This is a genomic window from Sideroxydans lithotrophicus ES-1, assembly GCF_000025705.1.
GTDB lineage: Bacteria > Pseudomonadota > Gammaproteobacteria > Burkholderiales > Gallionellaceae > Sideroxyarcus > Sideroxyarcus lithotrophicus.
In genome coordinates, this window is the sequence record NC_013959.1 from 529,182 (window position 1) to 756,469 (window position 227,288).

General features: G+C 57.9%; 231 protein-coding genes, 4 tRNA genes and 2 pseudogenes (2 of these 237 cut by a window edge). 153 read left to right on the top strand and 84 right to left on the bottom strand.

Features of this window, described 5'->3' with window-relative positions; translation table 11 throughout:
• Nucleotides 1–967 carry the 5' portion of an NAD(P)-binding domain-containing protein gene (locus SLIT_RS02610; protein WP_013028664.1) on the bottom strand. It extends 329 nt beyond the left edge of the window, so 967 of the gene's 1,296 nt are visible here — the first part of the coding sequence; the start codon lies at nt 965–967; its stop codon lies beyond the left edge, outside the window.
• A gap of 296 nt (nt 968–1,263) precedes the next feature.
• Here SLIT_RS02610 and sucC point away from each other — a divergent pair, with 296 nt between their 5' ends.
• The 37 genes and pseudogenes from sucC (at nt 1,264) to motD (ending at nt 43,902) form a co-directional block, all read left to right on the top strand.
• Nucleotides 1,264–2,433, top strand: coding sequence for an ADP-forming succinate--CoA ligase subunit beta (gene sucC / locus SLIT_RS02620; RefSeq protein ID WP_013028665.1), 1,170 nt, complete (start codon nt 1,264–1,266; stop codon nt 2,431–2,433).
• The gene (gene sucD, locus SLIT_RS02625) at nt 2,430–3,311 is read left to right on the top strand and encodes a succinate--CoA ligase subunit alpha (RefSeq protein ID WP_013028666.1); all 882 of its coding nucleotides are present in this window, start codon (nt 2,430–2,432) and stop codon (nt 3,309–3,311) included. Before sucC ends, sucD begins: the two co-directional genes overlap by 4 nt.
• Before the next feature lie 2 nt (nt 3,312–3,313).
• Nucleotides 3,314–4,051, top strand: a complete 738-nt coding sequence (locus SLIT_RS02630) for a TerC family protein (RefSeq protein WP_013028667.1) — start codon at nt 3,314–3,316, stop codon at nt 4,049–4,051.
• Nucleotides 4,052–4,064: 13 nt separating this feature from the next.
• Nucleotides 4,065–4,490: a universal stress protein gene (locus tag SLIT_RS02635; protein ID WP_013028668.1), complete on the top strand. Its 426-nt coding sequence runs from the start codon at nt 4,065–4,067 to the stop codon at nt 4,488–4,490.
• Nucleotides 4,491–4,589: 99 nt separating this feature from the next.
• The gene (locus tag SLIT_RS02640) at nt 4,590–7,106 is read left to right on the top strand and encodes a CHASE2 domain-containing serine/threonine-protein kinase (RefSeq protein ID WP_041420739.1); all 2,517 of its coding nucleotides are present in this window, start codon (nt 4,590–4,592) and stop codon (nt 7,104–7,106) included.
• Between the two features lie 47 nt (nt 7,107–7,153).
• Complete coding sequence (locus tag SLIT_RS02645; RefSeq protein WP_013028670.1) at nt 7,154–7,978, top strand: Stp1/IreP family PP2C-type Ser/Thr phosphatase; 825 nt, start codon at nt 7,154–7,156, stop codon at nt 7,976–7,978.
• 37 nt (nt 7,979–8,015) lie between these two features.
• Nucleotides 8,016–8,756 carry an FHA domain-containing protein gene (locus tag SLIT_RS02650; RefSeq protein WP_013028671.1) on the top strand — a complete coding sequence of 247 codons (741 nt, stop codon included), beginning with the start codon at nt 8,016–8,018 and terminating at the stop codon, nt 8,754–8,756.
• Between the two features lie 56 nt (nt 8,757–8,812).
• Nucleotides 8,813–11,044 (top strand): CHASE2 domain-containing protein, encoded by a 2,232-nt coding sequence (locus SLIT_RS02655; RefSeq protein ID WP_041420740.1) that lies wholly within the window; start codon nt 8,813–8,815, stop codon nt 11,042–11,044.
• 26 nt (nt 11,045–11,070) lie between these two features.
• Complete coding sequence (locus SLIT_RS02660) at nt 11,071–11,835, top strand: MBL fold metallo-hydrolase (protein ID WP_013028673.1); 765 nt, start codon at nt 11,071–11,073, stop codon at nt 11,833–11,835.
• Between the two features lie 18 nt (nt 11,836–11,853).
• The gene (locus SLIT_RS02665) at nt 11,854–12,930 is read left to right on the top strand and encodes a cyclic nucleotide-binding domain-containing protein (protein ID WP_013028674.1); all 1,077 of its coding nucleotides are present in this window, start codon (nt 11,854–11,856) and stop codon (nt 12,928–12,930) included.
• A gap of 27 nt (nt 12,931–12,957) precedes the next feature.
• Nucleotides 12,958–15,351, top strand: a complete 2,394-nt coding sequence (locus SLIT_RS02670; protein ID WP_013028675.1) for a GspE/PulE family protein — start codon at nt 12,958–12,960, stop codon at nt 15,349–15,351.
• A gap of 64 nt (nt 15,352–15,415) precedes the next feature.
• Nucleotides 15,416–16,996 (top strand): HD family phosphohydrolase, encoded by a 1,581-nt coding sequence (locus tag SLIT_RS02675; RefSeq protein ID WP_041420996.1) that lies wholly within the window; start codon nt 15,416–15,418, stop codon nt 16,994–16,996.
• Between the two features lie 242 nt (nt 16,997–17,238).
• Nucleotides 17,239–17,356, top strand: a pseudogene (locus SLIT_RS16420) (pilin); the annotation flags it as partial.
• A gap of 8 nt (nt 17,357–17,364) precedes the next feature.
• On the top strand, nt 17,365–17,778 hold the full coding sequence (locus tag SLIT_RS15040; RefSeq protein ID WP_441295976.1) for a pilin: 414 nt from the start codon (nt 17,365–17,367) through the stop codon (nt 17,776–17,778).
• A gap of 70 nt (nt 17,779–17,848) precedes the next feature.
• Nucleotides 17,849–19,483, top strand: coding sequence for a tetratricopeptide repeat protein (locus SLIT_RS02685; RefSeq protein ID WP_013028678.1), 1,635 nt, complete (start codon nt 17,849–17,851; stop codon nt 19,481–19,483).
• Between the two features lie 300 nt (nt 19,484–19,783).
• Nucleotides 19,784–20,104 carry a flagellar transcriptional regulator FlhD gene (flhD, locus tag SLIT_RS02690; RefSeq protein WP_013028679.1) on the top strand — a complete coding sequence of 107 codons (321 nt, stop codon included), beginning with the start codon at nt 19,784–19,786 and terminating at the stop codon, nt 20,102–20,104.
• 17 nt (nt 20,105–20,121) lie between these two features.
• Nucleotides 20,122–20,664 (top strand): flagellar transcriptional regulator FlhC, encoded by a 543-nt coding sequence (flhC, locus tag SLIT_RS02695; protein WP_013028680.1) that lies wholly within the window; start codon nt 20,122–20,124, stop codon nt 20,662–20,664.
• Between the two features lie 188 nt (nt 20,665–20,852).
• Nucleotides 20,853–21,707, top strand: a complete 855-nt coding sequence (motA, locus tag SLIT_RS02700; RefSeq protein ID WP_013028681.1) for a flagellar motor stator protein MotA — start codon at nt 20,853–20,855, stop codon at nt 21,705–21,707.
• A 34-nt stretch (nt 21,708–21,741) separates the two neighbouring features.
• The gene (gene motB / locus SLIT_RS02705) at nt 21,742–22,767 is read left to right on the top strand and encodes a flagellar motor protein MotB (RefSeq protein ID WP_013028682.1); all 1,026 of its coding nucleotides are present in this window, start codon (nt 21,742–21,744) and stop codon (nt 22,765–22,767) included.
• A gap of 67 nt (nt 22,768–22,834) precedes the next feature.
• Complete coding sequence (locus SLIT_RS02710; RefSeq protein WP_041420741.1) at nt 22,835–24,466, top strand: methyl-accepting chemotaxis protein; 1,632 nt, start codon at nt 22,835–22,837, stop codon at nt 24,464–24,466.
• A 23-nt stretch (nt 24,467–24,489) separates the two neighbouring features.
• The gene (locus SLIT_RS02715; RefSeq protein ID WP_013028684.1) at nt 24,490–26,145 is read left to right on the top strand and encodes a methyl-accepting chemotaxis protein; all 1,656 of its coding nucleotides are present in this window, start codon (nt 24,490–24,492) and stop codon (nt 26,143–26,145) included.
• An 18-nt stretch (nt 26,146–26,163) separates the two neighbouring features.
• Nucleotides 26,164–28,242 carry a methyl-accepting chemotaxis protein gene (locus SLIT_RS02720; protein WP_013028685.1) on the top strand — a complete coding sequence of 693 codons (2,079 nt, stop codon included), beginning with the start codon at nt 26,164–26,166 and terminating at the stop codon, nt 28,240–28,242.
• Between the two features lie 49 nt (nt 28,243–28,291).
• Nucleotides 28,292–29,233, top strand: a complete 942-nt coding sequence (locus tag SLIT_RS02725) for a chemotaxis protein (RefSeq protein WP_013028686.1) — start codon at nt 28,292–28,294, stop codon at nt 29,231–29,233.
• Nucleotides 29,234–29,246: 13 nt separating this feature from the next.
• Nucleotides 29,247–30,194: a chemotaxis protein gene (locus tag SLIT_RS02730; RefSeq protein ID WP_013028687.1), complete on the top strand. Its 948-nt coding sequence runs from the start codon at nt 29,247–29,249 to the stop codon at nt 30,192–30,194.
• 93 nt (nt 30,195–30,287) lie between these two features.
• The gene (cheY, locus tag SLIT_RS02735; RefSeq protein ID WP_013028688.1) at nt 30,288–30,686 is read left to right on the top strand and encodes a chemotaxis response regulator CheY; all 399 of its coding nucleotides are present in this window, start codon (nt 30,288–30,290) and stop codon (nt 30,684–30,686) included.
• Nucleotides 30,687–30,694: 8 nt separating this feature from the next.
• Entirely contained in the window at nt 30,695–31,435 is a 741-nt protein-coding gene (gene cheZ / locus SLIT_RS02740) for a protein phosphatase CheZ (RefSeq protein ID WP_013028689.1), read from the top strand.
• Between the two features lie 79 nt (nt 31,436–31,514).
• Nucleotides 31,515–33,374 carry a chemotaxis protein CheA gene (locus SLIT_RS02745; protein WP_013028690.1) on the top strand — a complete coding sequence of 620 codons (1,860 nt, stop codon included), beginning with the start codon at nt 31,515–31,517 and terminating at the stop codon, nt 33,372–33,374.
• A gap of 75 nt (nt 33,375–33,449) precedes the next feature.
• Nucleotides 33,450–34,577 (top strand): methyl-accepting chemotaxis protein, encoded by a 1,128-nt coding sequence (locus SLIT_RS16325; protein WP_013028691.1) that lies wholly within the window; start codon nt 33,450–33,452, stop codon nt 34,575–34,577.
• Nucleotides 34,578–34,586: 9 nt separating this feature from the next.
• Nucleotides 34,587–35,429 carry a CheR family methyltransferase gene (locus tag SLIT_RS16175; protein ID WP_013028692.1) on the top strand — a complete coding sequence of 281 codons (843 nt, stop codon included), beginning with the start codon at nt 34,587–34,589 and terminating at the stop codon, nt 35,427–35,429.
• On the top strand, nt 35,426–35,998 hold the full coding sequence (locus SLIT_RS02760) for a CheB methylesterase domain-containing protein (RefSeq protein ID WP_317623668.1): 573 nt from the start codon (nt 35,426–35,428) through the stop codon (nt 35,996–35,998). The genes SLIT_RS16175 and SLIT_RS02760 overlap by 4 nt, the downstream gene beginning before the upstream one ends.
• Nucleotides 35,999–36,074: 76 nt before the next feature.
• Nucleotides 36,075–37,220, top strand: coding sequence for a flagellar biosynthesis protein FlhB (gene flhB / locus SLIT_RS02765; RefSeq protein ID WP_013028694.1), 1,146 nt, complete (start codon nt 36,075–36,077; stop codon nt 37,218–37,220).
• A gap of 133 nt (nt 37,221–37,353) precedes the next feature.
• Entirely contained in the window at nt 37,354–39,438 is a 2,085-nt protein-coding gene (flhA, locus tag SLIT_RS02770) for a flagellar biosynthesis protein FlhA (RefSeq protein WP_013028695.1), read from the top strand.
• Complete coding sequence (gene flhF / locus SLIT_RS02775; protein ID WP_013028696.1) at nt 39,435–40,751, top strand: flagellar biosynthesis GTPase FlhF; 1,317 nt, start codon at nt 39,435–39,437, stop codon at nt 40,749–40,751. Before flhA ends, flhF begins: the two co-directional genes overlap by 4 nt.
• Nucleotides 40,741–41,634 (top strand): MinD/ParA family ATP-binding protein, encoded by an 894-nt coding sequence (locus SLIT_RS02780; RefSeq protein ID WP_013028697.1) that lies wholly within the window; start codon nt 40,741–40,743, stop codon nt 41,632–41,634. The genes flhF and SLIT_RS02780 overlap by 11 nt, the downstream gene beginning before the upstream one ends.
• A gap of 29 nt (nt 41,635–41,663) precedes the next feature.
• Nucleotides 41,664–42,374: an RNA polymerase sigma factor FliA gene (locus SLIT_RS02785; protein WP_041420742.1), complete on the top strand. Its 711-nt coding sequence runs from the start codon at nt 41,664–41,666 to the stop codon at nt 42,372–42,374.
• Nucleotides 42,374–43,123: a flagellar motor protein gene (locus SLIT_RS02790; RefSeq protein ID WP_013028699.1), complete on the top strand. Its 750-nt coding sequence runs from the start codon at nt 42,374–42,376 to the stop codon at nt 43,121–43,123. The genes SLIT_RS02785 and SLIT_RS02790 overlap by 1 nt, the downstream gene beginning before the upstream one ends.
• Complete coding sequence (gene motD / locus SLIT_RS02795; protein WP_013028700.1) at nt 43,123–43,902, top strand: flagellar motor protein MotD; 780 nt, start codon at nt 43,123–43,125, stop codon at nt 43,900–43,902. The genes SLIT_RS02790 and motD overlap by 1 nt, the downstream gene beginning before the upstream one ends.
• Nucleotides 43,903–43,925: 23 nt before the next feature.
• Here the strand turns inward: motD and SLIT_RS02800 are convergent, their stop codons facing one another.
• The 3 genes from SLIT_RS02800 to flgA form a co-directional block, all read right to left on the bottom strand.
• Nucleotides 43,926–44,399: a flagella synthesis protein FlgN gene (locus tag SLIT_RS02800; RefSeq protein WP_013028701.1), complete on the bottom strand. Its 474-nt coding sequence runs from the start codon at nt 44,397–44,399 to the stop codon at nt 43,926–43,928.
• Nucleotides 44,396–44,713, bottom strand: a complete 318-nt coding sequence (gene flgM / locus SLIT_RS02805; RefSeq protein WP_013028702.1) for a flagellar biosynthesis anti-sigma factor FlgM — start codon at nt 44,711–44,713, stop codon at nt 44,396–44,398. Before flgM ends, SLIT_RS02800 begins: the two co-directional genes overlap by 4 nt.
• Before the next feature lie 87 nt (nt 44,714–44,800).
• Entirely contained in the window at nt 44,801–45,517 is a 717-nt protein-coding gene (flgA, locus tag SLIT_RS02810; protein WP_013028703.1) for a flagellar basal body P-ring formation chaperone FlgA, read from the bottom strand.
• 240 nt (nt 45,518–45,757) lie between these two features.
• Between flgA and flgB the strand changes: the two genes are divergently transcribed.
• From flgB to SLIT_RS02870, 12 genes are all read left to right on the top strand, one after another.
• Entirely contained in the window at nt 45,758–46,162 is a 405-nt protein-coding gene (gene flgB / locus SLIT_RS02815) for a flagellar basal body rod protein FlgB (protein ID WP_013028704.1), read from the top strand.
• Between the two features lie 89 nt (nt 46,163–46,251).
• On the top strand, nt 46,252–46,656 hold the full coding sequence (gene flgC, locus SLIT_RS02820) for a flagellar basal body rod protein FlgC (RefSeq protein WP_013028705.1): 405 nt from the start codon (nt 46,252–46,254) through the stop codon (nt 46,654–46,656).
• 12 nt (nt 46,657–46,668) lie between these two features.
• Nucleotides 46,669–47,331 (top strand): flagellar hook assembly protein FlgD, encoded by a 663-nt coding sequence (locus tag SLIT_RS02825; protein ID WP_013028706.1) that lies wholly within the window; start codon nt 46,669–46,671, stop codon nt 47,329–47,331.
• Nucleotides 47,332–47,378: 47 nt separating this feature from the next.
• Nucleotides 47,379–48,596: a flagellar hook protein FlgE gene (gene flgE / locus SLIT_RS02830; protein ID WP_013028707.1), complete on the top strand. Its 1,218-nt coding sequence runs from the start codon at nt 47,379–47,381 to the stop codon at nt 48,594–48,596.
• Nucleotides 48,597–48,620: 24 nt separating this feature from the next.
• Nucleotides 48,621–49,364 (top strand): flagellar basal-body rod protein FlgF, encoded by a 744-nt coding sequence (gene flgF / locus SLIT_RS02835; protein WP_013028708.1) that lies wholly within the window; start codon nt 48,621–48,623, stop codon nt 49,362–49,364.
• Between the two features lie 21 nt (nt 49,365–49,385).
• Entirely contained in the window at nt 49,386–50,168 is a 783-nt protein-coding gene (gene flgG / locus SLIT_RS02840) for a flagellar basal-body rod protein FlgG (protein ID WP_013028709.1), read from the top strand.
• Between the two features lie 12 nt (nt 50,169–50,180).
• Nucleotides 50,181–50,852, top strand: coding sequence for a flagellar basal body L-ring protein FlgH (locus SLIT_RS02845; protein WP_013028710.1), 672 nt, complete (start codon nt 50,181–50,183; stop codon nt 50,850–50,852).
• Between the two features lie 127 nt (nt 50,853–50,979).
• Nucleotides 50,980–52,122: a flagellar basal body P-ring protein FlgI gene (locus SLIT_RS02850; protein WP_013028711.1), complete on the top strand. Its 1,143-nt coding sequence runs from the start codon at nt 50,980–50,982 to the stop codon at nt 52,120–52,122.
• Between the two features lie 11 nt (nt 52,123–52,133).
• Nucleotides 52,134–53,003, top strand: coding sequence for a flagellar assembly peptidoglycan hydrolase FlgJ (gene flgJ, locus SLIT_RS02855; protein WP_013028712.1), 870 nt, complete (start codon nt 52,134–52,136; stop codon nt 53,001–53,003).
• Nucleotides 53,004–53,067: 64 nt separating this feature from the next.
• Nucleotides 53,068–54,990 (top strand): flagellar hook-associated protein FlgK, encoded by a 1,923-nt coding sequence (gene flgK, locus SLIT_RS02860; RefSeq protein ID WP_013028713.1) that lies wholly within the window; start codon nt 53,068–53,070, stop codon nt 54,988–54,990.
• 9 nt (nt 54,991–54,999) lie between these two features.
• Nucleotides 55,000–56,226, top strand: a complete 1,227-nt coding sequence (gene flgL, locus SLIT_RS02865) for a flagellar hook-associated protein FlgL (protein WP_013028714.1) — start codon at nt 55,000–55,002, stop codon at nt 56,224–56,226.
• Nucleotides 56,227–56,387: 161 nt separating this feature from the next.
• A complete protein-coding gene (locus tag SLIT_RS02870) occupies nt 56,388–57,794 on the top strand; it encodes a tetratricopeptide repeat-containing glycosyltransferase family protein (protein WP_013028715.1) in 1,407 nt (468 codons plus the stop codon).
• Here SLIT_RS02870 and SLIT_RS02875 read toward each other — a convergent pair.
• The gene (locus SLIT_RS02875; RefSeq protein WP_013028716.1) at nt 57,771–58,541 is read right to left on the bottom strand and encodes an ABC transporter permease; all 771 of its coding nucleotides are present in this window, start codon (nt 58,539–58,541) and stop codon (nt 57,771–57,773) included. The genes SLIT_RS02870 and SLIT_RS02875 overlap by 24 nt on opposite strands.
• Before the next feature lie 10 nt (nt 58,542–58,551).
• Nucleotides 58,552–59,367 (bottom strand): ABC transporter ATP-binding protein, encoded by an 816-nt coding sequence (locus tag SLIT_RS02880; protein WP_013028717.1) that lies wholly within the window; start codon nt 59,365–59,367, stop codon nt 58,552–58,554.
• A gap of 45 nt (nt 59,368–59,412) precedes the next feature.
• Here SLIT_RS02880 and SLIT_RS02885 point away from each other — a divergent pair, with 45 nt between their 5' ends.
• Both SLIT_RS02885 and SLIT_RS02890 read left to right on the top strand, forming a co-directional pair.
• On the top strand, nt 59,413–60,657 hold the full coding sequence (locus SLIT_RS02885) for a DUF2252 domain-containing protein (RefSeq protein WP_013028718.1): 1,245 nt from the start codon (nt 59,413–59,415) through the stop codon (nt 60,655–60,657).
• 29 nt (nt 60,658–60,686) lie between these two features.
• A complete protein-coding gene (locus tag SLIT_RS02890) occupies nt 60,687–61,997 on the top strand; it encodes a tetratricopeptide repeat protein (protein WP_013028719.1) in 1,311 nt (436 codons plus the stop codon).
• Here the strand turns inward: SLIT_RS02890 and ubiT are convergent.
• The 18 genes from ubiT to fliF all read right to left on the bottom strand — a co-directional run bounded on the left by ubiT (nt 61,978) and on the right by fliF (nt 80,275).
• Entirely contained in the window at nt 61,978–62,427 is a 450-nt protein-coding gene (ubiT, locus tag SLIT_RS02895) for a ubiquinone anaerobic biosynthesis accessory factor UbiT (protein ID WP_013028720.1), read from the bottom strand. The genes SLIT_RS02890 and ubiT overlap by 20 nt on opposite strands.
• A gap of 187 nt (nt 62,428–62,614) precedes the next feature.
• Entirely contained in the window at nt 62,615–63,508 is an 894-nt protein-coding gene (locus SLIT_RS02900) for a U32 family peptidase (RefSeq protein ID WP_013028721.1), read from the bottom strand.
• Between the two features lie 4 nt (nt 63,509–63,512).
• Nucleotides 63,513–64,526: a ubiquinone anaerobic biosynthesis protein UbiU gene (gene ubiU, locus SLIT_RS02905; protein ID WP_013028722.1), complete on the bottom strand. Its 1,014-nt coding sequence runs from the start codon at nt 64,524–64,526 to the stop codon at nt 63,513–63,515.
• A gap of 287 nt (nt 64,527–64,813) precedes the next feature.
• Complete coding sequence (locus SLIT_RS15510; protein ID WP_150102925.1) at nt 64,814–66,769, bottom strand: EAL domain-containing protein; 1,956 nt, start codon at nt 66,767–66,769, stop codon at nt 64,814–64,816.
• A complete protein-coding gene (locus SLIT_RS02915; RefSeq protein ID WP_013028724.1) occupies nt 66,753–68,930 on the bottom strand; it encodes an ATP-binding protein in 2,178 nt (725 codons plus the stop codon). The genes SLIT_RS15510 and SLIT_RS02915 overlap by 17 nt, the downstream gene beginning before the upstream one ends.
• Before the next feature lie 573 nt (nt 68,931–69,503).
• Complete coding sequence (gene fliR, locus SLIT_RS02920) at nt 69,504–70,292, bottom strand: flagellar biosynthetic protein FliR (RefSeq protein WP_013028725.1); 789 nt, start codon at nt 70,290–70,292, stop codon at nt 69,504–69,506.
• Between the two features lie 4 nt (nt 70,293–70,296).
• Nucleotides 70,297–70,566, bottom strand: a complete 270-nt coding sequence (fliQ, locus tag SLIT_RS02925) for a flagellar biosynthesis protein FliQ (RefSeq protein WP_013028726.1) — start codon at nt 70,564–70,566, stop codon at nt 70,297–70,299.
• A 10-nt stretch (nt 70,567–70,576) separates the two neighbouring features.
• The gene (gene fliP, locus SLIT_RS02930) at nt 70,577–71,323 is read right to left on the bottom strand and encodes a flagellar type III secretion system pore protein FliP (protein ID WP_013028727.1); all 747 of its coding nucleotides are present in this window, start codon (nt 71,321–71,323) and stop codon (nt 70,577–70,579) included.
• Nucleotides 71,313–71,765, bottom strand: a complete 453-nt coding sequence (gene fliO / locus SLIT_RS02935) for a flagellar biosynthetic protein FliO (RefSeq protein WP_013028728.1) — start codon at nt 71,763–71,765, stop codon at nt 71,313–71,315. The genes fliP and fliO overlap by 11 nt, the downstream gene beginning before the upstream one ends.
• Nucleotides 71,766–71,778: 13 nt before the next feature.
• Nucleotides 71,779–72,186, bottom strand: coding sequence for a flagellar motor switch protein FliN (fliN, locus tag SLIT_RS02940; RefSeq protein WP_013028729.1), 408 nt, complete (start codon nt 72,184–72,186; stop codon nt 71,779–71,781).
• Nucleotides 72,179–73,180, bottom strand: a complete 1,002-nt coding sequence (gene fliM, locus SLIT_RS02945) for a flagellar motor switch protein FliM (RefSeq protein ID WP_013028730.1) — start codon at nt 73,178–73,180, stop codon at nt 72,179–72,181. Before fliM ends, fliN begins: the two co-directional genes overlap by 8 nt.
• Nucleotides 73,181–73,195: 15 nt before the next feature.
• Nucleotides 73,196–73,825 carry a flagellar basal body-associated protein FliL gene (locus tag SLIT_RS02950; protein WP_013028731.1) on the bottom strand — a complete coding sequence of 210 codons (630 nt, stop codon included), beginning with the start codon at nt 73,823–73,825 and terminating at the stop codon, nt 73,196–73,198.
• A 92-nt stretch (nt 73,826–73,917) separates the two neighbouring features.
• On the bottom strand, nt 73,918–75,066 hold the full coding sequence (locus SLIT_RS15045; protein WP_013028732.1) for a flagellar hook-length control protein FliK: 1,149 nt from the start codon (nt 75,064–75,066) through the stop codon (nt 73,918–73,920).
• Nucleotides 75,067–75,083: 17 nt separating this feature from the next.
• Nucleotides 75,084–75,545: a flagellar export protein FliJ gene (gene fliJ / locus SLIT_RS02960; RefSeq protein ID WP_013028733.1), complete on the bottom strand. Its 462-nt coding sequence runs from the start codon at nt 75,543–75,545 to the stop codon at nt 75,084–75,086.
• Nucleotides 75,546–75,554: 9 nt separating this feature from the next.
• Nucleotides 75,555–77,051: a flagellar protein export ATPase FliI gene (gene fliI, locus SLIT_RS02965; protein ID WP_013028734.1), complete on the bottom strand. Its 1,497-nt coding sequence runs from the start codon at nt 77,049–77,051 to the stop codon at nt 75,555–75,557.
• On the bottom strand, nt 77,048–77,656 hold the full coding sequence (locus SLIT_RS02970) for a flagellar assembly protein FliH (RefSeq protein WP_013028735.1): 609 nt from the start codon (nt 77,654–77,656) through the stop codon (nt 77,048–77,050). The genes fliI and SLIT_RS02970 overlap by 4 nt, the downstream gene beginning before the upstream one ends.
• Nucleotides 77,649–78,638, bottom strand: coding sequence for a flagellar motor switch protein FliG (gene fliG / locus SLIT_RS02975; RefSeq protein ID WP_013028736.1), 990 nt, complete (start codon nt 78,636–78,638; stop codon nt 77,649–77,651). Before fliG ends, SLIT_RS02970 begins: the two co-directional genes overlap by 8 nt.
• Nucleotides 78,635–80,275 (bottom strand): flagellar basal-body MS-ring/collar protein FliF, encoded by a 1,641-nt coding sequence (gene fliF, locus SLIT_RS02980; protein WP_013028737.1) that lies wholly within the window; start codon nt 80,273–80,275, stop codon nt 78,635–78,637. The genes fliG and fliF overlap by 4 nt, the downstream gene beginning before the upstream one ends.
• A 163-nt stretch (nt 80,276–80,438) precedes the next feature.
• Between fliF and fliE the strand changes: the two genes are divergently transcribed.
• The 11 genes from fliE (at nt 80,439) to SLIT_RS15050 (ending at nt 94,238) form a co-directional block, all read left to right on the top strand.
• The gene (fliE, locus tag SLIT_RS02985; protein ID WP_013028738.1) at nt 80,439–80,765 is read left to right on the top strand and encodes a flagellar hook-basal body complex protein FliE; all 327 of its coding nucleotides are present in this window, start codon (nt 80,439–80,441) and stop codon (nt 80,763–80,765) included.
• Nucleotides 80,766–80,845: 80 nt separating this feature from the next.
• Entirely contained in the window at nt 80,846–83,188 is a 2,343-nt protein-coding gene (locus SLIT_RS02990; RefSeq protein WP_150102926.1) for a tetratricopeptide repeat protein, read from the top strand.
• Between the two features lie 56 nt (nt 83,189–83,244).
• Nucleotides 83,245–86,040, top strand: a complete 2,796-nt coding sequence (locus SLIT_RS02995; protein WP_013028741.1) for a tetratricopeptide repeat protein — start codon at nt 83,245–83,247, stop codon at nt 86,038–86,040.
• Nucleotides 86,037–87,149: a dTDP-4-amino-4,6-dideoxy-D-glucose aminotransferase VioA gene (vioA, locus tag SLIT_RS03000; RefSeq protein ID WP_013028742.1), complete on the top strand. Its 1,113-nt coding sequence runs from the start codon at nt 86,037–86,039 to the stop codon at nt 87,147–87,149. Before SLIT_RS02995 ends, vioA begins: the two co-directional genes overlap by 4 nt.
• A gap of 8 nt (nt 87,150–87,157) precedes the next feature.
• On the top strand, nt 87,158–87,859 hold the full coding sequence (locus tag SLIT_RS03005) for a WbqC family protein (protein ID WP_013028743.1): 702 nt from the start codon (nt 87,158–87,160) through the stop codon (nt 87,857–87,859).
• Nucleotides 87,856–88,497: a class I SAM-dependent methyltransferase gene (locus SLIT_RS03010; RefSeq protein WP_013028744.1), complete on the top strand. Its 642-nt coding sequence runs from the start codon at nt 87,856–87,858 to the stop codon at nt 88,495–88,497. Before SLIT_RS03005 ends, SLIT_RS03010 begins: the two co-directional genes overlap by 4 nt.
• Nucleotides 88,490–89,149 (top strand): acetyltransferase, encoded by a 660-nt coding sequence (locus tag SLIT_RS03015; RefSeq protein WP_013028745.1) that lies wholly within the window; start codon nt 88,490–88,492, stop codon nt 89,147–89,149. Before SLIT_RS03010 ends, SLIT_RS03015 begins: the two co-directional genes overlap by 8 nt.
• Before the next feature lie 9 nt (nt 89,150–89,158).
• Entirely contained in the window at nt 89,159–89,962 is an 804-nt protein-coding gene (locus SLIT_RS03020; RefSeq protein ID WP_013028746.1) for an FkbM family methyltransferase, read from the top strand.
• Between the two features lie 6 nt (nt 89,963–89,968).
• The gene (locus tag SLIT_RS03025; RefSeq protein ID WP_013028747.1) at nt 89,969–90,916 is read left to right on the top strand and encodes a glycoside hydrolase family protein; all 948 of its coding nucleotides are present in this window, start codon (nt 89,969–89,971) and stop codon (nt 90,914–90,916) included.
• A 3-nt stretch (nt 90,917–90,919) separates the two neighbouring features.
• Nucleotides 90,920–91,891 (top strand): phytanoyl-CoA dioxygenase family protein, encoded by a 972-nt coding sequence (locus SLIT_RS03030; protein ID WP_013028748.1) that lies wholly within the window; start codon nt 90,920–90,922, stop codon nt 91,889–91,891.
• Nucleotides 91,827–94,238, top strand: a complete 2,412-nt coding sequence (locus tag SLIT_RS15050) for a glycosyltransferase (protein WP_013028749.1) — start codon at nt 91,827–91,829, stop codon at nt 94,236–94,238. Before SLIT_RS03030 ends, SLIT_RS15050 begins: the two co-directional genes overlap by 65 nt.
• Before the next feature lie 14 nt (nt 94,239–94,252).
• On the opposite strand, the gene SLIT_RS03040 is transcribed toward SLIT_RS15050, so the two are convergent.
• The 13 genes from SLIT_RS03040 to SLIT_RS03100 all read right to left on the bottom strand — a co-directional run bounded on the left by SLIT_RS03040 (nt 94,253) and on the right by SLIT_RS03100 (nt 106,835).
• Entirely contained in the window at nt 94,253–94,954 is a 702-nt protein-coding gene (locus tag SLIT_RS03040) for a glycosyltransferase (protein ID WP_013028750.1), read from the bottom strand.
• Nucleotides 94,955–95,070: 116 nt separating this feature from the next.
• On the bottom strand, nt 95,071–97,575 hold the full coding sequence (locus SLIT_RS03045) for a tetratricopeptide repeat protein (RefSeq protein ID WP_013028751.1): 2,505 nt from the start codon (nt 97,573–97,575) through the stop codon (nt 95,071–95,073).
• Nucleotides 97,576–97,624: 49 nt separating this feature from the next.
• Nucleotides 97,625–98,392 (bottom strand): flagellar brake protein, encoded by a 768-nt coding sequence (locus SLIT_RS03050; protein ID WP_013028752.1) that lies wholly within the window; start codon nt 98,390–98,392, stop codon nt 97,625–97,627.
• 10 nt (nt 98,393–98,402) lie between these two features.
• Nucleotides 98,403–98,744, bottom strand: a complete 342-nt coding sequence (locus SLIT_RS03055; RefSeq protein ID WP_013028753.1) for an EscU/YscU/HrcU family type III secretion system export apparatus switch protein — start codon at nt 98,742–98,744, stop codon at nt 98,403–98,405.
• Nucleotides 98,728–99,801, bottom strand: a complete 1,074-nt coding sequence (fliK, locus tag SLIT_RS03060; RefSeq protein ID WP_013028754.1) for a flagellar hook-length control protein FliK — start codon at nt 99,799–99,801, stop codon at nt 98,728–98,730. Before fliK ends, SLIT_RS03055 begins: the two co-directional genes overlap by 17 nt.
• A gap of 15 nt (nt 99,802–99,816) precedes the next feature.
• Nucleotides 99,817–100,137 (bottom strand): flagellar protein FliT, encoded by a 321-nt coding sequence (locus tag SLIT_RS03065; protein WP_013028755.1) that lies wholly within the window; start codon nt 100,135–100,137, stop codon nt 99,817–99,819.
• Nucleotides 100,138–100,140: 3 nt separating this feature from the next.
• A complete protein-coding gene (gene fliS / locus SLIT_RS03070; protein ID WP_013028756.1) occupies nt 100,141–100,605 on the bottom strand; it encodes a flagellar export chaperone FliS in 465 nt (154 codons plus the stop codon).
• Between the two features lie 2 nt (nt 100,606–100,607).
• Complete coding sequence (gene fliD / locus SLIT_RS03075) at nt 100,608–102,014, bottom strand: flagellar filament capping protein FliD (protein ID WP_013028757.1); 1,407 nt, start codon at nt 102,012–102,014, stop codon at nt 100,608–100,610.
• A 16-nt stretch (nt 102,015–102,030) separates the two neighbouring features.
• Entirely contained in the window at nt 102,031–102,402 is a 372-nt protein-coding gene (locus SLIT_RS03080; protein ID WP_013028758.1) for a flagellar protein FlaG, read from the bottom strand.
• A gap of 69 nt (nt 102,403–102,471) precedes the next feature.
• Entirely contained in the window at nt 102,472–103,188 is a 717-nt protein-coding gene (locus SLIT_RS03085) for a flagellin N-terminal helical domain-containing protein (RefSeq protein ID WP_013028759.1), read from the bottom strand.
• A 155-nt stretch (nt 103,189–103,343) separates the two neighbouring features.
• Nucleotides 103,344–105,005 carry a GGDEF domain-containing protein gene (locus SLIT_RS03090; protein ID WP_013028760.1) on the bottom strand — a complete coding sequence of 554 codons (1,662 nt, stop codon included), beginning with the start codon at nt 105,003–105,005 and terminating at the stop codon, nt 103,344–103,346.
• 99 nt (nt 105,006–105,104) lie between these two features.
• The gene (locus tag SLIT_RS03095; RefSeq protein WP_013028761.1) at nt 105,105–105,737 is read right to left on the bottom strand and encodes a response regulator; all 633 of its coding nucleotides are present in this window, start codon (nt 105,735–105,737) and stop codon (nt 105,105–105,107) included.
• Between the two features lie 30 nt (nt 105,738–105,767).
• Entirely contained in the window at nt 105,768–106,835 is a 1,068-nt protein-coding gene (locus SLIT_RS03100) for a sensor histidine kinase (protein WP_041420747.1), read from the bottom strand.
• Nucleotides 106,836–107,142: 307 nt separating this feature from the next.
• Between SLIT_RS03100 and hisC the strand changes: the two genes are divergently transcribed.
• From hisC to tatC, 11 genes are all read left to right on the top strand, one after another.
• Nucleotides 107,143–108,237, top strand: a complete 1,095-nt coding sequence (hisC, locus tag SLIT_RS03105; protein WP_013028763.1) for a histidinol-phosphate transaminase — start codon at nt 107,143–107,145, stop codon at nt 108,235–108,237.
• 8 nt (nt 108,238–108,245) lie between these two features.
• Nucleotides 108,246–108,833, top strand: coding sequence for an imidazoleglycerol-phosphate dehydratase HisB (gene hisB, locus SLIT_RS03110; RefSeq protein WP_013028764.1), 588 nt, complete (start codon nt 108,246–108,248; stop codon nt 108,831–108,833).
• Between the two features lie 9 nt (nt 108,834–108,842).
• Complete coding sequence (gene hisH, locus SLIT_RS03115) at nt 108,843–109,562, top strand: imidazole glycerol phosphate synthase subunit HisH (protein ID WP_013028765.1); 720 nt, start codon at nt 108,843–108,845, stop codon at nt 109,560–109,562.
• Nucleotides 109,563–109,571: 9 nt separating this feature from the next.
• Nucleotides 109,572–110,333 carry a 1-(5-phosphoribosyl)-5-[(5-phosphoribosylamino)methylideneamino]imidazole-4-carboxamide isomerase gene (hisA, locus tag SLIT_RS03120; protein WP_013028766.1) on the top strand — a complete coding sequence of 254 codons (762 nt, stop codon included), beginning with the start codon at nt 109,572–109,574 and terminating at the stop codon, nt 110,331–110,333.
• On the top strand, nt 110,330–111,091 hold the full coding sequence (hisF, locus tag SLIT_RS03125) for an imidazole glycerol phosphate synthase subunit HisF (protein ID WP_223293814.1): 762 nt from the start codon (nt 110,330–110,332) through the stop codon (nt 111,089–111,091). Before hisA ends, hisF begins: the two co-directional genes overlap by 4 nt.
• A gap of 151 nt (nt 111,092–111,242) precedes the next feature.
• On the top strand, nt 111,243–111,632 hold the full coding sequence (gene hisI / locus SLIT_RS03130) for a phosphoribosyl-AMP cyclohydrolase (protein ID WP_013028768.1): 390 nt from the start codon (nt 111,243–111,245) through the stop codon (nt 111,630–111,632).
• Nucleotides 111,629–111,946: a phosphoribosyl-ATP diphosphatase gene (locus SLIT_RS03135; RefSeq protein ID WP_013028769.1), complete on the top strand. Its 318-nt coding sequence runs from the start codon at nt 111,629–111,631 to the stop codon at nt 111,944–111,946. Before hisI ends, SLIT_RS03135 begins: the two co-directional genes overlap by 4 nt.
• Nucleotides 111,943–112,293, top strand: coding sequence for a histidine triad nucleotide-binding protein (locus SLIT_RS03140; RefSeq protein WP_013028770.1), 351 nt, complete (start codon nt 111,943–111,945; stop codon nt 112,291–112,293). The genes SLIT_RS03135 and SLIT_RS03140 overlap by 4 nt, the downstream gene beginning before the upstream one ends.
• Before the next feature lie 17 nt (nt 112,294–112,310).
• Nucleotides 112,311–112,529: a Sec-independent protein translocase subunit TatA gene (gene tatA / locus SLIT_RS03145; RefSeq protein WP_013028771.1), complete on the top strand. Its 219-nt coding sequence runs from the start codon at nt 112,311–112,313 to the stop codon at nt 112,527–112,529.
• A 15-nt stretch (nt 112,530–112,544) separates the two neighbouring features.
• Nucleotides 112,545–112,931, top strand: coding sequence for a Sec-independent protein translocase protein TatB (tatB, locus tag SLIT_RS03150; protein ID WP_013028772.1), 387 nt, complete (start codon nt 112,545–112,547; stop codon nt 112,929–112,931).
• A 15-nt stretch (nt 112,932–112,946) separates the two neighbouring features.
• The gene (tatC, locus tag SLIT_RS03155; protein WP_013028773.1) at nt 112,947–113,666 is read left to right on the top strand and encodes a twin-arginine translocase subunit TatC; all 720 of its coding nucleotides are present in this window, start codon (nt 112,947–112,949) and stop codon (nt 113,664–113,666) included.
• A gap of 83 nt (nt 113,667–113,749) precedes the next feature.
• Here the strand turns inward: tatC and SLIT_RS03160 are convergent, their stop codons facing one another.
• A complete protein-coding gene (locus tag SLIT_RS03160) occupies nt 113,750–114,907 on the bottom strand; it encodes a Do family serine endopeptidase (RefSeq protein ID WP_013028774.1) in 1,158 nt (385 codons plus the stop codon).
• 38 nt (nt 114,908–114,945) lie between these two features.
• Between SLIT_RS03160 and SLIT_RS03165 the strand changes: the two genes are divergently transcribed.
• Nucleotides 114,946–115,692 carry a Nif3-like dinuclear metal center hexameric protein gene (locus SLIT_RS03165; protein WP_013028775.1) on the top strand — a complete coding sequence of 249 codons (747 nt, stop codon included), beginning with the start codon at nt 114,946–114,948 and terminating at the stop codon, nt 115,690–115,692.
• 6 nt (nt 115,693–115,698) lie between these two features.
• On the opposite strand, the gene SLIT_RS03170 is transcribed toward SLIT_RS03165, so the two are convergent.
• The 3 genes from SLIT_RS03170 to SLIT_RS03180 all read right to left on the bottom strand — a co-directional run bounded on the left by SLIT_RS03170 (nt 115,699) and on the right by SLIT_RS03180 (nt 117,793).
• Nucleotides 115,699–116,448: an MgtC/SapB family protein gene (locus SLIT_RS03170; protein WP_013028776.1), complete on the bottom strand. Its 750-nt coding sequence runs from the start codon at nt 116,446–116,448 to the stop codon at nt 115,699–115,701.
• 94 nt (nt 116,449–116,542) lie between these two features.
• On the bottom strand, nt 116,543–117,178 hold the full coding sequence (locus SLIT_RS03175) for a hypothetical protein (RefSeq protein ID WP_013028777.1): 636 nt from the start codon (nt 117,176–117,178) through the stop codon (nt 116,543–116,545).
• Nucleotides 117,179–117,268: 90 nt separating this feature from the next.
• Nucleotides 117,269–117,793 carry a GbsR/MarR family transcriptional regulator gene (locus SLIT_RS03180; protein WP_223293815.1) on the bottom strand — a complete coding sequence of 175 codons (525 nt, stop codon included), beginning with the start codon at nt 117,791–117,793 and terminating at the stop codon, nt 117,269–117,271.
• A gap of 317 nt (nt 117,794–118,110) precedes the next feature.
• On the opposite strand from SLIT_RS03180, the gene SLIT_RS03185 reads away from it, so the two are divergent.
• Genes SLIT_RS03185 through SLIT_RS03225 form a run of 9 tightly spaced genes read left to right on the top strand, consistent with a single transcriptional unit; the run spans nt 118,111 to nt 126,387 of the window.
• A complete protein-coding gene (locus SLIT_RS03185; RefSeq protein WP_013028779.1) occupies nt 118,111–118,716 on the top strand; it encodes a cytochrome c3 family protein in 606 nt (201 codons plus the stop codon).
• A gap of 44 nt (nt 118,717–118,760) precedes the next feature.
• The gene (locus tag SLIT_RS03190; RefSeq protein ID WP_041420748.1) at nt 118,761–120,992 is read left to right on the top strand and encodes a molybdopterin-containing oxidoreductase family protein; all 2,232 of its coding nucleotides are present in this window, start codon (nt 118,761–118,763) and stop codon (nt 120,990–120,992) included.
• A 3-nt stretch (nt 120,993–120,995) separates the two neighbouring features.
• Complete coding sequence (locus SLIT_RS03195; RefSeq protein ID WP_013028781.1) at nt 120,996–121,871, top strand: 4Fe-4S dicluster domain-containing protein; 876 nt, start codon at nt 120,996–120,998, stop codon at nt 121,869–121,871.
• A 24-nt stretch (nt 121,872–121,895) separates the two neighbouring features.
• Entirely contained in the window at nt 121,896–123,263 is a 1,368-nt protein-coding gene (gene nrfD / locus SLIT_RS03200; protein ID WP_013028782.1) for an NrfD/PsrC family molybdoenzyme membrane anchor subunit, read from the top strand.
• Nucleotides 123,264–123,794 carry a DUF3341 domain-containing protein gene (locus tag SLIT_RS03205; protein WP_013028783.1) on the top strand — a complete coding sequence of 177 codons (531 nt, stop codon included), beginning with the start codon at nt 123,264–123,266 and terminating at the stop codon, nt 123,792–123,794.
• Entirely contained in the window at nt 123,791–124,327 is a 537-nt protein-coding gene (locus SLIT_RS03210; RefSeq protein WP_013028784.1) for a c-type cytochrome, read from the top strand. Before SLIT_RS03205 ends, SLIT_RS03210 begins: the two co-directional genes overlap by 4 nt.
• A 17-nt stretch (nt 124,328–124,344) precedes the next feature.
• Complete coding sequence (locus SLIT_RS03215; RefSeq protein ID WP_013028785.1) at nt 124,345–125,361, top strand: hypothetical protein; 1,017 nt, start codon at nt 124,345–124,347, stop codon at nt 125,359–125,361.
• A gap of 8 nt (nt 125,362–125,369) precedes the next feature.
• Nucleotides 125,370–125,969: a glutathione S-transferase N-terminal domain-containing protein gene (locus tag SLIT_RS03220; RefSeq protein WP_013028786.1), complete on the top strand. Its 600-nt coding sequence runs from the start codon at nt 125,370–125,372 to the stop codon at nt 125,967–125,969.
• 13 nt (nt 125,970–125,982) lie between these two features.
• Nucleotides 125,983–126,387 carry a ClpXP protease specificity-enhancing factor gene (locus SLIT_RS03225; RefSeq protein ID WP_013028787.1) on the top strand — a complete coding sequence of 135 codons (405 nt, stop codon included), beginning with the start codon at nt 125,983–125,985 and terminating at the stop codon, nt 126,385–126,387.
• A 60-nt stretch (nt 126,388–126,447) separates the two neighbouring features.
• Here SLIT_RS03225 and rpoH read toward each other — a convergent pair whose 3' ends face one another.
• Entirely contained in the window at nt 126,448–127,317 is an 870-nt protein-coding gene (gene rpoH, locus SLIT_RS03230; protein WP_013028788.1) for an RNA polymerase sigma factor RpoH, read from the bottom strand.
• Nucleotides 127,318–127,488: 171 nt separating this feature from the next.
• Here rpoH and glyA point away from each other — a divergent pair, with 171 nt between their 5' ends.
• The 10 genes from glyA (at nt 127,489) to SLIT_RS03280 (ending at nt 135,222) form a co-directional block, all read left to right on the top strand.
• A complete protein-coding gene (gene glyA, locus SLIT_RS03235) occupies nt 127,489–128,736 on the top strand; it encodes a serine hydroxymethyltransferase (RefSeq protein ID WP_013028789.1) in 1,248 nt (415 codons plus the stop codon).
• Between the two features lie 9 nt (nt 128,737–128,745).
• Complete coding sequence (nrdR, locus tag SLIT_RS03240) at nt 128,746–129,222, top strand: transcriptional regulator NrdR (protein ID WP_013028790.1); 477 nt, start codon at nt 128,746–128,748, stop codon at nt 129,220–129,222.
• Nucleotides 129,219–130,310, top strand: coding sequence for a bifunctional diaminohydroxyphosphoribosylaminopyrimidine deaminase/5-amino-6-(5-phosphoribosylamino)uracil reductase RibD (gene ribD, locus SLIT_RS03245; RefSeq protein ID WP_013028791.1), 1,092 nt, complete (start codon nt 129,219–129,221; stop codon nt 130,308–130,310). The genes nrdR and ribD overlap by 4 nt, the downstream gene beginning before the upstream one ends.
• A gap of 2 nt (nt 130,311–130,312) precedes the next feature.
• Entirely contained in the window at nt 130,313–130,909 is a 597-nt protein-coding gene (locus SLIT_RS03250; protein ID WP_013028792.1) for a riboflavin synthase, read from the top strand.
• Nucleotides 130,910–131,099: 190 nt separating this feature from the next.
• A complete protein-coding gene (gene ribBA, locus SLIT_RS03255; RefSeq protein ID WP_013028793.1) occupies nt 131,100–132,200 on the top strand; it encodes a bifunctional 3,4-dihydroxy-2-butanone-4-phosphate synthase/GTP cyclohydrolase II in 1,101 nt (366 codons plus the stop codon).
• The gene (gene ribH / locus SLIT_RS03260; RefSeq protein ID WP_013028794.1) at nt 132,197–132,649 is read left to right on the top strand and encodes a 6,7-dimethyl-8-ribityllumazine synthase; all 453 of its coding nucleotides are present in this window, start codon (nt 132,197–132,199) and stop codon (nt 132,647–132,649) included. The genes ribBA and ribH overlap by 4 nt, the downstream gene beginning before the upstream one ends.
• A complete protein-coding gene (gene nusB, locus SLIT_RS03265; RefSeq protein ID WP_013028795.1) occupies nt 132,646–133,098 on the top strand; it encodes a transcription antitermination factor NusB in 453 nt (150 codons plus the stop codon). The genes ribH and nusB overlap by 4 nt, the downstream gene beginning before the upstream one ends.
• 15 nt (nt 133,099–133,113) lie before the next feature.
• Nucleotides 133,114–134,061: a thiamine-phosphate kinase gene (gene thiL / locus SLIT_RS03270; protein WP_013028796.1), complete on the top strand. Its 948-nt coding sequence runs from the start codon at nt 133,114–133,116 to the stop codon at nt 134,059–134,061.
• On the top strand, nt 134,045–134,548 hold the full coding sequence (locus SLIT_RS03275; RefSeq protein ID WP_013028797.1) for a phosphatidylglycerophosphatase A family protein: 504 nt from the start codon (nt 134,045–134,047) through the stop codon (nt 134,546–134,548). Before thiL ends, SLIT_RS03275 begins: the two co-directional genes overlap by 17 nt.
• On the top strand, nt 134,545–135,222 hold the full coding sequence (locus SLIT_RS03280) for a thermonuclease family protein (RefSeq protein WP_013028798.1): 678 nt from the start codon (nt 134,545–134,547) through the stop codon (nt 135,220–135,222). Before SLIT_RS03275 ends, SLIT_RS03280 begins: the two co-directional genes overlap by 4 nt.
• A 98-nt stretch (nt 135,223–135,320) precedes the next feature.
• Here the strand turns inward: SLIT_RS03280 and SLIT_RS03285 are convergent, their stop codons facing one another.
• A complete protein-coding gene (locus SLIT_RS03285; protein WP_013028799.1) occupies nt 135,321–135,800 on the bottom strand; it encodes a MarR family winged helix-turn-helix transcriptional regulator in 480 nt (159 codons plus the stop codon).
• 194 nt (nt 135,801–135,994) lie between these two features.
• Between SLIT_RS03285 and SLIT_RS03290 the strand changes: the two genes are divergently transcribed.
• Together SLIT_RS03290 and SLIT_RS03295 are read left to right on the top strand one after the other, a co-directional pair.
• Nucleotides 135,995–136,489 carry a hypothetical protein gene (locus tag SLIT_RS03290; protein WP_013028800.1) on the top strand — a complete coding sequence of 165 codons (495 nt, stop codon included), beginning with the start codon at nt 135,995–135,997 and terminating at the stop codon, nt 136,487–136,489.
• 92 nt (nt 136,490–136,581) lie between these two features.
• Nucleotides 136,582–137,664 (top strand): NADH:flavin oxidoreductase/NADH oxidase, encoded by a 1,083-nt coding sequence (locus SLIT_RS03295; RefSeq protein ID WP_013028801.1) that lies wholly within the window; start codon nt 136,582–136,584, stop codon nt 137,662–137,664.
• Here the strand turns inward: SLIT_RS03295 and SLIT_RS15055 are convergent.
• Entirely contained in the window at nt 137,661–140,795 is a 3,135-nt protein-coding gene (locus SLIT_RS15055; RefSeq protein WP_013028802.1) for an EAL domain-containing protein, read from the bottom strand. The genes SLIT_RS03295 and SLIT_RS15055 overlap by 4 nt on opposite strands.
• Before the next feature lie 173 nt (nt 140,796–140,968).
• On the opposite strand from SLIT_RS15055, the gene SLIT_RS03305 reads away from it, so the two are divergent.
• From SLIT_RS03305 to SLIT_RS03315, 3 genes are all read left to right on the top strand, one after another.
• Nucleotides 140,969–141,211, top strand: coding sequence for a DUF3820 family protein (locus SLIT_RS03305; RefSeq protein ID WP_041420749.1), 243 nt, complete (start codon nt 140,969–140,971; stop codon nt 141,209–141,211).
• Between the two features lie 38 nt (nt 141,212–141,249).
• The gene (locus tag SLIT_RS03310) at nt 141,250–141,783 is read left to right on the top strand and encodes a YgjP-like metallopeptidase domain-containing protein (RefSeq protein WP_013028804.1); all 534 of its coding nucleotides are present in this window, start codon (nt 141,250–141,252) and stop codon (nt 141,781–141,783) included.
• A gap of 170 nt (nt 141,784–141,953) precedes the next feature.
• Nucleotides 141,954–142,283, top strand: a complete 330-nt coding sequence (locus tag SLIT_RS03315) for a DUF4156 domain-containing protein (protein WP_013028805.1) — start codon at nt 141,954–141,956, stop codon at nt 142,281–142,283.
• Between the two features lie 144 nt (nt 142,284–142,427).
• On the opposite strand, the gene dbpA is transcribed toward SLIT_RS03315, so the two are convergent.
• Complete coding sequence (gene dbpA, locus SLIT_RS03320; RefSeq protein ID WP_013028806.1) at nt 142,428–143,855, bottom strand: ATP-dependent RNA helicase DbpA; 1,428 nt, start codon at nt 143,853–143,855, stop codon at nt 142,428–142,430.
• Between the two features lie 333 nt (nt 143,856–144,188).
• Between dbpA and SLIT_RS03325 the strand changes: the two genes are divergently transcribed.
• Entirely contained in the window at nt 144,189–144,482 is a 294-nt protein-coding gene (locus SLIT_RS03325; protein WP_013028807.1) for a hypothetical protein, read from the top strand.
• Nucleotides 144,483–144,589: 107 nt separating this feature from the next.
• Here the strand turns inward: SLIT_RS03325 and SLIT_RS03330 are convergent, their stop codons facing one another.
• The 4 genes from SLIT_RS03330 to SLIT_RS03345 form a co-directional block, all read right to left on the bottom strand.
• Nucleotides 144,590–145,315 (bottom strand): UDP-2,3-diacylglucosamine diphosphatase, encoded by a 726-nt coding sequence (locus SLIT_RS03330; RefSeq protein WP_013028808.1) that lies wholly within the window; start codon nt 145,313–145,315, stop codon nt 144,590–144,592.
• A gap of 32 nt (nt 145,316–145,347) precedes the next feature.
• Nucleotides 145,348–145,836, bottom strand: a complete 489-nt coding sequence (locus SLIT_RS03335; RefSeq protein ID WP_041421015.1) for a peptidylprolyl isomerase — start codon at nt 145,834–145,836, stop codon at nt 145,348–145,350.
• A gap of 112 nt (nt 145,837–145,948) precedes the next feature.
• Nucleotides 145,949–147,115: a L,D-transpeptidase family protein gene (locus SLIT_RS03340; protein WP_013028810.1), complete on the bottom strand. Its 1,167-nt coding sequence runs from the start codon at nt 147,113–147,115 to the stop codon at nt 145,949–145,951.
• Between the two features lie 2 nt (nt 147,116–147,117).
• A complete protein-coding gene (locus SLIT_RS03345; RefSeq protein ID WP_223293817.1) occupies nt 147,118–148,149 on the bottom strand; it encodes a tetratricopeptide repeat protein in 1,032 nt (343 codons plus the stop codon).
• Nucleotides 148,150–148,305: 156 nt separating this feature from the next.
• On the opposite strand from SLIT_RS03345, the gene SLIT_RS03350 reads away from it, so the two are divergent.
• The 3 genes from SLIT_RS03350 to cysS are packed head-to-tail and all read left to right on the top strand — an operon-like array spanning nt 148,306 to nt 151,815.
• Nucleotides 148,306–149,985, top strand: a complete 1,680-nt coding sequence (locus tag SLIT_RS03350; RefSeq protein ID WP_013028812.1) for a glutamine--tRNA ligase/YqeY domain fusion protein — start codon at nt 148,306–148,308, stop codon at nt 149,983–149,985.
• Complete coding sequence (locus SLIT_RS03355) at nt 149,982–150,332, top strand: DUF4870 family protein (RefSeq protein ID WP_013028813.1); 351 nt, start codon at nt 149,982–149,984, stop codon at nt 150,330–150,332. The genes SLIT_RS03350 and SLIT_RS03355 overlap by 4 nt, the downstream gene beginning before the upstream one ends.
• 7 nt (nt 150,333–150,339) lie before the next feature.
• Nucleotides 150,340–151,815: a cysteine--tRNA ligase gene (gene cysS, locus SLIT_RS03360; protein ID WP_013028814.1), complete on the top strand. Its 1,476-nt coding sequence runs from the start codon at nt 150,340–150,342 to the stop codon at nt 151,813–151,815.
• 78 nt (nt 151,816–151,893) lie between these two features.
• Here the strand turns inward: cysS and SLIT_RS03365 are convergent, their stop codons facing one another.
• Both SLIT_RS03365 and SLIT_RS03370 read right to left on the bottom strand, forming a co-directional pair.
• Entirely contained in the window at nt 151,894–152,223 is a 330-nt protein-coding gene (locus SLIT_RS03365) for a DUF5615 family PIN-like protein (protein WP_013028815.1), read from the bottom strand.
• Nucleotides 152,224–152,225: 2 nt separating this feature from the next.
• Entirely contained in the window at nt 152,226–152,450 is a 225-nt protein-coding gene (locus tag SLIT_RS03370; RefSeq protein WP_013028816.1) for a DUF433 domain-containing protein, read from the bottom strand.
• Between the two features lie 86 nt (nt 152,451–152,536).
• On the opposite strand from SLIT_RS03370, the pseudogene SLIT_RS16425 reads away from it, so the two are divergent.
• A pseudogene (locus SLIT_RS16425) lies at nt 152,537–152,652 on the top strand (CysS/YqeB C-terminal domain-containing protein); the annotation flags it as partial.
• Here the strand turns inward: SLIT_RS16425 and SLIT_RS03375 are convergent.
• From SLIT_RS03375 to SLIT_RS03425, 11 genes are all read right to left on the bottom strand, one after another.
• Complete coding sequence (locus tag SLIT_RS03375) at nt 152,649–153,326, bottom strand: prepilin-type N-terminal cleavage/methylation domain-containing protein (RefSeq protein ID WP_013028817.1); 678 nt, start codon at nt 153,324–153,326, stop codon at nt 152,649–152,651. The pseudogene SLIT_RS16425 and the gene SLIT_RS03375 overlap by 4 nt on opposite strands.
• The gene (locus SLIT_RS03380; protein WP_013028818.1) at nt 153,323–155,110 is read right to left on the bottom strand and encodes a hypothetical protein; all 1,788 of its coding nucleotides are present in this window, start codon (nt 155,108–155,110) and stop codon (nt 153,323–153,325) included. Before SLIT_RS03380 ends, SLIT_RS03375 begins: the two co-directional genes overlap by 4 nt.
• A 14-nt stretch (nt 155,111–155,124) precedes the next feature.
• On the bottom strand, nt 155,125–155,493 hold the full coding sequence (locus tag SLIT_RS03385) for a hypothetical protein (protein ID WP_013028819.1): 369 nt from the start codon (nt 155,491–155,493) through the stop codon (nt 155,125–155,127).
• Nucleotides 155,490–156,086: a hypothetical protein gene (locus SLIT_RS03390; RefSeq protein WP_013028820.1), complete on the bottom strand. Its 597-nt coding sequence runs from the start codon at nt 156,084–156,086 to the stop codon at nt 155,490–155,492. The genes SLIT_RS03385 and SLIT_RS03390 overlap by 4 nt, the downstream gene beginning before the upstream one ends.
• Complete coding sequence (locus tag SLIT_RS03395; protein ID WP_013028821.1) at nt 156,083–157,564, bottom strand: hypothetical protein; 1,482 nt, start codon at nt 157,562–157,564, stop codon at nt 156,083–156,085. Before SLIT_RS03395 ends, SLIT_RS03390 begins: the two co-directional genes overlap by 4 nt.
• Nucleotides 157,565–158,767: a type II secretion system F family protein gene (locus SLIT_RS03400; RefSeq protein WP_013028822.1), complete on the bottom strand. Its 1,203-nt coding sequence runs from the start codon at nt 158,765–158,767 to the stop codon at nt 157,565–157,567.
• An 8-nt stretch (nt 158,768–158,775) separates the two neighbouring features.
• A complete protein-coding gene (locus SLIT_RS03405; RefSeq protein ID WP_013028823.1) occupies nt 158,776–160,482 on the bottom strand; it encodes a GspE/PulE family protein in 1,707 nt (568 codons plus the stop codon).
• Nucleotides 160,483–160,491: 9 nt separating this feature from the next.
• Complete coding sequence (locus SLIT_RS15060) at nt 160,492–161,616, bottom strand: tetratricopeptide repeat protein (protein WP_013028824.1); 1,125 nt, start codon at nt 161,614–161,616, stop codon at nt 160,492–160,494.
• On the bottom strand, nt 161,613–163,457 hold the full coding sequence (locus tag SLIT_RS03415; RefSeq protein WP_013028825.1) for a type II secretion system protein GspD: 1,845 nt from the start codon (nt 163,455–163,457) through the stop codon (nt 161,613–161,615). The genes SLIT_RS15060 and SLIT_RS03415 overlap by 4 nt, the downstream gene beginning before the upstream one ends.
• 84 nt (nt 163,458–163,541) lie before the next feature.
• On the bottom strand, nt 163,542–165,095 hold the full coding sequence (locus tag SLIT_RS03420; RefSeq protein WP_013028826.1) for an AAA family ATPase: 1,554 nt from the start codon (nt 165,093–165,095) through the stop codon (nt 163,542–163,544).
• A gap of 13 nt (nt 165,096–165,108) precedes the next feature.
• Nucleotides 165,109–166,524: a sigma-54-dependent transcriptional regulator gene (locus SLIT_RS03425; RefSeq protein WP_013028827.1), complete on the bottom strand. Its 1,416-nt coding sequence runs from the start codon at nt 166,522–166,524 to the stop codon at nt 165,109–165,111.
• 146 nt (nt 166,525–166,670) lie between these two features.
• On the opposite strand from SLIT_RS03425, the gene SLIT_RS03430 reads away from it, so the two are divergent.
• The 10 genes from SLIT_RS03430 (at nt 166,671) to rpmG (ending at nt 173,557) form a co-directional block, all read left to right on the top strand.
• On the top strand, nt 166,671–167,471 hold the full coding sequence (locus SLIT_RS03430) for an ABC transporter ATP-binding protein (protein WP_013028828.1): 801 nt from the start codon (nt 166,671–166,673) through the stop codon (nt 167,469–167,471).
• Nucleotides 167,471–168,259: a lipid asymmetry maintenance ABC transporter permease subunit MlaE gene (mlaE, locus tag SLIT_RS03435; RefSeq protein WP_013028829.1), complete on the top strand. Its 789-nt coding sequence runs from the start codon at nt 167,471–167,473 to the stop codon at nt 168,257–168,259. The genes SLIT_RS03430 and mlaE overlap by 1 nt, the downstream gene beginning before the upstream one ends.
• A 4-nt stretch (nt 168,260–168,263) precedes the next feature.
• Complete coding sequence (gene mlaD, locus SLIT_RS03440; RefSeq protein WP_013028830.1) at nt 168,264–168,725, top strand: outer membrane lipid asymmetry maintenance protein MlaD; 462 nt, start codon at nt 168,264–168,266, stop codon at nt 168,723–168,725.
• A 24-nt stretch (nt 168,726–168,749) separates the two neighbouring features.
• Nucleotides 168,750–169,397, top strand: a complete 648-nt coding sequence (locus tag SLIT_RS03445; RefSeq protein WP_013028831.1) for an MlaC/ttg2D family ABC transporter substrate-binding protein — start codon at nt 168,750–168,752, stop codon at nt 169,395–169,397.
• On the top strand, nt 169,394–169,684 hold the full coding sequence (locus tag SLIT_RS03450; protein WP_041420752.1) for an STAS domain-containing protein: 291 nt from the start codon (nt 169,394–169,396) through the stop codon (nt 169,682–169,684). Before SLIT_RS03445 ends, SLIT_RS03450 begins: the two co-directional genes overlap by 4 nt.
• 33 nt (nt 169,685–169,717) lie before the next feature.
• Nucleotides 169,718–170,968 carry a UDP-N-acetylglucosamine 1-carboxyvinyltransferase gene (gene murA, locus SLIT_RS03455; protein WP_013028833.1) on the top strand — a complete coding sequence of 417 codons (1,251 nt, stop codon included), beginning with the start codon at nt 169,718–169,720 and terminating at the stop codon, nt 170,966–170,968.
• A 116-nt stretch (nt 170,969–171,084) separates the two neighbouring features.
• Nucleotides 171,085–171,723 (top strand): ATP phosphoribosyltransferase, encoded by a 639-nt coding sequence (hisG, locus tag SLIT_RS03460; RefSeq protein ID WP_013028834.1) that lies wholly within the window; start codon nt 171,085–171,087, stop codon nt 171,721–171,723.
• Nucleotides 171,724–171,769: 46 nt separating this feature from the next.
• Nucleotides 171,770–173,068 (top strand): histidinol dehydrogenase, encoded by a 1,299-nt coding sequence (gene hisD, locus SLIT_RS03465; RefSeq protein WP_013028835.1) that lies wholly within the window; start codon nt 171,770–171,772, stop codon nt 173,066–173,068.
• A 72-nt stretch (nt 173,069–173,140) separates the two neighbouring features.
• Complete coding sequence (gene rpmB / locus SLIT_RS03470; RefSeq protein WP_013028836.1) at nt 173,141–173,377, top strand: 50S ribosomal protein L28; 237 nt, start codon at nt 173,141–173,143, stop codon at nt 173,375–173,377.
• A 12-nt stretch (nt 173,378–173,389) separates the two neighbouring features.
• Entirely contained in the window at nt 173,390–173,557 is a 168-nt protein-coding gene (gene rpmG / locus SLIT_RS03475) for a 50S ribosomal protein L33 (protein WP_013028837.1), read from the top strand.
• Between the two features lie 60 nt (nt 173,558–173,617).
• On the opposite strand, the gene SLIT_RS03480 is transcribed toward rpmG, so the two are convergent.
• The 4 genes from SLIT_RS03480 to SLIT_RS03495 are packed head-to-tail and all read right to left on the bottom strand — an operon-like array spanning nt 173,618 to nt 176,305.
• A complete protein-coding gene (locus tag SLIT_RS03480; protein ID WP_013028838.1) occupies nt 173,618–173,977 on the bottom strand; it encodes a hypothetical protein in 360 nt (119 codons plus the stop codon).
• Between the two features lie 16 nt (nt 173,978–173,993).
• Entirely contained in the window at nt 173,994–174,341 is a 348-nt protein-coding gene (locus SLIT_RS03485; protein WP_013028839.1) for a SpoIIAA family protein, read from the bottom strand.
• Nucleotides 174,338–175,177: a DMT family transporter gene (locus SLIT_RS03490; RefSeq protein ID WP_013028840.1), complete on the bottom strand. Its 840-nt coding sequence runs from the start codon at nt 175,175–175,177 to the stop codon at nt 174,338–174,340. Before SLIT_RS03490 ends, SLIT_RS03485 begins: the two co-directional genes overlap by 4 nt.
• Before the next feature lie 21 nt (nt 175,178–175,198).
• On the bottom strand, nt 175,199–176,305 hold the full coding sequence (locus SLIT_RS03495; protein ID WP_013028841.1) for an aromatic ring-hydroxylating oxygenase subunit alpha: 1,107 nt from the start codon (nt 176,303–176,305) through the stop codon (nt 175,199–175,201).
• 101 nt (nt 176,306–176,406) lie between these two features.
• Here SLIT_RS03495 and SLIT_RS03500 point away from each other — a divergent pair, with 101 nt between their 5' ends.
• From SLIT_RS03500 to SLIT_RS03540, 9 genes are all read left to right on the top strand, one after another.
• Entirely contained in the window at nt 176,407–176,691 is a 285-nt protein-coding gene (locus SLIT_RS03500; RefSeq protein WP_013028842.1) for an exodeoxyribonuclease VII small subunit, read from the top strand.
• Nucleotides 176,691–177,578 (top strand): polyprenyl synthetase family protein, encoded by an 888-nt coding sequence (locus tag SLIT_RS03505; protein ID WP_013028843.1) that lies wholly within the window; start codon nt 176,691–176,693, stop codon nt 177,576–177,578. The genes SLIT_RS03500 and SLIT_RS03505 overlap by 1 nt, the downstream gene beginning before the upstream one ends.
• Nucleotides 177,578–179,422: a 1-deoxy-D-xylulose-5-phosphate synthase gene (gene dxs / locus SLIT_RS03510; protein WP_013028844.1), complete on the top strand. Its 1,845-nt coding sequence runs from the start codon at nt 177,578–177,580 to the stop codon at nt 179,420–179,422. The genes SLIT_RS03505 and dxs overlap by 1 nt, the downstream gene beginning before the upstream one ends.
• Nucleotides 179,423–179,487: 65 nt before the next feature.
• Complete coding sequence (folE2, locus tag SLIT_RS03515; protein WP_013028845.1) at nt 179,488–180,285, top strand: GTP cyclohydrolase FolE2; 798 nt, start codon at nt 179,488–179,490, stop codon at nt 180,283–180,285.
• 152 nt (nt 180,286–180,437) lie between these two features.
• Nucleotides 180,438–182,339: a molecular chaperone HtpG gene (gene htpG / locus SLIT_RS03520; RefSeq protein ID WP_013028846.1), complete on the top strand. Its 1,902-nt coding sequence runs from the start codon at nt 180,438–180,440 to the stop codon at nt 182,337–182,339.
• 67 nt (nt 182,340–182,406) lie between these two features.
• Nucleotides 182,407–183,114, top strand: coding sequence for a type 1 glutamine amidotransferase (locus SLIT_RS03525; protein ID WP_013028847.1), 708 nt, complete (start codon nt 182,407–182,409; stop codon nt 183,112–183,114).
• A gap of 17 nt (nt 183,115–183,131) precedes the next feature.
• Nucleotides 183,132–183,455, top strand: coding sequence for a ferredoxin FdxA (gene fdxA / locus SLIT_RS03530; protein WP_013028848.1), 324 nt, complete (start codon nt 183,132–183,134; stop codon nt 183,453–183,455).
• Complete coding sequence (locus SLIT_RS03535) at nt 183,452–186,061, top strand: PD-(D/E)XK nuclease family protein (protein ID WP_013028849.1); 2,610 nt, start codon at nt 183,452–183,454, stop codon at nt 186,059–186,061. The genes fdxA and SLIT_RS03535 overlap by 4 nt, the downstream gene beginning before the upstream one ends.
• A 156-nt stretch (nt 186,062–186,217) precedes the next feature.
• Nucleotides 186,218–189,622: a UvrD-helicase domain-containing protein gene (locus SLIT_RS03540; RefSeq protein WP_013028850.1), complete on the top strand. Its 3,405-nt coding sequence runs from the start codon at nt 186,218–186,220 to the stop codon at nt 189,620–189,622.
• A gap of 129 nt (nt 189,623–189,751) precedes the next feature.
• On the opposite strand, the gene SLIT_RS03545 is transcribed toward SLIT_RS03540, so the two are convergent.
• The gene (locus SLIT_RS03545; RefSeq protein ID WP_223293818.1) at nt 189,752–190,669 is read right to left on the bottom strand and encodes a catalase family peroxidase; all 918 of its coding nucleotides are present in this window, start codon (nt 190,667–190,669) and stop codon (nt 189,752–189,754) included.
• A gap of 259 nt (nt 190,670–190,928) precedes the next feature.
• On the opposite strand from SLIT_RS03545, the gene SLIT_RS03550 reads away from it, so the two are divergent.
• From SLIT_RS03550 to SLIT_RS03565, 3 genes are all read left to right on the top strand, one after another.
• A complete protein-coding gene (locus SLIT_RS03550) occupies nt 190,929–191,162 on the top strand; it encodes a hypothetical protein (RefSeq protein ID WP_013028852.1) in 234 nt (77 codons plus the stop codon).
• A gap of 366 nt (nt 191,163–191,528) precedes the next feature.
• Complete coding sequence (locus SLIT_RS03560; RefSeq protein ID WP_013028853.1) at nt 191,529–191,915, top strand: hypothetical protein; 387 nt, start codon at nt 191,529–191,531, stop codon at nt 191,913–191,915.
• A 218-nt stretch (nt 191,916–192,133) separates the two neighbouring features.
• A complete protein-coding gene (locus SLIT_RS03565) occupies nt 192,134–192,505 on the top strand; it encodes a hypothetical protein (protein WP_150102928.1) in 372 nt (123 codons plus the stop codon).
• A gap of 90 nt (nt 192,506–192,595) precedes the next feature.
• Here the strand turns inward: SLIT_RS03565 and SLIT_RS03570 are convergent, their stop codons facing one another.
• On the bottom strand, nt 192,596–193,159 hold the full coding sequence (locus tag SLIT_RS03570) for a GNAT family N-acetyltransferase (protein WP_150102929.1): 564 nt from the start codon (nt 193,157–193,159) through the stop codon (nt 192,596–192,598).
• Nucleotides 193,134–193,661: a PaaI family thioesterase gene (locus tag SLIT_RS03575; RefSeq protein ID WP_013028855.1), complete on the bottom strand. Its 528-nt coding sequence runs from the start codon at nt 193,659–193,661 to the stop codon at nt 193,134–193,136. Before SLIT_RS03575 ends, SLIT_RS03570 begins: the two co-directional genes overlap by 26 nt.
• Nucleotides 193,662–193,937: 276 nt before the next feature.
• On the opposite strand from SLIT_RS03575, the gene SLIT_RS03580 reads away from it, so the two are divergent.
• Entirely contained in the window at nt 193,938–195,002 is a 1,065-nt protein-coding gene (locus SLIT_RS03580) for a PA0069 family radical SAM protein (protein ID WP_041420758.1), read from the top strand.
• A 187-nt stretch (nt 195,003–195,189) separates the two neighbouring features.
• Here SLIT_RS03580 and SLIT_RS03585 read toward each other — a convergent pair whose 3' ends face one another.
• From SLIT_RS03585 to SLIT_RS03615, 7 genes are all read right to left on the bottom strand, one after another.
• The gene (locus tag SLIT_RS03585; RefSeq protein ID WP_013028858.1) at nt 195,190–195,477 is read right to left on the bottom strand and encodes an integration host factor subunit beta; all 288 of its coding nucleotides are present in this window, start codon (nt 195,475–195,477) and stop codon (nt 195,190–195,192) included.
• A gap of 268 nt (nt 195,478–195,745) precedes the next feature.
• A complete protein-coding gene (locus SLIT_RS03590; RefSeq protein ID WP_013028859.1) occupies nt 195,746–196,753 on the bottom strand; it encodes an ABC transporter permease in 1,008 nt (335 codons plus the stop codon).
• Nucleotides 196,750–197,634, bottom strand: a complete 885-nt coding sequence (locus SLIT_RS03595; RefSeq protein WP_013028860.1) for an ABC transporter ATP-binding protein — start codon at nt 197,632–197,634, stop codon at nt 196,750–196,752. The genes SLIT_RS03590 and SLIT_RS03595 overlap by 4 nt, the downstream gene beginning before the upstream one ends.
• Nucleotides 197,635–197,659: 25 nt before the next feature.
• Nucleotides 197,660–198,307, bottom strand: coding sequence for a lipoyl(octanoyl) transferase LipB (gene lipB, locus SLIT_RS03600; protein ID WP_013028861.1), 648 nt, complete (start codon nt 198,305–198,307; stop codon nt 197,660–197,662).
• Nucleotides 198,308–198,386: 79 nt separating this feature from the next.
• A complete protein-coding gene (locus tag SLIT_RS03605) occupies nt 198,387–198,656 on the bottom strand; it encodes an HP0495 family protein (RefSeq protein WP_013028862.1) in 270 nt (89 codons plus the stop codon).
• Entirely contained in the window at nt 198,653–199,507 is an 855-nt protein-coding gene (locus SLIT_RS03610) for a D-amino acid aminotransferase (protein WP_013028863.1), read from the bottom strand. The genes SLIT_RS03605 and SLIT_RS03610 overlap by 4 nt, the downstream gene beginning before the upstream one ends.
• 10 nt (nt 199,508–199,517) lie before the next feature.
• A complete protein-coding gene (locus SLIT_RS03615) occupies nt 199,518–200,657 on the bottom strand; it encodes a D-alanyl-D-alanine carboxypeptidase family protein (protein ID WP_049870952.1) in 1,140 nt (379 codons plus the stop codon).
• Between the two features lie 184 nt (nt 200,658–200,841).
• Between SLIT_RS03615 and SLIT_RS03620 the strand changes: the two genes are divergently transcribed.
• A complete protein-coding gene (locus SLIT_RS03620) occupies nt 200,842–201,297 on the top strand; it encodes a CZB domain-containing protein (protein ID WP_013028865.1) in 456 nt (151 codons plus the stop codon).
• Here the strand turns inward: SLIT_RS03620 and SLIT_RS03625 are convergent.
• From SLIT_RS03625 to SLIT_RS03635, 3 genes are all read right to left on the bottom strand, one after another.
• Entirely contained in the window at nt 201,290–202,153 is an 864-nt protein-coding gene (locus tag SLIT_RS03625) for an HDOD domain-containing protein (RefSeq protein ID WP_013028866.1), read from the bottom strand. The two genes, SLIT_RS03620 and SLIT_RS03625, sit on opposite strands and share 8 nt — an antisense overlap.
• Nucleotides 202,154–202,247: 94 nt before the next feature.
• Entirely contained in the window at nt 202,248–202,787 is a 540-nt protein-coding gene (locus SLIT_RS03630) for a response regulator transcription factor (protein ID WP_013028867.1), read from the bottom strand.
• A complete protein-coding gene (locus tag SLIT_RS03635) occupies nt 202,784–204,091 on the bottom strand; it encodes an ATP-binding protein (protein WP_013028868.1) in 1,308 nt (435 codons plus the stop codon). Before SLIT_RS03635 ends, SLIT_RS03630 begins: the two co-directional genes overlap by 4 nt.
• 126 nt (nt 204,092–204,217) lie before the next feature.
• On the opposite strand from SLIT_RS03635, the gene SLIT_RS03640 reads away from it, so the two are divergent.
• The 10 genes from SLIT_RS03640 (at nt 204,218) to SLIT_RS03685 (ending at nt 213,268) form a co-directional block, all read left to right on the top strand.
• A complete protein-coding gene (locus SLIT_RS03640) occupies nt 204,218–206,257 on the top strand; it encodes a TonB-dependent copper receptor (RefSeq protein ID WP_013028869.1) in 2,040 nt (679 codons plus the stop codon).
• A 69-nt stretch (nt 206,258–206,326) separates the two neighbouring features.
• Complete coding sequence (locus SLIT_RS03645; RefSeq protein ID WP_013028870.1) at nt 206,327–206,800, top strand: copper chaperone PCu(A)C; 474 nt, start codon at nt 206,327–206,329, stop codon at nt 206,798–206,800.
• 54 nt (nt 206,801–206,854) lie between these two features.
• The gene (locus SLIT_RS03650) at nt 206,855–207,328 is read left to right on the top strand and encodes a copper chaperone PCu(A)C (protein ID WP_013028871.1); all 474 of its coding nucleotides are present in this window, start codon (nt 206,855–206,857) and stop codon (nt 207,326–207,328) included.
• Nucleotides 207,329–207,462: 134 nt separating this feature from the next.
• On the top strand, nt 207,463–207,885 hold the full coding sequence (locus tag SLIT_RS03655; RefSeq protein ID WP_013028872.1) for an Hsp20/alpha crystallin family protein: 423 nt from the start codon (nt 207,463–207,465) through the stop codon (nt 207,883–207,885).
• A 90-nt stretch (nt 207,886–207,975) separates the two neighbouring features.
• Complete coding sequence (gene argB / locus SLIT_RS03660) at nt 207,976–208,860, top strand: acetylglutamate kinase (RefSeq protein WP_013028873.1); 885 nt, start codon at nt 207,976–207,978, stop codon at nt 208,858–208,860.
• Between the two features lie 122 nt (nt 208,861–208,982).
• The gene (locus tag SLIT_RS03665; RefSeq protein ID WP_013028874.1) at nt 208,983–209,621 is read left to right on the top strand and encodes a pyrimidine 5'-nucleotidase; all 639 of its coding nucleotides are present in this window, start codon (nt 208,983–208,985) and stop codon (nt 209,619–209,621) included.
• A 12-nt stretch (nt 209,622–209,633) separates the two neighbouring features.
• The gene (slmA, locus tag SLIT_RS03670; RefSeq protein WP_013028875.1) at nt 209,634–210,215 is read left to right on the top strand and encodes a nucleoid occlusion factor SlmA; all 582 of its coding nucleotides are present in this window, start codon (nt 209,634–209,636) and stop codon (nt 210,213–210,215) included.
• Nucleotides 210,216–210,238: 23 nt separating this feature from the next.
• Nucleotides 210,239–211,357, top strand: coding sequence for a 3-deoxy-7-phosphoheptulonate synthase (locus SLIT_RS03675; RefSeq protein WP_013028876.1), 1,119 nt, complete (start codon nt 210,239–210,241; stop codon nt 211,355–211,357).
• A 61-nt stretch (nt 211,358–211,418) separates the two neighbouring features.
• Nucleotides 211,419–212,954 carry a 2-isopropylmalate synthase gene (locus SLIT_RS03680; RefSeq protein WP_013028877.1) on the top strand — a complete coding sequence of 512 codons (1,536 nt, stop codon included), beginning with the start codon at nt 211,419–211,421 and terminating at the stop codon, nt 212,952–212,954.
• A gap of 23 nt (nt 212,955–212,977) precedes the next feature.
• Nucleotides 212,978–213,268, top strand: coding sequence for a hypothetical protein (locus SLIT_RS03685; protein ID WP_013028878.1), 291 nt, complete (start codon nt 212,978–212,980; stop codon nt 213,266–213,268).
• Between the two features lie 48 nt (nt 213,269–213,316).
• Here SLIT_RS03685 and SLIT_RS03690 read toward each other — a convergent pair whose 3' ends face one another.
• Complete coding sequence (locus SLIT_RS03690) at nt 213,317–213,976, bottom strand: HugZ family pyridoxamine 5'-phosphate oxidase (protein ID WP_013028879.1); 660 nt, start codon at nt 213,974–213,976, stop codon at nt 213,317–213,319.
• 29 nt (nt 213,977–214,005) lie between these two features.
• Here SLIT_RS03690 and SLIT_RS03695 point away from each other — a divergent pair, with 29 nt between their 5' ends.
• From SLIT_RS03695 to SLIT_RS03705, 3 genes are all read left to right on the top strand, one after another.
• On the top strand, nt 214,006–215,253 hold the full coding sequence (locus SLIT_RS03695; RefSeq protein ID WP_013028880.1) for a YihY family inner membrane protein: 1,248 nt from the start codon (nt 214,006–214,008) through the stop codon (nt 215,251–215,253).
• Between the two features lie 79 nt (nt 215,254–215,332).
• Nucleotides 215,333–215,914 (top strand): YqhA family protein, encoded by a 582-nt coding sequence (locus tag SLIT_RS03700; protein ID WP_013028881.1) that lies wholly within the window; start codon nt 215,333–215,335, stop codon nt 215,912–215,914.
• Nucleotides 215,914–216,384, top strand: coding sequence for a TlpA family protein disulfide reductase (locus SLIT_RS03705; protein ID WP_013028882.1), 471 nt, complete (start codon nt 215,914–215,916; stop codon nt 216,382–216,384). The genes SLIT_RS03700 and SLIT_RS03705 overlap by 1 nt, the downstream gene beginning before the upstream one ends.
• Nucleotides 216,385–216,390: 6 nt before the next feature.
• On the opposite strand, the gene SLIT_RS03710 is transcribed toward SLIT_RS03705, so the two are convergent.
• Complete coding sequence (locus SLIT_RS03710; RefSeq protein ID WP_013028883.1) at nt 216,391–217,032, bottom strand: lytic transglycosylase domain-containing protein; 642 nt, start codon at nt 217,030–217,032, stop codon at nt 216,391–216,393.
• Nucleotides 217,029–218,729 carry a proline--tRNA ligase gene (locus SLIT_RS03715; protein WP_013028884.1) on the bottom strand — a complete coding sequence of 567 codons (1,701 nt, stop codon included), beginning with the start codon at nt 218,727–218,729 and terminating at the stop codon, nt 217,029–217,031. The genes SLIT_RS03710 and SLIT_RS03715 overlap by 4 nt, the downstream gene beginning before the upstream one ends.
• 121 nt (nt 218,730–218,850) lie before the next feature.
• On the opposite strand from SLIT_RS03715, the gene SLIT_RS03720 reads away from it, so the two are divergent.
• From SLIT_RS03720 to SLIT_RS03730, 3 genes are read left to right on the top strand one after another with little or no spacing between them, the layout of a single operon-like run.
• Nucleotides 218,851–219,408: an RNA pyrophosphohydrolase gene (locus SLIT_RS03720; RefSeq protein ID WP_013028885.1), complete on the top strand. Its 558-nt coding sequence runs from the start codon at nt 218,851–218,853 to the stop codon at nt 219,406–219,408.
• Between the two features lie 2 nt (nt 219,409–219,410).
• Entirely contained in the window at nt 219,411–220,007 is a 597-nt protein-coding gene (locus SLIT_RS03725; protein WP_013028886.1) for a CBS domain-containing protein, read from the top strand.
• A 55-nt stretch (nt 220,008–220,062) separates the two neighbouring features.
• Nucleotides 220,063–221,013 (top strand): PEGA domain-containing protein, encoded by a 951-nt coding sequence (locus SLIT_RS03730; RefSeq protein WP_013028887.1) that lies wholly within the window; start codon nt 220,063–220,065, stop codon nt 221,011–221,013.
• A 54-nt stretch (nt 221,014–221,067) separates the two neighbouring features.
• Here SLIT_RS03730 and dut read toward each other — a convergent pair whose 3' ends face one another.
• Together dut and coaBC are read right to left on the bottom strand one after the other, a co-directional pair.
• Nucleotides 221,068–221,517: a dUTP diphosphatase gene (gene dut, locus SLIT_RS03735; RefSeq protein WP_013028888.1), complete on the bottom strand. Its 450-nt coding sequence runs from the start codon at nt 221,515–221,517 to the stop codon at nt 221,068–221,070.
• Complete coding sequence (gene coaBC, locus SLIT_RS03740; protein ID WP_013028889.1) at nt 221,514–222,707, bottom strand: bifunctional phosphopantothenoylcysteine decarboxylase/phosphopantothenate--cysteine ligase CoaBC; 1,194 nt, start codon at nt 222,705–222,707, stop codon at nt 221,514–221,516. Before coaBC ends, dut begins: the two co-directional genes overlap by 4 nt.
• A 33-nt stretch (nt 222,708–222,740) precedes the next feature.
• Here coaBC and radC point away from each other — a divergent pair, with 33 nt between their 5' ends.
• The 10 genes from radC to rplA form a co-directional block, all read left to right on the top strand.
• The gene (gene radC, locus SLIT_RS03745) at nt 222,741–223,415 is read left to right on the top strand and encodes a RadC family protein (protein WP_013028890.1); all 675 of its coding nucleotides are present in this window, start codon (nt 222,741–222,743) and stop codon (nt 223,413–223,415) included.
• 161 nt (nt 223,416–223,576) lie between these two features.
• Nucleotides 223,577–223,661: transfer RNA gene (locus SLIT_RS03750), tRNA-Tyr, on the top strand.
• A 43-nt stretch (nt 223,662–223,704) separates the two neighbouring features.
• Nucleotides 223,705–223,778, top strand: a tRNA-Gly gene (locus tag SLIT_RS03755).
• 12 nt (nt 223,779–223,790) lie between these two features.
• Nucleotides 223,791–223,865, top strand: a tRNA-Thr gene (locus tag SLIT_RS03760).
• Nucleotides 223,866–223,907: 42 nt separating this feature from the next.
• On the top strand, nt 223,908–225,098 hold the full coding sequence (gene tuf, locus SLIT_RS03765) for an elongation factor Tu (RefSeq protein WP_013028891.1): 1,191 nt from the start codon (nt 223,908–223,910) through the stop codon (nt 225,096–225,098).
• A 60-nt stretch (nt 225,099–225,158) separates the two neighbouring features.
• Nucleotides 225,159–225,234 (top strand) — tRNA-Trp (locus SLIT_RS03770).
• A complete protein-coding gene (gene secE, locus SLIT_RS03775; RefSeq protein ID WP_263053162.1) occupies nt 225,229–225,612 on the top strand; it encodes a preprotein translocase subunit SecE in 384 nt (127 codons plus the stop codon). Before SLIT_RS03770 ends, secE begins: the two co-directional genes overlap by 6 nt.
• Complete coding sequence (gene nusG / locus SLIT_RS03780) at nt 225,612–226,145, top strand: transcription termination/antitermination protein NusG (protein ID WP_013028893.1); 534 nt, start codon at nt 225,612–225,614, stop codon at nt 226,143–226,145. The genes secE and nusG overlap by 1 nt, the downstream gene beginning before the upstream one ends.
• A gap of 90 nt (nt 226,146–226,235) precedes the next feature.
• Nucleotides 226,236–226,670 (top strand): 50S ribosomal protein L11, encoded by a 435-nt coding sequence (gene rplK, locus SLIT_RS03785; RefSeq protein WP_013028894.1) that lies wholly within the window; start codon nt 226,236–226,238, stop codon nt 226,668–226,670.
• A 1-nt stretch (nt 226,671) separates the two neighbouring features.
• On the top strand, nt 226,672–227,288 hold the 5' portion of the coding sequence (gene rplA, locus SLIT_RS03790) for a 50S ribosomal protein L1 (RefSeq protein WP_013028895.1). Its footprint extends 79 nt past the window's final position; 617 of the gene's 696 nt are visible here — the first part of the coding sequence; the start codon lies at nt 226,672–226,674; its stop codon lies off the right edge, out of view.

Genomic DNA, 227,288 nt, shown 5'->3' on the forward strand with positions numbered 1-227,288 from the left:
CTACGACGAGCACATGCATGTTCTTGTATTGTTCCGGTTCGATCAGGCGGTACACGACCTTGGGCAGATCTTCGCCGGGAACGCCCAGCTTGCGCGGCGTGCCGCGGCGGCCGATGGCGAGCAGCACTGCACGTGTCTCATATGAGCCTTTGGTGGTCTGGACGACGAAGCCTTTGTCGGTCTTGCTGATGTTCTCCATGCGCTCGTTGAAATTCAGTTTCATGCCGGTCTTATTGATGATGCCTTGCCAGAACTCAAGCAGTTTTTCCTTGCTGACTTCCTGGAAGTGCACTTTGCCGACGATCGGCAGCTTGACGGGGGCAGTCATGACTATCTTGTTGCGCGGGTATTGGAAGATGGCCCCACCGAGTGCCTCCTCCTGTTCGATGGTGACATACCGCAATTTGTTTTCGATGGCGGTGAGGGTGGCTCCGAGGCCGGCAGGCCCGGTACCTATGATGACAACGTCGTATGGGTTGCTGCTGCCCTTGAGCTTGACGATGGATTCCATGGCCTGGATACCTTGGGTGGCAGCTTTCCGGATGAGGCCCATGCCGCCAAGTTCACCCGCAATGAAGAGGCCGGGGACATTGGTCTCGAAGTTGGGACTTACTTGCGGGATATCCATGCCGCGTTTCGCTGTACCGAACACCAGCTTGATCGCGTTGTGCGGACATGCAGGGGCGCAGACGCCATGTCCGATGCAATGGGTGGGATTGATCAATACCGCCTTGCCTTTGATCATGCCAATCGCTCCTTCTGGGCATGCTGTGATGCAACTGCCCGCACCCATGCAAAGATTGGGGTTGATCTCGGGATGCAAGGATGAGGGTTCGGTCAATCCTGCCTCGATGTTTTCGGTCAACAACTCGACTGCGGCAGATTCATCCTTGTATCTCCTGCGGAGATAGGCAAACAGGATCAACAGGATAGGAACCAGGTAAATTGTAAAGGATTCAATGTTCATCTTTGGCAATTACAAATATTGATGGCGGAAGGTGGCATGAACCATATTAGTGCGAAACTGCAGGCTGGAGAATACCCCGGAAAGAGGTGGGCATTCTATTTTGAGACAGTAAATATGGGAGTACGCAAGGGAACGCAAAACGTCCTTTTATTTTGGCGGATGTGGGCAGCGGTTAAATCAGCCTATATGGCAACCAGATGGAGCGCCGAGTTGAGTCCTGGCGACCATTTATTCTGAAATGTCTGCGAATTCCATCACTGTCTGGTAAATTCCAGTCGTCCTGATCGGGAGACATCATGAAGATCCATGAATACCAAGGTAAAGAGATATTGCGCGAATTCAGCGTGCCGACCCCGCGCGGGATGGCGTGCTTCAACGTCGAGGAAGCGGTTGCTGCAGCGAAGCAATTGGGCGGCAACGTCTGGGTGGTGAAGGCGCAGATCCACGCGGGGGGGCGCGGCAAGGGTGGCGGAGTAAAAGTGGCCAAGTCATTGGATGAGGTGCGCCAGTTCGCAAGCCAGATTCTCGGCATGCATCTGGTCACTCATCAAACCGGCCCGGAGGGGCAGGTGGTGCACCGGTTGCTCATCGAGGAAGGCGCCCGGATCGCCAGGGAGTTCTATGTGGGCATGGTGGTGGACCGCGGCTCGCAGCGCGTCGCCCTGCTGGCTTCCAGCGAGGGCGGCATGGAGATCGAAGAGGTTGCCAAACATTCGCCGGAAAAGATACATACCGTGCGTATCGACCCGGCGACCGGACTGAACGAAGCCGAGGCAGTACGAACGGCGCGCGCGATCGGCATCCCCGATGCGGCGATTGCCGAGGCGGTCAAGGTGCTCTGGGGGTTGTATCAGGCCTTTGTCGAAAAGGATGCGATGCTGGCAGAGATCAATCCGCTGGTGCTGACTGCGGATAACCGCGTGCTGGCACTGGATGCGAAATTCAACTTCGATTCCAACGCGCTGTACCGCCATCCCGAGATCGTCGCTCTGCGCGACCTGGACGAGGAAGACCCGGCAGAGATCGAGGCATCGAAGTTCGATCTGAGCTACATCCAGCTGGACGGGGACATCGGCTGCCTGGTGAACGGCGCCGGACTGGCGATGGCGACCATGGATATCATCAAGTTGTATGGCGGCAGCCCGGCGAATTTCCTTGATGTCGGCGGCGGCGCCAGCAAGGAGAAAGTCACCGAGGCGTTCAAGCTGATGCTGAAGAATCCGCACCTCAAGGCGATCCTGGTCAACATCTTCGGCGGCATCATGAAGTGCGATGTGATCGCGGAGGGCGTGGTGGCGGCAGCGCGCGAGGTGCATCTTGCCGTGCCGCTGGTGGTGCGGCTGGAGGGGACCAACGTGGAACTGGGCAAGAAGATCCTGGCGGAATCCGGCTTGCCCATCATTTCCGGCAACGATATGGCGGATGCGGCACAGAAGGTAGTGGCTGCCGCAAAGGGGGCGAAATGAGCATCCTCATCAACAAGGACACCAAAGTCATCACCCAGGGCATGACCGGCAAGGTCGGCCAGTTCCATACCTTCCACTGCAAGCAGTACGCCAACGGCGCGAACTGTTTCGTGGCGGGCGTGAATCCGAAGAAGGTGGGCGAGCAGTTCGAGGGCATCCCGGTGTATGCCACGGTGCGCGACGCGAAAGAGGCGACCGGGGCGACGGTGTCGGTGATCTATGTGCCGCCCTCGGGCGCGGCCGCGGCGATCGACGAGGCGGTCGAAGCAGAGCTGGACCTGGTGATCTGCATCACCGAAGGCATCCCGGTGCATGACATGCTGAAGACGCGCTACAAGATGCAAGGCAAGCGCACGCTGCTGATCGGACCGAACTGTCCCGGACTCATCACGCCGGACGAGATCAAGATCGGCATCATGCCCGGGCATATCCACAAGAAGGGGCGCATCGGCGTGGTGTCGCGTTCCGGCACGCTGACTTACGAAGCGGTCGGGCAGCTGACCGCACTGGGCTACGGGCAATCGTCCTGCGTCGGCATCGGCGGCGACCCGATCAACGGCCTCAAGCACATCGATGTGATGAAGCTGTTCAACGACGATCCGGAGACCGATGCGGTGATCATGGTGGGCGAGATCGGCGGCAGCGATGAAGAGGAATGCGCGCGCTGGATCAAGGGCAACATGAAGAAGCCGGTGGTCGGCTTCATTGCCGGCGTCACTGCGCCGGAAGGCAAGCGCATGGGCCATGCCGGGGCGATCATCTCCGGCGGTCAGGGTGGTGCCAACGACAAGCTGGCGGTGATGGAAGAGTGCGGTATCCAAATCACGCGCAATCCGGCCGAGATGGGACGCACGATGCAAAAAGTCTTGAAAGGTTAAAGATGCTGGAAATGATGTCGACCACCCAGTTCTGGGTGGATGTGTTCAAGATCATTGTGATCGACCTGCTGTTGTCGGGCGACAACGCGGTGGTGATCGCGTTGGCTTGCCGGAACCTGCCACCAGACCAGCGCAAGAAGGGCATCGCTTACGGCGTGGCCGGGGCGATCCTGCTGCGCGTAGTGTTGACGTTCTTCGCGGTCAGCCTGTTGTCGTTGCCGTACCTCAAGCTGGTCGGTGCGCTTTTGTTGATCTGGATCGGCATCAAGCTGATCCTGCCGGAAGAAGAGCACGGCGAGGGCAACGTCAAGGCGGACACCCACCTGTGGGGGGCGGTGAAGACCATCATCATCGCCGACTTCGTGATGAGCCTGGACAACGTGCTGGGCGTGGCGGCTGCCGCGCATGGCAATGCGATGCTGCTGGTGTTCGGCCTGCTGGTGAGCATCCCGCTGATCGCCTGGAGCAGCCAGCTGGTGCTCAAACTGATCGACCGTTTCCCGTTCATCATCTACGCGGGAGGAGCCTTGCTCGGCTATGTGGCGGGCGAGATGCTGGTCGGCGAGGCGTTGTTCCAGCCCTTGCTGGAAGCGCAGCATGCCTTGCACTGGCTGGTTCCCGGTGTATGCGCAGTGCTGGTGCTGGCAGTCGGCAAGTGGCTGGCTCTGCGCATGGCGGCTGCGGTGAGGGCGGTGGATCTGGTGGATGAGCAGGTGCCCGCTGCGCGCGACAAACCCTGAACGGAGACAGACGATGAAAGTATTGATTCCCATAGACGGTTCCATGGCCGCCAATCGCGCGGTAGATCACGTGATCGCCAGTGTGACATGGCTCAAGGAAATTCCGCAGGTGTGTCTGCTGAACGTGCAATGGAAACTGGCTTCCGGCAACGTGAAGCTGTTCATCAACCAGGACACCATCAACGATTACTACCGCGAGCAAGGCATGGCTGCCCTGGTCGAGGCGCGTGCCAGGCTGGATGCGGCAGGTCTGGCCTACAACTACCACATCAGCGTGGGAACGCCGGCCGAGGCTATCATGCAATATGCGCAAGAGCAGCAGGTCGACCAGATCGTGATCAGTGCACACGGGCAAGAGACGCTGTCCGATCTGCTGTTGGGCTCGGTGGCGAGCAAAGTTGCCCAACTGGCGAAGATGCCGGTACTGCTGGTCAAGTGAAACGGCTGATAAATCAAACAGGTATGGTTTGATTTTGAAAATTGTTTTAGTATTCGCCCCTGTGTGCTCAGGTGTCGAGTGAAAATGGGCAGGGCGAACATGAAAAAATCATTTTGGAAGACGGATTGGTTCACCGCTTTGCTGATCGCATTGGTGTTCCTGTTTGGTGCCAGAAGTGATTTGATTCAAAGCCTGGAACGCAAGGCTTATGACTGGGGCGTGCTGGCTTCGTCGCGCGCTCCCAGCGACAAGATCGCGGTCATCGCCATCGACGACCAGAGTATCGCCAACCTCGGACGCTGGCCCTGGCCGCGCGCGATCCAGGGAAAAATGCTGGACATCCTGGCTGAGGGACATGCCAAAGTGGTCGGCAACACCGCATTCTTCTTCGAGCCGCAAGTCGATGCAGGGCTGGATTACATCAACAAGATCGGCGCCATCCTCGAAAACTCTTCTTTGAAGCACAGCAGTCCAGCAGAATGGGCCCAACTGGACGCGTTGATGCAGGATGCAATCCGGCATCTGGATAACGATCAGCAATTGGCCGCAAGTATGCTCAAGGCCAACAATGTGCTGCTGGGTATGTTCTTCGAATTGGGCGAGCCGCAAGGCAAACCGGATAACCCGCTTCCCGACTACATCCTGAAAGAGAATCTGACCAACGTTCAGGGTGGCGAGGATTCCGCGCTGCCGATTCCTTCGCTGGGGGTGCAGGTTCCGATTCCGGTGCTTGGAACGAAGGCTTTGGCTGTCGGCCATCTCAATGTCACGCCGGATGTGGATGGCGCTGTGCGAACCGAACCGTTGGTGATCGGCTATTTCGACCAATATTATCCCTCTCTCTCGTTGTTGCTGGCGGCGAAGAGTCTCAATCTCGAACCCAAAGACATCAAAGTCACATTAGGCCAGGGCGTCAAGGTCGGGAACTTGAGCATTGCAACCGATTCGGCATTGCGCATGCACACATTTTTTTACGGTGACCGTGACGGAAAACCGGCCTTCCCGGTCGATTCGTTTTATGACGTGCTGAGCGGCAAGATCCCGGCGGAGAAATACCGCGACAAGATCGTGCTGATAGGGGCGACAGCTGCCGGAGTGGGAGCTTCGCAAGTGACGCCGATCTCAGCCGGGATGGCGCCGGTGCTGACGCTGGCGCATTCGGTCTCCAGCATCCTCAAGCAGGACTTCTTCGTCACGCCGAGCTGGGCCTTCGCCGCCGAAAGTGCGGTATTCCTGATGGTTTCCCTCTACCTGATTTTGCTGGTGCCGCGTCTGAGCGCGGGGCTGGCAGCGGCTATCACCGGCGGTCTGTTCGTGTTGTTGCTGGCGGCTCATTTCATCTTGATGACGACGCAGGGGATGTGGCTGCAATTGATGTTGCCTGCTGCGTTATTGCTGGTCGGCCATCTGCTGCTGACGACCAAACGCTTCCTGATGACGGAAAAGGGCAAGATCAAATCCGATGCTGATTCTGCGGAGAGCAACCGCATGCTGGGTTTGGCGTTTCAGGGGCAAGGCCAGTTGGATATGGCATTCGACAAGTTCCGCAAGGTGCCGCTGGACGACAGCCTGATGGACGTGTTGTATAACCTGGGACTGGATTTCGAGCGCAAGCGCCAGTTCAACAAGGCCGAGTCGGTATTCAGGTACATGGCCGACCACAACCCGAAATTCCGCGATCTGGAAGCACGTACAGCCCAGTCCAGGGCTATGGCCGAAACCATCATACTTGGTGGTTCTTCTGGGCGGAGCAACGACAGCACGATGAAACTGGACCAGGTCGGACTGGCCAAGCCGATGCTGGGACGCTACGAGATAGAAAAAGAGTTGGGTAAGGGGGCCATGGGGGTGGTGTATCTGGGCAAGGACCCGAAGATCAGCCGGGTTGTCGCGATCAAGACGATGGCGCTGGCGCAGGAATTCGAGGCGGACGAGCTGGAAGATGTCAAAGCCCGCTTCTTCCGCGAGGCCGAGACGGCAGGACGCCTGAACCATCCCAACATCGTCACCATGTACGATGCTGGCGAAGAACACGACCTTGCCTACATCGCAATGGAATTCCTCAAGGGTAAGGATCTGGTGGCGTATACCAAGCAACCCAATCTGCTGCCGCTGCCGAAAGTATTGAGCATCGTTGCGCGGGTTGCGGATGCACTGGGTTATGCCCATGGCCTGAACGTGGTGCACCGTGATATCAAGCCGGCCAACATCATGTACGACCCGGAATCCGACACCGTGAAGGTCACCGACTTCGGTATCGCGCGCATCACCGATTCATCCAAGACCAAAACCGGCATGGTGCTGGGTACGCCATCTTATATGTCGCCGGAGCAGTTGTCCGGCGCCAAGATAGAAGGGCATTCGGACTTGTTCTCGCTGGGTGTGAGCCTGTACCAACTGGCGTGTGGTAAGCTCCCGTTCGCAGGAGATTCCATGGCGCAGTTGATGTTCCGCATTGCCAACGAGCCGCATGCGGACATCCTGAGTGTCAATCCTGATTTGCCGCCATGCGTGGTTGCCATCATCAACAAGGCATTGGCGAAGAAGATCGAAGATCGCTACGAGAGCGGCGGCGCAATGGCTGAAGCGATACGGCAGTGTGCGGCCAGCCTGTGATAGAGGCATAAGAATAGATAACGAGAGCACATTTTCAGGGGTGGTACGTGGATATACAAGATGCGCTTGAAATAGTCAGCCAGACCAACCCTGGGATGGTGCGCTCGCATAACGAGGACAGCGTCACCTACGATGCGGAACTCGGATTGGTGGTGCTGGCAGACGGTATGGGCGGCTATAATGCTGGCGAAGTGGCAAGCGGAATCGCTGTCTCGGTGCTATCCAGCGAAGTGCGCCACCATCTTGAGAACGCGCGTCCGGAAGATATGGATGGCACCGGCGAAGAGTTGGGTGTGACTCTGTTGCGCGACAATGTGAAGAAGGCCAACTTGTCCATCTTCCGTGCTGCGCAGAGTCAGCCGCAATATGCCGGGATGGGAACGACCATCGTTACGGCCTTATTCTATGACGACCGTGTCGCGGTGGCTCACGTTGGCGATTCGCGCATGTACCGTTTGCGCGGAGAAGAGTTCGAATGCGTCACTCGTGACCATTCGCTGCTGCAAGAACAAATTGACAGCGGTTTGATCAGCAAAGAAGATGCGCGGCTGTCCAAGAACAAGAATCTGGTGACGCGTGCGGTTGGGATCGACGCCGAGGTGGATCCGGAGACTCACGTCCATGAGGTCCAGGTCGGAGATATATATCTGTTCTGTTCTGATGGACTGAACGATATGGTCGAGGATGAAGATATCGGCATGACAGTGCAAATGCTGCAGAGCAATTTGCAGTTGGCCGCGACGCAACTGATTCAACTGGCTAATGACAATGGCGGGCGAGATAACGTTTCGGTCATTCTGGTCAAGGTGAAGGGGCGTTATGCAGCCCCTCGCGGGTGGTGGGAGAAGTTGCGTTCCTGGTTCGGAAACTGAGATAGCAAGACAAGAATTAACTACGAGGATTGATGATATGCCGGCTAAATTGATACTCAGCATGGATGGTACGGTGCTGAAAGAATATCCGCTGAACAAGGAACGGACCACGATAGGCCGCAAACCGCACAACGATATCGTGATCGATAACCTTGCGGTGAGCAGCGAGCATGCTGCCATCGTCACTATTCTGAACGATTCTTTCCTGGAGGACCTGGATAGCACCAACGGTCTGTCCGTCAACGGCACTCCGACCAAGAAGCACTTCTTGCAGAACAATGACCTGATCGAGATCGGCAAGTACAAGCTGAAATACCTGAATGATCAGCCGACCCAGACTTCAGCCGCTGATTTTGAGAAAACCATGGTGTTGCGGGCTCCGGTGAAGGTCAGCCACGGCGAAGCTGCTGCGAAATCGCCGTTGGACGTGACGGTGACCCGCAAGGCCGAAGCTACCGGGCAGTTCAACGCTACCAGTAGCGGTATGACGACCGAAGCGGCGAGCGCGCAGACTCCGGCAGCGGTGGTGCAGATATTGAACGGGCCCAATGCTGGCAAAGAGCTGGAGCTGGTCAAGAGCCTGACTACATTGGGCAAGCCGGGCGTGCAAGTGGCTGTGCTGGCACGTCGTCCTCACGGCTACTTCATTACCCACGTGGAGGGCGGCAGTTTTCCTACAGTGAACGGATCGTCCATCGGTGAACAGCCGCATCAATTGAGGGACCATGACCTTATCGAGTTGGCTGGAGTAAAAATGGAGTTCTACTTCAAGACCTGATTACCCAAAGTGACCGGTCAGGGCGCAGTTCGATGCTGTGAAAGATGGGGTGGTAAGTGAAGAAGCACGCACTTCTTATTGCGCTCGGTATGTCGCTCGTCCTTTTGTTTATGGGCGATGCGGCCAGGTTCTACCGCCTCGGCTTTGTTCAGTTCATCGACGCCAAGCTATATGACTACCGTTTGTTGCTCACCTTGCCAAAGAAGGCGGACGATCGCATCGTCATCCTGGACATCGATGAAAAGAGTCTGAAAGAAGAGGGGCGCTGGCCCTGGGGGCGCAACAAGATGGCGGTGATGATGGACGAATTATTCGACCATTATGGCGTCGCGGTCGTTGGCTTTGACGTGGTGTTCGCGGAGAAGGACAACAGTTCGGGTCTTAATGTGCTGCAAGATTTGGGGCGCAGTCAGTTCAAGGGTGTGGCACAGTTCCAGTCTGTGCTGGCCCAGATCAAGCCCCATCTGGAATATGACAAGCTCTTTGCGGAAAAGATAAAGAATCGGAACGTGGTGCTGGGATATTATTTCAGCAACAGCGAACGGGGCCACGACAAGAGCAGGTCAGGAGTGTTGCCGGAGCCGGTTTTTCCGGCAGGAACATTCAAGGGGAGGCCGATCTCCTTCATGCAATGGGACAGTTACGGCGCAAATCTGCCTGAGTTGCAGAGCAGTGCGGCACTGGCTGGTCACTTCAATCCGGTTGTGGATTTCGATGGCGTAGTGCGCCGTATACCCATGATCGTCGAGTACGACGGCGCGTATTATGAATCCCTGTCGTTGGCCGTTGTGCGTGCTGCGCTGGGAATGCCCAAGTTGCTGCCTGGTTATGCTGCCGGAAAAGACAAAAACTATGGCGGGCTGGAGTGGCTGACGCTGCAGTCGGCGCAGGGTGATCTGCGCATTCCGGTGGATGCCGAAGTCAGTGCATTGGTGCCATACCGCGGAGCGCGCGGCACTTTCCGCTACATTTCTGCCACGGACGTCCTGCATGAAAGGATTCCGAAGGCGGATTTGCAAAACAGGATCGTATTGGTGGGGACTTCGGCGCCGGGCTTGATGGATATGCGCTCCACGCCTGTCGGCGAAGTCTATCCCGGGGTGGAGGTTCACGCCAACATGATCAGCGGCATGCTCGATCAGGACCTCAAACAGAATCCACCTTATGTGCTTGGGGCGAACGTGCTGATGTTGCTGCTGGTGGGAGTGATATTGGCGCTCCTGCTGCCTTTGCTGAGTCCAGTCTATGGGACGTTGTTATCGGCGGGTCTGCTGGCGTTTGAGGTGCTCGTCAATGGATACTTGTGGGAGTATGGCAACATTGCATTGCCGCTGGCTGGCGGCTTGATCATGGTCTTTGCGCTGTTCGCGTTGAATATGACCTATGGTTATTTCACGACCGAACGTACCAAACGCCAGATCACCAGTTTGTTCGGTCAGTATGTGCCAAGCGAAGTCGTGGACGAGATGAGCAAGAATCCTGAGCAGGTCTCGATGGAGGGTGAGAGCCGTGAAATGACCATCCTGTTCACCGATGTGCGAGGTTTCACCACGATCTCCGAGGGGCTGGAACCCCGAGAGTTGTCGCAGTTGATGAATGAGTTCCTGACACCGCTTTCGCGGGTGGTCTACAGCCACCGCGGCACGATAGATAAATACATGGGCGACTGCATCATGGCATTCTGGGGGGCGCCGTTGCCCGACGTACGCCATGCTTACCATGCTGTGCTTGCCGGCCTGGAGATGCAGCGGAAGTTGCTGGATCTGCAGCCTTCCTTCAGGGAACGAGGATGGCCGGAGATTCGCATCGGTGTCGGCATCAATACCGGCCGTGTCAGTGTGGGTAACATGGGGTCTGAAGTGCGTGTGGCATATACCGTAATGGGAGATGCGGTGAATCTGGCATCGCGGCTGGAAGGAATCACCAAGCAATATGGTGCTGGAGTGGTGGTGGGAGAGGTGACCAAAGAAGCAACGCCAGAATTTGTCTTTCGCGAACTTGATCTGGTACGCGTCAAAGGCAAGGACAAGCCGGTTGCGATCTTCGAGCCGCTGGGTTTGTCGGGAGAGGTCGAGCCGGCAGTGCTGGAAGAGATCAGGCTTTTCCAGCAGATGCTTCGGCTGTACCGCAAACAGGAGTGGGACAAGGCTGAACTACAGCTGTTTAACTTGTCGAGGCTGTCACCTCAGACAAAGTTGTATGAGGTGTACTCCGAGCGCGTTGCCTATTACCGCAACAATCCGCCCGGAGAGAATTGGGATGGCGTGTTCGTCTTCAAGACGAAATAGGGATATTTGCGGCAGGAATACTAAAGATGAGACTCAGAATATTGGGATGTAGCGGGGGGATAGGGGGAAATCTGCGGACCACCTCGATGCTGCTCGATCACGATGTGCTGATCGATGCGGGCACGGGTATCGGCGACCTGAGTTTGGCCGAGATGTGCGTGATCGATCATGTCTTTGTGACGCACTCGCATCTCGATCATATCGCTTGCCTGCCTTTGCTGGTGGACAGCGTGGGTTTCATGCGCGACCAGCCCCTGGTCATCCATGCCACCGACGAGACGCTGGACATACTCAGGCAACATGTCTTCAATTGGGAGATATGGCCGGACTTTACGGAGATCCCGAGTTTGCACCAGCCTATCCTGCGATATGAACGCATCGTGCTGGGCGAAACAGTGGACATGGGGGGGCGCAAGATCACACCATTGCCGGCAAACCACGTGGTTCCGGCGGTCGGCTATCAGATCGATAGTGGCAAGACGAGTCTGGTGTTCACCGGTGATACCACCACATGCGATGCATTATGGGAGGAGGTCAATCGTATCCGCAACCTGGAATACCTGATCGTCGAGACGGCATTTTCCAATGCCGAAAAAGAACTGGCCGTCGTATCCAAGCATCTTTGCCCCTCATTGCTGGCGGAAGAGCTGTGCAAACTGAAGCTCAATCCCAAAATATATATCACTCACCTGAAACCCGGCGAGATCGAACTGACCATGCAGGAAATCAGCGATTGTGTCGGGAACTTCGTTCCGAAGATGCTGCAAAACGGGCAGATATTCGAATTCTAGAGAGCAGACCAAGTCATCATGCAAGATATTTTGGACATCAGGGTGCTCGCGTCATTGGAACCGATTTCATCGTTCAGTCCGGCCCGTTTGCGCGAATTGCTCGACTATTGCCATGTGGAAACTGTGGCGCAGGGCAACGACCCATTCAAGGATCACCCGCCGACCGGGCAATCTGTCTATTTGTTGCGGGGCGAACTTGAAGTGGTGTACGAGGATGATAATCGCGTGCTGATCCGGTCCGGTTCCGAATGGGCACGCCATCCTATCGGCAAGCGGCAGCCGAGCATCCGCATGTCGCAGGCGCTCAGCAATGTGCAGTTGTTGCGCGTGGACGACGACCTTCTGGATCGCATGGTGACCTGGGACCAGTTTGCCTATCACGAAGATGCAAGACCGGCGTCGATGAAAGAGGGGCCGGATCATGCCTTGAAAAAGTTGCTTCATTCCGGCATGTTCAGCGCGGAGAACTTGAGCAACAGTCCTTTCGCCCATTTGCCTTCGGCCAACATCGGAGAGTTGCTCAATCGCATCGAGGCCATTGCGGTGTGGGACAGGGATGTCATCATCCGCGAAGGCGACGAGGGCGACTATTACTACCTGATCGAAAGTGGCAGGGCACAGGTGACGCGTCTGGTCGGTGGGGCGAATCTGGTGCTGGCCGAACTCAAGGCTGGCGATGTGTTCGGAGAAGAGGCACTGATCTCCGATTCCAAACGCAATGCTACCGTGACGATGAAAAGCAACGGGGTGTTGCTGCGTTTGAAAAAACAGGACTTCATGGAGCTGATGCAGGAACCATTGCTGCACCACATCAGCTACCAGGACGCAAAGCAAAAGGTGGCTCAAGGTGCGATATGGCTGGACGTTCGCCATCCGCCGGAATACCGTTACGATAAATTGCCGGGTGCCATCAATGTCCCGCTCAATGACATTCGCAATGCCATCGGTGTGTTGAGCAAGGCGACGACTTACGTCGCGTATTGCCAAAGCGGCCGCCGTAGTGCTGCCGCCGCTTTCATCCTGGCGCAGGCAGGATACGATGTATATGTTTTGGAAAATGGTTTGTGGGCTGTGCCCAAGGCACAGCAACAATAGCAGTTGAAAGGCTGAGGAGAAAAGAGCATGGCCAGTCCGGTGCAAGGCAATATGAACGAGATGGGGTTGCGGTTGGAGTTCACCAAGAATCTCAACCATGTGACCAACAAGATTCACGCGACCAGCAATATCGACGAGATCATGCTGGATGTCAGCAAAGATATCTGCACGCTGTTCAATGCGGACAGGCTGACGATCTATGTGGTAGGCGAGGATAAAGCGTCGCTGATCTCCAAGGTCAAGACCGGATTGAATTCGTTCAAGGATCTCAAGCTGCCGATCGCCGAACAGAGCATCGCCGGTTATGCCGCCTTCCACAAGAAGATGCTCAATCTCAAGGATGTCTACGACGAGCATGAGCTTGCATCTTACAGTTCCACTTTGCGTTTCTTGCAGGATGTGGACCGGCGCACAGGCTATCGCACCAAGCAGATGCTGGTGGCCCCCATCGTTGATGTGGAAAATGGCGACCTGATCGGGGTGATGCAGGTCATCAACAACAAGGCGGGCATCCCTTTTCCGTCAATGGTGGAAGAAGGCGCGCGCGAACTGGCGCAGACCCTGGCTGTTGCACTCAAGCAGCGGCAGCAACAGGCCAGCACGGTCAAGACAAAATACGATTACCTTGTTTCCGATGCGGTGATGTCGGCAGCAGAATTCGAGCTGGCAACGCGCACCGCAAGGCGCAAAGGCATAGATGTAGAGGATGTGTTGCTGGACGAATTCCAGGTGAAGCCCGAGGCTTTGGGCAAAGCACTGTCCAGTTTCTTCGGTGTGCCTTATGAGCCATACAAGTCGGATCGGATCAAGCCAGCCGAGTTGCTGCGCAACCTGAAACGCGAATATGTGGAAAGCAGCCACTGGGTGCCGGTGGACGACACGCCGGAAGGGGTGGTCATCCTGACCACAGATCCTGAGCGGATCCAGGCTTCGCGCGTGGTCAACAACATCTTTCCCAAGAATCGTCTGGTTTACAAGGTCTGCACCCAACGCGAGTTCAAGGCCACGCTGGACTTGTTCTATGGCGGCGGAGGCGGCGGGGTAGGCGAAGTCACCGGCAGCTTTGAAGATCTGGGCTCCATGGACGATTTGCTGACTTCCTTGGGCGGTGGCGATGAAGAAGATGCAGGGGCGAACCAGGATGATGTCAGCGCGGCAGCGGACAACGAACTGGTCAAGCTGGTCAACAAGATCATCATTGACGCCTACAAGATGGGGGCGTCGGATATCCATATCGAACCGCAGCCGGGCAAGGCCAAGACATTGGTGAGACTGCGCAAGGACGGTTCGCTGATGAACTACATCGAAGTGCCGGCAACCTATCGCAACGCCATGATCACGCGCCTCAAGATCATGTGCGATCTGGACATCTCCGAAAAGCGCAAGCCACAGGACGGCAAGATCAAGTTCAAGAAATATGGCCCTTTGGATATCGAGCTGCGTGTGGCGACCATTCCTTCGCAGGGTGGTGTGGAAGACGTGGTGATGCGTATCCTGGCGTCCGGCGAACCCATACCGCTGGATAACATGGGGTTCTCGGTACGCAATCTCGAGCTGGTGAAAAAGACCGTCAGCAAGCCGTACGGTCTGTTCTTCGTGTGCGGCCCGACCGGTTCCGGTAAGACCACCACGTTGCACTCCATCCTGAAACATATCAACACACCCGATACCAAGATATGGACTGCTGAAGACCCGGTGGAAATCACCCAGAAAGGTCTGCGCCAGGTGCAGGTCAACAAGAAGGCCGGGCTGGATTTCGCTGCGGTGATGCGCTCCTTCCTGCGTGCCGACCCGGATGTGATCATGGTCGGCGAAATGCGCGACAAGGAAACAGTCTCTACCGGCATCGAGGCTTCATTGACCGGCCACTTGGTGTTCGCCACCCTGCACACCAACAGCGCACCTGAATCCATCATCCGTCTGCTCGACATGGGTATGGACCCGTTCAACTTCGCCGATGCCTTGCTCGGCATCCTGGCGCAACGTCTGGCCAAGCGTTTGTGCAAGGATTGCAAGAAAGCCCACATCGCCTCGCAGGAGGAGATCAAGTCCTTGTTGACCGAGTATGCGGCGGAGCTCATGAATACCGATACCTGGAAAAAAGACCCGAACTCTGCCTACAAGACGCTATATGCCGAGTGGGTCAAGCTGTTCGGCGATGACAAAGGCCAGATCACGCTATATGAGAAAGTGGGCTGCGAGAAATGTTCCGGCACCGGATACCGCGGTCGCGTCGGTCTGCACGAGTTGCTGATCGGCACCGACAGAGTGAAGAAAGCCATTCAGGAGCACGCACGGGTCGCGGAACTCTTTGCCATTGCGCTGGAAGAAGGTATGCGTACCCTGAAACAGGACGGCATCGAAAAGGTGCTCAGCGGCATCACCGACATCCATCAAGTGCGCGCCGTCTGCATCAAGTAACGGGGATATAGTGGATACTGCCAAGCTTAAAGCCTACATGGCGCAAGAACACGAACAGCGCGCCATGCTGGAAAGCCTGCTCAATCGTCTCAGCGACCTCAATGAGATCGGTGCGGCATTGTCCAGTGAGAGAGATATCAACCACCTGCTGGAAAGTATCCTGGTCGCTGCCAAGAGGATCACCAATGCCGATGCGGGCACGCTCTATCTGGTCGATGCCGAGAAACAGGTGTTGACCTTCGAGATATTGCACAACGATTCGCTCAACATACGTATGGGCGGTACCTCGGGCAACCCGATTCCGTTCTATCCCATCGCGCTATATCACGATGGCAAGCCGAATCTGGCGATGGTGGTGAGTTATTCCGTGTTGCGCGGAGAGACGGTCAACATCCCCGATGCCTATATCGCCGAAGGCTTCGATTTTTCCGGCACGAAGAATTTCGACTCAAAGACCGGTTATCAGTCGCGTTCCTTCCTGGCCGTGCCGTTGCGCAACCACGAGCAGGAGATCATCGGGGTGCTGCAGCTCATCAACGCGATCGATGCGACGACCGGAGGGGTCAAGCAGTTCTCCAAGGATGATCAGCAACTGCTCGAATCGCTGGCATCGCAGGCTGCCATCGCGCTGAGTAACCGCCGCCTCATCCAGCAGCTGGAAGTGCTGTTCGAGTCCCTGATCAGTCTCATCAACACTGCCATCGATGATAAATCTCCCTATACCGGCGGACACTGCGAGCGCGTGCCGGCACTGACCATGATGCTGGCCGAAGCGGCTAATCGTGCAAAAACAGGGACATTGAAAGATTTCAACCTGACCGACAAAGACCGGTACGAGTTGAAGATCGCCGGACTGCTGCATGATTGCGGCAAGATCACCACGCCGGTGCATGTGGTGGACAAGTCCACCAAGCTGCAGACCATCTATGATCGTATTCATTTGATCGACACACGTTTCGAAGTGCTCAAGCGCGATGCCGAGATCGAAATGTTCAAGGGGGGCAAGACGAATGCCGAATATGAGGAAGCTGTCCACAGGCTTGACGAAGATCGTGAATTCCTGCGCCACTGCAATATTGGATCGGAAAAGATGCAGGATGGTGATATCGATCGGGTAAAACTGATCGCCAAATACCAGTGGCACAACGAGCGTGGCGAGCAGGCGGATTTTCTGAACGCAGAAGAGATCGAGAACCTTACCATCCGTGCCGGCACGCTCACTGCGGCGGAGCGCGAGATCATCAATCACCATATCAATGTCACCATCAAGATGCTGGAGGCGCTGCCTTGGCCGAACCATCTCAAGCGTGTGCCTGAATACGCTGGGGGGCATCACGAGCGCATGGACGGCAAAGGTTATCCCAAAGGGCTGACGCGGGATCAGATGTCGATACAGGCGCGGGTCATGGGTATCGCCGACATCTTCGAAGCACTGACGGCCAAAGACCGGCCCTACAAGGAAGGTAAGACCCTTACCGAATCATTGAGCATCCTTGGTAAGTTCAAGGAGAACGGGCATATCGACCCCGATCTGTTCGATGTCTTCATCCGTGAAAAGGTCTACCTGACCTATGCACAGCAATTCCTCAAACCGGAGCAGATCGATATGGTGGACGAACGCAGGATTCCAGGCTACATGCCTTAAGACGGATTGAATTACGAACATATAAGCAGCGAAGTGACAAAAATCGTCAGGTTGATGACTAAATTTGTTTTTTTTAGTCGATTTATCACAGTAAAGTCAATGTCAAAACAAACAGTCCGGCCAATAGCGGCCGCAATATTTGGCAGGGTTACTATCTGGCACGGGTTCTGCTACTATGCTGAGGCACACCTTGTGTGTAACCCGCAAAGGCAACAATAAAATTTCTTCTTAAGGAGCTCAATATGAAACGAATTCAAAAAGGTTTCACCCTGATCGAGCTGATGATCGTGGTTGCGATCATCGGCATCCTGGCGGCGGTGGCGATCCCTGCATATCAGGACTATGTGGTCAAGGCCAAGCTGTCCAAAGTGACTTCCACCATCGACCCTCTGAAGTTGGCTTTGGTGCAGTACTATCAGGAAAACGGCAGTTTCCCCAGCACACCTACTGCTAACGCGCTGCCTGCAGCAACAGCAGCTCCTGGCGATGTCTGGTACTCTTTGGGCCTTGCATTTACTCCCACCGTTCCGGGCGAGCTGCAGCAGATTTCTCTGGATAACGGCGGTGTCATCACGCTGCATTTCGCTGCGGCTGGCATCAAGACCGGTATCGATGGTACCTATATCGGCATCACCCCGATCGCGGGCGGTACGGGCGTTCAGTTCTTCTATAGCACCAGCGCAACTGACACAAACAGCATCAACCTGCTCAAGAAATCGTTCATTAACGCTGGAATCGCTGCACCAGCCACGTTGCCTTCTTTAGCCGGCACTGCGCTGTAAACAGTAAACAGATAGTCTTTGAACTAGATCGCCCCCTCTTCGCAGGGGGCGTTTTTATTGGTTAAGTTTGATGAACAAACTGTTAGGCTATTTTAGTCGGCATGATCGAGGCTGGGTGCTGTCGCTGATTGCAGCGGTATCCCTTATCTATTTTCCCTATCTGGGCAATCCCTTCTTCTTCGATGATGGGTATCTATTTACCGGCAATGTGATGTCGCACTATGCGCATTCGATGTTTCATTTCGATCTGCGCTGGTTTTCATATGTCACGCTGGGGTGGACTGCAGCCCTGTTCAGCGATGTGGTGCCGCACTTCTATCATCTGGGCAATTTGCTGGTCCATTCGGCGAATGCCATCCTGTTGTTCTACTTGTTGCGCCAGATCGTCGGCGCCGTGTCGCCTGATACCCATGATTCGCCGCAGCTTAAACGAGGCGCATGGGTTGCAGCCTTGCTTTTCGCACTGCATCCGGTGGCAGTTTATGCCGTGGGCTATGTAGTACAGCGCAGCATCCTGATGGCCACGCTGTTTGTGTTGCTGATGCAGCTGGCATATCTAAGAGGATTGATGAATGGCCAGGTGCGTTGGCTGGGGCTGTCAGTATTGTGCTACTTCCTGGCCGTATTTTCCAAAGAACACAGCGTGCTGGCCCCCGCCACACTGGCTGCGCTCACGCTTTTGCTTTGGCATGAGAATGCTGCTTCGAAACGTGCGCTCTGGTTGACGTGGGGGGCGTTCATGGCGGTAGCCATATTGGTCACTTTGCGGGCGCGAGGGGTGCTTGGGGCTGCTTATGAGCCGATGGCCGCAGAGTTGTTCGAGCAGCAAGGCGTGGTGGCCAGTACCCCGATGTTGCACCTGCTGAGCGCGTTGACGCAGATGGGGTTGTTCTTCAAATACCTATTGTTGTGGTTATTGCCAAATGTATCGTGGATGTCGGTGGATATGCGCGAACCCTTCGTTGCTGCACTGTCGGATTGGCGTGGCTGGCTGGGGCTGCTTGCGTTTACAGCCTATGGCGCGGTTGCATTCAAGCTGTTGCTGCGCGGGGGAATGAAAGGCTTGATCGGCTTTGCACTGCTGTACCCATGGATGCAATTCGGAGTGGAGCTCGCCGGCATTCGTGTGCAGGAGCCTTTCGTCCTGTATCGCAGCTATCTTTGGATGCCTGGAATGCTGCTGCTGATTCCATTGCTGCTGCTGAAGTTTCCTCAACGTATCACACTGGTAACTCTTATCTGTGCGGCAATTCTCATGATTCCGCTGGCATGGAATCGCTTGTGGGTGTTCGGTGATGACTACCGTTTATGGAACGATGCTGTGTTGAAATTGAAAAATGAGCGGGTTGCGGGTGCCGATCGCATCTACTTCAACCGGGGACAGGCACTTATGAAGGCCAAGAAATGGGAGGCGGCTGCGAGCGATTTTGAGCGTTCGGCCGCGATCAGCCCACAACTGGCCCCGATACATCGGTATTTGGCAGATGCTTACAGCAACTCAGGGCAATACCAGAAAGCGTTGATTCAGTACGATCAAGCAATTGACTTGAATCACCGCGATGCTGGCACTTATTTTGGCAAAGGAATGGTTTTGAAACGGTTGCACCGCAACGATGAGGCGCGGCAGCAGATGGTGCGCAGTTGCAATTTGGGCTATGCAGTCGCCTGCTTTCTGGTATCCACGCCGCAAATAGACAAGCATTAGGGTTGTGTAAATTAAATTAATCAATCAGTTGCGTGTTTGCAAAATATTTTCAAAATATTCCTAAAGTTTTCAAAATCCCTGCCGATACATCGTCTGTACGCGTCAGTGCGTCCCCTCGCAGTAGCTCGTACGACCAGAACCACCCCTGTTGCCATTAAGGTCGCCAGGGGTGGTTCTGTTTGTTTGTAGGTCATCTTCCTACAGGATAATCGGAAGTCATCGGATATTTTCCTTGGATTGTCTCCCCGAGAATGCAACCGTCGTAACAAGACATCACAATGTTTAAGCGAGGGGACCGCCATGAACACGAATCAAATGCATGAAGAAATCAAGGAAACCAATCTTTCCTACATGTTGCTTGCGCAGCAAATGCTGCGCGACGACAAGGCCAGCGCGATCTTCCGTCTTGGCGTAAGCGAAGAGTTGGCTGACCTGATCGTCGGTCTTTCTCCGGCGCAGATGCTCAAGATGGCAGCGTCGAACATGCTGCTGTGCCGTTTCCGCTTCGACGAGCGGCTGCTGCTCAACATGATCACGGATTACAACAAGGACAGGATGATGTCGCAGGCGCATGCCGCTATCCTGATGTCGGGACAAGCCGCTGAGACAGTGGCGATCTGAGCAGACAGGAGATCGCCATGCGAAACAAGAGCGTAGTGAACGAAGCGCGCGAGATACAGATCGCGGTCGAACTCATAGAGCTGGGGGCTCGCTTGCAGTTGTTGCAAGAGGAGACGGGGTTGAGCCGGGAGCGTTTGCTGCGCCTGTACAAGGAGGTCAAAGGAGAGTCACCATCCAAGGGCATGCTGCCTTATTCGACCGACTGGTTCATGAGCTGGCTGCCGAATATCCATTCATCGTTATTCATGGGTATTCATCAATACCTGCTGAAAAACGCCAATGTGTCCGGTGTCGAAGCGCTGATCAAAAGTTATCGTTTGTATATCGAGCAAGTAGCGGTGACTACAGGCGAGCCGACGCTGAGCATCACCAGGGCCTGGTTCCTGATCCGTTTCTTCGATGCGAAGATGCTGCAATTGACTGAATGCAAAGAGTGCGGCGGGCATTTTGTCGTGCACACGAACGAGCTTTGCGCAAGTTACAGTTGCGGCATTTGCCGTCCTCCCTCGCGTGCGGGAAAAACGAAAAAAGCCGCCCAGGCCGAAGCAGCAATCGCCTAAAGTTATCACTTCGAGCGCCGCTACTACTGACGAGATGTATCATCAGCAGTGGCGGCGTTGTTGCGTCTGAGGCCCCCGAACAGCGAAAATGCCGGTGGATATTCGTTTTGATCCATGCATGGCCGGGATGCCTGGCTGTTACGATGCAACAGTAGACTTGGAAGAGTGTTGACTCAGGGAGCGTGATTATGTTGGTGATCGTAGGTTATATCGTCGTTTTGGCCTCCGTGTTCGGCGGTTTTGCGCTCGCGGGAGGGCATCTTGGCGCGCTGTTCCAGCCGATAGAGTTGCTGATGATCGGCGGTGGTGCGCTCGGTGCCTTCTTCGTCGGCAACACCATGAAATCGGTCAAGGCGACGTTCAAGGATCTGCCGACTGTATTGAAGGGCGCCAAGTACAACAAAGAGAGCTACATGGAGCTGATGGCGCTGATGTATGAGCTGCTCGGCAAAGTGCGCAAAGAAGGCCTGATGTCCATAGAGGGTGATGTCGAGAATCCGGAAGAGAGTCCCGTATTTGCCAAGTATCCCAAAGTGCTGGCTGACCACCATGCGGTCGAGTTCATGACCGACTACCTGCGCATCATGGTCAGCGGCAATCTCAACGCCATGGAGATCGAGAACCTGATGGATGTGGAGATCGAGACGCATCACCACGAGGCGATGGTCTCTTCCCATGTCATCGCCAAGCTGGGTGACGGCATGCCGGCATTCGGTATCGTCGCTGCGGTGATGGGGGTGGTGCATACCATGGAATCGGTGGGCATCCCTCCCGCCGAATTGGGCATGCTGATCGCGCATGCCCTGGTCGGTACGTTCCTCGGTATCTTGTTGGCGTATGGTTTTGTCGGACCACTGGCCGGATTGCTCGAACAAAAAGCCGAAGAAGGAAGCAAGATGCTGCAGGCGATCAAGGTCGTCCTGCTGGCGAATCTCAATGGTTACGCGCCGGCGATGGCTGTGGAATTCGGGCGCAAGGCGCTGAATTCGACCGAGCGTCCCGGGTTCGTCGAGCTGGAAGAGCATGTAAAACAAAAACGCTAGTTGCAACCAATAACGCACGCGGTAGAACCGGATCATGGCGAACGAAGATAAACGACCCATCGTCATCAAACGAATAAAAAAGGTGGCGGGTGGACACCATGGTGGCGCATGGAAGATCGCTTATGCAGACTTCGTCACGGCAATGATGGCGTTCTTCCTGCTGATGTGGTTGCTGGGCTCGACCGCCAAAGGCGATCTGCAGGGTATTTCCGAGTATTTCAAGACTCCGCTCAAGGTCGCCCTGATGGGTGGTACAGGCTCTGGCGACAGCTCCAGCATCATCAAAGGCGGAGGGCAGGATCTCACGCGTGCTACCGGTCAAGTCAAATCGGGCGAACTGCTGCCGGAAAAGAAGGTTATCAATCTCAAGGCGACCCAGGAAGAGTTCGAGCGGCTGGAAAGAAAGAAGGAACTGGAAAAGCTCAAGGACCTGAAGGCCAATATCGAGAAGGCGATCGACACCGACGTCAAGCTGAAGAAATACAAGAACCAGATACTGCTCGATCTCACTACCGAAGGGCTACGCGTGCAGATCGTGGACGAAAAGAACCGCCCGATGTTCCAGAGCGGGAGCTCTGAGTTGGAGCCATACACCAAAGACATCCTGCATGAGATCGGCCAGATGTTGAACACGATGCCGAACAAGATCAGCCTGTCGGGACATACCGATGCGCAGCCCTATGTAACGGCAGACAGGCATTACAGCAACTGGGAGCTGTCGGCAGACCGCGCCAATGCATCGCGCCGCGAGTTGATCAACGGGGGGTTGGCAGAAGACAAGATCGTTCGCGTAGTCGGCCTGTCGTCGGCTGTGCTGTTCGACAAGGCGCAGCCGCTCAATCCCATCAACCGCCGGATCAGCATCATCGTGATGAACAAACGGGCAGAGGAAGCGGCATCCCAGGATGGCGGCAGCGTGAACATCAATACTGAAACGGGCGACCCGCTCGATGCGGCATCCGGTGTGGCGATGACGGCATCTGCACCAGTGGCAGCCTCGGCAACTCCGGGAGCTTCGGAACCGGTTGCGACTTCACCAGTTCCGGCTGCCGCAAATTAAAGAATAAAAACCTTATGCCGCTATGGAATGCATAGAGCAGGCTTACAACGGAAAACGAAAGCTTGAAATGAACAACTGGTGGAGCAGCCTATCAATCAAGAACAAATTGCAGATCCCTATCCAGCTGATACTGCTGGTGGTGATGGTTGCGGCGCAGCGCTGGGCTTTCGACCGCTACGAGATGCGTGTGCTGGAGGATGCCAGGAATCGCGCGGTAGTACCGGCCGATGGCGTGTTCAACGGCTTGAACATGATGATGCTGAACGGCAGCATTTCCGATATCGAACAGCGCAAGCTGTTCGTCAAGAAGATGGCGGCATCCAGCCAGGCGGAAGAGGTGCGTGTCATACGCGGCACGGCAGTGCAGACACAGTTCGGAGCGGGCATGGATGAAGAGCAGGCCAAGGACGATCTGGATCGCGCGGCATTGAGCTCGGGCGAGCAACAGAGCGAATCTAGCGAAAAAGATGGCAAGCGCATCTTGCGCGTGGTCCAGCCGATCGCAGCTTCAAAGAACTTTCGCGGTACCGGCACGAATTGTCTGCAATGCCATACGGTAGAGGACGGTGCAGTGATTGGCGCGGTGACGGTGAGTCTGGACATGACCGGCGAGTACGCGGCAATGAATAAAGCCAGTGCGATCCTGTGGCTCGGGCAAGTGGCGGTGCAGATGGTATTGTTCTTCGTCATCGGCTGGCTCATCAACCAGGTGACACGCCCGACCCGCGAACTGCAGCAGATCATGTCGGCGATGCAGGCCGATGGTGATTTGTCGCGCCGCGTATCGGTGCATAGCAAGGATGAGGTTGGTCAGACTGCCGTGGCTTTCAATGCGCTGATCGATAGCTTCACCGCCATCATCCGGCAGGTGCTGGTCGGTGTGGACAAGATCAACATGACTGCCAGCCACATTGCGGACACTTCGTCAGAAGTGGCGGATGGATCGAGAGAGCAGAGCAAGGCGGTTTCTTCGACCGCGGAGGCAGTGGGGGCGGTTACCGTCAGCATCAACTCGGTTGCCGAGAACACGAAAGCGGTGCGGGGGCTGTCCGAAAAAAGTTTGCAACAGACCGAACAGGGCAACCGCAGCGTGGAAGAGATGGTGCACGAGATACAAAGCATCGAAAGCGCGGTACAGCAGATCGCGATCACCGCCAATGAGTTCGTTGAAAGCGCCCGCACCATCGCCAGCATGACGCAGCAAGTGAAAGACATCGCCGACCAGACCAACCTGCTGGCTTTGAATGCCGCGATCGAGGCGGCGCGGGCCGGAGAACAGGGCCGCGGTTTTGCGGTGGTGGCGGACGAGGTGCGCAAATTGGCCGAGAAATCGGCCCAGTCGGCCATCGAGATCGACAAGGTGACCGGCAAACTGGACGAGAAATCGGTCCGCGTCGAGCAAGCGATAACATCCGGCATGCAATCCTTGCAAACCACGCACAAGCATGCCGAATCGATGTCTGCTGTACTGAACGAGGCAGGAGCGGCCGTGAAAGAGTCGAACGTCGGTGTCGGTGAGATCGTCGAATCCGTGGGCGAACAAAGCAAGGCAAGCAGCGAGATCACCCGCAACATCGAACAGATTGCCAGGATGGCGGAAAAGAACCATGTCGCCATCGAGCAAACGGCACACGACATCGCCGAACTGGAACGTATGGGAGTCGAGCTCAAGAACGCTGTAGCGCGATTCAAGGTGTAAAACCAACAGTGATCGGGATATAAATGTTGAGCAATATGACAATCAAGGCGCGCTTGATCCTGCTGGTAAGCGCCATCATGGTCGTGATTGTTTTCAATCAGGCGATGAGCTATTACGCCATCACGAATCTGCAATCCGAGACTAAAGATATCGCCGAGCGGCGCATCCATCTGATCCGCATCGTCAACCGCATCATGTTCACTTTGGCCGACCAGCATGCCGAGGTTCTGGCGGCGCTGCAGCACGATCCGGCAGCATCCGCCGCCTATTCAAAATTCGATCATCCGGTCGGCAAGCATCTGGACAAGATGGCAGCGAACAAGGCCAAGCTGGACGAGTATTTCGCCGATCTGGACAAGAACGTTCATAGTGCCGATGGTAGGGCGAAACTCAAGGAGTTGACCGATGCGCGCGACACCTTTGTGCGCGAAGCCATACAGCCTTCGCTCGATGCAATCAAAAATGGACGCTGGAGCGAGGCACAACAACTGCTGCGCGACAAGGTCAATCCGCTCAACGTGGCAGCAGTGGAAAAGGGAAAGGAGCAGGCAGAGCATGAAGACGAGGCGGCCGGACATGCGCTGGCGGCAGCCATGGCTTCGGCGCACAACATGGAATTGCTGATGCTGTTCGGCATGCTGCTGGCGGTAGCGGTAGGCGTGGGTTTGGGCTACTCCATCATCTCCGGCATCGTGCGTTCGACGGGCGAAATGAGCGATGCCATGGCGCGTACGGCAGCGGATGGCGACCTGACCCGGGCGGTGCCGGTGCACGGTACCGATGAGCTGGCGCAGGCCGCCAAATCATTCAATGTGCTGATGGACAGTTTTCGCCAGACCATCCGGCAGGTTCACGGCAGTGCGGATACCGTGATCGGGACGGCGACGCAGCTGGCGGCGTCTTCCGTGCAGATCACGCAAGGTTCGCAGGTGCAAAGCGAGGCTGCGGCCTCCACGGCAGCTGCCGTGGAGGAGATCACCGTAAGCATCAATGCGGTGTCGGCCAACACCGAAGAAGTGCGCAAGATCGCCGAACAGAGCTTGCAGCAGGCTACCGAAGGCAATGTCAGCGTGACCATGATGATGGCGGAGATCGACAATGTACAGGATGCGGTCAACCAGATCGCCAACTCGGTCAAAGAGTTCCTCGACAGCACACATGCGATCGCCGGCATGACGCAACAAGTGAAGGACATCGCCGACCAGACCAATCTGCTGGCATTGAACGCAGCGATCGAGGCGGCGCGTGCCGGCGAGCAAGGCCGCGGTTTTGCTGTGGTTGCAGATGAAGTGCGCAAGCTGGCCGAGAAATCGGCCCAATCCGCCAGCGAGATCGACCAGGTCACCAATGCGCTGGATCAGAAGTCCGCACAGGTCGATGCGACAGTGCAAAAAGGATTGCATTCCTTGCGTGCTACGCAGGAACAGGTCGAACGGGTGGCCGAGGTGCTGGCCGGAACCGGCGATGCAGTCAAGCGCTCCAGGGACGGGGTGAGCGACATCGCTGCCTCGGTCAGCGAACAGAGCCAGGCCAGCAGCGAGATCGCGCGCAATGTGGAAAAGATCGCGCAGATGTCGGAGGAGAATCATGCCGCCGTCGATGCGAATTCGCAGGATATCGTGCGGCTGGAAACGCTGGCGAGAGAACTGCAAAGCGCGGTCGGGCGTTTCAAGGCGTAGCCGGCCCCGGAGAAAATCATGCATAACAAGAATGCAGATGTGTCGCAAAAGGAAAAGCCATTCCCGGCAGGGGCCGTGCTTATTTCCAAGACCGACACCAAAGGGGTCATCACCTATTGCAACGATGCGTTCGTGGATATTTCCGGCTACACCCGCGAAGAACTCATCGGCCAGAATCACAACATCGTGCGCCATCCGGACATGCCGCCGCAGGCGTTCAAATGGCTGTGGGATACGCTGAAATCGGAACGTCCCTGGCGCGGCATGGTGAAGAACCGCTGCAAGAACGGTGACCACTACTGGGTGCGCGCCACTGTCGCGCCGGTCATCGAGAACGGCACCATCACTGGCTATGTGTCGGTGCGCCGTCCGCCTACGCGTCAACAGGTGGCAGAAGCCGAAGCCTTATATCGCGAGCTCGGCCGGACCGGGGCAGAGGTCGTCTCAAAATACGAGCGCTTCAAATTCAAGAACTGGTCGCTTGCCGGCAAATTGCAATTCTCGATCCAGACCACCCTGATCGTCGTGCTGACCTTCGCCCAGATATTCATCTCGGCCAACCTGCGCGAAGAATCGAAAGCGCTGGCAGAAGAACGCGGAACGCAGACTGCCAACCAGATCATCGACAGTTTCAACATGCTGATGGTGACCGGGCAGATCAGCGATACCGGCAACCGCGAACTGCTGATCAAGAAATTCAGTTCGGGCATGAACATCAAGTCGGTGCAAATGGTGCGTGCCAAGCCAGTGGTCGATCTGTACGGGGCCGGACTGCCGCAGGAACGGGTCAAGGACGATGCCCAGCGGCAGGCGATGGAGGGCAAACAGCCGGTGATGACGTTTGGCAAGGATGCGAAAGGTGACCTGATCCTGCGCGTGATCACGCCGTATGAAGCGAGCAAGAATTTCCATGGCACCGACTGCACCACCTGTCATCAGGCTGCAGAGGGCACGGTACTCGGCGCATCCGACGTGGTGATCGATCTGCAGCAGGATTACGACCGCATCCATCGCATGGAGATGCAGACCATCCTCGGGCAGATCGCCCTGCAAATCTTCCTGTATTTCTTCATCGGCTATTGCGTGAGGCAATATGTGCGCATCCCTGCCAACTCTGTGCGCAAGGAGTTCCGCGACATCATGGAGGGGAATCTGGACGGTGAACTGGACATCTCCATCCATGACGAGATGGGGGTGCTGCTATGCGAGATACAGACCATGCAGTCCTATCTGCGCACCATGGTCGACGAGATCGTCACCCCGGTGAAAAAGATGCAGGAACGCATAGGCGAAGTGGATAGCAAGGTGAGTGTGGTGGCAAACAACGCAGTCACCGAGCAGGATCATATCCAGCAGATCGCCGCGACCATGGAACAATTCAGCCAGTCGGTGGTGGAAGTGGCGAACATGGCGGCAGATTCCCTCAAGGATGCCAGGGCGATGCAGCAGATCGTCGACGAGAACAACCGGAACATGGAGCTCAACATCGTGGCGACCGGCAAGGTGGCCACCACCGTGCAATCGTCCAGCAAGACCATTGCCGACCTGAGTGTATCCATCCAGCGCATCGGCGTGATCGCCAATGCCATCAAGGAGATCGCCGAACAGACCAACCTGCTGGCGTTGAATGCGGCTATCGAGGCGGCGCGGGCCGGCGAGCAGGGACGCGGCTTTGCCGTGGTGGCGGACGAGGTGCGCAAACTGGCCGAACGCACGGCGGCCAGCACCAAGGATATCGCCCTGACCATCGCCGAGATCAATGCGGTCTCCGATGCTGCGGTGAAATCGATGCAGGGAGCAGTGACGGAGGTCGAAGGCGGCATCACGCTGATACGCAAGAACGGCGAAGGCTTGAAACGGATCATGAGCGCGGCGCAGAATGTGTCGGAACGTGTCGATCACATCGCTGCGGCATCGAAAGAGCAATCGGAGGCGGGCGAAAGCGTGGCAAAGAGCCTGGAAAGCATCAGCGGACTGGTGGACAACAATACCCAGTCCGCGCAGGATACCAAGTCTGCCACTGAAGAATTGGCAAAATCTGCCGATGAACTGAGCAAGGCCGGTTATCCATTGACGAAATGTGCAATAAGCAAATGAGGGTAGGTAAGCGGGGGAGACATATCCCTGCTGTCCGGAGGAGAAATATATGTCTGATCTGTTGAAGAACATCGATGCCCGCACCAAGCTGGCGGGCACCAACAAGCTGGAGATACTGATGTTCACGCTCGGCCTGGATAAGCGCACCGGTCGCGAGGAGACATACGGCATCAACGTGTTCAAGGTTCGCGAAGTGATGCGCATCCCTCCCATCACGCGCGCGCCGGACATGCCGGAGTCGGTAGAGGGTATGGTGAGCCTGCGCGGCGCACTGGTGCCGGTGATCGACCTGGCCAAATACGCCGGCATCGAGACCGACGACAAAGCCGACATCATGATCGTCACGGAATACAACGGCCATACCCAGGGCTTCCTGGTCAAGGCGGTAGACAACATCCTGCGCCTGGACTGGGCGGCGATGCGCGTGCCGCCAGCGATGCTGGTGGCGCAGATGGGCGGCCTAGTGACGGCGATCACCGAATTGAAGGACGGACGCCTGGTGATGATGATGGACGTGGAAAAGGTGCTGTCCGAGACCGGTCGATTCGATACCGACGAGATGATCTTCAAGAGCGTAAAGCCGCTGGGCAAGGATCGCACGGTGTTCTATGCCGATGACTCGTCCGTGGCACGGCACCAGATCCAGCGCACGCTGGATGCCATGGGAGTCAAATCCATCGCCGCCATCAACGGTCGCCAGGCATGGCTGGAGTTGTCGAAGATGGCCGATTACGCGGACGCATCGCACACATCCATGAAGGACATGTTGCAGGTGATACTTACCGATGTGGAGATGCCGGAGATGGATGGCTACATGCTGACCCGCAAGATCAAGTCCGACAAACGTTTCGCCGGCATCCCGGTATTGATGCATTCGTCCCTGTCCAGTTCGTCCAACCAGCAGTTGGGCAAGGCGGTGGGAGTGGACGAGTACGTGCCGAAGTTCGAGCCGCAGAAACTGGCGCAGACCCTGACCCGTCTGCTGGCCTAGTGAGGAGGGGAAGATGAGTTACGCTGAAGACATGCTGAACATGGGACACGACGGGCTGATGGACCAGATCGATGCGCGCACCAATCTGGCCGGCACCAACAAGATGGAGATCCTGCTGTTCAATCTGGGCAGCAACGAAAAGTTCGGCATCAACGTGTTCAAGGTCAAGGAAGTGTGCCAGATCGGCAAGATCACCCGCACGCCCAACATGCCCGGCGGGGTGGACGGCATCGTCAGCCTGCGCGGCCATGTGATGCCGGTGCTGAACCTGGCCAACTTCATGGGCATGAATCCTGCCGTCAAGCACGAAACCATGCTGGTCGCCGAATTCAACCGGCATATCCTGGGATTCCTGGTCGAGGGCGTGGACCGCATCATCCGCGTCGACTGGGACAAGGTGCATCCTACCGAGGGCATGCTCTCCGACAAGGGGGCGCTCATCACTGCCATCACCGAACTGGAAGACGGCACGCTGGTGTCCATCCTCGATGTCGAGCAGATTTTGGCCGATGCCTTCGGTGAGGCTGTGGTCGGCAATGTCGAACGGATCGAGTCGGAACATGAACTGTGCGTCTTCTTTGCCGACGATTCGCTGGTGGCGCGCCGCAAGATCATTGAGGTGCTGGACAAGATGGGCGTGAAACATGTCCAGGCCAACAATGGCCGGGAAGCGTGGGACAGGCTGAAATCCATGGCGGATGCCGCACAGAGCGCGGGGATCAACCTGCACGACCAGATCCAGGTCATCTTGACCGATGCCGAGATGCCCGAGATGGACGGCTATGTGCTGACCCAGCATATCAAGGGCGACCAGCGTTTTGATGACATCCCGGTGGTGATGCACTCGTCGCTGTCGTCCGATGCGAACCGGGCCATGGGCAAGCGTGTCGGCGTTGATAATTACGTATCGAAGTTCGATTCGCTCGCGTTGTCGTCGACGCTGCGTCCCTTGTTGACTTGAGTGGGGCGGATGAACGATAGTTGGCGGTTGGCTTCATCGGTGATTCCGCCGATGGTTGATGTGACAGCTGGCAGCTGAGTTTAGGAGAAAGTGATGGGCATAGAAGATACGAAATTCCTGGTGGTGGACGACTTTTCCACGATGCGCCGCATCGTGCGGAATCTCCTCAAAGAACTCGGGTTCGCCAATGTGCAGGAAGCGGAAGACGGCGTGGACGCGCTGAACAAATTGCGCAGCGAGACGTTCGATTTCGTCGTGTCGGACTGGAACATGCCGAACATGACCGGTATCGATCTGTTGCGTGCGATCCGTGCCGATAACAGCCTGAAGCATCTGCCGGTATTGATGGTGACGGCGGAGGCGAAGAAGGAAAACATCATTGCAGCGGCACAAGCGGGGGCTTCCGGCTATGTGGTGAAACCATTCACCGCAGCGACACTGGACGAGAAGCTGAAGAAGATATTTGCGGCGTTCCCGCAACTCAACAAGTGAGGCAGGCCATGGCGACCAACACTGCAACCCAGGATTCAGACGACCTTGAGGCGCTGTTCGACAGCATCATTGCGGCGAACGCGAATGAAGGAAAACCGGCTCCCGCCGCGGCGGCGAACTCCCCCATGCCGGCAGGCGATGGCGATCCGGCCAAGGTCATCAACCAGATAGGCCACATGGCGCGTGCCTTGCACGACACGCTGCGCGAACTCGGGTTGAACAAGGAGATCGAAAAAGCGGCATCGACCATTCCCGATGCACGCGACCGTTTGAATTATGTGGCGACCCTGACAAAACAGGCTGCCGAACGCGTGCTGAATGCCACCGAGGCAGCCCAGCCCGTCGTCGAGAAGATCGGCAGCGATGCCCAGCATCTGGCAAAACAATGGGACTTGCTGTTCGAGAAGAAACTCGACGTGCCGCAGTTCAAGGACCTGGTCACCCAGACCCATGCCTACCTGCATGAGACGCCCAAGCAGGCCAAGGCGACCAACGCCAAACTGACCGAGATCATGATGGCTCAGGATTTTCAGGATCTGACCGGCCAGGTCATCAAGAAGATCATCGAGCTGACCCAGAACATGGAGCAGCAACTGCTGGCGCTGTTGCTGGAAAACGCACCTGCTTCGGTGAAAGCGGAAATCAACTCCGGCTTGCTGAACGGCCCGGTCATCAATGCGCAGGGGCGCACGGATGTCGTGACCAGCCAGGATCAAGTGGACGATCTGCTGGAAAGTTTAGGGTTCTAAACAGTGCCGGGTCGCAAGTGCTGAGTTCCGACACTCAGTACCCGATACTCAGTACTCAGCATGGATTTGGGAGAGGAATATGAACGATTTCGTGGGAATGGAAGAATTGCTGCAGGATTTCCTGATGGAGGCCGGGGACATGCTGTCCGACGTGGATAGCAAGTTGATGGAGCTGGAAAAGAATCCCGGCGATGCCGCGCTTCTGAACGAGGTGTTTCGCGGCTTCCACACCATCAAGGGCGGCGCCGGCTTCCTTAACGCATCGGAACTGGTGACGCTATGCCACCTGACCGAAAACCTGTTCGACAAGCTGCGCAACAACGAACTGAAGCTGTCGGCCGAACTGATGGATGTGATCTTTGCGGCCACCGCCGAAGTGCGCAAGATGTTCGGCGCGTTGCAGCAAAGCCTGCAACCTGCCGCAGCGCCAGCCGAGGTGATCCAGGCGTTGAAGGACGTGTTGAGCGGCAAACCCATCGCTCCTGTTTCCAGGGCCGCAGCCAAACCTGCCGCGGCCAATACTCCTCCTGCACCTTCCGCTGCGGCGCCAGGAATCGACAATGTGGATTGGGATGCCCTGTATAACGCGCTCACCGGCGGCAACGATATCGTCCAGGAAGTGGGCGCGGTGCGCGACGAGAAAAAGATCGCCGAGGCGATCAATGAAGAAGAATCCACCAGGAAAGCTTTTGGCCGCCGCTCCACCGATGTGCCCGGCACGACGGTCGGCCGCCGTGCCGGCGACGTTCCGGCTGCCGAAGCCAAGGAAACGACCATCCGTGTCGATACCGACCGTCTGGATCAGGTGCTCAACCTGTCCGGAGAGATCGGTCTGACCAAGAACCGCCTCACCCATCTGCGCTCCGATATCCTGCAGGGCCACAACGATGCCGACACCCTGCGCGAACTGGACCAGGCGGTCAGTCAGCTCGACATGCTGGTGGTGAGCCTGCAGAACGCGGTGATGAAGACGCGCATGCAGCCTATCGGTCGCCTGTTCAAGAAATACCCGCGCCTGGCGCGCGATCTGGCGCGTTCGCTGGGCAAGGATGTCGAACTGGTGCTGAGCGGCGAAGAGACCGAGATGGACAAGACCATGATCGAAGACTTGAACGATCCGCTGGTGCACCTGGTGCGCAATGCCGTCGATCACGGCGTGGAAACGATAGAAGAACGGATCGCCGCAGGCAAATCGGAAAAGAGCTTCGTCGAGCTCTCGGCGCGCCAGGAAGGCGACCATATCCTTATCACCATCTCCGATGACGGCAAAGGCATGCGCCCGGAAGTGATCCGCAACAAGGCCGTGGAAAAAGGCCTCATCACTGCCGAGGTGGCCAATACGCTGGACGAGGCCAGATGTCTGGAATTGATCTTCCTGCCTGGCTTTTCCACCAAGGACGAGATATCCAGCGTGTCCGGCCGCGGCGTCGGCATGGATGTGGTGAAGACCAACATCCAGAAACTCAATGGCACTGTCGTCATCGAGTCCGAACCGGGCAAGGGCACGACGCTGTCGATCTCGCTGCCGCTCACCCTGGCCATCCTGCCCGTGCTGGTGCTGCGTCTGGCCGACCAGTCGTTCGCCGTGCCGCTGTCCATGGTGCGCGAGATATTGCCGGTCACCCAGCAGGAGCTGCAGCAGGTATCCGGCAAGGCGACCATGGTGGTGCGCGGCGAAGTGCTGCCCGTGCTGCCGCTGGCGCAAATGATCGGCTGGGGCAGCAGCGAGAATTCGGAAGTCGGCGTGCTGATGCAGTTCGGCAACAACAGCTTCATCCTCACAGCCGACGGTTTCGTCGGACATGAGGACGTGGTCATCAAATCGCTGGATACCTTCCGTCCCAAGGGCGTGGCGGGCGTAACCATGTCCAGCGAAGGCGATATCGTGCTGATCCTCGACATCAAGGAACTGCTCAGCGACGTGCGCGGAGGGCACTGAGGCACAAAGACACAAGGCAGCAAATTCAAATAATGATGGCGACCAAGAGCGTCATCGCGGATCGAGGAGAGGCGTATGTTTGGCGGAAGGTTGAGGCAGGAGAACCAGTCACTGCAAGCCAGGGTGACTGAGTATGAGCGCGATATCGCGGCATTGCGCAGCGAACAGATGAAGCTGGCAGGCGAGCGCGACACGGCACGTGCCGAAGCAGCGGCAGCACGGCTGGAATGCGAAGTGGCGCATAAAATATATAGCGAAATGCAGAATTTCGGCGTCTCCTTCGTGGAGTTGCAGCAATCACAGGCTGCCGCCGCCGGTTCCTTGCGCGAGGAAAAACAGAACGCCATCGATGCGGCCAATGTCTCGGTCAGCAACCGCGAAGCGGTGATGAAGATCGCCAGCAGCCTGGAAGCGCTTTCAGGCGATACCTTGCAGACTTCGCAGAACGTGAAGAACCTGACCGAACGTGCGGCGCAGATCGGCAGCATCGTCCAGCTCATCAAGGAAATCGCCGACCAGACCAACCTGCTGGCACTCAATGCTGCCATCGAGGCGGCACGTGCCGGAGAACAGGGTCGCGGTTTCGCCGTGGTGGCAGATGAGGTGCGCAAACTGGCGGAGCGCACCGCCAAGGCGACCAGCGAGATCTCCACCATCGTCGTTGCCATCCAGGGTGAAACCGAACGCACGCAGACACAGATGCACGAATGGGCAGGGAAGTCGCAGATATTCAGCGCAGAGGTCGGCAATGTGATGGAGAACATGAAGCATCTTCTCGATCTGTCGCAAGCCATGGAAGGCACCATCTCGGCAGCAGCGTTGCGCAGCTTCGTCGAGGTGGCGAAGATCGACCATATCCTCTACAAGTTCGAGATATATAAAGTGTTCATGGGGGTGTCGGACCGTACGGCAGACGATTTTGCTTCGCATACTTTCTGCCGCTTGGGTAAATGGTATTTCGAGGGCGAAGGCAGGGATTGTTATTCCAAACTGGATGGCTATGCCGCCGTGGCGAACCCGCACCAGGCATTCCACCAGTACGGCAAGGATGCGGTGGCTGCATTTCATGTCGGGGAACCGATGCGCGGCATGGAGCTGGTGGCGAGGATGGAAACCGGCAGCATGGAGGTGCTGAATGCGCTGGAACGCATCGCGGTAGCAGGAGAAAAGGATAGCAGTCTGCTGTGCAGCTCGCCGCGTTAAAATGCATGCATGAACAGTGCACATCCCCGCGAGTTCCAGTTCACCGATCAGGATTTCCAGCGCATCCGCAAGCTGATCCATCAACACGCTGGCATCGCGCTGGGCGAGAACAAGCAGGAGCTGGTCTATAGTCGCCTGGCGCGTCGTTTGCGCGCCACCGGCATCAAGAGTTTCGGCGAATACCTTGATCTGCTGCAATGCGGGGACGAAGTCGAGTGGGAATCCTTCACCAACTCGCTCACCACCAACCTTACCTCTTTCTTTCGCGAGCCGCATCACTTCTCGCTGTTGGGCGAGCATTTGCGCAAACAGGATGCGGCACGTCCGTTGACCCTGTGGTGTTCGGCGTGTTCCACCGGCGAAGAAGCCTATTCGATGGCGATGACGGCAGTGGAAACGCTCGGCGGAGGCGGGCGCCAGGTCCACATCATCGCCTCCGATCTGGATACGAAAGTACTGCAGACGGCGCGCGAAGGACGCTACAGGGTGGACGCCGTCGCCAAACTGCCCGCGCAACAGGTCGAGCGTTTCTTTCTGCACGATACGGGTGAACAGGCCGACTTCGTCCGGGTCAGGCCGGAGTTGCAGAGAATGATCGACTTCCGCCGCATCAACCTGCTGGATGATGAATGGCCGATCCACGCGCCGCTGGATGCGATCTTTTGCCGCAATGTGATGATCTATTTCGACAAGCCCACGCAACTTGCCATTCTCAAGAAGTTTGCGCCGCTGCTGCGCGACAACGGGTTGCTGTTCGCCGGACACTCGGAGAATTTCTATCATGCCGGCGACTGGTTCAAATTGCGCGGCCATACCGTTTACGAACTGGCGGTCCGGCCGCAGGGGCGATGATGGGCGGGAAGATCGTCGTGGTCGGTTCCTCAACCGGCGGCACGGAAGCGCTCAAGGTGTTCCTTTCCGCCATGCCGGAACACGCGCCCGCCATCCTGATCGCCCAGCACATGCCGGAACTGTTCACCAGATCTTTTGCGGAACGCCTTGATCATCTTTGCGCGGTGCATGTGAAGGAGGCGGGACACCATGAGGACATCGTGGCGGGCCATGTCTATCTTGCCCCCGGCCATTCCCACCTGTCGCTTGAGTGCGTCGCCGGAAAATATCGCACTGTGCTCAGCCGCGACCCGCCCGTGAACCGCCATCGGCCTTCGGTCGAGGTGTTGTTCCACTCTGCCGCCCGCTGCCTGGGGGCAAACGCGATCGGGGTGATGCTTACCGGCATGGGCAAGGATGGTGCCGCGGCGATGCTGGAGATGAAGCGAGCGGGCGCTTACAATTTTGCCCAGGACGAGGCGAGTTGCGTGGTGTTCGGCATGCCGCGCGAAGCCATCGCGCTGGGGGCGGTGGATGAGGTCTTGCCGCTGGACAGGATCGCGGAACGCGTGCTGGCCCGAGTCAGATAGGCCATATTTCTCCCGCTTTTCGGCGGATGGGGTTTCCCGCGAATATCGATAATCGCCATGTGCAAAGGATACTGCCGTGGCCGAACAAGACAGCGATTTAGAAAAGACCGAATCACCCTCGCAGCGACGACTGGACCAGGCGCGCGAAGAAGGCCAGGTTGCGCGTTCGCGCGAACTTTCCACGTTCGCCGTGCTGATGGCTGGCGGTGCCGGCATCTGGCTTATGGGCGGCATGCTGTCGCAGCAACTCATCTCACTGATCAGGGAAGGCTTGACGCTGGATACCGGTCTGGCTTTCCACTCCGAATTGCTGGTGCCGCGCCTGCATGATCTGAGCATGTCGACACTGCTCGTCTTTTTGCCGTTGCTGGGGTTGCTGCTGGCGGTTGCAGCATTCTCTCCCCTGCTGCTGAACGGCTGGCTGTTCACGCTCAAGCCGCTGCAACCCAATTTCGGCAAACTCAATCCGATCACCGGCATCGGTCGCATGTTTTCCACCAATAGCCTGATGGAGCTGGCAAAAGCGATCGCCAAGGCAGTGGTGGTCGGCGGCATCGGGGCATTGGTGATATGGCACAACAAGAATGCAGTGTTGCTGCTGGTGAGCGAACCCATCGCCTCCGCCATTCCGCATCTGGGTAGCCTGGTGTGGGGAAGTTTTGCTGCCGTCATGGGCGGTCTGCTGCTCATCGTGGCGGTGGACGTGCCGTTCCAGCTGTGGGAGCACAACAAGAAACTGAAGATGACCAAGGAAGAGGTGCGCCAGGAATCCAAGGAGACCGAGGGCGATCCGCAGGTCAAGGCGCGTGTCCGCAGCATGCAGCGCGAGATGGCACGCCGCCGCATGATGGCGGAGATACCGAAGGCGGATGTGGTGGTGACCAACCCGACGCACTATTCCGTGGCGCTGAAATACAGCGACAGCAAGATGCGTGCGCCTGTGGTGGTGGCCAAGGGTTCTCACCTGATGGCGGCAAAGATCAAGGAGATCGCCAAGGAGCACAATGTGCCGATACTCGAGGCGCCACCGCTGGCACGTGCCTTGCACAAGCACTGCGAACTGGGAGAGGCGATCCCCGAAGCACTCTATACTGCCGTTGCCGAGGTGCTGGCCTACGTCTACCAGTTGCGCCGCTACAAGCAGGTGGGCGGTACCTATCCGCAAGAGCCGCACGAACTGCCGGTGCCGGAAGAACTCGATCCTGCCAACGCAGCTTTGTAGGCACTTTACCGACAGGCATGAATTGCCGCTGAAATCCCCTTCTATTCACGTTATCGATTTGGCGCCCGTTTCAGATAATACGTACAAGAGTAGCGGTCTGCATGGATCGCCGGAATGAGTCCAAGAGGTGCGTATGAATATGCTGGAGATGTTGAGGGGCGCGATGTTGCGCGGTGGCGTGCGCGGTCTGGCCGGCCCCATCCTGATCGTGATGATCCTGTCGATGATGGTGCTGCCGCTGCCGCCGTTCCTGCTCGACATCCTGTTCACCTTCAATATCGCGCTGTCGATCATGGTGCTGCTGGTGGCGATGAATACCACCAAGCCGCTGGACTTCGCGGTATTTCCTACCGTCCTGCTCATTTCGACCCTGTTGCGTCTATCGCTCAATGTCGCCTCGACGCGCGTCGTTCTGCTGCGCGGCCACACCGGTCCGGATGCTGCCGGCAAGGTGATCGAATCGTTCGGACATTTCCTGGTCGGCGGCAACTACACCGTGGGCATTGTGGTGTTCGTCATCCTGGTGGTGATCAACTTCGTGGTCATCACCAAGGGTGCCGGACGTATCGCCGAAGTCGGTGCGCGATTCACCCTGGATGCGATGCCGGGCAAGCAGATGGCCATCGATGCCGACCTGAATGCGGGACTGATCGGCGAGGACATGGCGCGCAAGCGCCGTGCCGAGATCGCCCAGGAAGCGGATTTCTACGGCGCGATGGACGGTGCCTCCAAGTTCGTGCGCGGCGATGCGGTCGCCGGCATCATCATCATGCTGATCAACATCGTCGGCGGCCTGGTGGTCGGCGTGCTGCAGCACAATCTCGATCTGGCCACCGCGGCAACGAACTACACCCTGCTCACCATCGGCGACGGGCTGGTGGCGCAGATCCCCGCGCTGGTGATCTCCACCGCGGCCGGCATGGTGGTGAGCCGTGTCGCCAGCGACGACAGCATCGGCCAGCAGCTCGCCAAACAGCTGGTGTCCAGTCCGCAGGTACTCATCCTGACGGCAGCCATCGTCGGTACCCTGGGCATGATCCCCGGCATGCCGCACTTCGCTTTCCTGCTGCTGGCAGGCTTGCTGGGCTGGTTCGCCTTCTTCCTGTTGCAACGCACCCAGCAGGAAGCGGTGAAAGCGGCGGCAGCGGAGAACCCCGTGGTCGCGCAAAGTACCGAAGCGCCGGAAGCCAGCTGGGAAGACGTGGCGCAAGTCGACGTGCTGGGGCTGGAAGTCGGCTATCGCCTGATCTCGCTGGTCGACAAAGCGCAGGACGGCGATCTGCTGCGGCGCATCAAGGGCATCCGCAAGAAATTCACCCAGGACATGGGCTTCCTGCCGCCTGCCGTGCATATCCGCGACAACCTCGAGCTGCGCCCGAACGGCTATCGCATCACGCTCAAAGGTGCGGAGATCGGCAGCGGCGAGGCGTATCCCAACATGTTTCTGGCGATCAATCCAGGCAGCGTGAGCGGCACCTTGCCCGGCACGCCGACCAAGGATCCGGCATTCGGACTGCCTGCTGTCTGGGTGGATGCTGCAGTGCGCGAGCAGGCGCAGGTGATGGGCTATACCGTGGTCGATGCAGGCACCGTGGTGGCGACGCACATGAGCCATCTCATCCATACCCATGCGGCAGAGTTGCTGGGCCGCCAGGAACTGCAGCAGCTGCTGGATCATCTCGGCAAGCTGGCGCCCAAGTTGACCGAGGATCTCATACCCAAATTGCTGCCGCTGGCGACGGTGCAGAAGGTGTTGCAGAACCTGCTGGACGAAGGCATGCACATCCGCGACATGCGCACCATCCTGGAGACGCTGGCGGAACATGCGGTACACACCCAGGACGCTATCGTGCTGACCGGACTGGTGCGCATCGCGCTCGGTGCGGCCATCGTGCAGCAGTTCTACCCGTCGGCGCAGGAACTGCAGGTCATCGGCATGGACAAGGAGCTGGAATACGTGCTGGCGCAAGCCTTGCAGGCCGGCGGTTCGGCCATCGAGCCGAGTCTGGCCAATACCTTGCTGCGCGAGGCACGCACTGCGACGCAGACACAGGAACAGATGGGGCTTCCGGCGGTACTGCTGGTGCCCGGGCATATCCGCGATCTGCTGGCGCGTTTCCTGAAACGCTCGTTGCCGCAGCTCAGGGTGATTTCGCAAGAGGAAGTGCCGGGCTTCAAGACGGTGCGGTTTACATCGATGGTGGGAGGTAGGGCATGAACGCTAGAAAATTCATCGCGGCCAGTTCGCGCGAGGCATTGAAGCTGGTACGTATCGAACTCGGCGAGGATGCCGTGATCCTCTCGAATCGCAAGGTGCCGGAGGGGGTGGAGATCGTGGCTGTAGCCGGTTCCGAACTGGCGCATCTGAGCGAGACGCGCGTGAGCGGCGAGGTTGCCCCGAAACAGCAGGGTGCGCAGCGGGTTCCTGTTCCTGAAGGGAATACAAGTGCAACAAAGCTGCAGCCACGTTCAGGCAGGCTGACCGCGCAGGCTGAGAACCAGGCTGCCGCACTGGGTGCGAAGATACTGGAAGCGAACAGCAGCCGCGAGGCTGTCGCTGTGCCCGGGGCCAGGGATGCGAATGCGGAACAGAAAATCCTGCTATCCGAGATCAAATCCATGCGCAACCTGATGCAGGAGCAACTGGCACGGCTGTCCTGGTCGGATATGCAGCAGCGCGATCCGGCGCGCGGCGGGCTGCTGCGTGACATGCTCAATGCCGGCTTCAGCCCGATGTTGTCGCGCCAGCTATTGGAAAAGATCCCCGCCGATGGCGGACTCGACTGGCTGCGCCGCATACTTGGCCACAACCTGCGTGTGGCGACAGTGCAGGAGGATGTGGTGGCGCGCGGCGGCGTGTATGCGCTGGTCGGTCCCACCGGCGTCGGCAAGACCACCACCACCGCCAAGATGGCGGCGCGTGCCGTGGTGCGCTACGGAGCAGACAAGGTGGCACTGGTCACCACCGACAGCTACCGTATCGGTGCGCATGAACAACTGAAAATCTACGGCAAGATACTTGGCGTATCGGTGCATGCGGTGCGCGATACGGAAGACTTGAAGCTCACCCTGTCGGGACTGAAGCACAAACATCTGGTGCTGATCGACACCATGGGTGTCGGGCAGCGCGATAGCCGCGTGGCCGAGCAGGCACAGATGTTCGATACCGTGGGCGTGCAGCGTCTGCTGTTGCTGAATGCGACCAGCTCCGGCGGCACGCTGGAAGACGTGGTCAAGATGTATGGCGGTACGGGCGTGATCGGCTGTATCCCGACCAAGCTGGACGAGGCGGTGACGCTGGGTACGGTGCTGGATGTGGTGGTGCGGCACAAACTGACCATGCACTATGTGGCAAGTGGGCAGCGCGTGCCGGAAGACCTGCACGAAGTGAACCTGGAATACCTGCTGCACCGCGTGTTCAAGGATGTCGGCAAGAGCAGCGCGGCATTCGCCATGCAGGAAACGGAATTGCCGGCCTTCATGGCCGGGATCGGCAGCGCCCAGGCCATGAGGGGACAATATGCGCTCTAATCATGCAAACGATCAGGCTGCCGGCTTGCGCCGTCTGCTGGCGCGTACCAGTTCGCGCGTGGTGACAGTGGTCGGCGCACGCGATGGTCTGGGTGCGACCAGCATCGTGGTGAATCTGGCAACAGCTCTGGGCAGCTCCGGCAAGGATGTGCTGGTGCTGGATGAGAATCTGTCGCAGGATAATGTGGCGAACACGCTGGCCCTGAAAGCGCGCTACGATCTGTTGAATGTGGTGCGCGGCGACAAGACATGGCAGGATGTGATGCTGAGTGGTCCGCAAGGCGTGCGCATATTGCCGGTGGCGCGGGCCATACAAGGGCTGGCCAAACTGGATGAATTGCAACGCCAGTGCTTGCTGGAATCGCTGAGTGCAGCCGCGAAGGGCATGGATGTGGTGCTGGTGGATGCGGCGCGCGACGGGCATTCGGTTTGCGCCAGCCTGTCCGGTGACGAGCCCTTGTTGCTGGTGCTGAATGCGACCGCCAGTGGCATCACGGAAAGTTATGCCTTGCTTAAACAGATGGCGATGCATAATGGCAGGCAGGCATTCGATATCGTGGTCAACAAAGTCAGCAGCGAACGCGAGGCAATGGCGGTGTTCGACAATATGTCGCTGGTTGCGCGGGTGCATCTGCAGGTACGTTTGGAATATCTGGGTTATATTCCGGTTGATGAAAAGCTCAAACGTGCGACACAATTAGGCCGTTCGGTGATCGAGGCGTTTCCGGCGGCACAGTCGTCTTACGCCATACGCGAAGTTGCACAGGGCCTGTTGCGTGCACCGCGAGTGCCGGAGGAAGAACAGGATGTGCTGGGCAGCGTGATGCAACGCTTGATGCGTCAGGCGCGCCCGGTCAATAACAGAGTGGTGACGATCCCATGAGAATCGTCGGTAACCTGAAGATGAAGGCTATGTACACGCCGAACGGATTGAGCGACAAGGAAGAATGCCTGAAGGAATATGCGCCTCTGGTGAAGCGCATCGCCCATCACATGATGCTCAAGCTGCCCGGCAGCGTCGAAGTAGATGACCTGATCCAGGCGGGCATGATGGGGCTGCTCGATGCTGCCAGCCGCTACGACGAACTGCGCGGTGCGCAGTTCGAGACCTATGCGGCGCAGCGCATACGCGGTGCGATGCTGGACGAATTGCGCGGTGCGGATTGGCTGCCGCGCAGCCTGCGCCGCGACATGCGCCGCATCGAAACGGCGGTCAGCCGCCTGCAGCAACAGATGGGAAAGACGCCGAACGAGACCGAGATCGCCAGGGAGTTGGGGGTATCGCTGCACGAATACCAGCAGATGCTGCAGGAAGGCCGCGGCGCACAACTGCTCTATTACGAGGATTTCCACGGCGAAGAGGGCGAAGACTTTTTCGAGCGTTTCGAGTTCTCCGGCGACAGCAATCCGCTGGAACTGTTGCAGGATGAACGCTTCCGCGAGGCGCTGATCCACGCTATCGAGCGCTTGCCTGAACGCGAACGCCAGATGATGGGCATGCATTACGAGCAGGACATGAACCTGCGCGAGATAGGAGAAGTGATGGGGGTATCCGAGTCGCGCGTGTGCCAGCTGCACAGCCAAGCGGTGGCGCGCCTGCGGGCATCGATGAAGGGTCATTGATGGACAAGCTCAGCCTGTTCGGGTTGGTCGTCGCCGTCACCGGGATCATCGGCGGGCAATTGCTCGAGGGCGGGTCGGTCAATGTGCTGATGCAACTGGCGGCTTTCATGATCGTGTTCGGCGGCACGATAGGCGCTGTCATGCTGCAACATCCGATCAAGGTGTTCGTGACCGGCATCAAGCTGGCGGGATGGGTGTTCGTCACCCCGCACATCGATGAACAAAAACTGGCTTACCAGATCACCGCCTGGGGCAGCGTGGCGCGCAAGGACGGCATCCTGGCGCTGGAGGCCCAACTCAAGAACATCGACGACCCCTTCGTTGCCAAAGGCCTGCAACTACTGGTGGACGGCAACAGTGCGGAAAAGATCCGCGAAATACTGGACATCGACCTGCAAAGCTATGAGACCTTGCGCTGGCAGGCTGCACGGGTGTGGGAATCCGCGGCAGGCTATGCGCCCACCATCGGCATTCTTGGCGCAGTACTGGGCTTGGTGCATGTGATGCAGAGTCTGGGCGAGCCCGCCAAACTGGGGGCCGGCATCGCTGTCGCGTTCATCGCCACCATCTACGGCGTCGGCTCGGCCAACCTGGTGTTCCTGCCGATCGCCGGAAAGTTGAAGATCATCATTGCGCGGCAGGTGAACTTGCGCGAGATGCTGATCGACGGTTTGTGCATGGTCGCCAATGCCGAGAACCCGCGCTTCATCGAAGGCAAGTTAAAGGGTTACATCTCTGAGGATGACTGATGGCGCGTCGCCCCAAACGAGCTGAGCACGACAATCACGAGCGCTGGATGGTCTCCTACGCCGATTTCATCACCCTGCTGTTCGCCTTCTTCGTGGTGATGTACGGCATCTCCTCGGTTAACGAGGGAAAGTACAAGGTCTTCAGCGTTTCGGTCAACCAGGCTTTCGGGGCCAACGGCAAGGCCGGGGAAGGCAACGCGATCCACCTGAGCGAACAGGAGATGTACTTCAAGTCGCTGGTCGACCGGCGCAATGCGCGTCTGGCCGAGATCCAGCGCAAACAGAACGAGAGCATGCAGAATCTCGCCAAGGATCTGAATGCATCCATGGCGAGTTTCGTGAAGAACGGGCAGATGAATGTCTCGCAGACCGGTCGCGGCGTGGAACTGGAGATCAATGCCAGTGCGCTGTTCAAGCAGGGTGAGGCGGACATCGAGCCGGAAGCGCTGAAGACGCTGGCGGATGCGGCAAAAGTTCTGGCCGGGAATGATTTTGCCATCGAGGTGGAAGGGCATACCGACAATCTTCCCATCAGCACCCCCAAGTTCCCTTCCAATTGGGAGTTGTCATCGGCACGCGCCAGCAGCGTCGTACGCCTGTTCATCGATCAGGGAATCACCGCCAAACGCTTGAAAGCGGTGGGTTCCGCTGACAATCAACCTGTGGACTCGAACGACACTCCGGAAGGGCGTGCCCGCAACCGGCGCGTGACCATCACCGTGCTGAATCCCGTGGCTGAGCCAGAGCCGACAGTCCTGTCTGCGCCAGAGCAGCAATAATTTCAAGAGCGACGCTAAGGCAGTCAGACGCTGCCGAGCATACGGCTGGCGCTGGGCTGATTCGGTTGCCCATCCGCGCCGTATAGCCCGGCTGTGCCTTGTGCCGCACCGTAGAGCACGCCGAGCGCCTGCTGGTTGTAGCGCAGCTTGATCTGGATCAGTTCGCCGTTGGTCTGGTTGAGCCGGTATACCTGGGTCGCCAGCTGGCGTGTTTCCTGCCATGCAGTCAATCCCTGGGGTACATTCCTTTTCAGCCATCCTGCCATGTCGTTTGTCCCGGGCGGCAGGAATCGCTGGCGCGCCTCGGCAAGTGCGGCAATCTTGTTGGTGAGTTGCACCTTGGCTTCGGCAAGCGGCAACAGCTCTTCTGTGCGCTGGCCGAGCAGGCAACGCTGTTCGTCTTCAAGCAAAACGACGAATGCCCGCAAAGCAGCGCATTCGTCGTTCAGGTTAGACAGGAACTCTGTCGTGGAGATGTCAGTCTGTTGAGCGGTCAACGTTTGCTCGCGGTGATCAGGTCCTGCACCGAGTTGATCAAACGATCGGCCACTATGCCGGAGTTGACCTTGAAGCGTCCCTCGCTGATGGCTTGCTTGATCTCGGTGACCTTCTTGGCATCAACCAGCGGCGAACTGGCGATGCTGCTCTCCATACTGCGAAGTTGCGCTGTGGTGGAACCCAGATGCACGCTGGTTCCGCTGTTTTCGGCTGTGCTGTCCTTATTGTCCGCGCTGCGGGCTGCTGAAGCGCGCGAACCCGTCTCCCCGGCTGCAGGGGTGGGTAAAGGCTTGCTGGTTTTTTCGATCTTCATTGGGTATTCCCCTTCTCACTGGCACGTCTGCTTACTACATCGGCAGCTGATCGATAAACTTTAGGGCATTTATTCAGGTGCGGCGCATTATAGAGGATGAACCTCCACGCTGCCATCCGCTGCTGCGGTTCCGATGACGACCTGGCCGGAATACATGCGTACCTGGACGTTCTGGCCTTCCGCTCCATTATTGAGCGCCTGCCCGGTCGCACTGACGTAAAACCCTGTGTCCTTCACGCGTACCGACGTCGTTTTGCCCTGAATCACGACATAGGGCGCGCGCAGCATGTCCTGGCGCAACACCTGTCCGGCGCCGATGGGGAATCTGAGTGTCTTGCCGATGGCCTGTTGCGGATCGATGAGGATGCCGGGTTGGCCCAGTTCGCCGTTTTGCAGCCGGAAATCGCTCGCGCTCAATACCGTGTTCTGTGCCAATGGACGGCTGGCGACCAGCATATCGACCGTGACCTTGATGTCGGCCTGGACGAAGATCGACCAGCCGGGTTTTTGGCTTCGCCGAAACTCGCCCGGCTCGTTTTCGTTGCAGCTTACGCCGATGCTGGTCTTGCCCAGCAACACCGAGCCGCTGGGCAGGAAGGCGGTGAGCCTGGCGCAGGCAGGAAGGACGGTGCGGCGATCGATGTCCTCGACCTTGATGCGGATCTTGCCGGGCAGGGTGCGGGTCTGCGCCTGTGCGTAAGCCAGGGCGACATCCTGTATCCGGGCATGGCTCTCCCTGTCTGCCGCCCAGGCGGACGAGCTGCAGGCAAGGTAGGCGATCAATGCTAAGCGCAGGTATTTCATGGCGATATTGTGGAACCGGATGGTTTTTTTTAAAGCGGGAAATAAAACGGGTTTCCACCCTTAATCGATGGATAGGGCAGGACATGCCGTGATTAGTATGCGAAGCATGAAAAGAGGTAGCGACTGTGACACGGTGTTGCGCAGCAATTGGCGCGGGAACAGTCGCCGCCGGCCCGACTGGATACGTGAGGCCAAAGCTGCCCGAGATGGGCGGGCAAAGAAGGCTAACAGGAGGCATCAATGAGCAGCAGGATAGATCAGATGTTGCAGTTCCAGCAAACGGCGCTGAATCTGCGCGCTGCGCGGCAGGAATTGATCGCATCCAACATCGCCAATGCAGACACGCCCAACTACAAGGCCAAAGACATCGACTTTGCCAGTGCGTTGCAAGGCGCGTTGTCGGGCAGCGGTGAAAAGTTGCAGGTGGCTGTCACTTCGCCACTGCACCTGGCAGGAACGACCGGGGAAAGCGTGATGGGAGCGCCCGTGCTGTACCGCAAGCCGCTGCAGCCCAGTGCCGACGGCAACACGGTGGACATGGATGTGGAAAGGGCGCAATTCGCCGACAACGCCCTGCGCTATGAGGCGAGCGTGAAATTCATCAGCGACGATGTCAAAGATGTGTTGAGCGCACTACAAGGCTAGATTTAAAGATAGCCTCACGCTTGCCCTTTCTCCCGCTTGCGGGGAAAAGCTGGATAGGGGGTTCGGGAAAAGGTAAAGGAGGAATAGAAATGTCTCTTTTCAATATATTCAATATCGCCGGTTCTGCCATGACGGCACAATCGCAGCGGCTTAACGTGGTGGCGAGCAATCTGGCCAACGTCGATAGTGCCACCGGACCGGATGGCAAGCCCTACAAGGCCAAACAGGTCGTATTCTCCACCGTGCCGATCACCGGCCAGGTGGGGGAGGGGGTCAAGGTTGCGGCGGTGGTCGAGGACAATTCGCCGATGAAAACGGTGTACGATCCCAAGAACCCGCTGGCGGATGGGCAGGGTTATGTGACCATGCCCAACGTCAACCCGGTCGACGAGATGGTGAACATGATCTCGGCATCGCGTTCGTACCAGAACAACGTGGACGTGTTGAACACGTCCAAGACCTTGCTGACCAAGACGCTCACCATCGGACAATAAAGGAGACATGACATGACCACCCCCGTACAGAGCAGCACATCAGCTGCGGCCGCGGCAGCCACTGCGGCGACCTCTTCGCAACTCGGTGCGACCCAGGATCGATTCCTGACGCTGCTGGTGACGCAGCTGAAGAACCAGGATCCGCTCAATCCGATGGACAACGCGCAAGTCACCTCGCAGATGGCGCAACTATCCACGGTGAGCGGCATCAATCAACTGAACTCCACGGTGCAGGCGCTGAGCGCCAGCATGGCGACGTCGCAGTCATTGCAGGCGACTTCGATGATCGGGCATGCCGCATTGGTTCCGGGCGCCCAGATCGATCTGCTGAAAGGGCAATCCGATGCGGCGGTGGAATTGGCCCAACCGGCGGATAACGTCACGGTGACGATAACGGATGCCAAGGGCAATGTCGTGCGCACTTTGCCGCTCGGGCAGCAAAGTGCCGCAGGCGTCGTCAATTTCCAGTGGGACGGCAAAGACAATACCGGCGCGACAGTGGCCGATGGCAGTTACAAGTTCAGCGCCAACGCGGTGCTGGGTGGTACCAACAGCAGCCCGACGACGCTGTCTTATGGTCTGGTCAACAACGTATCGCTGACCTCGGGTGGTGTCACGCTGGGTATGGGTACGCTCGGCAATGTGGGGCTGAGTGCAGTTCGCCAGGTTTTGTGATGCGCATCAGTTTCAGTACATGTGATCGATTTTAACAGGAGGTTGTCATGGGTTTTCAACAAGGTCTGAGTGGTCTGAATGCCGCATCCAAGAGTCTGGATGTGATCGGCAACAACGTTGCCAACGCCAGTACGGTCGGTTTCAAACAGTCGCAGGCGCAATTCGCCGACGTCTATGCCAGTTCGATGGCCGGCTCCAGCGGAGGGCAGGCGGGTATCGGCACGCGCGTGGCGACCGTGGCGCAGCAATTCACCCAAGGCAATATCACGACCACCAACAATTCGCTGGATATGGCCGTGAGTGGCAGCGGCTTCTTCCGTATGGACAACAACGGTTCGATCACTTTTTCCAGAAACGGGCAGTTCCAGCTGGACAAGAACGGCTTCATCGTCAACAGCCAGGGCTACAAACTGACGGGATTTTTGCCGAATGCGGCAGGCGCCATCGTGGCGACCACGCCTGCAGATATCCAGGTTTCCACCGCTGACCTGTTGCCCAAGGCGACCGCGAATGTCACCGCAGGTCTCAACCTGGATGCACGCTCGACCGTACCGGCGATCGCCCCGTTCGATCCGAACAATCCCGCCACCTTCAATAACTCCACTTCTTCGACGATCTATGACAGCCTGGGCGGGCCTCACGTCGCTTCGCTGTATTTCGTCAAGACGGCAACAAACGCCTGGAGCTCCTATCTTACCGTGGATGGGACCCAGGTCGGAGCGGGCGCGTTGACAGCGATGACCTTCAGCTCCAGCGGCGTATTGACTGCGCCGGCGGGAGCAGTGACTTCGGCAGCGTTCACTCCCGCAGGCGGCGGTGCGGCGCAGACATTGAGCATCAATTTTTCCGGCACCTCGCAATTCGGCAGCACCTTCGGGGTGAACTCGCTCAGCCAGGACGGGTATACATCAGGGCATATGACCGGCTTCAGTACCGGCTCGGACGGCATCGTCACCGGTCGCTACTCCAACGGACAGACCAAGACGCTGGCGCAAGTCGTGCTGGCCAATTTCAGCAACGCCCAGGGTTTGCAGCCTCTCGGCAACAACCAGTGGGTCGAGACCTCGACTTCGGGTACGCCGCTGGTGGGAGCCCCGGGTTCGGCCAGCCTGGGCGTGTTGCAGACCTCGGCAGTGGAAGACTCGAACGTGGACCTGACTGCCGAGCTGGTGAACATGATCACCGCGCAGCGTGTGTACCAGGCCAACGCGCAGACGATCAAGACGCAGGACCAGGTGCTGCAGACGATCGTCAACCTGCGCTAAACGATCTGAAGCGAGGAGCGTGACATGGACAGATTGATCTACACCGCGATGACAGGTGCTTCGCACACCCTGCAGCAGCAGGCGTCGGTGTCGCAGAACCTGGCCAACATCAACACTCCGGGATTTCGCGCCAGCATAGATGCGTTCCGTAGCGTGCCGCTGGTGGGCGAAGGTCTGCCTACGCGCACCTTTGTGGTCGATTCGACGGCCGGTGCGGATTTCACTCCGGGCGTGATCCAGTCTACCGGGCGTTCGCTCGACGTGGCTGTCGATGGCAAAGGCTGGATCGCTGTGCAGGATGCCAACGGCAACGAGGCTTATACCCGCAACGGCAGTTTCCAGGTGCTGCCCAATGGCATCCTGCAGACGAACAGCGGGCTCAACGTGATGGGCGACTCCGGACCGATCACCATCCCGCCGGATACGGAAGTCTCCATCGCCAAGGACGGCACCATCTCGACCGTGCCGACCACCAACCAGAAGAACGGCGTGGTGGTGGTCGGGCGCCTCAAACTGACCAACCCGCCCGAAGACCAGCTGGTGCGGGGTGAGGATGCCCTGTTCCGCATGAAGGACGGCAATCCCGCCGACGCCGATGCCAAGGTGACAGTGGTGTCGGGCAGCCTGGAAAGCAGCAACGTGAACATGGTGGAGTCGATGGTCAACATGATCTCGCTGGCTCGCCAGTTCGACCAGCAGATGAAGCTTTTGCAAACGGCGGACGACAACGCCAAACAAGCCAGCAGCGTGCTTAGCGTCACTGGCTGATTACTTGAAAGGACAATTGCCATGATACGTTCCCTGTGGATATCCAAGACCGGCCTGGAAGCGCAACAGACGCAGATGGACGTGATCTCCAACAACCTCGCCAACGTCAGCACCAACGGTTTCAAGCGTTCGCGCGCGGTGTTCGAGGATCTGCTGTACCAGAATCTGCGCCAGCCCGGCGCCCAGTCGTCGCAGCAGACGCAGATTCCTTCCGGATTACAGATCGGTACCGGTGTGCGGCCGGTCGCCACCGAGCGCATCCACACTCAGGGCAATCTGCAGCAGACCAGCAACCAGCTGGATGTGGCGATCCAGGGGGCCGGTTTCTTCCAGGTGCTGATGCCGGACGGCACGACTGCCTATACCCGCGATGGTTCTTTCCAGACCGACAGCCAGGGACAGATCGTGACTTCAAACGGTTTTGTGGTGCAGCCTGCGATCACCATCCCGGCCAATGCCACCACCGTCACCATCGGCCAGGATGGCGTGGTCACGGTCACCCAGCCGGGCGCAACCGCACCGGTGCAGGTCGGCAGCATGCAGCTGGCGACGTTCATCAACCCGACCGGGCTGGAGAGTATGGGGCAGAACATGTATCTGGAGACGGCTTCCTCGGGCACGCCCAGCACCAACGTGCCAGGTACCAACGGTACCGGTTCGATAAGCCAGGGTTATGTTGAGACCTCCAACGTGAATGTGGTGGAAGAACTGGTGAACATGATCCAGACACAGCGCGCTTATGAGATCAACTCCAAGGCCATCACGGTCTCGGATCAGATGCTGCAGAAGCTGGCACAGATGTGAGTGAGGCGGATCATGCGTAATACATTCGGATCGCTGTGGTTGCTGGCGCTGGCATCGTCGCTGACTGCATGCGTGCCTTCCACCAGCATCAAGCAACCGTTGACCGCGCTTCCCGAGCCTAAGCCGAAGGTCGAAGCGGTCGGCAACGGAGCCATATTCCAGGCCGGAATGAACGAACGCCCGATGTTCGAGGACAGGCGCGCCCGCAACGTCGGCGATGTGCTGACTATCAACATCGTTGAGACGACAGCGGCATCGGGCAAGTCCGGCCATGACGATACCAATACCGGCAGTCTCGCCTTGACCACACCGGCGATCACCGCCGGCGGGGTCGGAAAGAACACCTCCTTTGGTGCGACGGGCAGCAGCAGCGTCAAGTCGGGTAGCGCCAGCGACAGCTCGGGCAGCAATACCTTCTCCGGTGCGATCACGGTGACGGTGACCGAGGTGCTCCCCAATGGCAACCTGCGCGTAGCGGGCGAGAAACAGGTGGCGATCAAACTTTCCGAGGAGTATGTGCGTTTCTCCGGCGTGGTGAATCCGGCCACCATAAGCGGAACCAATACGGTGCAATCGACGCAAGTGGCGGATGTGCATGTCGAGTACAAGGGGGCGAACAACATCGATACGGCAGCGGTGATCAGCATGTTCAACCGCATCTTCTACTCGGTGTTGCCGTTCTAGCGATCATGGCACAGGGTAAACAAATGAACTTTACCATGTTCGCTCCCTCACCCCCGTTCCCCCTCTCCCGGAGGGCGAGGGGTACGGTCGGTCGCCATGCGGGATGTATATTTTTCGGGGTGGGATCATGAAAATCAGATCGTTAGCTTTTGCGTTGTTGATGCTCGTTTCCCTGAGCGCGGCAGCCGAGCGCATCAAGGACCTGGCCACGGTGCTGGGCGTGCGCGAGAACCAATTGATCGGCTACGGGCTGGTGGTCGGACTGGACGGCAGCGGCGACCAGACGACACAGACTCCGTTCACGGTGCAGAGCATCGTCACCATGCTGTCGCAGATGGGCATCACGCTCCCGCCGGGTACCAGCCTGCAGCTGAAGAACGTCGCTGCCGTGACGGTGACGGCTTCATTGCCGCCGTTCTCGCGCCCCGGCCAGACTATCGACGTCACCGTATCCTCCATTGGTAACGCCAAGAGCCTGCGCGGCGGCACACTGCTGATGACCCCGCTGAAAGGCGCCGATGGGCAGGTCTATGCGATGGCCCAGGGCAATATGCTGGTGAGCGGTGCGGGCGCGGCGGCAGGCGGTTCCAAGACGGTGGTCAATCACCTGGATGTGGGGCGCATCCCCGGCGGTGCGACGGTGGAGCGTTCGGTGCCGACGGCGTTGGGGCAGGGCGACTACATCTATCTCGAATTGAATACGGCCGATTTCACCACGGCGACACGCCTGGCGGATGTCATCAACCATGAGGTGTTGCCGGTGCAGGACATTACGGCCGCCGCTTCCGGCGTGGTGCCGGCAACGGTGCCAGCCGCGGCACCGGTCGATGCGCGCACCATCCAGGTCAAGGCACCGGAGGGAAGTGCTCGCGTGGCATTCATCTCGCGCATCGAGAATCTGGAAGTCAATGCGGCAGCGGGTAGCGCCAAGGTCATCATCAACGCGCGCACCGGCTCGGTGGTGATGAACCAGCATGTCTCGCTGGACGACTGCGCGGTGGCGCACGGCAACCTCACCGTGGTGATCAATTCGGAGAACACGGTCAGCCAGCCTGCGCCGCTATCGCAGGGGCAGACCGCGGGCGTGAGCAATGCCAGTATCGAGATCAAGGCGGACAAGGGCAACCTGCTGCATCTGAAAAGCGGCGTGGACCTGAATGACGTGGTCAAGGCGCTCAACTCCATCGGTGCGACGCCGCAGGACATGCTGGCGATCCTGCAGGCGATGAAAGCTGCAGGCGCGTTGCGTGCCGAGCTTGAGGTGATCTAGGGTCTCCGGCCATGACGATCTCGGGGACAGACTTCGGCAACTTGGCCATCGACAGCCAGAGTCTGGACAAGCTGCGCCTGCAAGCCAAACAAACGCCTGACAAGGCGCTGAAAGCCGCAGCGCAGCAATTCGAGACGGTGTTCCTGAACATGATGCTCAAGAGCATGCGCGAAGCGACTCCGCAAGACGGGGAGTTCGATAGCGAGCAGACCAGGATGTTCACCGGCATGCTCGACCAGCAGCTGGCGCAGAGCATGGCGTCGCGCGGTATAGGACTGGCGGACATCATGGTGGAGCAGCTCAGCCGCAACCAGCAGAAACCAGTACCGAGTGCTGAGTTCCGAGTAGCCGGCGCGGAGCACTCGGTACACAGTACTCAGCGCTCAGCACTCAGCACTGCCATCCCTTCCGCCTACAAACCCGATGTGCAGCAGGCTTTCGTCGACAGACTGAAGGCGCCCGCCGAGCAGGTCAGTCGTGCCACGGGCATACCTGCGCACCTCATACTCGGACAAGCAGCGCTGGAAAGCGGCTGGGGCAAGCGCGAGATCAAAATGGCGGACGGTAGCAGCAGTCACAACCTGTTCGGCATCAAGGCGGGCAAGGACTGGAACGGCAAGGTGGCGGCGGTGACCACGACCGAATACCACAACGGGGTGGCGAAGCAACAGGTGGAACGCTTCCGCGCATATGACTCATACGCCGAGTCGTTCCAGGATTACGCCAGACTGCTGGGCGACAACTCGCGTTACGCGGGAGTGGTGGGGCAGGGAGATGCCAAGGCGTTTGCGCAGGGTTTGCAGCAAGCCGGATATGCCACCGATCCCCATTATGCAGACAAGTTGGCAGGCGTGATTGGCAGTATCAAGGTGCGAGCCTAAAGTTTCCCGATTACGTGCCGATAGCCAAGCCAGTGATGTTGAATAACGGTAAAAGGGTCCAATCATGAGTATCTATGGTATTGCAGTGAGCGCGCTGAATGCGGCGCAAGCGGGTCTGACGACGACCTCGAACAACATTGCCAATGCCAATACTCCGGGTTATTCGCGGCAGGCGATCATCCAGGCCGGGATGCTGCCGCAGAACACGGGTTCGGGATACTTCGGCCAGGGCGTCAACGTGACCACCGTAGTGCGGCGTTACGACCAGTTCCTTGGTGCGCAAGTGCTTGAAGCACAGACGCAATCATCCAACCTGAACACCCAGCTCGGATTGGCGCAGCAGGTGAGCAATCTGCTGGGAACTGCCAGCAGCGGCCTGACCCCGGCGATGCAGGATTTCTTCACGGCGGTCAATGCCGTTGCCAATGCGCCGCAATCCGTTCCGGCACGGCAGACCATGATCAGCAGCGCGCAGTCCCTGGCGGATGGTTTCCAGGCCATGAACCAGAACATGAACCAGATCCGCGACGGTCTCAACGGACAGATCTCCGCCAGCGTGACGCAGATCAACAGCTATGCGAAACAGATCGCCGCGCTGAACGACAAGATCGTGCAACTGCAGGCCAATACGCCGAACCAGGCGCCCAACGACTTGCTGGATCAGCGCGATCAGCTGGTCAATCAACTCAGCCAGGAAATACGCGTCTCGACCATCAAGCAGAGCGATGGATCGATGAACGTATTCATCGGCAACGGACAATCACTGGTGCTCGGCAACCAGACGACGACCCTGCAAACGGTCACCTCGACCACCGACCCGACTGCGCTGGAAGTCGCCTACTTGAACGGCAATGGGACCACCAGCCGCATCCAGCAGAGCTCCTTGCAGGGCGGCAACCTGGGCGGATTCATCAGTTTCCGCCAGAACATACTCGATCCCGCGATCAATGCGCTTGGCCGCATCGCGATGGGACTGGCGGATAAATTCAATCAGCAGCAGCAACAGGGTGTCGACCTGAAAGGTGCGCTGGGCGTCAATATGTTCACGATGGCAACACCAAGCGTGACTGCTGCGACCAGCAATGCCGGCGGTGCCGTGATCACCGCGACCGTCAACAGCACCTCGGCGCTGACCGGGAACGATTACAGCGTGGTGTTCGACGGCACCAACTACAACGTCTACAACACTGCGACCAATTCCCTGGTGCAGTCGTTCACCCCTGCCCAGCTTACCGCGGGACAGGCAGTCACCGGCACTGGCATCACGCTGCAGTTGACGGGCGGTGCGGCGGCGACCAGCGACACTTTCCTGGTTCGTCCCACGGTGAATGGCGCGAGCAACTTCTCGCTCAGCTTCACCGACCCGACCAAGATCGCCGCTGCATCTCCGATCCGTTCCAATGCGCCCGTCAGCAACCTCGGTACGGGTACCATTGGCGCGGCGAGCGTGACAGGAGGCTTGCCCCTGAATGCCAACTTGCAACAGCCTGTCACCATCACCTTCAATAATCCGCCCACCACCTTCAATGTGACCGGTACCGGCACCGGCAATCCGGTCAACGTTCCCTACACTGCGGGAGCCGCCATCACTTATAACGGCTGGACCACGCAGATCAGCGGCGCACCTTCCGCCGGAGATACGTTCACGGTGTCGCAAAACACCAGTGCGACCACCGACGGCAGCAACAGCCTGCTGATGGCGGCGTTGCAAACAGCCAACACGCTGGCAAACAGCACGACCAGTTTTCAGGGCGCTTACGGCCAACTGGTCGGCCAGGTGGGTACGCAGACGAACCAGCTGACTGTCACGAGCAAGGCGCAAACCAGTTTGCTGACTTCCGTGACTACCGCGCAACAGGCTGTCTCCGGCGTCAACCTGGATGAGGAAGCGGCCAACCTGTTGCGTTACCAGCAGGCTTACCAGGCGGCGGGAAAGGCGATGCAGATCGCCAACACCATGTTCGACACCATCCTGAATCTGAAGTAGGAGTGAATCATGCGCATCAGCACCAGCTCGATCTATAACGCCAACATCTCCAGCCTCGATACCCTGCAGGTGCAGATCGCACAGACCACGCAACAGATCTCGAGCGGGCAGCGCATCCTCGATCCCTCCATGGATCCGGTCGGCGCGGCACGCGCGATCGAACTGACCTTGTCCAATTCGACGAATACGCAATACGGAGCCAACAATACCGCTGCCACCAATAGCCTGTCACTGTCGGACGGCATCCTGCAGAGCGTGACGTCGCTGCTACAAAGCGCCCACGACACGGCAGTGACCGGGGCGGGTGGCAACTCGCTGAGCGATACCAACCGCAAGGCATTGGCGACCGACTTGCAGGGGCGTTTGAACGACCTGCTCGGTTTGGCGAACAGCACCGACGGCAACGGCAATTATCTGTATTCCGGTGCGCAGGGCAGCGTGCAACCCTTCGTCAATACTGCAGGCGGCGTGGTCTATCAGGGCGACGATGTGCAGCGCAAGATGCAGGTGGCGCCGTCGCGCCAGATCTCCAGCAGCGATTCGGGTGCCGATATCTTCATGCGCATACGCAACGGCAACGGGATTTTCCAGGCCGCTCTCGGGGCTGCCAACACCGGCTCGGGCACCATCAGCCAGGGCGTGGTGACCAATGCCGCCCTGTACAGCAGCAACAGCTATCAGGTCACCTTTGGTGCGGGCGGAACGACATACAGCATCACCGATGTCACCGCCGGACCGCCCGGTGTCGCCGTTCCCGGCCAGACCGGCGTGGCTTACGCCAGCGGGCAGGCCATCAGTTTCAACGGCATCCAGTTCAGCATCACCGGCACGCCGGCTGCAGGCGATACTTTCAACGTCACGCCGAGCAAGAACCAAAGCGTGTTCGATACGCTCAACAACCTCATCACGGCATTGAATACCCCGCTTGCAGGAGCTAGCGCGGCTACCATAGCCGCCAACAGCCAGGCGATGAGCGACGGTATAAACGCACTGAACCAGGACCTGAACAGCGTGCTGGGTGTACGCGCCACAACAGGCTCGCGCCTGAACGAGCTGACTGCCTTGCAGTCCACCGGGACAGACCTCGGGCTGCAATACCAGAAAACGCTGTCGACCATCCAGGACACCGACTACAACAAGGCCATCACCGACCTGTCGCAGCAGAAGCTGATCCTGCAAGCGGCACAACAGTCGTTCGCCCAAGTGTCGAAATTGTCGCTGTTCAATTACATCTGATCCATTCCTGTTTCCAGAACGGCGCGCAACTCCATTGCGCGCCGTTTTCTATTTAGCGATCAGCGAGGAAACAAGTCAGACCCGGATTGGTTAGAATAAGCAGACGCTAGTTGGGTGCACGAAATATTTTGCCGACTTACTGATTCTCAAATCATCGGGCCATGATCGACAAGGAACGGACTGAAGCGGAAGCGCTATTCTTTCAGGGTACCAGCTGCATGCAGGCCGGCGATGATGCCGCTGCCGAAGACTGCTTCAGGGAAGCGCTGCGCATCGTGCCTGACTTTGCAGAGGCTTATGCCAATCTGGGACTGCTGCTGGAAAAGAAGGGCGACCTGGCGGCAGCGGAACAAAACTACCGGCGTTCCATCGAGCTCAACCCTGCCCACCCTGAAACCCATCTGAATCTTGGTGCGCTGCTGGCGTATATGAAGCGCTTCAACGAGGCCGAACTCGCCTATATGCAGGCGATCCTGCTCAGGCAGGATAGTCCCGCCGGCTGGTCGAATCTGGGCGTGCTCTACGCCTGCATGAAGCGGGAGGAAGAAGCCGAGCGGTGCTACCGCACGGCGCTGGCACTGGACGATTCATACAGGACGGCGCGTTTCAATCTCAGCTATCTGTTGCTGCGTCAAGGCAGGTTCGAGGAAGGATGGCCCTGCCTGGATGCGCGCAACTGGCTCACCGAACTGGCAAGACATCTTGCTTGCCCCCGCTGGCAGGGCGAGAGCCTGATCGGGAAATCCATATTGATCGGTTATGAGGCAGGACATGGCGACATGATCCAGTTTTGCCGCTACGCCGCAGTGCTGAAAAGGCAGGGGGCGACATCGATCACCCTGATCTGCCACCCGGCACTGAAGACCTTGTTCTCTTCTCTGGAAGACGTAGATAGCGTTATCGCACTGGATGAACCGATACCTTCTTCCGGGTGGGATTTCTGGACTCCTTTGCTGAGCATTCCCCGCTACTGCGATACGCGCATCGATTCCATACCGGCAAACATCCCCTATCTGTTTGTTCCGGAGGAAGCGATGGAGAAGTGGGGGACGCTGTTGCCCCAAGACGGTCTTCGTGTCGGCCTGGTTTGGAAAGGCAATCCGTTATTTGAAAATGATGCCGACCGCTCCTTGCCGGGACTCGATATGCTGGTTCCATTGGCGGCAGTGCCCGGTGTGCGTTTCATCAGCCTGCAAAAAGGTGCTGGCGAAGCGGAGGCGTTGGCACCGCCGGCAGGATTGCCGATCACCCACATCGGTTCGCAGCTGGCAGATTTCGCCGATACCGCCGCGGTGGTGATGAATCTGGACCTGGTCATCTGTGTCGATACCGCGATCGCGCACCTTGCGGGCGCGCTGGGCAAGCCATGCTGGGTCTTGCTGCCGGACTACAAGCCGGACTGGCGCTGGATGGCAGAACGCAGCGATTCGCCCTGGTATCCCGGAACCATGCGGCTCTTCCGCCAACCGGCGATGGGCGACTGGAAATCGGTCATCGTGGAGCTGGTTGCTGCACTGGAACAATGGCAACGCCAGCAGGCGGCCTTATTCGGCCAGCGTGGGATATAACCTCACGGCAATGTAAAGCAGGGCGCCAAACGTGCCGAACATGACGGCGAAATCCACCGTGTAGCCGTGGATGCTCTCCCCGCCTGTGATCATGAGGCCGCGCAAGGCGTCGATCAGGTAAGTGAGCGGATTGATCTGGGCGATGACGCGCAGCCACTCGGGCATGATCTCCAGCGGATAGATCGCGTTGCTGGCAAAGAACATGGGCATGGTCAGCAGCTGGCCGATACCCATGAATCGCTCGCGAGTCTTCACGATGCAGGCGATGACGAGCGAGAAGGTGGCGAATATCCCCGACCCCAGCATCACGCTGGCCAGCACGGCGAAAACGGATACTGGATCCAACTTGAGGGAAACATGCATCAGCAGTGCGATGAGATAGATGACCGTTGCCTGCAGGATGCCGCGAAACCCTGCAGCCAGAGCCTTGCCGAAGACCAGCGAGATGCGCCGTGCCGGACTTGCGAGCAGTTTGTGCACCACACCCAGGTCGCGTTCCCATATGATCCCTATGCCGTAGAAGATCGCGCTGAACAGCACGCTTTGCGCGAGTATCCCCGGTGTGATGAATGCCAGGTAGCTCAGCTGTCCGGTCTGTATGCCGCGAACCTGCGCGAGCACCTGCCCGAACACCACCAGCCACAGTACCGGCTGTATCGCGCGCGAGACGACTTCGGTCGGATCGCGCACGAGCTTGAGCAACTCGACTTCCACGATCGCGCTGCTCTCCCGTATGAATCGCTTCATCTGTTCATCCCTAGCCCAGACGCTGTGCGGTCCTGCGGGTCTGGGCGACTTCGCGGAAAGTCCCGCTCTCCTGTATCGAGCCGCCGGCATAATGCGCGAACACGTCATCCATGGAGACGCCCTCTCCCAATCCGGCGCGCAATTCGGAAGGCTGGCCGACCACGCTGATCCTGCCCCTGTGCAGGATCGCCAGACTGTCGCAGAGCTCCTCGGCTTCTTCCATGTCATGGGTGGTGATCAATACCGTCATGCCATAGTCACGCCTGAGATCCAGCAGGCGATCCCACACGATATGGCGGGCGACGGGATCGAGCCCGATGGTCGGTTCGTCCAGGAACAGGATCGCAGGGCGGTGCAGCATGGCTTGGGCAAGTTCGAGCCGGCGGATCATGCCGCCGGAATAGGTACGTACCAGCTTGCGAGCAGAATCGACCAGCCCCATGAACTCAAGAGCGTTCTTGATGCGGTCCTCCCGCTCCGTGTCGGGTATGCCATACAGTTTGGCCGACAAGCGCAGATTCTCGTAGCCGGTCAGCGCGCCATCGGCCGACACGAGTTGTGATACATAGCCGATGCAACGCCTGACCTCAGCCGGGGAACCGAGAATATCGAAGCCGCCGACTTTGGCCGTGCCGGATGTCGGCATCAGCAGGGTGGTGAGCATCTTGATCAGGGTGCTCTTTCCTGCGCCGTTCGCGCCGAGCAGCCCGAATATCTGGCCATAAGGAACACTCAGTTCGATCTGGTCCACGGCAGTCAGGTTGCCGAACTTGCGCGTCAGCTCGGTCGTGTTGATGGCAAAACTGTCAGACCCGGGAGTGTTCATGAATGTATATTATGTGCACAGCGTCTTCATGCTAGCCCGAGCCTAATGAACAAGCAACCTACATCGAATCCCATATCCGTCGCCGATGCGGTCTTCGGCAACAACGCCGGGCGCGATCCCGGCCTGGTCGCCATGAAGTACGCCAAGATGGCGCAAAGCCCGTTCATCTTCCTGCGCGGCGCCTGCCACCTGTTCTACGATAACTTGCCGGACTCGCCGCTCTTCCGCGACGCGCCTCTGGCCTGGTGCTGCGGCGACCTGCATTTCGAGAATTTCGGCAGCTACAAGGGCGACAACCGCCTGGTCTATTTCGACATCAACGATTACGACGAAGCTGCGCTGGCACCCGTCACCTGGGACATGGTGCGATTGCTGACCAGCATCCAGTGCGGTGCCGAGGCGCTCAATGCGACCCAGGACGAGGCATTGGCAGTCAGCCAGAGCTGCCTGCAGGCTTACCGCGATGCGCTCGTCAACGGCAAACCGCTGTGGGTCGAACGCGAAACCTCAGGCGGTCTTGTGCATGCGCTGTTGTCCACTTTGCAGGATCGCGAACGCGGCGCGTTCCTCGACAAGCGCACGATACGCAAGTCGCACCGGCGCAGCCTGCTGGTGGACGGAGTGAAGGCATTGCCGGCATCCGACACGCAGAAGGAACTCGTTGCCGGGTTCATGGCGGATTTTGCCGCCACCCAGCCCAACCGGGAATTCTTCGAAGTGATCGACATCGCCCGCCGCATCGCCGGAACCGGCAGTCTCGGTGTCGAGCGGTTCGTGGTGCTGGTGGAAGGCAAGGGCTCCCCCGATGGCAACTACCTGCTCGACATCAAGGAAGCCAGGCCATCGGCGCTGTCGCCGCACCTTGCCCGTCTCGGCATCAGGCAAGCGGCCTGGACGGACGAGGCGGTCCGGGTAGTGACGGCGCAGAACCGGATGCAGGCGGTCAACCATGCATTCCTTCATGCGGTGAGGCTTGGCGAACTGCCCTGTATCCTGAAAGGGTTGCAGCCCACGGAAGACCGGGTTTCCATCGGTACGTGGGGCAAGAAGCTGGATCGGCTCAAGGAGGTCGTTGAAACCATGGGGCGCATCCTGGCCTGGGATCAGTTGCGTGCCTGCGGGCGTGCTGGCGCAGCCACTGCCGATGAATTGATCGCCTTTGCACAACGCGACGACTGGATGAAAGAGATGCTGGATGCGGCGCGGTTCATGACACAGACAACACGGCAACAATGGAAAGAGTTCACGGCAGCATTGGATGGCCGGCAATCGCCGGTACCTGCTCCATGATCCGATAACGGCAGTTTGCAGAGATTCCCATGACTGAGCAACCGAATACCGCCCCGCTGTTTTCTGCAGCACAGCGCAAACATCTCGATGGCGATCTGGAATCTGCCGAAGCGCTGTACCGGGAGATCATCCAGGCAGACCCCGGGAATGCGCAAGCCATGCATTATCTGGGATATCTGCTGCAACAAACCGATCGCCTGGCAGAGGCGCATGAGCAGCTTGCTGCTGCGATCGCGCTTGATGATCGCCATTCCGAATGGCATTTCAATCTGGGTATCGTGCTTTCGAAACAGGGTCAAGCCGCTGCGGCTGCGGAGGCGTTCAGCAAAGCCGTTGTCATCGACCCAGGCAAGTATTTCTATTGGACCAACTTGGGGGCTGCATGCGAATCGAATCAGGAATGGGTCATAGCCGAGCAATGCTACCAGGCGGCGATCGACATCGATCCGGATTGCCCGGACGCCTTCTTCCTGATGTCTGCATTGTGTTTGAAGCTGGAACGTTTCCAGGAAGCGCAGCATTTCAATTATCGAGGCATTGTCGTCAGTCCGGCAGGCAGCAAACCAAAGGTGGTAGTGGGCCAGGCGCTGTATGAGCTGGGCAGGGTAGACGATGCGATCGCGTTGCTCGAGGACTGGCTGGTGGAAGAGCCGGGCAATCCGGTAGCGACACATTTGCTGGCTGCCTATCGCGGTCGGCAGATTCCGGCACAATGCAGCAATCCGTATGTCGAACAGACGTTCGATGAATTCGCGAACAGTTTCGAGAACGTCCTGGGCAGGTTGAAATATTGCGGCCCGCAATTGGTGCAAGACTTCGTGGCCGGGCTCGACATCCCTGCTGCCAGTTTGAGTGCACTGGATCTGGGTTGCGGTACCGGATTGATAGGCGAGGTGCTAAAACCCTATGCGCGTGAACTGGTCGGTGTCGATCTCAGTCAGGCAATGCTGGATCGTGCAGCTGCAAAGCGGATATATCGGCAAGTGCACAAGACCGACATCACAGAGTTCCTGCATGCCGGTCGCGAGCGATATGACCTGATCGCCTGCATGGACACATTCATCTATCTGGGACGGCTGGAAGAGGTGGCCGAACTGCTCTATCAAAACCTGGTACCTGGCGGCCTATTGATCTTCAGCACTGAAAAATTGTCCAATAGCTCCGGGCAGGATTACCGCTTGAACATCAGCGGCAGGTACAGCCACCACCAGGACTATCTGGACAGGATATTGCGTGACGCCGGGTTCGCGATGAAACAGATAAGGGATATGGCGATCAGGACTGAGTCGGGCTGCCCGATAGAGGGACAGTTCGTATGCGTCAGTCGGCCTGCTGGCTGAAGCCCGGCAATCCCCGCAACTGCGGCCACTCCACCGCATCCAGCATGTTCTTCACCACCAGGCCGAGTTCGGTATCGCCTTCGATCGACAGTTCGCGGTTGAAGAACAGCGTGTCGGGGTCTTCCTGGCGGGCGAGCATCTGCAGAAAGGCGGACAGGTTGGCGCGGAAACAAAGATCGGGTGATGCCGGTGCCGAAAACTGCGGGCGGAACAGGCCATCACGATAAGTGAAGCTGGCGCGACCGCCGGTATCCAGCACCTCGACCAGGAAGCTCCTGCCTTCCAGCAGTTCCAGGCTATCCAGCGGCAGCAGCTTCATCTTCGCTGCAGCGTTCAGTCCGGCCACCAGCGTCAGCGCGTGCGGCCATTGCGGCAGGCGGTGGCCGATGCGCGCCACCAGTGCGGGTAGCTTGAAGTTTGGGATGTTCATTTCATTCTCCTTGAGGGTGTTTGCTCGATTTGAAAAACAAAATTAGCCACAGAGAACACAGAGTTCACAGAGTTCACAGAGAGAGCATGTTGGGTGGTCCAACTTGCAACTGCACCTCTTGAGAAAAGCGAAAATCCTTGATCTCTGCGCATTCTCTGTGTCCTCTGTGGCTTGAATTGTGTTTTGTCTATCTGCGGCTGGGTGCCGTTTCATGCCGCGCGATGCCGGCATCGCCAAACCAGTAGCCGTCCACCAGCCCGTTGGCACTCCAGTCGTGCGTATCCGGCTGCGGCATTTCGCCTTTGCGCGCCGCATCGAAGGCAGCGATGATCTCGTTCATGTGTTGCGGCTGCGGACTGATGCGGATGATATCGATGTCCATCTGCAGCAGGTCTGGAACTTCATTGAGCAGGCTGTAACTCTGCGCCGACATGGTCTGGATGCCATTGATGGTCAGGAAGGACTGTCCTTCGCGTGTCTTCAGCATGATCCCTTCCGGGTGTTCCATGCACTTGAACTGACAGTCGTCCTTGTTCAGGTCGTAATGGCGCGCGGTGAAGCAGCGCGCCGAGAATGCCAGGGGAATCTTGCCATACACGAACACTTCGGTCTCGATGCCGGCAGGGCGTGCGTTGTGCAGCATCTCCACCAGCTTGCGGTCGGCTTCCAGCGGCGGCACCCAGCGTTGCATGCCGTAACGCGCGTAGGTCGCCAGCGTGTTTTCGTTGTAGATATTGAGGTGCGGCCCGGCGACGAAGGGGCGTCCGGCGGCGATGTTGACCGCGCCGAGGTCGTTGGCCTCGACCTTGCCGTTGGCCTCGTCCATCAGGCGGCGCAGCGCCTTCAGGTCGCTTTCCGATTCGAGCAGCGCCTGTGCCGAAACCACGACCTCCTTGCCTGCATCGGAAAGCTCGCGTGCGAGCGCGATCCAGTCGGTCACGCGCAACTGCTGGCGGCGCGAGCACACCACTTCGCCAACGTGGATGATGTCGATGGCCGGGTTCTGTGCCATCTCGGCATAAAAATCGAGTACGGTTTTCCTGGGCCAGAAATAGAGCAGGGGTCCGAGGGCGAGTTTCATCGTGCTACCTCCACGGCCTGCTGTAGGCCCCCAGTGTTGCCTGACTGCCTTCCGAGACCTTGGCCAGCTCCGCCTGCCATGCTGGCTGTACAAGGTAGCGCTCACCATCGCGGGCGAAGGCGTCCAGCGCGGCACGCATGGTCCTGGTGACCTGTGCGACATAGGTCGGGCTACGCTGGCGGCCTTCGACTTTGATCGCGGCGACGCCGATGCGTGCGATCTCCGGCAATATCTCCAGCACATTGAGGCTGGTCGGTTCTTCCAGCGCATAGTAGGTCGAGCCGTTCACCTCGAAACGCCCTTTGCATAGCGTTGGATATCCGGCGGCCTCGTTGTCGCCGAAACGGTCGATCAGAATGCCATTCAGCCGCGTCGACATCATGCCCGGCGATTTTTCCCATTTGACATACTTTGCTGGTGAGCAGGCGCCCACTGTGTTTGGCGATTCGCCGGTGGCGTAGGAGGAAAGCCAGCAGCGGCCTTCGTTCATCACGCACAGGCTGCCGAAGCCGAACACCTCGATCTCCACCGTCGTGTTGTTGATCACGTTCTCCACCTGCGCCAGCGTCAGCACACGCGGCAGCACTGCGCGGCGCACGCCGAATTCGCGCTGCGCGAAATTCACTGCTTCGTAACTGGTGGCCGAGCCCTGCACCGACAGATGCAGGCGCAGGCCGGGATGGCGTTTGGATGCGTAATCCAGCAGGCCGACGTCGGCGAGGATCACCGCATTGACGCCAAGTGCGGCGGCACCATCTACAGCGCGTTGCCAGTCGGCCACGCGCCCCGGCTGCGGAAAGGTATTGATGGCCATCAGCACTTCGCGCTTTTTCGTTTGTGCATAGTGGATGCCTTCGCGCAGCGCCTTGTCGTCGAAATTGAGGCCGGCGAAGTTGCGTGCGTTGGTATCGTTCTTGTAACCGAGATAAACGGCGTCGGCACCGTTATCGATAGCCGCTTTCAAGGCGGGCAGACTGCCTGCGGGGCAGACCAATTGAGGTGACTTCTCGGGCGACATGAACGTCTTTCGATGCAAGGGAGGTCAGTATAGTCATGAGGTGCAGCCTGCACTTGATTTCTGTCAATGTCTTGCGTGCCAAGCGAGCATGGTCGAGCAGATTGGTGGGGATAGATGATCGTTCCAGTGAAGATCTGTTTTGTGATGCGACATCATTGATTTATTAACGAATGGCCGTTGAAGCAGAGCGGTCGTTCAGCATTCCAGAAAACGGATATTCAGTGCGTCTGGAGGTCCAGGATTGGGTTTTTTATGTCATTCATTCTTCGGGGCGAAGCAGAACTGCCTTATGGATTTTCGTGAACAATAATGCCGATCGCAGGCAGCAGAGCCTTAAGGTCATTTAAACGGTTAATCGATAATTCGGAAAGAGTGTGTCCGGCCGACAAGATCAAAGTGCCATCTTTAAGTCGAACGCTTTCTTTCAGTGTCATTCCCGGGCGCAGCCTATGTAGCGAAAGATGATGTTGGCTCAAGTTCTCTCTTCTGTTGTGCACTCTGCTTCCAGTTTCTTTATGCTCATCTATAGTGATGGCAGCACCATCGTGAGAATAGGATGGATGACGTTCAGCGCGGGGTAAATTCTTTAATTCAGTCATGACCGCGTCATATGCAACCGGTGCACGAAGATGGAGGCGTTCCGAAAGGGCTTGGGTAATTTTTTCATGCACTACCGCAGGAATTATGGGTTTGACCAGGAAACCGTTTATATCCAGCGCGAATGCGGTGCCAAGCACTTCAGTTTGGGAGAATGAAGATACGACCACTATCCGGGTGTCATGCTTGGCATGAGTTTTCCCTGAACGAATCAATTGGACGAATTTCATGCCGTTCATTCCCGGCATATCCACATCGGTAATAATCAGATCGAACGTATTGGACTCAAGCAGTTTAATTGCAGATCGTGCGTTGTCTGCGCCGGTGATTTTGGTGAATCCGAAATCTCCAAGTACACGGACAAGGATCTTGCGTGTGAAATCGTCGTCATCCACGACCAGAATGTTCTTCTTGGTTTGATCCTGGGCGGATTTCCGCGGTATGGGGGCGGATTTATAGTTTGTCACAAAATCGTGGAATGCTCTGGCATCCATTGGCTTGGCGATGAAGTAGCCCTGCACCGTGTCACATCCCATACCGCTTAGCGTCTCCCAGTCTTGTTGTGTCTCAACCCCCTCAGCGACACTCTTGACCTGAAGTTTGTGTGCCATGTCGATGCTCGACTCGACAACGATACGCAGCGCATCGTTGTCGGCGAAATCCTTGACAAAAGACTTGTCGATTTTCAATTCGCTGAATGCGATGCGCGTGAGCTGCTGCAAGCTGGAATAACCGGTCCCATAATCGTCAATGGAAAGTGAGAATCCATTCATGCACAAACGCGCCAGATTTTCCAGAGCGCTTGCCGTATCAGTCATGGCTGAGGATTCGGTAATTTCAAGTACGATATATTGCGGCTCGACTCCCAGCTTGCGAACCGACTGGGTGATCCTGTCCGCCAATGCGGAATCATTCAATGAGACCAGAGAGAGATTGACAGAGACAGTAAGCAAGTGTCCCTTGTCGTGAAGAGCGCGGCACTCTGTCGCGGATTTTTCGAGCATCATGAAAGTCAGATCGTCAATATTGCCACTCTTTTCGAGTGGCGAAATAAAGGCATCGGGGGCGACCACGCCATGTTTCGGGTGATTCCAGCGCGCCAACGCTTCAGCCCCTACGATACGGCCAGTCTTCAAATCAACCTTGGGCTGAAAGAAAGGCATGAACTGATTTCCACGAATTCCATGCAATATTTCCTCAAGAGTAAAGTTCATTGAGGGAACAGGTCGGGATTCCTGCTTCGTGGAATTATCATATTTCGACAGCAGTTCCTTGAGATGAGTCAGCAAAATGGGTTTTTCAATTGCTCCAAGCAGCTGAATGCCATGCATCCTGGTCATTTTCCCGACCGAGGCCAGCAGCTTGCCATCCAATGCGCTGGTAATGATGATTGCGATATTGCTGTGCTCTTGGCTCAAATGCCGCAGAAATTCCATGCCATCCATTTCCGGCATATTCAAGTCGCAAAGTGCTACGTCAATCGACCTGGAAGAGCCATCGCTGTGGATAATTTCAAGTGCATGTCTGCCATTGCTGGCACCGGAAATTGAAGTTAACCCCAGCGAGCGCAGCATGTTTGACAGTGTCTGGCGCTGGAAGTCGTCATCCTCCACAATCAATACATTCAATTCACTGATCTGCATCATGTCGCCTCAGATTTTCTGTTGTCATCAAGGGATCAAGAAATACTTCCAACTGCCTGATCGTATCGTCCAAAGACCTTTTAGCTGCGCTTGCACCAGCCATGTCACCATCTCGCGCGGCTTGCTCGATCGTTGCGCAGGCTGTTGCAAGATCATGTGCTCCCACCATTCTGCTGGAGCCTTTCATTCGATGCGCCGCGCTTCCCACCTTGGTCAGGTCGCTTTGCTGCAGCATCTCCGCAAGCTTGGTGCTGTCTGCATGAATATGTGACTGGAAATCCTTCAGCACCTGTAATTGATCGGCACGATCTGTAACGACCATGTTCAAGACTGAGAAATCTATAGGCTCGGTTCGTCCGCTGCTCGCAGCATGCGGTGAAGATGGGTTAAGGACGCCATCTGCTCCAATGACGGATAGCCACTTTGCCAGCGTCTTCTTCAGCTGTGCCAAATTTGCTGGCTTGACCAGCAAATCATCCATGCCAGCGTGCTGGCAACGCTCTGCCTCCACTGCCTGTGCATTCGCCGTCCATGCGATGATCGGTGTGCGCGAGCGTTCTTTTTCAGCCTCAATTCTGCGAATCTCCTGAGAAAGTCCATAGCCATCCATGCTTGGCATATGGCAATCGGTGATGACCAGCGCATAATTCCCATCTCGCCACATCGATAATGCTACCTGCCCGTTCTCTGCTGTTTCGGACCGAAGACCGAGCAGCTTGATCTGTCGTGCAAGCAGGTCGCGATTGGTCGGATGGTCGTCCACGGCAAGTACCAGCGGTGCGTTCACGCTGTCAGTAAACAAGGGGGGCACTTCCCTATGCTTCACTTCCGGATGAATGCTCTGCACAATCTCTCCTGGCACACCGGAAACGGGCAGGGTCAGCGTGATGCTGAAGATGGATCCCAGTCCCGGCTCGCTCTTCAGTCCGATCTGCCCGTCCATCATTTCCGTGAGACGTCGACAGATCGCCAGACCCAGTCCGGTTCCTCCATACATTCGGGCGGTGTCGGCACTCTCCTGTCGGTATCGCTGGAACAAGTGCTTTTGGACTTCCTTGGCGATGCCTATGCCCGTATCCTTGACGGAGAAACGTATCCGCTCACCACTATCAAGTCGCTCGATCAGTTCGGCACTCAACTCGATTTCACCGTACTGCGTAAACTTGATCGCGTTACTGACAAAGTTGTTCAGCACCTGTGACAACCGCAATGGGTCGACGATGTGAGCCGCACTAATGCGTGGATCGACACGCCGGCAAAGGATCAGGGTCTTTGCGCTGGCTACGCGAGAATAGGTATTGACCACCTCTTGCAGAAGCTGGGGAATCGAAGTGGGGCGGAGCGAGAGTTCCAGCTTTCCTTCTTCGATCTTCGACCAATCGAGGATGTCGCTGACGATGCGTAACAGCCCCCTGCCGGAGTCCCAGGCTGTGTCCAGGGTCATGCGCTGCTCCATATCAAGTTGAGTCATGGAGAGCAACTCGAGCATTCCGAGCATTCCGGTCAGTGGTGTGCGGATCTCATGGCTCATGGTGGCCAGAAAGGAGTCTTTGGCGCGGTTGGCAGCAGCCAGTTCCGTCTCGCGCTGTTCAAGTTTCTGCATTGCAATCTTAAGCGCTCGGTTGGCGTCCTTGACCTCGGATGCCCGGCGCATTACTTCCGCTTCCATGCGTTCTGCATGAGCCTCTATCTTTCCAAGTTGTTCCACCTTTTCCAGGTTGGCCCGTTCTCGCCCTAGAATAAATTCAGTCACGTCTTCTACATGATGAATGATGTAGGCAACGCTGCCATCGTCAGCAAATACCGGGGTGTTGACCGGGCTCCAGTACTTGACCTCGAAGCCGTCCCCGCCATCACGCCGGGGAATGTCGTATTTCTGCACGCCCATGGTATCCAATTGGCGGTCCGAGACGACACGATTGAGCGACATGTGCAGATCGCCAACGCCGCTCACGGACTTGTCATCTGGATTGTCGGGGAATATTTCAAAGAGGCCGTGGCCGATAATGGCATCGCGCTGAGTTCCCGTGGCGGACAGGTAGCGCTCGTTCACAGCCATAATGGTAAACACCTCATCCGGCCGTAAAATCAGGTAAGGATGCGGGCTTGCTTCAAACAACAATTTGAAGAATGAATCATGTTGCATCTCCGGGAGATGATTCATCGCTTCACTATAGATTGGATTTGGATGAAGGTTCCGCACACTTCCTTTTGGCGCCCAGAAACCGGCGAGGAGGAGGTGTCACAAGCAAAAAATCGCGTCGAAATCGGATTTTGAACTCTCATGCGGCCCATTTATTTTAAAGCCGAGATGGTGTCTCAGCCATGGTTCTCAAATGACTGTTAATTCACTTCCACTTTCTTCTCTGGAGCAACGTTCCCCGTCACGCAAAGCCTTTTCACCCTACCTGGAATTATTGACTAACTGTCAAGTAATTGTGAAAACCTAAGCATCAACTTTACTCCACAAATTTGTAGTTACAAATAGGCCAATGTATCTATATATCTGGATATTCCTCGCATGGGTATTGCCGAGTTTTCGCAAATTGCGAAACATCCCGGAATGTCGAGAGCAAAGCATTGATCACATTTTTCTACTTGGAGGGCGCATGTGAACGGCGTTGACCGTTAGCTGTCTTGCCGGCTATTGATTTTGAACGTATCGACGCTGGAGTAAAAATGGTTTTGGCGGCGAAAAATTTGGGGGCTAGAATCTGTGCGCGGCAGGATGCCTGGCCTAGTGCCCACCCAGTTGCAGCATGATGCGCGATATGCTGTTCACTCCTTCATGGGTGAAATAATCCATCACTGGCGCAAGGTAAGGCAGTGTGAGCCACAGCGTCACGAAGCCGACGGCGATGGTGATGGGGAAGCCGACAGCGAAGATGTTGAGTTGCGGTGCGCTACGAGCGAGGATGCCAAGAGCGATATTGGTGATGAGCAGGGCGCCGATCAATGGCAGGGAGAATTGCAGCGCGTGGCTGAACAAGGAACCTCCCCATTCCGCCATGGTGCGGAAGGCATGGGCTGAGGGCACGGTCGCCCCTATCGGAAAATCCCGGAAGCTGTCTGCCAGAGCGACAAGCAAGTAGAGATGACCATTGGCAGCAAGGAAAGCCAGTGAAGCCAGGATGCCCAGGAATTGGGCGACGATGGGTGTGAAAGTGGCATTCACCGGGTCGTAAAAGCTGGCGAAGCCCAGGCCCATTTGCATTCCCGTGAGGTCCCCCGCCATTTCCACTGCGACAAAGATGAGCCGGATAGAGAAGCCGATGATGACTCCGGCGACGATCTGCTGCACCAACACGAACAGGCCTTGGGCCGATGCCGGATCGAGATTGGCCGGGATGTCGAGTGTCGGGGCAATGATGATGGTGATCGCGATCGCGAATCCGACCTTGATACGGGCGGGAACTTCCTTGATGCCATAGAGCGGCGAACTGGCGATGAGCGCGAGGATGCGGGCCAGCGGGAAGATGAAGGCGGCAAGCCAGGCGGAGAGTTGTGCGCTGGTGAAGCTGATCACGGCTTCACCCGACCAGGTAGGGGATGCTGCTGAACAGACGCGTTATGTAATCCAGGAGTATGCCGATCATCCACGGGCCGGAGATGATGAGGACGACGAACGCGCCGAGCAGCTTGGGGATGAACGACAGCGTGAGCTCGTTGATCTGTGTCGCGGCCTGGAAGATGCTGACGAGCAAGCCGATGATGAGCGCGGTGAGCAGCGGGGGCGCAGACACCATGATCGTCAACTCAAGTGCCTGCTGACCTATGGTCATTACCGATTCGGGGGTCACGATCCTCTCCTCAGGTATAGAAGCTCTGCACGAGCGAACCGATCAGCAGGTTCCAGCCGTCGGCCAGTACGAACAGCATGATCTTGAACGGCAGCGAGAAGACGGCGGGCGACACCATCATCATACCCATCGACATCAGTACACTGGCCACCACCATGTCGATGATGAGGAAGGGGATGAACACCACGAAACCGATCTGGAATGCGGTCTTCAGTTCGCTGGTGACATAGGCGGGGACCAGTATCTTCATCGGCACATCTTCAGCGCTCTGCAACGGTTCGCTGTTGGAGATGCGCACGAACAGGGCCAGGTCGGTCTCGCGTGTCTGCCGCAACATGAAGGCCTTGAGCGGCGCGCTGCCTTTTTCATAGGCTTGCTGCAGCGAGATCTTGTTTTCGCTGTAGGGCAGGTAGGCGTCGGAATATATCTTGTCGAATACCGGTGCCATGACGAAGAAGGTGAGGAACAGTGCCAGTCCGACCAATACCTGGTTCGGCGGCGATGACGGCGTGCCGATGGCGGAGCGCAACAGTCCCAGCACGATGATGATGCGCGTGAAGCCCGTCATCATCAGCAGGATGGCGGGCAGGAAAGTGAGCGAGGAGATCAGGATCAGCGTCTGCAGGCTGAGCGTGTAGGTCTGCCCGCCGCCGGGCGTGGGCGTGCTGTTCAGTGCGAGCAGTCCCGATTCTGCCGCGAATGCCGAGGTGCTCATCGCAAACAGCAATGCGAATGCGATCAGTTTCTTAGCGGACATTGCGCTTCTCCATCATCTGCTTCAGCCAGACCTGGAACTTGTTATCGTCGCCCGCTGCAGCATTCGATGCCGATACGGACGGCAACGAGCCTTTCGGCATGGAGTGCAGCGCGTTCACCTGTCCGGGAGCGACGCCGACCACCAGCCAGGTGTCGTTCACTTCCACCAGCACGATGCGCTCGCGCTGTCCGACGGCGACGCCGCTGATGACCTTGAGCGCGTTGCCTGCGCCTTGTTGCGGCAGGTTGATGCGTTTCAATATCCAGCCCACCAGCACGACTGCAGCCAGCACCAGCAGCAGGCTCAGGATGACTTGCAGCACGCTGCCGGACGATACCGCCGCTACCGGGGGAGGTACGAAAGCCGGGCGCGCAGTCTCTGCGGCCAGGGCGAACGGGGAGAAAGATGCTGCGGAAAAAGCAGCAAGGGGGCGAATGTGCATGATGGTTACCTTGTTACTTGTTAAGGCGCTGCAGTCGCTCCGACGGCGTGATGATGTCGGTAAGGCGGATACCCAGCTTGTCGTTCACCACCACGACTTCGCCCTGCGCGATCAGGAAGCCGTTGATCAATACGTCCAGCGGTTCGCCTGCCAATCCGGCCAGTTCGACCACCGAGCCTTGCGCCAGCTGCAACAGGTTCTTGATCGGCATCTTGGTGTGGCCAAGCTCCACGGTGAGCTTGACCGGGATATCGAGGATCATGTCCAGGTCGTTGTGTGCGGTAGCACCGCCCGCGCCGCCGAATTGTTCGAACACATGCGGCTGGACTGCGGGCTGTGCTACAGCATCTGCGCTGGTTTGTTCCGCCATGGCAGCGCCCCAGTCGTCGGCGCTGATTTGTTCTGTGGTCTCTTCAGCCATTTTTTCCTCCATTCAATGATTCGGCGTGTTCCGTCGCCAGCATCTTTTCAACTTTCAGCGCATATTGCCCGTTGGAAGAGCCATATTTGCATTCCATCACCGGTACAGTGTCGACCAGCACCTGGATCGTGTCTTCCACCTCCAGCGGGATGATGTCGCCTGCGCGCATCTTCAACACGTGTTCCACGTTGGTCGTGGCGTGGCCGAGTACGGCGGTGAGTTCGACCTCTGCCAGCTGGATCTGCCTGGAAAGCATGTGCAGCCAGCGTTTGTCGGCGATGACGTGATCGCCCTGCATGGTGCTGTAGAGCATTTCGCGGATCGGTTCGATCATCGCATAAGGCATGCAGATGTGGATGGAGCCGCCGACACCGGTGAACTCGACCTCGAACGTGGTCACCACGACCACCTCGTTCGGTGTGGCGATGTTGGCGAATTGCGGATTCACTTCCGAGCGTATGAACTCGAAGTCCAGTTTCTGTACGGTCTCCCAGGATTTGCCATAGGTCTGGAACACCACATCCAGCAGTTTCTGGATGATGCGATGTTCGGTCTGGGTGAATTCGCGTCCCTCTACCCGTGTATGGAAACGCCCGTCGCCGCCGAACAGGCTGTCCACGACCATGAACACCAGGTTCGGATCGAAGATGAACAGGGCACTGCCACGCAACGGCTTGACCTGTACCAGGTTCAGGTTGGCAGGGACGGGCAGGTTGCGGATGAACTCGGAGAACTTCATCACCCGCACCGGGCCGACGGATATCTCGGAGCTGCGGTGGATGAAGTTATATAGTGAAATGCGGAACAGGCGCGCGAAACGTTCGTTGATGATCTCCATGGTGGGCATGCGCCCACGCACGATGCGTTCCTGCGTCGCCATGTTGTAAGCGCGTACCCCTCCCTCCGGAGCGTCCGATTTGGACTCTTCGGCTTCGCCCGTCACGCCTCGCAGCAGCGAGTCGACTTCGTCCTGGGAGAGGAATTCCTTGCTCATGGCATCAACGTATCGTCATTGGATGATGAATGAAGTGAACAGCACGTCCACTACGCCTTTGGAGTCCGGCTCTGCGGCCTTTTCTGCCGGTGCCGCGGCAACCGTTGCGGATGCGGCGCCGGAGGCGGCATCCGCAACGCCGGCCTCGGGTTTCGGCGCTGCCGCGGTCGGTGTGGCTATGCCGAGCACGCCATTGGTTTCAGCGATGATCTCGGCGACCAGTTTTTTCTTGCCTTCCGAAGTCTGCAGCTCGGAAGGTTTCTTGCTGGAGAGCAGGAACAGCAGTTTGCTGCGGATCTCCGGCATCAAGGCTTTGATCTTTTCTTCCAGTTCCGGCTTCAATACTTTCAGCGTGATGCCAGCCTGCAGGTATTGGTCGCCTTCCTCGCGTTGCAGGTTGACCGTGAAATTCTCGCCCAGCGGGATGAATTTGGCTTCCACCGGAGTCTCGGCTTTTGCTGCTTCGGCGTGCCCGTCCGCGGGGCTCGAACCCCTGGTGAAGTACCAGGCTGCCCCACCTCCAACCGCTGCCAGCAACAGGACGATGCCGATGATCAGCATCTTTTTGCTTTTCGGTGGTGCAGCGACCGGGGTTTCTTCTTTCGCGGCCGGGGCTGCAGGTTTGGCAGGAGGTTTCGTCGCCATTTCACATTCCTTATCAGTTGGTTGGCATTATGGTGTTGATCTATCGCCGACCATTGGGGGAATAAGACGGGAAACCGGCCTTATTTCAACTGTCAGGCGAAGGTGTCCACTATACCGTTATGACGCGAGATTTGGGATACCCGGGGGGCGCTATTGCGCGCGACAGACGTGTCGCGGACGTCGTTGTTGGTCACGGCAGGCACGTATGGTGCATTGGATGACTGACCCTGATCGCGCGGCGCCTGGTCGCTGACCGTGGCATTGCCCAGCATGATGCCGTTGTCGGCCAGCATGTCGCGCAACTTGGGCATCGCCTGTTCGATCGCGTCGCGCACGGCTGCGTGGGGCGATGTGAACAGCGCCGTAGCCTGGTCGCCGCTGACCTTGATGACCACATCGAGCGGCCCCAGTTGCGGCGGATTGAGGTGCAGCTCGGCAGTCTGGTCCTTGTTGGAGGAGGCCAGCCAGGTGATCTTCTGGCTGAATTCGTCGCTCCATCTGTCCTGGGCGACCGGCGTATTGATCGCGACCTGGACCGGCTGGACGACAGCTGCGGCCATATTCGCGGCGGCGTTCTGCAGCGAAGCAAGTGCGGCCGCATTGGGCTGCGGTGCAGTTTGCGCGATCGACGACTCGCGCGCGGCAGCGCTCGACTCGATTCCGGCATTAGTGCGGTTGGAAGAGTCCGCGAGTGTCGAAGCAAAAGATTGTCCCTTGGCCTGAGCGTTGGGATTGATGCCTGTTGCCGCCGGTTGTGTGACGTCGGCTTTGACACTGGCTACGACATCCGATTTCGATGCGGCAAGTCCGCGCTTGTCCGGTGTCGCACTTGCCGTGATGGCGGCGTTGTCTGGCTTGCTGCCTGCATCCTTTGGCGTTGTGGTGCCAGTAGCGGCAGTATTCATGGCCTGAGGCAATAGCGCGGCCAGCATGTCGGTTGGCAGTGCAGTCGAGCTGTCCGGTGGAACGATGTCGGCTTTCCTGATTGCGGCCACATCCTTTTTGCTGTCGGCAGCCGTTTTTTTGCCATCGACAGGGCTGGTGCCCGTTTGCGCGAGCGCGTCGACGATGGCCTTGTCATCGGCCTTTGCGTCTTTCACGTTCGGGTTGCTGATCTGTCTCGCCAAGACATCTCCGAACGGCTGGCTGTTCTGGGCATCGCCAGTATCGGCAGCGTTTGTCGTCTGTTTGGAAGATGCGGCAGCTTGCGGCGTGCTGGCAGTGATAGGCAGGTTGGTCATGACATATGCTCCTGTGATTATTGCTTGTCGTCCTTGTTTGCCGAGCGGTACGCGGCGAAACGTCCGGTGTGTTCGTCTTGTGTACGTTGCTCGTTTTTGGCTTCCAGTTTTTTTTCCGCCTCGGCATGGCGCTGCGCCAGGGTGTCGAAGGATTTCATCTTGCGTGTGGCATCCATCAGTTCGGTGCGGCCGTTCTGCACGCCGGCCTTGGCCCTTTCGGCCACGGCAGTCTGTTGCTGGATTGCCTGATCCAGGCGGCCGATGAAATCCTGAAAATTCTTCATGTCGGCTGGTGCCATGCCGTTCTTTGCTGCTTCTTGGAATTTCAGCTGATAGTCCTTGCGATATTGCAGTAACGCATCCAGCTTCTGCTGCGCAGTCTGTTGCTGCTGGTTGAGCTGGCCGAGTTTCTTTGTGGCGGCATCATTCTTCTGTTGCGCCAGGTGAACCAGGGGTTGCAATGAAAAGGGTTTGATCATGTTCGTCCATTAACCTTCATTCGGGAACAAATCGGAAAATTTGCCCATGCTGGCAGTATAGACCTCCGACTCGTACATGCCTTGCTTGAGGAAATGTTCCATGTGCGGATAGAGTTGGATAGCCTGATCCAGCAGCGGGTCGCTGCCCTTGACGTAGGCGCCCACACTGATCAGGTCATGATTGCGCTGGTAGTGTGCGTACATATGCTTGAAGCGCTGCACCTGCAGGAAATGCTGCGGACTGACCAGATGGTTCATGGCGCGGCTGATCGAGGCTTCGATGTCGATGGCAGGGTAGTGCCCCTGTTCCGCGAGTCGGCGGGACAGCACGATGTGGCCGTCGAGGATCGCGCGCGCACTGTCGGCGATGGGGTCCTGCTGGTCGTCGCCTTCGGTCAGCACGGTGTAGAACGCGGTGATCGAGCCGCCGCCTTCCGCGCCGTTGCCGGCACGCTCTACCAGCTGCGGCAGTTTGGCGAATACCGAGGGCGGATAGCCCTTGGTCGCGGGCGGCTCGCCGATGGCCAGTGCGATCTCGCGTTGCGCCATGGCGTAGCGGGTGAGCGAATCCATGATGAGCAGCACGTTCTTGCCCTGGTCGCGGAAATATTCGGCGATGGTGGTGGCGTAGGCTGCGCCCTGCAATCTCATCAACGGGCTGGTGTCGGCGGGAGCGGCGACCACGACCGAGCGTCTCAATCCTTCCTGGCCGAGGATGTCGGTGATGAATTCCTTGACTTCGCGTCCGCGTTCGCCGATCAGTCCGACCACGATCACGTCGGCGCTGGTGTAGCGTGCCATCATGCCGAGCAAAACGCTCTTGCCGACACCGGAGCCGGCGAACAGGCCCATGCGCTGGCCGCGTCCGACAGTGAGCAGGCTGTTGATGGCGCGCACGCCGACATCCAGCGCTTCCTTGATCGCGGCCCTTTCCAGCGGGTTGATCGGGCGGCTTTGCAGCGGCGCGCTCTTGCTTTCCAGCAAGGGGCCGAATTGATCGAGCGGGCGTCCCGCACCGTCGAGCACGCGTCCCAGCAGGTGTTCACCGACCGGCAGATGACGGGCCAGATCCGAGCTGCGGCGGCGCGGCAACTGCGATTGGCCTGGCGCCACCGGCGCGCGCATGGGTTCGGCCGGAGTCACGCGCGCGCCGGGAACCAGTCCCTGTACGTCGTTCTCCGGCATCAGGAACAATCTGTCTCCGGCGAAGCCGACCACTTCGGCTTCGATGCGGGTATTCGGCAGTTCGATCCAGCAGGTGCTGCCAACGGCCATGCGCAAGCCGACTGCTTCCATCACCAGTCCGGTGACTTTGGTCAGGCGGCCGCTTACCAGCAAGGGATTACTTTGTGCTACCAGGTCGCGGTTCAGGTGCAGCAGTTCCTGCCAGCGCTGATGGTGGCGGTTGCGGCTGGCCGTTGCTGTGTGGACATCTGCAACAGCGGCTCCCTGCGGCACTGCCTGTGCCGGAGCGTCTTGCGCAACGATGTCGGGGCTGTCGATCATTCCTGTACCAACCATGAAGTGTCTTGTCCCAGTGCCGCGACCACCCGTTTCCAGCGGCTCTCCAGTGATGCATCGATCTGGCTGTTGGCAGTCTCGATACGAGCGCCACCGCGCTCGATACGGGCATCCTCGAATATCTTCCAGCCGGAATGGGTCAGCTGTTCACCCATGTGCTTGCGCACCACGACCGCGTCGTCCGGATGCAATACCAGATGCGCGCCCTGGCTGAAGTGCGGCAGCGTACCGATGGCTTCGCTCACCACGCCGAGCAAAAGCTCCGGATTCACCTTGAGTGCCTGGTGCAGCATCTGGCGGGCGATGTCCAGAGACAGGCCGAGTAGTTCGCGCGAGACCTGTTCATCCACCTGCTGTCCCAGGGAGGTGATGACTTGTGCCAGGAGCTGCTGTTCCTGCGCCGCACTTTGCAAGCCTTCGGCATAACCGCTCTGGAATCCTTCTTCCCGTGCCTGGCGTTGTATCTCTTCGATCTGCGAGGCGGTCGGAAGTGCCACGTCGCCTGCGCGCTTGCCGCCGGCCTCGAACGCGGGTGCTTCCCAGCGTTGCCAGGCGGTGAGCTTCTCCGGTGCGACAGCGGCGTCAGACATAAGCTTCCTCTCCCTTGCCGCCGATCACGACCTGGCCTTCGTCGGCCAGGCGACGCACGACCTTGAGAATCTCTTTCTGCTCGGATTCCACTTCGCTGAGTTTGACCGGACCCTTGGCTTCGAGATCCTCGCGCAGCATCTCGGCAGCGCGTTGCGACATGTTCTTGAATATCTTCTCGCGTAATTCTTCGTTGGCGCCCTTGAGTGCGACGATGAGCGATTCGGACTGCACTTCGCGCAGCACCAGCTGGATGCCGCGGTCGTCCACTTCCATCAGATCTTCGAATACGAACATCTCGTCCATCACCTTTTGCGCCAGTTCCGCGTCGTGGCTTCGCACCGATTCCAGCACAGCTTCCTGGTTGCCCATGAAGTTGAGTATCTCGGCGGCGGTCTTGATGCCGCCCTTGATGCTCTTTTTGCCGACGGCGTTGCCGGCAAGCAGCTTGGTGAGTACGTCGTTCAGCTCGTGCAGTGCGGCGGGTTGCACGCTGTCCAGCGTGGCAATGCGCAGCATCACGTCGTTGCGGGTGCGTTCGGTCATCAGCGCCATCACGCTGGCTGCCTGATCCGGCTCCAGGTGGACCATGATGGTGGCGATGATCTGCGGATGCTCGTTGGCGATCAGGTCGGCGACGGAGGCAGGTTCCATCCACTTCAGGCTTTCGATGCCGCTGGTATCGCTGTTGTGCAGGATGCGGTCGAGCAGGCCGGCAGCCTTGTCGTCGCCCAATGCCTTGGTCAGCATGTCGCGGATGTACTCGCTCGAATCCATGCCGATGGTGGTCTTTCCGGCAGCGATCACGTGGAATTCGTCGAACACGTTGGCGATCTCGTCGCGCGACAGGTTCTTCAATGCAACCATCGCGCCGCTGATCTTCTGCACCTCTTTCGGCTCGAGGTATTTCATCACGTCGGCAGCCTCGCTGGCGCCCAGCGTCATGAGCAGGATCGCGCTCTTGTTGATTCCTTCGTCACTCATTCTTTGTTCACCCATTCCTTGACCACCGTGGCGACGATCTTGGGGTCGTCCTTCGCCAGCTGTTTGGCGAGTTGCAGGTTGTCTTCGTAAGAGCTGGCCGATTGCTGGGCGGCATATTGGCCGGCCGCGTTACCGGCCTGATGCGAGATCTGGCCGTGCTGCGCGGCCGACATCATCGCTGTTTCCTGAGCTGCGCTTTGTTCGGAGATGGTCTTGAAGGCCGGTTTGATGATGCCGAACAGGAGGAAGCCGATACCGCCTGCGATCAACAGATATTTGAAGATATCCTTCGCCATCGCTATGGTATCAGGTTGCTTCCACATCGGGGTTTCCGCAATGATTTCCTGCTGTTCGTTGAAAGCACTGTTGAGCAGATTCAGGCTGTCGCCGCGTTTTGCGTCGAACCCTACGGTCTCCTTGACCAGGGCGGTGATCTGCGCTTTTTCAGCATCGGTATACGGACGCGAGGTGGCTTTACCATCCTTGCCGGTCGTGCTGGGGTTGTTCACCACCACCGCAATGGAAAGGCGCTTGATGCTTCCGACCGGGAGCTTGGTGTGCTGGATGGTGCGGTCCACTTCATAGTTCGTGGTCAGTTCCTTGTGCATGTTGCCTGCAGTTCCTGCTGCGGCGACTACAGCGCTGGCTGGCGTGACGATGGGGGCAGTGGCGGGAACGGGCGGCTGGTTGGACAGCGCGCCGGGAACACCGCCCGTGCTGGTCGTGCCGTTCTGCGTCTCCAGCGTTTGCAGGCTGCGCACTGCAGCCTGGTTGGGCGGCTGGTTCGGACGGAAAGTCTCGGCGGTCTGTTCGGTCTGGGAGAAATCGAGACTGGCGGTGACCTGCGCACGCACGTTTTGCACGCCGGTGATCGGGATCAGGATATCTTCGATGCGCTTGACGTAATCCTGCTCGATCTGGCGTACGTATTTCAGCTGGGTCGCGTCCATCAGCTGCTCGGCGTTGCTGTCGCGTGCCGAACTCAACAGCGTGCCGCTCTGGTCCACGACCGTGACGTTCTGCGCATTCATGTTGGGCACGCTGCTGGAGATCAGGTGGACGATCGCGCTGACTTGTCCCTCATCCAGGGAATTTCCGGCTCGCAGGGAAAGAATCACCGATGCGCTGGGCTTTTGCTGTTCTTTGACGAACACGGATTGTTTGGGGATGGCCAGGTGCACGCGCGCGCTGGCGACAGATGCGATGGTTTCCACCGAGCGCGACAGTTCGCCTTCCAGTGCCCGCTGATAATTGACCTGCTCGAGGAACTGGCTGGTGCCGAATTTCTGGTTCTCCATCAATTCGAAGCCGACTGTCCCGCCCTTGGGCAGACCCTTGGCGGCCATCTGCAGTCGCACTTCATACACCCTGTCGGCCGGGACCATCAGCGTGCCGCCTTCGGTGAACTTGTAGGGGATGTTCTGCTGCTGTAAGGATTCGATGACGGCACCGCCGTCGCGTTCGGACATGTTCGCATAGAGCACGCGGTAATCCGGCGTCTGTCCCCACATGAACAGACCTGCCAGAAGTGCGACTGTGGCGGCGACTGCCACGATCAGTCCGAGTTTTTGTTGACTGGGCATGCCGAACAGCAGCCGGGTCAGGGAAACGTTCATATTTGCGTCCGTATCAGCCATGCTTTTCTTCCAGATGAAACAAGGGGCAATCCCTCACGCTGCGCATTATCTGCCTGCGAGACAAGTTCAGTATGCCGAAAAGCGGGGGAAATCGGGTGCTTTTCCGCTGCTAGCCCGCTTGGGGGTACGGGTAGAGTGCATCCAGGAAAAATGGAGGTGGATCATGAGTATGGACGTTTCCAATGTAGACAGTCTGCTGAGCCAGATGCGTGCGGCGATGGCCGCGGCACAAGGCCAGCCGGCCCGGGCGCCAGCCCAGACGGGTGGCGTGGATTTCGCCGATGTGTTGAAATCCTCGCTGGACGGGGTCAATCAGGCACAACACCAGGCGGAAGACCTGCAGAAAGCCTTTGTGCTGGGCGATGACAAGGTCAGTTTGAGTGATACCATGATCGCCATGCAAAAGGCCAATATCTCGTTCCAGACCGCCGTGCAGGTACGCAACAAGGTGGTGGCGGCCTATAACGACATCATGAACATGCAGGTCTGATTTGTAGAGCCGATCATGCTTCCTCAGGCAATCGGCCCGTCGAGAGTGCATTTGATCTTTACCAAATTTGTGGCGGGCAAATGACCACTGAAACTTCCACACAGCAAACCGAAACACAGTCTGTAGCACAGGCTTCTCGCGAAATTCTTGAGCACCATCGGGATGACCACTTGCCGGGAATCGGTATGCAAAACGTCCAGAGCAAAGATATTAGGCATCAGCTTTCCAGCCAGATTTTGACAGGCGATAGCCAAGAACCTGCATCGCGAGAGGTCGATGATCTTGTAGCGCTTTTTTCGGCAGGCCGTTATCCGGAGGCGGTTGTCATGTCCAAAGAGATGACGGCTCGATTTCCGCAGTACGGGATTGGTTGGAAGATGCTTGGTGTGTTGTTCAATCAAATGGGACGTAATGCCGAGGCCTTGGGGCCAATGAGGAATGCGATTACCCTCTTGCCGAACGATGCCGAGGCGCACGGCAATCTTGGCATAATCCTTAACGGACTTGGTATGCTGGACGAGGCTGCCGCAAGCTATCGCAGGGCAATTCAGCTCAATCCGAATGTTGCCGGATGGTACTTCAATCTGGGTAATATCTTCATGGCGCAGGGAAAATGGCAGAAGTCTGAAGACTGCTACCAATGCGTTCTTATGCTCAAGGCTGATTTCCCTGAGGTTTATAACAATCTGGGCATCATCCGCAAAGCGATGGGACAGCCAGTGGAAGCAGAGGCCTGTTATAGACGTGCAATAGAGATCAGGCCGAATTATGCCGATGCCTATAATAATCTGGGTTCAGTGCTTCAGTATCTTGGGCGGCCGGTCGAAGCCGAAGTGAGCTATAAGCACGCAATACAACTAGAACCGGCTCGTGCTGAGTCCTACAGCAATTTGGGCAATACCTTGCAGGAACTTGGGCGCTACCATGAGGCTGAAGCCAGTCTGCGGCGAGCTCTCCAGCTCCAGCCTGATCATGCTCAGGCGTATAACAATCTGGGAGGAACACTCAAGCATATGGGGCGGCTTCAGGAGGCTGAGTCCTGTTACCGCCGGGCATTGCATATCAGCCCGGAAAAGGCTGAGGTGCATAGCAATCTGGGGGCAACGTTGATGGATATGGGACGGCTGCACGAGGCCGAACAATGCTATAGGGAAGCATTGAGGATCAATCCCGAGTATTTTCCTGCGCACAGCAATCTGTTGTTTATGATGAATTATGCATCGAACAGCAATCCCGAAATCGGCCTTGCAGAAGCGAAGTTTTATGGAATGAAAGTGAGCAGCAAAGCCTCTGCAAAGTTTCGCGACTGGTCATGCAACCGACAAGCTAAGCGTCTGCGCATCGGTTTTGTGTCTGGGGACTTTCGACAACACCCCATTGGTTATTTTCTTGAAAGCGTGTTGAAGCAAATCGATCCGGTCAGTTTGGAGTTGTTCGCTTACCCGACATATCATGCGGCAGACGAAATCACTGCACGCCTCCAGCCGCGGTTTGCTGCATGGCGACCGTTGTGTGGTATGAGCGATGAAGATTCTGCAAGATTGATACACGGTGATGGCCTGCATGTGTTAATCGATCTGTCAGGACACACACAGCATAACCGTTTGCCGGTATTTGCCTGGAAACCGGCGCCGATTCAGGTAAGTTGGCAGGGCTATTTGGCAACCACTGGTGTTGCCGAGATTGATTATTTTTTGGCTGATCCCTATGTGGCACCGATTCGTGAGGCAGGTCATTTCACGGAAGAGATCTGGCGATTGCCGGAGTGCTATATGTGTTTCACTGAACCTGCAGTGGCATTGGATGTCGCGCCTTTGCCATCGCTATCGACAGGTTGCATTACTTTTGGCAGCCTGAACAACTTGACTAAGATGAGCGATGCGACAGTTGCGTTATGGGCGCAGATATTGACTGCCGTGCCCGGATCCCAATTGTTTCTCAAGACCAGATTACTCAGTGCAAGTGAGATGCGTGAATCGGTGATAAGACGCTATGCACAGTACGGCATTCCGGAAAGAAGATTGATACTTGAAGGCGCCGGCACGCTTACGCGCTCGGAATATCTGGAATCTTATCGGCACATTGATATTGCGCTTGATCCGTTTCCGTATGCGGGATGCACTACGAGCATTGAAGGATTGTGGATGGGGGTGCCGCTACTCACCAAACGTGGCGATCGTTTTGAATCTCATCTGGGGGAGACCATCAATTGCAACGCAGGACTGGCGGATTGGATCGCAATCGACGAAGACGATTATGTGGCAAAAGCGGTAAATCTTTCCTCCGATCCAGAACGACTCGCATCGCTGCGGGCAGGCTTGCGCCATCAGGTTTTGTCTTCTCCTCTGTTTGATGCGCCCCGCTTTGCGCGCAACTTTGAGCAAGCATTGAGGGGGATGTGGGGTCGATGGTTGGAGAGATGAAAAAAACGATGGGCGCCAACTGGCTTTTTTGGAACGAACCTAAACGTGATTAACAAATGACCCGGGAAATTTCTTTAACGCAAGCTGGTGTGCGGACGCTAGAGCTTGCGCTATTGCAAGCCGTTGAGTTGCATCAGGCCGGCCGGCTACAAGAAGCAGAGCAATGCTATCAGGCCATCTTGAAACTCGATCCACATCATGCCAAAGCAAATCACAATCTTGGGGTATTGTCGGTGCAAATGGGACAGTCAGAAGCTGGTCTTGCCTATTTCGCGGCCGCACTTGAGGCGGATCCAGCGCACGGGCAATACTGGCTGAGTTATATCGATACCTTGCATCTGGCTGGCCAGTCGGAAGAAGCGCGACAAGTGCTGGCGCTTGCTCGACAGAGCGGGTTGCAGGGCGATGATGTCGATGCGCTGGAAGCGAGTTTGGAAGGTGCGGGCCTGTCTGGAGCAGGACATCAGCCCGAATCGGCCGGGACGAATGATCAGCTGAAGTCAACTCAACAAAGCAAAAGTCCTCACCAGCAAGAAATCAACACATTGATCGCACTGTTTACACAAGGTCGGTATGAAGAGGTCATGTCCCTCTCTCAAGTGATGACACGGCGATTTCCCCAGTATGGTTTCGGCTGGAAGATATTGGGGGTGGCCTGCAAGCAGCAGGGAAAGAACGCTGAAGCCCTGATTCCAATGCAAAAGGCGGTCGAGTTGTTGCCGAACGATGCCGAGGCACACAGCAATCTGGGGGGCGTTCTTCAGAGTCTCGGACGATTGAGCGAAGCGGAAGCGATGCTGAGTCTTGCGTTACGGATCAATCCGGATAATGCCGACGCACTGTTCAATCTGGGCATAACCCTGCAGGGACTGGACCGGCTGGACGAGGCAGAGCGCAGCTACCGAAAGGCACTGCAGATCAGGCCAGATTATGCTGAAGTGCATGGCAGCCTGGGCGCCGTCTTGCAGGCTACTGGGCGTCTGCAAGAAGCATTGACGCATTTCCAACAACGATCCCTGCTGGCTCCGGGGAATCCCGTAGACCAGCATCTGATCGCCTCTCTGACCGGTGAGACTACCGAACGTGCGCCCGCCAAATACGTCGAGGATGTTTTCGATAGCTATGCCGATAACTTCGACAGCCATTTGCTGCAAGTGCTCAAATATGAAACTCCCAGAAAGTTGCTGGAGTCAATTTCGCATCACCCTCCGAATGCGGACAAATGGGATGTTCTGGATTTGGGCTGCGGAACGGGACTGTTTGGAGTGGAGGTTGCACCGTTTGCAAAACAACTGGTCGGAGTGGATCTTTCCTCGAAGATGCTGGAGCAGGCGCGGGCGCGCAAGCTGTATCAGCGTCTTGAACAGGCGGATCTGGTGACCATGATGCAAGGCGAGCCTGCTGCAAGCTTCGATGTGATCGTGGCAGCTGACGTGTTCGTATATCTGGGCAAACTCGATGACGTGATCGCCGAAGCAGGACGGTTGCTGCGGCCGGGCGGGATACTGGCGTTCTCTGTCGAGGATTGCGATATGTCGCCGCGCCGGTCGGACGCTCAGGGCGAGGTGCCGGATTACCAGTTGAAGAACACAGGGCGTTACGGCCAATCGCTCGGTTACCTTGCACGATTGGCATCTGTTAATGGCCTTCAGATACAGGAGGAGGTTGCCACTCAACTCCGCATCGATCATGGCAAGCCGATCCTGGGACATATCTGTCTTTGGGCGAAAGAGTCCGCGACCAATGCCAAGCATGGCGCGCCATCCGCAGATCAGTTACTGCAAGGAGCAGTCAGGTGTCATCAGGCGGGTCAATTGCATGACGCCGAGCGTCTTTATCGCGAGATACTGGGAATCGATCAGAATCATTCAAAGGCAAATCACAATCTGGGCTCACTGTATATTCAGAAATCGCAGCCTGCTGCCAGTCTGCCGTTCTTTGCGGCTGCGCTGGAAGCTGATCCGGCGCACGGCCAATACTGGTTGAGTTACATCGATGCCTTGCATCAGGCAGGTCAGAAGCAGGTTGCGCGTGAAGTGCTTGCTTTGGCCAGACAATATGGATTGGGCGGAGAAGACGTGGATGCCCTGGAGATGAATCTGCGCGGCGGGCCAGCTGACATGGCAGGACAGTCGCAATCCTATTGTCCTGTTTGCGGCAGCAATCAGGTCTCCTTTTTGCCGCTTCCCGAGTTTTATCGCGAAAGCTCGCGTCTTTACGGATTCGAACATTTTGGTAAAGGCGAAATGATCTCGCTGGAGCAATACACGTGCAATCGTTGCGGAGCGTCTGACCGTGAACGTCTTTATGCATTATGGATCGATCAACAACTTGAGAAGAACTCATTGAGTCGTTCTGCCAAGGTCATGCATTTCGCCCCGGAAGAAGCGCTGTCGAAAAGGCTCCGGCAGCTGTTTGCCAATTACGAGACTGCGGATTTTGGCATGGGGCAGGTCGACCATAAGGTCGACCTTCAGAACCTGCCATTTGCCGATGAGAGTTATGAATTTTTCATTTGCAGCCATGTGCTTGAACATGTGGAAAGCGACGACAGGGCGATCCGTGAGTTGTACAGGATCACCAGAACGGGCGGTTGTGGCATTCTCGTGGCACCGATCATCGTGGGGCTGGAGAGGACTGTGGAAGACCCGAGCGTGAAAGATGCGGCAGGTCGCTGGCGTCTTTATGGGCAGGATGACCACGTCAGGCTGTATGCTCATGACGATTATGTGAACAAGATCCGCAGTCACGGGTTCCACGTGGCCGAGCTGGGTGAAGAATATTTTGGTGAAGAAATATTCCATTCGCTGGGTCTGACGCACACAAGCATCCTGTATGTGGTGAGCAAATGACAAAATCGAACGAGCCGATCTATGTAACCAAGCCGGTGCTGCCGCCCTTGGAGGAATTCCTTCCGTATCTGCAACAGATATGGGATAGCCGGATACTTACCAACGGTGGCTCTTTTCACCAGCAGCTGGAGCAGGCGCTGTGCGAATACCTGGGCGTCAAGTACATCTCCCTGTTTACCAATGGCACCATAGGCCTGGTCACCGCGCTGCAAGCATTGCGCATCACCGGCGAGGTGATCACAACTCCGTATTCCTTCGTAGCCACTGCGCATTCGCTGCTCTGGAATGGCATCAAACCGGTCTTCGTCGACATCGATCCGGATACGCTGAACCTTGATCCGGCCAAGATCGAAGCTGCGATCACTCCTTCCACCACGGCCATTCTGGCAGTGCATGTGTATGGACATCCCTGCGCTGTCGATGCCATCCAGAAGATCGCCGACAATTACAACCTCAGGGTGATCTACGATGCTGCACATGCGTTTGGTGTTCAGTATCATTCCGGCAGTCTGTTGAATCATGGCGACCTGTCGGTACTGAGTTTCCATGCGACCAAGGTGTTCAATACCTTCGAAGGCGGCGCCATCGTTTCGCCGGACGCCAAGACCAAGCAGCGCATCGACCACCTGAAGAACTTCGGCTTCGTCGACGAGGTGACGGTGGTTGCACCCGGCATCAATGGCAAGATGAGCGAGTTCAACGCGGCATTGGGGCTGCTGCAGCTCAAGGGTATTGATGCGGCAATGCAACAACGCAAGGTCATCGACGCGCGTTATCGCAAGGCTTTCGACAATGTGCAGGGGATACGCTGCTTCTCGGCCGTCCACGAAGATGTCGCCAATTACGCCTATTTCCCGATCCTGGTGCAGCCCGGTTATCCGTTGAGTCGCGATGAGCTGTACCGGAAGCTGCGCGAGCACAATATCTTTGCCCGACGTTATTTCTATCCGCTGATCAGCGACTTCCCCATGTATCGCGGCTTGCCCTCAGCGGCGCAGTCGAATCTGCGCGTGGCAAGCCAGGCCGCAAAGGAAGTGCTGTGCCTGCCGATCTATCCAGGGCTGACCGACGAGCAGCTCGATTCGGTGATCGGGTTGATCACGGGATAAGCGGGCGCATGAAGACCATCGCCATCATGCAGCCATACTTCCTTCCCTACATCGGTTATTTCCAGCTGATGGCGGCGGTGGACAAGTTCGTAGTGTTTGACGATGTCCATTACATCAATCGTGGCTGGGTGAACCGCAACCGCTTGCTGCTCGATGGAGCAGCACATACGTTCACGCTGCCGTTGCGCGGCGCCAGCCAGAATCGCTTGATCTGCGAAATCGAACTGGTGGGTGAGCCGGGTTGGCGCGACAAGCTGTTGCGAACCATCCGCCAGGCTTATGCGAAGGCGCCCTGTTTTGCGGAGGTGTTCGCGCTGATGGAGCGGCTGATCACATTTCCCGCTGTGCGGCTGGATGAGTTCCTGCTCAACAGCCTGCGCGAGGTGGCGGGCTATCTCGCGCTGGAGGTGGAGATTGAGGGCACTTCCCGGATCTATCGCAACTCGCACCTGGGTGGGCAGGAACGCATACTCGATATCTGCCGGCAGGAGCATGCCGACATCTACATCAACCCGGTCGGTGGCGAAGATTTGTATGATCGCGCCAGCTTCCGGCAGCAAGGAATACAGCTGAAGTTCCTGCGTTCACGGCCGGTGAGCTATGCGCAAGGAAAAGGCGAGTTCGTGCCGTGGCTGTCGATCCTGGATGTGCTCATGTTCAATCCGCAGCCGGAAGCGCGGCAGCTGCTAGCCGAGATGGATCTGGCATGAACGATCACAAGTACACGGCAATCATCGAGCATTACGAAGACTGCCTGGCGCAGCATGGCGATTCCCATCTTGGGGTGGACTGGCCCAACCCGCTCGATGCGGAGAAACGCTATCGCGTGATGCTGGAGGTGGTGCGCGAAGATCCTGCGGGGCTGACCCTGCTGGATTTCGGCTGCGGGGCTTCGCATTTGTATCCGTATATGTTGAACACTCGCTTTGCTGCGCTTGAGTACCACGGTCTGGATGCCTCGCCCGCATTCTGTGAGTTGTCGCGCAGCAAGTTTCCGCAGATCGATTATACCTGCCTCGATGTACTGGATGCGCCGGAACGACTGTGCAAATTCGATTATGTCGTGATGAACGGCGTGTTCACCGAGAAGCGCGAACTGGCATTCGACGAGATGTTCGAGTACTTCAAGCAGGTGCTGCGCATCGTTTTTCCCAAGGTGCGCCGCGGCATGGCTTTTAACGTGATGTCCAAGGCGGTCGACTGGGAGCGCGACGACCTGTTCCATTTGCCGGCCGATCCGCTGATTGCCTTCCTGACCAAGGAGCTGTCGCGCCATTTCGTCATCCGCAACGATTATGGTCTGTATGAATACACCGTCTATGTCTACAAGGAGCCGCTTCATGTCTAAGGTCGTGATCTTTGGCATCAGGGACTTCGCCGAGCTGGCGCACTTCTACCTGGAGCATGATTCGCCGCATGAAGTGGTCGCGTTCAGCGTCAATCGCGATTACCTGCCCGAGGGGCGCGTGTTTCGTGGTCTGCCGGTGGTGCCATTCGAAGAGGTGCAGGGTGTCTATCCACCCGGCGAGCACATGTTCTTTGCGCCCATGTCGCCGAAGAACATGAACCGCGACCGCGAACAGGTCTACAAATCCATCAAGGCCAAGGGCTACGGCTGCATCAGCTATGTCAGCAGCAAGGCGACGATGTTCGGCAACGAGATCGGCGACAACTGTTTCATACTGGAAGACAATACCATCCAGCCGTTCACCCGGATCGGCAGCAACGTCGTGCTGTGGAGCGGCAATCACATCGGCCATCACGGCGTGATCCACGACCACGTGACCTTCACCTCGCATGTCGTGATGTCGGGACATTGCGAGATCGGCCCATACAGCTTCTTCGGCGTGAACGCCACCCTGCGCGACGGACTGAAGATCGCCGAAGGTACTTTCGTGGCGATGGCGGCGGCGGTGATGAAGGATACCGAGGCATGGGGGGCATACAAGGGTAACCCAGCCGAGAAATTGGCCATGCCGAGTACCAAGATAAGGATGTAAAAAACAACGATGGCGCTCAAACGAGAATTTGTCCCGCTGGAAACACTGGTGGGTGCCGAGCAGCTGAACAAGGCTGATGGTTTCGACCTCGACAGTTTCAGCTATAGCACCACGGTCAGGGGAAAGAGCCTGGAGTGGCTGTGCCTGTCGCGCCGGTTGCTCTGGATGGCAAGCGGACATGAACATATCGAGCCAGAACTCCTGGACTGGATCGACTGTATCCCGCAAGGGGAGGTCTTGTACGACATTGGCGCGAGCAACGGCATCTTCGCCCTGTATGCGGCGGCATGCGGCTTGCGGGTGATTGCGATTGAGCCCGATCCGATGAATTATTTCTTGTTGTCATACAATAATTACCTCAACTCCAGGTCGACTGGCGTTGCGCTGGAAGGTTGCTACAACCTGGCGATCTCGGCTGCCATGGCGGTGGGTCGCATCCATATCAAGCGGATGGAGCTGGGTGGGCACGAAAAGATACTGGACAAGCCCAGGGATGTGTTCGGACAGGCCTTCCAGCCGGAATATTCGCATCCGGTATTGAAGTGCGCCCTGGATGATCTGAGTGGCGCGATGGGTATGCCCAGCCCCGGGTACCTGAAGATCGATGTCGATGGCTCAGAGGCGGAGGTGCTGTCCGGTGCAGATGCCAGCCTGGCTTCGGCAAAGTCGGTATTCATCGAATTGACGCAGGAATTCATGGATGCGTTCGCGATGTCGTTCTTTGCAAGCCGCGGTTATACCTTGAAGAGCAGGGTGCAGGTGCAGAACTACGACGGTCTGTATAACTGCATCTTTGAAAAAGGGGGAAGCTGATCCGTCATGAAGCCAATGTGCTGGAACAAGCGCGGGTTGATCTATTCGGTGGACGAACGGCTGCCATGGGCGCGCACCCACGCCCAGATCCCGACGGTAGACGTGCTGGATGACGAACGGTTGCGGGTGTTGTTCAGCAGCCGGGATGAGACGAATCGCAGTCTGATTGCGAGGATGGATGTGGATGCGCGGAATCCATCTACCATCCTCGCCATCCAGGCCGAACCGATATTGCCGCTGGGCCGACCGGGGACGTTTGACGATTGCGGCATGATGCCTTCTGCCATTGTTGACCGGGGCGGGCAGAAGTATCTGTATTACATCGGCTGGAACGTGCGCAACACCGTGCCATACCACAACTCGGTGGGGCTGGCGGTGAGTGATGATGGCGGGGAGACATACCGCCGCATGTTCGAGGGGCCGGTGATGGACCGCACCGCTGAAGAGCCGTATTTTTGCGCGACGACCTGCATCCGGATCGAGAATGGCATCTGGCGCAACTGGTATCTGTCTTGTACTGGCTGGGAGATGGTCGAGGGGCGCATGGAGCCGCGCTATCATCTCAAGTATGCCGAGTCGCATGACGGCATCCACTGGCGCAGGGAGGGGCGCGTCGCCATCGATTACGCCAGCCCTGCAGAGGGTGGCATCGTGCGTGCCAGCGTGCGCAAGGATGGTTTGCTCTATCGCATGTGGTACAGCTACCGCAGCCATGCCGATTACCGCAGCGCACGGGCGAACAGTTATCGCATCGGCTATGCCGAGTCTGGCGACGGGTTGGTGTGGACGCGGCTGGATGACATGGCAGGAATAGTGCCGAGCGCCGAGGGATGGGATTCATTCATGCTGGCCTACCCCGAAGTGGTGGATGTCGGCTCCCGCCGTTACATGTTCTACAACGGCAACGGTTTCGGGCAGACCGGGTTCGGTTATGCCGAATTGACGGAGGCGTGAGCGATGACTGCGGAGCTGGCAAAATTCAATTCGGACGGGTTCTTCATCGCGAAGAACCTGCTCGACAGGCAACGCGTGCAGAAGGTCGTGCATTCCTTGGGCAAGACTTTTGCCGACCAGTTGCGCGGGCAATCGGGCAGCGCAGAAAGCGATGTATTTTCTGCCATGCAAACGCTGCACCGGTGTGATCTGGGCAGATACAAGAAAGTCGCCGCGGCATTGTGGCGGAAACTCGATGTCTACCAGTTGACCCATGATCCAAGGATCAGCGGTTTCCTGCGCGACAGGTTCGGCTGGCGGGACATCTTCGTCGCTGGCGGGCAGGTGGTCCATATCATGGCGCACGAATTGAAGATCCCCGACGGCTATTTTGGCTTGGTCACCCATCAGGATTTTCCCTCGGTGCAGGGGAGTCTGGATGGCGTGGTCGTGTGGATTCCGCTGGTGGATGTGGACAGGGACAACTTTCCGCTGGAAGTGATCCCGGGCAGCCATAAGCGCGGCTTGCTGCCCATGACAGGATGCGGTAGCGCATCATGGGAGGTGGCGCCCGATCAGTATCGGGAGGCGGATTTTATTCCGGCAGAGGTTGAAGCGGGTGACGTGATCTTCATGTCCATGTTCACCGTCCATCGCAGTTCCACCAGCGGCACCGATGGCAGATGCCGGCTGGCGGTCTCCACCCGGTTCGACAATGCCGACGAGCCGACCTTCGTGGACCGCTGTTATCCAAGCGCCTACGAGCGTTCGGTTCATCGCACACAGTATTTCCCCGATTTCCCTTCCATTGAGCAGGTTGCGGCGGTGTTTCAGAGCGCGGAAAAAACTGAATTAGATTGCGGAACTAGTACATTGGTTGAAGCATCAAGTAACATCGTTCGACAATATAAACAGACTGTGAATAGTGAATATGCCAAAAGTCTCGATCATCCTTTCCTCATACAACCATGCAAAATTCGTTCGCGAATCGATTGAAAATACGCTGAACCAGACCTTTGCCGATTTCGAGCTGATTATTTGGGACGATGGCTCTTCGGATAACTCCTGGGAGTTGATCAAGCAATATTCCGATCCGCGTATCAAGGCATATCGCAATGAGAAGAATGTCGGCGGTGTGTTCGGGGTGAACAAGGCAATTTCAGAAATCGCAACAGGCGAGTACATCGCCATCCATCATTCTGACGATGTATGGGAACCGGACAAGTTGCAGAAGCAGGTCGATTGCCTTGCGGCCAATCCGCAAATCGGCGCGGTGTTCACCAATACCCAGCCGATCGACGAACGCGGCCAGCCACTGGCCGATCAATCGCATTTTTATTACAACATCTTCAACCAGCCCAATCGCTCGCGCCAGGAATGGTTGCGGCAGTTCTTCTTCCGCGGCAATGCGCTGTGCCATCCCAGCATCCTGATCCGCAAGCAGTGCTACGAGGATTGCGGACTGTATCTGGATGCATTGGCCCAGCTGACCGATTTCGACATGTGGGTGCGGCTGTGCCTAAAGTATGAGATCCATGTGCTGCCGGAGCGGCTGGTCAGATTCCGTGTGCGGGATGCCGAGATGAATGCCAGCGGCAACCGGCCTGAGGTGCGCATCCGCGACCGTTCCGAGTACCTCCACGTCCTGAAGCATTTTCTGCGCATCAGCACCTTCGAGGAACTGGTGGCCATCTTTCCGGAGGTGGAACAGTACCGTCGGCAGAACGGCTGTGTCCCCCAATTCGTCTTTGCCGTGGCGGCCTTGGGCGATGCCGCGATGCTATGGGCGAAACTGTTGGGCATAGACACGCTGTTCGATCTGCTGGCAGACCCAGATACCAAGGAGAGGATCAAGTCGCTGTACCAGTTTGATTACCGCGATTTTACCGCGTTGACCGGAAAGCACGACCTGTTCTGCCTGGAGACTGTCATGAACCAGAGGACGGAGCTCACTGAGCGGGATGTGGTCATTGCCAAGCAGACGGAACAGATTGCGCAGCTTGCCAGGTCAGCAAGAACCGGCAGCCCTGCTGTGCGGCAGGCTGCGTCGCGAACCAATGCAAACAAGGTCGAAATGCCGGCTGACAGGAGTGCCTATGAAAAGGCGGCACGTCTGCTTGAAGCGGGGCAGGTTGCAGAGGGCAAGGCGCTGCTGGAAGCGCTGGCAGAAAAAGGCAGTAGCTGCTGGGATGTGTACAACGATCTGGGCGTGCAGTACTTCAACGAAGGCGATCTCGCCAGGGCGTCCGTCTGCTTCGAGCACGGCTTGGCGCTGGAAGGCAATGCCGGCACCACAGCGCGGAATTATGCTTCGATGCGGCTGGCGGCGGGGGATGTGGATGGAGCGCTGGCGACCTGGGGCGGGATATTGCATGAGCAACCGCAGGATGGAGCGGTGCTGGAGATCGTGCGTGAGGTATTGTCGAATATCAATCCGATCTCGCCGAGTGCATGGCAGCGACTGGTGTCTGACATTGCAAAGGGGCGGGATGAGATAGACGAAAATTCTGGCTGCTCAACAGTCGGGCCGGAAAAAGAGATCCGGATCTTTCAGATCTTCTACGACGCGAATACAAGATCGCTGGTCGACCCGAGTTTTATCCCATTGGACAACATCGAAAATGCCCGGCCAGACTGGTGCGAATACTGGTCTATACGCAAAGTTCTGTTGAGCCAATCCTTTAGTGACGACACTTATCTGGGTTTCTTTTCGCCGAGATTCTTCGAGAAAACCGCCATGTCCGGAAGCCAGGTGTTGGAGTTCGTGCGGAACTCCAGCGCGGACGTCATCAGCTTCTCACCCTATTTTGATCAAGGGGCGCTTCACCCCAGTCCTTTCTATCATGGGGAAAGCCATCATCCCGGCCTGCTCAAAACTACCCAGAATGTGTTGACATTGCTCAATGTGAATCTGGACTTGAATGCCCTGATTTGCGACCAGACCACGACAATCTTCTCGAACTACTTCGTTGCACGTTACTCGTTCTGGAAGAAATGGTTTGCGTACGCCGAGAAGATATTCAATGTGTGCGAGGGACCGGATTGCGAGCTGAAGCACAGCCTGGTCGATCTGACGCAACACAGGAATTCCTCCAGTTATGCAATGAAGGTCTTTATCCTGGAGCGGCTGGTTACCATTGTCATGGCAGAACAGCGCATCAGGAGTGAAGTGGCCATAGACATACGGAAGGCGCCACTTTCGTTTCCGCAATCACGAGCAATTCTGGATAAGTTGATGGTGTGCGATGCCTTGAAAAGTCAGTTCTTGCAGACTGGGCTGCCGCCATTCATTGAGACGTACGTCCTGTATCGGAACAAGTTGCTGGAAGCCAAACTGACTTGAACAGGATGGGGCGGTTACCGCTGGTTGACCGGCTTTTCCCATTTCTCGAGATATTTTAAATATCCTGCAAGCCAGGCCTCCGAGCCAAAGTTGCCAAGGCTCTCATGGATGGTCGAGATCGACCAAGTACCCATTTTGATCCCCAGCTTCTCCGCCTCACGGCAAAAATCCATATCATAGAAATGGAAGTCGAATCTTTCATCGAATTTCAAGCCGTGTTTCAGCAAGGTGCGGCTGTCGCACGCCATGAACAAGCCATCCAGCAACTTCACTTCTCGGCCGGGAGGACCGAATTGTTTTATGTTCGCGGGCGGGAATCCTGTCCCGTGCCCGACCATGCCGCTCAGATTCTCCTGGGTATCCCAGGTGAACTTGGCATCCACGAAACACCAGGCTGGTTGATAAGTGACTCTTCGTCTGTTGCCGGCAAGGCCAATCAGTTGGAAGTGATCGAGTCCTTCCACGATCTCGGCGGGCCAGTTGAACCCGCATAGATGCACATCGTCGTGAACAAATACCAATATCGCCGGATCCTGTTTCGCGGCTTCGATTGCCATGTTGTAGACAGCAGGCAGGCCGAGTTTATTCTGATCGAACAAGGCGATCTCGATTTGCGGGTAGTTGTAGAGCGCCAAGGATTTTCCCAATGCGGTCTTGAACAGAAAGTCCTCTCTGCTTTCTCTCGTGGCAACAACGATTCTGATTTTATGTTGCATGGTTCGTTCCCTTGTTCAAAATTTCGGCTGTTCCCGCCCGGTGCCCGGGCGAGGCGATGATATTTGGCAAACCGGGTTTTGGTGAATGCCGCGGTGCTTATGTACGCCCTGCGTCCTCAATTCTCTCTTTGTGCCAGCCATTTCTTCCACATTCCCCACATCGCGTTTTCGAAGTGCCCGGCAAAGCGGGGCGCGTCGAATATCGGGGAGGACAGCACTTGCGAGCGCAATCCTGCACGCAACTTGGCGAGTCGAGCCAGGTCCGAAGAGAATGATACTGCCTTGGCGAGATAGTCATCCTCATCAGTCGCGACCCAGGTATCCAAACCGGCATTGCAGGCGATTGTTTCACCCGCGTGGGCAAGGAAACGATCGCCGCGTCTGGTGAGGACCGGCACGCCCATCCACAGGCTTTCCATGCTGGTCGTTCCGCCGGGATAGGGAAAAGGGTCGAGCGCGATATCGACCCGATGGTAGCTGGCCAGATATTCGGCGCGTGGCGATGAGCCTTCCAGTATCAGTCGCTCCTTGCCGATGCCATGCATGGCGTAGCGTTGCAGCGTGGCATCGCGTACTGACGGGTCGTTGAGCTGGCTGTACTTGAGGAATAATTTCGCCCCGGGGATGGCCGACAAGATCTTTGCCCAGAGCGCTACGACAGCATCATTCATCTTGCTCAAATTGTTGAAGCAGCCAAAGGTGATGTGACCAGCCTGCAGGGCCGGCAGGGCAGAAACCTCTACCTTCGAGTCGGGTGCAGAAAAGCACCAGTAGCACTCCGGCAATTGCCAGATGCTTTCGCTGAAGTGCGCCGACTCCCCGACCGGAGAAACATAGGGGTCGCCGATGACGTAATCGATCTCGGCGACCCCAGTGGTGGCGAAGTAGCCCAGCCAGCTGGCCTGGATTGGGGCCGGCTTCCAGGCGAAGATCGGCAGGCGGTTGAGTCGGGTGTGGCCGGACAGGTCGATCAATATGTGGATCTTGTCGTCGTGTATCAGGCGTGCCGCCGCTTCGTCGCTCATCCCATGGATAGGGTGCCAGGCGGAAAAATGCCGCTTGATCCTGGCAGTGAGTTCGTCACTTTTGTGGAAAGCAGGGTAGGAGAACAATTCGACTGAGCTGGTGGCAAGCTGAGCGAGTACGCTTTCCAGGAAATACCCGACCGGATGGTTCCTGAGGTCGGCAGATACCAAGCCAACCCGTAGTCGTTTGGGGCTTATTGCGACTGGCCATCGGTTGAATTTTGCAGCTGCTTTGCTGCTGACGATCTCGCCGTAGCGGCATGCCTCTGCCAGACAATCTTCAGGAGAGGAGCTGGACGAGTAATTCAGGCTGAACAGAAGGTTGCTCCTCGCCTTGAGGAAATCAGGCTTGTACTCCAGCGCATCCCTGAAGCAGCGCACGGCTTCTTCCTGCAGCCCCATGGTCATCAGCGTATTGCCAAGATTGCTCAATATCTCTGCATGGTCAGGTTTGATTCGTAGTGCCTTCTCATATTCGGACCTGGCCTCTTCGAGGCGGCCCATATCGTGCAGCGTACTGCCCAGGTTGCTATAGGCTTCAAGCGAATCCGGATTGCTTTGCAGCACATTGCGCAGGATCGTTTCGGCCTCAGCCAGTTTGCCCTGCGCTTGCAGGGCGGCCCCCAGATTACTGGACGCGCCAACCAGTCCCGGCGCGATTTGCAGCGCCTTGCGATAACTGGCCACGGCCTCTTCCAGCTTGCCTTGGCTCTTGAGGGTGTTTCCCAGGTTGTAATGCGCCTCGGCCAATCCCGGCTTGAGCTGAATGGCGCACCGGTAGCTCACCTCGGCCTCGCCGAAGCGGCCGAGATCATGCAGGGTCGCCCCCAGATTCAGGTGTGCTTCGGCGAAATCCTTATTGATCTTCAGCGCGCGACGGAAGCTTGTTTCGGCCTCGTCGAGCCTGCCCAGATAGCTGAGCGTGTTGCCAAGATTGCTGTGCGCCTGCGCGTCTTTCGGCGCAAGCTCCACCGCTCTTTGCATTGGCTGCAGCGCTTCCTCGTTCCGCCCCAGATGCTGCAGCACCACCCCCAGCGTCGCCCAGCCGAAGCTGTGCGAAGGGAACTGCATGGTCATAGCCCGGGCGGAATCCGCCACGTCTTGATAGCGGCCCTGATTGAACAGGGCGACCAGGGCATCAATCTGTTGCTGGCTTGGGTTGCTGGTGTTTTGCTGCGGATGGCCCTTTGCAGGCTTGTCCGATTTTGCTTTACCGGAATTTGCTGCCTGGGTGGGGGCGCTGCCTTTTACCCTGGTTTCCAGCGCATCGACATCGTCTCCGTGCAGGCCGTTCTTCCTCGCCATCGCCATGACTTCTCTTGCAGCTTCCAGCTGGCTGGTCTGGAACAATGCTTCGATATAGCTGAGCCAGTACTGGGCACGCGCCGGATCTGCCTCCAGCGCTTTCATGAAATGCATCTGCGCTACAGCCGGCTGCTGCTTCTGCAAAGCTATGCTGCCTATGTTGTGATTTGCTTCGGGATGGCCGGGATGGATCAGAATGATGGAACGGTATAATTGCTCGGCATCATCGAATTGACCAGCCCGATGATGGGCGACGGCACGCTGCAGGAGCTGTTCGATTTCTGCTGACATCCATTCTTCCAGATTGATGTTGGTGGCCAAAATGGCCGCAACGTACGAATCAGCGCTCGGATTTTACGGCGGCCATTCTCTGCTGCATCTGTGCCACGTAGCGCTGCAACTGCATGGTGGTCTTGCCGTCCGGTTTGACGAACACGCAGCCTGCGCGGCGTTTCACCTTGCCGTTGCGGTCGGTGATCTCGAAGGTGTTTTTCACTTCGATGGTTGCCTCCAGCTTGCCGACCTCCGGCAGTTCGATCTGGCAATGTTCATACACCATGCCGGGTTGTAACTCGATACCGCTGGCTTCGCAGACCAAGGCCACGCCGCCGATGCTGATGTCCATCACGGTGACTTCATGCTGGATGTGGGCCTGGCTTGCGACGGGGCGGATGATGCATTTGAGCGCACCGTGTTCGGGAGTAACGAGCCGGTAATAGTCGCGCCTTTGCAATCGCAGCAGTTTTCTTGGCAGTGCCAGACTGAACGCAGCAGCATCCTCGTATGTGCCGAGTACGACATCGCCGGCGACGAACTGCACCTTGGCCTGATTGTGAGTAGTGACGAATATGATGCGTTTGCTGCGCTCAATGAGGCGGTTGTCGTGCGGATTCGAGGCTGCGTCGACCCAGACACCATGATCGTCTACCGCCAGGATCATGGTCAGTACCATGCTGTTGCCCTCGTTGTAGTACAGGGCGACGCGCGATTTGCGCTGCGCGATGGTTTGCAGGATGGAGACGATCTCTTTTGGGTTGCTGACGAGATAGTCGTTTTCCTCGTCTGCCGAGAACATCTCTATCTTTAGCGGAATCTCTTTGGTACGCATGGGGCAATCGTCAACGTAGTTTCATCGGCGGCGATTGTAGCGGTTTTGCAATGGGCTCAGTACGGGGAATTGCGCTGTTTTCTCCCCGTTCCAGACGGTATAGCCAGGCCAGCAGCTCGGCCACTGCCAGGTAGAGTTGTGGCGGGATGTGTTGATCCAGCTCCACCTGCATCAGCATGCCGACCAGCTCTTCGGATTCATGCACATAGACGCCGTGTTCCTTGGCGCGTTCGATGATGGCCTGGGCGATGAGGCCCCTCCCGCTGGCTACCACCTTGGGAGCGGCATCGCCATTGCGGTAGGCAAGGGCGACAGCCAACTGCCTGGATGGGGGTTTATCCGGCGTGCTCATTCTGGGTGATCTGCGTATGGACTACCGGAATGCCGCGTTCTGACAATGCTGCGATCAACTGCGAGCTGGCACTGCCCAGTTTGTCGCGAGTTTGGGTATCGGATACATCGAAAACAAGATTCAGCGCGCTGCCATTGAAGCTCAGACGAGCTGAAACATCGCCAAGATTGGGCAGGTTGAGATCGACCTGGGTGGTCCACTGCCTCTCATCTGCCCCCTGTGGGTTGGGGCGCGGCGATTCTTCGCGCACCTCCCAGCGCATTTCCTGTCCCTGCCAGACTTGTCCTTGCCACAACACCTGCCGTGTTTCCAATGCGTTCATCTGCTGTTGCACCAATGTTTGCAGGTGGTCGGGAATATGAGGCGTAGCAATGCGTTGCTCGGTTCCGGCTGAGGCGGTTGTCATCGGGGTGCTCGCGGCTTCGACAGCTTTTGAGCTCATGGCCTGCTGCGACTGGTTCGGTTGTACTTGAGTGCGCAGCAACTGACTTTGTGGCAATTGGTTTTGCGGTTCCAGCAACAATTGTGTGGTGGGGCGAGTGCCCGCTATCCATTGTGCCTGGTGCGACTCGTAGAACAGGCCGCTGTGGCTGAGTGCGTCATGCAGTTTGTTGGCGAGCTGTGCCGTATCGGGCATTGCCTGTTCACCGGTCCACAACGGCGCACTCTGGATCGGGCGCACATAGCTTTTTTCCAGAGGCTGCTGCGATAGTGAAGACAGCAGGCGGGAAGTGGCGCTGAGCGATTCGGGAGTGGAAACCGGGTTGGAGGATGCCGCCAGCGTGAAGGTCAGGCGCGGTTGCAGGGAAACGACTTGCAGGGTGATGATGTCGCCCGAGCGGATGAACGCAGGAAGTTGCATCTGCAGCATCTGGTTGGCGACGCGGACGTTGAATACATTTGGGGCGACCTGCGCTTGTACCGCGCCTTGTACCTTTTGTCCCAGCTCGAATTGCTTGCCGGCATTCGCGGTATTCTTGTCCGGCGTTGCGGTAATGAGCGGCTTATCGTTGAGTGATAGTGCCTTGAGCGTCGAGATGAGGTTGGCAGGCAGCATGCATCTTGAGGCTGGCTAGTAATTGGCCAGATAGGTCTGCTGCAGGCGCTGTTCGCTGCGCGTGCTCTGCATGATGCGCTGAAGCTGTTCCATCCAGCTCTCTGTACGGCTGCGGATGTCGGCATCGTCGGCGAGGATCTTCTTGAGCAGTGCCAGTTTCTGGGCACGTTCTTCCGGATTGGAAGGGACGATATCGCGCGGCTTGATCTCTTCGACCTTGCGTTTGCACTCCTGCTCCAGCGAGATCAAGCGATCCCATTCGCCAGATGCAGCGGCATTGCGCATCTCTCCGGTGATGCCCGAAAGGCGCTGGTAGTCTTCGAGCAACAAGGACATCGCTCAGCCTCTTCCGTAGACGAGTGCGGGCTGTTTGTTGACCGACTCGGGCGAATAAGGAGTGGTCGACTGTGGAGCGTTGCTCTTTGGCCGAATCTCGTCCCATGCACTCTTGATGTCGCCAAGCAGACGAGCCACTTCATCCAGGATCTCGACATCGTTCTTCAGGTTGGCATTCACCAGACGCACGCACATGTATTCGTACAATGCATCCAGGTCATATGCCAATTGCCCCCCCACATTCTTGTCCAGACTGGCCCTCAGGCCTTCGCTGATGATGCGGATGGCGTGGGTGATGGCTTTGCTTTTGGCCGGGATGTCCTTGCGCAGCATGCTGTTCCTGGCATTGGCGATCGCCAGCAGGGCGCCTTGGAACAACATGGCGATCAGTTTGTGCGGATCTGCGGCAAGCAGGCTGGACTCTACTTCGACGCGGGCGTAGGTATTGGTAGCTGTATTCGCGTTCATGATCAAGCTCCCGTTTTGGTGAATTGTTGGGTCAGGTATGCGCTGGTGCTGTTCATGCTGGTCAGCAGCATATTCAGGTTGCTGTATTGCGTGGTGTAGTAGGCCTGCAGAGCGGTCATGCGATGCTCCAGTTGGCTGATCTGGTTGTTGAGGCCGGTGATGGTCGTGTTTATGCCGGTGATGTGATTGGAGATCAATCCGCCTGGTGTGACAGCCGAGGTGGCCCAAGTATCCAGCCGGGTCAGGAATCCGCTTGCAGAGGTGAACAGGTTGACCACGTCGCTATAATTATTCGACATCGCACTGTTGAGTGCCGTGCTGTCCAGTTTGAGTGTGCCGTCTGTCTGGGTGGAGATGCCGGCCTGAGCGAGCATGGTCAGGCTTCCCCCAGCTGCGGGTGTGGCGGGCGCCATGAAGATGCCTTGCAATTGACTCATCATCATGTGCACCGTTCCGTCACCGGCCAAAGATCCGGCTGTCGCAGTGGCATTGCCATAAGCGGATCGGGACTTCAACTGGGTGTACATGGCGTTATACGCATTAACGAAGTTGGTGGCGGCCGTGTTGACCGCAGCCGTATCGTGGGCAATGGTCAAGGTGGCCGGTGAAGCAGTGACACTGCTCAGTGTGAACGACACCCCCTGGATGGCATTGGTGACCGTATTGGATGCACTGGTCATCGCGATGCCATTGAGCGTATAGCTTGCATTCTGGGCGGCAACAGTCTGGGTCAGGTTCTTCGTCCCGGCAGGGTCGTATGCCAGCAGGCTGTCTACGCCGTTGCCGGCGCCATTGGTGGTGATCTTGAGACTGTTACTGGCACCGCTGCTGTTCGAGGCCAGTACGAGGCGATAGGGGGTGGCACTTCCATCGTTGACGATGGTCGCTGTTACGCCGATATTCGCGGCATTGATCGCATCGCGTATGCCTTGCAAGGTGTTGTTGGTGCTGTCGATGGTGATGCTCTTGGTGCCGGTGCCATTGGAGGTGAAAGTGGCTCCAGTGGTGGTGCCGAAATCGAACGTGACCGTCGTCGACGTGCCTGCGTTGATGGTGGCGGTGGTGCTGGTTTGGCCGACAGCAACCAGGTTCTGCGCCTGTGCCAGTGCGCTTACTGACAACGAGTAAGCACCTGGTACGGCTGAGCTGGTGGCAGAGGCGGCAATGCTTGTGCTGGACGAGACGGCACTGAACGCTTGCAAGCTGGTGTTCAGGCTTAGTTCGGCACTTTGAAAACTGGAGACCAGTCCCTGGATCGTGCCTAAGGATGAGATCCGAGACTGGTAACTGGCGACTGTGGTATTGAGCTTGTTGATGGGTTGACGTTCGACCGTCATCAACTGCGAAACGAGGCTGGGGACGTCAATAGTCCCCAAGCTCGATGAAGCTGCTACCGATGATGTTGCCATGATGCTGCCTCCTGCCCTATGCCTGTTGCTTCAACAATAATCCTTGCTTCAATTGATGTGCACTCAGGTATTCGTCTATCGATTGCGCGATCCCCAATACTGCTTCGGAGGGGAATTGGCTGATCACCTTGCCGGTTTCCGTATCCGTCATCTTGACGACAGGTGTCTTGGTACTGGAATCGACTGTGAACTCGATATTCTGACTCGATTGCTGCATCGCCTTATTGATGCTGGTCACTGCACTCTTCAGCTGTTCGGCCGAAGGGGTTTGCGGAACGGCTGGCGAGGTTGTCGGTGTCGGCGATTCGGGCGTAACAGCGGGCGCGTCATTGCTGACGAGCCTTGCGGGTATCGCTCCCGAACTACTACCAATATTCTGGATGATCATTTTGGATCTCCTTTGACTTCAATTTGCCTGATCGGGTGACCGATCAGGCATGCTCTAAGTTTAACTTAATTAACGTAACAGGGTCAGCACACTATTCGGTGTCTGGTTGGCCTGTGCCAGCACCGCACTACCTGCCTGTTGCAAGATGTTGTTGCGGGTCATCGCTGTCGACTCAGCAGCATAGTCGGTATCCATGATGCGGCTGTAGGCAGCTGACAGGTTCACCGAGGTGACCTGCATCGTGGCGACAGCAGAACCGAAGGTCGCCATGTCGGCACCATATTGCGAACGTGCGGTGTTCACAGTGCCAAGATCTGTCGTGATGCCGGCGACTGTAACGTTCGTAGGCGCTGTGATCTTGGCGCTCACACCTGTCTTCGTGGTTCCGTTGCCGTCCACGGTCACCGCAGTAGCGGCAGTGGTCAGGCCGGCGATACGTGCATTCTCGGCCGTCAGCGCAGTAGTTTCAGCGCCGGAAGCGGTGCCGCCCAGCTGCACGGCGATCTCATACAGGCGTTGCAGGTTGGCGATGATCTGTCCGGCATAGCCGTCATTGGTTTGAGCAGTCGAGATCGCGTTATTGGCACCCTGGATGGCGATGTTGGTGCCGCGAATCTGGCTGTCGTAGTCGGTGGCGATGACCAAGCCGGTGGGGTCGTCCTTTGCGCTGTTGATGCGCAGGCCCGAGGACAGGCGTTGCTGGGCGGTTTGCAGTGCGAGAGCCGATTTGTTCAGGGCTGCACCGGCGAACAGGGCCGCAACGTTGGTATTGATGACTTGTGCCATTTTAGTTCTCCTTTAACTTGGTTCACTTGTGCGGCTTGGCTGCCGCCTACTTTGGTTCGCCTTTGTTCAGAAGCTTGGCAACCGCTGTTGAACCAGTTATCGGAGCATTACGGGAAAACTTTAGAGCAGGTTCATCAATTTCATTGCTGGCACGCCTATCCAGCGGTCATTACACGGTTCTTGCCGGCCTGCTTGGCTTGGTACATCGCCTTATCGGCACGTCCGATCAGGTCTTCGGCCTCTTCATCCTCTCCGCGCAATGCCACGCCGGCGCTGAAGGTGACCAGGATGCGCTCGTTGTTGTGCAGGAAGAACTTCTTGGTCAGGTCGCGTTGCAGGCGCTGCATGGCCTCTACGGCAGCTTTCAGGCCGGTATCGGGCAGTACGATGAGGAACTCCTCACCGCCGTAACGTCCTACTGTATCGGCAGGGCGCAGCGTTTCTTTAATGACTTTTGTCAGGTGTATCAGGGCGCGGTCGCCAGCCAGGTGTCCGAGGGAGTCGTTCAATTGCTTGAAGTTGTCGATGTCGAGCAGGGCGACGCTGACAGGTGTTTTGCTGCGGTCTGAGCGCTTCAGCTCGCGATCCAGGGTTTCGTCCAGGCCGCGCCGGTTGAGCGCGCCCGTAAGCTGGTCTTCGCGTACCAGTTCGCTGATCTGCTCAAGTTCATTCTCCAGCTCCCTGATGCGCGTTTCGGCTTCGTCGGCCTGTTTCTTTGAGGAAAGCAGTTCTTCGTGCGAGCGCATGGCGCTGGCCTGGATGACGCGAGTGTCGTGCATCACGTCCTTCAGGATATGGCTGAGCTCGGTCAGGTTGTCGGCCTTGCCGATCTTCTGGCTGTAGCCCTCGATCTTGTTGTGGTATTCGCCGGTACTGGCGGTCAGGTCACCCAGGCGGTCGATGAATGTGGTCATCAGGCTCTTCAGGGTGGCCTTGGCATCGGTCAGGCTTTGCTTGAGCGTACCCTGTTTGATGATGACATCGCGCAAGTTGCGCTCGGCGTCGGCGATGGAACGCTTGTCCAGCGGGTTGGTGATGATCTCCTGCAGCGCAGTGATCTGACCGCGCAGCCATTTGTCGTCTTCCACCATTTCGCTGACATTCTCTACCAGCAGGCGCAACAGGCGCACCAGACCTTCCTGTATCTTCGCCTTGTCGCCGCCGCGCAGTTCCAGCTTGAGCCAGAACTGGCGCAGTTGCTTGGCGAGGTCGTTGAGACGATCCTTGTTGTCGGATGCGCGGACCTGTGCGATCAGTGTCTGTATCTCGCTTTCCAGCTCCGGCTGGCTGGAGCGCATGCTCTCCAGCGTCTGTGCCAGCAGCTCGCGCAACTGACTGATCAGTTCCTGGTGTTCGGCCTGAACCGGGGGTACGGATGGGGCTGAGGTTGCTGGCGAGGAGGTGGGAGGAAGTGTTGTGCCGGGTTTGACGGAAGGGACCAGTTCGTCCGGGCTGGCTCCAGCCGGGGCGGTGGACCAGGAACGCAGCAGGCTCTGCAATTTACCGAACAGCACTTCCGGATCCTTGGAGAATCGTGTCAGAACGGTCTCCACACCGTCTTTCTTGCGGGTGATGGTGATGCCTTTGTGTGGTGTCTCCAATTGGCGCAGCAAGTCCCGGATCAATTCCGACCAGGCGGGAACGAGCTTGCCTTTGCTGGTCGTCGCGCCGATGTCGGGAGAAGGCGCCGGGGCGGGTTCGCCGCTGATCTCGCGGTACATCTGCGCGTAATTCTCCGGCGTTGGTGCCAACTTGCGAAAGGCGAGCGCGGTCAGCGTCTCGCGGGCGATCTCTGAAGGAGCCTTGGGGTTACTCATGTGCGGCCATATATCGGTGGTTCATGCTCGGCATTATCCGGTTGTATTGCGGTTGCGAAACGACGAATAGTGGCAATTTATCGTTTTAATTTGAGTTGGTCACTCGATCAGATGATTGCTGATGGCGTAATGGATCGCTTCGGCGTTGGTTTTCAACTTCATTTTCTCCAGAAGGCGGGAGCGATATACGCTGACGGTTTTTGGACTCAGCGACATGATCTTTGCCATTTCGCTCAATTTTTTTCCGGAAGCCATCAGACATAGCGTCTGGTACTCGCGGTCGGAAAGAGTTTGGTGAATCAACTCCTTGTAACCTTCCGATAAACCGTTGGCGAGTTGTTCGGCGAGTTCGGTGCTGATGTATTTCCTGCCAATGGCAACGTTCCTTATGGCAGTCAGCAGCTGGGCCGGTGCACTTTGTTTGTTCAGGTAACCGGCTGCTCCTGCTTTCATGGAGCGGACAGCGTATTGTTCTTCAGGATGCATGCTGAGCATGAGTATGGGGGTGTTGGGGCAATTGGCCTTGATCTGCTTGAGTACATCGATGCCGTTCTTGTCCGGCAGGCTGATATCGAGCAGTATCATGTCGTACTGGTTCTGCAGCGACATCTGGATGGCCTGCATGCCGTTCTCGGCCTCTCCGGTCACGCGCATGTCGGCAGAGTCATCGACGATTTGCTTGAGACCTTTGCGTATGAGTGCGTGATCGTCTGCTATCAGTATCTTGATCATCTTGTCGTTCTGCCATGCATGCAATGAGTCTCAGAACAGTGATTGCTGGGTGCGCGCAAGTCTAGCACTGTTCGGGGAGTCGCCGGAGAAGTGGGGGATTTTCACATACACCCTGGTTCCCTGTTCTGGCGTGCTGCTGATGCTGACTTCGCCTCCAAAATGCGCAACCCGCTCCTGGATCCCGCGCAGTCCGAACGACCGCGGCTTGGAGCGTGCATCCTGACTGAAGCCGCAGCCATTGTCGCTGATGGTCAATTCGATGTGCTCCTGGCTGTTGTGAATCAGGACTTCGACCTTGTTGGCACGCGAGTGTTTCATGATATTGGTAAGGGCTTCCTGAAAAATGCGGAACAACGCGATGGAGACATCCGGGTGGAGTTCCAGCTCTTCATCTTCTTCCTCGTTGTGGGCGAGCAGGCATTTGATGCCGGTGCGTTGTTCGAATTCGCTTGCCTCCATTTCGATTGCGGCAACGATACCGAAGCTGTCGAGGTAGCCCGGTCGCAAACTGTGCGCAAGATTGCGTGCGGCAGTCATGGCCTTGCCCACCATGTTCTCGATGGCAGAGGTCTTGTCGGTCAGTATCTTTTTGCTTTTGGGCAGGCGCTCCTTGATCCATGCCAGATCCATCTTGATGGCGGTGAGCAGGCCGCCGATCTCGTCGTGAACTTCGCGTGCGATACGCAGGCGTTCCTGCTCCTTGGCGTCCTGGATATGCGAGGAGAATTCCCGCAATTGTTGTTGCGAGCGCAGGAGTTCGATTTCATCAAGTTTGGCCTTGGTGACGTTGACAGCCAAGCCTTCCCATTCGATTTTGCCGTTTTCCCCGGATTGCGGGGTCGATCCCAGGACGAGCCATTTCATTTCGCCATTTGCAAGGGTGACGCGCCCTTCCCAACTCCAGAAACTCATGGTTTGCGCAGAGTGCTCCATGCTTTCGCGAAAGGATGGACTGTCTTCCGGGTGGATCAAATGTAAAAAAGTATTGATGTCAGACTCAAGCTGAAGCGGGCTTAATCCAAGCAAAGCCAGACTTCCTTCACCAATGTAGGAAAAGGAAAACACGCCATTGCTCTCCAGTACAAGCTGGAACGCCATGCATGGGAGATTGGCGATGAAGTTGTCTAGCCGCAAAGGCTTTTGTGTGATTTCTGACACGATCTGTGCTGGTCTCTTCTCCAGGGCTGCTGGCGGTATGAGGGAGATGTTGTTCGCCAACCAGCGATTATTATTATGTCGATGCCCGTATTGATGTGAGGGAGGTTACTACACGCACCTTGGTTTGGGCAATTCCTTTGTACTTGCCGCCGCTAGCCATTTTCAAGACAGCTTGGGCCGGTAACAATTCATTTGGACTGGGGGTCAATTACGATAGAATGCCACCTGCTAACGAACTTGCCACATCATGTCTTCCGCCAATCCAGCCGTTGCCCCTGAGAACCTGTTCCGCCCGGAAGTGCTGGAGCTGCATGCATATCATGTCCCTCCCGCCAGTGGCATGATCAAACTGGATGCGATGGAGAATCCGCATTTGTTGCCGCAGAGCTTGCGCGACGAGATCGCACGAATGGTGGCGAATGCGGAGATCAATCGTTATCCCGATGCGGGCGCGCATCGGCTCAAGGCGGAGATCCGCAAGGCAGTCAAACTTCCGGCAGGTATGGAGGTGTTGCTGGGAAACGGTTCGGACGAGATCATCCAGTTGCTGGCCATGGCGGTTGCCAAACCGGGTGCAGTCCTGTTGAGCGTAGAACCTTCGTTCGTCATGTACAAGATGATCGCCACTTTCGTCGGGATGGGATATGTCGGCGTTCCACTGGGCAAGGATTTTGCGCTTGACCTGAATGTCATGCTGGATACGATCAAGCGCGAGCGGCCGGCACTGGTGTTCCTGGCCTATCCTAACAATCCCACCGGCAACCTGTTCGACACTTCCTCCGTCGAGCGGATCATCGAGGCGGCGCCAGGCTTGGTGGTGGTGGATGAAGCCTATTACGCTTTCGCCAGCGATAGTTTCATTCCGCATCTTGCCCGTTATGCCAATCTGCTGGTGATGCGGACTTTCTCCAAGCTGGGCATGGCGGGGTTGCGGCTCGGTTTTCTGGCCGGATCCGTGGCCTGGTTGAGCCAGCTGGAAAAGCTGCGCTTACCGTATAATGTGGGCGTCCTGACGCAATTGGTCGCGGCAAAGTTGCTGGAGCATCACGATGTACTGCTGACCCAGGCGGAGAACATCAAGCGGGAGCGTACTGAGTTGTCGGGCGCATTGGCCGTTATCAGAGGTGTTCATGCGTATCCCAGCGAGGCAAACTTCATCCTGTTCCGTGTGGCAAAAGCCACGCAGGTCTTCGAGGGGTTGAAACAGCGCGGGATACTCATCAAGAACCTGAACGGCGGACATCCGGCACTGGCTGATTGTCTCCGCGTTACGGTAGGGACACAACATGAGAACGGGCAGTTCTTGATTGCATTGCAAGATACCATTAACCAACTCGCATAAGGCGGATCATGCGCAGCGCAAAAGTCACACGCAACACCCTGGAGACCAGGATCACGGTCGAGGCGAATCTCGACGGTACTGGCAAGATCAAACTGGATACCGGCCTGCCTTTCCTTGAGCACATGCTGGACCAGATCGCCCGGCACGGCTTGCTCGATCTGGATATCAACGCCAAGGGCGATCTGCATATCGATGCGCATCACACCGTAGAAGACATCGGCATCACACTGGGGCAGGCGTTCTATCAGGCGATCGGCGACAAGAAAGGCCTGCGTCGTTACGGCCACGCTTACGTGCCGCTGGACGAGGCCTTGTCACGTGTGGTGCTGGACATCTCTGGGCGCCCGGGGTTGGTGTTCAATGTGGAGTTCGTGCGTTCCAACATAGGCGAGTTCGAAGTCGACCTGATTCGCGAATTTTTCCAGGGCTTCGTCAATCACGCTCTGGTCACCCTGCATATCGACAATCTGGCGGGCGACAATGCCCACCATCAGGCCGAAACCATCTTCAAGGCCTTCGGTCGTGCGTTGCGTGTGGCGCTGGAGATCGATCCGCGCATGGCAGGCGTCATGCCTTCTACCAAGGGAACGTTATAACGTCTCATCATGGTTGATATCGCTGTTGTAGATTACGGCATGGGTAACTTGCGCTCGGTGCAGCAGGCCGTGCGTAAAGTCGCGCCGCACGCTGATATTGCAGTGACCGGCGAGGCCGAAGTGATCGCCAGGGCTGGGCGGGTGATTTTCCCGGGGCAAGGCGCAGCCCCCGACTGCATGCGCGAGATTCGCTCGCGCGGCCTCGATGGCGTGATCGCCGACGTCGTCAGTGGCGGGAAACCCTTTCTGGGCATCTGTATGGGGTTGCAAGTGCTGTTCGATCACAGCGAGGAAGGGGACACGCCGTGCCTGGGGATATTCCCCGGAGAGGTCAAACGGTTCGCTTCCGGCCTGCATGATGAGCAGGGCAACAAACTCAAGGTCCCGCACATGGGCTGGAATCAGGTGCATCGAGGGGTTGATCCTCAACTCCCACAGGGAGTTGAGGCGGTAGCCCTTCCCCCCACCGGGGGGAAGTTGGAAGGAGGGACCGCTCCCGAACACCCCCTCTGGTCTGGAATTGAACAGGATGCGCGGTTCTATTTCGTGCACAGCTACTATGTGCAGCCGCGCGAAGCGGCGATTGCCCAGGCAACCAGCAACTACCCGCAACCCTTTGTCTGTGCCATAGCGCGTGATAATTTGTTTGCCGTTCAGTTTCACCCTGAAAAGAGCGCTGCAGCTGGTTTGAAGTTGCTGCAGAATTTTATCAACTGGAATCCTGTGTAATCATTAATCATGGATACTAAAACACTGATTATTCCCGCGATCGATTTGAAAGATGGCCAATGTGTGCGCCTGAGGCAAGGTGTGATGGAGGGAGCGACCGTGTTCTCCGATGATCCTTCCGCGATGGCCAAACACTGGCTGGCGCAGGGCGCACGCCGCCTGCATCTGGTCGACCTGAACGGTGCTTTCGCCGGCAAACCGAAGAACGAAGCGGCGGTGCGCGGCATCGTCGAAGCGGTGGGTGGCGAGATCCCGGTGCAGTTGGGTGGCGGCATCCGCGATCTGGAAACCATCGAGCGCTATCTTGATCTCGGTGTGACCTATGTCATCATCGGCACCGCTGCGGTGAAAGTGCCGGGCTTTTTGCATGAGGCCTGCGATGCTTTTCCCGGGCACATCATGGTCGGCCTCGATGCCAAGGGCGGCAAGGTCGCAGTGGATGGATGGTCGAAACTGACCGGGCACGACGTGGCCGATCTGGCAAAACGTTTCGAGGGTTACGGGGTGGAGGCGATCATCTATACCGACATCGGGCGCGACGGCATGATGACCGGCGTGAACATCGAGGCGACAGTGGAACTGGCGCGTCCATTGCATGTTCCGGTCATCGCCAGCGGCGGCATCACCAACCTGGATGATGTGCGCAACCTGTGCGCGGTGCGTTCCGAAGGCATCACCGGCGCGATCACCGGACGCGCCATCTATGAGGGCACGCTGGATTTCAAGGCGGCGCAGGCCCTGGCGGACGAACTTTCGCCTGTCGTGATTTGATGCTGGCAAAACGCATCATTCCCTGCCTGGACGTGACCGCCGGACGCGTGGTCAAAGGCGTCAGTTTCGTCGAGCTGCGCGACGCCGGCGACCCGGTGGAGATCGCCCGCCGCTACGACGAGCAGGGTGCAGACGAACTCACTTTCCTCGATATCACCGCCAGTTCCGACGACCGTGGCATCATCTTTCGCATCATCGAGCAGGTGGCGGAACAGGTGTTCATCCCCTTGACGGTGGGAGGCGGGGTGCGCGAAGTGGGTGATGTGCGCAACCTGCTCAATGCGGGTGCGGACAAGGTGAGTATCAATACTTCGGCAGTGGTCAATCCGCAATTGGTGGCGGATGCGACGGCAAAATACGGTTCGCAATGCATCGTGGTCGCCATCGATGCCAAACAGGTCGCCCCGGGGAAATGGGAGGTATTCACCCATGGCGGACGCAAGGCCACCGGTCTGGATGCGGTGGAATGGGCAAAGAAGATGCAAAGTCTGGGCGCAGGAGAGATATTGTTGACCAGCATGGACAAGGACGGACAAAAGAACGGTTTCGACCTGGCGCTGACACGTGCAGTGACGGATGCCCTGGAGATCCCGGTGATCGCCAGCGGTGGTGTCGGCAACCTGCAACATCTTGCCGATGGCGTGAAACTGGGCGGTGCCGATGCGGTGCTGGCTGCCAGCATCTTCCATTTCGGCGAATACACGGTGCAGCAGGCCAAAGAATATATGGCGAAGCAAGGTATCGAAGTGCGGCTATGAATACGAAAAACATTTTGCCACAGAGCACACAGAGAGAGCCCGCTGCACTTGAAGGATTGGCTGCGTTCTCTGATATGACTACTTGCCATTCGACTAGGCTGTCAAACAACGCCAGCCAAGTCGCTGGTTATGTGGCTGGATTGGGGTTTAAATGACCGAAAGCTGGCTGAATAAGGTGAATTGGTCGGAAGACGGCCTGGTTCCGGCCATCGCACAGGATGCTGCGACCGGGCGCGTGCTGATGGTGGCGTGGATGGATCGCGACGCGCTCAAACGCACGGTCGATTCCGGTGAGGCGGTGTACTGGTCGCGTTCGCGCAAGAAACTCTGGCACAAGGGTGAGGAATCCGGGCATGTGCAGAAGGTCAAAGAGATACGTCTCGATTGCGACAGCGATGTGATCCTGCTGCAAGTGGAACAACAGGGCGGCATCGCCTGCCACACCGGGCGCGAGAGCTGTTTCTTCAGCAGGCTGGAACAAGGACATTGGGTAGAGACGGATGCCGTGCTAAAGTCTCCCGACGAGATATACAAAAAATGAGCAACGATATCCTGCAACGCTTGGCCGAGACACTGGATGCGCGCAAACAGGCTGCGCCGGAGTCTTCCTACGTCGCAAAACTGTTCAGCAAGGGCGACGATGCGATCCTGAAGAAGGTGATCGAGGAGGCGGGCGAAGTGTTGCTGGCAGCCAAGGACGGTGACAGGCAGCATCTGGTTTATGAAGTGGCCGATCTGTGGTTTCACTGCATGGTGTTGCTGGCGCATAAAGGATTGAGCGCCGCCGACGTGCTTGAAGAGCTGGCACGCCGCGAAGGGGTGTCCGGTGTGGTTGAAAAGGCGAATCGGAAATGAGCGACAATTGCCTCTTCTGCAAGATAGTGCGCGGCGAGATCCCGAGCCGCAAGCTGTACGAGGATGATGAAGTGATCGCTTTTCACGACATCAATCCGGTGGCGCCCGTGCACTTCATGCTGGTTCCCCGGCTGCATCTGGGGTCGCTACTGGATGTCGAGGAAGCGCATGCAGCCCTGCTGGGCAGGATGTTGCTGCTGGCGCCCAGGCTGGCGCGCGAACAGGGTCTGGAGCACGGCTTCCGCACTGTGATCAATAGCGGCAAGGGCGGAGGGCAGGAAGTGTTCCATTTGCACATTCATGTCATTGGCGGCGGCAATATCCCGCCGATGGTCAAACGTAGTTAATCGACAAGGAGCGCATCATGGGTTCATTAAGTATCTGGCATTGGTTGATCGTGTTGCTGGTGGTCGTGCTGATCTTCGGTACCAAGAAGTTGCGCAATATCGGCGAGGACCTGGGCGGTGCGGTCAAAGGCTTCAAGGAAGGCATGAAGAGCGAGGAAGAGTCCCACAAACAGCTTGCGCAGGACGACAAGACCATCGAGGGCGAAGCGAAAGAGAAGACTCAAACCAAGGTTTGAGCCTGATAGTGCATCATGTTTGATTTCAGCTTTTCCGAACTGGTCGTCATCATGGTGGTGGCGCTCATCGTCATCGGTCCCGAGCGCCTGCCCAAAGTGGCTCGCACCATGGGGCTGCTGTGGGGCAGGGCACAGCGATACATCAATGGTGTCCGTGCGGATATCGAGCGCGACATGCAGATGGAAGAGCTGAAGCAGCTCAAGCTCAAAGTGGAGCAGGAAGCTGCCGCCGCAGCGCAAACCGTCAGCAGCGCCAGCCGGACGCTGGATGATCATCTGCAAGGATTGCAGGAACAGGAGTCGATGCCGGTTGAGCAGGCCAAGCCGCGCAGTGTGCCGGCCGCAGGAACTGCGCCGAAAGAACAAACAGTCCCCGAACAGAAGCAGTTTCCGACCGACTAGTCATTTCCATTCATCGTGAGCACCAGCGAAAACCTGATCTCCCACCTGCTTGAGCTGCGCAAACGCCTGCTCAATTCCGCCGTCGCCCTGCTGCTGGTGTTCATCTGCCTGTTTCCATGGGCGTCGAACCTGTATGCCTTGCTGGCGCGGCCATTGCTGTCAAAACTCCCTGCGGGCGGACAGATGATCGCGACCGACGTCACCACGCCGTTCTTCGTGCCGCTCAAGGTTGCAATGATGGCGGCATTCCTGATCGCGCTTCCTTATATTCTGTACCAGGCGTGGCGCTTCGTTGCGCCGGGCTTGTATGTGAACGAGAAGCGCTGGATATTGCCGCTGCTGGTTTCCAGCGTACTGCTGTTCTTCAGCGGCATGGCTTTTGCCTATTTCGTGGTTTTCCCGGTGGTGTTCGGGTTCATTACTTCGGCCGCCCCGCACGGGGTGGCGGTCATGACCGACATCGACAAATATCTCAGCTTCGTGCTGAGCATGTTCATGGCGTTCGGCCTGGCTTTCCAGGTGCCCATCGCAGTCGTGCTGCTGGTAAAGACCGGCGTGGTGAGCACGGCCAAACTGCGCGAGGCCCGGCCCTATGTCGTCGTTGGCGCCTTTGTCGTCGGGGCGATCTTCACCCCGCCTGATGTGGTGTCACAGTGCATGCTGGCCACCCCGCTGTGGCTGCTCTACGAAGCAGGCATCGTGGTGGCGAGCTGGATGGGGCAGAAAACGGCGTAAGTCCGGCTTTGCGGCCCGGTCACGGGAGGTGTGGATGGTGCATCCGAGCAGTGTACCGATCCCCACTGCAGCCCCCTGCAATCCTATTCCTGGGGTTTGGGTTTTGGCCGTTTGCCGACCTTGACCTGGACTACCACTTCCGACTGGTTGCGCAGCAGCTTGAGCATGGTTACTTTCCCCGGCGGCAGCGAGGATATCGTTTCCAGCATGATCGTGGAATCGGTCAGTGGTTTGTCCGCGATGCTGAGCAGGATGTCGCCGGCTTTGACGCCGGCCTTGTCTGCCGGGCTACCACGCACCACTTCAGCGATCAGTACGCCTTTCACGTCGCCGAGCTTGAACGATTCCAGCAGCTCCGGAGTGAGGTCCTGTACTGCCACGCCGATCCAGCCGCGCGTGACCGAGCCGTTCTGGATGATCTGTTCCATGATCTTCTTGGCCGTGCTTTCCGGGATGGCGAAGCCGATGCCGAGCGAGCCGCCATTGGGGGAATAGATCGCGCTGTTGATGCCGAGCAGGTTGCCTTCCGCATCCACCAGGGCGCCCCCCGAATTGCCGGGATTGATGGCTGCATCGGTCTGGATGAAGTTCTCGAAGGTGCTGAGCCCAAGATGGTTGCGCTTCAGCGCACTGACGATGCCCATGGTCACGGTCTGCCCTACGCCGAAAGGATTGCCGACGGCGAGCACGATGTCGCCGACATGCGCCTGATCGGACTGGCCGAACGTGATGGCGGGCAGGTTGCTGCCCAGATCGACCTTGATGACGGCGAGGTCGGTATCCGGATCCGAACCGATGACGCGTCCCTTGGCAGTGCGGCCATCGGCAAGGGCAACCTCGATCTGGTCTGCACTTTCGATGACATGGTGGTTGGTGAGTATGTAACCGTCATGGCTGACGATGACACCCGAACCCAGGCTGGAACTCTGCTGGGGAACGTTGTTGTCGAATTCATCGCCGAAAAAAAAGCGGAAACGCGGATCGTCCATGAAGGGCGAAGTCGGGGCCTTCACTTCGCTGCTGGTGAATACGTTCACCACTGCAGGCATCACTTTCTGCGCTGCCCGGCTGAAGCCTTCGGCAGGCAAGCTGCCGTTATTGTTGGCGCTGTTCTCATACAGTGTCACCACACCGCTGCGCGCCGCATTGGGCAGCAGCGATGGCCTGAGCGTGTGGATGACGAACAGCATCGCGAGGCCGACTGTGGTAGCTTGGGCGAACAAGAGCCAGAATTTGCGCATGATATGATTTAAGCCGCTAAATTTATGGGACGAACCCGATGCGATTGAATGAGTTGCGCGATTATATCGGAACCGAGCTGGGGGCCGGCCGTTTTCGTGATTACTGCCCGAACGGTCTGCAGGTTGAAGGCAGGGCGGAAGTGCGGCGTATCGCTAGCGGCGTCACAGCCTCGCAAGCTGTGCTGGAAGCGGCAACGGCCTGGGGGGCGGATGCCATCCTCGTTCACCATGGATATTTCTGGCGCAGCGAAGATGCCGCCATCACCGGGATCAAAAAGCGCCGTGTCGCGCATCTGCTGAAACACGACATCAGCCTGCTGGCCTATCATCTTCCGCTCGATGCCCATCCCGAATTCGGCAACAACGCCCAGCTCGGGATGAAGCTCGGCTTCGATGAGCAGGGGCGTTTCGGTGAGCAGGACATCGCCATGCACGGGGCTTTGGTGCATCCGCAAACCCTGCATCAACTTGCCCTGCATATCCAGACTGTCCTGCAGCGTGTGCCGCAGGTCATCGGGCATGCCAACCCGAGCATCGCCCGCATCGCGTGGTGCAGCGGTGGGGGGCAGGGGTATTTCGAGCAGGCGGTCGCACTGGGTGTGGACGCTTTTCTGACCGGCGAGATATCGGAACAGAACGTGCATGTCGCGCAAGAGACCGGCGTCGCTTTCATTGCGGCCGGGCATCACGCCACCGAACGTTACGGTGTACAGGCATTGGGCGAGCATCTGGCAGGCCGGTTCGGATTGGAACACCGGTTCTTCGACCAGGATAATCCGGTCTGAACAGACTCAGTTTCTCGCATGCGCGAGCGAAAAATCTTCCACGCCCTGCAGGGTGCTCAACCCGCTGGCCAGTTCGTTCATCGCCGCACCGCTGTTCTTGCTGAGGGCGACGGCGACGAAATGCCATTCCAGTTTTTCGTTGCTGGAACGTATGGCGAAGGAGCCGGAGGCGATCTCGTAGCCGTGCGAGTAAACGACTTCGCGCAAGGTGTGTTCCAGCGGCACGAAGTTCTTCTGGAACTCAAGTGTGACCGCGATAGCCGGCCGTGAAGGCAGCCAGTTCTCCAGTTTGGATATCCACATCATGATCAACGCGGAAAGGAGCGTGAGCATGATCGCCGATGCGTAGAAGCCGACACCGACCATGATGCCGATGGCGGAACAGGTCCAGATGGAAGCGGCGGTGGTGAGTCCGCTGATATTGAGGCCGTCGCGCATGATGACGCCCGCCCCGAGGAATCCGATGCCGGTGACGATGCCCTGGATGACGCGAGTAGGATCGCCGGCGAGATAGGTGTTCGCCTGACCACCGAACCAGTAGGCCGGATAGCCGGCGATGACGGTGAGCGCCGCAGCAGCCATGCAGACCAGGCCATAGGTGCGCATGCCCGCCGCGCGACCGTGGTAGGAGCGCTCATAACCGACGATCAGGCCGAGTATGAGCGCGCCCAGCAGATTGAAAAAAACGATCAAATTGGTCGCCACTTCCGGCGCCGACCAGTAAGCCGATAAATTCAAAAACGAACCTTCTCCCATTCCTGCTCCCCTTGGTTATTGTGATGCGAGTGTACAAGAATCGGCGGCGGATTTCCGTCGGGCTGCATTGCGAAATGCGGGCGGAAGGGCGGGTCTAGCGGTTCGATTTGGTGCGCAGTTGTTCCAGCGAGATGGCAACGCTGCGCGGTGCCTTGCCCAGTGCAAGGTTGGCCAGATTCAATTGTCCGCCGTAGTCCGCCAGCAGGGCCTGCCACGGGCGCAATGCATCATCCAGCAATTCGTTGCGGCCGGTGACGAAGCGCAAAAGGAAGTCGCGGCGGCGGGGATGCCAAGGCAGCCATTGCCAGGCAAGGAAACTGTCGCTGTGTTTGAGTCCTGCATCGCCCAGGCTGGCACGCAATGCTTCCACCTCAGGTTGGGCTTTCCGGGTAGCGTCCGGCACGGTGTTCCACATCAGGCCGTGGAAGATGCGATAGCTGTCGCCGAGGAATTGCTGTTCCATGAACGGACGCAAAAACAAATGCAGGTCGTCTTTCGGCTGCAGATGCAGTCCGACCAGGCATTCTTCGTTGTTGCGGTCTTCGGTAATCAGGGTGCTCCACGGCAATGCTTGCTGCGCCAGCCATGCGTCCAGCCGTTCCCGCAGGGCGGTCCAGAATTCATTGTTGAGGCGCAGTCGGATGGCGTCGAGGTGCTCTGCTGCGATCAGCGCCAGCGGCAGGTTCTCTTCCTGTGCGAAAAAATCCAGGACGGCTTGTTCGTCGTTCATGTCGATTCGTTGTATGAGAATTGTTTGTTGGGCCCGCCGCCGGTGGGATGGAGCAACGATAGCGGGCTGCTTGCGTCAGGCTGGTGCGAACTATTCGGGGACTTCTTCCTTGCTCAGACCGGCAAATGATAACAAACGATTCTTGGCATGCAGCAGCTTTTTCGCTTGCGCGCCGAGATGCATCAGCGAGGTGAGGTCTTCCGCGCTCAGTTTCTGGATGTCGATGAACCACTCGTTGGCCATGGAGATAAGGTCGTACATGGCCTGCATGCGCTGGTGGAAGTGTTCGTCCTCGGGCGTATTCTTGGGGTCGAGCAGGCATTCGCGCAACACCGACAGGGTCGGCTCGACTTCGCGCCGGCGCCGTTCGTCCGCCAAAGTGCGGAATATCTCCCAGACGTCATCCGGCGCCTTGAAATACTCGCGGCGGTCGCCGGCACGGTATTCGGAACGCAACAGGCGCCAGCTTTGCAACTCCTTCAATCCCATGCTCACGTTGGAACGGGAGAAGGAAAGCAGGTAAGTGATATCGTCCGCGTTCAGTGGCACATGAGAGATGTAAAGCAGCGCATAGATCTGGCCAACGGTGCGACTGATTCCCCAGCGGCTCCCCATTTCTCCAAAGTGATGTATGAATCGCCAGGTAGTATCTGAAAGGTGTTCCATTTCCATTATCGAACTTTCAGGGATTTCTGAAATTAATGCAACTACTTTCACCCAAAGGGTTTTTTTTGGCGGAAGTCGGGATGATCCGGGCGCTGTGTTGACACCCCTATTTGAACTGTAGAAGATGCCCTGCCTCATCGGTACTGGCGTCGTTTTTTGGCGCAAAAAAAGCACCGGATGGGAAATGTTAAAGGGAAGTTAAGGCTGGTCGGGCAAGTCCGGTTGGTCATAAATAATCATCAGGTTTTATCAGGGGGCTACTTACGATGCAGCATATTTTGCGTTTGTTCATTCTGCTTGTCGGGCTGTTTGCAGGTACTGCAAGTCACGCTGCCGACGCTGCGCCAAAATTGACCACGCCGGACGATCTGGGTCCCCAGATCGAACAACCGATAGAGTTTCCCCATTTTCGCCATGCCGGCGATGCCAAGGATGGCGGCATGCAGATCAATTGCATGTATTGCCATACCTATGCGCGCCGCAGCATGGTTGCGGGCATTCCGCCGGTGCAGAAGTGTATCGGCTGCCATCAGAGCATCGAATCGGTGAGGGACAAGCCGCGTATCAAGAAGCTGTTCGAATACTGGGATGCCAAGAAGCCGATCCCGTGGAAGAAGGTGCATGATCTGCCCGATTTCGTGCGTTTCAACCACGAACGTCATATCCAGCGTTTCTATTTCCAGCAGGACCGCCCCTATCAGGAGGTTTGCGGCTACTGCCACGGCAATGTGAAGACCATGACGGTGGCGCGCCGCCAGAAACCGCTGACCATGGGCTGGTGTGCAAGTTGCCACCAGAAGGATCATCCGGTAAGCGCCAATTCGAGCAAGACCGGGCATGGTCCGAACGATTGCTTCACGTGCCATAAGTAAGCTACGTGACGATTACCACAAGCAAGATATCAGGGGATTATGTGATGACAGAGAACGATTTTAATCGGCGTGATTTTTTGAAGGTACTGGGGTGGGGCGGTACGGCCGTTGCTTTGAGCGGCTGCGGCAATACCTCGATCCAGGATGGACAGGAGACCGTGACTTCCTATGTGGAGTTGCCTTCCTATGTCATTCCCAGCATCTCGAACTACTTCAATTCCACCTGTGCGCAGTGCGACGCCGGGTGCAACATCATGGGGCGCGTGCGCGAAGGCCGCGTGCTCAAAGCGGAGGGTAATCCGAATTCGCCGATCAACCGCGGCAAGATGTGCGGCCTGGGGCAGTCGGGCGTACAGGCGCACTACAATCCGGATCGTGTGCGCCAGCCGTTGCTCAAGGGTGAGGCGATCACCTGGGACAAGGCGCTGGGTGTGATCGCGCAGAATCTGAGCGCCGTAAAGGGCGCGGAAGTCGCCTTCCTGACCGGCGGCATGAGCGGACATGTGCAGGCCTTGCTGGGCAACTACATGGATGCGCTGGGCAGCAAGAACCATTTCTCCTATGAGGCGATCTCTCCCGCTGTACTGCGCGCCGCCAACAAGAAAGCCTACGGAGTATCGATGCCGCGTTACCGCATCGACAAGGCCAAGGTGGTGGTGTCGTTCGGCGCAGACTTCCTGGGTGCATGGGTCTCCCCGGTGCACTTTACCCAGCAGTATGCGCAGTTCCGCAAGGGCAATCGTCCCGAAGGTCGCGGCGTGCTGGTGCAGATCGAGCCGAAAATGACGCTGACGGGTGCGAACGCAGATCGCTGGATCGCCGTGCGTCCCGGTACCGAAGGCGTGCTGGCGCTGGGTATCATCAATGCGCTGGGCAAGGCTGGTCTGTCCATCCCGGCGGATATCGCGGCGGTGAGCAATGCCTATACGGCTGAGCGCGTGAGCGGCGAGACCGATGTCTCTGCAGAGCAGATCGGCAAGCTGGCTGCCTTGCTGAAAGAGCGCACTCCAAGCCTGGTACTGGCGGGTGGTGCGGTGGAAGGCTATGCGCACGGTTCGCAGAATGCGACGGCCATCGCGCTGCTCAATCGGGTGCTGGGCAACGTCGGCAAGACCGTGGAGGCGACCGCCAGCGTGCCGTTCCCGCAGATCGCGCCGACCGTGGGCAACCGTTCTTCGCTGATCGGTCTCAACGACGGCCTGGCTGCAGGCAAGTACAAGGTGGTGTTCAGCTACGGCGTCAATCCGGTGTTCAGTGCACCGGCTTCGTTGAAGTTCAGGGACAACTTCGCCAAGGCCGAATTCAAGGTCGCGTTCGCGCAGTACATGGACGAAACCGCGTTGGCCGCCGATCTGGTGCTGCCGCTGGATTCCGCCATGGAAGACTGGGGAACGGTGGTGCCCGAGTACATGGCTGCGCCGGCAGAGGATCACTCGGCTGCTTATGCGCAGATGAGCTTCCGCCAGCCGTTGATGCAAAAGGTGTTTCCGGATACCCGCGGTGTCGGCGACATCCTGCTGGCCTTGCTCAAGCAGCGCGAGGCAGACAAATACAAGGAATTTGAAGACTTCTATTCCTATCTGCGCAGTGCCGTATTGAAGAACAAGGTGGCTCTAGGCGGCAAGGCAACAGATGATGACGAAACCTTCTGGGATAACACGCTGAGCCAGGGTATCGTGCCGTTCAAGGGTATCGCCAACCCGGTGTCTGCCAAAGCTTCTGCGGCGGGTTTGAAACTGCCATCGGCCGTTACGGCAGATTCGTCCTATCCGCTGCGCCTGATTCCGGCTGTGTCCGCCAGCATGCGCGATGGACGCAATGCCAACGAGCCGTGGCTGCAGGAGTCTCCCGATCCGTTGACCACCATCGTGTGGGATTCCTGGGTCGAGATCAATCCCAAGACCGCGGCCAAGCTGGGCATCGTCGAGGGTGACATCGTCGAAGTGGCCTCAAAAAGCGGTTCCATCAGGACACAGGCTTACCTGTTCCCCGGCATCCATCCGGATGCGGTTTCCGTGCCGGTCGGCTACGGTCATGAAGCGATGGGACGCTACGCCAAGGGTGTCGGCGCCAACGTATTTGGCATGCTGGATACGGTGTTCGACAAGGAGACCGGCGAGCTGGCGCTCAATGAGACCAGCGTCAAGATCAGCAAGGTCGGTCAGCGCGTCATCATCGTCAAGGAAGAGGGTCCTGTCGGCGGCAGCCAGGATGGTAAGAAGAAGATTGCGGTCCAGGTATCGGCCGACAAAGTTGATCTTTCGAAGGAGGTCTAAAGCATGTCAGTTTCCAATCTGTTAGAAAACTGGTCGAAGTTCCGCCATACCCATCCGGTCGAGGATAAAGGGGTTCCGGACTGGGAGGCCTATCCATCCGAGATCAAATGGGCGATGGCCATTGACCTCGATGCCTGCACCGGCTGCAATGCCTGCAGCGTGGCTTGCTACGCCGAGAACAATCTGCCGGTGGTGGGCAAGGAAAAATATTCGCACGGCCAGGCCATGCACTGGATGCGCATCGAGCGTTACTGGGATGAGAATGACGGCCAATTCGTGGCCGACCAAGGTGCGCGATTCCTGCCGATGATGTGCCAGCAGTGCGAAGCGGCACCGTGCGAAACAGTGTGTCCGGTGGGTGCCACCAACCACACCGAGGACGGGCTGAACTCGCAGATCTACAACCGTTGCATCGGTTCGCGTTACTGCTCGGCCAACTGTCCGTACAAGGTGCGTTATTTCAACTGGTACGACTATCCGTCCACCAAGGACGTGTGGCCGTCGCCGCTGAACGAGCAGCTCAATCCGGACCTGACTGTGCGCGGCAAGGGCGTGATGGAAAAATGCACGTTCTGCAAGCAGCGTACTTACACTGCACGCAACAATGCGAAGACCGAGGGGCGCGAGGTGAAGGACGGCGACGTGCAGACCGCATGCCAGGAAGCGTGCCCGGCCGGCGCGATCTCATTCGGCAACCTGCATGATCCGGAATCCAGGGTCGCCAAACAGTGGCAGAGCCAGCAGGTCGAACTGGCGAAGGAAAAGCAGGAAAAGGACGAGAAGGAAGGCAACCGCCTGCGCGGTTACCGCATCCTGGAAGAGTTGCGTCCCTATCCTTCAGTGATGTATCTGGAGCGGGTGCGCGAAAGCGCAGTGTAAGGCACAAGGGAAGGAAAAGAGAAAATGGGAAAAGATATCCGCGAAGACATAGCCTGGGCACAGATCAATAGGGACGTGCTCAAGAGCCTGGAGTCGCCTCGCAAGCTTTACTGGGTCATCATCTTTGCAGCAATGCTCGTGTTCAGCGTGGGCGTGGGCTGCGAGATTTATCAGTACAACACGGGGATGGGAGTTGCCAACCTGGACAACCCGCATGTGTGGGGATTGTATATCGCCACCTTCATCTTCTGGATTGGCATGAGCCACTCGGGGACGTTGCTGTCGGCGATCCTGCACCTGATGCATGCCGACTGGCGCAAGCCGATCTATCGTTTTGCCGAGGCGATGACCACGTTCTCGCTGATGACGGCCGGTTTGTTCGTGATGGTGCACCTGGGGCGTCTGTGGCAGTTCTACTATGCCGTGCCCTATCCGAACGAGCGCTGGACCTGGCCTAACTTCCAGTCGCCGCTGCTGTGGGACGCGATGGCGATCTTCACCTACCTGAGTTCGTCGGTGATCTTCCTGTATGTGGGCATGATCCCCGACCTGGCGATCTGCCGCGACCATCTGCATCCTGGCTGGCGCAAGAAGCTGTATACCCTGCTGGCATTGGGTTGGGAAGGCACCGACCGCCAGTGGCGCAATTTCCGCATGACCTACCTGACGGTAGCCTGTTTCCTGATCCCGCTGGCGGTGTCGGTGCACTCCATCGTGGCATCGGACTTCGCCATGTCGCAGCAACCCGGTTGGCACGTGACATCGTTCCCGCCGTACTTCGTGGCCGGCGCGCTGTATTCCGGCTGTGCCGCGATCATCACGCTGTTCATCATTCTGCGCTACGTGTTCAGGTTCGAGGAATACATGACGCTGCCGATCCTGAAGAAGACGGTGCGTCTGACTTTCGCCATCGCCATGGTGTGGACTTACCTGAACTGCATCGAGTTCGCTTCGGTGTGGTACAGCCATGACCAGGTAGCCAAGGATGTGCTGATCCAGAAGGCGACCGGAACCTACGCACCGTTCTGGTGGGCGATGATCTTCTGCGGCTCCGTAGTGCCGTTCGCGATGATGGTCAAGAAATGGCAGACCAATATCCCGGTGATGTTCGCGGTGTCGCTGTTGTTGAACCTGGGAATGTGGCTGGAACGCTGGATGATCGTGTCGCCGACTTTCTCGCACGGTTACTACCCTTGGACATGGGATCACAACCAGTGGCCTAGCATGATTCAGTGGGGCATCGTGTTTGGCAGCTTCGGCTGGTTCACCCTGTTGTTCATGGTGTTCTGCAAGGTGTTCCCATCCGTTTCCATGTATGAAGTGAAGGAGATGGTGTACCACCGCAGCCTTGAACTGAAGAAGAAAGAACTCGCCGCGAAGGGAGCCAACTAAATGAGCAAACGTTATTTACTTGCCCTGTACAACAACTTCGAAGAGGCCGAAGCGGTCGTCAGCGAACTGCGCAACACCGATATCAAGGGGTTCAGCTCCGCCGACGACCTGGTGGTCAAATCGCCGATCGAGCATCCTGAAGTGGAAGCGTTCCTCGGTGAGAAGCCTGTATACGTGCAGTGGTTCACCCTGGTTGGCGCAACGCTGGGCGGATTGCTGGCGTTCTCGCTGATCGCCGGCTCGCAGGCCAACTTCTATGCCCAGATGAAGGGCGGCAAGCCGATCGTGCCGTTGCCCCCCGATTTCGTCCTGACCTACGAGATGTTCATTCTGGGCGGCGTGTACATCACGGTGCTGGGCTTCCTGATCTGTGCCGGCCTGCCGGCACGGCGTTCGCCCCTTTATAGCGCCAAGGTGTCGGAAGACCAGATCGGTATCCTGGTGAAATCTGAAGAAGGCTCGGTGTCCAGATTCAAGGATATTTTCACCAAGCACAAGGCATTGGAAATTCAGGAAGAGGCTGGCAGATGAAAAAGATAACTTTAGCAATCGCATTGCTGATCGCGCCTGCAGTGGCGCAAGCGTGGCCCTGGTCCAAGGATATGTCGGAACAGATCAGCATCAAGCCACAGGAAAGCGTCGATCCGGACCATCCGGGCATGGAGCCCTATCCGGAGCACTCGATACCGGTTCCCGGCACCACCAGTTTCGTGCAGGACATGGATGGGGCAGACAAGCAGAAGAACCCGGTGCCGGCGACCCAGAAATCGGTCGAGTTCGGTGGCAGGCTGTTCGGCATCTACTGCACGCCTTGCCACGGTTACGCGGGAAAGGGAGACGGCCTGGTGGGACAGAAACTGGTTCTGCAGCCCTATAACCTGACCGCCGACCATGCCAAGGGGGTCAGCGACGGCTATATCTGGGGGATGATGACGTTCGGGGGGGCGGTGATGCCGTCTTATGCCAACGACCTGTCGCCGACGGAACGCTGGAATGTGGTCAACTATGTGCGCAAGGTACTGCAACAGGGCGGAACTGTGCAGGCCAACGTTAACGGCCGGTAACCAAGGGGGAATTGAGTATGCTTTCTTACAGTAATTGGTCGGTTCTGACCGCCAGTTTCATGGTGGTCACTTATCTGGCGCTGAGCGGAGTGGCGCTGTGTTCGGTACTCTATCTGGTAGGTGCCAAGTGGCGTTTCCAGGTACACGGACTGGCGGTGTCACTGTATGCGTTGTTTCCAATGGCTTTTGCCATGATGGTGGTTCTGCTGATCGGTGGCAATCAGACTTTCCCGTGGATCGGTCACGTTTCCCACGGCGAGGATGTGCACATGCCGGGATGGTACACACTGCCGTTGCTGGCCGCACGTGAAGTGATCGGCATGCTGACGATCATGTTCATATGGCGGTTGTTCATCAAGCGCCAGGAAGTCGCTGACCGCAGCGAGGAAGATCGACTGAAATTCCACCATGTAGCCTGCTGGGTTCCATTCTTCACCGTGTTGTATGCCACCATGATTGCGTGGGACTTCGAGATGACACTGAAGCCTTCCTGGCATAGCGCGATCTACGGCATGCAGAATCTGGTCAGCAATTTCGGCATGTTCCTGGCCTTCCTGTTGATCTGGATCTATGTGCTCAATACACGCGACAAGCTGGTGAAACGGGTAGAGGAATTCGTCTATAACTACCTGGCGCAGATGATGCTGGCGTTCACTTTGCTGTGGATGTACACCTTCTTCGCCCAGTATCTGACGATCTGGTACGGCAACCTCGGCGACGAGCGCGACCGCATCGACGGTATGCAGAATGGCGATTTCAGCGTGGTGTGGTGGACCATGGTTGCGTTGAAGTTCGTGGTTCCGTTCGTCACCTTGTGTTTCCCGGTGACCCGTCACAATCCCAAGCTGACGGTGGCTGTTGCGGTGGGGATCATCGCCGGTACATTGTGCGAACGCTTTGTCTGGATCGCCGGTGTCAACGGGACGGGAACGATACCTGTTCTGTGGGGAGGGCTGGTCAGCATAGGTGTCATCATGGTAGGGTATCAACTGGTACGCAGCACAATGGCGCGTAACCAATTGATAAAAGGATAATTTGCTACATGATGACATTGTATTCGGGGACAACCGATCCCTATAGCCACCGCTGTCGCTTCGTTTTGTTTGAAAAAGGCATGGATTTCCAGGTCATCGACGTGGATGTATATAACAAGCCGGAAGACCTGGCTGTGATGAATCCATATAACACCGTACCGGTTCTGGTCGAGCGCGACCTGATCCTGTACGAAGCCAACATCATCAACGAATACATCGACGAGCGCTTCCCGCATCCTCAGCTGATGCCGCCGGATCCGGTGATGCGTGCGCGTGCCAGGTTGTTCCTGCATCGTTTCGAAAACGAACTGTTCTGCCATATCCCCGGCCTTGAGAGCAGCAATGCCAAGGTCGCGGAGAAGGCGCGTGCATCAGTGCGCGAGAACCTGACGCAGATATCACCAGTCTTCACCAAGCAGAAGTTCATGCTGGGCGATGAGTTCTCCATGCTCGACGTGGCGATCGCACCGCTGCTCTGGCGTCTGGATCACTACGGTATCCAGCTCGACAAGGAAGCTGCGCCGTTGATGAAGTATGCCGAGAGGCTGTTCTCGCGTCCCGCCTACATCGAGGCCATGACGCCTGCCGAAAAGGCGATGCGTAAGTGAGCTCAGGTTTGTGATGAGCGAGCCGTCTACCAAGCCCTATCTGATCCGCGCCATCTATGAGTGGTGTGCCGATGCCGGGCATACCCCCTATCTGGCGGTGCAGGTGGATGATTACACCCAGGTGCCGATGGCTTACGTCAAGGATGGCAAGATCGTCCTGAATATCGGCATGGATGCAGTGCGCAACCTGCAGCTTGGCAATGAAGACATCACCTGCGGCGGACGTTTCGGCGGGGTCGCGCACCAGATCATCGTCCCGATGAGCGCAGTGATCGGCATCTTTGCCAAGGAGACCGGTCAAGGTCTGGTGTTCCAAGGGCAGGAGTCTTCCCCGATGGGAGCATCCGTGGACAGTGGGGGCGGACCGCCTGATGACCCGCAACCGCAGGGCAAGCCGACGCTCAGGGTAGTGAAGTAACCAAAGTAGTGAAATGAAAAAAGCCGCAGAACCCTGCGGCTTTTTTTGTTGGCCGATCCTTTATGCAGTGGCAGGTGCGGCTAACAGCGCCTGCATCTTGCTCAATGCCTTTTGCTCTATCTGGCGGATACGTTCGGCAGAGACCTTGAATTCGTCGGCCAATTCGTGCAGTGTTGCCGCATGTTCCTCCTCATCGCGCAGCCAGCGCGCTTCAACGATGCGACGGCTGCGTTCATCCAGACTTGCCAAGGCTTGCGCCAATCCAGCAGTATGCAGGTGCTCACGTTCGGCAGCTTCCAGAATGTACGATGGCTCGTGCTCGGCGTTGTCCGCCAGATAACTGATAGGTGCGTAGCTCTCGTCTTCTTCGCCAGAAAGCGGTTCAAGCGCTACCTCATGCCCGGCAAAACGCGCTTCCATCTCCACCACGTCGCGCTCGCTTACATTGAGTTGCTGGGCGATCTCGCGCACTTGCTGCGGCTTGAGCGGTTCCAGCCCCTGTTTCATGCTGCGCAGGTTAAAGAACAGCTTGCGTTGCGATTTGGTCGTTGCGATCTTTACCAAGCGCCAGTTGCGCACCACATATTCGTGAATCTCAGCCCGGATCCAGTGCAAGGCGAACGACACCAGACGGACGCCGCGCGTTGCGTCATAGCGCTTCACCGCTTTCATCAAGCCGATGTTGCCTTCCTGGATCAGATCCGCTTGCGGCAGGCCATAACCGGCATAACCGCGCGCAACGCTGACGACCACGCGCAGGTGAGAAAGCACTAACTGACGCGCTGCGTCCAGATCGTTGTGGGCTTTGAAGCGATTCGCCAAGGAGAGCTCTTCCTCATGCGACAGCACAGGAAAGCGATTTACGGCCTGAACATAGCTTTCCAGACTGCCCACGGCAGACGGAATCGGCAGACTCATGGATGCATTCATGATATTTCCTCCTTTTGATTGATTCTAGCACTCGGGGTATATGAGTGCCAGCAGGTCAAAAGGTTCGGCAAATGCCAATGAAAGGGGGCGAGGCGGCCTGTCAGGCCATCATTGCGGCATGGTAGAATCCGCGTCTTCCTGTTTTACAACTATATTTTAGGGATGCATGCCATGTTCTCCAGCAAAAACACCATCGCCTCGACTGACCCGGAATTGTGGGCCGCGATCCAGAACGAAAACCGCCGTCAGGAAGATCACATTGAACTGATCGCCTCGGAAAACTATACCAGCCCGGCGGTGATGGAAGCGCAAGGCAGCAAGTTGACCAACAAATATGCAGAAGGCTATCCCGGCAAGCGTTACTACGGCGGTTGCGAATACGTCGACGTGGCAGAGCAACTGGCCATCGACCGCGCCAAGGCACTGTTTGGCGCTGAATACGCCAACGTGCAGCCGCATTCCGGTTCCCAGGCCAACCAGGGGGTGTATGTCTCCGTGCTCAAGCCGGGCGACACCATCCTCGGCATGTCGCTGGCACATGGCGGCCACCTGACCCACGGTGCCACCGTGAACATCAGCGGCAAGCTGTATAACGCCATCCAGTACGGATTGAACGACAAGGAAGAGATCGACTACGACCAGGTGCAGAAACTGGCCAACGAGCACAAGCCGAAAATGATCGTGGCCGGTGCTTCCGCCTATTCGCTGGTCATCGACTGGAAGCGCTTCCGTGCGATCGCAGATAGCGTCGGCGCCTACCTGTTCGTGGACATGGCGCACTATGCCGGCCTGGTCGCTGCTGGCTATTACCCCAATCCGGTCGGCATCGCCGACTTCGTCACCACCACCACGCACAAGACCCTGCGCGGTCCGCGCGGCGGCCTGATCCTGGCCAAGGCGGAGCATGAGAAGGCGCTGAATTCAGCCATCTTCCCGCAACTGCAGGGCGGTCCGCTGATGCATGTGATTGCGGCCAAGGCGGTGGCTTTCAAGGAAGCGGCGAGCAAGGAGTTCAAGGAATACCAGAAACAGGTCATCGACAATGCCCGCGTGATGGCGAAGGTGCTGACCGAGCGCGGCGTGCGCATCGTCTCCGGCCGCACCGACAGCCACGTGTTCCTGGTCGACCTGCGCGCCAAGAAGCTGACCGGCAAGGATGCCGAAGCTGCATTGGGCCGCGCCCACATCACCGTGAACAAGAACGCCATCCCCAACGACCCGGAGAAACCCTTCGTCACCTCCGGCATCCGCATCGGTTCGCCGGCCATGACCACGCGCGGCTTCAAGGAACTGGAAGCCGAGAAGCTGGCTCACCTGATCGCTGACGTGCTGGATGCGCCGAACGACGACGCGGTGATCGCGCGTGTCATCGGCGAAGTGAAAAAGCTGACCACACAGTTCCCGGTGTACGGCGCTTAAGCTGAAATCATGCGGTGCCCATTCTGCAAAGGTCCGGATACCCAAGTGGTGGACACTCGTGAGAACGAGGAGGGCGACAGCATCAGGCGCCGCCGGCGTTGCATTGCATGCGACAAACGCTTCACCACTTATGAAACGGTGGAGTTGCGCATGCCGCAGGTGGTGAAGCAGAACGGCATGCGCAGCGAGTTCGATGAAGAAAAGCTGCGTACCAGCTTCACCCGTGCACTGCATAAGCGACCGGTTCCTACCGAACTGGTCGATGCGGCCATCGATCATGTCACCCAGAAGGTCTTTGCCCTGGGCGAGCGCGAGATCGGTTCGCGCCAGATCGGCGAGATGGTGATGAAGGAACTGCTCAAGCTCGACAAGGTCGCCTATATCCGCTTCGCTTCCGTCTACAAGAGTTTCCAGGACGTTGGCGACTTTTCCGACGCCATCGACGCCGTCAAGAATACCCGGCGCCGCAAGAGCGACAAACAATGAACGCAGCCGACAGCCAGTGGATGGCTCTGGCGCTGCGCCTTGCAGAACAAGGTTTGTACACGACAAGCCCGAACCCGCGGGTCGGCTGCGTGCTGGTGAAGCAGCATGAGGTCGTCGGCACAGGCTGGCACGAACGTGCCGGCGAACCCCATGCCGAGGTCCATGCCTTGCGTGCGGCAGGGAAATCGGCAAAAGGTGCGACAGCTTACGTCACGCTGGAGCCGTGCAGTCACCACGGGCGTACACCGCCCTGCGCGGATGCGCTGGTCGCGGCGGGCATCAAGCGCGTCGTAGCGGCGATGCAAGATCCGAACCCGCAAGTGGCAGGGCAAGGCATTGCAAGGTTGCGTGCAGCCGGGATAGGGGTTGAATGCGGCCTGATGGAGGTCGCGGCGCGCGAACTCAATATCGGCTTCGTTTCACGCATGACGCGCGGCATACCCTGGGTGCGCAGCAAGGTTGCGGCAAGCCTGGACGGGCGCACCGCGCTGGCGAACGGCAGCAGCAAATGGATCACCGGCGAGGCGGCCCGGTGCGACGTGCAGCATTGGCGGGCGCGATCCTGCGCAGTCCTCACCGGAATCGGTACCGTGCTGGCAGACGACCCGCAGCTCAACGTCCGGGAGATGCCAGCAGCGCGTCAGCCTCTGCGCGTGGTGCTGGACAGCGAGTTGCGCATATCTTCACAGGCTGAAATATTGCGCAACGGGCACGCGCTGGTCTACACCGCATGCACTGTGGATGCCAAGCTTAAAGCATTGTCGGCTCGGGGTGCGGAAGTGGTGACGCTGGCGGGGCTGGATGGGAAGGTGGACTTGTTTGCCGTGATGCGTGACCTGGCCCGCCGAGGCATCAACGAGGTGCTCGTCGAGGCAGGGCGCGAATTGAATGGCGCTTTGCTCAAGGCGGGGCTGGTGGACGAAATGGTTCTGTATCTCGCGCCGCAATTGTTGGGCGATGCGGCACGCGGATTGGCCGAACTGGGCGAGTTGACGCAATTGCAGCAGCGTGTGCCGTTGCAGTGGCAGGATGTACGGCAAGTGGGCAGTGATTTGCGCATCGTTGCAAAAATTTCCAGGGAGAAATGATCATGTTCAGCGGAATCGTGGCTGATGTCGGCCTTATCAGAACGGCGCAGGACCGGGAGGGCGGTTTGCGCCTGACTGTGATAACCGAAACGCTGGGGATGGATGACGTGCAGCTTGGCGACAGTATCGCGGTGAACGGCGTTTGCCTCACTGTGGTAAAGATCGACGGCAACGATTTCACTGTGGATGTTTCGCGCGAGACCCTGAACTGCACCATCGGCCTGGAAAGACAGGGTGGTCACGTCAATCTGGAGAAGGCACTGCGCTTGTCCGACAGGTTGGGCGGACATCTGGTCAGCGGCCATGTGGATGGCGTGGGCGAGGTGGTGGCTTTCAACGACATCGGCGAAAGCTGGCGCCTGGTTGTGCGTGCGCCGCAGCAGCTGGCAAAGTACATCGCGGTGAAGGGTTCCATCACCATCAATGGCGTGAGTCTGACGGTGAACCAGGTTTCGGGATCGGAGTTCGAAGTGAACCTCATCCCGCATACGCTGGAGGTGACGACATTGAATGAACTGCAGGTCGGAACGAAGGTGAACCTGGAGATCGACCTGATCGCACGTTATGTCGAACGCATGCTGACAGCTGACGCGAAGTGATCCGGATATAAAAGGCACGGAGCGTTTGGCTCTGCGCGCCTGTTTCCGGAGCTGTTGCCCAAGTGGCCGATTTCAACACGGCAACATATTTTCGCTGATCAATACCCGCGGGTGCCATACGCGCCAAGGCTGGAGTCGCAGCGATGATGATAGAATCCGCAACCTTATATCGAACCCCTGAACCGCTCACATGACTGACATAGCACCGATAACAGAAATCATAGAAGAGATCCGCGCCGGACGCATGGTCGTGCTGGTGGACGAAGAGGACCGCGAGAATGAAGGCGATCTGCTGTTCGCTGCCGAGTTCGTCACGCCCGAAGCCATCAATTTCATGATTCGCCATGCGCGCGGCCTGGTTTGCCTGACGCTGACCGAAGAACGCTGCCGCCAGCTCGGCATTTCGCACATGGCACGCGACAACAAGAGTCCGCTCGGCACCAATTTCACTGTTTCCATCGAGGCTGCTGAAGGAGTGACCACCGGTATTTCTGCTTCAGACCGTTCCACCACCATCCGGGCTGCGGTGAAAAGGGATGCAGGTCCGGCGGACATCGTCCAGCCAGGGCACATCTTTCCGATCATGGCGCGACCGGGCGGCGTGCTGGTACGTGCCGGACATACCGAAGCAGGCTGCGACCTGGCGCAGATGGCCGGAGTGACGCCGGCAGCGGTGATCTGCGAGATCATCAAGGAAGACGGCGAGATGGCCCGTCTGCCGGACCTGATCCCGTTCGCCAAGGAGCACGGCCTGAAGATCGGCACCATCGCCGACCTGATCGAATACCGCATCCATAACGAAACGCTGGTCGAACGCGTTGCGCGCCGCGCGGTGCAGACCGCCTACGGCGAATTCGATCTGGTGACCTACACGGACAAGACCACGCAGCGCACCCATCTGGCACTGGTGAAGGGCGATATCAAACCGCAGACCGAGACCGTGGTGCGCGTGCACGAGCCGTTGTCGGCGCTGGATTTCCTCGAGCAGGTCAGTCTGCCCAATACCACCAGCGTGCACGATGCGCTGAACAAGATCAGCCAGTCTGAAGCGGGCGTGCTGGTGCTGATGCATCACACCGAAACTTCGGCGAACCTGCTGGAGCGCGCTGCAGCCAAACCCGAGGCGCACCATGCCCAGTGGGATCCGCGCAGTTACGGCATCGGTGCACAGATCCTGCGCGACCTCAAGGTCGGCAAGATGTGCCTCATCGCCACCCCGCGCAAATTGCCCAGCATGGCCGGCTTTGGACTGGAAGTGGTGCGTTACTGTCAATGCAGGGAAGAGAAATGAAAGAGATCGAACAGAACCTGAGCGGCAAAGGCCTGCGCATCGGCATCGTGCAGAGTCGTTTCAACGAAGTGGTGTGCGAAGGCCTGCTGGCGGCATGCCGCGCACAACTGGTGCAGAGCGGCGTGAGCGAGAGCGACATCACGCTGGCCAATGTTCCCGGCGCGCTGGAGATCCCGCTGGTGCTGCAAACCATGGCGCAAAGCAAGAAGTTCGATGCCCTCATCGCGTTGGGAGCCGTGATACGCGGCGATACCTATCACTTCGAAGTCGTCTCCAATGAGTCTGCGCGCGGCGTGGGCGAGGTGCAGCTGCACACCGGCGTGCCGGTCGCCAATGCCATCCTCACCACGGATACCGACGAGCAGGCCGAGGTGCGCATGAACGTGAAGGGGGCGGAAGCCGCGCTGGTCGCCATCGAAATGGTGCACCTGCTGAAAGCGCTCGCATGAGCGACGCCAAACACAGCAACCCGGCCAAAAGCATGCGCCACCGTGCGCGTGAATTGGCCATGCAGGGCGTCTACGAGTGGCGTCTGTCCGGCAAGAATGCGAAGCTGATCGAGAATGGCACGCGCGACGAAAAGAGCCTGGGGCGGTATGACACGGAATTCTTCGGGCAATTGCTTAACGGTGCGATCGCCCACCATGAAGCTTTGTCTGCGCAGATCGCGCCGCATCTGGATCGCAAGCTGGATGAATTGAGTCCCGTAGAATATTCCGTACTGCTGCTGGGCGCGTATGAATTGATTCACCATCCCGAAGTACCCTACCGCGTCGTCATCAACGAAGCGGTGGAATTGGCCAAGACCTTCGGTGGCAGCGACGGACACAAGTTTGTCAACGGCGTGCTGGACAAGCTGGCAGCCGAGGTGCGCGCGACCGAGGTCGCGGCGAAATAACCCATCGGAGCCGCCTTGTCGGAGTTCGATCTCATCCAGCGCTTCTTTACCCGCGCAACGCCGGGCGCGATCCTCGGAGTGGGAGACGATGCAGCACTGCTGCATGTAGCCGAAGGGATGGAGCTGGCTGTCTCCACCGACATGCTGGTGAGCGGCACGCACTTCCTGCCCGATGCCGATCCATTCCTGTTGGGGCATAAGACCCTGGCGGTGAACCTCTCCGATCTGGCGGCCATGGGTGCAGTCCCGCGCTGGGCGACACTGGCCCTGTCGTTGCCCGCTGCCGACACAGACTGGTTGCAACGATTCAGTACAGGTTTCTTTGCCTTGGCCGACGAGCACGGCGTCGAACTGGTCGGCGGCGATACCACGCGCGGCCCGCTCTGCCTGAGCGTCACTATCATGGGTGAAGTGCCCAGAGGCAAGGCCTTGCGCCGCAGCGGAGCGGAGGCTGGCGACGATATCTGGGTGTCGGGCATGCTGGGGCATGCTGCATTGGGCCTGGCGCACCTGCAGGGCAGGACAGAGCTGCCCGAAGATGTCCGTGTTTGCTGCCTTGCAGCCTTGCACCAGCCGCAGCCGCGCGTTGCACTCGGCTTGGCGTTGCGCGATATCGCCAGCAGTGCCATCGATATTTCCGACGGCTTGCTGGCCGACCTCGGCCATATCCTGGAGCGTTCGCATGCAGGCGCCGAGGTGAAGTTTGATGAGATACCGACCGGCATCGCACGCGCTATCGATGAGCCGCTGTTTCGCCATTGCGTGTTATCCGGCGGTGACGATTACGAATTGTGTTTCACTGCCTGCGCGGCAAAACGCAGCGAGATCGAGGCCGTCGCAAAGCGGCTGGGATTGCCGCTAACGCGCATCGGCAAGATCGTTACAGGACAAGGATGCACCGTGCGTTCGGCTAAAGACGGTGTGATGACGATAAAGGAAAGCGGATATGACCACTTCGCATGATCAGCTGAGATTCCAGCCGGACTGGCGCTTCCTGTTCAGTCATCCGGCCCATTTCTTGTCCTTCGGTTTCGGTGCGGGCCTGTTCCCGCGTTCGCCCGGTACGGCAGGTACGCTGGTCGCCTTCCCGATGTATTGGTACCTGGCGCCGCGCCTGACCGATGCGATGTTCATCCTCGTGCTGATCTGGACTTTCGCTTTCGGTGTATGGATATGCGACAAGACCGGCAAGGCGCTGGGGGTGGCCGACTACGGCGGCATCGTCTGGGATGAGATCGTCGCCTTCCTGCTGGTGCTGTTCTTCACGCCGCCGGATTTGGCATGGCAAGCACTGGCCTTCCTGCTGTTCCGCTTTTTCGATATCGTCAAACCGCAGCCCATCCGCCATTTCGACCAGACCTGGCATGGCGGCCTGGGCGTGATGTTCGACGATATCCTCGCGGCTGGATATGCCCTGCTGTGTCTGGCAATGTTAAAAAGCTTTCTATGAGAATCGTCGCAGTGCTGTGCTGTTGCCTTGCGCTGAGCGCACAGGCGGAGACTTTCAGCGCCAGAGTGATCGCGGTGATGGACGGCGATACCGTCATGGTGTTGCGGCAGGGGCAAAGGATCAAGATCCGCCTGGCCAACATCGATGCGCCGGAAAAAGACCAGCCTTTCGGCCCGCAATCGCGTGACTCGATGCTGGAAATGGTGGACAAGAAGCAAGTCCAGGTCGACAGCCAGGCCGTGGATCAATACGGGCGCATCGTCGGCCTGCTTTCGGTGAATGGACTCAGCGTCAATCAGGCGCAGGTGAAGCGCGGCATGGCCTGGGAGTATTCGCATTACCACTCCGACAAGACCTACCTCGCCCTGCAAAGCGAAGCACAGCGATTGCGGCTTGGCTTATGGTCGCAGGCACAACCGGTCCCGCCGTGGCAGTGGCGGGAACTCCACCCTTCCGTGCTGCCTGCCGGGCAAATCCAGTCCGGACAATACGGTGCGCGCAGCCATGCAGCTCCGGTGAAGCAGTACGATGCAAGTTGCGACAAGAAGCATCTTTGTTCGCAGATGGAATCATGCGAAGAAGCGAATTTCTACTTCATGCATTGCGGTATAAAGACCCTGGACGGAAATCACGACGGCATGCCGTGCGAGAGCCTGTGCGAAAAAAAGGACTGACTGCAGTCCCGTTTGCGGGTGTTCGGCGACCGGCATGCAGGCGATGGATTATTCCGCCATGCAACACCTTGCAGGATGCTGCCGGGAGTCGTCGGTTGTCACAAGTCAGCCAGAGGCTTGTCGGCAAGCTTGTCATCCCGCATGCGCAATTCGCCGATCAGTTCGACCAATGAGTCGTCCAGACTGGACAATGCCGATTCGGACAATGCCTGCAGGGCTTCCGGCAACAGTCCCTCGGCAGGCCCCGGAGCAACCTTGAGTATGCCTGATGCTTCCGCGCTCAAGCTCAGGCCGACCCTGCGTTGATCGATCTTGCTGCGCTCCTTGATGATCAGGCCGCGCGCAACGAGTTTTTCCACCAGCTGGCTGCAAGTGGACTGGTGGATGGAGAGCCTTTCTGCAAGTTCTGAAACGCCCAGGTCGGGTGTCTTTGAGACTTCCTGCAATATCCACAGTTGCGAACCCGTGATGCCGCATGTCTGTTCAACATCGCGGAAATGCTGGCGTACCGAGCCGAAGATGATCCTGAATTTTTTTAAAACCTGGAGTGATAGCTGATTCTTGCTGCGTCGGCTCAATTTGTGTCCCTTTGACGTTCATTTTACAAAGTATCCGAATCCATTATATGTCTTGCGAATGGAATGTATACGATATACATTGGTATCAATTCAATTGGCGGCGATCACGGAGCAGTGACTCGCAGCCGAACTTGGTCCTGTATCCTTAATTTTGAAATCAACCATGTTCCTTTGGCAGCCCGGTACTCATTTTTATGCTTGAAACCCTTACCATCATCACTTTGGCCACTTTGTGGCTGATTTTCTTCCGTCCCGGCAAAACGCCTCCGCTGGAAAGTCAATTGAAGATTGAACGGCCCGGACGTTATCAGATCGTCCTCGCCCCCAAACTGAATCTGGCCCAGCCGTTCCTCGAGGCGATCGCGCAGCGGTTTGCTGCGCAGGATTCGACGCTGAATGGCGCCATGCAGTGTTTCGCAGTACGCGACAAACATGTCAGCGCACACGGCAGCGCAGTCTATCTGCTGGCGATTTCCGCCCGCAACGGGATGCTGTATTTCCAGGGAACGCCACCTTTGTCGGATGATCCGGGCAACTATCTGGAGACGATCAGGAAATTCGCCAAAGAAGTGCTCATGCCAGAAGCGGGAAGCGGGAAACCCGGTCCACAGGGTGCTGCAAGCATCGTCGATGCGGTGAACGCTGTGGCGCAGCAGCATGGCATCGAAATCGAGCATCTGACTGACTGAGTTTTCCCGTCGCGCTCTCGCATGATCCGCGGCACCTAAAGTGCAGTTGCCGTATGATGAAGCCTGCCCCGAAACCGCTATCCGGAATCGATATGCCCCATCTGTTCGAACCGCTCAAGCTGCGTGACATCGTCCTCAACAACCGCATCGGCATCCCGCCGATGTGCCAATACTCGGCGCGCGACGGTGTCGCAGCGGACTGGCATTTCGTGCATTACGGCAGCCGTGCCGTCGGCGGCGCCGCGTTGATGATCATCGAGGCGACGGCTGTGGCTGCGGAAGGAAGAATCAGTCCTGGCGACCTCGGCATATGGGATGACAAACAGATCGACCCCTTGGCGAGAATCGCCAGTTTTGCCAGAACGCAGGGCTGCGTGACTGCGATACAGCTGGCGCATGCTGGGCGCAAGGCGAGTGTCGGACTGGGTTGGCAGGCGCAGAATACGCTGAGCGAGGCCGCAGGGGGGTGGCAAGCCGTTGCACCTTCACCCGTAGCATTCGGCGACGGTTATGCCGTGCCAGCAGAACTCGACGAGAGCGGCATTCGCCAAGTGATCGCCCATTTTGTGTCCGGCGCACGCCGGGCGCGCGAAGCCGGCTTTCAGGCTGTCGAGATCCATGCGGCACACGGCTATCTGCTGCATCAATTCCTGTCGCCACTTTCCAACCAACGCAAGGATGCCTACGGCGGCAGTTTCGAGAACCGTACCCGCTTGGTGCGCGAAGTGGTGAGCGCAGTACGCGCCGAATGGCCGCAGCGGCTTCCACTGCTGATCCGCCTATCTGCTACCGACTGGACCGACGGCGGCTGGAATGTCGATGAAACGGTCGAGTTATGCCGCCTGCTGAAGGGGCTCGGTGTCGACCTGGTGGATGTCTCGTCCGCCGGCCTGCTTCCGACAGCGAGCATTCCTGCCGGGCCCGGCTTTCAAACCGAATTTGCCGCACGGGTTCGGCATGAGGCCGGTATCGCGACTGCTGCCGTCGGCTTGATCACCTCGCCGGCACAAGCCGACCACATCATCCGCAGCGGCCAGGCCGATATCGTGTTGCTCGGCCGCGAGATGCTGCGCAATCCCTACTGGCCGCTGGCTGCGGCACAGACTCTGGGACACCAGGTTCCCTGGCCGCAACAATACCTGCGCGCAGCACCTTCCGGTTCTGCAGGCCGCTAGGTTAGCTGGGCCAGTTTGATTTCCAGTTCTTCGATCGGCATCGGTTTGGCATAGAGGTATCCCTGATAAGCCTGGCAACCGCGCAGGTCGAGGAATTCGCGCTGCTCCTCAGTCTCCACTCCTTCGGCGATCACCTCCATGCCCAGGCTTAATGCCATGGAGATGATGGTCTGGACGATGGCGGCATCGTGCTGGTCGGTGGTGGTGATGTCGCGCACAAAAGACTGGTCGATCTTGAGCTGGTCGAGCGGCAGTCGGCTAAGGTAGGAAAGGGAGGAGTACCCTGTGCCAAAGTCATCCATGGAGAACTTCACTCCCAGGTTCTTCAATGCTTCCATCTTGAGTATGCTGTCGTTGATATCGTCCAGCACCAGGCTTTCCGTCAGTTCCAGTTTCAGCAGCCATGGCTGGATACCGCTCTGTTGCAATACATTGCGGACTTTGGCGACAAACGCGGCTTCGCGGAACTGGATGGCGCTGACATTGACGGCGATGCAGAGACGATTGAAGCGGGGGTCGGATTGCCAACGGGCCAGCTGCGCGCATGCCGTCTCAAGGACCCAATGGCCGATCGGCAGGATCAGGCCGGACTCTTCCGCTACCGGAATGAATTGCACTGGCGAGACGCTGCCAAGCTTGGCGTTGTTCCAGCGCAGCAGGGCTTCGGCACCGATAGGGCGGCCCGAACTGTCCATTTGCAACTGGTAATGCAGCAGGAATTCCTTGCGTTCAAGCGCGCCGCGCAGCGCAGTTTCCAACTGGCCGCGCTTTTCCAGTATCTCCTGCATGGATGAATCGAAAAAACAGATGGCGTTGCGTCCTTTGGCCTTGGACTGGTACATCGCGGTGTCCACGTGAGCGAGCAATCTTTCCGGATCGTCCGAGTGGCCGCGAAACAGAACGATCCCGATGCTGGAGCTGGAGTGGTGCTCCGTTTTGTCGAGCTGATAGGGCCTGCACAATTCGTTGCGGATCTTTTCGGCGATCAGCTCGGCACGTATCGCGGCCTCGTTCTGTTCGCTACCCAGGCCGTTGAGGATGACCAGGAATTCATCCCCGCCCATGCGTGCGACGGTATCTTCCTCGCGTACGCATGAGGTCAAACGCCGGGCAACTTCGATCAGCAGCTTATCACCCATGCTGTGGCCAAAGGTATCGTTCAATCGTTTGAACTGGTCCAGGTCGAGCGATAGCAGGGCGCCATACCTGCCGCTGCGTGCGCCGGCAGAGATCGCCTGGCGGAACCGGTCGGCAAACAGGCGCCGGTTCGGCAGATTGGTCAGCGTATCGAAGTTGGCCTGTTCCCAGATCAGCTCGTCCTTGCGCTTTTTCTCCGTGATGTCGGAGAATTGTCCTACATGCCTGTAGATGCTGCCGTCCGCGCGGCGGATGACGCTGATGCTGAGCCACTTGGCGTGAAGCTCGCCATTCTTCTTGAGGTCCCATATTTCGCCCTGCCAATGCCCATCGTCCAGGATCGATTGCCACATCTGCTGATAGAACTGCGCATCGTGTTTGCCCGACTGGAAGATGCCGGGATCCTTGCCGCGAACATCCTCCAGCGTATAGCCGGTGATCCGGGTGAAAGCCGGATTGACGTCCAGAATGCGGTTCTTCTCATCGGTGACCAGGATGCCGTCATTGCTCGATTGATAGACCGAAGAGGCAAGTTTCAACGCCTCATCCTTTTGCCTGCGCTCGGAGATGTCTTCAAAGACGACCACTGCGCCTTCCATCTCGCCATGGCTGCGGATCGGGTGGGAAGAATAGTCGACATACAGTTCGCTGCCGTCCTTGCGCCATAACACCTCGTCGATCCCCATGCGGGGCTTGCCGTCGACCAGGGTGGCATGCATCGGGCAACGCTCCGCCGGATAGTGTGTGCCGTCCGGATAGGAGTGGTGTATGGTGGCGTGCATGGGCTTGTCGAACAGTTCTTCCGGCGTGTAGCCCAGCATGTCGGCTGCGGCGGCATTGACGAAAGTGGTATTGCCATCCTTGTCCAAACCCCAGATGCCGTTGCTGACCGAACCCAGGATCAGGCGCAAACGTTGCTCGCTTGCCGCCACTGCCGATCTGGATTGCCTGATGGAACGGAAATAGAAAGTCAGACTAACGACAGTAAGGAGCGTCACGCTGCCCAGCAGCCAGAGCAGCAGGAAGTTGCTTCTCCGCTGGTTTAAAAGCAGCGGCAGATTTGGCAGATCCGCTTCGGAATGTATTTCGAGGCCGTACTCGGGTAAATCCGTTACAGCCTGGATATGCGGGTAATCCTCGTTGCCGATATGCCGCAAGCGCACATCGGCCATTTCCTGCCAGGGGGTGATCCTGAGCTCGGGGAAATCGGTTCTGCCGTAGAGCTCCAGTCTTTGCTGTGCTGCCAATCTGTTCACCTTGGCATCGGTGACCGCCATCATCAGCATCTCCGGATCATGTGCCAGAATGATGACGCCATTGGAATCGGTCACGAACGCATCGGCCTGACGGGTCAGGAACGACAGCGAGGTCAGGTCGATCTTGGAAATGACCGCCCCTCTGAAATGACCGTCGATCATGATCGGGGAAGAGAAATAGAGTCCGCCGATATGGGTGGTCTTGCCCATGGCATATTGCATGCCGGGGGTTCCGCCGAGAGATTCCGCATACCACTTGCGGTCCCTGAAATTCGTTCCGATCGGCGAGCCCGAAGTATCCCAGTTGCTGGCTGCGATGCAATCCCCCGCAGAGTTGACCACAAACATCAGATCGATCCCCAGGGAGCTCTGGATCAATTTCAGCTGGACGTTCAGGTCTTTCAGCACCGGATCGGCGGTCCAGCGCTTGATCAAGGTTGGCTTGGGCAACGGGCTCGCTTGTGTCTCAGGCCCGAATTCGCCAGCTGCATTCACAAATCGAAGGCCGCGCTGGAACGTGGCAGAAATACCTGCGACAAAATGCAGGTTGCGGCGGAAACTGTCGGCTATATCAAGAGAGACATTTTGCGCGCGAACCTGTTCTTTTTTGATCTGCGTGTCGAGCTCGTGCGTGAAGTACTGTTTGGCGACGTACCATGACAGTAGTCCCCAGAGGATCAACATCAGGGCCAGCCAAACAAGGATATGGAGTTCCTTCTTGTTATTGATCTGCAACATCGATCTCCAGATGTTTAGGCGCACTTCGAAGCCTGTTTGCTGTCATTGAGTCGTGCGGAATGCAATGCGCGAACTGGCCACACACTACCATAAACCTACTTCGTTGACATGGAGTCGCTCGGGCGCCCAGGATTTTGCGCCGTGGAAGAGGGCTGGGCGTTTACAATGGCGCGATGGATCCGGAACAACTGCAATTACTCGTCACTCGCGTCATGCCCTACGGCAAATACAAGGGGCGCGTGATCGCCGACTTGCCGGGGAATTACCTGAATTGGTTCGCGCGCAAAGGCTTCCCGCCCGGGGAGATCGGCAGGCTGCTGGCATTGATGCAGGAGATCGATCACAACGGCCTTGCCGCCCTGCTAAAGCCGCTGCGAGATCGCCATGCAGCCGGACTTGATTCAGTTGCGAGATAGCGTTCTACCATCGAGCCACATTCCTTATCCGACCACTCATGCACCCGAAGCTTCCGTCGAATTATCTGGCCGGCTATCCTCTTCCCTTGGTCGAACAGGTGCGGCAATCGATCGAACAAGGTCGACTGGCCGGTCTGTTGCGGCAGAAATATCCGCTGGCGCACGATGTACGCACCGACAAGGCGCTGTACGACTATGCGCTGCAACTGAAGAGCGCCTATTTGCGTAACGCCGGACAACTGAGCAAAGTGGCGTTCGACAGCAAGCTGCATGTGATCAGGAACGCGCTGGGGATGCACACCAGCATCTCGCGCGTGCAGGGCGGCAACCTCAAAGCCAAGCGCGAGATCCGCATCGCAGTCATGTTCAAGGAGATGCCGGAGGAATTCCTGCGCATGATCGTGGTGCACGAACTTGCGCACATGAAGCAGCGCGAACACGACAAGGCTTTCTATCAACTGTGCATGCACATGGAGCCGGACTATGCGCAGCTGGAGTTCGATCTGCGCGCCTATCTGATGTATCTGGATGCCGGCGGTACGAGGTTATGGGGTGGAGTCGATGGGAATTGAATTGTCCGAGAGCGGACAGCAGCGACTGTTGCCACCAATTCTTTCCAGTCGTTCAACTTTTCTTCTATGCCTTCATTCGATCTGTTACAGAGTATACGCGTTAGCGGCATTGCCATCCAATATTCATACCGGAAGTGATAATCTTCTCAGGAAACCAACAGGAGCTTGCCATGAAATTTTCAAAAAGAATGCTGGCTATCATTGCCATAGTGTCGCTGTTTGCCGGCTTGAGTGGATGTGCAAACAACATCTTCATCGGCGTTCGAGAAGGAGCCGATCGAGTGGTTCTGGCGGAAGCAAACCAGGTTGGCAGCTGTCAGTCCAAAGGGGCGATCATCATTAGCGTCTTTGCCAAATTTCGAATTGAAAAAGACGTGGAGGCAAATATGTATCAAATGGCGCGCAATGAGGCTGTTGATGCAGGTGCAGATACGGTCGTGAAGGGTGACTCGCCTGAATTCGGCAAGCGAACTTTTAAATTGTACAAATGCCGACCCTGATTGGATGATTCTGATGATCTTCCATCACTACCGAATGCCCTCCGCATGAAACTGATTGCCCGTTGCTGGCCGATGGCAGAGGTCCACCCATAATCTCTCAATGCCGGGAGCCATTCGCGCCTATCCTTATTCAGCCGTGAAAGCTCAATCTTCCAGCGCGCGCACCTTCACCGTCTTGCCTTTCACTTTTCCTGCCGACAATCGCTTCACTGCCTCGCGCGCGATGTTGCGCGCGACGGCAACGTAAGTGGACATATCTGTCACGGTGATCTTGCCGACCTGTTCGCGGGTGAATCCGGCTTCGCCGGTCAAGGCGCCCAGCACATCGCCGGGGCGGATCTTTTCCTTGCGGCCGCCGAGGATCTGCAGCGTCACCATCGGCGGGATCAGCGGTTTGTCGTTTGCGCGCTTCACCGATTCCAGCGTGTGCCACTCCGGTTCGCTGCCCACCATCTTGGCGATGTTGGAGATGCGGTGCATGTCGGCCGGGCTGGCCAGGCTCAGCGCCCAACCCTCTGCGTCGGCGCGTCCGGTGCGGCCGATGCGGTGGATGTGGATCTCCGGATCGGGCGTGACGTCGACATTGATGACGGCTTCGAGTTGCGCGATGTCGAGGCCACGTGCGGCCACGTCCGTGGCGACCAGCACCGAGCAGCTGCGGTTGGCGAACTGGATCAGCACCTGGTCGCGTTCGCGCTGTTCCATGTCGCCGTTCAGCGTCAGCGCATGTATGCCTTCGGCATGCAGCACGTCGAGCAGATCGCGACATTGCTGCTTGGTGTTGCAAAAGGCCAGCGTACTGACTGGGCGGTAATGCTTGAGCAGGGTGGCGACGGCCTGCAGGCGCTCTTCGTGTTTCACCTCGTAGAAGCGCTGGCGGATCTTGCTGCCCTCGTGCTGTTCCGGCAGTTTCACCTCCTGCGGCTTGCGCATGAATTTCTGCGCCAGCCGCGCGATGCCTTCCGGGTAGGTCGCCGAGAACAGCATGGTCTGGCGCTGGGCCGGGCAGTGCTTCACCACGAAGGCGATGTCGTCGTAGAAGCCCATGTCCAGCATGCGATCCGCTTCGTCCAGCACCAGCGTATTGAGTGCATCCAGTTTGAGGCTGCCGCGTTCGAGGTGATCCATGATGCGGCCCGGCGTGCCGACGACGATGTGCGCACCGTGCTCCAGGCTGTCGCGCTGCGGGCGCATGGTGCTGCCGCCGACCAGCGACAATATCTTGATGTTGTCGGCGAAGCGCGCCAGCCGGCGCAGCTCCTGCGTCACTTGGTCGGCCAGCTCGCGCGTGGGGCACAGCACCATGGCCTGCACGGCGAAGCGACGCGGGTTGAGGTTGGTGAGCAGCGGCAGGGCGAACGCGGCGGTCTTGCCGCTGCCGGTCTTGGCCTGCGCGATGAGGTCGTTCCCGGCCAGCGTGATCGGCAGGCTCTCGGCCTGGATCGGCGTCATCGTGCGGTATTCGAGCTGCTGCAGGTTCGCCAGCAACGCGGGCGACAGCGGCAGTTCGTTGAAGGGGCGGCCGGTCGCGGCGGCGGCGGGTGTTGGGGCGGGTGGGGTAGTTTTATTCATGCGCAATTATCCCCGCCTGCAGCGCGGAGCGCCTGAAAATTTGAATCACGCGCGGGGTGAATTACGCATTGGGTCGCTAAATCCTCAAGCGTGCAGGCAATGCCTGCAGGTTTGTATCTTTGGGCGTATATCCCGAGAAGGCCATTAGTGCTAGATTCTTGTCAACGCATCGGTCTTTCCCCACGTTCATGGGAGATGAATGTGCATCGCATCCAGTTCGGGGGCGGGAAGGATCGTTGAATCATCCTGATTTTCGGGCAGCGTGCAGCTCCGTTTCACGATCACTTTAATTTTGTTCTTTGGGAATTAATTAAATGTAGAGGAGAAGTCACTATGGCAATCAAGATTGCTGTCCCGAAGGCGCGAAGTGCCCCTGCATTGCCGCCCGGTCTCGCAAGCGATTTTTCACTGGTCAGGGAGCAATTCCCGAAAATCGCCGACAAGATCACTGCGTTATGGGGGTCCGTCGTCCTGCAGGAATATCTCAGCAAGACCATCTTCGACGAACGGGGCGGGCGTCAGGGTTTCCCCATGCCAGTCGTCTCTGCATTGATGAGGATATTCGATTATCACGGTACGCTGATGCCCGAAAACAAAACGGAGGATAACTGGGGACATGTCGTATGAATGGCCCCGGCAGGGATTGCCCTGCGCATCATGACCGTAAATCCGGGTCTTGCGCTTCCTGTATTGCTCCTTGAACAGCTCGTCGATCGGTAGCCCGGAGCCGGAAGCTATACGTACACCCATGCAAGGCCATGCTCGTCGCAACGCAGGGTGGCCGTCTTGCCGCTGTCCCAGTCTCCCAGCACCCAGCGCTCGCAAGCATGCCCATCCACGTGATGCAGGTGCTTTGCCGGACGGTGTGTGTGGCCATGGATGAGGCGCGGGTAGTGCTGCTGGCGCAACAGTTCGTTCACCGCATCGCAATTCACATCCATGATGTCCGTCGCTTTGAGCCGTTTTTCGCTTTCACTTTGCATCCGCAGTTGTTCGATCAATTCCTTGCGCTGTGCCAGGGGCTGCGCAAGAAATCGCGTTTGCCAGTCACGGTTGCGCACCATGTTGCGGAAATCCTGATAGCCGGTATCGTCGGTGCACAGCGCATCGCCGTGCGTGAGCAGGGTAGGCGTGCCGTACAGGTCGAGCAGTGTCGGGTCGTCGAGCAATGTCGCATTGCAGGCAGAGCAGAGTTCTTCATCCATCAGAAAATCGCGGTTGCCGTGCATGATGTAGATGCGCGTGCCATGTGCAGCCAGTTTGCGCAAGGTGTCGGTGACGCGCAGATGGAACGGGTCGCCCAGATCGTCGTCGCCCGCCCAATACTCGAACAGGTCACCCAGGATATAGAGTGCTTCGGCTGCGGGCGCGATGTCGGCGGCAAAACGCAGGAACAGCTCCGCGCTATGCGGATGTTCGCGGCTCAAGTGCAGATCGGAAATGAACAGGGAGTGAGGCATGAAACAAAACGGCGCCGAGGCGCCGTTTGCTGTTATTTCACCACTTCCGCCTTGAGGATGACGACGTCCTCTTTCGGGACATCCTGGAAGAAACCGCTGCTGCCGGTCTTTACCTTGCCTATGGCGTCGACCACTTCCTTGCCTTCCACGACCTTGCCGAACACGCAGTAGCCCCAGCCATCCTGTCCCGGATAGTCGAGGAAGCTGTTGTTCTTGGTGTTGATGAAGAACTGGGCAGTGGCAGAATGCGGGTCGCCGGTACGCGCCATGGCGATGGTGTAGATGTCGTTCTTCAGGCCGTTGGCTGCCTCGTTCTTGATCGGTGCCTTGGTCGGCTTTTGTTTCATGCCGGGTTCGAAGCCGCCGCCCTGGATCATGAAGTTGGGGATCACGCGATGGAAGATCGTGTTGCTGTAGAAGCCGCTGTTCACGTATTCGAGAAAGTTCGCGACGGTGACGGGGGCTTTCTCGGCATCGAGTTGCAGGGTGATGTCGCCGAGGTTGGTGTGCAGTTTTACCATGTTCATTTTTCCTTTGGTTGCGTGTGTTGATTTGGCTTGAGCGGGCAGGACGCAGAGTCCGGCCAGCAGTAATGCGAGAACGATACGGATCATTTTCATTTGGATGCCTCCATTATGCCGCCCCTTCATAGACGATCTGCCAGTGACCGTTGCGTTTCATCCAGTATTGGCGCTTGTTCATGTGATTGTTGAGGTTGTTGCTTTCGTAATCCTGCTCGAAGTTGACCACCACCAGGTCCGGCTGGCTGGGATAGGGGAACATGCTGACGTTCGACATCTTGACCTTGATCCAGGTCTTGCCGGAATTGACCAGGCGTTTTTGCTGGGCAAATGCGGGCAGCTTCATGCTGCCGGTAGAGAAATCCGGGGCGTAATGCGAGAGATAGGCATCGGTGTCGCGGCTGGCCCAGTCGCTGCGCCATTGCTCGACCGCTTTCAGCAACTCGGCGTGTTCCTTGTTGTCCTCGTCGTTAACCCAGTCGATCTTGCTGGCGATGATGACCGGAGTGATGCCGATCTGCAGATGGCTGCCGAGATAGTTGAGGTCATTGTTGGCCAGCACCACACAACCATTGCTGGCACGCGGAGGGCGGCTAAAGGTGTCGGGAGGCGTGCCGTGCAGCCAGATGCCGTGTCCATCATGGCCTTCGCGCTTGTCCCATTCGTTGGGGTAGCTCAGCGGATATGCGCTGGGTCCGTAGAAGTCGGTGATCTTGTCCTTGCCCAGGTGGCCATTGACGAAATATACGCCCAGCGGCGTCTTCTGGTCACCCTCGGATACTTTGTCCGCGCCCTTCTTGCCGACGCTGATGTAAAAATCGGACACATAGCGCGGTTCGCCATTCACATTCTCGAACAGGTAGAGCGTGGACTTGCTGGTGTCTACCACCACGGCATAACGTTGCTGGGGCGAGAGCTGCCACAGGTACTTGGGTACGCCGATGGGCTGCTGTTCCTGCGCGCGCTGCAAACGGACGTTCGCCTCTTCGCGCAGATCCTGTACCAGATTGGGCGGCGCGTTGGGGGCGTCGCCAAAGCTGCTGATCGGTTTTGAGCGCGCCAACAGCAGGTCGCCCTTCACCAGTTGGGCCAGTTTGAAATTGGGATTGATCTTGAGCAGCGAATCGACCTCGTTCAGCGCCACATCAAGGTGGTTCTCGCCGATCGCGCGCAAGCTCTTGGCCATGCCGATTTCCAGTTCGCGTGAAACGGATTCGCCCGCCATTGCGGGGGCAGCGAGCAGGGGAAGCAGCAGAAGCGCGAGCAGGCGAGCAGTCATGCTTATCTACCCGAGCGCTCTTCAGCGATCAGCCATTGCCCGTCGACGTTAAGCCAGTCGATCGTCTTGATGGAAACGACGTTCAGGCGGGTAGCGTGATAAGTCTGTCTGAAGGTGATGCTGGCGTGTTTCGCATCCGCCACTTTGACCTTGGGGTCATGTATCTCGACGCGGATCGATTTGGGGGCGGCGATACGTGCCTTGCGCTGCGCTTCCCATGCCTTGCGGCTGCCGCCGGGCACTTTGAATTCCTTGGCGTAGAACGCGAGGTATTTCCTGCTGTTCTTGGCAGACCAGGCCGCTGCCCATTCTTTGGTGGATTTCAGCACTTCTGCGCTGGGGTCTGCGCTGGGGGCGGTAACTGCAACTGCAGGTTTGGGCGGTTCAGCCGGCTTCGCCGCCGGAGTGACGGCGGCGACGGTAGACGCAGCCGGCGGTGTGACGGCAGGTACCGCTGGTGTTGTGGCTGGCGGAGCGATCTCGGCCATGGCGGTGTTCGTCGGTTTGCCGGCGGTGCGTGTGTTCTTGCCGAACAGTTCATGGATCAGCGCCAGTTTGGTTTTGGTGTTGGAGTTGGTATTGCTCTTCTCCAGTTGCAAAGCCCGGTCATAGGCCTGGCTGGCCATCTTGGCGTAGATGTCGCCGAGGTTCTCGTGCGCGGTGGCGTAACTGGGATTGGTGCGGATGGCCATTTCCAGCTCTTCCTTGGCTTTCTCGTATTGGCCCTGGCCGGCGTAGAGCACCGCGAGGTTGTTGTAGGGTTCGGGCAGCTCCGGATAATCCTGGGTGAGGTTGTTGAAGACCGTGATCGCATCTGTCGTGTTGCCCTGTTCGGCGAAGATCAGTCCTTTGAGGAAGCGTGCCTGCGCATCCTTGGGCTTGGTTGCGAGGTAGGCGTTCACCTTCTCCATCGCTTGCGCATGTTCGCCTTGCTTGAACAGTTTGTTGGCGTCTTGCAGGTCATCTGCCTGAGCGGGGATGGTGAGCGCTAACAGGATGCCCAGTGCGGCAGCACTGCTGAACAGTTTAAGCATATTCATCGTCTGGTTTGTTCCGGGAAAGTTGCCAATTCAAAGAGGTGGCGATTCTACCAAATAAGTGGCGTCCTTACACGGTTTGCACCAAGTCTTGGTGGGGCCTGTTTTCGGGTAGAATCCCGCCACTTCATTGCCGATACTTTTTTAACAAAAATGAGCAGCAACACTCCCGTTTCCGCCGCACCCGTTTCCAATTTCATCCGCACCATCATCGATGGCGACCTGGCCAGCGGCAAACACAGCAGCATCGTCACCCGTTTTCCGCCTGAGCCGAACGGTTATCTGCATGTCGGCCACGCCAAATCCATCTGCCTGAACTTTGGCCTGGCAAAGGATTACAACGGCAAATGCAACCTGCGTTTCGACGACACCAACCCGGAAAAGGAAAATGCGGAATACGCCCAGTCCATTCAGGACGACGTGCGCTGGCTGGGCTTCCAGTGGAACGGCGAAGTGCGCTGGGCATCGGACTATTTCGACGCGCTGTACGATTTCGCCGTGGAACTCATCAACAAGGGGCTGGCCTATGTGGACGACCTGACGCCGGAGCAGATGCGCGAATATCGCGGTACGCTGACCCAACCCGGCAGGAACAGCCCGAACCGCGACCGCTCTGTTGCAGAGAACCTCGATCTGTTCAGACGCATGAAGGCGGGCGAATTCGCCGACGGCGCCATGGTGCTGCGTGCCAAGATCGACATGAGCTCGCCCAACATCAACCTGCGCGACCCGGTGATCTACCGCATCAAGCGCGCCCACCACATCCGCACCGGCGACAAGTGGTGCATCTACCCGATGTACGACTACACGCATTGCATCTCCGACGCGCTGGAAGGCATCACTCATTCCATTTGCACGCTGGAGTTCGAGGATCACCGCCCGTTGTACGACTGGGTGCTGGACAACATCACCATCCCCTGCCACCCGCGCCAGTACGAGTTTTCGCGGCTGGAACTGCACTACACCATCACCAGCAAGCGCAAGTTGCTGCAGCTGGTGAACGAGAAGAAGGTGAGCGGCTGGGACGACCCGCGCATGCCCACCATCAGCGGCATGCGCCGGCGCGGCTATACACCGGAAGGCATCCGCGAATTCGCCAAGCGCATCGGTGTTTCCAAGAGCGAGAACATCGTCGACATGGCGATCATGGAAGGCGCGATCCGCGAAGATCTGGAACTGCGCGCCCCGCGCGTGATGGCGATCATCAATCCGCTCAAGGTCACGATCACGAATGCCGACGGCGCGCAGACGCGCGAGGCGGATTTTCACCCCAACATGCCGGAACTCGGTAAACGCGTGGTGCCGTTCAGCAAAGATTTGTTCATCGAAGCCGACGACTTCGCCGAGGTGCCGCCCGCAGGCTGGAAGCGCCTGACGCTCGGCGGCGAGATCCGCCTGCGCCACAGCTATGTGATGCGCTGCGACGAAGCGGTGAAGGATGCAACGGGCAAGGTCGTCGAACTCAAGTGCAGCATCGACCATGACACGCTGGGCAAGAACCCGGAAGGCCGCAAGGTGAAGGGTGTCATCCATTTCTTGTCGAAAGAACACGCGCTGCCCGCCGAGATTCGCCTGTATGACCGGCTATTCACCGTGCCGGAACCGGATGCCGATCGCGACGTGGATTTCTGCACGCACCTGAATCCGGCTTCGCTCACCGTGGTGCAAGGCTGGGTGGAGGCTGCCGTGCGCGATGCTGCGCCGGAAACGCGCTACCAGTTCGAGCGCCTGGGCTATTTCGTGACCGACCGCCGCGACCACCAACCGGGCGGCAAGCTGGTGTTCAACCGCACCGTGACGCTGCGCGACTCCTGGGCGAAAGAACAAGCATGAGCGAAGAATTCAACGTGCCGGATGGGGAGAAGATCAGCTCCCTCAAAAGCCTTACGCAGGTCGTGTATGTGCTATATGCGCTGTCTTACTTCACCGGCGTCACCGCCATCGTCGGCATCATCATCAACTACGTGAAAAAGGACGATGCCGCCGGAACCTGGCTGGAGAGCCATTTCCGCTGGCAGATACGCACCTTCTGGTTCGGGCTGTTGTGGGCCGTGATCGGTGCGGCGACCATGGTCCTGGTGATCGGAATGGCGATCCTGTTCGCCAACTTCTGCTGGATCATTTACCGCATCGTCAAAGGCTGGCTCAACCTCAACGACAACAAACCCATGATGTTCTGATTCATCCATGCTGAAAATCTATAACACCCTCGCTCGCGACAAGCAGGAATTCAAACCCATCATCCCCAACACCGTGCGCATGTATGTGTGCGGCATGACGGTGTACGACTACTGCCACCTCGGTCATGCCCGGGTGATGGTGGTGTTCGACATGGTGTACCGCTGGCTCAAGGCTTCCGGCTACGACGTGACTTACGTGCGCAACATCACCGACATCGACGACAAGATCATCAAGCGCGCGGCAGAGAACAAGGAATCCATCCATGCGCTGACGCAGCGCTTCATCGACGCGATGCACGAAGACGCCGATACGCTCGGGGTGCAGCGTCCGGACCACGAGCCGCGCGCCACCCAGTATGTGCCGCAGATGCTGGAGATGGTCGCGCAACTGGAACAGAACGGGCTGGCCTACCAGGCGGCGGATGGCGACGTGAACTATGCCGTGCGCAAGTTCGATGGCTACGGCAAGCTTTCCGGCAAGTCATTGGAAGACCTGCGTGCCGGCGAACGCGTTGAAGTCGTCAGCGACAAGCACGACCCGCTCGACTTCGTGCTGTGGAAACACGCCAAGGACGGCGAAGCGGACGAGGTGAAATGGGACTCGAAGTGGGGGAAGGGCCGTCCCGGCTGGCACCTCGAATGCTCGGCCATGGCTTCGGACATCCTCGGCAACCATTTCGACATCCACGGCGGCGGCGCCGACCTGCAGTTCCCGCACCACGAGAACGAGATCGCGCAGAGCGAAGGCGCCCACCGGTGCCAGTACGTGAACTACTGGATGCACAACGGCTTTGTGCGCGTGGACAACGAAAAGATGTCCAAGAGCCTGGGCAACTTCTTCACGATTCGTGAGGTTCTCAAGAAATACGATGCTGAAGTGGTGCGCTTCTTCATCCTGCGCGCGCACTATCGCAGTCCGCTGAATTATTCCGATGTGCATCTGGACGATGCCAAGGGTGCGCTGACGCGGCTTTATACTGCATTGAAGAGTGCTCCCTCATCCTCGATCCTTCCCCCAGAGGGGGAAGGAAGTGAATTCCCCTCGCCCTCTGGGAGAGGGGCTAGGGGTGAGGGTGTCATTGATTGGGACACTCCCCATGCCGCCCGCTTCAAATCCGCCATGGATGACGACTTCAATACACCGGAAGCCATCGCCGTGCTGTTCGATCTCGCCAACGAAGTGAACCGCAGTCAATCGGTAACAGCCGCAGCAGAACTCAAGACATTGGCCGGTGTGCTTGGCCTGTTGCAACGCGACCCGCAGGATTTTCTGCAAGGCAGAGCTTCTATGAATTTGACAGTGCCAACTCCCACACTTGAGGCTAGCGGGGGGGCTTTGGACATTGATGCTTTGATCGAAGCCCGCATCGCAGCTAAGAAGTCAAAGAATTTCGCCGAGGCAGATCGCATCCGCAAAGAATTACTGGGAGCGGGAATCGTGCTGGAAGACACGCCACAGGGCACGACGTGGAGGCGCGCCTAGTTGCAGGAGCGCAAATTATTGCGTGAGTGTTGTGCGATTCATACGAGAGGCAGGGGATGACGGGGCGCGAGGCCTGAATCAGGTAATCTCAATCAGCTTTTCTCCTGCTTCGATCTCGGAGATGATTCGCGCCATCATCGGTTCTATCCAGGTCAGCAAGGCCTGTTTGCCAATATTTCCAACGCGTACCCAAACTATCGGCGGCGCGTCCGCACTGGTGCCGACCATGCTGACGAAGTCCTCGTCTTTGGTGAAGATGGCAGCGTGATTTGAGACGGCGTAGTTCCAGATGATCCTGTCGCTTGCTGCCGCCAATCCTATGTCATAGACGTGCTCTGCCTGATGTCCTGCGCTACTGAGGTAGCGCGCCAGCGCGGGCGGAAGCTGCGCATCGACAAGAAATCTCATTTTCAGGCTGCTTGCAGTATTGGGTGGTCTACTTGCATGGCAGCATATTCAAGTGTGGCAGTAATATCCTCGGTTTCAAGATAAGGGAAATCTTTGAGAATTTCTTCTCTGGTCATGCCGGATGCCAGCATTTCCAGTACGTCTTTTACACGTACCCGTAGACCGCGAATACAAGGCCTGCCACCGCACATATTCGGGTCAACGGTGATTCTGGTGACTTGTCCCATGATTTTTCCCTCCGATGAAAGTGGCAACGATTATGGCATATACCGGATTGGGTCGGTTAAAGCACTATCCGATGCGCAGGAGTAGCATCGCCGCCAAGAAAGCCAAAAACTTCGCCGAGGCAGACCGCATTCGCAAGAATTGCTGGGAGCAGGCATCGTGCTGGAAGACACGCCGCAGGGCTCGACCTGGCGCAGGGCTTAGGGCAGCTTGCCGGCCGTCACCAGACGGTTGAATAGCGTGTTGGGAGAGACCCAGACCACCATGTCATCAAAGGTCGGCGACATGTCGTGGCTGACGAAGGTGAGTGTTCCGCTGGTCGAGTTTGTCGCTTCATCAGCATCAGTGCTCACAGCCAACTGATTGCCCTCCGGCATCCACGCTCCGGAACCATTCACCCCGTGCGAGACAATGACAGCCGGCATGTTGGCTGCGATAGTGGTACCGGTTGTTGATGTCTTTACATTCAGGTTGCCAGTTGAAGTAAGTGCAACCGAAGAGGCAAAAACAGCAGTCACTGAATAAGTAAATCGCCGTCCCCAGGCATCCGTCTCATTTGTTCCCAATGTGACCCATGGCAGCACACCCGAAGTGATGGTGCATACTCCCCCGGTTCGAGCCTCCACGCCTGCATTCACAGTGCCGGTTGGAATTGAGGGGCTGGCCGGGCAGGGGAGCTTTGGGGGAGTTTGGCTGGTGGCGTATCCGATCAGGGCGCCGCGGATATCATCAAGCTGCTTGCGTGTCTCGGTGCGGCGTTGCTGCTCCATCTGGCTGGAGATCATGGGCAGCAATCCCGCCAACAAGAGCGAGATGATGACGAGCACGATCGCCATTTCGACCAGGCTGAAACCTGCAGTAATCAATCTTTTGTTCATGGGCAATTGTTCTTTCCGTCTACGCATAGCACCAGGTCGTTGACCGTCGAGTAATTGGTTGTGTCGGAGGATTTATAGGTGATGAAATCGGTTGCAGGTGTGGCACCTGCAACCGACTGATGTGCGTTGGAGTTGCTCCCGGAGGTCTCGAGGTAAGTGGAGGGAGGATTGTTCTGGTTGCGCGGGCTCTGACCTGTCAGCATCTTGCCTGCGATAATGACCGTTGCACGGTATGTGCCGCTATCTACGTTCGTATTTCCTGAACCGCTGATGTGCAATGGAGTGAATGTTCCACTTGCGCCCGTTTGGGGTTGATAACCAGCGGCCACCTGGTAGAAAACCAGATCACGCCAATCCGGCCAGTAAGCCGATGTCAGGATCAATTTATTGCAACTAGGGATCCCCGCCCAGCTGCTGGGCATTGTATTGTCGTTCGTGGCTCCGGTTGGAATGGCATTCAAAGCGGTCTGGACCTGGGTGGTGAGCGTACCTGTGCAGGACATGCCGGAACAATTGTCGGCAGTGTTGCCGGCTGCGCGGGCCGGGTCGGTAGGTGCCTGGAAATATGGACTGGCCGCAGCAAAGTCCTTTAGTGTGTCCCCTTTGTTCCTCAGTGTCCCGAGATTTGAAAAGGTTGGGTTATTAATGTAATTGATCAAAGCGGTCTGAACATCGATGATCTTCTGCTGGAGTGCCAGATCGGAAGGCGAAGGTGTACCGCCGCTTGATGTGGCATTGCCGGGGATATCGGAAACCCTGCCGAAGAATACGTTGTAAGTGCCGGTCCGGTTCGGGTAGGCAGTCGTATCACTCACTTGCGTAGCCCACGGGTAGCGGTGGTATATGTTGGTCAACTCGACAGCATAGTCGTCCAGACAGGATTTCACTTCGCGTGCGATGCGTTTTTCGATGAGCGGCATCAGGTCGTCGATGGTGACATAGAGCAACTTGTCGTTGAAATGATAAGTTGGGTCTTCAATTTGTTTGCCCGGATTTGCAGGGTCATCTATCCAGCGGTGCTCGTCGCCCATGATGAAATCGTCATCCATGTCGGCGTTGCTGTAGGTACCCGGCACACAAGGCGCAGCACAGGTCGCAGGAACGGTGATGCTGTCGAGATACTGGTTCGCGCCACCGAGTCCTGGCCCGCCCTGGGCAGTAGAGAGCGGGCGCGATTGACCGGGCAGCGCGGCACCCGGGATGAAAATGATGAGGGCAACGCGAGGACTGAGTATATTACCCTTCATGTCGCGCACGGTCAGCCATGGGTGCGGCGCGGAATTCAACAACTCGGAATTAAATGGGGTAGTACCGGTATCGACCATATTGGCGGAGATGGCGTACCAGGGCATAAAGCCCGTAGGGTCGTTCTCCGAAGGGGAGGCGATGGGCATATTGAACACCTTCCATGGGAGTCGCCCAAGGCAGCGCATATTCGCACCGCTACTTATTGGGGGAAGTCCATTGGCTTGTGCTGCATTAAGGCAACCGCCCTCGGTGTTTCCATCATAGTTTGGAGGCGTTTCGCTCAGTACGTCCGGGTAAAGCAGCTCGCCGGGATATTGGGAGCTGGCTGTATTGTTGAGCGCATACCCAACGACTATTTCTTTTACCTGCGCCAGCATATCGCTGCTTTGCCGCTGTTGTTCGGTATGCAATGAGACCTTGCTCAGCGCACTGACCAGGAAAGCCGCCACGCCCACGACCAGGATGACCAGCATTACGATGAACGCGGCACCGCGTTGTCGCTGCAGAGAAGTGTGAGTTGTGCGCGAGGAGTGCATGGTGCGCGGCCTGGTTATTTATCTGCTTCAGGTGCGGACGCCGGAGCTTCGAGCGGAAGTTTCTGCCCGACCTTGAGTTTTACGGGATGCGATTTTCCCGGCACATTGACGGTTTCGACGGTTGGGTTCCTGTCGTAGCCACGTTCAGCGGCCTGTGCAGCGCCGTTGATCCACACGGTTCGGTTGCCACCTTGTTTCTGTACGACACCATTGACGATGATGTAGTTGCGTTGCCCGCCAACAGCACTGCGGCCGCCAGCTTGCTGGGAATCCAGTTGCTGGCGCTGTTGCGGGGTGAAGAACAGGCGTCCGAGTTCGTCTGCCTGCACCGCAGCAGGCAGGCAGGACATGGTCAGCAGCAGGGATAATGCGTATCTGTTCATGGCGCGTTTCTGTTCTTCATGGTGAACCAGCCGCCCGTGCAATCCGCCTTGAGCGGGGCTAAGTCGTCAGTCGGATCAGTCCGGGAAATACTGCAGCCGTCGAGCATGAACCAGCCGCTCAGTTGCTGTTTCATCTTGCTGAAGAGCTGGAGCAGCTGTTCTTCATGCAGCAGGTCGATCTGCAGTGTCATGTTGCTGCGGTTGAGTTGAAAATTGCCCGCATCCAGCGCCGGTTTTGGGGCATAGGGCTGCTGCGGGGAGATCGTGTATTTGAAGTCGAGTACGATATTCTGCTGGCGCAGCTTGTCCAATCCTTCCAGCCAATCCAGGCGCTGCTCGTTGCCGATGACCTTTTGTCCGAGCAGGGAGTTGTACTCCAGGGCGTAGGCTGCCATGTTCTCCTGGTCGCTTTGTGCGGCGACGAGCTGAGTGCGCGCATCGGTGAGCTGTTTTTGCGCGGTTTCGCGATCCTTCAGCGATTGCGCCAGAAAATGTTCGCTCAGAGAGATGAGTCCGCCGGCCAGCGCCAGACTGAGCAAGAAAGCTCCCAGGCTCCATTTGAGGAATGGCAGGTCGTCTTTGGAGACTTTCATTGCTTTTCTCTCCAGATGATCTTCAGCGTGAACTGGGCGGAGTTGCTGTCGTTCTTCTCGGCATCTCCGCTGATGCTGCCTTTGGAGCTGACATCCAGCGGCTGTTTCAGCACGGTGACAGTATATCCCTGCTGCGTCAGCGTTTGTTGGAAGCGATCGAGGTAGTTGAGTGCATTCCGGTATTCGCTGCCGAAGCCCAGCAGGCTGCCATCGAAGTTGATGACTTGCGCAGGATAGGCGGAGGGAGCTGCATCCGCCGCACTGGCCTGCCAGGAGATCTTGTCGACTTTGACCTGGGTGAATTTATCCAGCACGAGCGTCAGTTCGCGCAGGATGTCCTCCGGTTCCGGCGAGTACATGTCCAGTTTGCGCGCCAGCAGCACCGCAGTCTTCATGTCTGCCGCGGGCACGGTGCTATTGGCAAAGCTGCTTATGATTTGCTGTGTCTGCTGTTTGATCTGCTGTGTCTGGGCGATAAGCGGATCGGTCTGGGCGACATAGTCGCGCCCTTGCAAGAACTCGGTGCCGCTCAATAGTATGCTGAACAGGGCGGTTGCGCCGGCGAGGCCGAACAGGATGCGCCGCAACTGCCATAGCCAATAGTAATGGGTATGATTGGAGTTGGCGTAATGGCTGCTCGGCACTTTGCTGGCGAGCAGGTGCAGGAACAGCGGTGTGGCATCCGAGTCGACGTAATCGTTCCTGGCTTTGCAGCGTTTGCCCAATGCCTGGATATCCAGATAGGTGTAGTGCAGCTCGTTGTCACCTTCGAGACGCTTTTGCAATTCGAGTTTGTCGTTGGCGTCGCAGATGATGTAGACATCCAGCGTTTCGCCGGGGGGCGGCAGGCTCAGGCTCTTCAGGTATTGCTGGGTGCGCGGCGTTTCGTCGGCGACGGATTCGCTGAAGGAGCTGTTGCCGCTGATCGGGATCAGGCGCGAGAAGTGCAAACGCTTGTTGTTGAAATAGGTCTGCCGCAGCCCGGAATCCTTTTCCCACGACAGCAGCAGCACATGATCCGAGGGGATCTCCTTGATCAGCGGTGCACTGATGTTGGGCAACGAATAGATGCCAATCAGCGGGATGCGGTTCGCCAGCAGCGTATCCAGCCAGGGCGAGATGCGCTGCGGATTGGTCAGCGCCGAGAACATCATCTCGTCGTCGCGGCGCCCCTCGGTCTGGCGCTGCAACAGGGTGGCCTGATGGAACGGTGTGCCGCGGTAGAACTGTTCGAATTTGCGCGCCAGCAGATCCTTGCGGGCAGAGCCGGAGAGATGGGGCACGGTCTCCAGCCGGAAATCCTCTTCGATGACGTCCACCAGCAGGCAGGCGGGGTCGCGATGCTGCTGTAGGAAAGCTGAGAAGTTCTCGCGCCCGTTGCTGTCGTTGGAGAAATATTGCGCCGGGCCCAGCTTGCCGCCATTCCAGATGGAAGCGTGGAAGCTGTCGGCGCTGAGGAAGAGTAGGGTGCGGGCCATTTACATTTTCACCTTGCTGATGATGTCGTAGATGGGCGACAGCACGGACAGCATCACCCATCCCAGCAGTGCACCCAGGACGATGGTCATGGTCGGTTCGATCAATGCCTGTACTTTTTTGATCGAATCCTTCACATCGCGGTCGTAGAAATAACTGACATTGAGCAGCGCCTGGTCGAGTTGTCCGGTGGCTTCGCCGACCTTCAACATGCGCACCACGAGCGGCGGGAAGATGCCGGTCTGCTGGAAGCTTTGTGTCAGGTTCTTGCCTGCTTCGATCTCGCGCATCACGTTTTGCAGGCTGTTCGCGATGACCTGGTTGTTGACCAGGTCGCGCGAGTTGGCGATGCAGTCGAGGATGGTGATGCCCGAGCTGTACATCATGGCGAAGGTGTTGGCAAAGCGCGCCAGGATGATCTTGCGCAGGATCGGGCCGGTCGGCCAGATGTGTAATTTCAGATTGTCCACGTGATATTGCAGGCCGGGGTTGCTGATGAGGGCGACCTTGTAGGTGCCGAACAAGACCGGCGGCGTCAGCAGGAGAACATACCAGTAGTGAACGAAAAAGGAGGAAGTCGCCAGCAGCATGCGCGTCTGGATCGGGATGTCCTGTCCCATGCCCTTGATGAAGCTCACCAGTTGCGGCACCAGGTAGATCATCAGGAAGAACGTGATCGCCAGCACCACGGTGCCGACGAAGGCCGGGTAGATCATCATGGTCTTGGTCTGCGAGGCCATCTCGTCCTGCCACTTGAGCGATTCGGTGAGGTGGGCGAACACCTCGACCAGGCGGCCGCTGTCCTCGCCGGCGCGGGTCAGGCTGACGGTGATCTTGTCGAAGGCATTGGGGTGTTCCGCCATCGCCTGCGAGAGTTTCTTGCCGCTCTCGATGGATTCCACCATGCTGGCGATGATCTCGCGGAACGTGGCTTCTTCCATGGTGTCGCGCAGGTCGCCCAGGCATTCCAGCAGAGGCACGCCGGCACGGACCAATTGTTCGAGGTTGAAGAAGAAGGTGATGAGATCGGTACGTTTGATCTTGCTGCTGCCGAAGCTGGCCCTGTTTTCTTCTTCCTTGCCGCTGATGAGGTCCAGCCCCGCGCGTTTCAGGCGCTGTTCGAGGTCGATCAGGTTGGCGGCGTCCTGCAGTCCCTTGGCGGATTTGCCGGCGCTGTCGATGGCTTTGTAGGAATAGAGTGCCATGGGTCTGGTTACATCCGGTCGGTCAGGTCGACGACGCGGGCGACTTCGGCGATGGAGGTCACGCCTTGCAGGATGCGGCGGATGCCGTCCTGGGCCAGCGGACGGAAGCCGCGCTCCAGTGCGTTGTTCTTCAGGTCGCGTATGCTGGCGCGACGGGCGATCAGGTCGTCCATGTCGCTGTCCATCCTGAGTATCTCCATGATCGCCTGACGTCCGGTATAGCCCTGATGCTGGCAGATGTCGCAGCCGGCGGCGCGATAGATGGTGATGTTCTCGTCATGGCGCACGCCGAGCATCTTGCATTCGGTATGGTCCGGGTGGTATGGATATTTGCAGTGGCGGCACAGCAGGCGTATCAGCCGCTGGGCGACGATGCCGATGATGTTGCCCGCCATGATGTCGGGCAGGATGCCGATGTCGAGCAGGCGCGGGATCGCGCCGATGGCGGAGTTGGTGTGCAGCGTCGAATAGACCTGGTGGCCGGTCATGGCGGCGCGGAACGCCATCTCGGCGGTCGGATGATCGCGGATCTCGCCGACCAGGATGATGTCCGGGTCCTGGCGCATCAGGGAACGGATACCGCTGACGAAATCCAGCTTCGCCGCTTCGTTCACCGAGCTCTGGCGGATCAGCGGGATCGGATATTCCACCGGGTCTTCCAGGGTCATGATGTTCACCGACTCGGTGTTGACATGGTTCAGCACCGAATACAACGTGGTCGTCTTGCCGCTGCCGGTGGGGCCGGTCACCAGCACGATGCCTTCCGGCTTGGCGATGATGGTCTTGAGTGTGTTGAGTGCGGTCTCGTCCAGGCCGATCTGGTTGATCGGCACGATGCCCTTTTGCCGGTCGAGGATACGCAGCACCAGGTTTTCGCCATACGACGTCGGGTGCGAGGCGACGCGGAAATCGATCGGGCGGCCGGATAGCCGCAGCGAGATACGTCCGTCCTGCGGCGCGCGCGTTTCGGCGATGTTCATGCCGCTCATCACTTTCAGGCGCACCACCATGGCGGGCCAGAAACTCTTGTGCAGGCTGCGCACCTGGCGCAGCACGCCGTCGACACGATAACGGATGCGCAGGAAGCTGCTTTCAGGCTCGAAGTGGATGTCGGAAGCGCCCGTTTGCACGGCCTCGGTGAGCAACGCGTCGATCAGGCGTACCACCGGCTGGCTGAATTCGTTCACGCCCTGCTGGAGGTTCTGGTGATCCATTTCCCCCGGTTCGATCTCGTGCAGGATGCCGTCGATGGACAGCTCGAAGCCGTAGTATTGGTCGATGGCGCGGAGGATGTCCGATTCGCTGGCGAGTTGCGTGACCAGGCGGTATTCGTCGCGCAGCAATGCGCGTACCTGGTCGAGCGCGATGATGTTGTCCGGGTCGGCGATCGCGATGGTCGGTATCTTGTTGGCTGCATCGACCGACAGCGGCAACAGGATGTAACGGCGGGCGATCTCTTTGGGGACCAGTCCGATCGCGGCGGGATCGACCAGAACGTTGGTCAGGTCTACGCTTTCCTGGCCGAGATTCTCGGACAATACATCGCGTATGGTCGCTTCAGACAGGAAGCCGAGACGGACCAGCAGACGGCCCAGCGGTTGCGGCGTCTTGTTCTGCTCCTGGGTGGCGATGCGAAGCTGGTCCTCGCTGATCACCCCCTTGGCTATCAGCAGGTGCCCGATGGGCTGCTGGGTCTGTTGTTGCGGTGCAGCCATCTCTGTTCCTTAATGGGCAGGATTCAATTCATCCAGACGCTGTTGTGCTTGTGCGTGATCGAAACCGGAATGGCCGGAAACGTCGAGCTGCAACGCCTGTTGGTAATACTGCGCAGCGAGTTTGCGTTTCCCGAGATGGTCCAGGCTTACCGCCAGATTGAAGGTGAACTGTGCGTTGGTCGGCTCCAGCGTGTGTGCGTTGAAGTAATACTGTTGCGCATCGCCCCAGCTCGATATATCAGCGTAATAGTTGCCGAGAGAGAAATTCAAAGTGCCGGAACGAGGCTGCTCGGCCAGCAACGACTTGAGGCGACTTTCCGTATTGCCTGCATCGGGCGCGTATGCCATCAACGCCGATTCAGCTATCGGATCCTTGGGGTCGAGCACCAGCAATTGGCGGTAATAATGCTGTGCTGCGTCCTCCTGGCCCTGTTGCTGGGCGATCGCAGCCAGGCCAAGCAGGGCGTCGCGATTGCGTGCATCCTTGGCCAACACTTCGCGATAAGCCTGTGTCGCAGTGGTGTAGTCCCCGCGCTGATAGGCCTGATACGCGCCGAGCAGGGCTGGTGTGACGCTATCCGTCTCCACCTTGCGTTTGACGGAGATACCTGTCGACTGTGCTCTGCTGTAATGGCGTTCTGCTGTCCTGTTGCGCGGCGTGTCGAAGTCGTCGTTGCGCGCGGTGACCGCGGGTTGTTCCGGCTGCGCAGGAGCTGCTTTTTCCGGTTGCGGCGGGGCGGGCTGTTCTTGTGGCGGCATGAACGGAACCAACGCAGGTGCGGCAGCTGCGACCGGTGCGACGGGAGCAGGCGGCGGGGCAATTCGTTGGGCGACCTTGGGCGGGGCAGGTGGTTGTATCTGCAACCAGACGTAATAACCATAGCCCGAGCCGAACACAAGGGCGATCAATAAGGTCGTGGGAACCAGCCCCAGATTCCAGCGGAAGCCGCCGGACGACTTTTTCTTTTTGGCAGCAAACATGGTTTCACCTGCAGCACGGTTCGATGAGCTCGTCGACGCGGAAGAGGATGACGCAGCAGTCCGTGAAGGAGCAGGGTCTTCCAGCGTCAGGTTGGACAGTCCGGTTCCCTGTTTATCGCCAGACTTCTTGAGTGCATCGAGTAGCAGGCTCATGGTGTCGTCTTCTCGCTTTCAGGCTTGAGGAAGTCAGTCCCCGGCAAGTTGCTGCGGAAGGAGTTGAAATCGCCGTCAAGGCTTGCATCCTTGATGATGACGGGGCGCAGGAAGATGACCAGCTCGGTCTTGGTCTTGGTGTCATTGCGGTTCTTGAACAGGCTGCCGATGCCGGGAATCTCGTCCAGCAGCGGAACGCCGTCAGATTGATTGTTGATCTCGTCTTGCATCAGACCGCCCAAAACGGCGATCTGTCCGCTGCTCACACGAATGATGGATTCCATTTCGCGGGTCCGGATCTCCGGAACCCTGTTCACGATGGCCGCGACCGCGCAGCTAGTCACGCCGGTGCCGCACGGGTTGGCCAGATTCGGGTTGGGGTCGTTCACGTAGTCGATGATGCGCGTGATCGTCGGACGGACATTGATGGTCACATAATCGGAATCGTTGATCTCGGGGGTCACGTTCATGGTGAAGCCGACCGCGACCGGCACTGCTGTGGTCGAGAAAGTGGGCGGCGTAACGATCGTTCCGTTGGTGGAGCCTGGGGTGACTGTGATCGTGAAGTAAACCTTGTTATCCACCACCTTGAGAGTGGCGGTCTGGTTGTTCATCACGCTCAGCTTGGGGCTGGACAGAACTTTCACATCGCCGAAGGAGTCAAGCAACTGAACCGCGCCGCTTAAATTTCCAACCTTGGAGGTGGCATTGTTGTATGCGAGCGTGACCATGCTGCCGGTATTGGAGGAAGGGAGGCCGGCGGTTGCCAGCTGCGTCAGGGAAAAGCCCTTTCCGCCCAAAGCCAGCGCAGACCAGTTGATGCCTTGCTGATAATTCCTGCTGAGTGTGACTTCGGCGATGGTCGCCTCGATCAGTACCTGGCGGCGTGCCGCCGTCATGACCTTGTCGATGAATTCCTGGATCTTTTTGTGCTGGCGGGCCGTGGCACGCACGATCAGCACGCCGGTTTCCTTGTTGGCATTGACGTTGACGGCAGGCTCGTATTTTCCTGTCTGTTGCACGGTAGAGGCCTGGCTTGAAACGTCTTCGTTGCCGCTTCCGGTCGCGCCGCCGCCCGTTTTGCTGGATTGCCCTTTGCCGCCACCCGAACCTGATGCGATGCTGCTGCTTGCGGATGCGCTTCCCGTTCCTCGCGCCGCGGCGGCAATTTCATTGCGCAGTTCGGTTCGTTCCGTATATCTTATCCGGTCGTCGTCCGCGAGGATGGCCTTGACGTTGTCAATCAGGCTGTTCATCAGGTCGTTCTTGGTATCGCTGGTTATGGAGGTCGAGGCGGTGTTTCCGCCTGCCGCGCTTCCGGTTGCCCCGGCCGCTCCCGTTGCCCCACCTATCTGGCTGCTGGTGAATATCTTGCTATTCACCGTGCGCGACATATTGATGAAATCGATCTTGTATGTCTTCAGGAAAGGCTTGTCCGCTTCCACGAACAGGTTGCCGTTTTCGATCGTATAGCGCATATCGACTTGCTTCGAGATTCGATCCAGGATCTGTGGCAAGGTCTGGTCGATGGCGTTGAGCGTGACGATACCTTCGATCCCCGGGCCGATGTCGATGTTGATCTTGGCATCGCGAGCCAGCGCGAACAGTATTTCCCGCGCCGGGACACTGGTGACGACCACGCTGTAGGTTTCGACTTTTGCTGCAGGTTTCGGAGGGGGAAGGACGACGGAGAGTTTGCTGGGTTCGGGGATGTTGCCTGCTACGATGGGGGCCGAGCTACTCTGCTGGATATGCTGGTCGGACATTGTGAACGACTTGTCAGTTTGGCATGCGACGAGCGAGATGCTTGCCAGACACAGTAGTACGCGCGTGAACTTCATTTTGTTGTTCTCCCCCTTGACGTGGCGCAAAGTAACATCATTTCCCGAGTAGGGCAATATGTCATTTGGTCTATATACAATCGCTTAGGGCGGATTCTGCGAGCCATCTAGCATGAATAAAGTCGGGGCAAAAGCCTCTTTATAGCGCTCCGGAAGGTTTTCCATGCCCGCACGGGCCTCGTCGTTGCTGGCATAGAGCCCATATAACACGCGGTATCCGTCCTTGCCGTTCAATTTGATCGGCACGATGTATAGATCGGCAAGTACGCCCAATTTTTTAGCCCGCATCAGGAAGCGTTCCATCCGCTCTGGGCGAACGTCGTCGGTATAAAACAGCTGGATGCTGACATCGCCGTGCTTGGGGGAGGCCAGCATGCCGTGTGCCGCGTCGATTCGCTGTTGCAGCAACGAAGTCCCCTTGTTCGGTGAAGATGGTTCTGCCTTGGCGGACTCGCGTGTTTTATGCGATGCGGTTTGCTTCCTGGGAGTTGCAGCCGACTCGGCAGGCAGGGTCAGTGTCTTGTCGAGAGGCAGCAGCGTGAGGTTGGAGGTGTCGGTGACCGCTGAGGCCGCTTCGCTTTCGGGCGGCGCAGCCACCGATGAGCTCGCAGCCAGGGAAGCGGGGGCTGCTACCGATGATGAGGCTGCCACTGACTGGGGCGGTGTGCCCTCTATGGTGATGGGCAGTGTTGGCGTTGCCCGTTGTATTTCGGTTTCGCCCAGGTGCCTGGAGTTCTGCCCCACGAACCAGCCTGCGCCTGCCAGTGTGGCGGCGAACAGGGTGATGCCGCCCACCATGGAGATGATCTTGCGGTTGAGCCAGTTGCGCATGGGCACCATCTCGCTGTCGCGGATGGCGGCCTGGACATGGCGCACCTCGATCTTGTGCGTGTTCTCCACGAAGGCGGCGAGCAATGCCTTGTCGGCGAGGATGTTGACGCGGCGCATCAAACCTTGCGAAGCCTTGCCGATGAGCAGCACGGAGGCAGGGGAGAAGATGTCGGGACCTTTGTATCCGGCCGCGCGCATGCGGAACATCAGGTAGTCGTCGATCACTTTGCGCGAGATCGGCAGGATGCTGAAGTGGTGCACGATGCGGTCCTTCAGCTGGCGCATGTTGCTCTGGTCCAGTTTCTGGTCCAGTTCGGGTTGTCCGAACAATACGATCTGAATCAGCTTGTGCTTGCCGACCTGCAGGTTGTAGAGCAGGCGCAGCTCTTCCAGGGTGTCCAGCGGCATGGCATGCGCCTCATCCACCAGGACCACGCAGCGCTCGCCGCGCTCGTACATGGCTTCGAGCTGATTTTGCAGGGTCTGCAGGATGACGTTGACGCGCTTTCCTTCGAGGCTGAGGTCGAGGCGGTCGGCGATGGCATACAGCAGCTCGTCCCGCGACATGCTCGGGTTGGCGAGATAGATGGCCTTGATGTTGGATGGAAGCCGATCCAGCAGCATGCGGCATAGCATGGTCTTGCCGCTGCCTACTTCGCCGCTGATCTTGACGATGCCTTCGCCATCCGTGATGGCGTAGATGAGTGCGTCGAGGATCTCGCCGCGGTTGGCGCCGGAGAAAAAGAATTCGGTGACGGGTGTGATCTTGAAGGGCGGTTCGGTCAAGCCGAAATGTTCCAGATACATCTTGTTGTCCCCTTTATTGTACTTTCTGCGCTTTGTGTTTTTGTATCGCTTCCATGCGGCTGTAAAGCGTGGTTCGAGCGATTCCCAACAGTTTGGCGGCTTCGCTGACGTTGCCGTGCGCGAGTTCCATGGCGGTGTCGATGTAGCGGGCAGTATAGCCCATCAACATGTCGTCCAGATCGAATCCGCCCTGCAGCAGGATCTGCCGCACTTCGCTGGACGGATCGGTTTGCGTACTTCCGGTTGTCTCGGGTTGCGGGTCGAATTCGGATTCCAGTTGACGCACGTTGACCTCGGCACCAGGGTACTTGGTGGTCAACCGGATGACGATGTTGCGCAATTCGCGGGTGTTTCCGGGGAAGGAATAACGTTTCCAGGCTTCCAGCGCGGCGGGATCGAGCTTGAATGCCGGGCGTTGTGCTTGCGAGGCATAGAACCCCTGGAAATGTTCCAGCAGCAGTAGTTTGTCCTCGCCCAGGTTGCGCAGCGGCGGAACCTGGATCGTAAAGATGCTCAGTCGATGAAAGAGGTCGTTGCGGAAGGCTCCGTTGCGCACGGCCAACTTAAGGTCGCGGTTGGTGGCGGCAATGATGCGGGCATTGCTCTTGCGCGTGGTCGCTTCGCCGACGCGCTGGTATTCGCCGTTCTCCAGCACGCGCAGCAATTTGGCCTGCAGTTCCTGCGGCATTTCGCCAATCTCGTCGAGGAACAGCGTACCGTTCTCGGCCCTCTCGAAAAAGCCGCTTTGCGCGTTGGTCGCGCCGGTGAAGGCGCCTTTTGCATGGCCGAACAAGGTCGATTCCAGCAGGTTGGGCGATATGGCTGCACAATTGAGAATGACATATGAGGCATCGGGTTTGCCGCTCAGGCGTTGCAACGCCGCGGCAACCAATTCTTTGCCGCTGCCAGACTCGCCCTCGATCAGTACCGGATAGGGTGTCTGGGCATACAGTTCGATCTGGCTGCGCATCGCCTGGATGGGCTGGCTGTTGCCGATGATGCCGAACAGGGATTTGCTGTCTGCAAGTTCGGTCTGTTCGCTTTGCTGTATGCGCAGGGCGTCGCGCAGCAGGGCGCGCAATGTCTCCGGCCCGCAGGGTTTGGCAACGAACTCGAAGGCGCCAAGGGTGCGCGCATGCCGTGCATTGCTTTCCTCGTTTTGTCCCGATAGCGTGATGACCTTGATGTTTGGTGAATGCGCCAGCAGTTCGGTGATCAGGCGGAATCCTTCTTCCGGCCGGTGCGGCGTGGGCGGCAGGCCAAGGTCGACCAGCGCCAGTTGCGGCGGGCTCGCCATGTCGCGCAACAGGCGAATTGCCTGCGGGCGGTCTTCGGCAAGATGGATGTCGAATTCGTCGGCCAAAATGAGCCGCAGGGAATCTCGGATGAGCGGATCGTCATCAACGATGAGCAAAGCTGGGAGTGTCACGTTGTTGTCCTGAAATATAACCATGGTGATATCGAGTGTCGCGCGCAGGATAGCCCGCATTCGCGCCAAGCTCAAGTTAGGCTTGTTTCCAAGTTGCGGCGGCGTGGTTTAGAATGCGCCCCTCTGCAACAAGCGAAGGTTCTTAAGTGTCCGCACCTCTGGTAGAAGTCCGCGACGTCAATTTCGCCTACGACAGCCGTCCTATCCTGAAGGGAATCAATATGTCCTTTCCGAAAGGCAAGCTGATCGCCATCATGGGCCTGAGCGGTTGCGGCAAGACGACCATCTTGCGCCATATCGGCGGGGTGCTGAAGCCGACTCAAGGGTACGTGAAGGTGGACGGACAGGTGATCAGCGAGCTGGATCAGCAGGGGTTGTATGCGATGCGCCGCAAGATGGGGATGCTGTTCCAGTTCGGTGCGCTGTTCACCGACATGACGGTGTTCGATAACGTGGCATTCCAGATGCGCGAACACACAGACCTGCCGGAGGAGATCATCCGCGACCTGGTGATGATGAAGTTGCACGCGGTGGGGCTGTATGGCACGCAGGATCTGATGCCCGGCGAGCTTTCCGGCGGCATGGCACGGCGCGTGGCGCTGGCGCGCACGATCGCGCTGGACCCGATGTTGATCATGTACGACGAGCCGTTCGCCGGCCTGGACCCGATCTCGCTGACGGTGGTGGGCGAGCTGATCCGCAAGCTGAACGAAGCGCTGGGGGCGACTTCCATTATAGTTACGCACGATGTGCAGGAGTCGCTGAAGATCGTGGACTACGTCTATTTTGTGGCGGACGGAGCCATCATCGCGGAAGGTTCGGCGGACGATATTCGCGCTTCCGGTGAGGCATTCGTCAAGCAGTTCGTGCATGGCGAGATGGACGGTCCTCTCCCGTTCCATTATCCCGGCAATGATTTCAACACCGATCTGGGGGTACACGCCTGATGGCAATAGTGAGCGGTTTACGGGGTATCGGAAAACGCGTGGTGAATGCCATCTGGCGCACCGGTTATGGCGCGCGTTTCTTCCTGATGACGTTGCTTTATTCAGGCATGAGTTTCAAGCGCTTTCGTCTCACGGTGCGCGAGATATTCTTTTCCGGCGTGATGTCGCTGATCATCATTCTGGTGGCAGGCATGTTCGTCGGCATGGTGTTGGGTCTGCAGGGATACGAAACGCTCAAGCGCTACGGCTCGGAATCGGCACTGGGTTCGCTGGTGGCGTTGAGTCTGGTACGCGAATTAGGGCCGGTGCTGGCCGCACTGTTGTTCGCCAGCCGCGCCGGATCGGCGATGACCGCCGAGATCGGCCTGATGAAGGCCACCGAGCAGATCTCCGCGATGGAGTTGATGGCGGTCAATCCCATCGCACGCGTGGTGGCACCGCGTTTCTGGGCGGGGGTGATCTCCATGCCGTTGCTGGCGGCATTATTCTCGGCAATGGGCGTGTTTGGCGGCTACGTGGTCGGCGTGGTGAATATCGGAGTGGACGAAGGTTCGTTCTGGTCGCAGATGCAAGCGTCGGTGGATTTTCAGCATGACATACTGAACGGCGTGATCAAGAGTCTGGTATTCGGATTGGCCGTCACGGCCATCGCCCTGTTCGAAGGTTACGATGCACCGCCCACGGCTGAGGGTGTGTCAGGTGCGACTACGCGTACAGTGGTGGAGTCCTCGCTGGCGATATTGATGCTGGATTTCATTTTGACCGCATTCATGTTTCAAGGAGCTTAGGGTTATGGAACGTACGACATTGGATCTATGGGTAGGCGTTTTTGTGGTGGCAGGCATCGCGGCGCTGGTGGTGCTGGCACTCAAGGTGGGGAACCTGAGTACCTACAACGTGTCGGAGTCGTATCAGTTGCAGGCTCATTTCACCAATGTCGGCGGTTTGAAGCCCACCGCTTCGGTGCGCAGCGCCGGCGTACTGGTGGGGCGGGTGACCAGCATCGTGCTGGACACCAATAGCTACGAAGCCAGGGTGACCATGAGCATCGACAAGCGTTACCAGTTCCCCAAGGATACTTTTGCCAATATCCTGACTTCGGGTTTGCTGGGCGAGCAATACATCGGTCTGGTTCCGGGCGGGGACGACAAGATGTTGCAGAATGGCGAAGAGTTCAAGAAGACGCAGTCCGCAGTTGTGCTGGAGGACTTGATCGGCAAGTTCCTGTACAACAGCTCCAGTTCCAAGAATTAGGCCATAGAACGAAAAGAGAAAGCGATGAAGAAGATACTAGTGCTGCTGTCCGGTGTGATATTGCTGAACCTGTCGCTTGGCGCTCGAGCCGATGTGCCCGATCCGGATGCGCTCATCAGGAATACCGTGGATGAGGTGCTGAATATCGTGCGCAAAGACAAGGATCTGCGCTCCGGCAACCAGAAGAAGATGCTGGAACTGGTGGATGCGAAAGTCCTGCCGCATTTCAATTTCGAGCATATGACGAAACTTGCGGTGGGCAGAGCATGGCGCACAGCGACACCTGAACAGAAGAAGGCGCTGATGAACGAGTTTCGTATCATGCTGGTGCGCACTTATACCAAGGCATTCACTTCATATCGCGACCAGGTCGTCGAGATCAAGCCATTCAAGCTGGAGAGCGGCGCGACCGATGTGACTGTCAAGACTTCCATCGTCAAGCCGGGTTCGCAACAGCCGATACTGGTGGATTACGACATGGAAAAAAGTCCGGATGGCTGGAAAGTATATGACTTGACGGTAGAGGGGGTGAGCCTGGTGACCAGTTATCGTGGCACGTTCGCCGACCAGATCCAGCAAGTAGGTATCGACGGCCTGATCAAGACTCTGGTGGAAAAGAATCAATCTGCCGCGAACAATGCCGCTCTGGCTGAAAAATCGGGGTCCAAGTGATCCGGCGCGACGGTAATTGTCTGCGGGTTTCCGGTTCTCTGACCATGGCTACCATAGGCGCTTCGTTTGCCGAGGCCATGCAGCCTCTGGAGGGGAAAGACTGGACGGTCGATCTGGCGCAAGTTGAGGCAGCAGATTCTGCAGCGGTGGGTTTGCTGCTGGGCTGGTTGCGCAACGCCCAGCGTCACGAGGCTAAACTGGTCTTCGTCAACGTTCCGGACAATCTGCGCAGTCTTGCCGACCTCTACGGGGTGGCCGACGCGCTGCCATTGAGTCACTCATCATAACAAGCGCTGCAGCAGCGGCGAGAAGACTTCCAAATGCAAAAACTAGCCATTCAAGGCGGCACACCTTTACGCGGCGATGTGCGCATCTCCGGTGCAAAGAATGCGGCACTGCCCATCATGTGCGCCAGCCTGCTGACCGCAGACACCTTGCGCCTGACCAATCTGCCCGATCTGCACGATGTCGGCACCATGCGCAAATTGTTGCAGCAGATGGGGATCGCGGCCGAGTCCGCAACGAACGAGATCGCCTTCACCGGCGACAAGGTCGACAACTGGGAAGCACCGTATGACATGGTGAAGACCATGCGCGCGGCCATCCTCGTGCTGGGGCCGCTGGTGGCGCGCTTCGGCGACGCCAAGGTTTCCCTGCCCGGCGGTTGTGCCATCGGTTCGCGTCCGGTCGATCTGCACATCAAGGGATTGCAGGCGATGGGCGCAGAAATTGCCATCGAGCATGGCTATATCCATGCCAAGGCGGCGCGGCTCAAAGGTGCGCGCATCTTCTTCGATATCGTCAGCGTCACCGGCACCGAGAATCTGATGATGGCGGCAGCGCTGGCGGACGGCGTGACCGTGCTGGAAAACGCTGCACGCGAGCCTGAAGTGGTGGACCTGGCGAACTGCCTGCGCGCCATGGGCGCACAGATCAGCGGCGACGGTACCGATACGGTCACGATTGTTGGAGTCGAAAAGTTGCATGGGGCAGCGCATCGCATCATGCCGGATCGCATCGAAAGCGGCACCTTTCTGGTGGCGGCGGCAGCCACCGGCGGCAGCATCACCTTGCACGAGACGCGTGCCGATATCCTGGAGACGGTGCTGGAAAAACTGACAGAGGCGGGAGCCCGGATCAAGGTCGCAGGCGACACCATCCGTCTGGAAATGCATGGCCGCCCGAAGGCGGTGAATGTGCGCACCGCGCCGCATCCGGCTTTCCCCACCGACATGCAGGCGCAGTTCATGGCGCTCAATTGCATTGCGGCTGGCAGCGCGATGGTGGTGGAGACCATTTTTGAGAACCGCTTCATGCATGTACAGGAACTGCGCCGTCTCGGTGCGCAGATCGACGTGGAAGGCAACACTGCCGTGGTGCGCGGAGCGGACCGGCTGGAAGGCGCAACGGTGATGGCGACCGACCTGCGCGCTTCGGCCTGCCTGGTCATCGCCGGACTGGTGGCGCAGGGAGAGACCGTCATTGACCGCATCTATCACCTGGACCGCGGTTACGAGCACATCGAAAGCAAACTGGGGCAGCTCGGTGCTAACATTCGCCGGATAAAATAAACGTATTCGGGCGGCACAAGCGCCGCTTGAAATGAATACCCTCTCCCGGCGCTCACGCGCCACCCTCTCTCGCTTGCGGGTGAGGGGGCGGGGGAGAGGGGGAAGAAAGAGAAAATATGATCACCATCGCCTTATCCAAGGGACGCATCTTCGAAGAAACCATGCCGTTGCTGCAGGCAGCTGGCGTCACCGCGCTGGAAGATCCCGAGTCTTCGCGCAAGCTGATCCTGCCGACCAATCGCGACGACGTGCGGCTGATCATCGTGCGCGCATCCGATGTGCCGACCTATGTGCAGTACGGTGCCGCCGATCTCGGCGTAGCGGGCAAGGATGTGCTCAATGAACACGGCGGCGAGGGCTTGTACCAGCCGCTGGACCTCAACATCGCCAAGTGCCGCATGATGGTCGCGGTGCGCAATGACTTCGATTACGAGTCGGCGGTGAAGCAGGGCGCGCGTCTGCGCGTGGCGACCAAGTATGTGAAGACTGCACGCGAACACTTCGCCTCCAAAGGTGTGCACGTCGACCTTATCAAGTTATATGGGTCGATGGAACTGGCGCCGCTGGTCGGCCTGTCCGATGCCATCGTCGACCTGGTGAGCAGCGGTGCCACATTGAAGGCCAACAACCTCAAGGCAGTAGAAGAGATCGCGCCGATTTCTTCGCGTCTGGTGGTGAATCAGGCTTCGTTGAAGCTCAAGCGCGCCACGATTCAGCCGATGCTGGATGCGTTTGCGGGAGCAGTAAAATCATAAACCGTCATTCCGGCCTGCGCCGGAATGACGAACAGACAGGTGGCAAATGAACATTACGAGACTATCCACACAACAAGCCGATTTCGACGCCAAGCTGGGCAAACTGCTGGCCTTTGAAGAGACCGCAGATGAAAAGCTGGAAGCCACAGTCGCCGCCATCATCGCCGATGTAAAAGGTCGCGGCGATGCTGCCGTGCTGGAATACACCCGCAAGTTCGACCGTTTGCCGCTCGCCGATGCGGCTGCGATGGAATTGCCGAAGTCCGAACTGAAAGCGGCTTTCGAGGGGCTGCCTGCCGACCAGAAGAATGCGCTGCAACAAGCGGCGCAGCGCGTGACTTCATATCACAAGAAGCAGGTCCAGGTTTCCTGGAATTACCTTGACGACGACGGCACCATGCTCGGCCAGCAAGTCACGCCGCTGGATCGCGTCGGCCTCTATGTGCCAGGCGGCAAAGCGGCCTATCCATCGTCGGTGCTGATGAATGCCCTGCCTGCCAAAGTGGCGGGTGTCGCCGAGCTCATCATGGTCGTCCCCACACCGGAGGGCGTGAAGAATCCACTGGTGCTGGCGGCGGCCTATCTGTCGGGCGTTGATCGCGTGTTCACCATCGGCGGCGCACAGGCGGTGGCGGCGCTTGCCTACGGTACGGAGACCATACCCAAAGTGGACAAGGTCGTTGGCCCGGGCAACGCCTACGTCGCCTCCGCCAAGCGTCGCGTGTTCGGCGTGTGCGGCATCGACATGATCGCCGGGCCTTCCGAGATATTGGTCATCTGCGACGGCAAGACCGATCCGGACTGGGTGGCGATGGACCTGTTCTCGCAGGCCGAGCACGACGAGTTGGCGCAGGCCATTTTGCTCTCGCCGGATGCCGCTTTCATCGAGGCTGTGGCATCGAGTGCCAACAAACTGCTGGAACGGATGCCGCGCAAGGACATCATCAAGACTGCGCTGGAGAATCGCGGTGCGCTGATCCACGTCGCCGATATGGACGAAGCCTGCCGCATCAGCAACCGCATCGCACCCGAACATCTGGAACTGTCCGTTGGCGACCCGCAGACCTGGCTGCCCAAGCTCAAGCACGCCGGCGCCATCTTCATGGGCCGCTATACATCGGAATCGCTGGGCGATTACTGCGCCGGCCCCAATCACGTCCTGCCTACCTCGGGCACGGCACGGTTTTCCTCGCCATTGGGCGTGTACGACTTCCAGAAACGCAGCAGCCTGATCCAGGTTTCGCCCAAAGGTGCCCAAAAATTAGGCGAAATTGCCTCTGTATTGGCTTTTGGCGAGGGTTTGCAGGCGCATGCCCAATCCGCGCTCTACCGGAAGGGGCAGTGAAATTTGGGTTGTGTCTTTGCGGGCGTTTATGTAGAATCGCGCCTCTTTGAAAAACTGGTTGGGGAAATTGTCATGGCACGCGTCTGTCAAGTAACTGGGAAAAAGCCCATGGTGGGCAACAACATCTCCCACGCGAACAATAAAACCAAGCGCCGTTTCTTGCCGAATCTGCAACGCCGCCGCTTGTGGGTAGAATCTGAGAATCGTTGGGTGTCTTTGCGCCTGACCAATGCCGCATTGCGCACCATCGACAAGAACGGCATCGACGCCGTCCTGTTCGAGATGCGTGCCCGCGGCGAGAAGGTATAAAGGAGAACGACTGTGGCAAAAGGCGCACGCGAAAAGATCAAGCTGGAATCCTCCGCAGGTACGGGGCACTTCTATACCACCAACAAGAACAAGCGCACCACCCCGGAAAAACTCGAATTCATGAAGTTCGACCCGGTGGCGCGCAAGCATGTCGCATACAAGGAAACGAAGTTGAAGTGATTCGGCAGGACAACGATATGCAAAAGAAAGCCCGCAGAAATGCGGGCTTTTTTGTTGTGGTCACTCGCTGCGGGGATGAGGCTTCGGCTTATTGAAAGAATCGATGAATTGCTGCCTGATGGCATTCAGGTAACCCTTGCTGCAAGTGCCCTGATACTCCAGCCAGTGAACGGTGTTGTTGGTGAGGACGATGCTGCCAGAGATGATCACGCTGCCTGCCGAAACGGTCAGCATCACAGCGAGACATTCGTTATAGCTTCCGCAGTTCGGATTGATTTGAACCGTCTTGAGCGACATGCTTTTTGTGTAGGTCCTGCAGGAAGAGGGGGAGGCCTCTTCCTGATCCACTACCGGTACGGCAACACAGGCCGACAGGGAAATTGCCAGAAGGATGACGGAGAGTGTTTCCGGTATCCTCATCTGGCTCTGGCTGCGGTCACTGCTGAGCCCAGATCTGCGCCTCGCTGTAATCGTTGAACACCCGGATATCGGCATCGACGAACAGGCGCGATAGCCATGCCTGCCAGGTGAGCCACTGGTTGTCGGTGACGACGGCGATCCTGTTGAAATCGTGGTTATGTTCGCGACGGAAGAATTTGATCTCCTCCCATGCGACATCCGGCGTGTAGGCGAGCATGCCGCGCAGGTCGAACAGCAGGTTGATCTTGCCGGGCGCCTTGAGTTTGTACAGCGCGTGTTCCTCGAACTGCTTGAAGTCGGCGATCGTGAATTCGCCCATGACGGCGATATTGACCAGGTTGTTCTTTTCTTCGATGGTGATCATTTTATTGCCCCTGCATTGGTTGGTGCCAGACGCAAGCTTAACATGCCGCTGGCGATGATGAGTGCGATGCCGAGCCACGCGCTCAAACTCAGCAGTTCGTGCCAGAACAGCAAGCCGAACAATGCCGAGAATACGATGGTGCTATAGGCCAGACTGCCTACCACCAAAGCCTGGCCGGTGCGATGGGCACGGGTCAGGGCAAGTTGCGCGAAAGTGGCTGCAGCGCCGATGCCGACAAGCAATGGCAGGTCGTTCAGGGAGATTGCATGCAGCTGGTCTTGCAGCATCCAGGCACCGCTGGCGAGGGTGGCAATCAGGTTGAAATAGAACACTACGCGCATGCCGGGCTCGCCCAGCGCACCCAGTTGACGCACATTGAGCAAGGCCACTGCGGCAAGCAGGCCCGAGAGCAGGCCCAGCAAACCGTCCAATAAGCGATCATGCTCGAACGTCGGGTGCAACAGCAGCACCACGCCGGCAAAGCCGACAGCCAGGGCGCTGCTCAGGGGTGCGTGGAACGCCTCCTTCAGCACCAGTAAGGTCAATGCGGAAAGGAACAGGGAGGAGGTGTAGTTGAGCGTGATCGCGGTCGCCAGCGGCAGGGTGCCGATGCAATAGAAGAACAGCATCATGGCGACCGTGCCGGACAGTCCGCGCCAGAGGTGGCTGCGCCAGTGGCGCGTGGCTAGCACGACCTTTGCGCGGTGCAGCATCGCATACACGATGAGCAGGCCAAAGAAAGAGCGGTAGAACACCAGTTCGCTGGCGGAGAAATGCGACGAGCCGTATTTGACCAGCACACCCATGCAGGCGAACAGCAGGCCGGCTACCAGCATCCACAAAGCGCCCACGGGAACTTACTTCAGGTGCGGTTCGATGTTGCGGCGCAGGAACTCGTGGAAGTGCAGCATGCCGTCCTCGGTTGGCGACTGGTACGGGCCGACTTCTTCGATGCCCTGCCTGTACAAGGCCCGGCGGCCCTGATGCATGCGCAGGCAGATGATGTCGTCCTCCACTGCCGTTTCGCGGTAAGCCTTCTTTTCGGCCTCGATGTAGTCGCGCTCGAACAGCACGATGTCTTCGGGATAATAGAACTCGACGATATTGGTGCAGGCATCCGTGCCGCGCGGTACCACAGTGCTTACCACCAGCGTGTTCGGATACCACTCGACCGTGATGTTGGGGTAGTAGGTCAGCCAGATCGCGCCGTATCGCGGGAGCTTGCCATTGTTGTAGCGCATCACCTGCGCCGCCCACTTTTCGTAGACCGGGCTGCCCGCCTTGCGTTGCAGGTTATTGATACCCACAGTCTGTACGCTGAAGTGTTCGCCGAAGGTCCACTTGAGGTCGTCGCAATTGACCATCTGTCCCAAACCCGGATGGAATGGCACGACGTGATAGTCTTCCTGATAGACCTCGATGAAGGTCTTCCAGTTGAAGTCGTATTCGTCCACTTCAACGCGATCCAGCATGTAGCCGGAGAAATCGATCTCATCGAATTCGGGCATGCCCGCCAGATCCCTGGCGATGTCGCGCTGTCCCGCGAACAACAGGCCTTTCCAGTTCTGCAGCGGTGTCTTGTTCAGGTGCAGGCAGGGATTGTTGGGGAAGTGCGGCGCTCCGATCAGCTCGCCGCTGGTCTTGTAAGTCCAGCGATGCAGCGGGCACACGATATTCTTTGCGGTACCGCGGCCTTCCAGCATGGTGGCCTGGCGATGGCGGCAGATATTGGAAAGCAGTTCAACGCCGTTCTCATTGCGTACCAGCATCTTGGCTTTATCCATCCACTCGATCACGTGATAGTCGCCAAGGTTGGGCACCATCAGTTCGTGCCCTACATATTTGGGACCGGCATCGAGCAGCACGCGCTGCTCGATCTCCAGTACTTGCGGATCGAAATACCAGCGCAAAGGCGGTTGTGCGGATACCGGGTTGAATTGCTTGAACTTGGCGACTTCGGACATACCCACTCTTTCTGTGAATACGATTTTCAGGGTCTCGGATTGTCCCCGAAAACAGCAGGTGGGGCAATAAAAATTGGCTCTGCGTCTGGTGCTTAGGTAAAATGCCGCCCTTACGCAAAATTGACGTGCAGGGAATCGAGATGGCGGCAAAGCCCAACAAGATACTGAGTTTCGAAGCCGCACTGGCAGAGCTGGAACAGGTGGTGGCAGACATGGAGTCCGGCAAGCTGGCGCTGGAAGATTCATTGGTTTCCTACAAGCGCGGCGCGGAATTGTTGTCATTCTGCCGTTCCCGTCTGGATGACGCGCAACAGCAGGTGCGTATGCTGGAAGAAGGCTCACTCAAGGATTTCACTGCGTCTGGCGACACGAACGCAGATAGATAATGTCCGATTTCCTGTCCTGGGTTTCCATCCACCAATCCCGTTTTGAAGATGCGGTGGGGCGCTTGCTGCCTCAGACCGATGTTTTGCCGCAACGGTTGCATGCCGCGATGCGCTATAGCGTACTCGAAGGCGGCAAGCGTGTGCGCCCGTTGCTTGCCTATGCGGCAGGCGAACTTGCAGGTGCGCCGATCGAACGCGTCGAGATTGCCGCCGCCGCCGTCGAACTCATTCACGCCTATTCGCTGGTGCATGACGATATGCCTTGCATGGATGACGATGTATTGCGCCGGGGCAAACCGACCTGCCATATCGAATACGATGAAGCTACTGCATTGCTGGTGGGGGATGCGCTGCAAAGCCTGGCGTTCCAGTTGTTGTCCGAGCACCGACTGAGCGACGATCCATCCAGGCAATTGCAGATGGTGAGATTGCTGGCTGCAGCTTCCGGCTCGCGCGGAATGGCGGGCGGACAGGCGATCGACCTCGCAAGCGTGGGAAAACAGCTGGCGATGCCTGAGCTTGAGCAGATGCATATCTACAAGACTGGCGCGCTGATCCGCGCGGCGATCCTGCTTGGTGCGCACTGTGGCAAGCTGGATCAGGCGCAACTCGACAAGCTCGACCGTTACGGCAAATGCATCGGACTGGCGTTCCAGGTGGTGGACGATGTGCTGGACAGCGAGGCCGATACCGCGACCTTGGGCAAGACGGCGGGCAAGGATAAAGACAACGACAAACCCACCTATGTGACTTTGCTCGGCGTGCAAGCAGCAAAGCGGATGGCTGCGACTCTGCATCAGGAAGCACTAGATACCCTGAAAGAGTTTGGCGCATCAGCGCAGCGCCTGCATGATTTGGCCGATTTCATCGTGATGAGAAAATTCTGATGTACCCACTGCTCCATACCATCGACACTCCGGATGATCTGCGCAAACTGGAACGGGCGCAGCTGCCGCAACTGGCGGATGAACTGCGTGCCTTCCTGATCGAATCGGTGAGCAAGACCGGCGGCCATCTGTCCTCGAATCTCGGCACGGTTGAATTGACCATTGCGCTCCATTACATATACGACACGCCGGAGGACCGGCTGGTATGGGATGTCGGCCATCAGACCTATGCCCACAAGATACTCACCGGACGCCGCGCGGCGATGGGCGGTCTGCGCATGGCACACGGCATCTCCGGCTTTCCAAAGCGCAACGAGAGCCGGTATGACGCCTTTGGTACCGGGCATTCCAGCACTTCCATTTCGGCAGCGCTGGGGATGGCGGTGGCAGCCCGGCTGGCGGGCAAGGACAATCGCTCGGTTGCCATCATCGGCGATGGCGCGATGTCGGGGGGCATGGCATTCGAGGCGCTGAATAACGCGGGTGCCATGGATGCCAATCTGCTGGTCATCCTCAACGACAACGACATGTCCATATCGCGCCCGGTCGGCGCGCTCAACAACTATCTGGCGAAATTGATGTCCGGTCGTTTCTATGCGGCGATGCGGCGCGGCAGCGAGAAGATCCTGAAAGGCATGCCACCGGTACTGGAGTTTGCCAAGCGTGCAGAAGAGCACGTCAAGGGCATGGTCACGCCGGGCACGCTGTTCGAAGAGTTCGGCTTCAACTACATCGGTCCGATTGATGGCCACGATCTGGATGTGCTGGTCGAGACTCTGGGCAATATCCGCAAGCTGGAAGGCCCGCAGTTCCTGCACATCGTCACGCAAAAGGGTAAAGGTTACGCCCATGCCGAAGACGATTGCGTGCTGTATCACGGCGTCGGCAAATTCGATCCCAGCCATGGCATCACGGCCAAACCCAGTACCAAGCCCACCTACACACAAGTGTTCGGCGAGTGGTTGTGCGACATGGCGGCACAGGATGCGCGTCTGGTCGGTATTACACCTGCGATGTGCGAGGGTTCCGGCATGGTCGAGTTCGCCGAGAAGTTCCCCCAGCGTTATTTCGATGTCGGCATCGCCGAGCAGCATGCGCTGACCTTTGCTGCAGGCTTGGCCTGCGACGGCTTCAAGCCGGTGGTGGCGATCTACTCGACCTTCCTGCAACGAGGATATGATCAGCTCATTCACGACATCGCCATCCAGAATCTGCCCGTGGTGTTGGCCATCGACCGCGGTGGCCTGGTTGGGGCGGACGGTGCGACCCATGCCGGGAGTTTCGATCTTTCCTATTTGCGTAGTGTGCCCAACATGACAGTGATGGCGCCGGCTGACGAGAAAGAATGCCGGCAGATGCTGAGCACTGCCTTCCACCTCGATACGCCGAGTGCCGTGCGTTATCCGCGCGGTACCGGGCCTGGGGTAATGGTACAGAAGGACTTGCAGGCCATACCTGTGGGCAAAGGCGAAGTGCGCCGGGAAGGTGGCAAGGTTGCCATCCTCGCCTTCGGTTCGATGCTTGCTCCTGCGTTGGAGGCTGCCGGGCAACTCGATGCCACCGTCGCCAACATGCGCTTCGTCAAGCCGCTGGACGAAGAGCTGGTGCTGAAGCTGGCGCGCGAGCATGCGCTACTGGTCACAGTGGAAGAGAACACCCTGCAGGGCGGGGCCGGCAGCGCGGTAGCGGAATGTCTGGCTCGACGCGGTATCGTCGTGCCCATGTTGCATCTGGGCTTGCCGGATGCATTCCTGGAACAGGGCGACCCCGTGCAGATGCTGGCCGATTGCGGCCTGGATGCGAATGGAATCGCACGTTCTATCAGCAAAAAGTTGGCTGGTTGAGATTGTCCGACAAGAACAGTCGGGTAATGGGTATAATTGCCCCAAGACTTTTCTGAAAGCTAATCATGAATTCAATAGAAACCATCGCTGATGTACAAAACAGTGCCGATACCCGCCAGCTGGCGATCAACAAGGTGGGCATCAAGAGCATCCGCCATCCGGTCGTGGTCAAGGACAAGAGCGAGGGCGTGCAGCACACCATCGCCACATTCAACATGTACGTGCATCTGCCGCACAATTTCAAGGGCACGCATATGTCCCGTTTCGTGCAGATACTCAATCAGCACGGCCGCGAGATATCGGTCGAATCGTTCGAGGGTATCCTGCGCGAGATGACGGAAAAGCTGGAAGCGAAATCCGGCTATATCGAGATGTCGTTCCCCTATTTCGTCAACAAGACCGCGCCGATCTCCGAAGTGCAAAGTCTGCTGGATTACGACGTCACCTTCATCGGCGAGATCGTCGACGGCAACTATCGTTTCAACATGAAGGTGCAGATCCCGGTGACCAGCCTGTGCCCGTGCTCCAAGGAGATATCGGAGCGCGGTGCGCATAACCAGCGTTCGCACGTCACCATCACCGTGCGTACCAGACGTTCGGTGTGGATCGAGGAAGTGGTGCGCTTCGCCGAAGAGCAGGCATCGAGCGAGTTGTACGGCTTGCTGAAACGTCCCGATGAGAAGTTCGTCACCGAACGCGCTTACGATAATCCCAAGTTCGTCGAAGACATGGTGCGCGATGTGGCGGCAGTGCTGAATGCGGACGAGCGAATCGAGGCATATATCGTCGAGTCGGAAAATTTTGAATCGATTCATAATCACTCAGCTTATGCGCTTATCGAGCGGGATAAAACCAAGGATTGAGGAACTGGGATTTAGGATTTAGCAAACCCGCGCTCAGTATTACGTGAGCGGTGTCCCACTAATTCCTAAATCCAAAATCCCAAATCCTCGCCCCCTTGAAAAGAGGCATCCCATCCCCAAATACCCCCCACACTATTTCCAAGGAGGGATTTATGTCCGCTAGCACCACTGCCAGCCGCGAGACGCTGGGATTCCAGACCGAAGTCAAACAGCTGCTGCACCTGATGATCCACTCGCTGTATTCCAACCGCGAGATTTTCCTGAGAGAACTGATTTCCAACGCGTCCGACGCCTGCGACAAGCTGCGCTTCGAGGCGCTGCACAACGACGCGCTGTACGAGAACCAGTCCGACCTCAACATCCGCATCAGCTTCGACAAGGAGGCACGCACGCTGACCATTGCCGACAACGGAATCGGCATGAGCCGCGACGAAGTGATCGCCAACCTCGGCACCATCGCCAAGTCCGGCACGCGCGATTTCTTCAGCAAACTCTCCGGCGACCAGAAGAAGGATGCCAATCTCATCGGCCAGTTCGGTGTGGGCTTCTATTCCGCCTTCATCGTGGCCGACAAGGTCTCCGTGCTGACGCGCCGCGCGGGCGAAAAGGCCGATCAGGGCGTGCGCTGGGAATCCGATGGCGGCGGCGAGTTCTCCATCGAGATGGTGGAGAAGGCTGCGCGCGGCACCGAGATCACCCTGCACCTGCGCGAAGGCCAGGACGACCTGCTGGCTGGCTACAAGCTGCGCGAGATCATCAAGAAGTATTCCAACCACATCGTGCAACCCATCCTGATGCAGAAAGAGGAGTGGAAGGACGGCAAGTACGAAACGCTTGAAGAGGACGAGACCGTCAATCAGGCCTCCGCGCTGTGGGCCAAGTCCAAGAACGACATCACCGAAGAGCAGTACAAGGAATTCTACAAACACGTCGGCCACGACTTCAGCGACCCGCTGGCGTGGACCCATGCACGCGTCGAAGGCAAGCAGGAATACACGCAACTGCTGTACATCCCCGGCCGCGCGCCGTTCGACCTGTACGACCGCCAGGCGCGCCACGGTATCAAGCTCTACGTGCGCCGCGTGTTCATCATGGACGATGCCGAACAATTGATGCCGCAATACATGCGCTTCGTGCGCGGGGTGGTGGATTCCGCCGACCTGCCGCTCAACGTGTCGCGCGAGATCCTGCAGGAATCGAAGGACATCGAAGCGATCCGCAAGGGCTGTACCGGCAAGGTACTGGGCCTGCTGTCGGACCTGGCCGAGAACGACAAGGAGAAGTTTGCCAAATTCTGGGGCGAGTTCGGCCAGGTGCTGAAAGAGGGCATCGGCGAAGACTTCGTCAACAAGGACAAGATCGCAGCACTCTTGCGCTTCGCCACCACCAAGGCCGACACCGCGGAACAGATCGTGTCGCTGCAGGACTACATCGGCCGCATGAAAGACGGACAGGAAAAGATCTATTACGTCACCGCCGAAACTTTCAATGCCGCCAGGAACAGTCCGCACCTGGAAGTGTTCCGCAAGAAGGGCATCGAAGTGCTGCTGCTGTCTGACCGTGTGGACGAGTGGGTGGTGAGCAACCTGCATGAATTCGAAGGCAAGCAACTGGTCTCCGTCGCCAAGGGGGGCCTGGATCTGGGCGCGCTGGAAGACGAAGCCGAGAAGAAGGAGCAGGAGAAGCAGGTCGACGAGTTCAAGCCACTGGTCGAGAGGATCAAGAGCAGTCTGGCTGATCGCGTCAAGGAAGTGCGCGTCACCCACCGTCTCACCGACAGCCCAGCCTGTCTGGTCGCGGATGAGCACGACATGAGCGGCAATCTGGCGCGTTTGCTCAAGGCCTCGGGCCAGAAGATGCCAAACATGCAGCCCATCCTCGAGATCAACCCGGGGCATCCGGTGGTGTCGCGTTTGCAGAAAGAGGAAGCGCACTTCGACGACTGGGCAGCCGTGCTGTTCGACCAGGCGTTGCTTGCCGAAGGCGGGCAGCTTGACGATCCAGCGAGTTTCGTCAAACGCATCAACCAGCTGATGCTGGAGATGGGCAAATAAACTCAACAGAGCCAGGAGAGCGGGAGGGTAGAATCCACCCGCTTTCCCTTAACCTTCCGCAATCGATATGAAGCCAGTCGCCATCTTCCGCCATTCACCTACCGAGGGTGCAGGGCACTTTGCCCAGTTCCTCAATCAACACGTCATACCCTGGCATATGATCCACATCGACCAGGGCGAGGCGGTGCCGGCGGATGCCGGTGCGTTCTCGGGGCTCGTGTTCATGGGCGGACCGATGAGCGTGAACGACGAGCTGCCGTGGATACCACCAGTGTTGGCGCTGATCCGCGATGCCTATGCCAGGGATATCCCGTTGCTGGGCCACTGTCTCGGCGGACAGCTCATCACCAAGGCGCTGGGCGGTGTGGTGGGCAGGAATCCGGCAAAGGAACTGGGCTGGGGCAAGGTGCATGTGTCGGACAATGACACGGCGCGTGCGTGGTTCGGCAATATCGAACAGTTCGACTCGTTCCATTGGCACGGCGAAACCTTCAGCCTGCCGCCGGGCGCGGTACATCTGCTGTCCAGTGCGCATTGCAAGAATCAGGCTTACGCTATCGGCAAGCATCTGGCAATGCAGTGCCATGTCGAGATGACCGAGCAGATGATTCGCGACTGGTGCACTGCCGGTGCGGACGAGATTGCTGCCAGTGTGGGCAGTCCGGCAGTACAATCTGCGGAGGCGATGCAGCAACAGATGCACGACAAGTTGCCGGAGCTGCAACGTGTGGCATCACAACTTTATCGGCACTGGATGCACGGTTTGGTCCATTAATCACCGGGGAGGTAAAAATGGCTTACGTGGTTACCGAGAACTGCATCAAATGCAAATACACCGACTGCGTCGACGTATGTCCGGTGGACTGTTTTCACGAAGGCCCGAATTTCCTGGTGATCGATCCGGGAGAATGCATCGACTGCACGCTGTGCGTGGCGGAGTGCCCGGCGAATGCGATCTTTGCTGAAGACGACGTGCCGGTGGATCAGCGCCAGTTCATTGCGCTCAATGCCGAACTGGCGAAGCAATGGAAAGTCATCGTCGAGAAGAAAGCTGCGCCGGCCGATGCGGATGAATGGCGCGATGTGAAAGATAAATTACGCCTGCTTGAACGTTGAGTCCTCCAGCAGCATTATTCGACCGCATCGCCCTGCGCATCCTTGCTGCGCACCCCGCGCCCGATCTGCGCGATATCACTGTCCTCCTTCCCAATTACCACGTTGTGCAGCCATTGGCGCAGGCGCTGATGCGCGCGGCGCAGCGCCCCGCATTATTGCTGCCGCAGATGGTAACGTTGAACGAGTGGGCGCAAGGCATCGCGCTCGAATCGCCAGTCGCCGCCGATAGTCAGCGCAGCGCCCTGCTGTACCAGCAGTTGCGCAAGCAGAAATGGTTCGAACAGGCCGACCTGTGGAGCATGACGCAGGAGTTGCTGGTGCTCTTCGACGAGCTGACACATTCACTTGCCGACTTGCCGGGCGATGCGGATGCATTCGCTGCCGCAGTGCAACAGGCGTATCAGGCACGGAAGAACAGTACGTTGCAACTGGAAGCGCGGCTGGTGTTTGAACTCTGGCATGCCATGCAGAGCGGTGAGGAACTGGACGCGGGGCGCGCCTATCAGCAACGTCTGGCAAAGCTGGCGGAGCAGGCAAGGCAGCCACTATTCGTATTGCGCACGTCGGACTGGTGCGCGCTGGAACAGCGTTTCCTCGACGAGTATGCCGGGCGCGCCGCGGTGGAGGTGTTCGACCTGCGCAAGATGGATGCGCAGTGGGGCAGTTTGCTGCACGAGTCGTCCGCGGGACTGCGCTCGCAAAGCATTGCTTCGCTTGGGGGCAAGCTGGGTTTCTTCGCAGCCACCAGCCTGGAGCAGGAAGCCCGAGCCGCCGCCATGCAAGTGCGCCTGTGGCTGCAAGCCGGCAAACGCGACATCGCCATCGTCGCCCAGGATCGTGTGGTGGCCCGGCGCATGCGCGCCTTGCTGGAACGAGCCGAGATAATGGTGGCGGACGAGACCGGCTGGACCTTTGCCACGCTGTCGGTGAGCACGGTGCTGGATCGCTGGCTCACCGCGCTGCAAAGCGATTTCTACCATCACGACCTGCTCGATCTGCTCAAGTCGCCATTCATTTTCGCCGACATGACGGCGAGCGAGCGCAAGTCGGCCGTTTACCAGCTGGAGCAACTGCTGCGCAAACAGGGAGTGGTGGCCGGGCTAGAAAAATTCAGCGCGCTGGTCGAGCACGAAACCGTATTGCATCAACCTCTGGCGCGCCTGCGCCAGGCAGCTGCGTTGCTGGAACAGCACAAGAAAAGGACGCTGGCGGAATGGCTCGCGGCCTTGCGCGAGAGTTTGCAGGTGCTGAGTATCGACAGCGGCCTGCTACAGGATGATGCGGGCATGCAATTGCTGGGCGCACTGGAAACCTGGCAGCAGGAGTTGACGGCTGACGAGGGTCGCTACCGTTTCCCCGAATGGCGGCGCTGGCTGGCACAGCAGCTGGACACCCAGACCTACCGCGACAACAGCATAGATAGCCAGGTGCGCTTCACCCACCTTGCGGCGACGCGCTGGCGTGCTTTCGATGCGGTGTTGCTGCTGGGTTGCGATGCCGACCATCTGCCCAGCGTGGCGGACGGCGGGCGCTGGTTCAACGATGCCGTGCGCAGCAGCCTGAACTTGCCGACGCGCGCCATCAATGCCGAGCGGCAACGCGACGATCTGCTGTCCTTGCTGGCGTTGAACGATTGCGTGCTGGTCACCTGGCAGAAAGACAGGAACGGCGAAGCAGGGCTGCTCAGTCCGTATCTGGAGATACTGCGCGATCTTCACTTGTTGACCTGGGGTGACGATCTCGCAGAATCGGAATTGCCTGCGTATCTTGCGGCAGAAGAGGCACGTGCCGTCGAGCTGCCGCAATCGGCGCAACCTGCGCCGGTTGTGCAGAAGGAGATCATTCCGACAGGCGTCTCGATCAGTGCCTATAACAGCCTGGTTGCCTGTCCCTACCAGTTCTATGCGCGCCATATCCTGCGGTTGAATGAACTGGATGAAGTGCAGGAAGGTATCGAGAAGCGCGATTACGGCGAGCGGGTGCACGCAATCCTGCAGCGTTTCCACGAACGCTATCCGCGCGTGAGCGAACATTCCCGCGATACGATGGAGGTTGCACTGCGCCAGATCAGCGAGGAAGTGTTCGCCGACCTGCTGCAGCAGGATTTCGAGGCACGTGCGTGGCTGGCTCGCTGGTTCAAGGCGCTGCCTGCCTACATCGAATGGCAGATGGTGAACGAAGCGCAGGGCTGGCGCTACGTGGAGTCGGAGAGTGCATTCGATTGGGAGCTGGAAGGTGTACGCCTGCGCGGACGCATAGATAGGCTGGATATGAATGGGCAACAGAAGCGAGTCCTCGATTACAAGACACAGAGCGACCAGGTACTGCGCAACAAATTGCGCGAACCGGGAGAAGATGTGCAGCTGGCCTGTTACGCCTACGCGCATGAAGCGGCGGATGCCGCATTCCTCAGCATCGAGAGCGGGAAAGTGAAGTCGGTCGAACCCGAAGGCGATGTTCCATTGCTGGCGCAACTCAATGCCGAGCGCCTGGTGCAGGTCATGGGAAAAATACGCGGCGGTACTGGATTGCCCGCGAACGGTATCGACCAGGTATGTATCCATTGCGAAATGCGGGGTGTGTGCCGCAAAGGGGAATGGGTATGAGCATAAGCCCATCCAACCTGCTGCGCATTCAATCTGCTGCGCTGCGTGCCCGCTCACTACTCGCCTACTACCCACGGTATGTCTCGTCGTTCGCTGCGCGGCAGCTTGCATCTCGAATTGCTCGCGACGGTTATATGAGCTTCTGCCGAGGCTGTCATGTCTAATCAATTGGCCCTCGACCCCAAGCACAGTATCGTCGTCGAAGCCTGCGCCGGCAGCGGCAAGACCTGGCTGCTGGTGTCGCGCATCGTGCGTTTGCTGCTGGATGGCGCGCAGCCCTCGCAGATCCTGGCCATCACCTTTACCCGCAAAGCGGCGCAGGAGATGCAGGCGCGTCTGCAACTATGGCTGCGCGATCTGGCGATGGCTGACGATGCCGCAGTTCGCAAGTTCTTCGCCGAGCGTGGGTTGGAAAGCCTGAGCGAGTCGCAACTGCAGCGTGCCCGCAGCCTCTACGGCAGTGTGCTGCTGGCACAACCCGGCATCACCATCAGCACCTTTCATGGCTGGTTCATGCAAGTCATGCAGCGTGCGCCGTTGAATGCCGACGTGATGCTGGGCATGAGTCTGCTGGAGCGTGCGGGAAGCGAGCAGGAAGAAGCGTGGGAGGAACTGCTGGAGCAGATGCGCAAGCAGCCGGATGGGGCTCTGGCGCAGTACATGCAGTGGCTATTCGGCGAATGCGGCCTGTTCAATACGCGCAAGCTGCTGTTCAACTTCCTCGGCAAACGTGCCGAATGGTGGGCTTATACCCAGGGCCAGACCGATGTGCTTGCCTTTGCACTGGATAAGCTGCGTGCCGATCTGGCCGTGGACATGGACTTCGATCCGGTCGCCGATTGGGGCATGTGCGGCAACAGCGAAGAGGTGTTTTTCGCTTTCGTGCGACAACTGGCGAACGATGGCACGGGGACGCAGAAGAGCAAGGCGAGCGAGCTGGAACTTGCCTGGACAGACTCGAGGCCGGAAGAACGCTTTGCGAAGGTTCAGCCATCGCTTTTTACTCAGGCAGGCGAACCCCGCAGTTTCAAACCGACCAAGCAACAGGATGCTGAAGCGTTTCTGGTAACGCGCGAGGCGTTGTTCGGCAGCCTGCAAGAAGTGCGCGACACGCTTGCCGAACAGCAGGCCTATCGCCTGAATGAGGCTGTGCTGCATTGCGGCGTGGCTTTCCTTGAACGCTACCAGGCACTCAAGGCGCAGAAGCAGCAGATGGATTTCTCCGATTTGGAATGGCAGTTGTGCAGACTGCTGCAACAGAGCGAACATGCCGAGACCATGCAATACAAGCTCGACAGCCGCTATCGCCATGTGTTGCTGGACGAGTTCCAGGACACCAACCCGCTGCAATGGCAGATCCTGCGGGCGTGGTTCGATGCATCGGTGGCCGTGGATTCGCAGCCTACCGTTTTTGTCGTCGGCGATCCCAAGCAATCCATCTATCGCTTCCGTCGTGCCGATGCGAGACTGTTCGGTGTGGCGCGTGAATACCTGCAGGAATATTTCTCGGCCCAGACACAGGGCAACAGCCTCACGCGTCGCAACTCGCAACCGGTGGTCGATGCGGTGAATGCTGTGTTTCATGAGCAGCCGGATGGGTTCGAGTTCGTTGAGCACCAGACGCACCAGAAAGAACTGCCAGGGTATGTGCTGGTGCTGCCTTTGGCAGTCGCCGAAGTTATCCCCTCTCCCAATGGGGGCGGGGATATTAACGGGGCTGGGGGAGAAGGCGAAGAGTTGCGCCTGCGCGATCCGCTGACGACGCCACGAGACGAAGCGGAAGAGGGTGCGCGTCAGATCGAAGCCGCACAGTTCGCCGAGATGCTGCAAACCATCGCTCGTGATTGGTCGGTGAACGAGGGAGGTCAGGAACGTCGCGCTACATATGGCGACATCATGGTGCTGGTGCGCAGCCGCACTCACCTCACGGTGTACGAAGAAGCCCTGCGTGCGCGACACATCCCTTTCATCAGCTCGCGCCGCGGCGGCCTGCTCGACACGCTGGAAGCGGAAGACGTGCAGGCGCTGCTGATGTTCCTCATCACTCCGTTCGCCGACCTTGCGCTGGCGCAAGTGTTGCGCACCCCCATCTTTGCCTGCAGCGATGCGGATCTGATGCGCCTGGCGCAAAATAGTGCCGAGTACGGAGCGACAAGTAGCGAGGGCGGCGCAGAGATTTCTGCTCAGCGCTCAGCACTCGGCACTCGAACTTCATGGTGGCAGCGCCTGCAGCATCTCGGCGACCCGTCGCCCGCACTGCGCCGTGCCACCGGGTTGCTACAACGCTGGCTTGCCCTTGCCGACAAACTCCCCGTGCACGACCTGCTCGACCGTATCTATTTCGAGGGCGATGTGCTGGCACGTTATGCCGCCGTGCTGCCGCCCGAGATGCGCGCCAAGGTCGCCGCCAATCTGCATGCCTTCATGGAGATCGCACTGAGCGTGGATGCGGGCCGCTACCCCAGTTTGCCGCGCTTCCTGCAAGAACTGCGCGAACTGCGCGACAGCAAAGATGATGCGCCGGACGAAGGCAAGCTCGGCTCGGCAGGTGATGCCGTACGCATCTACACAGTACATGAGTCGAAAGGTCTGGAAGCGCCCATCGTCTGGCTGCTGGATGCGAACGCGGAAAAGAGGAGCATGGCTGGCAACGATGTCCTGCTCGACTGGCCTACGCAAGAACCACAACCATCGCATTTCTCGTTGTATGCCGACCAAGCCTCGCGCGGTAAGAAACGCGCCCACTTGTTTGAGCAGGACGCCGCACAGCAGGCCCGAGAAGAGATGAATCTGCTCTATGTCGCCATGACCCGCGCGCAACAGGCGCTCATTGTCAGCGGCAACAAGGGCGGCAAGGAAAATCGCTCTACCACGTGGTATGAGCGCATCGCGGCAGTGGCGAGAGATCAGGAGAACCCGCTGCGCAAGGCAGTGCCATCCGCTGTGGAAAAACAGGGTGCAGCAGGACTGGTTACCTTGCCCGCCATTGAACCTGCCGGAAAACGTGCCGCACGCAACACGATGCAGCAGCAACGCGGTATCTGGCTGCACGCGTTGCTGCAACACCTTTCGGAAACTTCTCCTGATGTAACTACTAGCCATTCGACTAAGTCCGCAAGCGGGCAAGTCGCTGGTTTTCGCCCGCCCCTCACCCCACGCCCTCTCCCGGCGGGAGAGGGCGCTTTTACGGGGCCAGGGGAGAGGGAGATGCTGCAGCAACGCCTCGGTATTCCTTTCGCGGAATTCGAATCATTGCTGCAGCAGGCACAGCACCTGCTTACCCTGCCGCAACTAGTACGCTTCTTCGACGACCGGCAATACCGCAATGCCTGCAATGAGATGCCCTACATCAACGCCAGGGGCGAATTGAAACGCATCGACCGTCTGGTCGAATTCGACGACGAAGTGTGGGTGGTGGATTACAAGCTGGGTGACAGTGAAGATGCCGACCGTTACCGCCAGCAGATGCAGGAATATCGGGCGGCGATGAAATCGGTGTATGCGGGCAAGGTAGTGCGCTGCGCGCTGGTGTTTGCGGATGGGGTATTGAGCGAGGTGTAGGATACACACCTTTCGAGAGCACCACCTGTGTTGTGCTTTAACGCCGCACACTCTGGCATGTTCCGCAGCAAGTACCAACCCGCCGGATTTTTCCTTGCGCATCAGGATCAGTCGGGAGCTTGTCGTCTGCTATATCCCGCCCATCCGTTTGGCGAATGAGAACGCGTATGCCGGCGAGCGGAAAAGCAGAATCGGGTCATTCGTCGGTTCAATGCCGTCCGACATCACCAGCGGATCGAAGTTGATCTTTTCACATTCGGCGCCCTTCTGCGGCATGGCCGAAGAAATCGTCAGCGTTCCAAACTTGATTGTCTTGCGGTTGTCGGGCCAGGCGATGGTCGGGTTGTCCTCGGTGTCGCCCGGCTCGCCTATGGAAACCAGCATGTCCCAACGTATCGGACCTTGTTTCGTGCGCTTGATCAGCGCCTCCTCGAGGAAGTTCGGCGGAGACGTTTTCAGTTGCTCATTAGTCAGCCTCTTTTCCCCATCCTGCGGAACGAACCGCCAGCGCACATACGTGATCTTGTTGTCGCTATTAATGAACTTGAACGTGTGAATGCCAAAAAAGGCGCTGTTGGCATAGCTTGGCGGCGGGTTGTTCTTGGCGAGAAACGTGGCCTGTGCCAGATTGTCGGGATGACTTGTCTGGAATGCCTTGATCTTCTCGGGATCGGGTTTGCCCGTCGCCGGGTCGGGCCTGGAGGCGATGATCATGTCCACAAATGTCTGGGGTTTGGCCGCGCCGAATATGGGCGTGTTCAGCATCGTTATGTGTTGGAGGTTGTCACCAGGCAGCCTGAACTCCAGGGCCATGCCTCGCGCGGACTTCGCCGTGTCAGGTGCCTTGGGATTGCCGCCGGCCAGCGAGAAACGAGCGACGACTGGCACTGGTTTCCCTGAAAACAACGCCGAACGCGAATAGGGTGCAGCCGCTGCCGTGCCGACAAATTCACCCGCAGCACAGGTTCCCTTGGTGTGATTGCGTCGTTCTCCGGGGGTTACCCCAAAAGTATTTTCGAGGGCTGTCACCGCCTGTTCGGCAGTCACTCCGTTTGTTTCCGCCCTGCTGCAGGGCGTAGTTAAGGTAAGGGTGGCAGTTAGCAAGCATGTTGTCAGAGAAATTGATTTGGTGTCCATGTCAGCGTCTTTCATCAGGTTGAAGAACTTCTAAGCGATATCAAGCGTTAGGCGATTACGACCGGGGCGGTATCGCGGCAATAACTGCTGTGGTGCACAGTGGATAAGTAGACTCCCTAAAATGTGCTGCTGCAATACGCTCAACACCGTAGATACACCTCGCACATTCATGGAATCGAGAATCTTCGCAGCATTGTCTTCTGCGCAAATGGCTGGCATGCGCAAACTTACCCACGTCCTGGATGCACTGCGATATCGTGGCGCCTGCAGCGAGATGCCCGTCATTCATGCCAAGGGAGAATTGAAACGCATCGACCGTCTGGCCGAACTCGACGACGAAGTATGGGGAGATTGCAAACTGGACGATAGCGAGGACGGCAGCTACCGTACGCAGATACGGTAGCATTAAACGTCGGTGCAACCGGTATATACAGGCAAAGCAGTGAACTGGTGTTTGCCGATGGAGTGCTGGATGCTGTGGTGTAGAGGAGCAATTTTAAGGTCGCTTCGATCGGCCTTCCTGCCTTCCAGGTGCATTGCATAGACAATGCACCTGGAAGGCTTCAGTAAGGCCTCGAACCAGTACATCCGCAAGGATTGCCAGAAAATACCCATACTTATGATAAGTAATAGTTCAAGGTATATGCACTTTGGCATATACCAATGCGCTCTGCCTGCTGATAGCCTGAAGTGCAAATCCGAAGAATATTCTGCGATTGAACAGCGCGTTGCCGGGTGCATTCGAAGTTCAAGCTGCAAGGGAGTCGTTATGGAAGTTGCACTGCCTGATATCACTTACAATCTTTCCAACCCTCGCCATGAAAGGTATCGGAGCATTGAAGTGAATGGAGAAGTGATTCACTGGATAGAGGATATCGACAAGTTTTATCAAATATTCGGCTATTCTGCCGACATGAGAAAAGCAGGTGTTCTCCCGGAAGAGTTTGTCTGGAACGAATACACCAAAAAAAATCCATTTGATTTCACTGCCTGCAAATTGATTCAGATCATCGAGTATCTGCGAATCCACTCGCAAGCGTTCTTGCAAAAATATGGCAAAGAATGTGAAACCTGGTTGGCGGATTTGGTAAAAGTGCGTGCAGCCAGGCATGAGGTGTGTGCGGCCTGCAAAATGAAACCGGTTTGCTCAAATTAATTTGAGTAGTTCACCTTGAACTGACAGCCGGTGTCTGGCTTTACTTTATCAAGTCTATCCATACGATAATAGCCGATGGCTGCCTGTGGCTTGAATAGCTACGGGGTCACTTCCGAAACCTGCTACAACCTGACGTTCGCCGAACCCATGAATTTTCATGACTTGAAATTATTTTGGTTTGGATCATGTGAAGAGAAAGAATCCTCACGGAGGCTAAAATGAAGATTCGGTACAATAAAAACGAAGTTATTGCAGCAGCCAGATATGTTGTGGAGAACAAACCAAGTTCAAAAATACCATCGATGATTCCTTATACTGATCGAGGTTATCTACCGGAACGCGGAGCAGTGGATGAAATTCTAAGAAATATACGGACTCTGGCCAGAGAAAATAAGGAAGTATTCGAGGCTGTTCGACAAAAACTTGCTTTTGGTGATACGAAAGTTGAACCACTTTTGCAGAAGTGGGTTGAAGTATTGGGAGTAGGTGGATATTGGATTATTGCCGAGATAGAAGGCGATACTGTAATTTTTTCAGTTGCGGTATCGCCTTGGTTCGGCGACTTTCGCGTTATCGAAGAAGAGATTTAATTGAAAAATCCGGAATTGACGATTTCCGGCCGTTGTCTGTGCATGATCGCATCTTGTTATGGTGCAACTCGGATGCGGTGTTGGCAGACATCAATCCAAACATTTGCGTAGCAATATCTCATCGTATTCCGGTGTCACCAACCCCTGGATCGGGCCGATCGGTTGGAAGCCAAGGCCCTGATAGAAATCCAGGGCCTGGTGATTGAACGACGAAGCCACAACCCACAGGTTCCTGGCTTCGCGACGCGCTTCTGATTCGGTCCAGGCCAGTATCTGTTTGCCGATACCTTGTCCCCGGTGATCCTGGGATAGGCCCAGTAGTTCGATGTAGGGACCGCGCAGCCAGGGATAGCGCACGCAAATGACTCCAGCCAATTTGCCATCAACAGAAACCGCGTATCGGTATAGCGAGGTGTCATCGCGCATCAAATATTTCGCCAATGCTGCGGCGGAGAATTTCAGGGTTTTCCACGGCTCTGAAATCGAAAGCATCTCTGCTATTGCCAGGGCCTGCTCATCGGTCAACGGGCTGGTCAATCGGCAGTTGGCAAGGTTCTCTGTGGTTTTACCAAACGTTTTTTGCGGTGCGTGTTTGCTCATCGATTTTTCTGCCTGATATTTTTCAATTTCAACTTGCTGCGATAGCTTGTCCACTTTGTCCGGGCTTGGCCCGTTTCTTCAGCGAGAGCGTCAATTTGAATCTGGCAACCGGTTCAAGGCCTGATGACGGGACGGTGGCAATGACCTCGACCTGCCGCTCGACCCGCTCATCAGATGCTGCAGCCTGGGCGACCAGATCGGCGATCTCCTTGCCCTGACTACAGCAAAATTCCACTTCACCCTCGGCGCGCTTGAGGAACCCAGCATTGAAATCCTTGAACACGAGCGCGATGTGTTCCGGTTGCCGCCTGATCAGGTACATGGCGAGCGCTCCGGCTGCGCAGTCGGCACCGACACATAACACGCCGAAGTACATGGAGCCGAGGTGATTCCTGGTCCTGCGCCGCAGTGGGATCCTGACCACCATCCGCTCAGGCGAAACTTCCGCGACTGAAATGCCAACATAGGACAGCAGGGGGATCTTGGTGAGCCCGAACCAGCGCAGCGAGAAGCTCTCCCGTGTTCTTTCAGTGAACAGTTTGCGTAACCGATTCATTGATTGGACGGGTGGGCTGACATGCAAAAAGGCCGGTGCGGAATTTGTTCGCTCATGGCGTTCACTCTAAACACTCCCTGAATCGAGCGCAACACTCGAAGGCATTCGCCGCTACGACAAGTGGCGATGTTTGGTCGAGTGAAGTTGAATCAGCGCCCCTCATGCCCATTTGACAATGCCTCTCTTGACGCCATATAGTTGCGACAGAACGAACGTTCTGAGTCGATTGGGGGAGTCGAAAGAGCGTTGGCAATGATGCGAGTGGACTGGGATCGAATGAAACATGAAGTGGCAAAAGGCCGGGGTGCGACGCTGCAGATCGAGGGGCGTTTCGAGAGTGCGGTGCGCGAGCGTATCGACGACGGCTGGAGTGCTGCAGACGAAGAGTTGCCGCCATTCAGAACGACAGTGACAGTGGAGCGCGCAAAGAGCGTGATCCAGCGCCACGATTCGCCGGACCTGCCGCTCGACCATACGCTCAATGCCTATCGCGGCTGCGAGCACGGCTGTATCTATTGTTATGCGCGGCCTTCGCATGGTTACCTGAACCTTTCGCCCGGACTGGATTTCGAGACCAGACTGTTCGCCAAGCCCGATGCGCCGAAGCTATTGCGCGCTGAACTGGCGAAGCCTTCCTATCGATGTTCGCCCATCGCGCTGGGTTCGAATACCGATCCTTACCAGCCGATCGAACGCGAGTGGAAGATCACGCGACAGATACTGGAGGTGCTGGCAGAGTGCAGGCATCCGCTCTCCATCGTGACCAAGTCGGCGCTGATCGAGAGAGATCTTGATTTGCTGGCGCAACTGGCGCAAGACGGCCTGGTGCAAGTGTTCATCTCCGTCACCACGCTGAACGCAGAGCTGGCGCGCAAGCTGGAACCGCGCGCAGTTTCGCCGCGTCGCAGATTGCAGGCTATCGAGCGCCTCAACCTGGCGGGCGTGCCGTGCGGCGTGATGGTCGCGCCGGTGATCCCTTTCCTGACCGATACGGAAATGGAGAATGTGCTGCAGGCGGCATACGACCACGGTGCGCGCTCAACGGCCTATACCTTGCTGCGTTTGCCCTATGAGCTGAAAGACCTGTTCAAGGATTGGCTTGCTACGCATTACCCGCTGAAAGCGGAACATGTGATGAGCCGCTTGCGCGAGATGCGCGGCGGTCGCGAGAACGATCCGGAGTTCGGCACGCGCTTTACCGGAAATGGGTTGTTTTCGCAGCTGCTGTCCAGGCGTTTTGACCTTGCATGCGAGCGCTTGGGATTCAATCGCGGGCAGCTGGCGCTGGATACGACGCGCTTCATCAAGCCGAATCGGCATGGGCAGCGTAACTTGTTTTAGCAGAAGCAGGGGCGTGATTAAAAGTGGAGCGGCATTCTTGTTTTATCAGCTTGGCGGGGTGAAGCGAAAATACCACCACACTAGTTCGACGGGTTGATCGAGTCGGCTATGGTGATCGCGGCGATCATGGGCATGGTTCTTTCGATCAGCCAATAGAAAACCTCAGCTACTCTTGATTTCGGTGCCTTCATTTTTCACCTTGGATGGGCATTTCTTTTAGCGCTTTTCCCGGCTTGAATCGCGGATGGTATTTGGCAGCAACCTCAATCTTCGCGCCAGTCTTCGGATTGCGACCATTGCGCGGTTTTCGGTAATTCAGGCCGAAGCTGCCAAAACCGCGGATCTCCACGCGATTGCCTTTCGAGATGGTCGTTGCCAATTTATCCAGGATGACCCTCACCCCAAGCTCGACATCTTTTGCCTGCAGGTTCGGCGTTTGTTCGGCCAACTTGGAGATCAGGTCGCTGCGATTCATGGAAGTGTCTTTCATCCTGTGAAAAAGTGGGCATCCCGGAGGATGCCCAAATGGGTGGGAGAAACATGAAAGTAGCAGAACACTGATCTGCAGCACTTTCAGTTGATCAGTCAGCAAACACTGTGCCAAGATATGTGCCACTATTTATCAATAGCTTAGCTTGGTAGTGGAGGGCAGGCAGGGAAATGGCCGCACCAAGAAGCGGCCTGGCGCACAGCTTTGGTGAACAATTCAGATATGGAAGCAGGGTGGCTCTGGATCGGCGCCGTCATTCCCACTTGAACACATACGCGCCGATGGCCATGAAGATCGCGCTCATGACGGTGAGCGTCCAGATCTGCGGCATCACCTGGGACAGCGTGGCGCCCTCGTTCATGATCGCGCGTGCAGCAGTGATCATGTGGGTCAGCGGGAAGATCAGCGACAGCTTCTGTACCCAGACCTGGGCTCCTTCCAGCGAGAACCAGGCGCCCGACAACAGCATCATCGGCCAGGTCACGATATTGAGGATGCCGCCGGCCAGTTCTTCGCTGGCAGTGCGCGCCGCAATGAGCAGGCCGATGGAGATCATGCACATCGCGCCCAGTGTCGCGACCAGCAACAGCGTCCAATAGGAGCCCTGCATGTTGAACCGGATGAAGAGGTTGCAGCCGCCATAGACGATGGTGGTGACCAGCATGATCAACAGCAGGCGCGAGACCAGCTGCGCGAACAGGAACTGGAAGGCTCCCAGCGGGGTCGCTTTCAGGCGTTTGAGGAAGCCGTTCTTGCGGTAGCGCACGATCACGAAGCCGACGCCGAACAGGCAGGCGAACATCATGTTCATCCCCAGGATGCCGGGCAGGAACCAGTCTACATAGCGTATCTCCGCGCCTTCCACGGTCTGGCGTTCGAAACGGTGCCCATCCGTACCCCAGACGATGCGTTCGAGCAGGTAGCCGTTGGGGGAGCTCGAATTGATCCAGTATTTCGGCGCACCGCTGACGTCGATCAACATGTCCATCTGATGGTGTTCGACCTTGCCGACGGCGACATGCAGGTCGTCGTAGGGAATGTACTGGATGAACTTCGTCGACTGCAGTGCCGGGGCGACGCTGTGCAATCTGTCGAGCCCGCCCACGACGCCGATCTTGTAGATCTCCTTGTTGTTGCCGGAGAAGGTAAATGCCAGGCCGATCACCAGCATGAACGGCATGGCCAGGTTCCATGCCAGCGCGGAACGGTCGCGCAGGAATTCCATGTTGCGGGCGTGCAATACGGCGAGGAACTTCTTCATGGGCTGACCTTCTTTCCGGTCACGTTGATGAACAGGTCTTCCAGCGTCCATGCGCGGATGCGCAGGTGATCGAGATTGACGCCGTTTTCGATCAGTTGCTGCAGTGTGTGGTGCAGGCGGTTGGTCCTGATCTCGTGCATGTCGCCGGCCTGGATAGCGCTCAGACCCAATCCGCCAAGCTTGCCTGCCGCGTCGGTATCCGGGATCTGCAGTATCACGTCGCCAAAATGTTCGGACAGCAGATGCTGTGGCGTACCCTGCGAGACGATACGCCCCTTGTCCATGATGGCGATCTCGTCGCAAAGCGCATAAGCCTCTTCCATGTAGTGCGTGGTCAGTACGATGGTCTTGTTGCGCGACTTGACCAGTTTGACCAGGTCCCAGAAATTGCGCCGCGCTTGCGGGTCGAGTCCGGTCGTGGGTTCATCCAGGAAGATCAGCTCGGGATCGTTGATCAGGGCCAGGGCGAGCAGCAGGCGTTGCCGCTGTCCGCCGGAGATCTTGCGGGTGTCGCGATCAAGGATATCCGCCAGCGAGCAGAGTTCGATCAGTTCGGCAATCGGCACGGTGCGGTGATAGAGCCGTTCGAACAGCTCCAGCGTCTCGCGCACCGTCAGGAACTCCTGCAGCGCAGTGTGCTGGAACTGTATGCCTACCTCTTCGCGATACCTTGCCCCCAGTGGTTCGCCTTTGTACAGCACCGTCCCGCTGGTCGGAAGGTGGATGCCTTCCAGTATCTCGATGGTCGTGGTCTTGCCCGCGCCGTTGGGGCCGAGCAGACCGAAACAGATGCCGGTGGGTATGGCAAGGTCGATATGGTCTACAGCAAGGACGCCGGGGTATTGCTTGACCAGATCGGTGGCGGTGATTATGGGAGGCATGTCGCAATGGTCCGGCTGTTGAGAGTCACTGTTCGAGCAAACGTTTTTTGTCCAGGTGCCGCTGCAGGCCGTGCACCAGATTCTGGGTCAGTTGCGCCTGCAGTTCTTCCCATGGCACGGTGATGCCGAGTTCGATGGCCTGGGTGACGCGCAATCCTTCGTAGCCGCAGGGATTGATGTTGTCGAACGGAGACAGGTCCATGTCCACGTTGAACGACAAGCCATGGTAGCTGCAACCCTTCTTGATCTTGAGCCCCAGCGCGGCGATCTTGGCATCGCCGACATACACGCCGGGCGCATCCTCGCGGCCTTCCGCTTGTGCTCCATATTCCGCCAGCAGGTCGATCACGGCTCGCTCCATCAGGCGTACCAGTTCGCGCACGTTGATCTTCCAGCGGTGCAGGTCGAGCAGCAGGTAGGCGACGATCTGGCCGGGGCCGTGGTAGGTGATCTGGCCGCCGCGGTCGATCTTCACCACCGGGATGTCGGTTGGATTAAGCAGGTGCTCCGGCTTGCCTGCCTGGCCTTGCGTGTAGGTGGGCGGGTGCTGCACCAGCCATATCTCGTCCACGGTGTCGGCGCTGCGCTCGGCAGTGAAGCGCTGCATGGCGCGCCAGGTCGGTTCGTAGTCGACCATGCCCAGTGCTTTGATGTGGATTAATGGGTGTTGCATGGAGCATTCCTCCTCTTTACCTCCTTACCAAGCCTTATCCGCTTTGGGGGGAAAGGGTTGGCGAGGAAGGCAATGTCTATTACAGCACCATTTTGACCATCGGGTGCGAAGTCAGATCGCGATACAGATTGTCGAGCTGTTCGCGCGAGGTGGCGCGGATGACGCAGGTAAGGCTGATATATCTGGCATTGCTGCTGCTGCGCATCTCGATGGTCGCGCTGTCGAAGTCGGGCGCATGCGCCTGCACAACTGCGGCGACGGCTTGCGCAAAGCCTTGCTGCGCTTCCCCGAACACCTTGAGCGGGAAATCGCAGGGATATTCGATGAGGGATTCTTTGGGGTCGATCATTTGCGCATCACGTCCCGTTTGAAAGCCTGGTAGAGCGGATGCAGTCTGGCGAACATCGCGCCGGGCCTGCCGTTGCCCACGGGTTTACCATCGAGTGTGGTGACGGCAAGCACTTCCTTGGTGCTGGAGGTGAGCAGCAGTTCGTCGGCGCCGAACACCTCTGTTTTCGTTATGCGCCGCACCTCATACGGGATGCTGTTGGCGGCAGCGAGCTCAAGGATGACATCATAGGTGATGCCGGGCAGCATCAGGTTGTCCTTGGGCGGCGCCAGCAGTTTGCCGTTCTTCACCACGAAGATGTTGCTGGCGGCGCCTTCGGTGAGGAAGGCGTCGTCGCGGATCAGGATGGCTTCGGCACAGCCCGCCTCGACAGCAGCCTGCCGCAGCAAGACGTTGGGCAGCAGCGCGATGGACTTGATGTCGCAGCGCAGCCAGCGATTGTCGGCAACGGTGATGCAGGCGATGCCGCTTTGCAGCAGTTCCGCAGGAGGCGTGGTGAGCGGGTTGCTCAGCGCGAATACGGTCGGCGGTACCGGCGGGTTCGGGAAAGCGTGATCGCGCTTGGCGACGCCGCGGGTGATGTGCAGGTAAATGTATTGGTCATCCGGCTCGTTGCGGGCGATGAGTTCGTAGAGGACGTCTGCCCACTTGTTCTCGCTGTGCGGGTTCTTCAGCTTGATGCCGTCGAGACTGTGCTGCAGGCGCTGCAGGTGCTCCGCAAGGCGGAAAGGGCGGCGCGAATACACCGGGATGACTTCGTAGACTCCGTCGCCGAAGATGAAGCCGCGGTCCAGTACCGACACCCTGGCTTCTTCGATCGGCATGAATGAACCATTGAGGTAAATGGTCATGCTTACTCCTTTACTGGAACAGCAACCGGATGTTGTCCACTCCGCGCGAGAATACGTTCGCCAATGGTATATCTTCCAGCGCGACCACGGGCAGGTCGAGGAAGGGTTTGTCGCTCAGGGTCAGGTGCAAGGTGCCGATCTGCTGGCCGCGGTCGATCGGTGCAAGTATCGGTTGCTTTGTCTCCAGCGTGGCTTTGAGCGCATCGCGTCGGCCTTTGGGTATGGTGATGTAGCGATCCGCACGAAAGCCGATCTCGACTTCTTTTGCGGTGCCTTTCCAGACATATTTGCTGCTGACCAATTGATCCTTGGCATAGAGCCTGATCGCTTCGAAATCCTGGAAACCGTAGTTCAACAGGCGCTGGCTTTCGCTGCTGCGCAGCTTCTCGGTTGCGGTGCCGATCACCACCGAGATCAGGCGCCGTTCGTCGCGTTTGGCCGAGGCGACCATGTAGAATTCCTCGGATTCGTTATTGCCTGTCGCCAGCCCGTCCACAAAGGGGTCCATCCATAGCAGACGATTGCGGTTGAACTGGTTGATGCCGTTGTATTGATATTCACGCTGCGAGTAGATGTGGTAGTACTCGGGGAAATCTCGCACCAGCGCGGCAGCGATCAAGGCCAGATCGTGCGCACTGCTGTAGTGCTGTGCATCGGGGGTGCCGGTGGCATTGACGAAATGCGTATCCTTCAGCCCCAGCTGCTGCGCCTCGTTGTTCATCGCGTCGGCCAGCGCCATTTCATGATTGGCGAGAGTCTCCGCCAGCACCCGTGCAGCATCGTTGGCGGACTGCACGATCAATCCGCGCAGCAATTCTTCAACTGACACCTCCTTGCCGGCAGTCAGGTACATGCGCGGCTCATCATTTTGCATGCGCGTGGCATAAGCCGATGGCAACAGTTTCCGGGTAAGCGATAACTTGCCCTGCTTGATCGCGCTGAACACGACATAGGCCGTCATCAGTTTGGTCAATTGGGCTGGCGGGATATGCGCGTTGGCGTTCTGTTCCACCAGGAATTGCCCGCTGGTGTAGTCGTACAGTGCGTAAGAATTGGCAGCGAGGATGGGTGGAGAGGATGACTGCTCTTGCTCTTGCGAAAATGCCAGCGTCGGCAACAGTGCGAATAGAAATATCAGGGCGCGTTTCATGGAATCTGGTCGGATAGCTATGGGCGGATTATAGCAAGCACGGGCCTTGGCTGGCGGCGGACTAGGGATGGCATAGATATTTTCCGGCGGGATATAGGTACGGTCTAGTCCGTATGGCATATTGCCCTTGCTTTTTGCCGGAGATAAAAAGGTCGCCCCCACAGTGATGGTCAAGGAGAACAGGATGCAACTAATCAGCGAAAGACTCGGCCAGGAAATCGGCAAACTGCCCAACCGGATCGATCAGGCGCACGCTCCATCTTTCATCGGGATAGATTTCGTGGAAGTCGCTGAGTCCCATGTGCTGTTCTTCGGGCGGGTCAAGGATTTCGTGCATGGTGAATTGCCTGAGACAAAAGCCGATCTGGATGAACTGGGACAGAGTTGCAAGCTGGAAGAATGGTTGCAAGGGTTCGGCGCATCGCGCTTCGGGCAGTTGACAGCCTTTGGCCGCCTGCACGATGCCCATGCTGAATTTCACCGCCACGCCACTGATGTGCTGGAACTGATACATGCAGGGAGCTGGATCGCCGCCGAGCATTTGCGCAAGAGCGAATTGGCCCAGGCGCTGCGCAGGGTATTGATCACGCTCACAGAACTGAATGAGTCGATCAAAAAGCAGGCATGGGGCGTCAGCTGAACGAGTTGGTGAACTGCGCAGCCTGATTTGCCTGTTCCACTACCTGTTCCGTGATTTCGTCAGCCCGGTCCGGGTCTATGCCCAGCGCCTCCCATTCCTCGGGGGCGACATAATTTCCCACATACTCGCGTACACCCAGCTGGGGGAGCAGCCTTTCGGTGATGTTGACGATGCGCACCAGCGGTTGTCCCTCGGCCGCTTCTGCGACATCCGGTGTGTGGTGGTAACGCAGCACGGCGACGACTTCGCTCGGCAGGTTCCAATGTTTGGCCAGCTCCGCACCCAATTCGTCGTGCGTCATTTCCAGCAATTCGCGCTCCACTTCGATGGCAAGCCTGTCCGGCTCGATGACGAATCGCGTATGCAGATCGTCGCTGCGTTGTGTGTCCAGATGCGCCAGCGCCAGATAACCGATGTCGTGCAGCATACCGGCCAGAAATATCTGGTCGTCTTGCGGCCGGTTCCTGGCGGGCATGGCGCGCACCACCGGCAGCATGCCGAAAGCCACGCCCATGTTATGCAGCCAAAGTTCCTGCGGGTCGAACCGGCCGATGGGTTTGCTCACCAGCGACATGACCGCGATGCCGGTGGCAACCGACTTTACCCGAGTCAAGCCAAGCAGCATGGCCGCATCCTTGACGGCGGCAATCTTGCGGGTGGTGCCGAGCAGCGGGGAGTTCGCCAAACCGATGATCTTGGCTGAGATCATCGGGTCCTGCGAGATCAATAGCATCATCTCCCTTTCGCCTTCATCGCTATCCAGTTTGAGCGCCATCAGTTTTTGCGCGATGACGGGCATCGCGGGGAGCGAATTCAGGTTGCGGACGGCTTGGCGGAGGTCTATGGGTGCGTTCATATGTTATGTGCCTGGTTCTTGGCTGATCTAATGTCTGCGGGTCTGGAAGCCATTCTAACCCGAACCGGACGGTGCATGCAGTCCGGAACCACTGCTAGAGGCCGATCGGCCGTTTCGACAGCTTGCGTTGCAGGGTGCGGCGGTGCATGTTGAGGACGCGTGCAGTGGCGGAGATGTTGTCGCCGTTCTCGTGCAGTATCCGCTGGATGTGTTCCCATTCGAGGCGTTCGACCGAGGCGGGATGTGCCTCGAGCGGTACGTCGGTGCTGGGGTTGTGGCCGAAGGCGGCCACGATCTCGTCGGCATTGGCGGGTTTGGAAAGGTACTGCGTCGCGCCCAGCTTGATCGCTTCCACGGCAGTGGCGATGCTGGCGTAACCGGTCAACACCACGATGCGCGTGGCCGCGTCGAGTTCGTGCAGCTTCTGTACCAGCACCAGCCCCGAAGCGCCGTCCATCTTCAGGTCCAATACCGCGTATTCCGGGGGATTGGCGCTGGCGAGCGGCAGCGCCTGCTCGACGCTGTCTGCGGTCGTCACCGCGAAGCCGCGCTTCTCCAGCGCGCGCGAAAGCACGCTGCGGAACGTCGCATCGTCGTCTACCAGCAGCAATGAAGGCATTTCGGACAGATTCATGCTGACAGCTTCCTTAACGGCAGGATCACTTCCGTAGTTGCGCCGCCGCCTTCGCGATTGGACAGGCGCACGCTGCCGCCCAGCCGCTCCAGCGTGGCGTTGGCGAGGAACAAGCCCAGTCCTCGCCCCTCCTGCTTGGTGGTGAAGAATGCCGAGCCGGCGCGCGCGGCTGCTTCCGATGTAAGACCCGGCCCCTGGTCATGTATCTCCAGCGTGATGTTCGCATCATCCCATCGCAGCAGGATATCCATCTCGTCCGGCGAAGCATCGGCGGCATTGTTCAGCAGATTCAACAGGGCCGAGCGCAATGCCAGGTCGGCGCGCAACCTGGGTGAAGGTTGCGCGCCACTGACTTGGAACCGGTAATGCACGGTCGGCCGCAGTAACTGCCATTCGTCGAGCACGTTGCGGATGAACTCCTCCAGCGACAATTCGCTGCTGGTCTCGCGGGCGTGCGAGAGCAGGGTGTCGAGGATGCGTTTGCAGTTCCTGACCTGTTCGTCGAGGATGATCAGGTTGTCCTGTTGCTCGGGCGAGGTGCACTCGTTGCGCATCTCGCCGATGACGACCGACATGGTGGAAAGCGGTGTGCCGAGTTCGTGTGCGGCCCCTGCCGCCTGTGTGCCCAGTGCCACGATGCGCTCGTTGCGCAAGGTCTCTTCCCGCACCCTGTTGAGCTGTGCATCGCGAATGCGTACTGCGCGGGCCATCTCGACAACAAAATATGCCACCACCAGCGCACTGATGACGAATCCCAGCCACATGCCGAGGACGTGTTCGTTGAATGCATTCTGCATGGGGGACGCGGTCGGCATATCGTGATGCATGTGATCCATGCCTTGCATCGCAACGGACATGGATTGACTTCCCGGGATCGGCACATACCACACCATCAGCAGGCTGTAGCACGCCAGCGTCAGCGAGGCCATGCCCCAGGTGAAGCGGCGGGGCAGCGTCGCGGCGGCGATCACCAGCGGCAACAGATAGAGCGAAACCAGGGGGTTGGTCGAGCCGCCGCCGTAATAGAGCAGCACTGTCAGGACCAGCACATCCACACTCAGTTGCAGGAACAATTCCAGGTTTCCCACCGGAAAATTGAACGACAGCCGCCACCAGGTCAACGTGTTCACCACGGCCAGAAAACACACTGCAGACAGCATCGGCATCCAGGCGAAATCATGGCTGATGAAGCGATGGATCAGGATCAGTGTGGCGAACTGCGCAATGATGGCGCCGTAGCGCAGCAGGATCAGTCTGCGCAGATGCGTATGACCAGTCTGGGCGGCGAGCAGAGAAGAATTCATGGGGCTGGATTCTACCGGAGTCCCCGTGCACGAGGGGTGCGGCAATATGCCGCAGGGATGGCGCGAAATTAATTCTTACAATCCGCGCCGGTTTTACCTCTGGTCAATCTTATGGAGATTCTTGCAATGAACTTGAAGCTGAAAATGAGTGTGGCCGCTGTCGCACTGGCGATGGGTAGTGCAGCACAGGCCGCCGAAACTGCCGCCTTGGACGAGGTGGTGGTGACCGCCCCCCAGAGCGCGGAGCCGCTGACCGTGAAGACCAACCCAAAGAAGCCGCGCCAGCCGGTTCCGGCGCATGATGGCGCGGATTACCTCAAGACCATCCCCGGTTTCTCGGTCATCCGCAAGGGCGGCACCGACGGCGATCCGGTGTTCCGCGGCATGGCGGGTTCGCGCCTCAATATCCTGCTGGATGGCGAGCAGATACTGGGTGGCTGCGGCGGCCGCATGGACCCGCCGACAGCCTACGTCTTTCCCGCTTCCTATGACCGCATCACCTTGCTGAAAGGCCCGCAGACTGTGTTGTACGGACCTGGCAGCTCGGCGGGTACGGTGCTGTTCGAGCGTATTGTGGATCGTGCCGTGCAGGCTGAAACGCATGCTCACGCTTCGCTCATGCTGGGCAGCTTCGGGCGCAATGACGAGATGCTGGATGCGCAGACCGGCAGCTCCAGCTATTACCTGCGTGCAGGTGCCACCCGTTCGCATTCCAACGATTACCAGGATGGCAGTGGCAATATTGTGCATTCCCAATACACTCGCTGGAGCACCAATGCGGCGCTGGGCTGGACGCCCGATGACAACACTCGTCTGGAACTGACGGCAGCGAAAAGCGATGGCAAGGCGGCTTATGCCGACCGTGCCGTGGATGGCTCCAAATTTGCGCGCGACAACGTGGGGCTGAAGCTCGACAAACGGCACATGGGCGGTGTGCTGGATGGGGTGGAAGCGCAGGTTTACTACAACTACATCGATCACGTGATGGACAGCTACAGCATGCGTGCGGGTAACCCTGCCTCCACGATGGCGGCCATGAACCCGGATCGCAAGACGACTGGCGGGCGCTTGGCAGGCACGCTGCAGTTGGCGGATGCGACCCAGCTCAAACTGGGGCTGGACGCACAGAACAATGTGCACACCAATCGTAGCGGGGCGGCACCGGGCTACATTGGCGACTACACGCTGCAACCGCGAGTGAAGGACGCCGAGTTCAAAAATGTCGGTGTATTCGGCGAGCTGCATCAGGATATGAGCGAGTCCAGCCGCGTGGTCGCAGGTTTGCGCGCAGACAGCTGGCAGGCGACGGACTATCGCACGACAGTGGTTCGCGGGATGACTATGGTGGCAAACCCTACTGCCAACCAGACACGCAAGGAAACACTTTCCAGCGGCTTCGCGCGTTATGAACACGATGTTTCTGTTGCGTCGACCATGTATGTCGGCCTGGGACGCACTACCCGCGCGCCGGATTACTGGGAGCTGTTCAATAAGGAAAGTCTGACCACGGCCAGTGCATTCAATACCAATCCGGAAAAGACCACGCAACTGGATGCTGGGCTGAATTACCGCGAAGGTGGGCTGTCCGGTTCACTCTCGGCGTTCTACAGCAAGATCACTGACTTCAATCTGATCCAGTCCGGCGTCAATAAAGGTACGGTAATGATGCCGGTGTACGTGACCGTCACGCGCAACGTGAATGCCACGACCTATGGCGCCGAAGCGGGCATGGCATGGCAACTGGCTGACAACTGGAAGATCGACGGCAGCCTGGCGTATGTGCACGGCAACAACGATACCGACGGCACTGCGCTGGGGCAGATCCCGCCGCTGGAAGGACGTCTCGGCCTCAACTACGACGACGGGACATGGTCGTTCGGGGGGCTGTTGCGTGCAGTGGCCGCCCAGAATCGCGTCGCGGTGAATCAGGGCAATATCGCCGGACAGGACATCGCTGCCACGGGCGGGTTCGGCGTGTTTTCGCTGAACGGTGGCTGGCGTGCCAGCAAGGCAGTGCAAGTGACCGCAGGTTTGGATAACGTGTTCAACAAGACCTACGCGGAGCACATCAGCCGTGCCGGCACCATGGTGGCAGGCTACATACAAACCACACGCATCAACGAGTTAGGGCGCAACATGTGGGTAAAAGCCAACTTCGATTTCTAAACGGATAAATCAGGCTAAAATATCGCGCCGCATCGGAAGATGCGACGCGTTTTTTATTCAGGAGAAAACATGAAAAAGATTCTGTGTGCAGGTTTGCTGGCGATACTGGTTGCGGCACCGGCTTATGCCGACGATGTGAAAGTGACTAAGGCATGGGCCCGTGCCACTGCCCCGGGACAGGACACTGCCTCGATACAACTGACCATCACCAGCAAGAAGGACGCATCTTTGGTCGGCGTGGAGAGTGGGTCGTCGCAGAGCGGAGAGATACACAGCATGGTCATGGAAGGCGGCGTGATGAAGATGCGCGCGCTGGACTCTCTGCCGCTGCCGGCAAAGACGCCCGTCACCCTGGGGGAAGACGGCAATCACTTGATGCTGATCGGTTTGAGAAAACCGCTCAAGGCCGGACGCAAACTGCCGTTTGCGCTGATAGTGAAATTTGACGATGGCCGCACTGCCACCATCAGGGTATTGGCTGCCATCAAGCCGCTGGATACGGCCAGTGATGCTGGCCATATGCAAATGCATATGCAACATTAACAGGCAATGCCAACTGGAGCGAAGTGGCGAGAACATCATCAATAGGGGGCAGACATGTGGCGCAAACTATTTTGTGTGAGTCTATTGCTGGCAGGCAACGCCTGGGCGGGCGCGAACGATGTGATCGTGGACAAGGTCTGGTTGCGCGAGAGCGTGCCGGGACAAACCTCCGTCACGGTGCAGATGAACCTTACTGTCAACAAGGCTGCGCGCCTGCTGTCGGTGAGCAGTCCGGTCGCCGCGGCAGGAGAGATACAGGACGTGGTTATGCGCAAAGGCAAGCTGCAGACCGGGAAGGTCGACAGCATCAGGCTGAATGCGCACAGCACCACGCTTTTCGGCACCCGCGGCATGTATCTGGCCCTGGTCGGCCTGAAGCAGCCATTAAATGCGGGTGACCATATCCCTTTGAGCCTGGTGCTGGAGAGCGGCGGGAAGACTTTTACCGTCGATACTTCTGCCGAAGTCAGGGCGCTGGAGTTGAGCTATCAGCATTACAACGACCCGACTGTAAAAGACCACAGGTAAACGTCGACTGCGTTGCAATATAAGGCGGCCTTGGGCCGCCTTTGTTTTGCCCTTGAAAAAGCGTCCGGCCGCCCGCAAATTGTGTATGAGCGGGGTCCTTCCCGTAATTCAAGAACTCAAGAAAGGAGAAGAAAATGGCCAACATCACCAGATTCAGTCCGACCAGCGATGTCTTGGATGATCTGTTTCGGGGATTCTTTATGCAGCCGGTGCATTTTGAGGGGCAGCCGGAGATGCGGATCAGGATGGATGTGAGTGAGGACGACAGGGCTTACAAAGTCTACGCCGAGATTCCCGGCGTGAAAAAGGAAGATATCCACGTGAATATCGACGGCAACCAGGTGTCGATCAGCGCTGAAGTGAAGAGCGAGAAGGAAGTCAAGGAAGGTGAAAAACTGCTGCGCAGCGAGCGCTATTACGGCAGTGTTTCCCGTGACTTCTCGGTGGTGCAGGATGTGGACGAGGGCACTGCCCAGGCGAAGTATAGCGATGGCATATTGGAATTGACGTTGCCCAAGAAGAAAGCCGCGTCGTCCAGAAAACTGGTCATCCAGTAAGCGTTAACTTCTGTGCGAACGGGCGGCCAGATGCCGCCCGTTTCGTTTTTGGATGCGGTAGAATGCGCGCAGATTTTCGAAGGAATCCACATGCCATTGACCGCCGCCACTGCCGCCCAGAAAGCCCACACGCTGTCCGAAGCGCTGCCCTACATCCAGCGCTTCTTCGACAAGACCATCGTCATCAAATACGGCGGCAACGCCATGACCGACCCCAAGTTGCAGGAAGGTTTCGCGCGCGACGTGGTGCTGCTCAAGCTGGTCGGCATGAATCCGGTGGTCGTCCACGGCGGCGGTCCGCAGATCAACGACCTGCTGCAGAAGGTGGGCAAGAAGGGCGAGTTCGTCCAGGGAATGCGCGTCACCGACGAAGAGACCATGGATGTGGTCGAGATGGTGCTGGGCAAGGTCAACAAGGATATCGTCAACCTCATCAACCGTTACGGCGGCAAAGCTGTGGGGCTGACCGGACAGGATGGCGCGTTCATCCGCGCCGAGAAGCTGCTGCTGGAGAGCAACGACGAGCCGGGCAAGATGCTGGACATCGGCCTGGTCGGAGACATCAACAAGATCGATCCTTCCATCATCACTTTTCTTGATTCCGGCGATTTCATCCCGGTCATCGCGCCCATCGGCGTGTCACCGGATGGCGAGACGCTGAACATTAACGCCGATGTGGTGGCGGGCAAGCTGGCGGAAGTGCTGCGAGCCGAGAAGCTGGTGCTGCTCACCAATACGCCCGGCGTGCTGGACAAGAACGGCAAACTGCTTACCGGCCTGACGCCGAAACAGATCGACGGCCTGGTGAAGGATGGAACCCTGTCCGGTGGCATGCTGCCCAAGATCGGTTCGGCACTGGATGCGGCGCGCGGCGGTGTGCGCGCAGTGCATATCATCGATGGCCGTGTGGAGCACGCTTTGCTGCTGGAAATTTTGACTGACGAAGGTGTGGGTACTCTCATCAAGAGCAAGTGACTGGATGAGATGTTCGGAGAAAGTGAAAATCCAAAAGTTCTAAGCCTGACTAGGCGTGCGAGAAAAATCGCAGCGCAGCATATGCGGTATATGTAAGCAAGGTTTTTTGAGCACAACGACGTATGGCGACGAAATATTGGATTTTTGATCTCGATAACACGCTGCACAACGCGACGCCGCACATTTTCCCGCACATCAACCGCAGCATGACGGCGTATTTGCAGGAACATCTGCAGTTGAGCGAAGATGAGGCGAATGCATTGCGGGTGGATTACTGGCAGCGTTATGGCGCCACGCTCACCGGTTTGATGAAGCACCACGGCACCGATCCGGATCATTTTCTGTGGCACACTCACCAGTTTCCGGAGCTGTACAACATGGTGTTGCGCGAACCGCGTTTGCGCCATGTGCTGAAACGATTGCGGGGCAGGAAAGTGGTGTTCTCCAATGCGCCGGAGCATTACGCGAAGGCTGTGTTGAAGCTGTTGCGCATAGACGATCTGTTCGAAGATGTCTTCGCCATCGAGCATTCACGCTACCAGCCCAAACCGCAGACCGCCGGTTTCCGGCGCCTGTTGCGCAAGCACCGCATTCAAGCGGCACAATGCGTGATGGTGGAAGACAGCGCAGAGAACCTGCAGACCGCCAAGCGTCTGGGCATGAAAACCGTGTGGGTGAACGATGCGCTGCGTGCGCCGAGTTATGTGGATGTGAGAATACGCGATGTACTGGAGCTGCCGCGCGCAGTCTCCAAACTCTAAGGGGAGAAAACGATGGCAGCCAAACAACCGGGTGAAAGAAAACTGCAAATCCTGCAAACCGTCGCCGAGATGCTGGAGCAGCCCAAGGGCGAAAAGATCACCACGGCGGCACTGGCGGCGCGACTCGACCTGTCCGAAGCCGCGCTGTATCGGCATTTCGCCAGCAAGGCTCAGATGTTCGAAGGCCTGATCGAATTCATCGAACAGACCGTGTTCGGGCTGGTCAACAAGATCACCAGCGAAGAGCAGGACGGGTTGAAACAGGCCGAAGGTATCCTCGCACTGCTGCTCGGTTTTGCCCAGAAAAATCGCGGCATGACGCGTGTATTGATCGGCGATGCGCTGGTGAACGAGGATGAGCGCCTGCAACAGCGCATCAACCAGCTCCTCGATCGCATCGAAAGCACCCTCAAGCAATCGCTGCGCATCGCCACCACCCAGGGCAAGCTGGCTGCCGATGCCGACATCGGCGCGCATGCCAACCTGCTGCTGTGCTATGTCGTCGGGCGCTGGAACCAGTTCGGCAAGAGCGGTTTCACGCGCGATCCGATGGCGCAGTGGCCGCAGCAGTGGGAACTGCTTTCCGGAAAATAATTCCGGATTGCTGGAGGACGAAAATGATCCTGATACTGGATGCGAGCACGCAAACGCAAAGCGCCGAGTACCGGCAATTGATGGCCCACCTGGCTGGCCTGCAGGGGGTGCAGGCGCGCGTGCATACCGAGCTCGGTGCAGAACAGTCACTCACCGAGATATACCTCATCGGCAACACCAAGTCGCTGGACATCGAAGACATGCAAAGCCTCCCCTGCGTGGAGCGCGTGGTGCGCGTGTCGCAGGAATACCGCATCCTGGGGCGGCATAAGGACGATAGCCGCCCGGCATATTTCGACTACAACGGCGTGCGCTTCGGGCAGGACACGCTCAATGTCTTTGCCGGGCTCTGTGCGGTGGACAGCGCCGAGCATGTGGAGATCATGCTGCGTGCCTTGCGCGACAACGGACAGGTGTGCACCCGCATGGGTGCTTACAAGCCGCGCACCAGCCCTTATGCATTCCAGGGACACGGCAAAAACTGTCTGCCGTATGTGTTCGAACTGGCTGGCAAATATGGCATCAAGGTGATCGCCATGGAGATCACTCACGAATCGCATTTGCATGAGATCGGTGAAGCACTGCACCAGACCGGCAATCCGACCGGCGTGATGTTGCAGATCGGCACACGTAATACACAGAATTTCGAGTTGCTCAAGATCGTCGGCCGCCAGCAGCGATTCCCCGTGCTGCTCAAACGCGGCTTCGGCATCACCCTGGACGAATCGCTGAACGCCGCGGAATACCTGGCTTCCGAAGGCAATCGCAACGTGGTGTTCGGCCTGCGCGGCATGAAGACCAACATGGGCGACCCGCACCGCAACCTGGTGGATTTTGCCCATGTGCCGGTGGTGAAGCGGCTGACGCGCATGCCGGTATGCGTCGATCCCTCCCATTCGGTGGGCACGCGCGCAGCCTCTCCCGACGGCATCCTCGATATCATGCATGTCACTGCGCAAGGCGTGCTGGCCGGAGCGAACATGGTGCTGGTAGATTTTCATCCTGCGCCGCCGCAAGCCCTGGTGGATGGCCCGCAAGCGTTATTACTGAAAGAACTGCCGCATTTCCTGGAAGACGTACAGGTTGCACGCGAGGCTTATCTAAAACGGGTGAGCCTGGTGCAGAAGTATCGGGATCAATGAAATTCGTGGCTAAATAGATGTTTTGCAGGATATTGACTGAGCAATTGCGATGGAGCAAAAAATGACTGACAAGTTGATCATATTCGACACAACCTTGCGCGACGGCGAACAAAGCCCCGGCGCATCCATGACCAAGGAAGAAAAGTTGCGCATCGCGCGCCAACTGGAAAAGCTGGGCGTGGATGTGATCGAGGCCGGTTTTGCGGCGGCCAGCCCCGGCGATGCCGATGCGATCCACAGCATCGCCAAGGTCATCGAGCATTCCACGGTGTGTTCGCTGGCGCGTGCCAACGAGCGCGATGTGCGCGCAGCGGGCGAGGCGATCAAGCCGGCCAGGAAAGGGCGTATCCATACCTTCATCGCCACTTCACCGATACACATGGAGAAAAAATTGCGCATGACGCCGGATGAGGTCGTTGAGCGTGCGGTGGCGGCTGTAAAGCTGGCGCGGGAATACACCGACGATGTTGAATTCTCCGCCGAAGATGCGGTGCGCTCCGAGATGGACTTCCTGGTGCGCATCTTCGACGAGGTCATCAAGGCAGGGGCGACGACGCTGAACGTGCCGGATACCGTCGGCTACAGCATCCCGGTGTTGTGGGGCGAGCGTTTCAAGCAGTTGATCGCACGTGTGCCGAACAGCGGCAAGGTGATCTGGTCCACGCATTGCCATAACGATCTGGGCATGGCATCGGCCAATTCGCTGGCAGCGGTGATGAACGGCGCGCGCCAGGTGGAATGCACCATCAATGGTCTGGGCGAACGCGCGGGCAATGCCTCACTGGAAGAAGTGGTGATGGCGGTGAAGACGCGCCGCGATATCTTCAGCTGTGACACGACCATCGACACCACGCAGATCGTGCCGACCTCCAAGCTGGTCTCCAGCATCACCGGCTATCCGGTGCAGCCGAACAAGGCCATCGTCGGCGCGAACGCTTTCGCGCACGAGTCCGGTATCCATCAGGACGGCGTGCTCAAGCATCGCGAGACTTACGAGATCATGCGCGCCGAGGACGTGGGCTGGGGCGCGAACAAGATGGTGATGGGCAAGCATTCCGGCCGCGCTGCCTTCCGTGCCCGTCTGCAGGAGTTGGGCATCGTGCTGGAAGGCGAGGAGGCGGTGAACGCCGCTTTCGCCCGTTTCAAGGATCTGGCGGACAAGAAGCACGATATCTTCGACGAGGATTTGCAGGCGCTGGTGAGCGACGAGGGAGTTGCGCAAGTGAGCGACCATTACCGCTTGGTGGCGATGGGCGCGCATTCGGAGACCGGATCGTTGCCGGTGGCGCGCGTGGTGATGAGCATTGGCGGTAAAGAGCAGCAAGCAGATGCACAAGGCGGCGGGCCGGTGGATGCGACGTTCAAGGCGATCGAGCAAATCGTGCGCAGCGGCACCGAATTATTGCTATATTCCGTAAACAATATCACCAGCGGTACCGATGCGCAGGGCGAAGTGACGGTGCGTCTGTCCAAGGGGGGCAGGATCGTCAACGGACAGGGAGCAGACACCGATATCGTGGTGGCTTCGGCCAAGGCTTATCTGAATGCGTTGAACAAGCTGGATGCCGGAGCAGAACGGGCTCATCCGCAGGTATGATCGCCTTGTCAAGGAGGCTTGAGATGAAACGCACAGTGAAGTTGGCGCTATTGGGGGCGCTGCTGCAAAGCAGCGCACATGCAGCCGAACAGTCTGTTGTGACGGGAACTGTCAAAGATCCGGGGCAGCAAAAGGCTGCGGCGGTTCAACCAGCGCCATTGACAGCGAAGCACAAGTCCGCAGGCAGGAAGACAGGCAAACACGCCGGAACGCGAAAGACAGAACCCAAGGCCAGGTTGAAGAAGAAAGTCGAAGCCGATGCCCCATCGGACCCGATAGAGCAGAGCGTGCAACTCAGGGGTGTGCGGGGGTAGGGCAAGTCTCCGGGTTGGTTAAAAGGCATCGTTTCGATGCCTTTTTCACTACGGTTGCAACAAGCCGGATGCCTGGTTTGCGTCGAGCACGGTAATCGGAAAATCCTGCCGCACGGTGCGTTCGTCTATCCGCAGGTCAAAACCGTCGCAGTCGATACCGATCAACAATCCTTGTGCAGCCGAGCGGGTTGCGTTGATCTTCCCCAGCAGGGCATCTTCCTCGGCTGCCAGCGAGTTGGCAGGCGTCCGGTAGTTCTCAGCCTTGATCCAATGGATGTCGCCGAAACCGCCAATGTAGCGCAGTGCCTGCGGAACGATGCGGAAGAACTGGAAGTCGGCCATGTCGTAATAGGTCTGCGCTTCCGGAAAATAGCGCAGATAGCGCTTTCCGGCAGCTTCGCGTTCGGCATCGAGCGCGGCCGTGCCGACTATGGTGATTCGACCTTGCGTCTGTATGTGGGGGTCTTCCTGATTATGGGTGATCAGGCTGACACGCGGGTCGTGCAGGATGTTCTTGGTATGCTCTGCCAAGGCACTGATGAGGATGAGCAGGCTGCCGTCGTGATCGACCAGATAGGGCGTGATGGAGCCGAACGGATGGCCGTTGAATTTTTTTGACAGTGTGCTGAGCGCGCCGTAGCGGTGCGCACGCAGCAGTTGCCGGGCAGCACGTGCCGTGGTTTGCGGAGCGGTTTTGTCGGGTATCATGTAGGCATTGTATTCAGTTGCCGGGCCTTATGAAACTTCCAGAATTGAAATTTCCGGATTTGAAGCTTCCCAATTTTGGCATCATCGATTCGTTCCGCTTTTTGCGCTATGTCACGGTGCGCCTGCAGGAAGACCGCTGCACACAGATGGCGGCAAGCCTGACCTTCACCACGCTGCTATCGGTCGTTCCGCTCATCACCATCGCACTGATCCTGTTTTCGGCATTTCCGTCGTTCAGCGAGTATTCCACACCTATCAAGGAATTCATCCTGAAGAACATGGTGCCGGAGACAGGCGGCAGGATCATCACGAGTTATATGCAGCAGTTCACTGAAAGCGCTTCGCGCCTGACGGCAGCAGGACTGGTATTCCTTGCCGTCACGGCCATGTTGCTGATGCTCACCATAGATAATGCCTTCAACATGATCTGGCGGGTATCACGCCCGCGCAGTTTGCTGCAGCGGGTTTTGGTGTATTGGGCAGTGCTGACGCTGGCGCCTTTGCTGGTCGGTGGCAGCCTGTCGCTCACCTCGTGGCTGGTCGGATTCTCGGCGGAGTATGCAAGGCAGGTTCCTTCCATCGGTATGGATGTGCTGAAGTTGTTGCCGGTCGTCATGACGACGGCTGCATTCACCTTGCTGTTCCGCGTGGTGCCCAATCGATATGTGCCGATGCCTCATGCGCTCATCGGAGGATTGATTGCGGCGGTGGCATTCGAGTCGATGAATCGCGCTTTCGCTTTCTACATCTCGCACTTCGCGAATTACAAATTGGTATACGGAGCGTTCGCCAGCGTGCCGATCTTTCTGATGTGGGTCTATTTTTCCTGGATCACCGTGTTGTTCGGGGCGATCATCACCGCGTCGCTGTCGCATTGGCGCAGCACGCACTCCCTGCGCCTGGACCAGGCGGCAAAACTCTATTACGCAGTAGGCATCCTCAAGCTGATGCACAAAGGCCTGAGCAAGGGCGAAGTGCAGACCTTGCCGGGGTTATCGCGGCACTTGCACATCGGCTACGACGATGTGGAACGCATCCTCGACAAGCTGGTGCAGGCCAGGATAGTGGGCAAGCTGTCGGGGTTGGGCTGGAGCATGGTGCGTGCACCGGAAGCAGTGGAGCTGAGCGAATTGCTGAAACTGTTCCTGCTGGATGTGTCGACGCTACCCAAACACAGCGGCGACGGCGATATCAAGGCGTGGTTCGCCTCGCTGGAGAAGCGCGTGACCGAGCCCAAAGGCATGACCTTGCAGGATATCTGGAGCAAGAGTACATAGCGTATTGCCGCTCGGTCGCTTTTGCGCTTTAATGCGCGCCGCTTGAGACCTGTTTGGCCCTATATTTCTGGAGGTTACCTTGAAGTTCATTGAATCTTTGCTCGAAGGCTCGCTGTGGAACAGCCGCTTTGTTATTTTCCTGGCGGTCTTGGGGAGCCTGTTTGCAAGTTTTGCGATTTTCTACATGGCGACGGTGGATGTCGTCGTGCTGCTGCAGCATATGGTCCATTATGCCGATGCGGAAATGACGGATACGGCGCGCAAGGTATTGCATGACAGCACGGTGTCGCACATCGTCGAAGTGGTCGACGGCTACCTGCTGGCGGTGGTGCTGCTGATCTTCTCCCTGGGGCTGTATGAATTGTTCATCAGTGACATCGATCAGGCGCATGGCAGCAGGGCATCGAGCAAGATACTGGTCATCAACAGCCTGGACGACCTGAAGTCGCGACTGGCCAAAGTCATCCTGATGATCATGATCGTGACCTTGTTCGAGGAGGCCATCAACATGCATGTAACTCAGCCGATAGACCTGATCTACATGGGCGGCAGCATCGCACTGATCGCCTTGGCCCTGTACTGGTCGCACGCGGCCGAAGGCAGGCACGGCTCGGATGGCGACGGAGCGACCGGCGATGAACACGAAGAGTCGGGGCATTGATGCGATTCTTCCTGCGTCTGCTGGGATCGGCTGCACTGGTTTTGGCAATGGGCACGGCGTCAGCCGAATCTTTTGTGTTCAAGGATCTGCAGGGCCACGAACAGCGTTTGCAGGATTATCGCGGCAAATGGGTGCTGGTCAATTTCTGGGCGACCTGGTGCCCACCCTGCCTGGAAGAGATCCCCGATCTGGTCTCGTTGTACGATGCGCACAAGAACAAGGATCTGACGGTCATCGGCGTTTCGCTGGATTCCACCAGGGAGTCGGTCGTCGAGTTCGTGGCCAAGAAGAAGATCAGCTATCCGGTCGTCTTTGGAGATTATGACCAGGCAGCACAAGTCGGCGAGGTCGACGCGCTGCCGACTTCATATTTGTATGATCCTGACGGCAAGCTGGTGAGCTACCAGCAAGGGATGGTGACGCGCTCAAGCGTGGAGTCTTACATCAAAAGCAAGACGCTCAGGAAGTAGGGAAGGTCAGCCGGTGCTTCGGCCGGTGATCGGTTGCGGTCTGCGCCAGTGTTTGTGCCAGGCCGCTTTCACCATGTTGGGGTATTCCGGTTTGCCCAGGCTGCCGTTGTAGCGTCCCAGCGCGCGGTACAGATCGCCTTTTTCCATGTCCAGGTAATAGCGCAGGATGGTGCAGCCGTAGCGCAGATTGGTGCGCAGATGGAATAGATCGTCGTCGGGAGAGCCTATGGCTTTGGTCCAGAACGGCATCACTTGCATGTAGCCGCGTGCGCCGGATTTGGAGATCGCGTATTTTCTGAACCCGCTTTCCACTTCGATCAAACCCAGCACCAATTGGGGGTCCAGTCCCGCTCGGGTCGCTTCGTAGTGTACCGTGCTCAGCAGATCGAAACGATATTCCGCATCCGGTATGCGTTTGGCCAGCCGCTGCGACATTTCATCCAGCCAGGTTTGCGCTTCCTGTTGCGAAGAAAAGGCCAGCTTGGGGGCGGCCTGATCTGCCACCGCCTGTTGCAGCATGCTGCGCACGCTGGCGGAAAGCACTTCTTCTTTTTGTGCGCCGGCATGCGCGCCGACGGCAAAGCACAAGCCCGCCGCCGCGAACGACAGCGTGAGCAATGACTTGCGGAGTGTCGTGACCGGTTTCATAGCTTGGATTGTACGAGCTTGACGGCATCTTGCAAGGGTATGGACTGCGCAGTTTCGTCCTTGCGTCCCTGATATTCCACCTTACCCTCTTTCAGGCCGCGATCGCCGATGACGATGCGATGGGGGACGCCGATCAGTTCCAGATCGGCGAACATCACGCCGGGACGCTCATCGCGGTCGTCGAGCAGGACTTCGACGCCGGCGGCAGTCAGCTCGGCATAGAGCTGTTCGGCTGCATTGCGCACCGCTTCGCTCTTCTTGATGCCGATGGGGGCGATGGCGACCTGGAACGGCGCCATGCCAGAGGGCAGCGCGATGCCGCGCTCGTCGAAATTCTGCTCGATGGCGGCGGCCACGATGCGCGACACGCCGATGCCGTAGCAGCCCATCTCCATGACCTGGGCCTTGCCGTTCTCGTCCAGATAGGTGGCCTGCAGTGCTTCCGAGTACTTGGTGCGCAACTGGAAGATGTGGCCGACCTCGATGCCGCGACACAGTTCCAGCGCGCCTTTCCCGTCTGGCGATGCATCTCCAGCGACCACGTTGCGCAGGTCGTGCACGTTGGAGTCGTAAAGCTTAACATCGCGTCCAAAATTTGCGCCGCTGAAATGGTAGCCGTCGTCGTTTGCGCCACACACGAAGTTGCTCAGCGCGGCGGCGGCACGGTCTGCCAATATAGTGTTGCTCCTATTTACAGGCCCGATATAGCCGGGACGGCAGCCCATGTTGCTTTTTATTTCTTCTTCGGTCGCGAAGCGGAATTCACCCAATACTTTGCTGGCCTTGATTTCGTTGAGCTGGTGGTCACCGCGCAGCAGCAGCAGCACGAATTCGTTCTCATGGGTCATCACAGCGATGGTCTTCAGCACGTTCCGGGCGGAGGTGTCGAAGAATGCCGCGACCTCTTCGATGGTCTTCTGCCCTGGCGTGATGACTTTCTGCAATTCCTGAGATGCGGGAGCACGCGCTGTGGCGGGAGCGACCGCTTCGGCCAGCTCGACGTTGGCGGCATAGTCCGAGTTGGGGCAGAACGCCAGCGCATCCTCGCCGGAATCGGCCAGAACATGGAACTCGTGCGAACCGCTGCCGCCGATGGCGCCCGTATCGGCGGCCACGGCGCGGAACTGCAGGCCCAGGCGGGTGAAGATGCGGGTGTAAGTCTCGTACATCACGCGGTAGGTCTGCTCCAGGCTTTCGAAGCTGCTATGGAAGGAATAGGCATCCTTCATCACGAACTCGCGCGCGCGCATCACGCCGAAACGCGGACGCACTTCGTCGCGGAACTTGGTCTGGATCTGGTAGAAGTTCAGCGGCAACTGGCGATAACTCTTCACCTCGCGGCGCGCGATGTCGGTGATGACTTCCTCGTGGGTGGGGCCGAAACAGAACAGGTTGTCGTGGCGGTCCTTGATCTTCAGCATCTGCGGGCCGAATACGTCCCAGCGCCCGGTCTCCTGCCACAGCTCGGCGGGTTGCACAGCTGGCATCAACAGCTCGATGCCGCCGCTCTTGTTCATTTCTTCGCGTACCACCGCTTCAACTTTGCGCAATACGCGCAACCCTAGAGGCATCCAGGTGTACAGACCGCTGGAGAGTTTGCGGATGTAACCGGCCCGCAACATCAGGCGATGGCTGGGCAGTTCGGCTTCGGAGGGGGCTTCTTTGAGAGTGGAGATGAAAAATTGTGAAACGCGCATGTTTATTACTCATCGTACTGGTTGGAAGGCGCGATTCTACTGCATGGCGTGAATGGCGTCTTTCCAGTGAGGGTGAAATGTGGAACAATCCGTCACATTGAAAAACAGAGTGGGGCGAATCATGATAGACCGGGAAGGTTATCGCCCGAATGTCGGCATCATTCTGACTAACGCAAAGAATCAAGTATTTTGGGGCAAGCGCATCAGGCAGGATGCATGGCAGTTTCCGCAAGGCGGCATACAGCACGGCGAGACGCCGGAGCAGGCGATGTTTCGCGAGCTGCACGAGGAAGTCGGACTGCAAACCTGTCATGTACAGATATTGGGGCGTACCCGCGATTGGATGCGTTACGAGGTGCCGCAGACTTGGGTCAAGCGCGAATCGCGCGGCAATTACAAGGGGCAGAAGCAGATCTGGTTCTTGTTGCGACTGGTTGGGCGCGATTGCGATGTGTCGCTGCGCGCTTCCGGTCACCCGGAATTCGATGCGTGGCGCTGGACCGACTACTGGGTGGAGCTGGATAGCGTGATCGAGTTCAAGCGTGATGTTTACCGGCTGGCACTGAATGAGCTGGTTCGCTATTTGCCGCCGCTGAAAGGTGGGGTGCGGACGGACCCGGTCAGGAAGTTGCCGGGAAGCAGCATGGAAGGATCCAAGCAGTTAATTCATAGAGGATAGACATGAACAACAGTTATTCACCATTGACCAGCCATCCCCTCAAACCCGGCGCGGATTTCGCGAGGCCCACGCAGGTGTTTCCGCAGAACGTCACCCTGAATGATTCGGCAACCAATGTGATGACCGATCTGCGCAGCGTCTCGGTCGTCAATGTGCGAGCCCGGACGTCCATGGAAAAAGCCAATGCCAAGATGATCCGCTATGGCGTACGGACCTTGCTGGTGCTGGACGAAGCCGACAAGGTCGCCGGTTTATTGACTGCGAGCGATGTGCTGGGCGAGAAACCGGTGCGCTTCCTGCAACAGGTCGGCGGAACGCATGCGGACATCATGGTGAGCGATGTGATGACGGTGCAAAGCGATCTGGAAGTGCTGAACTACGCAGATGTCCTGAAGGCCAATGTGGGGAACATCCTTGCTACGCTGAAAGCTTCCGGGCGGCAACATGCCATCGTGGTCGAAGAAAATGCGGGCGGCGGCCAGACGGTACGCGGCCTGTTCTCCGCAACGCAGATCGCGCGTCAGCTGGGGGTCAGGATCAATACGGCAGAGGTCGCCAAGATATTCGCCGAGATCGAGGCCGCGGTCGGCGCACATTGATGGATTTGCCCTTCTGTTTATTTCAAACATTGGGATCACACTGGTCGGAGGTTTGATGAGTCGTTTAGCTTTGTATCTGATGTCTGTGGTGGCGGGTGTCTTGTTGGCTGGTTGCGCCAACATGATGGACGATGTGGTTCATGTCAGCGCGAGTGAAAAAGCCAATCCGAACGCGTCGAAGATCAAGTATCTCGCTTCCATCCGGATCGCGGGCTATGTCGATGGACGGACCGAACGTAATCCCCGCAAGATCGGTGTTTCTGAAGTGCGTGTGCTCGGGTTGTCCGGCAAGGACATCATTCTGGATCGCGATGTGACGGATGTGGTGGCCGATTCCATGCGCAAGCGCCTGGACGATGCGGGAATAAGGGTGCTGGCAAAAGACGATGCCTCTGCCTTGTTTGAACTGAGCGGGGTGATCAAGGAGCTGAAGTATGACGTCAAGTCTCGCGACTATGTATCCATCAAGGTTGAAACCACATTGAAAGAGGTGGCTACAGGTAAAGTCCTCTGGTCTGGAGAGGTTGAGCAGAAAGAGGATCGCTTTGCAGGTGTCTCGGGCAACAGCAAGAGCGATATTGCAGACTATCTGAAACGGGAGGTTGGGGTTGTTACAGGCAAGACCTCCGAAGCGCTCAATTCATTGCTGGTAGCGACCCGCCCCGAGTTGTTCAATCTGACTCCGGGCGAAAAACTGATCCCGGGCGTGAAGGTCCTGGTCGCACCGGAGGCCTCGCCTCATGTGCTTCCTGCTCCAGTGATGCCTGCAGCGAATGAGCAACAGGCTTCTTCGGAAAATGGGGTGCTGGTACTCGATACCGAACCTTCGCGCGCCAAGGTTTACCTGGATGGCGTCTATTTCGGATTGTCGCCGCTGCGCGCAGAGGTTGCGTCTGGAGTTCATGAAGTGGTTGTCAAGCTAAAAGGACACAAGAACGCATCCGAGAAGATATCCATACGCAAGGCAGAGAAGACCGAACTGGACTTGACGCTGGAGCATAGATAGGTGGATTGATGTTGCATGAAAAGCCCGCGCAAGCGGGCTTTTCATTTTGGCGGGTCAGTGTTTGCCGGTGCTGCCGAAGCCGTTGGCTCCGCGCTGGCTCATCGGGAAATCCTCCACGATGTTGAATTGCACCTGTGCCACCGGGACGATCACGAGTTGTGCGATGCGCTCCATCGGCATCAGCGCGAACGGATGGTGGCCGCGGTTCCAGATGGAGATGAAGATCTGTCCCTGGTAGTCCGAGTCGATCAGGCCGACCAGATTGCCCAGCACGATGCCATGTTTGTGGCCCAGGCCCGAGCGCGGCAGGATCATCGCCGCATAGTGCGGGTCGTTCAGATGCAGGGCGATGCCGCTGGGAATGAGTTCGCACTGCCCCGGCTGGATGGTCATGCTGCCGTCGATGCAGGCGCGCAGGTCGATGCCGGCCGAGCCGGGTGTGGCATAAGCGGGCGGGTGTTCATGCAGGCGGGGGTCCAGTACCTTTACATCCACTTTTTTCATTTCCTGTTTCCTTTCATGTAAAGAGCGACGGCGTGGCGCATCAGTGCACGTGCCAGGGTGAGTTTATCGGCACGCGGCAGCGCGTGCTCGCCTGACTCGTCGAACAATACCAGCTCGTTGTCGTCGTTGCCGATGGCGTTTTGCGCCAGGTTGGCGGCCAGCAGCGGGATGTTCTTCTTCTTGCGTTTGGCTCCGGCATGTTCGGCCAGTTTTTCGCTTTCCGCCGCGAAGCCCACGCAGAAAGGCGGCTTGGGCAGGCTGGCGACGTAGGCAAGAATGTCGGGATTGGGAATGAGTTCCAGTGTCAGCGCGGCATCGCTCTTCTTGATCTTTTGCTTGCTGGGCTGCGCCACGCGGTAATCGGCCACTGCGGCCACGCCGATGAACATGTCGGAACGGCTTGCATGCTGCTTCACGGCGTCGAACATCTCGGATGCGCTGGTGACGTCTATCAGCTGCGTGCCAGCGGGCCTGGGCAGGGACGTCGGTCCGGATACCAGCATGACTTCGGCGCCCAGTTCCAGTGCCGCAGTTGCAACCGCATAGCCCATCTTGCCGCTGCTGCGGTTGGTGATGCCGCGCACTGCGTCGATGGCTTCGTAAGTCGGTCCGGCGGTGATGAGCACTTTTCGGCCGGCAAGCAGCTTGGGTCGGAATGCCGCGGCTATGTCCTGCGCCAGTTGTTCGGCTTCCAGCATCCGGCCCATGCCCTCTTCGCCGCAGGCTTGCGCGCCGTTCGCCGGTCCCAGCACGGTCATGCCGTCGGCAACGAGTCTTTGAATGTTGCGCTGGGTGGCTGGGTTCGACCACATCTGCTTGTTCATCGCCGGCGCGACCAGCAAAGGGCAGTTGCGTGCCAGACACAGGGTGGACAGCAGGTCGTCGGCCAGTCCTAGCGCCAGCTTGGCGATGAAATCCGCCGTGGCAGGCGCGATCACGATGGCATCGGCGACGCGGCTGGTCTGGATGTGTGCCATGCCCTTGTCATCCTGCCACTGGTTGACCAGCACCGGGTTGCCGGTAAGTGCCTGCATCGTGGCGGGCGTGATGAAATGCGTCGCTGCTTCCGTCATCGCCACCTGTACCGCGATACCTTGCTTCACCAGCAAACGTGCCAGTTCCGCCGCCTTGTAGGCAGCGATGCCGCCGGTGATGCCGAGCACGATGCGTTTTGTCTGGGCTTGCTCCATAATGCCGTGCATCTTAACAAGAAAGTGATTGCGATGGCGATTACGGATTGGGCGGAAGGCGAGCGCCCGCGCGAAAAACTATTGCAGCGTGGCGCGGCTGCTTTGTCGGACGCCGAATTGCTGGCAATCTTCCTGCGCACAGGCGTGGTCGGCATGAGTGCTGTCGATCTGGCGCGTGATCTGCTGGTACGGTTCGGCAGTCTGACTCGGATGTTCGCGGCAAGCGAGAAGGATTTTTGCGACATCCACGGGATGGGGAGGGCGAAATTCGTGCAATTGCAGGCGGTGGTGGAGATGTCGCGGCGCGCGCTACGGGAGGAGATGCAGTCCGGCGACGTGTTGAATTCGCCGCGAGCTGTGCGCGAGTATCTGCAACTTTTGTTGCGTTCCCGCCAACAGGAAGTGTTCGTAGCCATCTTCGTGGATGCGCAGCATCGGGTGATCTGCGCGGAGGAGTTGTTTCAGGGGACCCTGACCCAGACCAGTGTATATCCGCGCGAGGTGGTGAAGCGCGCTTTGCATCACAACGCGGCGGCGTTGATCTTCGCGCACAACCATCCTTCCGGGGTGGCGGAGCCGAGTCAGTCCGACCAGTTGCTCACCGATGCATTGATGCAGGCATTGCGGCTTGTGGATGTAAGAGTGTTGGATCATTTCATCGTGGCAGGGGCGGCCTGCCTGTCGTTTGCTGAAAAAGGCATGTTGTGAGAATTGAACGGCCTTTCCCGTGTGCGGGCATGAGTTCTGTAGCCAGGTCTGGCTTGCCCATGCGGTCCCAATCCGGGCAAATGTGGCTCGCTTCTTGCTAAAATCCGTAGATTCCCTTTGACAATGTGTGCGGTTATCTGGATAATCGCGCGCTCTTTAATGGAGGGGTGGCCGAGTGGTTAAAGGCAGCAGACTGTAAATCTGCCCTCTCAGAGTACGAAGGTTCGAATCCTTCCCCCTCCACCAGATTTGGCGTTTTGCTGTTTTAGTGGGCTGGTGTTGTGTTTTTGCGGGAGTAGCTCAATGGTAGAGCTGAAGCCTTCCAAGCTTATGACGAGGGTTCGATTCCCTTCTCCCGCTCCAGTTTTATAGCTTGCCCATGTGGCTCAGTGGTAGAGCACTCCCTTGGTAAGGGAGAGGTCGTGAGTCCGATTCTCACCATGGGCACCATTTTTTTGTGAACTGATGTTTGGCATTGATAGAGGATAAATCATGGCAAAGAGCAAATTTGAACGTACGAAGCCGCACGTAAATGTAGGGACGATTGGTCACGTAGACCACGGCAAGACCACCCTGACAGCGGCGATCACCACTGTATTGTCGAAGAAGTTTGGCGGCGAAGCCAAGGCTTACGACCAGATCGATGCTGCGCCGGAAGAAAAGGCGCGTGGTATCACCATTAATACCGCCCACGTCGAATACGAGACAGCGACCCGCCACTACGCGCACGTTGACTGCCCTGGCCACGCCGACTACGTCAAGAACATGATCACCGGTGCTGCCCAGATGGACGGCGCCATCCTCGTGGTATCCGCAGCCGACGGCCCGATGCCGCAGACCCGCGAACACATCCTGCTGGCACGCCAGGTTGGCGTACCTTACATCATCGTCTTCCTGAACAAATGCGACATGGTGGATGATGCCGAACTGCTGGAACTGGTCGAAATGGAAGTGCGCGAACTGCTGTCCAAATACGACTTCCCTGGCGACGACATCCCCATCATCAAAGGCTCTGCACTGAAAGCCGTCGAAGGCGACACCGGCGAACTGGGCGAAGGCGCCATCATGAAACTGGCCGAAGCCCTGGACACCTACATCCCGACACCGGAGCGCGCCATCGACGGCGCCTTCCTGATGCCCGTGGAAGACGTATTCTCCATCTCCGGTCGTGGTACCGTGGTGACCGGTCGTATCGAGCGCGGCATCGTCAAGGTTGGCGACGAACTCGAGATCGTCGGCATCAAGCCCACCCTGAAGACCACCTGCACCGGCGTCGAAATGTTCCGCAAACTGCTCGACCAGGGTCAGGCGGGCGACAACGTCGGCGTACTGCTGCGCGGCACCAAGCGTGAAGAAGTCGAGCGCGGCCAAGTGCTGTCCAAGCCCGGCTCCATCACCCCGCACACCAAGTTCACTGCCGAGATCTACGTGCTAGGCAAGGACGAAGGTGGTCGTCATACCCCGTTCTTCCAGGGGTACCGTCCGCAGTTCTACTTCCGTACCACCGACGTGACCGGAGCGGTTGAACTGCCGGCAGGCACTGAAATGGTGATGCCTGGCGACAACGTCAGCATCACGGTGAACCTGATCAACCCGATCGCGATGGAAGAAGGCCTGCGCTTCGCGATCCGCGAAGGCGGTCGTACCGTCGGCGCAGGTGTGGTTGCCAAGATCATCGAGTAAGTAATAGCGATGCTGGCGGAGCGAAGCGATTCGCTCCGCCGTCGTCATTTGCAGGTTTATAGGCCAGTAGCTCAATTGGTAGAGTATCGGTCTCCAAAACCGAGGGTTGGGGGTTCGAGACCCTCCTGGCCTGCCAGTTAGTAAAGTAGAAACGGACAGTTCATACATGGCTGACAAGATCAAATTGCTGGTTGCCTTCATGCTCGTTGCGGCGGGGGTGGCCGGCTTTTATGCATTGCAGAATAGCGCGGAAGTGTTGCGTGTGCTGTCGGTGCTGCTTGGCGTGATGCTGGCAGCGGGTGTGTTCTGGACGACCGCGTCCGGCAAGCTGTTCTTCAGCTTCGCCAGTGACTCGGTGGCTGAAGCCAAGCGGGTGGTATGGCCGTCGCGTAAAGAGACGATACAGACTACGGCTGTGGTTGTTCTGTTTGCGGTGGTGATGGCGCTGTTCCTGTGGGCAGTGGATGCGAGTCTGATGGTGATCGTCAATAAATTGATGGGACGGAGTGAGTGATGGCCAAGCGTTGGTATGTGGTGCATACGTACTCGCAGTTCGAGAAAAGCGTACAGCGTGCTTTGCTGGAACGTATCGCGCGCGAAGGCATGGAAGACCTGTTCGGACAGATACTTGTTCCAGTGGAAGAAGTGGTCGAGCTGAAGTCTGGGCAGAAGAACATCAGTGAGCGCAAGTTTTTCCCGGGCTACGTGCTGGTCGAGATGGAGATGACCGACGAGAGCTGGCACTTGGTGAAGAATACCCCCAAGGTCACCGGTTTTCTCGGTGGATCGGCAATGAAACCGACGCCTATCAGCCAGAAGGAAGTCGACAACATCATGCAGCAGATGCAGGCTGGCGTGGAGAAGCCGCGCCCCAAGGTGCTGTTCGAGGTGGGCGAGGCGGTACGCGTCAAGGAAGGTCCGTTCACGGATTTCCACGGCATGGTGGAAGATGTCAATTACGACAAGAGCAAACTGCGGGTCGCGGTCACCATTTTCGGTCGATCGACACCAGTGGAACTGAATTTCGGGCAAGTCGAGAAAGCCTGATATTGAGCGCCGGGGTTCCGGCATGACAAACGGGGAGCGTATCGGAGCAATTGCGGTATGCGTTTAACCCACTAAGTAAGGAGTAGCAACGTGGCAAAGAAAATCGTCGGCTATATCAAGCTGCAAGTCCCGGCCGGTAAGGCCAATCCAAGTCCTCCTATCGGCCCGGCGCTCGGTCAGCGCGGCCTGAACATCATGGAATTCTGCAAGGCGTTCAACGCCCAGACCCAGGGTGTCGAGCCAGGTCTGCCGATCCCGGTGGTGATCACCGCCTTCGCGGACAAGAGCTTCACCTTCGTGATGAAGACTCCTCCCGCGACCATTCTGATCAAGAAGGCTGCCGGCGTGCAAAAAGGCAGCAAGACGCCGCATACGGACAAGGTCGGCAAACTGACCCGCAAACAGGCGGAAGATATCGCCAAAGCCAAGCAGCCTGACCTGACGGCAGCTGACCTGGATGCCGCAGTGCGCACCATCGCCGGTAGCGCGCGCAGCATGGGTATTACCGTGGAAGGGGTGAAATAACATGGCACAAGTTTCCAAACGTTATAAGGCGCTGGCCGCCAAGGTCGATCGCAACAAGCTGTACGCGCTGGATGAAGCGCTCAAGTTGGTGAAAGAGACAGCCAAGGCCAAGTTCGACGAGTCCATCGACGTGGCAGTGAACCTGGGCATCGATGCCAAGAAGTCCGACCAGCTGGTGCGCGGCTCCGTGGTGTTGCCCAAGGGTACCGGCAAGACCATGCGCGTCGCTGTATTTGCGCAGGGCGCCAAGGCTGAAGAAGCCAAGGCGGCTGGCGCCGACATCGTCGGTTTCGACGATCTGGCCGAAAGCATCAAGGCTGGCAAGATGGATTTCGACGTAGTGATCGCTTCCCCGGATGCGATGCGTATCGTCGGCCAGCTGGGCCAGATCCTCGGTCCGCGCGGTCTGATGCCTAACCCCAAGGTGGGTACGGTCACTGCCGATGTGGCGGGCGCAGTAAAGAACGCCAAGGCCGGTCAGGTGCAATACCGCACCGACAAGAACGGCATCGTGCAGTGCACCATCGGTCGCGCTTCGTTCGCGCCGGAAGCGCTACGCGAAAACATGCTGGCTTTGATTGATGCGTTGAACAAGGCCAAGCCTGCAACTTCCAAAGG

Bases quoted from the DNA above. Each gene is read 5' to 3' on its own strand.
- SLIT_RS03165 (WP_013028775.1), top strand. From the start codon at position 114,946: ATGCGATTGAATGAGTTGCGCGATTATATCGGAACCGAGCTGGGGGCC.
- SLIT_RS03365 (WP_013028815.1), bottom strand. From the start codon at position 152,223: ATGAGATTTCTTGTCGATGCGCAGCTTCCGCCCGCGCTGGCGCGCTAC.
- SLIT_RS03525 (WP_013028847.1), top strand. From the start codon at position 182,407: ATGAAGCCAGTCGCCATCTTCCGCCATTCACCTACCGAGGGTGCAGGG.
- SLIT_RS02995 (WP_013028741.1), top strand. From the start codon at position 83,245: ATGACCCGGGAAATTTCTTTAACGCAAGCTGGTGTGCGGACGCTAGAG.
- fliI (WP_013028734.1), bottom strand. From the start codon at position 77,051: ATGATCGACAGCCCCGACATCGTTGCGCAAGACGCTCCGGCACAGGCA.
- SLIT_RS15510 (WP_150102925.1), bottom strand. From the start codon at position 66,769: ATGATGCAGATCAGTGAATTGAATGTATTGATTGTGGAGGATGACGAC.
- SLIT_RS02670 (WP_013028675.1), top strand. From the start codon at position 12,958: ATGGCCAGTCCGGTGCAAGGCAATATGAACGAGATGGGGTTGCGGTTG.
- fliN (WP_013028729.1), bottom strand. From the start codon at position 72,186: ATGGCTGAAGAGACCACAGAACAAATCAGCGCCGACGACTGGGGCGCT.
- coaBC (WP_013028889.1), bottom strand. From the start codon at position 222,707: ATGGAGCAAGCCCAGACAAAACGCATCGTGCTCGGCATCACCGGCGGC.
- SLIT_RS03250 (WP_013028792.1), top strand. From the start codon at position 130,313: ATGTTCAGCGGAATCGTGGCTGATGTCGGCCTTATCAGAACGGCGCAG.
- SLIT_RS03405 (WP_013028823.1), bottom strand. From the start codon at position 160,482: ATGGCTGCACCGCAACAACAGACCCAGCAGCCCATCGGGCACCTGCTG.
- SLIT_RS03635 (WP_013028868.1), bottom strand. From the start codon at position 204,091: ATGAATTCTTCTCTGCTCGCCGCCCAGACTGGTCATACGCATCTGCGC.
- SLIT_RS03215 (WP_013028785.1), top strand. From the start codon at position 124,345: ATGCTTTCTTACAGTAATTGGTCGGTTCTGACCGCCAGTTTCATGGTG.
- SLIT_RS03500 (WP_013028842.1), top strand. From the start codon at position 176,407: ATGCCGCCCTTACGCAAAATTGACGTGCAGGGAATCGAGATGGCGGCA.
- flgJ (WP_013028712.1), top strand. From the start codon at position 52,134: ATGACGATCTCGGGGACAGACTTCGGCAACTTGGCCATCGACAGCCAG.
- rpmB (WP_013028836.1), top strand. From the start codon at position 173,141: ATGGCACGCGTCTGTCAAGTAACTGGGAAAAAGCCCATGGTGGGCAAC.
- SLIT_RS02640 (WP_041420739.1), top strand. From the start codon at position 4,590: ATGAAAAAATCATTTTGGAAGACGGATTGGTTCACCGCTTTGCTGATC.
- SLIT_RS03645 (WP_013028870.1), top strand. From the start codon at position 206,327: ATGAAAAAGATTCTGTGTGCAGGTTTGCTGGCGATACTGGTTGCGGCA.
- SLIT_RS02665 (WP_013028674.1), top strand. From the start codon at position 11,854: ATGCAAGATATTTTGGACATCAGGGTGCTCGCGTCATTGGAACCGATT.
- SLIT_RS03025 (WP_013028747.1), top strand. From the start codon at position 89,969: ATGAAGCCAATGTGCTGGAACAAGCGCGGGTTGATCTATTCGGTGGAC.
- SLIT_RS03020 (WP_013028746.1), top strand. From the start codon at position 89,159: ATGGCGCTCAAACGAGAATTTGTCCCGCTGGAAACACTGGTGGGTGCC.
- hisC (WP_013028763.1), top strand. From the start codon at position 107,143: ATGTCTTCCGCCAATCCAGCCGTTGCCCCTGAGAACCTGTTCCGCCCG.
- SLIT_RS02875 (WP_013028716.1), bottom strand. From the start codon at position 58,541: ATGAAGCGATTCATACGGGAGAGCAGCGCGATCGTGGAAGTCGAGTTG.
- SLIT_RS02725 (WP_013028686.1), top strand. From the start codon at position 28,292: ATGTCTGATCTGTTGAAGAACATCGATGCCCGCACCAAGCTGGCGGGC.
- SLIT_RS02720 (WP_013028685.1), top strand. From the start codon at position 26,164: ATGCATAACAAGAATGCAGATGTGTCGCAAAAGGAAAAGCCATTCCCG.
- SLIT_RS02710 (WP_041420741.1), top strand. From the start codon at position 22,835: ATGAACAACTGGTGGAGCAGCCTATCAATCAAGAACAAATTGCAGATC.
- SLIT_RS02675 (WP_041420996.1), top strand. From the start codon at position 15,416: ATGCTGGAAAGCCTGCTCAATCGTCTCAGCGACCTCAATGAGATCGGT.
- nrdR (WP_013028790.1), top strand. From the start codon at position 128,746: ATGCGGTGCCCATTCTGCAAAGGTCCGGATACCCAAGTGGTGGACACT.
- flgA (WP_013028703.1), bottom strand. From the start codon at position 45,517: ATGAAATACCTGCGCTTAGCATTGATCGCCTACCTTGCCTGCAGCTCG.
- fliP (WP_013028727.1), bottom strand. From the start codon at position 71,323: ATGTCCGCTAAGAAACTGATCGCATTCGCATTGCTGTTTGCGATGAGC.
- SLIT_RS03140 (WP_013028770.1), top strand. From the start codon at position 111,943: ATGAGCGACAATTGCCTCTTCTGCAAGATAGTGCGCGGCGAGATCCCG.
- SLIT_RS03335 (WP_041421015.1), bottom strand. From the start codon at position 145,836: ATGGTAAAACTGCACACCAACCTCGGCGACATCACCCTGCAACTCGAT.
- SLIT_RS03275 (WP_013028797.1), top strand. From the start codon at position 134,045: ATGACCACTTCGCATGATCAGCTGAGATTCCAGCCGGACTGGCGCTTC.
- flgL (WP_013028714.1), top strand. From the start codon at position 55,000: ATGCGCATCAGCACCAGCTCGATCTATAACGCCAACATCTCCAGCCTC.
- SLIT_RS03220 (WP_013028786.1), top strand. From the start codon at position 125,370: ATGATGACATTGTATTCGGGGACAACCGATCCCTATAGCCACCGCTGT.
- SLIT_RS03180 (WP_223293815.1), bottom strand. From the start codon at position 117,793: ATGGGGAGCCGCTGGGGAATCAGTCGCACCGTTGGCCAGATCTATGCG.
- SLIT_RS03315 (WP_013028805.1), top strand. From the start codon at position 141,954: ATGAAATTTTCAAAAAGAATGCTGGCTATCATTGCCATAGTGTCGCTG.
- SLIT_RS03380 (WP_013028818.1), bottom strand. From the start codon at position 155,110: ATGCACTCCTCGCGCACAACTCACACTTCTCTGCAGCGACAACGCGGT.
- SLIT_RS03085 (WP_013028759.1), bottom strand. From the start codon at position 103,188: ATGGCACAAGTCATCAATACCAACGTTGCGGCCCTGTTCGCCGGTGCA.
- flgB (WP_013028704.1), top strand. From the start codon at position 45,758: ATGAGCAGCAGGATAGATCAGATGTTGCAGTTCCAGCAAACGGCGCTG.
- SLIT_RS03420 (WP_013028826.1), bottom strand. From the start codon at position 165,095: ATGTATCTGGAACATTTCGGCTTGACCGAACCGCCCTTCAAGATCACA.
- lipB (WP_013028861.1), bottom strand. From the start codon at position 198,307: ATGCAACACCCATTAATCCACATCAAAGCACTGGGCATGGTCGACTAC.
- SLIT_RS03485 (WP_013028839.1), bottom strand. From the start codon at position 174,341: ATGATCACCATCGAAGAAAAGAACAACCTGGTCAATATCGCCGTCATG.
- fliG (WP_013028736.1), bottom strand. From the start codon at position 78,638: ATGAGTGACGAAGGAATCAACAAGAGCGCGATCCTGCTCATGACGCTG.
- SLIT_RS03720 (WP_013028885.1), top strand. From the start codon at position 218,851: ATGATAGACCGGGAAGGTTATCGCCCGAATGTCGGCATCATTCTGACT.
- SLIT_RS03375 (WP_013028817.1), bottom strand. From the start codon at position 153,326: ATGAACAAAAGATTGATTACTGCAGGTTTCAGCCTGGTCGAAATGGCG.
- SLIT_RS03090 (WP_013028760.1), bottom strand. From the start codon at position 105,005: ATGAGTAACCCCAAGGCTCCTTCAGAGATCGCCCGCGAGACGCTGACC.
- folE2 (WP_013028845.1), top strand. From the start codon at position 179,488: ATGAATTCAATAGAAACCATCGCTGATGTACAAAACAGTGCCGATACC.
- SLIT_RS03705 (WP_013028882.1), top strand. From the start codon at position 215,914: ATGCGATTCTTCCTGCGTCTGCTGGGATCGGCTGCACTGGTTTTGGCA.
- cysS (WP_013028814.1), top strand. From the start codon at position 150,340: ATGCTGAAAATCTATAACACCCTCGCTCGCGACAAGCAGGAATTCAAA.
- SLIT_RS03445 (WP_013028831.1), top strand. From the start codon at position 168,750: ATGAAGAAGATACTAGTGCTGCTGTCCGGTGTGATATTGCTGAACCTG.
- SLIT_RS03175 (WP_013028777.1), bottom strand. From the start codon at position 117,178: ATGAACGACGAACAAGCCGTCCTGGATTTTTTCGCACAGGAAGAGAAC.
- fliM (WP_013028730.1), bottom strand. From the start codon at position 73,180: ATGAGCAAGGAATTCCTCTCCCAGGACGAAGTCGACTCGCTGCTGCGA.
- SLIT_RS03225 (WP_013028787.1), top strand. From the start codon at position 125,983: ATGAGCGAGCCGTCTACCAAGCCCTATCTGATCCGCGCCATCTATGAG.
- SLIT_RS03210 (WP_013028784.1), top strand. From the start codon at position 123,791: ATGAAAAAGATAACTTTAGCAATCGCATTGCTGATCGCGCCTGCAGTG.
- SLIT_RS02715 (WP_013028684.1), top strand. From the start codon at position 24,490: ATGTTGAGCAATATGACAATCAAGGCGCGCTTGATCCTGCTGGTAAGC.
- rpoH (WP_013028788.1), bottom strand. From the start codon at position 127,317: ATGAATGCATCCATGAGTCTGCCGATTCCGTCTGCCGTGGGCAGTCTG.
- flgC (WP_013028705.1), top strand. From the start codon at position 46,252: ATGTCTCTTTTCAATATATTCAATATCGCCGGTTCTGCCATGACGGCA.
- SLIT_RS03695 (WP_013028880.1), top strand. From the start codon at position 214,006: ATGAAACTTCCAGAATTGAAATTTCCGGATTTGAAGCTTCCCAATTTT.
- SLIT_RS15055 (WP_013028802.1), bottom strand. From the start codon at position 140,795: ATGTTGCAGATCAATAACAAGAAGGAACTCCATATCCTTGTTTGGCTG.
- SLIT_RS15060 (WP_013028824.1), bottom strand. From the start codon at position 161,616: ATGAGCCTGCTACTCGATGCACTCAAGAAGTCTGGCGATAAACAGGGA.
- flhF (WP_013028696.1), top strand. From the start codon at position 39,435: ATGAACGCTAGAAAATTCATCGCGGCCAGTTCGCGCGAGGCATTGAAG.
- SLIT_RS02660 (WP_013028673.1), top strand. From the start codon at position 11,071: ATGAGACTCAGAATATTGGGATGTAGCGGGGGGATAGGGGGAAATCTG.
- SLIT_RS03055 (WP_013028753.1), bottom strand. From the start codon at position 98,744: ATGAGCACGCCGGATAAACCCCCATCCAGGCAGTTGGCTGTCGCCCTT.
- SLIT_RS03625 (WP_013028866.1), bottom strand. From the start codon at position 202,153: ATGAACGCACCCATAGACCTCCGCCAAGCCGTCCGCAACCTGAATTCG.
- SLIT_RS03400 (WP_013028822.1), bottom strand. From the start codon at position 158,767: ATGGCACTCTATTCCTACAAAGCCATCGACAGCGCCGGCAAATCCGCC.
- ubiU (WP_013028722.1), bottom strand. From the start codon at position 64,526: ATGTCGCCCGAGAAGTCACCTCAATTGGTCTGCCCCGCAGGCAGTCTG.
- SLIT_RS03340 (WP_013028810.1), bottom strand. From the start codon at position 147,115: ATGACTGCTCGCCTGCTCGCGCTTCTGCTGCTTCCCCTGCTCGCTGCC.
- SLIT_RS03675 (WP_013028876.1), top strand. From the start codon at position 210,239: ATGATCCTGATACTGGATGCGAGCACGCAAACGCAAAGCGCCGAGTAC.
- hisB (WP_013028764.1), top strand. From the start codon at position 108,246: ATGCGCAGCGCAAAAGTCACACGCAACACCCTGGAGACCAGGATCACG.
- SLIT_RS03605 (WP_013028862.1), bottom strand. From the start codon at position 198,656: ATGATCGACCCCAAAGAATCCCTCATCGAATATCCCTGCGATTTCCCG.
- SLIT_RS03160 (WP_013028774.1), bottom strand. From the start codon at position 114,907: ATGCGCAAATTCTGGCTCTTGTTCGCCCAAGCTACCACAGTCGGCCTC.
- flgE (WP_013028707.1), top strand. From the start codon at position 47,379: ATGGGTTTTCAACAAGGTCTGAGTGGTCTGAATGCCGCATCCAAGAGT.
- tatA (WP_013028771.1), top strand. From the start codon at position 112,311: ATGGGTTCATTAAGTATCTGGCATTGGTTGATCGTGTTGCTGGTGGTC.
- SLIT_RS15050 (WP_013028749.1), top strand. From the start codon at position 91,827: ATGCCAAAAGTCTCGATCATCCTTTCCTCATACAACCATGCAAAATTC.
- fliF (WP_013028737.1), bottom strand. From the start codon at position 80,275: ATGGCTGATACGGACGCAAATATGAACGTTTCCCTGACCCGGCTGCTG.
- SLIT_RS03005 (WP_013028743.1), top strand. From the start codon at position 87,158: ATGAAGACCATCGCCATCATGCAGCCATACTTCCTTCCCTACATCGGT.
- SLIT_RS02785 (WP_041420742.1), top strand. From the start codon at position 41,664: ATGTACACGCCGAACGGATTGAGCGACAAGGAAGAATGCCTGAAGGAA.
- SLIT_RS03305 (WP_041420749.1), top strand. From the start codon at position 140,969: ATGGATCCGGAACAACTGCAATTACTCGTCACTCGCGTCATGCCCTAC.
- SLIT_RS02950 (WP_013028731.1), bottom strand. From the start codon at position 73,825: ATGGCGACGAAACCTCCTGCCAAACCTGCAGCCCCGGCCGCGAAAGAA.
- SLIT_RS03330 (WP_013028808.1), bottom strand. From the start codon at position 145,315: ATGCCTCACTCCCTGTTCATTTCCGATCTGCACTTGAGCCGCGAACAT.
- SLIT_RS02885 (WP_013028718.1), top strand. From the start codon at position 59,413: ATGAACAAGCAACCTACATCGAATCCCATATCCGTCGCCGATGCGGTC.
- SLIT_RS02825 (WP_013028706.1), top strand. From the start codon at position 46,669: ATGACCACCCCCGTACAGAGCAGCACATCAGCTGCGGCCGCGGCAGCC.
- flgF (WP_013028708.1), top strand. From the start codon at position 48,621: ATGGACAGATTGATCTACACCGCGATGACAGGTGCTTCGCACACCCTG.
- fdxA (WP_013028848.1), top strand. From the start codon at position 183,132: ATGGCTTACGTGGTTACCGAGAACTGCATCAAATGCAAATACACCGAC.
- SLIT_RS03495 (WP_013028841.1), bottom strand. From the start codon at position 176,305: ATGTCCGAAGTCGCCAAGTTCAAGCAATTCAACCCGGTATCCGCACAA.
- SLIT_RS03045 (WP_013028751.1), bottom strand. From the start codon at position 97,575: ATGTCAGCAGAAATCGAACAGCTCCTGCAGCGTGCCGTCGCCCATCAT.
- SLIT_RS02780 (WP_013028697.1), top strand. From the start codon at position 40,741: ATGCGCTCTAATCATGCAAACGATCAGGCTGCCGGCTTGCGCCGTCTG.
- SLIT_RS03310 (WP_013028804.1), top strand. From the start codon at position 141,250: ATGCACCCGAAGCTTCCGTCGAATTATCTGGCCGGCTATCCTCTTCCC.
- SLIT_RS03640 (WP_013028869.1), top strand. From the start codon at position 204,218: ATGAACTTGAAGCTGAAAATGAGTGTGGCCGCTGTCGCACTGGCGATG.
- hisD (WP_013028835.1), top strand. From the start codon at position 171,770: ATGAACATTACGAGACTATCCACACAACAAGCCGATTTCGACGCCAAG.
- motA (WP_013028681.1), top strand. From the start codon at position 20,853: ATGTTGGTGATCGTAGGTTATATCGTCGTTTTGGCCTCCGTGTTCGGC.
- SLIT_RS02900 (WP_013028721.1), bottom strand. From the start codon at position 63,508: ATGAAACTCGCCCTCGGACCCCTGCTCTATTTCTGGCCCAGGAAAACC.
- SLIT_RS02970 (WP_013028735.1), bottom strand. From the start codon at position 77,656: ATGTCTGACGCCGCTGTCGCACCGGAGAAGCTCACCGCCTGGCAACGC.
- motD (WP_013028700.1), top strand. From the start codon at position 43,123: ATGGCGCGTCGCCCCAAACGAGCTGAGCACGACAATCACGAGCGCTGG.
- flhD (WP_013028679.1), top strand. From the start codon at position 19,784: ATGAACACGAATCAAATGCATGAAGAAATCAAGGAAACCAATCTTTCC.
- SLIT_RS03620 (WP_013028865.1), top strand. From the start codon at position 200,842: ATGCAACTAATCAGCGAAAGACTCGGCCAGGAAATCGGCAAACTGCCC.
- SLIT_RS03690 (WP_013028879.1), bottom strand. From the start codon at position 213,976: ATGATACCCGACAAAACCGCTCCGCAAACCACGGCACGTGCTGCCCGG.
- SLIT_RS03325 (WP_013028807.1), top strand. From the start codon at position 144,189: ATGGCAATCAAGATTGCTGTCCCGAAGGCGCGAAGTGCCCCTGCATTG.
- hisH (WP_013028765.1), top strand. From the start codon at position 108,843: ATGGTTGATATCGCTGTTGTAGATTACGGCATGGGTAACTTGCGCTCG.
- sucD (WP_013028666.1), top strand. From the start codon at position 2,430: ATGAGCATCCTCATCAACAAGGACACCAAAGTCATCACCCAGGGCATG.
- SLIT_RS03290 (WP_013028800.1), top strand. From the start codon at position 135,995: ATGCTTGAAACCCTTACCATCATCACTTTGGCCACTTTGTGGCTGATT.
- SLIT_RS03710 (WP_013028883.1), bottom strand. From the start codon at position 217,032: ATGAAACCGGTCACGACACTCCGCAAGTCATTGCTCACGCTGTCGTTC.
- SLIT_RS03680 (WP_013028877.1), top strand. From the start codon at position 211,419: ATGACTGACAAGTTGATCATATTCGACACAACCTTGCGCGACGGCGAA.
- nusG (WP_013028893.1), top strand. From the start codon at position 225,612: ATGGCCAAGCGTTGGTATGTGGTGCATACGTACTCGCAGTTCGAGAAA.
- motB (WP_013028682.1), top strand. From the start codon at position 21,742: ATGGCGAACGAAGATAAACGACCCATCGTCATCAAACGAATAAAAAAG.
- SLIT_RS03040 (WP_013028750.1), bottom strand. From the start codon at position 94,954: ATGCAACATAAAATCAGAATCGTTGTTGCCACGAGAGAAAGCAGAGAG.
- nrfD (WP_013028782.1), top strand. From the start codon at position 121,896: ATGGGAAAAGATATCCGCGAAGACATAGCCTGGGCACAGATCAATAGG.
- SLIT_RS02650 (WP_013028671.1), top strand. From the start codon at position 8,016: ATGCCGGCTAAATTGATACTCAGCATGGATGGTACGGTGCTGAAAGAA.
- SLIT_RS03540 (WP_013028850.1), top strand. From the start codon at position 186,218: ATGTCTAATCAATTGGCCCTCGACCCCAAGCACAGTATCGTCGTCGAA.
- SLIT_RS03065 (WP_013028755.1), bottom strand. From the start codon at position 100,137: ATGTCCTTGTTGCTCGAAGACTACCAGCGCCTTTCGGGCATCACCGGA.
- ribD (WP_013028791.1), top strand. From the start codon at position 129,219: ATGAACGCAGCCGACAGCCAGTGGATGGCTCTGGCGCTGCGCCTTGCA.
- SLIT_RS03355 (WP_013028813.1), top strand. From the start codon at position 149,982: ATGAGCGAAGAATTCAACGTGCCGGATGGGGAGAAGATCAGCTCCCTC.
- cheY (WP_013028688.1), top strand. From the start codon at position 30,288: ATGGGCATAGAAGATACGAAATTCCTGGTGGTGGACGACTTTTCCACG.
- ribBA (WP_013028793.1), top strand. From the start codon at position 131,100: ATGACTGACATAGCACCGATAACAGAAATCATAGAAGAGATCCGCGCC.
- SLIT_RS03170 (WP_013028776.1), bottom strand. From the start codon at position 116,448: ATGGGAGAAGGTTCGTTTTTGAATTTATCGGCTTACTGGTCGGCGCCG.
- nusB (WP_013028795.1), top strand. From the start codon at position 132,646: ATGAGCGACGCCAAACACAGCAACCCGGCCAAAAGCATGCGCCACCGT.
- SLIT_RS03185 (WP_013028779.1), top strand. From the start codon at position 118,111: ATGCAGCATATTTTGCGTTTGTTCATTCTGCTTGTCGGGCTGTTTGCA.
- SLIT_RS03630 (WP_013028867.1), bottom strand. From the start codon at position 202,787: ATGAATCTGTCCGAAATGCCTTCATTGCTGCTGGTAGACGACGATGCG.
- dbpA (WP_013028806.1), bottom strand. From the start codon at position 143,855: ATGAATAAAACTACCCCACCCGCCCCAACACCCGCCGCCGCCGCGACC.
- SLIT_RS03595 (WP_013028860.1), bottom strand. From the start codon at position 197,634: ATGCCTCCCATAATCACCGCCACCGATCTGGTCAAGCAATACCCCGGC.
- SLIT_RS03010 (WP_013028744.1), top strand. From the start codon at position 87,856: ATGAACGATCACAAGTACACGGCAATCATCGAGCATTACGAAGACTGC.
- fliK (WP_013028754.1), bottom strand. From the start codon at position 99,801: ATGCTGCCTGCCAACCTCATCTCGACGCTCAAGGCACTATCACTCAAC.
- SLIT_RS03505 (WP_013028843.1), top strand. From the start codon at position 176,691: ATGTCCGATTTCCTGTCCTGGGTTTCCATCCACCAATCCCGTTTTGAA.
- fliE (WP_013028738.1), top strand. From the start codon at position 80,439: ATGAGTATGGACGTTTCCAATGTAGACAGTCTGCTGAGCCAGATGCGT.
- SLIT_RS03565 (WP_150102928.1), top strand. From the start codon at position 192,134: ATGAAGATTCGGTACAATAAAAACGAAGTTATTGCAGCAGCCAGATAT.
- SLIT_RS03345 (WP_223293817.1), bottom strand. From the start codon at position 148,149: ATGCTTAAACTGTTCAGCAGTGCTGCCGCACTGGGCATCCTGTTAGCG.
- SLIT_RS03610 (WP_013028863.1), bottom strand. From the start codon at position 199,507: ATGACCATTTACCTCAATGGTTCATTCATGCCGATCGAAGAAGCCAGG.
- SLIT_RS16175 (WP_013028692.1), top strand. From the start codon at position 34,587: ATGAACAGTGCACATCCCCGCGAGTTCCAGTTCACCGATCAGGATTTC.
- SLIT_RS03550 (WP_013028852.1), top strand. From the start codon at position 190,929: ATGGAATCGAGAATCTTCGCAGCATTGTCTTCTGCGCAAATGGCTGGC.
- SLIT_RS02845 (WP_013028710.1), top strand. From the start codon at position 50,181: ATGCGTAATACATTCGGATCGCTGTGGTTGCTGGCGCTGGCATCGTCG.
- SLIT_RS15045 (WP_013028732.1), bottom strand. From the start codon at position 75,066: ATGACCAACCTGCCTATCACTGCCAGCACGCCGCAAGCTGCCGCATCT.
- hisA (WP_013028766.1), top strand. From the start codon at position 109,572: ATGGATACTAAAACACTGATTATTCCCGCGATCGATTTGAAAGATGGC.
- flgM (WP_013028702.1), bottom strand. From the start codon at position 44,713: ATGAAGATCGAAAAAACCAGCAAGCCTTTACCCACCCCTGCAGCCGGG.
- SLIT_RS03030 (WP_013028748.1), top strand. From the start codon at position 90,920: ATGACTGCGGAGCTGGCAAAATTCAATTCGGACGGGTTCTTCATCGCG.
- fliD (WP_013028757.1), bottom strand. From the start codon at position 102,014: ATGGCAACATCATCGGTAGCAGCTTCATCGAGCTTGGGGACTATTGAC.
- radC (WP_013028890.1), top strand. From the start codon at position 222,741: ATGGCGATTACGGATTGGGCGGAAGGCGAGCGCCCGCGCGAAAAACTA.
- SLIT_RS03050 (WP_013028752.1), bottom strand. From the start codon at position 98,392: ATGCGTACCAAAGAGATTCCGCTAAAGATAGAGATGTTCTCGGCAGAC.
- ubiT (WP_013028720.1), bottom strand. From the start codon at position 62,427: ATGAACATCCCAAACTTCAAGCTACCCGCACTGGTGGCGCGCATCGGC.
- SLIT_RS03490 (WP_013028840.1), bottom strand. From the start codon at position 175,177: ATGCTGGTAGCCGGCCTGCTGTTCGCCTGCATGGGTGTGCTGGTCAAA.
- SLIT_RS03095 (WP_013028761.1), bottom strand. From the start codon at position 105,737: ATGATCAAGATACTGATAGCAGACGATCACGCACTCATACGCAAAGGT.
- murA (WP_013028833.1), top strand. From the start codon at position 169,718: ATGCAAAAACTAGCCATTCAAGGCGGCACACCTTTACGCGGCGATGTG.
- SLIT_RS03280 (WP_013028798.1), top strand. From the start codon at position 134,545: ATGAGAATCGTCGCAGTGCTGTGCTGTTGCCTTGCGCTGAGCGCACAG.
- cheZ (WP_013028689.1), top strand. From the start codon at position 30,695: ATGGCGACCAACACTGCAACCCAGGATTCAGACGACCTTGAGGCGCTG.
- hisI (WP_013028768.1), top strand. From the start codon at position 111,243: ATGACCGAAAGCTGGCTGAATAAGGTGAATTGGTCGGAAGACGGCCTG.
- sucC (WP_013028665.1), top strand. From the start codon at position 1,264: ATGAAGATCCATGAATACCAAGGTAAAGAGATATTGCGCGAATTCAGC.
- SLIT_RS03650 (WP_013028871.1), top strand. From the start codon at position 206,855: ATGTGGCGCAAACTATTTTGTGTGAGTCTATTGCTGGCAGGCAACGCC.
- SLIT_RS03080 (WP_013028758.1), bottom strand. From the start codon at position 102,402: ATGATCATCCAGAATATTGGTAGTAGTTCGGGAGCGATACCCGCAAGG.
- SLIT_RS16325 (WP_013028691.1), top strand. From the start codon at position 33,450: ATGTTTGGCGGAAGGTTGAGGCAGGAGAACCAGTCACTGCAAGCCAGG.
- SLIT_RS03585 (WP_013028858.1), bottom strand. From the start codon at position 195,477: ATGAATCGCAGCGACCTGATCTCCAAGTTGGCCGAACAAACGCCGAAC.
- SLIT_RS03575 (WP_013028855.1), bottom strand. From the start codon at position 193,661: ATGAATCGGTTACGCAAACTGTTCACTGAAAGAACACGGGAGAGCTTC.
- glyA (WP_013028789.1), top strand. From the start codon at position 127,489: ATGTTCTCCAGCAAAAACACCATCGCCTCGACTGACCCGGAATTGTGG.
- SLIT_RS02915 (WP_013028724.1), bottom strand. From the start codon at position 68,930: ATGAATCATCTCCCGGAGATGCAACATGATTCATTCTTCAAATTGTTG.
- fliO (WP_013028728.1), bottom strand. From the start codon at position 71,765: ATGCACATTCGCCCCCTTGCTGCTTTTTCCGCAGCATCTTTCTCCCCG.
- SLIT_RS03205 (WP_013028783.1), top strand. From the start codon at position 123,264: ATGAGCAAACGTTATTTACTTGCCCTGTACAACAACTTCGAAGAGGCC.
- vioA (WP_013028742.1), top strand. From the start codon at position 86,037: ATGACAAAATCGAACGAGCCGATCTATGTAACCAAGCCGGTGCTGCCG.
- SLIT_RS02990 (WP_150102926.1), top strand. From the start codon at position 80,846: ATGACCACTGAAACTTCCACACAGCAAACCGAAACACAGTCTGTAGCA.
- fliS (WP_013028756.1), bottom strand. From the start codon at position 100,605: ATGAACGCGAATACAGCTACCAATACCTACGCCCGCGTCGAAGTAGAG.
- SLIT_RS02850 (WP_013028711.1), top strand. From the start codon at position 50,980: ATGAAAATCAGATCGTTAGCTTTTGCGTTGTTGATGCTCGTTTCCCTG.
- htpG (WP_013028846.1), top strand. From the start codon at position 180,438: ATGTCCGCTAGCACCACTGCCAGCCGCGAGACGCTGGGATTCCAGACC.
- SLIT_RS02630 (WP_013028667.1), top strand. From the start codon at position 3,314: ATGCTGGAAATGATGTCGACCACCCAGTTCTGGGTGGATGTGTTCAAG.
- SLIT_RS03560 (WP_013028853.1), top strand. From the start codon at position 191,529: ATGGAAGTTGCACTGCCTGATATCACTTACAATCTTTCCAACCCTCGC.
- SLIT_RS03590 (WP_013028859.1), bottom strand. From the start codon at position 196,753: ATGAAGAAGTTCCTCGCCGTATTGCACGCCCGCAACATGGAATTCCTG.
- SLIT_RS03715 (WP_013028884.1), bottom strand. From the start codon at position 218,729: ATGCGCGTTTCACAATTTTTCATCTCCACTCTCAAAGAAGCCCCCTCC.
- flgK (WP_013028713.1), top strand. From the start codon at position 53,068: ATGAGTATCTATGGTATTGCAGTGAGCGCGCTGAATGCGGCGCAAGCG.
- SLIT_RS03615 (WP_049870952.1), bottom strand. From the start codon at position 200,657: ATGAAACGCGCCCTGATATTTCTATTCGCACTGTTGCCGACGCTGGCA.
- SLIT_RS03655 (WP_013028872.1), top strand. From the start codon at position 207,463: ATGGCCAACATCACCAGATTCAGTCCGACCAGCGATGTCTTGGATGAT.
- SLIT_RS03580 (WP_041420758.1), top strand. From the start codon at position 193,938: ATGAAACATGAAGTGGCAAAAGGCCGGGGTGCGACGCTGCAGATCGAG.
- SLIT_RS02890 (WP_013028719.1), top strand. From the start codon at position 60,687: ATGACTGAGCAACCGAATACCGCCCCGCTGTTTTCTGCAGCACAGCGC.
- SLIT_RS03415 (WP_013028825.1), bottom strand. From the start codon at position 163,457: ATGAAGTTCACGCGCGTACTACTGTGTCTGGCAAGCATCTCGCTCGTC.
- SLIT_RS03395 (WP_013028821.1), bottom strand. From the start codon at position 157,564: ATGGCCCGCACCCTACTCTTCCTCAGCGCCGACAGCTTCCACGCTTCC.
- SLIT_RS03685 (WP_013028878.1), top strand. From the start codon at position 212,978: ATGAAACGCACAGTGAAGTTGGCGCTATTGGGGGCGCTGCTGCAAAGC.
- dxs (WP_013028844.1), top strand. From the start codon at position 177,578: ATGTACCCACTGCTCCATACCATCGACACTCCGGATGATCTGCGCAAA.
- flhC (WP_013028680.1), top strand. From the start codon at position 20,122: ATGCGAAACAAGAGCGTAGTGAACGAAGCGCGCGAGATACAGATCGCG.
- SLIT_RS02790 (WP_013028699.1), top strand. From the start codon at position 42,374: ATGGACAAGCTCAGCCTGTTCGGGTTGGTCGTCGCCGTCACCGGGATC.
- fliJ (WP_013028733.1), bottom strand. From the start codon at position 75,545: ATGATCAAACCCTTTTCATTGCAACCCCTGGTTCACCTGGCGCAACAG.
- SLIT_RS03015 (WP_013028745.1), top strand. From the start codon at position 88,490: ATGTCTAAGGTCGTGATCTTTGGCATCAGGGACTTCGCCGAGCTGGCG.
- tatB (WP_013028772.1), top strand. From the start codon at position 112,545: ATGTTTGATTTCAGCTTTTCCGAACTGGTCGTCATCATGGTGGTGGCG.
- slmA (WP_013028875.1), top strand. From the start codon at position 209,634: ATGGCAGCCAAACAACCGGGTGAAAGAAAACTGCAAATCCTGCAAACC.
- SLIT_RS02685 (WP_013028678.1), top strand. From the start codon at position 17,849: ATGAACAAACTGTTAGGCTATTTTAGTCGGCATGATCGAGGCTGGGTG.
- SLIT_RS03100 (WP_041420747.1), bottom strand. From the start codon at position 106,835: ATGGCGTTCCAGCTTGTACTGGAGAGCAATGGCGTGTTTTCCTTTTCC.
- dut (WP_013028888.1), bottom strand. From the start codon at position 221,517: ATGAAAAAAGTGGATGTAAAGGTACTGGACCCCCGCCTGCATGAACAC.
- SLIT_RS02760 (WP_317623668.1), top strand. From the start codon at position 35,426: ATGATGGGCGGGAAGATCGTCGTGGTCGGTTCCTCAACCGGCGGCACG.
- flgG (WP_013028709.1), top strand. From the start codon at position 49,386: ATGATACGTTCCCTGTGGATATCCAAGACCGGCCTGGAAGCGCAACAG.
- SLIT_RS02870 (WP_013028715.1), top strand. From the start codon at position 56,388: ATGATCGACAAGGAACGGACTGAAGCGGAAGCGCTATTCTTTCAGGGT.
- SLIT_RS03135 (WP_013028769.1), top strand. From the start codon at position 111,629: ATGAGCAACGATATCCTGCAACGCTTGGCCGAGACACTGGATGCGCGC.
- SLIT_RS03295 (WP_013028801.1), top strand. From the start codon at position 136,582: ATGCCCCATCTGTTCGAACCGCTCAAGCTGCGTGACATCGTCCTCAAC.
- SLIT_RS02745 (WP_013028690.1), top strand. From the start codon at position 31,515: ATGAACGATTTCGTGGGAATGGAAGAATTGCTGCAGGATTTCCTGATG.
- mlaE (WP_013028829.1), top strand. From the start codon at position 167,471: ATGGCAATAGTGAGCGGTTTACGGGGTATCGGAAAACGCGTGGTGAAT.
- SLIT_RS03370 (WP_013028816.1), bottom strand. From the start codon at position 152,450: ATGGGACAAGTCACCAGAATCACCGTTGACCCGAATATGTGCGGTGGC.
- SLIT_RS02730 (WP_013028687.1), top strand. From the start codon at position 29,247: ATGAGTTACGCTGAAGACATGCTGAACATGGGACACGACGGGCTGATG.
- SLIT_RS03195 (WP_013028781.1), top strand. From the start codon at position 120,996: ATGTCAGTTTCCAATCTGTTAGAAAACTGGTCGAAGTTCCGCCATACC.
- SLIT_RS03385 (WP_013028819.1), bottom strand. From the start codon at position 155,493: ATGAACAGATACGCATTATCCCTGCTGCTGACCATGTCCTGCCTGCCT.
- flhA (WP_013028695.1), top strand. From the start codon at position 37,354: ATGAATATGCTGGAGATGTTGAGGGGCGCGATGTTGCGCGGTGGCGTG.
- SLIT_RS03665 (WP_013028874.1), top strand. From the start codon at position 208,983: ATGGCGACGAAATATTGGATTTTTGATCTCGATAACACGCTGCACAAC.
- SLIT_RS02880 (WP_013028717.1), bottom strand. From the start codon at position 59,367: ATGAACACTCCCGGGTCTGACAGTTTTGCCATCAACACGACCGAGCTG.
- hisG (WP_013028834.1), top strand. From the start codon at position 171,085: ATGATCACCATCGCCTTATCCAAGGGACGCATCTTCGAAGAAACCATG.
- SLIT_RS03190 (WP_041420748.1), top strand. From the start codon at position 118,761: ATGACAGAGAACGATTTTAATCGGCGTGATTTTTTGAAGGTACTGGGG.
- mlaD (WP_013028830.1), top strand. From the start codon at position 168,264: ATGGAACGTACGACATTGGATCTATGGGTAGGCGTTTTTGTGGTGGCA.
- argB (WP_013028873.1), top strand. From the start codon at position 207,976: ATGCCATTGACCGCCGCCACTGCCGCCCAGAAAGCCCACACGCTGTCC.
- SLIT_RS03390 (WP_013028820.1), bottom strand. From the start codon at position 156,086: ATGAAAGTCTCCAAAGACGACCTGCCATTCCTCAAATGGAGCCTGGGA.
- ribH (WP_013028794.1), top strand. From the start codon at position 132,197: ATGAAAGAGATCGAACAGAACCTGAGCGGCAAAGGCCTGCGCATCGGC.
- SLIT_RS03480 (WP_013028838.1), bottom strand. From the start codon at position 173,977: ATGAGGATACCGGAAACACTCTCCGTCATCCTTCTGGCAATTTCCCTG.
- SLIT_RS03350 (WP_013028812.1), top strand. From the start codon at position 148,306: ATGAGCAGCAACACTCCCGTTTCCGCCGCACCCGTTTCCAATTTCATC.
- tuf (WP_013028891.1), top strand. From the start codon at position 223,908: ATGGCAAAGAGCAAATTTGAACGTACGAAGCCGCACGTAAATGTAGGG.
- SLIT_RS03725 (WP_013028886.1), top strand. From the start codon at position 219,411: ATGAACAACAGTTATTCACCATTGACCAGCCATCCCCTCAAACCCGGC.
- SLIT_RS02635 (WP_013028668.1), top strand. From the start codon at position 4,065: ATGAAAGTATTGATTCCCATAGACGGTTCCATGGCCGCCAATCGCGCG.
- SLIT_RS03730 (WP_013028887.1), top strand. From the start codon at position 220,063: ATGAGTCGTTTAGCTTTGTATCTGATGTCTGTGGTGGCGGGTGTCTTG.